Origin of the sequence: Methylobacterium sp. C25 (genome assembly GCF_021352225.1) — a bacterium.
GTDB lineage: Bacteria > Pseudomonadota > Alphaproteobacteria > Rhizobiales > Beijerinckiaceae > Methylobacterium.
Genome location: NZ_JAAUVI010000003.1, coordinates 170,057 through 392,186 on the forward strand (window position 1 = coordinate 170,057; position 222,130 = coordinate 392,186).

The following is a 222,130-nucleotide window of genomic DNA, read 5'->3' on the forward strand; positions in this document are numbered from 1 at the left end:
CCTGACCGGCTCGGTCGATATCAGGCCGATTTTTCGGCGGCGATCTGATCGAGCGCCCGCATCGTCTCCTCGGAAAGCTCGAGTTCGGCTGCCGCAAGGTTCTCGCGCAGATGGCCGACCGACGAGGTCCCCGGGATGAGCAGGATGTTCGGCGCGCGCCGCAGGAGCCAAGCCAGGGCCACCTGCATCGGCGTCGCGCCGAGCTTCGCGGCGACGTCGGAAAGCGCCGTCGATTGCAGCGGCGAAAATCCGCCGAGCGGGAAGAACGGCACATAGGCCGTACCGGCAGCGGCGAGGTCGTCGATCAGCGCGTCATCCTCGCGATGGGCGAGGTTGTACTGGTTCTGCAGGCAGACGATGTCTGTGATCTTGCGGCCCTCGGCGACCTGGTTGGCCGTCGCGTTGCTCAAGCCGACATGGCGTACGAGGCCCTGCTTCTGCAGCTCCGCCAGCACCGAGAGCGGCTCCTCGATCGGGCCCTCGGCCGGACCGTGCACGTCGAACATCAGCCGCAGGTTCACGACATCGAGCGCCTCGACGCCGAGATTGCGCAGGTTGTCGTGGACCGCGCTCGTCAGCTCCGCAGCCGAGAAGGCCTTGTTCCAGGACGCATCCGGGCCGCGCTTGGCCCCGATCTTGGTGACGATCACGAGATCGTCCGGATAGGGGTGCAGCGCCTCGCGGATGATCTGGTTGGTGACGTGCGGGCCGTAGAAGTCGCTGGTGTCGATGTGGTCGACGCCTCTCGCCACCGCCTCGCGCAACACCGCGATCGCGGCCTGCCGGTCCTTCGGCGGCCCGAACACGCCCGGCCCCGCGAGTTGCATCGCGCCGTAGCCGAGACGCTTCACCGTGCGGTCGCCGAGCTTGAACGTGCCGGCCTTGGCGATGTCGGTCATGGATCATCTCCTCTTGATCGATGACCCATGTAGTTCGCTCGCGGCTGCCGGATAATCGGGCCCTATCGGCACGGCCCGTTCGACAATCCGCACAATAAGGCTGCGCTCGGCCTAGTCCTCACCGCGCCGCTCCTGCCGCAGCCGCTCCCAATAGGCGAGGCGCTCGCGGTATCGCGTCTCCATCCCTCGGTCGGTCGGCTCGTAGAAGTATTGCCGCTCGAGCTTTTCCGGCCAGTAATCCTGTCCCGAGAAGGCGTCCGGCTCGTCGTGGTCGTAGCGGTAGCTATCGCCGTAGCCGATCGCCTTCATCAGCTTGGTCGGCGCGTTGAGGATCACCCGCGGCGGGGGCAGCGAGCCGTTCTCCTTCGCCACGCGCGTCGCGGCCTTGTAGGCGTTGTAGACCGCGTTCGATTTGGGGGCGCAGGCGAGGTAGACCGTGGCCTGGGCCAGGGCGAGTTCGCCCTCGGGCGAGCCGAGGAAATCGAAGGCGTCCTTCGCCGCGTTGGCGATTACCAGCGCCTGGGGATCGGCGAGGCCGATATCCTCGACGGCCATCCGCACCAGCCGCCGCGCGATAAACAGGCGATCCTCACCGCCATCGAGCATCCGGCAGAGATAGTAGAGCGCCGCGTCGGGGTCCGAACCGCGCACCGTCTTATGGAGCGCGCTGATCAGGTTGTAGTGGCCTTCCTGCGACTTGTCGTAGATCGGCGCCCGGCGCTGGACGAGATCCTGCAGAGTCTCAGCGTTCAGCACCTCGCCGGGCTTGGCCGAGCGCCAGACTTCCTCCGCCAACGTCAACGAGGCGCGCCCGTCACCATCGGCCATGCGCACGAGGACGCCGCGGGCCTCCTCGTCGAGGGGGAGCGCCTGCTTGGTCAGATCTTCGGCGCGGGCGAGCAGCTTGGCGATCGCCCCGTCGTTCAGCGCCCTAAAGAGCAGGACGCGGGCACGCGACAGCAGGGCCGCATTCAGCTCGAAGGACGGGTTTTCGGTGGTGGCGCCGACGAGGGTGACGGTGCCGTCCTCCATCACCGGCAGGAAGGCATCGAGCTGGGCCCGGTTGAAGCGGTGGATCTCGTCGACGAAGAGCAGCGTACCCTTGCCGGTCGAGCGTCGCCCGCGCGCGGCCTCGAACACCTTACGCAGATCGGCGACGCCGGAAAAGATCGCCGAAATCTGCTCGAAATGCAGGTCGACTTCGCGCGCGAGCAACCGGGCCACGGTGGTCTTGCCCGTGCCCGGCGGCCCCCAGAAGATCAGCGAGCCGAGCGCCTTCGAGGCGAGCAACCGTGTCAGCGCGCCATCCGGGCCGGTCAGATGCTCCTGGCCGACGACCTCGCCGAGCGTCTGGGGGCGCAGGCGGTCGGCGAGCGGACGCGGCGCTGTGGTGTCGAGGCCGGCCGAGGCGAAGAGATCGGACATCGGCGCATCAACACCGCACGCTGTCCGCTCGGCAAGCCCAGGGGCGCCCGCAGCTGCCCTATCCCCGGAAGACCGAGGTCATCACGGAGCCGCCGCGGTTGATCGAGACCTCCCAGATGCCCAGGCTGTCCCGGGTCATCCGCTCGAGGTCCTTCGTCGAGTTCACCGTACTGCCGTTGATGGCGACGATCACGTCGCCCTTCTTGAAGCCGGCGCGGGCGGCAATCGAGTTGTCGTCGACATCGGTGACGGCGACCCCGTCGTTTGGCAGGTCGAGTTGCATCTCCTCCGAGACCGCAGGCGACGTGTTGACGAGCGTCGCACCGACGAAGGGAGAGCGGGTCTTCACCTTCAGGACATCGCGCGGCCGCGTCTCGGGAGCCGGACCGAGCTTTACCTCGACCGTCTGCTTCTTCGCGCCGCGCTGGACGCCGAAGACCGACTTTCCGGTGATGCCCTTGAGCGCGAAGCGGTAGCCGAAGGCCTCCGGGTCATCGACGGGCTGCCCGTCGATGGTGAGCACGATGTCGCCGCGCTTGAGGCCGGATTCCTCGGCCGGGCTCTTCGGCTGCATGCTGGCGACGAGCACGCCGGTCGGCCGGTCGAGCCCGACGCTCTCGGCGATGTCGGGGGTCACGGTCTGGAGGCGGGCGCCGAGCCACGGCCGGCGTACCGTCGTGCCGCCGGTCTTGGCCGTCTCGACCACCGCCTTGATCATGCTCGCGGGAATCGCGAAGCCGATGCCGTGGCTGCCGCCGGATTGCGAGTAGATCGCCGTGTTCACCCCGACGAGGTGTCCCTTGAGGTCCACCAGCGCACCGCCGGAATTGCCCGGATTGATGGCCGCGTCGGTCTGGATGAAGAACTGGTAGTCGGACGAGCCGACCTGCGTGCGGGCCAGCGCCGAGATAATGCCCTGCGTCACCGTCTGGCCGACGCCGAACGGGTTGCCGATCGCCATCACGAAGTCGCCGACCTCGAGATGGTCGGAATCGCCGATCGGCATCGGAGCGACGTCGGCCGGGGTCTTGATCTTGAGCACGGCGAGGTCGGTACGCGGATCGCGCAGCACGATGCTGGCCTCGAACTCGCGACGGTCGGCGAGCGAGACCTTCACCTCGTTCATGTTCTCGATGACGTGGTTGTTGGTGATCACGAGGCCCGAGGCGTCGACGATCACGCCGGAGCCGAGGGAGCGCTGCGCCCGTTCGCCGGGCGAACCGCCCATGCCGCCGCCCGGGCCGTCCTCGCCGAAGAAGCGCCGCATGAACTCCGCCATGGCGCTGGAACGCGAGTTCCGCTTCTCGACATGCGAGGCGTAGACGTTGACGACAGACGGCGCGGCCTTCTTCACGATCGGCGCGAAGGAGAGCTGGATCTCACCCTTCGAGAGCGGGGGCGCCTTCTCGATCGCCGCCCGCTCGGCGGTCGTCTGCGCGAGCAGCGGCAGCGGAGCGAGACAGGCCGAAGCGCCCAGGGCGGCGGCCAAGAGGCGGGCCGGCATGAAGGGCGGACGAGGCATGGTAGTCTCCCGAAGGCAGTGAGCTTGCGGGCTATCTATCACGCCGAATCGGGCAGGCGAGTGGCCTGGCCCGGGTACAATGTCACGGCAGGCGGGCGCCGCCGATCCGGCTCGCGCTACGCACGATCGCGCTGATGCAGGTCAGCGAGGAATCGGCCGCACGCTGGAATTCGCCGACCTGAAGGCGGATCAGCTCGGCCGGCGACTTCACCTTGGAGAGTGCCTGCATGTGAGCCAGCGCGGCTTCGCCCTCCTTGCGGACGAAGGCGAGAACGGTCTCGTTGATCTCGGTGAACTGCGTCGACGACGCCGTGACGCCGAACCCGGCGACAGCAGCGATGTCGGCCTTCGGCTGCGGCTTCGCGGCCTGCGGCTTGGGTGCCTCCGGCGCGGCCGCTGGCTTCGGCGCGGGGCCCGGCTTGGCCTCGACCTTCGCAACCGGAGCGGGCGTGACGTCGGCAGGCTTCGGCGTAGCAGCCTTGGCCTCGGCAGGCTTGGGCTCGACCTTCGCCGCAGGCGCGGCCGTCTTCGCGTTGGAATTCGCCGGCTTCACCTCGGCCGACGGTGCAGGCGCCGCCTTCGGTGGGGCGCTTGCGACAGCAGCAGGCTTGGGGGCCTCGACCTTGAGGGCGGGCACGGCAGGCTTGGCTGCGGCCAGCTCGGGGACCTTCACCGCTGCGGGAACGGCCTTCGGCGCCGCGGTGGCGGCTTTCTGCTCCGGAGCCTTTGCGGCGGGGGCCGGCTTGTCCTGAGCCTTGGCAGGCGCGGCTGCAACGGCAGGCTTCGGTGCGGGGGCGGCAGCGGGCTTGGCTGCAGCCGGAGCGGATTTCGAGGGCGGCTTCGGCGCGGCCTTCGCGACGGCGTCGACCGGCTTGGTCGCCGCCTTGGCATCCTTCGCGGCAGCGTCGGATTTCTGCTTCGGGTCAGTGCGAGTCGCCATCAAACCGCCTCCTCGTCATTCACGTCGATCGAGGCGCTCAGTCTCGATCGCCTCCTTGGTCCCTGGGCCGAACCCACGGCCGATCCGGCCGCGGGTTCGCCGAGAGATGCTTTGTCTTACCAGGCCGTAATGGCCTTTAGTGGGCGGTCTTCTGGGCGAGGGCGCCGTATTCCTTCGCCTGCGACTGCAGCGTGGCGAACTGGGCCTTCACGTACTCGGACTGCAGCTCGAAAGCCTCGCGGAAGTCGCGGGCGCGGACGAGCTTCTGCGTGAAGTCGAAGGTGGCGTTGGCGTTGGTCTGGGCATGGTCGATGCCCTTGAGGATGGCAGCATGAACCGTCGACTGGACGTTCACGCCCGTGCTCTGCAGCTGCTCGGAGGTCTTCAGAGCGCCGCTGAAGAAGCTGCCGAACGCATTGCGGGCCTGCTCGACGCTCTTGTCAGCGAACTCGCGCAGCTCGGTCGGGATCTCGAAACCTTGCGTAGCCAAAGCAATCTCTCCTGTGAGCTTTTCCGTCGGGCTCCGGCGACTCATCGCCGCGGCCCGGTGGAGATATGTTGCAACGCAACATGAAAGTCAAGGAGGCCTTCCGGCCCATTTCGCCGGCCCGAACCGGGGTTGATATGTAATTGATCTAAAAGTGAATTGTTAATTCGATAAGGTAACAATTCCCTGGGGTTGCCGTCAAACGTGCAGAGCGAAGATCTGGTAGTCGGCTGTCGATCTCTGCCTTGGGCGCTGACTTCGCCGCATCAATGTCAGCGAGCCGTGAAATTGAATGCAGAATCGATCTTCTGACGGCTGAGCTTGGGTGCAGTTCCACGTATCTGTGCTTCGTAGATGCGGATCAGGCCGTCCGCATACGCGGAGAGGGTCATCGGCGCCGCCCAGTAGCGCTCGTAGGCGCCCTGTCCTGTGCGATGCACAATCGCATTGTCCGCAAGTCGATCGAAGGCCGTGGCGAGGGCGTCGACGTCGGGCTCGACGACGAAGCCGCTCACCCCGTCTACGACCTTCTCCGAGGCGCCCGAGCGCGCCGACGCGACCACGGGAATGCCGGCTGCCAGCGCCTCGTAGACCGTGAGCGGACCCGTCTCGTACCAGCGCGAGGGCGCGCAGACGGCGCGGGCGCGGGCGCGCAGCACGGCCTCGACCTCTGCCGGGCTGCGCCAGCCGAGCAGCTCGACGCCGGGCATTGCGCGTAACCGATCCTCGAGCGGACCAGCACCCACGAACAAGGCCGGCATTCCCGCCTTCCGCGCAGCCTCGGCGACGAGATCGGCGCCTTTCTCCTGCGTCAGGCGGCCGACATAAACGATGGCGTCGCCCTGGGCCGGATCGGCCGGCGCGCCCTGCGGCGTGCGCACCGGGTTGTCGAGGCGGTGATGGCGAAGGTCGAAGCCCGCAAGCAGCGCCCCGGCCCGCGCCACGCTCGCATCGCAGACATGGACGACGTCGAGCCGGCCGGAACCGATCGCGGTGCGCATCGCGGCGGAGCGCGCAACGCGCACCATCTTGTGCAGCCGGCTCTTCGGATCACAGGCGGCGGCGACACACGAGGCGGAGAGAGGCTTCAGCGCGCACGGCTCGCCCTGGTCGAAGCGATAGTAGAGGCCGTTCGGGCAGGCCAGGAAGTATTCGTGCAGGGTCAGCGTCACCGGCACGCCGCGGGCGAGCAGGACGGGGAGGACCGCCGGCGAGAGCGCACGGGTCCATTGATGCAGGTGGATGCAATCGGCCGGCACCGGCAGCGCGTCGAGGGCGGCGGCGAGCCTGCGCGCAGCCTCGCCGTGCCAAATGCCGGTCACCGCCCCCTTCCAGGCCGGCAGGGACCAGACGTCCGCGAGCCCGAGGCCGATCCGGTTGATGCGCGGATGATCGAGCAGCGGGTCGACCGGGCCGTCGATCGCCTGGATGAAGCTGACGGCGACCCCGGCCTCGGCGAGGCCACGTGCCGATTCCACCGCGACCTTCTCCGCGCCGCCGCTGGCGACGGCGAATTCGGCGAGGATGACGACGTGCATGACGGGGCGTCCCGGTCGCCGGGCAAAGTTACCCGAGCCGATTGCACGGTTTACGCCCGATCAACTGCCGAGCGGTAAAGATGCCCGACTTTTCCCGGAATGATCGGGTGCCATCGTGCGTGTCGTCCTCGTTCTCGATCACGCCCACATCAATGGGGGGCAGGCGAAAGTCGCGCTCGACTCCGCCCTCGGGCTGAGCGCGCGCGGCCACGCGGTCACCGTGTTCGCGGCGGTCGGCCCGGTCGATCCTCGTCTCGAGGAGGCCGGCATCCGCGTCGTCTGCCTCGGCCAGGCAGACATCGAGTCCACGAAGAACAAGCTCGCCTTCGCCGCGCAGGCAATCTGGAACCGCAAGGCCGCCGACGCGCTCGGCAAGGAGCTACGGCACTACGATCCGGCCGACACGCTGGTGCATGTCCACGCCTTCGCCAAGTCGCTGTCGCCTTCGATCGGGGTAGCGATCGCGGCATCGGGCCTGCCGTGCCTCTACACCATGCACGAGTTCTTCCTGGTCTGCCCGAATGGCGGATTCTACGATTACCCGGCCGAAGCGATCTGCCATCGGACGCCGATGTCCGCCGCCTGCCTCGGCACGAATTGCGATGCCCGCTCCTATCCGCGCAAGCTCCTGCGTGTGGTGCGCCATGTCGGGCTCGATCACGTCGCGAAGTTGCCCAGGCTCTTCCGCCACGTGATCACGATCAGCGCCCTTCAGGAGCGGGTCGTTGCGCCCCTTTTGCCCGCGGGCACCGTCTTCCACCGGGTGGACAACCCGATCTCCGTGCCGAAAGCGCCTGCCCGATCCGGACCGCCGGGCGACTTCCTGTTCGTCGGCCGCATCTCCACCGAGAAGGGTGCGCCGATCTTCGCGGAGGCCGCGCGTCGCGCCGGTGTGAGGCCGGTCTTCGTCGGCGACGGGCCGAGCGCAACCGAACTCAAGGTGCGCTATCCCGAGAGTGTGATGCTCGGCTGGAAAAACGCCGAGCAGGTCCAGGCGCTGATGCGCGAGGCCCGCGCACTCGTATTTCCGAGCATCTGGTACGAGGGCCAGCCGCTCACCGTCTACGAGGCGCTCGCCGTCGGCTGCCCGGTCGTCGTCAGTGATGCCTGCGCGGGCCGCGAGGCGATCGAGGACGGCGAGAACGGGTTCTGGTTCCGCTCCGGCGACTCGGCGGCCCTGGCCGCGCACCTCACCCGGCTGACCGACGATGGCCTCGCCGATCGCCTCAGCCGGCAGGCCCACGAGCACTACTGGGCCGGCCCGCTCAGCGTCGACGCGCATCTCGACCGGCTGGAGCAGGTCTACGACCGGGTCGCACGCGAGGCCGCCGGGCGCCGGCGGGGCGCCGCGATGCCGAGCGCGCGTCGCTATCCACCCCCAATCGGTCCGGAAACACCCCCACGCCCGCTGCGTTGACCCGGCAAGCGCATCGCAATGCGCAGAGTGCAACAGCGAGGCGACATGTCCGACACGACCTCCCCGAAGCCGGGCGATCCGAAGGCCGACGAGCACGCGAAGCCTCGGCCCGCGCAAAAGGTCAGCGACAAGGCCAATCCCGAAAACGAGCCGGGCGAGCTCGAAAAGCGGCTCGACGAGGCGCTCGAAGATACGTTTCCTTCGAGCGATCCGGTCTCGGTCAAGATCACGAAATAGCTGACGCGCTCGTCCACGAAAAAGGGCGCCGGGGCTTTCACCCCGGCGCCCTCTTTTTTCTGCTTCTCTCGAGCGCTGCGAGAGACCTACTGCTCCAGCAGGCGGCGCGCGATCACCTGGGCCTGGATCTCGGCTGCACCCTCGAAGATGTTGAGGATACGCGCATCGCAGAGGATACGACTCGCCGTGTATTCCAGCGCGAAGCCGTTGCCGCCATGGATCTGCAGGGCGTTGTCGGCCGCGGCCCAGGCGACACGGGCGCCGAGCAGCTTGGCCATGCCGGCCTCGAGATCGCAGCGCTTGCCCTCGTCCTTCTCGCGGGCCGAGAAGTAGGTGAGCTGGCGGGCGATGTTGATCTCCACCGCCATCATCGCGATCTTGTCGGCGACCCGCGGAAACTCCACCAGCGGCTTGCCGAACTGGATGCGCTCCTCGGCATAGCGCAGGCCGACGTCGAGCGCGGCCTGGGCGACGCCAATGGCACGGGCCGCCGTCTGGATACGGGCGGATTCGAAGGTCTGCATGAGCTGGGTGAAGCCCTTGCCCTCGACATCGCCGAGGAGGTTGGCGCCGGGCACCTCGAAGCCCTCGAAGGAGAGTTCGTATTCCTTCATGCCGCGATAGCCGAGCACCTCGATCTCGCCACCGGTCAGGCCGTCGACCGGGAAAGGCTCGGCATCGGTGCCGCGCGGCTTCTCGGCAATGAGCATGGAGAGGCCGCGGTGGCCCTTCTCCTCGGGCTTCGTCCGTACCAGCACCGTCATGATGTCGGCGCGCACGGGATGGGTGATCCAGGTCTTGTTGCCGGTGATCTTCCAGACGTCGCCCTCTTTCACCGCGCGGGTGCGTAGCGACGCGAGGTCGGAGCCGGTATTCGGCTCGGTGAAGACGGCAGTCGGCAGGATCTCGCCCGAGGCGAGCTTCGGCAGGAAGCGCTGCTTCTGCTCCTCGGTGCCGCCGCCGAGGATCAGCTCGGCCGCGATCTCGGAGCGGGTGCCGAGCGAGCCGACGCCGATATAGGCGCGCGACAGCTCTTCCGAGACCACGCACATCGCGGCCTTCGGCATGCCCATGCCGCCATATTCCTCGGGGATCGTCAGGCCGAAGACGCCGAGCTCGGCCATCTTCTCGATGATCTCCATCGGGATGTAGTCGTTCTTCAGGTGCCACTCATGCGCCTGCTCGACGACCTCGGCCTTGCCGAAGCGGCGCATCTCGGAGCGGATCGCCTCCATGTCCTCGTCGAGGCCGGATTCGCCGATCGTCGCGGAGCCGGAGCCCTCGCGGATCTTGGCGACCAGCGCCTTGCGGTTGGCGGCGGTGTTGCCGTCGGCGATCACCGCCTCGACGGCCTCGCTGCGGTACTGTGCCAACTCGCCGAGCTTGAAGCCGAGCGACGAGGTCGGGCGCACCATCTCGCCCTGGCTCATCGGGATGCCGCCGAACATCTGGTCGAGGTATTCGCCCGCGCCGATCTTCACGAGCAGCGTCTCGGTCTCGCCGAGCTTGCCCTCGCCCTGAAGCCGCTCGGCATAACCGGAGAGCTCGCGCACCGCCTCGCCGTAGGTCGCGAGCCAGGCCAGACCGTGGGCGGCGTGCTGCTCGGCTTCGAGTTTGCCGGCGTCGATCTTGCCCTCAGGGGTGAGCACGAGCTTGCGCACCCGCGCGGTGGCCTCGGCGACGAGCTTCGCGGCGGAATCGGCCGCCGCGCGGGTCAGGCCGACGAGATCCTGCGCGTCGTCGGTCGATGAGATGGCGGGAGAAGCGGCCATGGTTCACTCTCTGAAATCAAAAATCCTTGGGGTCATTATAGGGTCTCGCGGCGCTGCAGTAGGGGGTTATTGCTTTGCCGTGCCAAGAACTTGCGTGAATGCAAAATACATTCATCAAGAAGGGTCTAGCCCCTGCTGGCGAGAGCGACACCTGCCGCCGCCACCGCCATGCCGGCGATCTGGATCGGGCTCAGCGCCTCCCCGAACATCGCATAGGCCATCAGGGCGGAGACCGGCGGCACCAGGAAGAGGAGCGAGGCCACGCCAGCCACGGCCCCCCGCCGGATCAACGCCATCAGGAGCAGGATTCCCGCGACCGAATTGCCGAGCACCGACCAGGCGAAGCCGAGGCCGAGCGACCAACCGAGATCAGCATGCCAATCGCCGAAAAGGGCCGCCATCGGCAGCATCAGCAGCGAGGCGCCGGTGAACTGGATGGTGGCATTCGCGAGGAGATCCGTGCCCCCAGCCGTGCGCTTCTGCCAGAGCGTGCCGAGCGTCATTGCAACCATCGCTGCGAGGCAGACCGCGAGCGCCACGGGTGGGATGCCGGAGGCATCGACCGCGCCGAGTTTCGGCGCCAGCACCAGCCCCGCGCCGAGAAAGCCCGCACCGATGCCGGCCCATCGCCGTCCAGCGACCCGCTCGCCGAGCAGCGGACCTGCGATCGCCGCGGTGAGCAGCGGCTGCAGGCTTCCGACCAGGGCGGCGATGCCGGCCGGCAATCCGCGATGGACGGACCAGAACACGCCGGCGACGTAGAAACCCTGCATCAGCACCCCGGCGATCAGGGCATTCCGCCAGCCGTCGAGCTTCGGCCAGCGCACGCCGTTGGCGGCGCTGATCGCCGCGAGCACCAGGGCGGTCACCACGACGCGCACGGCGACGAAGGCCAGGGGCTCGGCATGGGGCGCCACGAGGCGCGCCGTGACGAACCCCGTCGCCCAGATCACAACGAATAGGCTCGGAATCAGGGTTGCCGGCAGCCCGGCGGATTTCCTCGGCATGACGAGAGGCCTCGACCATGCGCTGTGCGGGGATGCAACCGCAGGCATCGGCGCCCAGCCATGCGTGGAGCATCCTTCCCGATGCGTCGATCACCACGTTGACGAAACCGTCCAGGTTCCGCGTAAGTCCGAGCAGGCCCGTCCTCGGGCCGATGGACACCCTGATACTGCGACTTCCGTGAAACCGCTCCGCACGTGCCTCGACGTCGCCGGCGTCGCCGCCCAACGCTTTGTCGCCCATGATGGCTGGGCGATTGCCAGTCACATCGCGCTGTCGATGCTGACCTCGCTGTTCCCGTTCCTGATCCTGCTCGCGGCGCTGGCCGGCCTGTTTGGCTCGAAACCGCTGGCGGATGAGGCCGGCACGCTGATCTTCGGCGCGCTCCCGCACGAGGTCGCCGGACCCATCGTCGGCGAAGTCCATCGGGTGCTGACCGAGCAGCGCAGCGGCGTGCTGACGATCGGCCTGGTGCTGGCGCTGTATTTCTCGTCGTCCGGCGTGGAATCCCTGCGCGTCGGCCTCAACCGCGCCTATGGCCGCAGGGAGATGCGCTCCTGGTGGCTGACCCGCCTCGAATCCATCGGCTACGTCGTCTGCGGCGCCTTCGCGATGCTGACCTTCGCGCTGCTGGTGGTGCTTGGCCCCCTGCTCTGGCGGCAGGCGGTCTTCGTGGCGCCAGGGCTCGAGACGCTCGGCCTCACCGTCACGATCGGCCGCCTCGGGATCACAGCGGTGCTGATCGTGCTGGTCCTCGTCATCGCCCACAAATTCGTCGCGGCCGGCAGCAGGCCCATCGTCGCGGTGCTGCCGGGCATCGGCGTGACGATGGTGCTGTGGTTCGTCGCCGGCCTCGGCTTCGGGTTCTATCTCGACCGCTTCGCGAACGCCTACGTCTCCACCTATGGCGGCCTCGCCACGGCGATGGTGTTCCTGGTTTTTCTCTACTGGTTCGCGGCGATGTTCCTGTTCGGCGGCGAGATCAACGGGACGGTGATCGCGGCACGGCGTCAGCGCCTGCAGGCCCGGATGCTGGCCAAGCAGACGGCTGCCCTTCGGCTGGAAAAGCGTGACCGCCAGTAAGGTCACGCACGATCATAGCAAAGCTCGGTCGAGCTCACGATGAGAAGGCGGCCGATTCCGCTGATCACGGATTTTTGAATTGTAAATCCAAGTCTTTGCCGGATGTCGGTTACATTCCGCCGCGCGAAATCAGCTGATACCGGATGGAACAGAGGGAACTCGTCAGGCTCTCGCGGCTTTGATGCTATGCTCTGTGTGACATCCCTCTGCCTCGACAGGCCTGCGTCCCCAGCGGACAGCAGGTCTTTTTTTGGCGTGAGCCCATCGGGAGAGGCCGCGCCCTACTTCGAGCCTTGCGACAGGTTGTAGGAGAAGCGCGTGTCGCCCGAGGCGTCCTTGCGATCGTTGGAGACCACGACGGTGTAGCCGTTCTTCGTCCCGATCACGGACGATTGCGAGACGGATACCGACGGCCCGAGTTGACCGGCATAGAAGGTCGCCACCTGCGAAAAGGCGTCCTTCGTCGTTCCGATGATGGCAGCCGAGACGGCAGCGCCCGCGGCATCAGTATCCAGGCTCACGTCGACCAGCGCGGCGCCCGGATAGGGCGTGAAGACGGGCGCCAGCGGCGGCGGCAGGGTCTTGGCGCCGCTGGAATTCTGGATCCGGTAGTGCAGGCCGCCCTTGCCGTTCGGCTCCCCGGACGCGGCGCCGTCGGCCTCCATCCAGCTCACGACGAGGGCCGTGCCGACCAGGATCGGTGCTGCGATCACCCCGACGAGAAGCAGAAAGCGCAGGCGCTCCCTCGTGTTGAAGAAGCCCAGCATGCCCACCCCTCCCGCGACGAATGCCACGGCCGTGGCGCAGCCACGCGCCTAACAGCTACGCTCGCCATCGCCCAGGAACGAGAGCCCGCTCTCGCGGCTTCGTGATGGCGGCGCGAGTCAGGCCGCGATGGCGTCGACGTCCGGCTCCGGCGCTTCGGCCTGGGCTGCCATGAACTGCGCCCGCGCCAGCTCGGCGAAGCGGCCATCCTGCGCGACCAGCTCCTCGAAGGTGCCGCTCTCGATGATGCGGCCCTCGTGGAAGACCAGGATGCGGTCGGCATCGCGGATGGTGGCCAGGCGGTGGGCGATCACGAAGGTCGTGCGATCCTTCATCACCTCCTCAAGCGCACCCTGGAGCTTGCGCTCCGTCGCCGCGTCGAGGGCACTCGTTGCCTCGTCGAGGATCAGCACCGGCGGGTTCTTGAGCAGCGCACGGGCGATCGAGAGGCGCTGGCGCTCGCCGCCGGAGAGCGAGCGGCCGCGCTCGCCGATGATCGTGTCGAGACCGTCGGCCTGGCGGGCCATGAATTCGCTGGCCTGAGCGCGCTCCAGCGCATCGAGCATCTCGGCATCGGTGGCGTTCGGACGCCCGACCTGCAGGTTCTCGCGGATCGAGCGGGCGAAGAGCATCGGCTCCTGGAACACCACGCCGATGTTGTGGCGCAGGCTGGTCAGGCCGATGTCGCGGATATCGGTGCCGTCGATGCGGATCGTGCCCATGCTCGGATCGAAACTGCGATGGAGCAGGCCCAGCGTCGTCGACTTGCCCGAGCCGGTGGTACCGACCAGTGCGACGGTCTGGCCGGGCTCGGCCTTGAACGACACGCCGTCCAGCGCCTTGCGGCGACCGTCATAGGAGAAGCCGACGTCGTCGAAGCTGACCTCGCCCTCGAAGCGGGCGACCTGGCGGGCATGCGGGCGGTCACGCACGGTGGGCACCGTGTCGATGATCTCGAAGAACTCACGCATCTTCGGTGCCTGCTGAAACAGGCCGTTGACGAAGGTCACGACGTGGTCGAGGCGCGCCACTAGCATGGTCGCGAGGCTCATGAAGGCGACGACCTCACCGACGCTGGCCGAGCCGTTCTGGTGCAGGAAGATGCCGGTGATGAAGATCGCGGTCATGGTCAACGTGGCCGAAGCCTTCGTCGCCACGGCGGCAAGCGCCCACCAGGACAGGACCGGGATCTGCGCCTTGAGCAGGTCGGTGATCATGCCATGCATCGCCTCCTTCTCCGCCTTGGCGCGGGTGAAGGACTGGATCACGGCGACGTTGCCGATCGCGTCGGAGGCGTGCGCAGCGAGCCCCGAATGGAATTGCTCGACCTTGCCCTGAAGCTGCTCCGTGCGGCGCATGACGAAGGAGGTCAGCGCCGTGAAGACGAGAACCAGCACAACGAGGATCGAGCCGAGCTGCCAGTTGATGAACAGCGTCATCGGCAGCAGCACGCCGAGCGAAACGAGCGCGGCGAAGTGGTCGCGGAAGAAGCCGAGCCAGAGCCAGGACATGCCGTTGGTGCCCTCGAGCATCGCCTTGAGCACACGGCCGGAATGGTTGGCCGAGTGGAAGGCGATCGGCAGGTCGAGCACGTGCTCGAAATAGCTCGCCATCGTCGAGAGACGGTTGCGATGGGCGAGCCGATCGGAATGGAGCGCGATAGCGACGCCGGCACCGATGGTGAAGATGCCGAAGGCGACCCAGGCGGCGATCCACGGAACCATGGTCGTGAACGCGTTCGCGCCGCGGCTGAGATGCGTCAGGCCGTCGATGATCCGGCCCATGATCAGCGGCTCGGCGAAGGCGGCGACGGCCAGGAGAACGTTGGCCGCGACGAGGCCGATCGCGAGGCGCTTGTCGGCGCCGAGCAGACCCATGACCCGCGCATAGAGACGAATCATCGACATGGTGGAAAATTCTCCCAGCCCGCCCCCAGGAGAGCCATCCGGGCGCGAGCCGCGGCAAGTCCTCCCGTCCTCTGCGACCTGGGATCTAGAGGCCCTTATCGCATCGTGACGAAGGGCTTATCGCAGGTCCAGGCTGAACGCTGCATGAGCCGGGGAATGATTTCCGCTTCAGATTTTACGCTTCGTTCAGCGTGTTTTTTTAAATCTATGGTGCTGCTCTGCAGGAACGCGCGGAGCCAGGGGCCGAGCGTCGCGTCATGGATCTCGCAACCTGCATCGGTCTGCTCGGCGGCTTCGGCGTCGTCTTCACCCTGATCATGATCGATGGCGGCGACTTGAGCGCCTACTACGACAAGTACGCCCTCATCGTGATCTTCGGCGGCGCCACCATGGCGACGATGATGCGTTTCCCGTTCGCGACCATCCTGCACGGCGTGCCGATGGGCCTGCGCTACGCCTTCACCATGCGGGCGAGCAAGCCGCGCGAGTTGATCGAAGAAATAACCAAGATCGCCGAAGTCGTCCGCAAGAGCGGCCCGATCGCGCTGGAATCGATGGAGATCTCTGATCCGTTCCTGGCCCAGGGCGCGCGCTACATCGCTGACGGCTACGACCGCGAATTCATCCGCGACGCGATGGAGCGTGACCGCGACACTTTCCTGATGCATCTCGACGAGGGCTCGAAGATCTACCGCGCCTTCGGTGGCTGCGCCCCGGCCTGGGGCATGATCGGCACCATCCTCGGCATGGTGACCGCGTTCGCCCACATGTCGGACCCGTCGAAGCTCTGGCCCGCCATGGCGACCGCGCTGCTCGCCACGCTTTACGGCGCGCTGATCGCGAACATGTTCGCCCTGCCGCTCGCCGACAAACTGCACCTCAAGGTCAAGGAAGAGGCCGTTTCGCGCTCGCTGATCATCGACGGCGTGCTGCTGATCCGCGACCAGAAGAGCGCGACGCTGGTGCGCGAGATGCTCGTCGCCCATCTGCCGCACAATCACCGCGACGAACTCACCGCCGGAGCGGCGTGACTTACCGAACCGCCGCGCTTCCGGTGCGGCGCGAGCGCGACTGCTCGTCGCCATCCGGCGGCAAGGGCCTGCCTTAGGCAGCCCTCGCCCGTCTCAGCCGAACAGATCGCGGGTGATCGTCCTGTACCAGGCGGCGCCGAGCGTCGCCTCCTTCGCCCTGACCTCGAGCGGGGCATCGTCCGGGCTCAGGCCGCCGGCTCCCGGCACGGAGATCAGAGCGTCCCATTCGGGCGCATAGACCCCGGCGACGGAGAAGGCGTAATCGGGCGCCGCAAGACTGTAGCAGACGTTGATCAGCCGCGGCTCATCGGGCTTTCGCCCCGCGTAGAGGTCGGCGATCGCCTGGGCGCAGACCTTGCCTTGCGCGTTCGCCGAGAAGGCGGATTTCGGCATCGCTCCGGCCGCCGATGCATCGCCCAGCACGTGGATGCCCGGCACCCGGATCGACTCGAAGGTCACCGGGTCGATGCGGCACCAGCCATAGGCATCCGCGAGGCCAGCCTGGAAGCAGAATTCCGGCGCGTGCTGAGGCGGGATGACGTTCGCGACCGCCGGCTTGAACCGCCCTCCCTCGGACTCGAGGAGCATCGACCCGGCATCGACCCGTTTCAGAGTACCGCCCTTCGAGGCCGGGACCCATTCGATATGGTCGGGATAGAGGGTTTTCCAGGCAGCCTCGAACAGCGGCTGCTTCGAATATTTGTCTTTTGCGTCGAGCACGATCACCTTCGAGCGCGGCTTATGCGTCTTCAGGTAATCTGCGATCAGACTCGCCCGTTCGTAGGGGCCTGGCGGGCAGCGATAGGGCATGCCCGGCACGGAAATAATGACGAGGCCGCCATCCTCCATCGCCGCGATTTGGCGCGCCAGAAGGCTGGTCTGCGTCCCGGCTTTCCAGGAATGCGGCATCACGAGGCTCGCTGCCTCGTCGTAGCCGGGAATCGCGTCGAAGCGCATCGCGACACCGGGAGAAACCACGAGCCGGTCGTAGGCGAGGCTGCCGCCGCCCGCGAGCCGAACCCGGCGCGTCTCCGCCTCGATCGCGGTCACCGTGTCCCGGACCATCGTGACGCCGGCACGTGCCACGCCCGCGTAATCGAAGGTCACGGCAGAGATCGGCAACATCCCGGCGATGACGGCATTGCTCGACGGGCAGGAGGTATAGGTCGCCGACGGCTCGACCAGCGTCACGCCGAGGCCGAGCCGGACCAGTTCGCGCGCCACCGTCACGCCACCATAGCCGCCGCCGACCACGACGATCGCCGGCTTCGCCTGCGCCAGGGCCGGGGCGGCGAGCGCCGTAGCCGTCAATCCGCCGAGGACCTGGCGGCGGTTCGCGCGGCCGCTCACGGCGCGATCTTCCGGTCGCGTCCGAGGAAGGCTGCGATCGCATGCGCTTCGCTCGACGAGAACCCCTTGGCGATGCGCGGCATGATCGTCCCCCCTCGCGCGCCGGAGCGATAGGCGCCCATCGCCGTTTCGATTTCGGAGACGGTGAAGCTTTCCAAGGCGGGCATCTCGGTCGAACCAGCAGCATGGCAGCCCGAGCACGAAGACGCTCCGGCCGGGGGACGCTCGGCCGACAAGGCGCTCCCGTTCACCGCCACAGCAAACGCGAGGGCCGGCACCACCAATATCGATTGAAAAATCGCCACGCCTATCGACACGTGCACCACCGATTTCGTCCTACTAGTTGGTAGAATGCCGAGATCAATGATGCAAGTCACGATGCGTCATGCGCCACCGCCGTCAATTCGGGATGCCGCAGGCGACCGGTCCGATCCGGGGTCGCAGCCCGTCGGGCCGTGCCTATTTGGCGACCAGCAGGGCCCAGTACACCTTGTACTTGGAGCCCGGGGCATAGGCCGTGGCGATCCCCATCCGGGTCGCGTCGGCGGAGAGCATCACGGCGTTGTGCGGAGGACTGTCGCGCCAACCCGAGAACGCCTCGGCCAGGGTATGGTAGCCCGCCGACAGGTTGGCGCCGGGGGCGGCGTAGCCGAGGCGGCCGATCGCGGCGGCGACGGTGCGGCTCTGGCTCGGCTTGTCGGCGACCGCCATGGCCGCGGCCTCGGTCTCGGCGAGCTTCTGGAGCTCTGGATCAACCGTCAGCGGTGCCTCGCCGCGCCCCTTCCGGTACGCGGAGATCATGTCCCGTGCCGCTACGGTGTCGACCGATGCGCTGGGCGTGGTGAGCGGCAGGTACAGGCTCGGCAGCCCGGTATTGGCCTGCATGTCACCGGCGCAGCCCGAGAGCAGGCCCGCCGCGAGGCCGAGCCCGGTCACGGCAGCGATGCGGCGCATGAGACGGCGCTCGGTCACGGATTTCGCGCTCCACGAAGACGACATGGGAGATGGGACTCCAGCGTGGCCGTCTCAAGTGGCGAGCGTCACGTGACAGTGGATGACGGCGCCCGCTCAGGCGAGACCGGGTGCCTCGAGGCACCAGGCCAGGATGCCCTTCTGCGCGTGCAGACGGTTCTCGGCCTCGTCGAACACCACCGATTGCGGGCCGTCGATCACCTCTGCCGTGACCTCCTCGCCGCGATGCGCCGGCAGGCAGTGCATGAAGATCGCATCCTTGGCGGCCGCCTTCATCAGCCCTGCATCGACCCGATAGGGTGACAGCAGGTTGTGCCGGTAATGCTCGTCGTCATCGCCCATCGACACCCAGCAATCGGTGACCACCGCATCCGCGCCAGCGACCGCCTCGTAGGCGTCGGTGGTGGCGTTGACGCGCGCGCCTTCGCGCTTGGCCCACTCGACCAAAGAGGACGGCATTGCCAGTTCGGGGGGCGCCGCGACGTTGAGGGTGAAGTCGAAGCGCGCCGCGGCGTGCACCCAGCTCGCCAGCACGTTGTTGGCATCGCCCGACCACGCCACCGTGCGGCCCTTGATCGACCCGCGATGCTCCTCGAAGGTCAGCACGTCGGCCATGATCTGGCACGGATGCGAGACCTTTGTGAGCGCGTTGATCACCGGCACCGAGGCGTTCTCGGCGAGCTCGGCCATCAGCCCATGGTCGAGGATGCGGATCATGATCGCGTCGACGTAGCGCGAGAGCACGCGGGCCGTGTCCGCGACGGTCTCGCCCCGGCCGAGCTGCATCTCCTTGCCGGTCAGCATCAGCGTCTCACCGCCGAGCTCGCGCATGGCGATGTCGAACGAGACGCGGGTCCGGGTCGAGGGCCGGTCGAACACCATGGCGAGTTGACGACCGGCGAGCGGCCTGTCCGCGGCGGGACGCCCCTTGCGGCGCGCGCTCTTCATGGCGGCGCTGGCATCGATGATGCGGCGCAGGTCGGCTCCGGAGAAATCCTTGAGGTCGAGGAAGTGGCGGATGTCCCGTCCCGCCCCGTTCGCAGTCGCGGCCATGGTGTCGTGCTTCACTTGTCGCTTGCCGGATCATGCGGCGTTTCGACTGAACCAATCAAAACGCCGAAAACATGATCGCTTCAATAAGTTAGAACATGCTTGGCGCGAAAACCGTGTCCGCTTCTCGCAACATGCTCCAGGTTGTCAGGGCTCAGGCCGCTCCGCGGACCTGCGCCTCGAGGGTGCTCGCCGCGGCATCCAGGCGCTCGACGGCCTGGGCCACGTCGTCCTCCGTGATGATCAACGGAGGCAACAGACGCACCACGTTGTCACCGGCCGGGATCACGAGCAGTTTCTGCGCGCGGGCGGCTGCGGCGAAATCAGTATTGAGTACGTTGAGCTTGAGGCCGAGCATCAGCCCCTGGCCACGGATCTCGGTGAAGACGCGCGGGTGCCGGTCGACGAGGGCGGCGAGCCGCTGCTTCAGCAGAAGCGCGGTCTGCTGCACGCGCTCCAGGAAGCCGTCGGCGAGGATCACGTCGAGCACGGCGTTGCCCACCGCCATGGCGAGCGGATTGCCACCGAAGGTGGTGCCGTGCGTACCGGCGGTGAGGCCGCGCGCAGCCTCGGCCGTGGCGAGGCAGACGCCGAGCGGAAATCCGCCACCGATCCCCTTGGCGACGCTCATGATGTCGGGGGTGACGCCGCTCCACTCGTAGGCGAAGAATCGGCCCGTGCGCCCGACGCCGGTCTGGATCTCGTCGAAGATCAGGAGCAGGCCGTTATCGTCGCAGATTGCGCGCAAGCGGCGCAGCAACTCGCCGTCGATGCTGCGCACGCCGCCCTCGCCCTGGATCGGCTCGATCATCAGAGCGGCCGTCTCCGGCCCGATCGCCTGCATAAGGGCATCGAAATCACCGACCGGCACCTGGTCGAAACCGTCTACCTTCGGGCCGAAGCCCTCGATGTACTTCGCCTGTCCGCCGGCCGCGATCGTCGCCAGGGTACGGCCGTGGAAGGCGCCCTCGAAGGTGATGATCCGATAGCGCTCGGGATGGCCGCCTGCCGCGTGGTACTTGCGCGCCATCTTGATGGCGGCCTCGTTCGCCTCGGCGCCGGAATTGGCGAAGAAGGCAACGTCCGCGAAGGTGGCGTCCACCAGCCGCTGGCCGAGCCGCTCGCCCTGTGGAATCTGGAACAGGTTCGAGGTGTGCCAGATCTTCTGCGCCTGGGTGGTCAGCGCCTCGACGAGATGCGGATGCGCATGGCCGAGCCCATTCACGGCGATGCCGGCACCGAAATCCAGATATCGCTCACCGGTCTCCGCCACGAGCCAAGCGCCCTCGCCGCGCTCGAAGGCGATCGGCGCGCGGTTATAGGTCCCGACGAGTGCGGAGTTCGATGCCAATGGGCTCTCCGTTTTCAGAGGCCGCCAACCGCGACCGTTCCAAAAGAAAGTGCCGCCTCGGAGGACGGGCGGCACGCGCGCGATTACTATGACATGCGGAGGGCGTGTCAATTGTGACAGTGCCTTGGACACTGTCCGAGGCCTCGGGTTGCGCAGGCCCGACCCCTGTGCTCAGAGCGCTGGCAGACGAGAATCTGCCCCGGGGGAGACAGCGCATGAGTTCGGTCAAGGAACGTCTGGAGAAGCTCGGCCTCACCCTTCCGAAGCCCGCCGCGCCCGTCGCGAACTACGTGCCGTTCGTGCGCTACGGCGACGTCGTCGTGATCTCGGGCCAGATTTGCTTCGGTGCGGATGGCAAGCTCGCCGAAGCTCACAAGGGCAAGCTCGGCGCGGAGGTCTCGAACGAGGACGGCATCGCGGCGGCTCGCCTCTGCGCCCTCAACGTCCTCGCGCAGGTCCAGGCCGCCATCGGCGATCTCGACCACGGCGTCGTGCAATGCATCCGCCTCGGCGGTTTCATCAACGCCGTGCCGAGCTTTGCCGGCCTCGCTCCCATCATGAACGGAGCATCGAACCTGATGGTCGAAGTGCTCGGCGACCGCGGCCGTCACGCCCGCTCCACCGTCGGCGTCGCGGAATTGCCGCTCGACGCGGCCGTCGAGGTCGAAGCGATGTTCGAGGTTCGCTGAGCGTGGCCGCGCCCGGCTGGCTCACGACCCGGCCGATCGCCCATCGCGGGCTGCATGACCGCAAGGCCGGCATCCCGGAAAACACGATCGCCGCGGCCGAGGCCGCCATTGCCGGCGGCTACGCCATCGAGTGCGACGTGCAGCCGAGCCTCGATGGCGAGGCCATGGTCTTCCACGACGAGGGGCTCGGCCGGCTGACGGAGGCCAGTGAGCCGATTGCCTCGCGCAAAGCGTCCGATCTCTCGACGCTCGCCATAGCGGGCACCGATCAGCGCATCGCGACGCTGCCCGACTTCCTGCGAGCAATCGCGGGGCGGACGCCCTTGATCATCGAGGTGAAGACGCGGTTCGACGAGGACCTGAGCCTCGCTCGACGCGTTGCGGAGGTCGTAGCCGGCTATGACGGGCCGGTGGCACTGAAATCCTTCGATCCGCGGATCGTCGGCGCTCTGGCCGAGTTCGCGCGGAAGGACGTGCCGCGGGGGATCGTCGGCGAGAGCAGCCAGGAGGATCCCTCCTACGCGCGGCTCACGAAAGCCGAGCGCTTCAGCCTCGCAAACCTGCTCCATTGGCAAGACAGCCGGCCGGATTTCCTATCCTGGCGCGTCGACGATCTGCCGGGCGGCGTGCCGTATCTCTGCCGTCAGCTCGGACACATGCCGGTCATGACCTGGACTGTCCGTAGCGACGATCAGCGCAGGAACGCAGCCGCTCACGCCGACCAGATGGTCTTCGAAGGGTTTCGTCCGTAGCCCCGCCGCCGGGCTCGGCGGCAGGACTTGGTTCGCCGACCGCTCAGCGGCGGCTGTGCAGCAGCAGGGCCAGGCCGTACCCGACAGCGCCTGCGATCAGCAGCGCCACCATCGGATTCTCCTCTACCCGCGCGCTGACCGCTCGCTGTCCGTCGCGGACGTAATCGCCGCTTCGGTCATAGGCGTCCCGCGCATAGTCACTGCCGCGGTCATAAGCGTCACGGGCGTAGTCGGCACCGCGATCGTAGGCATCGCGCGCGTACTGGCTCCCGCGGTCGTAGGCGTCGTTCGCATAGTCGCTGACGTCGTCAGCCACGTCGCGCGCCTTGTCCTTGGCTTGTCCGTAGGCCTGCTGAGCCTTTCCTTGCGCATCGCGGTACCGGCCCTCGAGCGAGTCCCGCGTCGAGCCGACGGCATCGCCGACCGCGCTTTGGACCTTGCCGCCAAGCTCCTTGGCGCCACCGACGACGCGATCCGTATCCACCATGTCCATACTCCTCGAACGGGTCCCTTCCGCCCGTCGCGAGGGGTCGCGGGGCGGATGGATCGATCACAGAACGCCCGAAACCCGATTGTGTCCCGCGCCGCGGCGAATTTCTCGGCGAGGCTCGATCGGCACGCGAGGCTCAGCGGCCGCCGCGTCCAAAACCGCCGCCGCCGATCCCCGGCAATCCGGGACCGCCCCCGCCGAAGCCGGGGCCGCCCGGACCGATGCCGGGCAAGCCGCCACCTGGACCGCCGCCAAAGCCGGGGCGTCCGCCAAGGCCGCCTTCCCCTCCCCCGCCGAACCCGCCGGGCGCCGTGCGGGTATCGATCGGCAGTCCTCCGCCGCCAGGGCCGCCGCCAAAGCCGCCACCGTGTCCGGGACGGCCGAAGCCGGGCTCGAAGTCACCACGGCCCGGCAGCCTTTCGCCACCTGGACGGAACCTGCCGGGCCCCTCTCCGCCGGGCTCCAGGCGGCCGCCCGGCTCGCGGCGCCCTTCGATGCGGACCGAGTCGACCGTGAGACGGCCATCGGCCGCGATCCCGCTCGTCAGCACGGCCCGCGAGCCGCTGGAGACGGAGATCCCGGAGGCATTGTCCAGACGCAGGCCGGAGCCGAGGCGCAGAGTGCCGCCGTGGCGCTCGACATAGCCCTCGATCGAGGCCTGCCCGAGCCCCGACGGGAATGGCCGGCTGACGTCTCGCGCGGAGGCGACCGCGAGGCCATTCGCGACGCTGCGGCCCTCGACCGAAGCGCGGCGTCCGACGAGACCCGCGTTCAATCCATCGAGCCGCAATCCGCCGATCATGGGAGCTCCGTCGGCGCCCTTCCTCACGGGGCCGGTCACCCGGCTCGCCGCCTCGCGCCGCGCCTCGATCAGGCTCGCGACGATGGTGCCGTTGCCGCGCCGCAGCCCGCTCACCGCCACGATGTCTCCGACCTTCCAGGCCGAGGCCTTGGCCGAAGAGACCTTTTGACCGAGCACGGTGAGACGCCCCTTCGCGACGGCCTCGACCGGGCCGACCACCTCGCTGGTAACGTCGATCAGCTTCGTCGAGAGCGCGCCCTCGCCGCCCTCCGCCACGACGCGCACGACATGGCCGATCTTGAGGTCCGAGACCTGCGCCGGAGCCCCATCGATACGGACGGCCACGTCGCGCGGGTAAGAGATACGCAGGTCGTTGACGACGATGGAGCCGAAGCGGCGGATCGTGCCGATCACGCCCGTCCCGCCGATGCCGCGATCGCCGCCGGGCACTTCATCCTCGGGAGGTCGCGCGCCGGTGCCACCGATTCCGCGATCGCCTGGATCGACCTGCGCCCGCGGCATCCGCACCGAAGCGAGCAGCAGCGGCAGGCCGCCAAGAAGCCCGAGGAAACGGCGTCGCCGCGGGGAGAAGTCGTCGCTCATGAGCGGCTCTCCTCAAGCGTCCGCGGGGGGAGCCGAAGGCGTGCTCGCGGGTGGTGTGTCCTCGCGATACACGTAGATGCCGAAATTCCAGCGATGCGATCCGCCGGGATCGCCGATGCAGGCCTCGTGCGCCTCGGCATTCGCCTGCCTCAAAGCATCCATCGCGATCTCGCGCGCCCTTGCCTCCAGCCGCTCGGCCAGAGCCTGGGAGAGGCCGTCGTAATGCACGGCCCGCTCCAGGAAGCGCGGCTCCTCGCCCACGATGTTCTCGACTGCGGCGGCAACATGGTCGTGGAGGTTGCGGCCGAAATAATAGAGCTGCGGCTCGCCGCCGCCCCGCGGCAGGTAGGCGGCCTCGCAAAGCACGACGCGCCCGTGCTCGTCGAGCGCAGCGAGACCGCGATCCAGCCACTCATCGAGCACCGCACGCGGGCGCACGTCCCGCGTCACCCCGGCCACCAAAGACTCGAAAGACGGCGCCTCGTCCTCGCTCGCCCGCGGCAGAGGCAGCGGGCGCCCCTGTCCGTCGGTGAATTCCGGCGCCGCGACCCAGCGCGCGATAATCCGGCTCGTGCGCGAGACCACGCCCGGCACTTGGCTCACGGGCGCCCCTGCCCCGCGCAGGCGGCGCACCTCCTTGCGGTGGATCCCCGTGAGAAGGCTGACGCGGCTGTCGGTCTGCTCCTTACCGGTCAGCGCGAAATCGTATTCGGCCACGTTCACGTAAAGCTCGCGCAGCAGGTTGGTCAGAGCCGGAAAGGTGATGCCGCGCGCCACGAACAGCCGCACGAGCGGCCGCAGCAAGCGTGCCACCGGGGCGTGCAAGGCCGCCGCCTGCGGTGAGGCGGCATCGGACATGTCGGGTGTGTCGGGCGGCACGGGCATGGTCACAGATGTACCGGGGGACGCGTGGGACACAATCCCACAATGTGCGTTTCAACACCTGGCAGCGGCGAATTCGAATTGACGTGGGAAATTTGCACACTTAGCTTTCGCGTGTTCAGTTTTCCCACGGACACCGACTATGACCGAGGCTCGCACTCACCAACCACCGACCGACGAGCCCATCTGGGCGCGCCGCTCCGCAGCCTCTCTTGCCGACGTGTCACTCCATCCCCTTCGTCGCGGCCTGCTGTTTCTGGCCGCGCTGTCCTTGCCCGTCATCGGATGCGCGGTCGCCGAACGGTTCCACCGCAACGCATCCGATACGGCGCAAGTCGCCGCCGTCCTGCGCTCCCCCCCTCATAGCGGGACGGCGGCGAATCCCCCTGCCAAGACGCAGGCGCGCTTCGCTCCGGCGATGTTCGATCAGAGCCTGAGGCTGCGGTGATCTCCGTCAGTCTCCCCGCTCGGCCCGGCCCACTCTTCGGCCGGCCAGCGCTCCCCCCTCCCAACGACGCCACGCTCGACGACCGTGATCCCTGCGGCGGAGAGCAGGTGATCGATTTCGCCCTGTGCCTGGTGATCGCCGCTGCCATGGTCGGTCTGCTGCTCCTGGCACTCTGAAGCCTTTTCGGCGCTCCGGCGCCGATCGATCCGGCCCCCGCTCGCGAAACGGGCCGACGTCACGAGAGAGAAAGTCATGACCGCAAAACTGCTGGCCGCCGCCTTGTGCGTCGGCATCCTGACGGCCGTCTCGGCTCAGGCCGCCGACCTGCCGAAGCGCGCCGCCCCGCCCCCGCTGCTGCCGATCCCGCCGGCGTTCACCTGGACGGGCTTCTACGCGGGCGTGAATGCTGGTTACGGCTTCACGTCGGGCCCCTCGAGCTTCACCGACCCCACCTACGGAACGGTGACACGAAGCGGCAGCCGGGACGGCTTCGTCGGTGGTGGTCAGCTCGGCTACAATTATCAGTTCACGCCGGGCTCAGGCTTCGTCGTCGGTTTCGAGACGGACATCCAGGGCACCTCGCTCTCGCGAGGCAGCGCGACGATCGGTACCACGCCGTATTACAACGTCTCGCCGTCGCTCGATTACCTCGGAACGGTGCGCGGCCGGCTCGGCTACGCCTTTGATCGCTGGCTGGTCTACGGGACCGGCGGTCTCGCCTATGGCGGCGGCAGCCTGCCCTCCAGCGCCAGCGCCTATCCCTACACGCTGCCCGATACGTCGCGCATCGGCTACGCGGTCGGCGGCGGCGTCGAATACGCGCTGACCGACCATATCTCGGTCAAGCTCGAGGGGCTCTACGTCGACCTCGGCAAGGGCAGGACAGGCATGACCTACTACGATGCGACGACGCCGGCCTATTACGGCACCGGGCGTTCCGATTCGGGCTTCGGACTGGCCCGCGCCGGCCTCAACTACCGCTTCTGAGCCACGATCCCGACTCGCTGCGACGGGGAACCGTGCAGGATCGCGACCGTTCTGAACCTTCGAGACGGGGCAGTTTCCGCGTGCCGGGCAGCGTCGCGACGTTTGCCGGATACGCGGGACAAGAACTTCCTTGATCGAGGAGAACGACGTGGCCTTCATCCCCCTTCGTAGCGCGAGCCGGCGTTTCGCCATGGTGCTCGCCCTTTCGTCGGCGTTTGCCGGCTCGGCAGTGCTTCCAGCCGTCGCCCAGGACCTGCCCAGGTTCGAGATCCCGAGCGTCGACGGGCCCGACATCGACGAACCGTCCGTGGATCTTCCCGACACCAAGGGTGATCTCGTCTTCCACGGCAATTACTGCGGCCCCGGCAGCCGCGGCGTCGGGCGGCCTCCGGTCGACGCGCTCGACGAGGCCTGCATGCATCACGATGCCTGCTCCCCGAAGGTCGGAACGGGCCTACCGTCCTGCGGCTGCAATGCCCGGCTTGCCCGCGAGGCGAGCCTCGTCGCGCGCAGTCCGCGCACCGATGAAGAGCAGCGCGTGGCAGCGCAGTTCGTCGCGGCAGGCGCCAAGGTCCTGGCCTGCCGCTGATCACAGGCCTCGAAACGTCTGGACCCGCGGCTGACATGCGCGGGCCCGGACGGCTGGATTTTGCGCCTGCGGCGCCAGGATGTTAGCCCGCCGGCGGCCCGATCACGCTGAATTCGGGCGGATCTCGGGAGGCCGTGTGACGACGAACCCCATCGGCGGAACGCTCAGCGATGGCGTCCACCGGCTGCCCATACGGGTCTACTACGAAGACACCGACTTTTCCGGCTTCGTCTACCACGCCAGCTACCTGCGTTTCATGGAGCGCGGGCGTACGGAGTTGCTGCGCGCGCTCGCGGGCGACCAGTCGGATCTGCACCGGGATGCGCGCGGGCTCGTCTTCGTGGTCCGCAAGATGACGCTCGACTTCCTGAAGCCCGCGCGCATGGACGACCTCCTCGACGTTCGGACCTGGTCGAGCGAGCTGAAGGGCGCCTCGATGCACCTGACGCAGGAGGTCCGGCGCGGGGACGAGGTGGTGATGAAGGCCGACGTGGTCGTCGCCTGCGTGCGCGAGGGTCGGGCCATCCGTCTCCCGGATTCGCTCCGGCGCTCGCTGACTCGATCAGCCACCGACGCCGGCTAGATCACGCAGCTTCCGCTGCGCTCTCCGCCGGATCCTCGCCGATCGTGCGGTGAAAGGCCGAGCGCCGGCTCACGCGATCGAGATAGCCGCGAAAGATCGGCGTCTCCGGAATCACCTTCAGGATATCCAGCCCCCAGTACATCGCGCTCCCGAGCGCGACGTCCGCGGCCGTGAAACGGTCTCCGGTGACATAGGGGCTCGCAGCCAGTGTCCGCTCGACATGCGCCAGTGCGTCCTGGAACGTGCCGAAGGCGACGCCGCGGGGCTCGTACTGCCAGCGATGCATGTGCGCGGTGATGGCCGGGTCGAGCACTGCGTCGACATAGGTCAGCCAGCTCAGATACGGCCCGCGGCGGCGATCCCCAACCGGCGGTGCGAGGCCGGCCTGCGGAAAGGCATCGCACAGATGCATCGCGATGGCCGCGCGCTCGGTGACGGTGATGCCGTCATGGATGATCGCCGGAACCTTCCCGTGCGCCTGGATCGACCGGTAGCTCGCCGGCACGCCGCCGGCCGAGCGGATGTCGACGATGCGCGTCTCGAAGGGCACGCCGAGTTCGGCCAGCAGCCAGTGGATGGTCGAGGAGCGCGAATGCGGAGCGTGGAAGAACGTAAGCATGACCTGATCCCCTCTCGTTGAGCCCAGGACCGGCCTTCGCCGGGCCGTCTGGGATGAGGGGAGATTGCAGCGGCGGCGCGTCAGTTTCTGTCAGGAGCCACGCGCCAAGGTCTGCGCCGGCCGCATCTCCTTGCGCCACGCCTTCACCAGCGCGGCCCTCCGAGTCGGATAGCGCTGCCCGGTCAATGTCAGCTCGCCGATATTCTCGGCGTGGAAGTGCCGGAAGGCCGTGCGCAGCTCGCACCAGGCTGAAAACAGCCTTTTGCGGTCGTAGAAGGCCATGCCGATCGGCCAGACAGTGCGCTCGGTCATCGCGCCGGCCGCGTCGCGATAGGTGATGAACAGCTTCTCTTCGCGCCGGATCGCTTCGCGCAGGGCCTTGAGCACGGGCGTATGGTCGATCTCGGCCTGAGGCAAAGCGGCCCAGAGGCCGGTCTCGGCGAGCGCCTCGCGCTGATCGGAAGGAGTCGCCATGGCGATCTTGGCGATGGCGTTGGTAGCCGCCTTGGCCAGGACGGAATCGGCCTGCCGCTCCACCCAGCGTGCGCCGAGCACCAGCGCCTCGCGCTCGTCCTCGTCGAACATCAGCGGCGGCAGGAAGAACCCGGAGCGCAGGAGGTAGCCGATGCCGGCCTCGCCCTCCACCGGCGCGCCGAGCCCGCTGAGCGTGGCGATGTCCCGATAGATCGTCCGCTCGGAGACGGAGAGCTCCTCGGCGAGTACCGCAGCCGTCACCGGGCGCCGGCGACGGCGCAAGGCATCGATCAGTGAGAACAGGCGGTCGGTGCGACTCAGTGGATCGTCCCCCGAAAGTCGATCAGCCCCACGATAGCCCAGATCGACAACCAATCCTTAACCTTGATGCGCGCCTAAACTGACTCACGAAAAGGTCGCGACCATCGTCTGACGGCTGCGCAAGCTCGGCCCTTACTTTCGACAGATTCGAGAGCGATTTGCTTTGATATCGCTCAAGGATTTTGGCGAGAGCGCGGAGCCCGGCGCGGGTGCCGCACAGATTGCCGCGCCTTGAGGACTCTCGGGATCCGACGACGATGAATCCAGTCGATGCCATGCAGGCGGCCCAAGCCGCCCCCGTCGTGGACATGAGCCTGTTCGGCCTGTTCTGGCAGGCCCACTTTGTCGTGAAGATCGTGATGGTCGGGCTGCTCAGCGCCTCGATCTGGTGCTGGTCGATTATCGTCGACAAGACCCTGCTCTTCCGCCGCACCGAGGCCGAGATGGATGCCTTCGAGGAGGCGTTCTGGTCCGGTCGCTCGCTGGAAGAGCTGTACCGCTCCTACAACGACCGCCCGGCCACGGGCCTCGCCGCTGTCTTCGTCGCAGCGATGCGCGAGTGGAAGCGCAGCTTCGAGGGCTCGGGCCGTCAGGTCCAGTCGCTCAGCCAGCGCATCGAGAAGCAGCTCGACGTCACCATCCATCGTGAGGTCGAGCGCCTCGAATCGCGCCTTCTGTTCCTCGCCTCGATCGGTTCGGCCGGCCCCTATATCGGCCTGTTCGGCACGGTCTGGGGCATCATGACTGCCTTCACCTCGATCGCGGCCTCGAAGAATACCTCGCTCGCCGTCGTGGCGCCGGGCATCGCCGAGGCGCTGTTCGCCACCGCCATCGGCCTATTCGCGGCGATTCCCGCGGTGCTCGCCTACAACAAGCTTCAGGCCTCGGTGGCGAAGTCGCAGTCGCGCCTCGAAGGCTTCGCCGACGAGTTCTCGGCCATCCTCTCGCGCCAGATCGACGAGCGCCTGTCGCTCGCCGCCTGATCAGGAAGCCGAAGCAGGATCACGCACCATGGGCATGAGCCACGGAGCGGCACAGGGCGGCAAGCGGCGCCGGCGCGGCAAGCGCGGCGGCGGGCCGATCAACGAGATCAACATGACGCCGTTCATCGACGTCGTGCTCGTGCTGCTGATCATCTTCATGGTCGCCGCGCCGATGATGACGGTGGGCGTGCCGCTCGACCTGCCGCAATCCAAGGCGAGCCCGCTCAATTCCGACGTGAAGCCGATCACGCTGTCGATCCGCCAGACCGGCCAGATCTTCCTCGGCGAGGCCGAACTGAAGGATGACGACATCGTCCCGCATCTCATGCAGGAGGCCAAGGCCGGCACCGAGGATCGCGTCTTCGTGCGCGGCGACAAGCGGGTCGACTACGGCCGCGTCGCGCAGGTGATGGCGATCGTCACCGGCGGCGGCTTCAAGAAGGTGGCGCTCGTCACCGAACCGGACAATTGAGGGAGCGCTGAGCGTGCGCTTTCCGAAGCTCACCTTTGACAAGAGCGAGCCCGGTGTCTGGATTTCCGCAGGCACGCACGGGGCGTTGCTGGCGCTCGCGCTGTTCGCGGTGGCGGCTCCGGCCCTGCCGAATGCCGACGAGGGCGTGCCGGTCGAAGTGCTGACCGAACAGCAATTCTCCGAATTGACCCGCGGCGAGCGCAACGCCGACAAGCCGCAGGAAAAGCCGAACAAGGCCGATCGCGTCGCCGACAAGGTCGAGGAGCGCGAGCCCGAGAACGCCAAGGTCGACACGCCCGCGCCGCCCACGCGGACCGCCGAGATGAAGCTCGCCTCGGTCGACGAGATTCCCCTGCGCGCCGACACGCCCGACCCCGCCAAGGAAGAAGCCGCGGCCGCCGCGGCGAAAGCCGCCGCAGCCAAGGCGGAAGCCGAGAAGGCCGCCGCAGCCAAAGCCGAGGCGAAGGCCAAGGCCGAAGCCGCCGCCAAGGCCGAGAAGGCCGAAGCGGCCAAGCGCGAGGAGCTTCAGAAGCTCGTCGAGCGCGAGGAGGCCGAGGCCGCCGCGAAGGAAGCCGCCAAGAAGGCCTCCGAGGCCAAGGCGAAAGCCGAAGCAAAGGCAAAGGCTGAAGCCAAGGCCAAGGCGGACGCCGAAGCGAAGGCCGAAGCCGAGGCAGAGAAGAAGCTCGCGGAGGCGAAGGCCAAGGCAGAGGCCGACGCGAAAGCCAAGGCTGAGGCAACGGCGAAGGCGGAAGCCGCCGCGAAAGCCAAGGCTAAGGCCATGGCCGAGGCGAAGGCCAAGGCTGACGCCGAAGCGAAGGCCAAGAAGCAGGCCGAGCTCGCGAACAAATACAGCCCCGGCGATATCCGCCAGCTCCTCGCCAACAAGGCGCCGTCGCAATCCACCGGCTCGACGGGCCGCGAGGTTCAGCGCACGGCCTCCCTCGGTACCTCGACGGGCAATTCCCAGAAGCTGTCGCCTTCGATGCGCGATGCCCTGGTCGGCATGCTGCAGCAGCAGATCGAGCGCTGTTACTCGGCGCCGCCGGGCGCGGCGCAGGGCGTGATCCTGCCGATGCTCGACATCAAGCTGAATCCGGACGGCTCGCTCTCGAGCGACCCGCGGTTGATGCGCTCGGGTCAGAACTCGGTCGACCAGTCGATCGCCCAGGCTGCGCTACGCGCAGTGCGGCGCTGCGCGCCCTACAAGATTCCGTCGCAATACGCGCCGTATTACAACGACTGGAAGGCCATCAACGCGGAGTTCGAGTTCTCGCGAGTGTGAGAGCCGACCTCATCGACCTCTCCTTCCGGCAACGGAAGGACATTGGGTCTCGTCTGACCCAGCCAGCTTCTCGGAATCGATCATGACGCAATTTTCCATCACGCGGCGCTCCCTGGCCGCCGCCTTCACCGCGCTCGCGTTGACCCTGGCCGCCGCCGCTCCGGCGCAGGCGCAGCTTCAGTTGCGCATCGGTGGTGGAGCGTTCCAGCCGCTGCCGATCGCCATCGTCGATTTCGCGGGCGATCCGAGCCTCGGCTCGCTGATGTCGAGCGTGGTGACGAACAATCTGCGCCGCTCGGGCTATTTCACGCCGCTCGAGAAGTCGCGCTTCCCCGAGAATCCGAGCTTCGACGCGGCTCCGAACTTCGACAAGTGGCGCGGCACCGGCGTGCAGGCGCTCGTTACCGGGCGCGTCGGCCGCGCCGGGGACGGCAAGCTGAAGGTCGAGTTCCGGCTCTGGGACGTGACTTCGGGCCAGCAGGTCACCGGCCAGCAATACGGCACGGATCCGGGCAATGCCCGCCGCGCCGGCCACCTGATCTCGGATCAGGTTTACACCAAGATCACCGGCATCGGCGGCTTCTTCGACAGCCGCGTCGCCTTCGTCGACGAGTCGGGTCCCAAAGAGCACCGGCGCAAGCGCCTGATGGTCATGGACCAGGACGGTGCCAACGTCCGTGCGCTGACCAGCGGCGACGTTTCCGTCGTGGCGCCGCGCTACTCGCCGGCGGGCCAGGACATCGCCTTCATGACCCAGGCCTCGGGCCAGAAGCCGCGCGTCCAGATGATCGACCTGGAGAGCGGTACCCGCCAGACTGTCGGCAGCTTCGATTCGATGAGCACCAGCCCGCGCTTCTCGCCGGACGGCCGCCGCCTGGTGATGAGCGTGCAACAGGGCGGCAATGCCGACATCGTCACCGTCGACATCGCCTCGAAGGCTCAGCACCCGGTCACCCAGGGGCTCGCCATCGACACCTCCCCGACCTACTCGCCGGATGGCAGCCAGATCGTGTTCGAGTCCGATCGTGGCGGCTCGCAGCAGATCTACGTGATGGGCTCGGACGGCTCGAACGCGCACCGCATCTCCTTCGGCGAGGGCTCCGCCTCTCAGCCGGCCTGGTCGCCGAAGGGCGACCTCATCGCCTTCACCCGCCAGCGCAAGGGCGGTTTCGCCATCTGCGTGATGCGCCCCGACGGCTCTGGCGAGCGCGTGCTCACCGAGGGCTTCCACAACGAGGGCCCGACCTTCGCGCCGAACGGCCAGTACGTGATGTTCTTCCGCGATCCCGGCGGCCAGGGCGGCGGCAAGCTCTACATGGTCGACATCACCGGCCGCGTGGAGAACCCGGTGCCGACGCCTTCCTATGCCTCCGACCCGACTTGGTCGCCGCTGCTCGGACGCTGAATCACGTTACGGGTGCCGCGCTCGCTCCACGAGCACGGCACCCGTCCTGCGAGGATCGGTGCGATCTCGCGAGAAACGGGGAATCAATAACATTCGCCGTCCAAAAATATATTGTTGGCATAATTCAGTTCATACCGGCGCTCTCCGCAGATAACCGACCAATAACCGCGGAAAATTCGACGTTGGCCGCCCCGACTTGCTGGCGGAAATTTGCCCGTCCGAGTCCCGTATCGTAAAGCCTGCCCATCGCAACGACGATGAGGTGTGGGGATGCAGGGTTGGTTGTTCGGTAAGCTCAAATGGTTGCTGCTCATTGCTGCCATAGGCGGCCCGGTATTGGCCTTCTTCTGCTGGCAGGACGGTGAGCGCCGAAAGGACGTCATGGCGCGAGGCGTCGAGACGACGGCATCGATCGACGGCGCCACCAGGACCAAAGGCCGCCGCAGCGGCACCTCCTACAAGATCGATCTGAGTTGGACGGACGCGCAGGGCACCCGCCACAAGGCCAAGGACGTCTCGGTCTCGACCGAGTATGCGGACCGCATCATCGTTGACAACAAGATCGCGGTCGACAGCACCAAGATCCGCTACATCGCCGACGGCGCCGAGACGCCGAACCTGATCATTTCCGACGACGAGTCCCATCAGGAAGAGACCGACCGGATCATGATCTATGTCGGCGCGGGAGCCGGGATCATCGGCCTCCTCGGATCGGGACTGATCTTTTCCCGGAGCCGGAGACGGCAGCCGCAACCGGCCTGACCGCTCGAAGCGCCGTACCGCTTGACGATCAGGCCTCCGCCATCAGGCGATCCCGCCTTCTGAGCGCAGGGAAAAAGCGGGCCCAGCAGACGGCGACCAGCACCGTCGCGACACCGCCGGCCACTACGGCCGGGACGGCGCCGACCAGGGCGGCGAGCGTGCCCGATTCGAACTCTCCGAGTTCGTTCGAGGCACCGATGAATACCGTGTTCACCGCCGCGACCCGGCCCCGCATTGCGTCCGGGGTCTCGCCCTGGACGAGGCTCTGGCGCACGAAGACCGAGATCATGTCGGCGGCGCCGATCACGAACAGGGCTGCCATCGAGAGAAACAGGTTCGACGAGAGCCCAAACACGATCGTGGCGATGCCGAAGGTCGCGACCGCGGCGAGAAGCCGGGGGCCGGCCCTTCGGCGCAGAGGTATCCAAGCCAACGTGACCGCCGTGGCGACAGCGCCAGCAGCCGGCATGCTGCGCAAGACACCGAGACCAAGCGGGCCGACATGCAGCACCTGCGCCGCGAAGATCGGCAGCAGCGCCGTCGCCCCGCCGAACAACACGGCGAACAGGTCGAGGCTGATCGCCCCGAGCACGACGGGCTTCGAGCGGATGTACGACAGGCCGGCCGACAGCGTCGCCCAACTGACGCGCGGGCGCTCGGTCACCGGTGCCGGCCGGTAGCTCACGGCTGCAATCAGGCAGGCGGCCAGTGCGAAGGTCGCCGCGCCTGTGCCGAACACCACTGCCGGACCAAGGACGTAGAGCATCCCGCCGACAGCCGGACCAGCAACGGACGAACTCTGCCAGACGGACGAGTTCCAGGCCAGGGCCGAGCCGAATTGCTCCCGCGACACCAATGTCGGCAGGAGCGCCTGCTGTGCCGGATTGGCGAAGGCGCGGCCGATGCCGGTGCCGATGACGAGGCCGTAGATCGGCCAGACCACCTGAGACCCGAGTGCCGCGCTCGCGAACAGGCCCAAAGCCGCGAGACTGAGCACCGCATAGGCCAGCGCAGCGACGAGACGCCGGTCATGGGTGTCGGCGACGTGTCCCGCAAACAGCGCAGAGATCAGGGCCGGAAGGAAGGCGGCGAGCCCGACGAGGCCCAGCGCCCACGCGCTCCGGGTCAGATCGAAGACGTACCAGCCGATCGCGACCGCCTGCATCTGGTAGCCGAGCCCGGTGAGGAAGCGGGCACCGATGAGCAGGCGGACGTCACGATTGCGGAGGACCGCCCAACCGGCGGGATCAGGGACGAGCATGGCGGAGATACGGCCCCTCAGGTTGCCATCAGGCGGTCCCGCGCGCGCAGCGCGGGAAACAGGCGGCCCCAGCACGCCGCCACCAGCACGGTCGCGACGCCGCCTGCCACCACGGCAGGCGCAGCGCCGATCAGGGCGGCGAGCGTACCGGACTCGAACTCGCCGAGTTGGTTCGAGGCGCCGATGAAGACCGATTCCACTGCGGAGACTCGCCCGCGCATCGCGTCCGGCGTTTCGCCCTGAACGACGCTCGATCGGACATAGACCGAAACCATGTCGGCGGCGCCTGCCACGAGCAGACTCGCCATCGACAGCCACAGGTCATGCGAGAGCCCGAAGACGATGGTGGCCACGCCAAACAGGGCGACCGCCTGGAGCAGGCGCGGACCGGCCTGCCGAGTCAGCGGCTTGTAGGCGAGCCAGATCGCGGTGATCACCGCCCCGAATGCAGGCATGCTGCGCAGTGCACCGAGCCCGAGGGGGCCGACATGCAGGGTCTCGGCGGCGAAGATCGGCAGCAGGGCGGTGGCGCCCCCGAGCAAAACCGCGACGAGATCGAGGCTGATCGCGCCGAGCACCACGGGCTGCGAGCGGATGTAGGAGAGCCCGGCCGAGACGCTCGCCCAGGTGATCGGCGCGCGCACGCTCTTGGGCTCGGGCCGAAAGCTGATGGCGAGGATGAGGATGCTGCCGAGCGCGTAGATGCCGGTCGTCACGCCGAAGACGGTCTTCGCACCGAGGATGTAAAGCACGCCGCCGAGCGCCGGCCCGAGCACAGACGCACTCTGCCAGCACGACGAGATCCAGACCACGGCCGTACCGAACTGCTCGCGTGGCACCAGGGTCGGCAGAAGCGCCGAAAGGGCTGGGCTGGCAAAGGCCCGGCCGATCCCCATCACCACGACGAGGGCGTAGATCGGCCAGACGGACTGCATGCCCTGCAGAGCTAAGGCGAAGAGGCCCGCCTGGGCGAGCGTCGCCACACCCCAGGCGCCCGCGGCAACGAGCCGCCGATCGTAGGTATCCGCGACATGGCCGGTGATCGGTGCCGCGAGGATCGCCGGCAGGAAGGCCGCGAGCCCGACGAGACCGAGGGCGAAGGCGCTCTTCGTGAGGTCGTAGACGAACCAGGCCACCGCCACGACCTGCATCTCGCTGGCGAGGCTGGTGAGGAAGCGCGCTGCACCGAAAAGCCGGAAATCGCCGTTTCGGACGAGCGCCCAGCCGACGGAGGGAGGCTTGGCCATCGCCTGCCGGCTTGCAATGCGGGGGCGGCTGGCGTCAACCGCGTTCAGGCGTCGAGACGGAAGGGTGCGGCGCCGGAAAACGTCCGTTCAGGACGGAAGCGGGAGTTTCATGGACCAGGACCGCGACGGCTCCCGAGCGAGTGCCGGGAACGGCGAGGCGAGTGCGCTGCGGCTGCTGCAATCGGCATCGGGCCTGCGGCTGTTCGCGATGCATGCGCTGATCGTCGTGGTGTTGCTCGCCACTGCGCAGAGCTACGACGGCTCGATCCATCCGATGAGCCATTGGGTCGTGCTCGCCGCCTATGCCACCTGCTCGCTCGGGCTCGGGCTCGCGGAGCGTTGGGACCGGGACGCGGGGCAGCATAACGGCTCCGGCTTCACCAGCCGGCGGGCGGAGGGCCTTGCCTGGGCCTCGACGGCGCTGAATGCGGGCGTCGCGATCTACGTGGAGATCGAACACCTGCTCGTCGGCGCGAGCGCGGGGTTCGACGATGCAGCCGGGGCCGTGAGCAAGCTGCCGGCCTTCCTGCTGCTGCTGCAGACCGGCTTGACCATGCGGGTCTGGCACACCGCAGTCTTCGCCGGAGCCGTGGCCATCGCCTGGGCTGGCACGATCCTGATTGCGATCCTGCAGCCTGCGGGCTCCCTTCTCGGCCCGCATGTCAGCCTCTCCGACGAGATGCCGGCACTCCTGACCTTCATCGCCGCGAGCCTCGTGGTGATCGACGGCGTGCGGCGCCTGCGCCATGCAGTGACCACGGCGCTCCGGCTCGAGCACGAACGGACCATGCTGGCCCGCTTCGTTCCCGGAAGCGTCGCCGTGCAGCTCGCCCGCGAGGGTGGCCTCGGGACCGTTCGCGAGCGGCACGCCTGCCTGTTCACGCTCGACATCCGCGGCTTCTCGGCCTTCACGCGCGATTATCCGCGCGAGCACGTCGTGCAGGCGCTGCTCGACATCCGTGCACTGACCCATGCCGGCGTGAGCGAACATGGCGGGATCGTCGACAAGTATATCGGCGACGGCGTGTTGGCCCATTTCCTGGTTGGACCACCGCAGCATCAAGCCCGCTCTGCGCTCGACGCCGCCGTGGCGATCCGCGAACGCCTCGACGCCCTGAACGTTGAGCGCCGAGAGCAGGGCCGGCATCCGCTCACCATAACCATCGCGCTGCATGCCGGCACCGTTCTCGCCGGAGTCTTCGACGATGGTTCACGCGCGGAGTTCACTGCGCTCGGTTCGGCGATGAACATGCTCGCCCGCCTGGAGGCGCGCGCCAAGGCCGAGGATCTCTCCCTCGCCGCTTCGGAGCAGGTGATCGGCCTCCTCGTCGGCAGGCTACCGAGCGGGCTGACCGCCGTGCCCGTCGCGACCGAAGACGCATCCGGCCATCGCCTGCCGGCGCTCTATGCCATCACGCAGAAGGATTCGATCCACGCCTGAGCGCAGCGGTTCGGGCACGAAAAAACCCGCACGGCCGTAGCCGTGCGGGTCAGAACTCGCGTCGTGTAGCCGATCAGCGGGCGCGGCGGCCGATCGAGCCGGCGGCCCAATGCGGTTCCACCAGTCGGTCGCGCGTGACGCCGTGAGCGCCGGCCCGCTCGGAGAGCATCGGAGCGCCGAGGATCTGGCCCGTGCTGTTCCGCTGCGAATGGACCGAACGCGGATCGTGGTAGGGGTCGCTGACATAGGAGCTCATGTGGCCCCCACCGGCCGCCTGACGGCTTCCTTCGCCCGCGGAGGCCGCAAACGGCGTTGCGAGAACGGTGGCGACAACAGCGATCATGACAAAACGCATCGAGCTTAATCCTCTCTCTTATTGATATTTTTCACCGCAATGTTTGTCATGCGGCCATGAGAGCAATGTGGGCGTAGAGTACCGAAATATATGTGCGCTTTATCACCGAATATTACTTAGAGTTTAATCCGGGCAACCTGAATTATACGTGCGCTGTCGCACACCGGCCGGCACTCGAGACCAAATTTCGGGATTAACGGGGGCGCAGGATACCGCTCTTCATCCAGGCGGATAGGAAGAGCCGCCCAGGAGGCCGGTCCCCTCGGATTGCGCATTTCCCGCGCTCGCGTCGGAATGTTACCAAGGGAGGGCCGCAACGGGCGGCGGGGACGGTCACGAGTGCAGAGGCGCGCGACGCCATGAAAGGCTATGCAGCCAATGCCCAGATCATGGCGGATGTCGCTGCCGTCATCGAGCAGGCGCGCCGCGAGGGCCGCGACGTCGCCACCGCCCTGCGTATCGCGAGGGTGACCCTCGCCTATGTCAGCGGGCCGAACCCAGATCCCGAACAGGCCAAGACGCTCGAGAGCTTCGACCATCACCTGAAGACGATCTCGACGTGACCGCCATCGGCAGCCGAGCTATCTGAGCTGGGCGATCAGCGTTACCGCGCCGAAGATCAGCACTGCCGCTACCGCGACGGCCATGAGGATCAGTTGCGGGCGCGATTCACGCAGGTCGTCGCTCATCCAGCGAGCGTAGTCGACGTCGCGAAGAGGCGGAAGAGCGGTGTGGATCACTCCGCGGCGTCGGACACCCGGAACGCCTCGATGCCCTGCCGTTCCGGGTTGATCGCCGCCAAAGCGCGCTTTGCCGCCTCCAACGGGTGCTCGGATTCGATGCGGACGGAGGCGAGATCCGGGCTCTTGTAGACGGTGACGATGGTGTCCATCACTTCGGTCAGCGTCGTGCGCTTGTCCTCGGGCGCCGCGATCAGGAGTTGGAGCCCCCAGGCGCGGAACAGGTCGACCAGTCCCTGGGAATTGCGCACGTCGAGCTTCGAGAACGCTTCGTCGAGGAGACAGAGGCCGAGTCCGGGGTGCTCGTGGCCAGGCCGGTCGCCCGGATAGTAGGCGGAGGCCAGCGAGGCGGCGATGGCTACGTAGAACGGCGCCTGTGCCTCGCCACCCGAGCCGCGGGTCGCACGGTTCGACAGCGTCGTGCGGTTGCCCGCGCCGTCACGCATGCCGATCTCGTAGACGAAGTAGTTGCGGTAATCGGCGAGCCGCGCGGCGCTCTCCTCGCCGGCGATCAACGCGGAAATCTCCTCCATGGCCGCCGAGAGCGGACCATCCTCGACCTCCGGGAGGACGGCCTGCGCCGCGTCGGGCGAGCGGGCGACTTCTGTGGCGAGCGCGTGGACCGCGGCATAGCGCCGATCGACGGCGGCCTCGAAGGCGTAGGTCTGGCCCGTGAACTTCTGCGAGGACAGGCGCTCGTTCAGGGCGTCGAGTCGGTTTCTCACGCGCTCGAAGCGGTCAGCGAGGCGCGTCAGCAGGTCCTCGGTGGTGAGGCGCCGCATCTCGCGGTTCGCGCGCTCGGCTTGCTCGCGGTAGCGACGCAGCTCGTGCCCTTCGACCGACTCGAATTCGCGCCGTGCCCAGGCATAGCCGAAGGAAGCCGTCGCCTCCTCGCGGCCGAGCGGATTGTCGATGCGGCGCTGGACGCAGTATTCGGCGAGATCACGCTCGGCCGCACGGCCTTCCGTGCGCGCCGTTTCGATCTCGCTGCGCACGGAGGCTCGGGCCGCGCTGGCGACGGCCGCGAGCTCCTTCGAGTCGAGCCCGGCGAGATCGGTCCGCATCTGGCGCAGAACCGCTGGATCGAGACCCTCGCCGCGCGCCAGTCGGATACGGAGCGAGTCGCCGCCGGTCCAGCGCGCATGAGCCTGACGGCGCGCCCCGAGCGCGGCCTGCGCCGCGTCCTTCGCCGAGCCGAGCTTCGCCTTCAGGCCCGCTTCCTCGGCGAGCAGGCCGTCGCGTTTCGGCTCCAGCACCTGGATCAGCTCGGTGAGGTAGGCGGAACGCTCCTTTGTCAGCTCCTTGATCTCGGCTTCGAGCGCGCCGGTATCGGCGTGGCGGAGTTGCTCGTGCTCCGTGGTCAGGCTGCGGCGACGGCCCTCAATGGCGTCCGCCTCTTCGCGCAGGGCGGCGACGTCGAGGGTCGCCGCCGAGAGCCGGGCTCGGAGCGAGGCGGCGGTGCGCGCGGCCTCGCGCATCACGGTCGCCTCCGTGCGCAGGCGGCGCGCCTCCTCGACTGCGCTCTCCAGGTTGCGGCGCCCCTCCGCCGTCGGGCCACGCTGGCCGCGGGTCATCATCAGCTGGACCGGACGCACCACCGAATAGGCCATGCCGGAGGTCGTGCGTCCGCTCGGCGCCACGGCGCGGCTCATATGCGCGAGGGCTGCGTCATTCGGCGCGAGATCGTAGCCGCCGAGCCGCGCCGCGAGAAAGGCCTCGGCATGGTCACTGTCCGTCTCGATCAGCCCGAGCGGGCCGTCATCGAAGCGGCGGGCGGTGCGGCGGGCGGTGTCCGTCGTCTTGACCAGCAAGCACCGATAGAACCGGGCCTTTTGCTGTTCGAGCAGGCCGAAGGCCTTGTTGAGCCGGTCCGGCTCGACCACGAGCGCCTCACGAGCACCGCCGAGCAGGCCCTCGAGCGCCGGGCCCCAGGCCGGATCGATGATCTCGGCGAGCTCGCAGATCGGCGTCGCATCGATACCGATGCGGGCGAGCTCGTCACGGAAGGCGAGCGTATGGGGTGAGAGCCGCCCGGCGCTGGCATGGCCAGAGGAGAAGGCGGCCGAGAGAGCCTGTGCCTCGCGTTCCTGCGTGCGGGCGCGGACGGCGAGATCTTCGGCTGCCTCGTCGAGGGCGCTGGCGATGTCGGGCAGGTCGGCTAATCCGGCGATCAGGCGACTGAGGACACCATCGGCGCGAAGGGTGTCCTCGGGAGGCGCATCGCGGCGCAGGCCCGAACGGGCGCAGGCCTCGATCAGTCGGGCTGCCTCCGGCTCGCTCGACCGGACGATGGCGGAGACGGCAGCGAGCTTGCCCGCCTCCTGCACGAGGGCGACCAGTTCCGCGACCCGCGTGCCGAGGTCGCGCCGGTCGCGGGCGACCATGGCGAGACCGGCATTCGACGCGGCGAGCCGGCCCTCCGCGGCGCTGCCGACGATCATCGCCTTGCGCTGGGCGATCTCGGTATCGATCTCGCGCACGAAGCCCTGGCTGGTGGCGACGCTCTCGCGGGCGATGCGCAGGGCGTCGCCCGTCTCGGCGAGCCGCGCGCGGGCGCTCGTCCAGTCGACGATCCGCCGGCGCAGGTCGGCGCTCGTCGCCCGCATCTCGTCGAGGGCGGCGGCAAGGCTGGCATCGGCCCAGGCCTCGTAGCGCCCGACGATCCGGCGCAGATGCGAGAGCCGTGTCTCCAGTTCCTCGATGGTCTCGCAGAGCCGGCGCCAGTTCTCCACCGATTGCCGGATGCGCTCGACATCGAGCGGTGCGGGTTCGAGCACGAAGCTCTTCACGAAGGCGCTTGGGTCGAAGATCGGCTTGAACGCGACGGCATTGGCGAAGGTGCGCAGGAAGTGACGCGGCTCGGGGGCCGGCGCGCCCTCGCGCATCAGCGCCAAGACCTCGGTGGTGAAGCGTTCGCCGGAGGAGCGGAATTGCTCGAAGCGCTCGGCCCGGCGGTTGAGGTCGGCCGCGATCTCGCTCCAGGGCGCGACGAAGCTGCCCTTCGCGGTCTCGCGGACGTAATCGGCGATCTCGAAGCGGTGCCCGACCGCGACGAAACGCGAGATCGTCTCCTCGCGCTGCTCGTCGGAGCGCGCCGCGAGCGCCAGTCCGACCGAGACGATGCGCCCGCTCGCCTCGTTCTCGAAGGTCAGGGCGATGATCGTCTCACAGGATTCGCGCGTCGGCCGGCCGCCCTCGGCGGGGTCGCTGATCCAGCCGAGGCAATAGTCGCGCACCGTCCGTGAGGAGCGGCCCGAGGCAGACGCGTTGAGCGCGAGGCGGCTGGCATTGTTGCCGGCGAGCACGGTGCCCACCGCATCGAAGATCGTCGACTTGCCGGCTCCGGTCGGCCCGACCAGGGCAGCCGCGCCCCGGATCCGGATCTGCTGTCGGCGGATCAGGTACCAGTTGGAGAGCGCGATATCGGTGAGGAGATACAAAAGGCGTTCGGCCGATGGCGGCTCTGCATCGTGGCCTGCCGCGTTGGTTTGCGAGCGATGACGATGCGCCGTGAAAAGGAGTTCGTCGGCAGGGCTACAGGATTCGAGCGCCTTGCGGGAGTCACCTCAAAGACAGCGTCCCCCGAATCGCGCCGTCACGGCGCCGGAGCGGGCTTGACCGGACAAGCGTAGCGGTTTCAATGCGATCCCGTTCGACGCTCGGCACAGGAGGCGACGACCATGAAGCGGCGCGCGATCCTGATTGCCCTCGGCCTCGGCCTGACGGGCTGCACCGGGTTCGAATACATCTCGAAGACCTATGTCTCGCTGCCCGTGCAGGTCGTGACGATCGGCTGCAACGAACCCTACGAGGTCTACGACAACCGCCAGCGTCGGCGGATGCTGATCGTCTCGAACTCGCTGCGCGAGGTCGCCGGCTGTGGCATCGGCGAGCGCAACGAGGGCCGCGACCCGAGGGCGTCGCGGGCCGAGCGCTTCCGCACGGCGGCCCGCGCCTTCCTCGACGAGACGGTCCGCGAGGATTGCCAGGTCAAGGGCGAGACGGTCTTTTCCGACCTGCAGACGGAGTTCGCCTATACCTGCGAAGCGCCGATCGAGCCGCGTGGCACCTTGACCCCGCGCCTGCCGGGCCGCTCCAAGGTCGCTCCGCGCTGATCGCGCGGGTCTCCGCCTAGAGGTCTTCGCTGCCGGCTGGAAACGTCCGCTCCGTCGCGTCCCCCGCCGCGGCGAGCAGTGCCCGCGCGAAGGCGCGCGCCTCGGTCTTGTCGAGGCTGAGCACCGCCGTCACCGGCTGACCACCGAGATCGGGCAGGCCGAGTTCGAGCCGTACGCCGTCGCCTTCGGCGCGGGCCAGCAGGCTCCAGCCACGTTCAACCGCCGAAGATCCGCCGCCCGGCCCCGTCATCGTCGCTTCCTCCGCCCGCCTCTGCATGACCGATCGAGGCGCCGGAGGCCAGAGTGCCCGGGAAATGCCCACCGGACGATTGACGGGCAGGGCCCGGGATGGTGTCTGCGCCCGGCTCGCGCCGGCCACCGGCGCATCCCGACATTTCCAAGCAGGACGCGACGACGATGGCCGAGATCTGGTTCCGCACGGGCGAGGCGACGGTGCTCGCCGCCGAAGGTCAGTTCACCGACGCGATGCCCGAGGTGCTGATCGGCTCGACGCGCGGGCCCGTCGGCAACGCCTTCGCCGGCATGCTCGGCCAGGTCCAGGGCCATACCCGCATGTTTGTGGTGCGCGACCTGAACCAGCTGGTGCGTCCCTCGACCATGATGACCACCAAGGTCACGATCCACACGGCCGAGTATGCCGAGCTTCTCGGCGGCGTGGTCCAGGCAGCCACGGGCGATGCGATCATCGACTGCGTGATCGAAGGCGTCCTGCCAAAGGATGGTCTCGACGAGCTCTGCATGATCATCACGATCTGGCTCGACGAGCGCTGCGCCAAGGACGAGAACCTCGACCGCAAGGATCTCTACCGCACCAATTACGAGGCGACGAAGCTCGCGATTTCCCGCGCCATGAAGGGCGAGCCGACGATCGACGAGCTCATCGCCAACCGCAAGACTGTGAAGCACTACGCCCTCGAGGACGTGATCGACTACTGACCTGTCGCTGCGACCGGAACGCTCCGGTCGAGTCCCGGGAGGGTCCAAAGCCGCTGCGGCCGGGCGAGCCCGCGCAGCGGCACCGTGCCGACCTCCTCGAGCGCGTCCGCACAGCGGGCGGCGAAGGCGTCCGAGATCAGGAGCGGGTGGCCGAGGCTCTGGCATTGGCCCTCGATCCGGCTCGCCTCGTTGACGGCGCGGCCGATCAGCGTGAAATCGAGCCGGCGCCCGGTGCCGACATTGCCGTAGACCACTTCCCCGAAGTGCAGGACGAGATCGGCAGGCAGTTCCGGCCGACCGGCCGCCCTGCGCCGAGCGTTGAGAGCGTCATTGGCCGCAAGCGCATCCACGGCCGCGGACAACGCCTCCCGGCAGACGTTGCAGGGCAATGCGCCGGCATCGGGCACGGTGAAGGCCGCCAGGAAGCCGTCGCCGAGGAATTTCAGGATCTCGCCGCCCCGCCCCGTGACGGGATCGCCCAGCGCGTCGAAATGCTCGTTGAGCCACGTCACCATGTCGAGGGGATCGGAGCGGTCCGACAAGGCGGTGAAGCCGCGAAGATCCGCGAGCAGGATCGCTGCCGAGACCGTACGGCCCTGGCCGCGCCGGACGTTCCCTTCGAGTACCTGCCCCGCCGTCACCGGCCCGACATAAGTGCCGAGCACTTCGCGCAGCGTATGCGCGAGGCTGAGCCGGGCGAGCGCGAGGCCGAGCGTCGGCAGGATTCCCTCGATCACCGAGACCGAGTCCTGATCGAAACCTCCCTGGGCACGCGTGGCGAAGGACAAGGCAACGCCCCGTAGGGCGATGCCTGGTGCGAAGGTGATGAGGTGCAGCAGATAGTCCGTGCCGCCCTGGTCGCGCAGTTCGTGCAGGATCGGAAAATCCTCACCGTTGCGTAGGGCTTCGAGCCGGTAGCGCACAGAATGCTCGCCGCTCTCCAGGAGCGCGAAAATCGGGCTGCGCAGCCACATCGCCTCATCCTGCTCGTGCGGGATGAACACCAGCGTCATGCCCTCCTGCGCGTACCAGGTCAGGCCGACGCTGCGATGGGCCGGATCGATGGTCGGGCCCGAGACGCTCGCCCGCCAGAGCGGCACGCCCGCGTCGCAGAGGGCGTTGCAGAGACCGTCGAGCAGGGCCTCGCCATCGTCGCTGGCGGTCGCACGCTCCGTGATCCAGTCGCGGAGCCGTGCCGAGAGCCGTTCGGTCTCCATTCCTTCAGGGCGCCCCTTCCCCAATACAACCATCGCCTGTTCGCACGTTTCGGACCGGACGCGAAGCCGACTCACTCTGCCGGCGTCGCGCTCAATGTCCGCTCGTTGCGACGGGGCGCGCCGTCTTCCGTGTCGCCCAGGAAGCCTCCCGACTGGCGCTGCCAAAGTCGCGCATAGAGGCCACCGCCGCGGATCAGTTCGGCGTGGCTGCCTTCCTCGACGATGCGGCCCCCATCGATCACGATCAGCCGGTCCATCGCCGCGATGGTCGAGAGCCGGTGGGCGATGGCGAGCACGGTCTTGCCCTGCATCAGGGTGTCGAGGCTCTCCTGGATCGCGGCTTCCACCTCGGAATCGAGGGCCGAGGTGGCCTCGTCGAGGATCAGGATCGGCGCATCCTTGAGGATGACCCGCGCGATGGCGATACGCTGGCGCTGGCCGCCGGAGAGCTTCACGCCGCGCTCGCCGACCTGTGCATCGTAGCCCCGCCGCCCCTTGTGGTCGACGAGGCCCCGGATGAATGCGTCCGCATGAGCGAGCCGGGCCGCCTGCTCGATCTGCTCGGCGGAAGCCTGCGGGTTACCATAGGCGATGTTGTCGTAGATCGAGCGGTGAAGCAGCGAGGTGTCCTGGCTGACCATGGCGATGGCGCCCCGCAGCGAATCCTGCGTCACCCGCGCGATGTCCTGCCCATCGACCAGGATACGGCCGCCCTCGACGTCGTGGAGGCGCAGCAGCAGCGAGGTGATGGTGGTCTTACCCGCGCCGCTGACGCCGACGAGGCCGACGCGCTCGCCGGGGCGGATCGCGAAGGACAGGTTCTCGATGATGCTGGCGTCACCGCGCCCGTAATGGAAATCGACCGCCTCGAAGCGGATCTCGCCCGCGGTAACCGCGAGCGTACCCGCCTGCAGATCGTCGACGAGAGCGTGCGGCCGGGAGATCGTCTGCATGCTCTCCTGGATCACGCCGACATTCTCGAAGACGCCGCGCACGGTCTGCATGACCCAGCCCGACATGGCGAGAAGCCGCATCACCAGGGCAAGCCCGGCCGCAGCCTCGCCCGTCGTCATGCCGTTGGCGCGCCAGAGCTGGAAGCAGACGGTGGCCGTCGCCACCAGCAGCGCGCTGTTCAGGATGCCGAGCAACGTCGTGGTGGTGGTGGTTAGGCGGAACTGGTGAAGGTAGGCGGCCGTGTTCGCGTCGATCGCCTCGCGCACCGCCGCCCGCTCCTCGCGATCGCGCGCGAAAAGCTTCACCGTGAGGATGTTGGTGTAGCTGTCGACCACGCGGCCGACGAGGGTCGAACGGGTCTCGGCGCTCTTGTGCGAGCGCTGGCGCGCCCGCGGCACGAACCACGTGGTCAGCGCCGCATAGGCCGCAACCCAGACGATCACCGGCAATGCGAGCCAGATCGAGATCGCGCTGAACATGCCGACGGCCGTGACCGCGTAGATCGCCACGTAGAGCAGCGTGTCGATGAACACGACCGCGAGTTCGCGCACCGCCGGGCCGACCTGGACGATCCGGTTGGCTAAGCGCCCCGCGAAGTCGGATTGGAAATACGAGAGCGAATGGCCGAGCGTGTACAGATGCGCGCGCCAGCGGATCTGGCTCGACGTCTGGGGCACCACGAGTTGGTTCGACAGAAGCTCGTGCAGCCAGATCGAGACCGGCCGCACGACCAGCAGGAACAGGGCAGCCAGGATGATGGCGCCGCCATGCTCCTGCAGCACGGTCGCTCTGTCGGCGCTGCCCATCAGGTCGATGAACCAGCGCAGCAGCAGGTACAGCGAGGCCTCGATCGTGCCCGCGACGATCGCGACGACGAACAATACGGCGAGCGGGCCGCGCACGGGCGTCAGGTAGAAGCGCACGAAGCCGAGCACCGTCTTCGGCGGCATCTGCCGATCGTCGAACGGCGCAAACGGGTCGATGCGGCGCTCGAGCCAATCGAGGAACATGCTGTCGGACAACCAATCGTGCGTGAGCACCTGACTTAAGCCTTCTTGGCCGCGAGCCAAGGCGCAGGCTATGCCACAGGCTCGAACGGGCTGCGTTCCTTTCCGCGAGCGGTCCGCTACATCGTCGCACATCGGGCGAAACGCCGACGGAGCGGTGCGTGGCCAATCCCTACGATGTCTTGGGCGTAGCGAAGTCGGCCTCGGACGGAGAGATCCGCAGCGCCTATCGCAAGCTCGCCAAGACCTTTCACCCCGATCTCAACCCCGGCGACAAAGGGGCCGAGGACAGGTTCAAGGACGTCGCAAGCGCCTACGACCTTCTCGGTGATGCCGACAAGCGCAAGCGCTTCGATGCCGGCGAGATCGACGAGACCGGGGCCGAGCGACCCCAGCAGCGTTACTATCGCGATTACGCGAGCGAGGCGGGGCATGCCTACGCGAGCGATTCCGGCTTCGCCGATTACATGGACGGTGACGACGCGTTCGCGGAGTTGCTGCGGCGCAGCCAGCAGGCGCGCGCCAACCGCCGCGGACCGGACATTCGCTACACGCTGCCGATCCCCTTCGTGGACTCGATCACCGGCGCCAGCACGCGGCTGACCCTGCCCGAAGGCGGCACGCTCGACGTGACGATCCCGCCCGGCCTCGTCGACGGACAGGTTCTGCGCCTGCGGGGCAAGGGCGCCCCCGGCACCGGCACGGGCGGTCCCGGCGACGCGCTGATCGAGGTCGAGGTTCGGCCCGATCCCCGCTTCGAGCGCGACGGCGACGACATCTCCATCGAATTGCCGATCTCGCTGACCGAAGCGGTGCTGGGCGGGAAAGTCCGTGTCCCGACGCCGACCGGTGAGGTCACCATGACGGTGCCCAAGGGCGCGAGTACCGGCACGCGGCTGCGTCTCAAGGGCAAGGGTGCGCCTCGTCGCGAGGGCGGTCACGGCGACGAGTATGTGACGCTCAAGGTCGTCCTGCCCCACCCGCCGGACCCGGCGCTCGAAGCCTTCGTCGAAGGCTGGGAGGCTGGCAAATCGTTCAACCCGCGTGAGGATCGGTGATCATGAAACGCGAGGAATTCCTGACACGCTCGGGGCTCGAGGTCCGCACGCTCGAAATCTGGCTGGAGCAGCGCTGGCTTCTACCGGCCGCCGAAGACGTCGAGACTGGCTTCTCGGAGATCGACGTCGCGCGAGCGCATTTCATCCGCGATCTCCAAGGTGGTCTCGGCGTGAACGACCCCGGCATCGACGTCATCCTCCACCTCGTCGATCAGTTGCACGGACTCCGCAGGGCTTTCGCCGAACTCAAGCAGGGTCAGGGTCCGCTCGACGGCGAGTAAGCCATACCCCTCGCCATCATTGCGAGCGCAGCGAACCAATGACGGATGAGACTTGGAAGCCGTCGCCGGATAAGCCTGACGCGATGCTCCGCCTCGCCCTCTATCAACCCGACATCCCGCAGAACACCGGCACCATGCTGCGCATGGCGGCATGCTTGGGCGTCGCCGTCGAGATCATCGAGCCGGCGGGGTTCGACGTCTCGGACCGCAACCTGCGTCGCTCGGGACTCGACTATCTCGACCACGTTGCGATCACCCGGCATCGCTCGTGGGCGGCGTTCGAGGACTGGCGGCGCGAGGCCGGCATCCGGCTGGTGCTCGCCACCACGTCCGGGGCCGTGCCCTACACGGCGCATGGCTTTCGCGATGGCGACTGCATCCTGATGGGCCGCGAGTCGGCCGGCGTACCGGAAGCCGTGCATGCGGCGGCCGATACCCGGATCGTGGTGCCGATCCGAGAGGGCATGCGCTCGCTCAACGTGGCAGTAGCCGCCGCGATGATCCTCGGAGAAGCTATCCGGCAGGTCGGCTAGCGGGCGGCCAGCGCCGAGAGGATGCGCGCCCAGCTGCGCGTGCCCTTGTGGAAGCTCTTCAGCTCGTACTTCTCGTTCGGCGAATGGATGCGGTCGTCGTCGAGGCCGAAGCCGATCAACAGGGTGTCGAGACCGAGCAGGCGCTTGAAGTCGCCGACGATCGGGATCGAGCCGCCGGCGCCCACCGCGATGGCGTCGCGACCCCATTCCTCGGTGAGCGCAGCCTGCGCGGTGGCGAGCTGCGGCATGTCGTAGGGCAGCGCGATGGCCCGCGAGCCCTTGTAGCAGACGACATCGACCTTGCAGTCGGACGGCACGCGCTCGCGTACGAACGCCTCGAAGTTCTTCGCCAGCTTTTCCGGGTCCTGGTCGTCGACGAGGCGGAACGAGACCTTGGCGCTCGCCTGTCCGGCGATCACCGTCTTGGTGCCCTCGGCGGTGTAGCCGCCGATGATGCCGTTCACGTCGCAGGCCGGGCGAGACTGGATCAGCTCGATCAGCATGCGCCCGCGCTCGCCGGCCGGCTCCTTGAGGCCGATCGGCCCGAGGAATTTTTCCGCCGTGAAGTCGAGGCCCTTCCACTGCTCCAGCACCTCGGCCGGGGGCTCGCGAACGCCCTCATAGAAGCCAGGGATCGTCACCCGGCCCTCCTCGTCGTGGAGCGCAGCGAGAACCTTCGAGAGGACGTGAATGGGGTTCGCCGCCGCGCCACCGAAGAAACCGGAATGCAGGTCGCGGTCGGCGCAGGTCACCGTCACCTCGAAATAGGCGAGGCCGCGCAACGACGTGGTGATCTGCGGCGTGTTGCGGTCCCACATCGAGGTGTCGCAGACCAGCGCGACGTCGGCCTTCAGCCGGTCGCGGTTGGCCGCCACCCATTCGGGCAGACCCTGCGAGCCGCTCTCTTCCGCACCCTCAATCACGATGGTGACCGCGCAGGGCAGTTCGCCGTTCATGGCGAGATGCGCCCGGCAGGCCTCGACGAAGGTCATGACCTGGCCTTTGTCGTCGGACGCGCCGCGCGCGACGATCTGGCGGCGATCGCCCTCGCCGACGAGGCGTGGTTCGAAGGGCGGATGCGTCCAGAGGTTCAGCGGGTCGACCGGCTGGACGTCATAGTGGCCGTAGAACAGGACATGCGGCGCGCCGGGCTTGGGCTTGTGCGCGTAGACCACAGGATGGAGCGAGGTCTCCTCGACGCTGGTCTCGAAGCCGAGCGCGGTCAGGTTGCCTTCGAGCCAGTGAGCCGCCTTGCGGCACTCGCCCTTGTAGGCCGAGTCCGTCGAAATCGACTCGATGCGCAGGAACTCGAACAACCGCTCCAGGGCGTTGTCGAGGTCCGTGTCGATGTCGTTCAGGATCGGATCCAGCGCGGCCATGGCCTGTCCTTCGGCTCTTGCGGTTCGACGAAGCGTTAGCCGAGGCCCGGGCTCGGCGTAACCCCGGAGCGCCTTGCAGAAAGCGGCCGTTGGAACGGCGCCAGATTGGAACGGTTGTCGAAACGATCAGCCAACATCGTGGACAACGCCATGCTCAGCGAAAGCGGCTCCGCCGGAGCCGATGCCAGGATCGGCATCACCCTCACGATCAACAGCGAGCGCCGTGAGCTCCAGGTCGCGCCCTGGACGACGCTGCTCGACCTGCTGCGCGAGCGGCTCGATCTCACCGGCACCAAGAAGGGCTGCGACCACGGTCAATGCGGCGCCTGCACGGTGCTGGTCGACGGGACGCGCATCAATTCCTGCCTCGCGCTGGCAGTGATGAAGGACGGTGCCGAGATCACCACCGTCGAGGGCCTGGCAGGGCTCGCGCAGAAACACGGCACCAACACCTTGCACCCGATCCAGGAAGCGTTCGTCGAGCACGACGCCTTCCAGTGCGGCTACTGCACGCCGGGACAGCTCTGTTCGTCCGTCGGCCTGATGAACGAGGGCCACGCCAAGACGCGGGACGAGATCCGCGAGGCGATGAGCGGCAACCTCTGCCGGTGCGGTGCCTACACCAACATCGTCGATGCGATCGAAGAGGTGATGCACCAGGGAGCCGCCCGATGAACCGCTTCGACTACGTGCGGGCCGATACGGTGGCCGATGCCATCAAGGCCCTCGGCACCGACCCGAGCGCCCGCTTCATCGCCGGCGGCACCAATCTCGTCGACCTGATGAAGTACAATGTCGAGAAGCCGGGACGGCTCGTCGACATCACGCGCCTGCCGCTGAAAAGCATCGAGGAGCACGCGGGCGGTCTGCGCATCGGCGCGCTCGTGAGCAATGCCGATCTCGCCTACGATGCGCGCATCCAAGCCCGCTATCCCCTCCTGGCCAGCGCGATCCTGGCCGGCGCCTCGGCGCAGTTGCGCAACGCTGCCTCCACCGGCGGCAACCTGAACCAGCGCACGCGCTGCTACTACTTCTACGACGAGGGCACCACCTGCAATAAGCGCGAGCCCGGCTCCGGTTGCCCGGCGATCGGCGGCGTGAACCGCATCCACGCGATCCTCGGCGCGAGCGGTGCCTGCATCGCCACCAACCCCTCCGACATGTGCGTTGCCCTGGCGGCCCTGGAGGCCACGGTCCAGGTGTCAGGTCCGGAGGGCGACCGCGCCATTGCCTTCGCCGACTATCACCGTCTGCCGGGCGACGATCCTGCGAAGGACAACACTCTGAAGCCCGGCGAGATCGTCGTCTCGGTGGATCTGCCGGCGACGGATTACGGGCCGCACCACACCTACCTGAAGCTGCGCGACCGGCTCTCCTACGCCTTCGCATTGGTCTCGGTCGCCGCTGCCCTCGAACTCGACGGACAGACCATCAAGACAGCCCGGCTTGCGCTCGGCGGTGTTGCGCACAAGCCCTGGCGCAACCAGGACGCCGAAGCTCTCCTGCAGGGCAAGCCGGCCACGCGAGAGAGCTTCAAGGCCGCGGCCGACCTCGTCCTGAGGGAGGCCAGGCCGCAATCCGAGAACGGCTTCAAGATCGAGCTGGCGCGGCGCGCCATCGTGCGCGGCCTGGAGCAGGCCGCAGCCGGGACGCCGCAATCCCAGTCCGACAAGCGCATCCAGTGAGGACGTCCCCATGACCAAGCAGATCAGCACCGGCGCCGGCCACGATCGCTTCGTCGGCAGCGCCCTCAGCCGCGTCGACGGACCCGCCAAGGTGACCGGGCTCGCCAAATATGCCGGTGAGTTCTCGGCCGAGAACCTCGCGCACGGCTATGTCGTGTCGAGCACCATCGCCAAGGGCCGCATCACGGGCATCGACACGAGCGCGGCGGAGGCCGTGCCCGGCGTGCTCAAGGTGCTTACCCACCAGAACCGCCCGAGCATCGCCGGCGAGGCCAAGGCCTACCAGGACATGGTGGCGCCGCCCGGCTCGCCGTTTCGTCCGCTCTACGACGAGACCGTCGTCTTCTCGGGCCAGCCGGTCGCGTTGGTGGTCGCAGAGGATTTCGAGACCGCACGCCATGCCGCCTCGCTGGTGAGCCTCACCTACGAGGAAGAGACGCCGCATACCGACATCGCGGCGCAGATGAGCGAGTCCTACGATCCGCCGACGAAGCGCGGCGGCATCAAGCCACCGCCGAAGCCCTGGGGCGATGCCGGCGGCGCCTTCGACGGCGCGGCGATCAAGGTGAAACAGCGCTACCGGATCGCCCACGAGCACCACAATCCGATGGAGCCGCAGGCCTCCACCGTCGTCGTCGAGGATGACGGTACCTATACCGTCTACGACAAGATCCAGGGCGTCGCGAACACGCAGCTCTACCTGACCAACGCCTTCGGATTGAAGCCGGACCAGGTCCGCTGCCTGAGCCCCTATATGGGCGGCGGCTTCGGCAATGCCTTGCGACCGCAGTACCAGCTGTTTCTGGCAATGCTGGCGGCGCAGGACCTGAACCGCTCAGTGCGCGTGGTGCTGACCCGCGACCAGATGTGGAGCTTCACGTATCGGCCCGGCGCGATCCAGACGGTCGCCCTAGGCGCCGATGCAAAGGGAACGCTGCAGGCCATCCGGCACGATGCCGTCCACGGCACCTCGACCTTCGAGGATTACCAGGAGAACGTCGTCAACTGGGCGGGCACCCTCTACGCGTGCGACAATGTCGAGCTGACCTACCGGCTCGCCAAGCTGGACACGGCCACGCCCGGCGACATGCGCGCACCCGGCGCCGTGACGGGCCTCTTCGCCCTCGAAACGGCGATGGACGAACTGGCCTATGCAACGGGCATCGACCCGATCCAGCTTCGGCTCGCCAACTACACCGAGACCGACCCGGTCGAGGACAAACCGTTCGGATCGAAGGCGCTGAAATCCTGCTTCGCGCAAGGCGCCGAACGCTTCGGTTGGTCGAAGCGCGATCCCGTGCCGCGCTCCATGCGTGACGGCAAGGAGCTCGTCGGCTGGGGCATGGCCTGCGGCATCTGGGAAGCGCTGATGATGCCGTCGAGCGCCCGCGCGACGCTCAGCGCCGACGGCCGGCTGGAGGTCGGCAACTCCACGGCCGATATCGGTACCGGGACCTACACCATCCTCACCCAGATCGCGGCCGACGCCCTCGGCCTCCCCCTCGACCACGTCACCACGAAGCTCGGTGACACGAATCTCGCGGAGGCTCCCATCGCCGGCGGCTCCTGGACGGCGGCTTCTTCCGGCACGGCCGTCATGAAGGCCTGCCGCAAGGTCGCCGAGGAGGTGTTCAAGCTCGCTCGCGGCATGGACGGTTCGCCGCTCGCCAATGCCGATTTCGAGCGCGTGGTCTTTGCGCGGGGGCGCGTCGAACTGGCGGGCGAACCGTCGCGTGGCGTTGCCCTGGTCGATGTCCTGAAAGCCGCTGGCAAGGACAAGATCGAAGCCACCGAATCCGCGAGCCCGGACAAGGACTTCAAGAAAAAGTTCGAGGCCTACACCCACTCGGCTGTCTTCGCCGAAGTGAAGATCGACGAGGAACTCGGCATCGTCCGCGTCACACGCATCGTTTCGGCCGTCGCAGCCGGCAAGATCCTCAACACCAAGACCGCGCGTAGCCAGATCATGGGCGCGGTGGTCATGGGGATCGGTTCGGCGCTGCACGAGGAATCGATGCTCGATCAGCGCCTCGGCCGGTTCATGAACCGCAATCTCGGCGAGTATCACGTGCCGGCGCATGCCGACGTCCACGACATCGACGTCATTTTCGTCGAGGAGGAGGACAAGGCCAACCCGCTCGGCGTGAAGGGCGTCGGAGAGATCGGCATCGTCGGCACGGCGGCGGCCATCGCCAACGCGATCCATCACGCCACCGGCAAGCGCATCCGCGATCTGCCGATCACCGTGGACAAGATTTTGGCCTGAGCGTCTCTCGAAGCTGTTCCGTCGGGTCCAGAACGATCGACGACTGCATTGCAGGGACCGGCAGCCACGCGCTATCGCCGGTCGCCCTGCAACAAGCGCCGACCGGCCCGATGAACCCACTCCTCGTCTTCCTCGGCGCCGGCATCGGCGGTGTCTTGCGCCACGGCGTCAACATGACGGCCGTCCGCTTCGGATCGAGCTTTCCCTGGGGCACGCTGACGATCAATGTCGTCGGCTCGATCGCGATGGGTCTCATCACCGGCTGGTTTGCCCTTCGCGGCGGCGGCATGCAGGCCCGGCTCTTCATCGCGACGGGCATCCTTGGCGGCTTCACCACCTTCTCGACCTTCTCGCTCGAGACCTACATGCTGTTCGAACGGGGAGAGACGGCGGCGGCGCTCGGCTACGTCCTGGCCTCACTGATCGTCGGCATTGGTGGCCTCGCGCTTGGCCTGCTGCTGATGCGTCAGATCCTCTAGGCACGGACAATGGCCGATCTGGTCCAATCCTGGCGATTCTGGGCGCTGCTCTCGGCAGGGTTCGCGGCGCTGACGGCAATCCTCGCCAAGATCGGCGTCAGCGGGGTCGATTCCGATGTGGCGACCTTCGTGCGCACCATCGTCATTCTCTGCCTCACCGGCGCGATCGTCGTTGTGACCGGGCAAACGCAGGCGCTTGGACAGAACCCCGGCCGGAGCATGCTGTTCCTGGTGCTGTCGGGCCTCGCCACCGGCGCCTCTTGGCTGTGTTACTTTCGCGCTTTGTCTCTGGGTGATGCCGGCCGCGTCGCGCCGATCGACAAGCTCAGCGTCGTTCTCGTGGCGATCTTCGGGGCGGCCATCCTCGGCGAACGGCTCTCGGGCGCGAATTGGCTCGGCGTCGTACTGATCGCAGCAGGCGCCGCGCTGGTGGCATTCCGATGATGAAATGGGCCACCGTTCTCGCTGCGATCTGCGCGGGCTGTCCGTCGGCGCTGGCGGCAGAGCCCTTTGTCGATGCCGCCGGTGTCGTGCCGGGTCTCGCTCTCGAGATGCGCTATGCCGACTCCCACAACTTCGTCGGACGGCCGATCGCCGGATACGAGGCGCCCCGCTGCCTGCTGACGCCAGCGGCGGCTCGCGCTCTTGCAGCGGCGCAATCCGATCTCGCGCAACGGGGCTACGGCCTCAAGGTGTTCGACTGCTATCGGCCGACGAGGGCGGTCGCCGATTTCGTGGCCTGGGCGGCCGATCCAGCGGATGAGCGGATGAAGTCCGAGTTCTATCCGCGCGTCGACAAGCGCAATCTGTTCCGGCTCGGCTACATCGCCGCGCGCTCGGCTCATTCCCGCGGCTCGACCGTCGACCTGACGCTCGTCCGCCCTGGCGGCACAGAGGTCGACATGGGCACGCCCTTCGACTGGTTCGGTCCGGAATCGGCTCCGGCTTGGCGCCATCTCAGCCCGGCACAAAGGACGGCGCGGGACCTCCTGCGCGCAGCGATGATTCGCGCTGGTTTCCGTCCCTACGCACAGGAATGGTGGCATTTCACCCTGGCCGGAGAGCCCTATCCCGCGAAGGCGTTCGACATCCCAGTGCGTTGAGGTCGACGACAGCGATCGCCAAGCCGATGGGCTTGTTTGTCTTTCCAGAGAAGGTCGAACATTTCTAAATTGCTACATAAAATCTGGTCCAAACTACCTGCTTTTTAGTATTTCCAATATTTTGCTGAAGACTTGATCAAGTTGAGCGCATCGTTCACTGAAGCGTTCATGCCGAAAGCCTTCAGCCTGATCGCTCTTCATTCGACTCGCGGAGCCGCCACCTTCGCCGAGCCCTGGTCGTTCCCGTGGCGCCTGGATGCAGGCAGCATCGACGACGAGCTGGCGCGGGTCTTCGCCGCCATACGGGAATGCGCGCGGATCGCCTGGTGGGATGGCTCGGCCATCGGCCTGCACCTCAACGGCGTCTTCGGCATGTTCGACGCCCTCGACACGACTTCCGAAACCGGACGCGGAGACATGCTGTGAGCGCCGGATCGTCCATCGCATCGCGCCCCACGGAGGAGCGTTGCCGCCAATCCTCGCTGGAGCGTGCACTCACCTGCGCCTTCTGGCGGACGGTGCAGAACGAGCCGATGCCGGTGATGGCCGCGTTGGAAGCGGCTGCCCGGGCGCTCGGCCATCTCTACCGCCAGACCGCGGCCGCTCATGGCCCAGGCGGGAGCTGCGGCTGCGGCTGGCAGCCCGACCCAGAGGCCGATCTGATCGTGCTGGAGGCCATGCTCGCCGCGGCGGTGATGCAGCAGCCGACGGAAGATTTGGCGGAGATGGAGGTCGCGGGGCGAGCCTGAGCCGTGCTCAGGCCCGGGCCAGCGCCGTCTCGATGAGCCGTGCCACGGCGAGAGCCTGCCCGTCGCGCCCGAACCGCGCGATCACCTGCACGCCGAGCGGTAGGCCGTCGCCCGGTACTGGCAGGTTCACGCAGGGCACGCCCATCAGCGTCCACAGCCGATTGAACCGAGCATCTCCCGTGGAGGCGAGCCCGCGCGGTGCGCGACCGGGTGCGGAGTAGGTCAGGATCGCATCGAGGTCCCCGAAAAGATCCTTGAGCTGACGGCGGGCGTGATGCGCCTCGCGGCGCGCGGAATCGTATTGCGCAGCCGTGAGCGTCTGGGCGTGGTTGAGCTGCGGCCCGAGCACGGCCGGCAGCGCCTCGCGGTGGTTCGCGTATTCCCAGGCGAGTGCCTGACGCGCCTCGAAATCCTGGATGACAGGGTGCAGCTCCCAAGCTCGCGCGAAGGCATCCGGAAGCGAAAGGTCGATGACGGTGGCGCCCGCCGCTTCGGCAGCACGCGCCGCTCGCGACAGAGCCTCTGCGGCATCCGGATCCGCTGCGCCGGCAAACCCCTGCAGGCAAAGGCCGATGCAGGGCGCGCGAGGCGCATCGTCGGCGAGGTCGATCTCGGGGCGGTCGGCGATCAGCGCGAGCGCGCGGGCGATGTCGGGGATCGTGGCGCCGAACAGCCCGAGCGTGTCGAGCGCCCATGAGAAAGTCTTCACCCCCACCGTCGGCAGCAGGCGGAACGAGGCCTTGATGGCAGCAACGCCGCAGAACGCCGCCGGACGGACCACCGAGCCCCCGGTCTGCGTGCCGAGCGCCAGTGGCAGCATGCCCGCGGCGACCGCAGCAGCGGTGCCCGAAGACGAGCCGCCCGGCGTATGCGCGTGGTCGTGCGGGTTCACGGTGATCGCCGGATCGAGGCCGGCAAAGGCCGTCGTCGCGGTCTTCACGAGCGGCACTGCACCAAGACGCCGCAGCCGTGAGACGATGGCCGCATCGGCCTTCGGCTGCCAACCCCGATAGATCGGCGACCCCATCTGCGTGGGCAGATGCGCCGTATCGATGATGTCCTTGATGCCGACGGCGATGCCGGCGAGCGGCCCCTCGCCCGGCACGATCGGCTCCGGATCGCTGCTGACGATCGCGCCGATCTCCGGATCGCGCTCGGCGATCGCCGACTGCACCTCGGCCACGGCCTGCCGCGGCATGAGCCGGCTTTCCTCGATGCGGGTGCGGAGTTCAGTCAGCGAAAGCATGTCGATCGATCCGTGGGCCGGGTGACCGCTGTCAACACTTGTCCACCGCTACGTGGGGCCAAGCGCGGCAACGTTAGCGCCCCGTTTACGCGCTCCTTCGCATTGTCGCGACCATGTGGCGTAGCGTAATCGCATTCTCGATCCCGGCGGTGTTTCTCGCCGGCTTGGCCGGTTGCGCCGTCAACCGGTTCGAGGCCCGCGCGCCCTGGCGCGACCAGGCCGAAAACATGTGCATCGCGCGCGGCCTCGTCCGCCCGACGGCCTATGTCTCGCTCGCCAAGGAGATCGACGGCCCCGGTCCCTGCGGCATCCAACAGCCCTTCAGGATCACGCGGCTCGGCAACGGCACGGTCACCCTCAAGCAGCGTATGACGCTCGGCTGCTCGGCACTGGCCGAGGCCGAAGCCTGGCTCGCCGACACGATCCAGCCCGCGGCCAACCTCTATTTCGGCGTGCCCGTCACCGAGATCAACGCGGGCACCTATTCCTGCCGCGGCATGAACAACCAGGCGGGCGCCAAACTCTCCGAGCATTCCTACGGCAATGCCATCGACGTCATGTCGTTCAAGCTCGCCGACGACCACGTCATCACCGTGAAGGGGGGCTGGCGCGGCACCGAGGCCGAGCAGGCCTTCCTGCGCGAAGTGTTCACCGGTGCCTGCGCCCGCTTCACCACGGTGCTCGCACCGGGCTCGAACGTCTTCCATTACGACCACATCCACGTCGATCTCGCCCGGCACGATCCGCGCGGTCTGCGTCGTATCTGTAAGCCGCTGATCAAGTTTGAGCCGCAGATCGGCGCCGACGGCCAGCCGCGGCAATTCGCCAGCCCGCGGCCGCCCGTTCGCCAGCCGGCGCCACCTCAGGCACCGATCGACCAGGAGACGGACGATCCCTACGGCGCGACGTCCTCGCGCGGTGGGTCAGCACAATATGCTCGTGCACCCGCGCCGCGCCCGGCCTACGCCGCTGCGCCGGCCGGTCGTTCCGGCGCCGCGATCGAGGCCGACGAGCCGTCCTCGTTTGACGTCGAGTCCTCCGCGCACTCGATCTACTGAAGGACGGGCGCCACCTGGACGGGTGTGCCTCCGACTCCCCAGCCGGCGGCAAAAGCGGCGCGCGCGCACCGCGCAAGCTTGACTTGCCTCGGCGGGAGGCCATCGTTCTGCGCGACGATCCGATCCCGCAGAAGCGAATTCACGACGCGATGCGCAAGCTAACGGCCACCACCGCCCTCGCCTCTCTCGCCATGGGGCTGTTCGCGCTTCAGGCGATGCAGTCGGCTTCGGCCCGCTCCGCCCGCGAGGAGATCTCGCCGGCCGAAGAGCAGACTTTCCCCTACGACGCCAACATTCCCGGCTGCCAGGACACGGCCGTGCTCGAGGAAATCTCCAGCAAGTTCGCGGAGAAGGAGGCGAAGTACTGGAACACCTCGCTGACCATCGCCTCCTACGACAAAATCAGCCGTACCGCCTGGCGCCCTTACGGTGTCGACTTCATTCCGCGCCGCTTCTGCTCGGCAGTGGCGACGACGTCGGACGGCGTCCGCCGGCGGATCGACTACTCGGTGCGCGAAAGCCTCGGCTTCATCAGCGCGACCTGGGGCGTCGACTACTGCGTCCACGGCCTCGACCGGAACCTCGCCTACGCCTACTCCACCGCATGCCGGATGGCGCGCCCCTGATGCGCTCCCTCGGCTTCGCGCTCCTCGCACTCTTCGCCGCGACGGGCGCGCAGGCCCAGGATTACGGCGGATTCCGCGGCCGAGGCGCCGGCGGGGAACCAGGCGCCTTCGATTTCTACGTGCTGTCGCTGTCCTGGTCGCCGAGTTACTGCGCGGGGCCGGGCGCAGGACGCGATGCGGACGGCCAATGCTCGCCGGGGCGTGGCCTCGGCTTCGTGGTTCACGGCCTCTGGCCGCAATACACGCGTGGCTTTCCCTCGAATTGCGGCGCCTTCCCTCGCCCGCTGACTGGCGATGCGATGAAGGCCGCGGGCGAGATCATGCCGAGCGCCGGCCTCGCGCGGCATGAGTGGAAGACGCACGGCACCTGCTCGGGCCTCGACCCGGTCGCCTATTTCAAGGCGGTGAAGCAGGCGCGGCAGGCGGTGACGATCCCCGAACCCTACCGGAAGCCCACGTCCAGCCAGCGCGCGGCACCGCTCGAGATCGCGCGTCAGTTCGCCGAGGCGAACCAGGGCCTGCGCACGGACATGATGACGGTGACCTGCAAGCGCGGGCAGCTTGAGGAGGTTCGGATCTGCTTCGACAAGGGCCTGAAGGGCTTTGCGAGCTGCCCGACAGTGGCCCGCCAGGGCTGCCGCGGCGGGGACGTCGAGATCGACGCCGCGCGCTGATGGCTTCCCAGTTGCTCGTCGGGCGCAAGGCCGGCTAGGGCTCGATCGGACGGCTGCGGCCGTACGCGATCGAGGATAACCTCATGACCGGCACGTCGAACATGCCGCGCTGCCGCCTCGTCCAGGCCGGCGCCGCATTCACTGGCAAGCAGGGGCTCGACTACGCCGTCGGCATCTCGGCCGAGAGCGTCGGCGCCACAGGCATCCACCTGCAGCTCGTCACCATCCCGCCTCTCGCGAAGGCGAAAGCCCATCGCCACGAGTCGCATGAAACCGCCATCTACGCCCTGAGGGGCATCTCGGGCTGCTGGTACGGCGACGCGCTGGAGGAACATGCCACGGTCCGCCCCGGTGACTTCTTCTACATCCCGGCCGGCGTGCCGCACCTCCCCTACAATCCGAGCGCCGACGAACCCTGTGTCGCCGTGATCGCGCGCACCGATCCGAACGAGCAGGAAAGCGTCGTTCTCACGCCCGAACTCGACACCGTCCATCCCGACCCGCTCGCGGGCCCCGTCGAACGCTGACGCCACGCCTGGAGACAGACGCCCTGAACTATCGCCACGCCTTCCACGCCGGCAATTTCGCGGACGTTCTGAAGCACCTCGTGCTGACGCGCGTGCTCGTGCATCTGGCCGCGAAGGACAAGCCGTTCCGCGCCATCGACACCCATGCCGGACTCGGGCTCTACGATCTGACCGCCGACGAGGCTGGCCGTACCGGCGAATGGCACGAGGGCTGGGGCCGGCTCGACACGCCGTTTGCCGAACCGGTCGAGGTGCTCCTGGCACCCTACCGCGCCGCGGTAGCGGCCGTGCGCGAGCGCCATGGGCCGACGATTTATCCCGGCTCGCCAGCGCTAATCCGTGAGTTTCTGCGCAGCGGCGACAAGGGCGTCTTCGTCGAACTGCATCCGGCCGATGCGGCGACCTTGGCGGAGCGCTACCGCAGCGATAGCCGCACCAAGGTCATGCATCTCGACGGGTGGACAGCCCTCGGCGCGATGATCCCGCCCCCGGAGCGCCGTGGCCTCGTCCTGACCGATCCGCCCTATGAAGAGCGCGGCGAGATCGATCGTCTCGGCCAGAGCCTCCTGAAAGCCGTCCGCAAATGGCCGACGGGCATTTTCCTCGGCTGGTATCCGATCAAGGATGTCGCGGCGGTCGACCGGATGATCACAGCCCTCGACCGCGTGCTGGAACGGCCGGCGCTGCGCATCGATCTGATGATCGACCGTCCCGACGACGAGACACGCCTCCACGGCACCGGCCTCGTCGTGATCAATCCGCCCTGGACGCTCGCGGCGGAGGCGGACGTATTCCTGCCAGCCCTCGCGGAGCGCCTCGCACGCGGAGGCTACGGTGCCTTCCGCTGCGACCGGCTCGGCCGTGAGGCCTGAGCCTCAGGCCGTCACGCGTCCTTCCAGCGGAAACACCTTGGCCGGGTTCATCAGCCAGGCCGGATCGAAGACGTTCCGAACCCGCATCTGCTGCTCCAGGTCCTCGCGGGTATATTGGAACGGCATCAGCTCGCGCTTCTCGATGCCGACGCCGTGCTCGCCGGTGAGGCAGCCGCCGACCTCGACGCAGAGCTTCAAAATCTCATCGCCCGCGGCCTCGGCCTTCTGCAGCTCGCCGGGGGTGTTGATGTCGAACAGGATCAGCGGGTGTAGGTTGCCGTCGCCGGCATGGAAGACGTTGGCGACGCGAAGCCCTTTCTCCGCGCAGATCGCGCCGATCCGCTCCAGTACCGTGCCGAGCTGGCCGGTGGGGATGGTGCCGTCCATGCAGATGTAGTCGGAGATCCGGCCCGTGGCGCCGAAAGCCGACTTGCGGCCCTTCCAGATCGCGGCGGATTCGGCCTCGGACTTGGAGACGCGGATGCTGGTCGGGCGGAAATCCTTGGCGATGGCCTCGATGCGCGCGAGCATGTCCTCGCACTCCTCGTCGCAGCCCTCGACCTCGATGATCAGCATCGCCTCGGCGTCGCGCGGGTAGCCGGCCTGCGCGAAATCCTCGGTGATCAGAATCGCTTCCTTGTCCATGTACTCGATGGCGACCGGAATGATGCCCGCGGCGATGATCGCGGCGACGCAGTGCCCGGCATCCTCCACCGAGGAGAAGCCGACGAGCACCGGGCGTGCGCCTTCCGCCGCGCGGATGATGCGCACCGTCGCCTCGGTGACGATGCCGAGCTGCCCTTCCGAGCCGCAGACCAGCCCGAGCAGGTCATAGCCGCCGCTGTCGAGATGGTCGCCGCCGATCTCCACGACCGTGCCGTCGTTCGTCACCAGCGTGACACCGAGAAGGTTGTTGGTGGTGACGCCGTATTTCAGGCAATGCGCGCCGCCGGAATTCATGGCGATGTTGCCGGCGATGGTGCAGGCGAGCTGGCTCGACGGATCGGGCGCGTAGAAGAAGCCCTCGTGGCTCACCGCGCCGGAGATCGCGAGGTTGGTGATGCCGGCCTCGACCCGCGCCGTGCGGTTGGCGAAATCCATGTCCAGCACCCGGGTCATCTTGCCGACAGCGATGATGACGGCGTCCTCCTGGGCGATGGCGCCCCCGGCCAGCGAGGTTCCGGCCCCGCGCGCCACCACCGGCACGCCCTGACGGTGGCAATAGGCCATCACCGCCGAGACCTCAGCGGTCGTCGAAGGCAGCACCACGGCGAGCGGGATCTTGCGGTAGGCGGTGAGCCCGTCGGATTCGAAGACCCGGCGCTCGTCCTCGGTCGTCACGAGCGCCTCGGGTGAGACGAGCGGACGCAGACCCTCGATGATCGCCTCGCGGCGGGCGAGGATATCGGCATTCGGGACGGGAAAGGCGATCGACATCCGGCGTCTCCACTCAGAATTTTCGGCCGAGGATCTCTGCCCTAGCACGTGCCGCGTTCGCTTCAGCCCAGCTTCAGCCTCGCAAGCTTAACCTGGGTTATGCGAGCGGGACCAAGCTAGCGGAAAACGGCCGTCGACGCACGGCCTGCGGCAATCTGCGAATGAGCGAAGTGCATGCCAAGGCAACGCTTTCGCTCCTTCAGGGAGGGAACCCGGGTAGCGTTTCCAGTCTTTATCTGTTCTAAAGCTAAGCGGCTCTACCACCAGCCCAAGGGCGGCCATTGCCGCCTCCAAGGAGGAATTTTGATGCGTCATCTCATCCTCGGCGTCGCGTTCGCTGCGCTTCTTCCCCTCGCTGCCCACGCTGAAGGCGATGCCGCGGCCGGCGAGAAGGCGTTCGCGCCGTGCAAGGCCTGCCACGCCTTCGGCAAGAACGGCGCCGGCCCCGATCTGCAGGGCGTCGTTGGCCGCAAGGCTGGCACGAAGGAAGGCTTCAACTACGATGCAGCCCTCAAGAATTCGGGCATCACGTGGGATGAGGCGAACCTGCACGAATGGATCACGGACCCCAAGAAGAAGATCCCCGGCAACAAGATGATGTACGCCGGTATCAAGGACCCCAAGAAGGTCGATGACGTGATCGCCTATCTCAAGACCAAGAACTAATCGATCCAAAAGCGACGAGAGCGAGTCCATTCGCTCTCGTCATCGGATGGAATGCTCACAAAAAAGAAGCCGCTCCATTGGAGCGGCTTCTTTTGTTTGGCGAGGATTGTTTAGCCTGCGGTGCGGGCCGTCGCTTCGGCACCCGCCTGGTCGTGCAACTCGGCACGCATGCCTGCAAGAGTCTCCAGCAGGGTACGGCGGGCATCCATGTCGAGGCCCGTCATGCCACCGACGTCGAGCGGCATGCATTCCATCTTGCCCTTCAGGCTGCGGCCCTTGTCGGTGAGGAAGATGCTGACCTGGCGCTCGTCGGCCCTGTCGCGCACGCGGCGAACCTGTCCCGCTGCTTCCAGGCGCTTGAGCAGGGGCGTCAGCGTTCCGGAATCCAGAAAAAGCTTCGTGCCGATATCCTTCACCGTCAGCCCTTCTTCCTCCCAGAGGACCAGCAGGACGAGATATTGCGGATAGGTGAGATCGTGGTGGCTCAGCATCGCGCGGTAGGCGCGGCCGAAGGCATGCGCCGCTGAATACACCGCGAAGCAGAGCTGGTTGTCCAAGCGTTGCGGGTCGTCGGCCCGGCCCGGCTTCGTCATTCTCGCAGTCCTCGTCCCCGTACCGGCCGACCGCGTTCGAAGAACGCCGCTGGCGGCAGCATCGGCCTACCCTTGTCGGGATGACGCAATTATCCCGCCGATCTGCGCTTTGAACGCACAGGACGGACGCGTTTTGCATCCAATCGGCAGCTAAGAGGCCGTTCTTAAAGGAAAATTGCACTGCACACAATCAAGGGCGCAGGCCTCTGCCGGGATCGCCTCATGCGCGTGGCCGGGCGTAGGTGCGGGGCCACACCGATTTCTGCCTGACGATTTGCGGAAGTCGCCAAGGATTCGCCGACCTCGTGCGTCTGAGGGGTGAAGCTGTTTGGTAAGGGGCGAGAGGCGTGCAGCGCAGCATGAGCTGTAGCGACATGGCAGCAGTTCCGCCCGCGGGCGTGGCGGATCACGCACGCGCCAGCGGGAGCGCCGGCGATCCGGATCACGATCTCGTCGCGCGGGCTGGCGCTGGCGACAGGATTGCGTTCGAGGCGCTGCTGCGCCGCCATTACGACCGCATGCATCGCATCGCCTGGCGGATGACAGGATCGCGCGAGGATGCGGAGGACATCGTGCAGGAGGTCTGCTGCGGGCTCGCCGAGCGGATCGCGGGATTTCGGGGCGAGGCGCGTTTTACGACCTGGCTGTTCGGGATCACCGCCAATGCCTGCCGCGACCATCACCGCCGGGGCGCGACGCTGACGCGGCTGAAGCAAGGCCTGGCCGTGCTCGTCCGAGCCGGAAGCGGTGGTCGCGATCCCCATCGCGGTGTCTGGTTCGGAAGTGCGCTGGCGCGTCTCGATCCGGGTTTGCGCGAGGCGGTCGTGCTGGTCGCCGGCGAGGGTCTGACCCATGCCGAGGCCGGCGCCGCGCTCGGGATCGCTGAGAACACGGTGTCCTGGCGCCTGTTCGAGGCGCGGCGCCGGCTCAAGGAGGAGTTCGACGGGGAGATGCCCGATGTCTGAGCCGGAGCACCGGGACGAGATGGGCAGGCCGCTGCCGGATGCGCCCGCGGCCTCGCCGGAGGCGCGCGAGCGGGCGATCAGCGCCGCACTGGCGCGTTTCGATACCGTCAAAGGATCTGCCGACGGCGCGCGTCCAAGGGAACGTCAAGCTCGAAAGAGGACGTTTTCCATGACCCCGATCCGTACCGCCCTCGCCGCCTCGGTCGTCGTCTGCGTCGCCGTGCCCATCGCCTGGCAGCTCTCCCGCGGGCACGGCGCTCCGTTCGGGCGGCCGGCCGAGGAGGCAGCGCCGACGCCGGCCGTCACGGCCCCCGCGCAGCCGCCGGTGCCCGAGGCGAAGCCCGCCGAGCCGGCGAAGCCGGAAATCGCGGCATCGCCTCCGAGCATCCCACAGCCTGTGACGACCCTGCCTTCGCCCGCTGACGCGGCAGCGAAGCTGCGCAACGACGCCGCCCAGGGCGAAGGGGACCGTTCTGCCGCCGGTAGCAACCAGCCGATGGCGATGGTCAGCCCGGATGCCAGCATTCATACGGCACCGCCACCGGTCAGTCCGATCACTCCACCCGCGTCATCGCCGCCGACCGATTTTGGCAGGGACCGACAGCGATCCGCGACAGCACAGGCCAAGGTTGCGGCCCGTGCGCCGTCGCAGTTGCAAGAACACGCCCCCGTGCCTCCGCCGCCGCCGATGGCGCTCGTCAAACCGGTGGTGCCGTCGCCGGCGCCGATGCTGACGCGCGCCGCCCCTCAGGGCGAGGCGCCGGCCCAGTTCTCCGAGCCGGTCGGCCAGGAAAAATTCGACGGCAAGCCGCAGAGCGGGTTCAAGACCGCACAGGAAGCGCCGGTTTCGACCTTCTCCATCGACGTGGACACCGCCTCCTACGGCTATGTCCGCGCCAGCCTCAACCGCAACGTCCTGCCGCCGGCCGCCGCGGTGCGGACGGAGGAGCTGATCAACTACTTCCCCTACAACTACCCGGTGCCAGAGAACCGCGAGACGCCGTTCAAGGTCACGGCGAGCGTGTTTCCGAGCCCCTGGGCGGAGGGCCGCAAGATCGTGCGGGTCGGGATCAAGGGCTACGACATCCACCCCGAGACGCGCCCTAAGGCCAATCTCGTCTTCCTCGTCGACACCTCAGGCTCGATGAACGGGCCTAACCGGCTGCCGCTGGTGAAGCAGTCGCTCGAAATGCTGCTGACGAAGCTCGACGACAAGGACCGCGTCGCCATCGTCGCCTATGCGGGCGAGGCTGGAACGGTGCTCGAGCCGACCGCCGCCAGCGACAAGCAGAAGATCCTGTCGGCGATCGAGGGGCTCGGCGCGGGCGGCTCCACGGCAGGCGGCGAGGGCCTGCGCCAGGCCTACGCCCTGGCCGAGCGCAACTTCGACCCGAAGGCGGTCAACCGCGTGATGCTCGCCACCGATGGCGACTTCAATGTCGGCATCACCAGCCAGGACGAGCTGAAGGGCTTCGTCGAGCGCAAGCGTGAGACCGGCATCTTCCTCTCGGTGCTCGGCTTCGGCATGGGCAACACCAACGACGCGCTGATGCAGGCGCTGGCCCAGAATGGTAACGGCACGGCCGCGACCATCGATACGATCAACGAGGCCCGCAAGGTACTGGTCGAGGAGGCGACGGCGACGCTGTTCCCGATCGCCAAGGACGTGAAGATCCAGGTCGAGTTCAATCCGGTCACCGTCGCCGAGTATCGCCTCATCGGTTACGAGACCCGGGCACTGAATCGCGAGGATTTCGAGAACGACAAGGTCGATGCCGGCGAGATCGGCTCGGGTCAGTCCGCAACAGCGCTCTACGAGATCGTGCCGGCGGGCGGCCCGCGCACCGTCGCACCACTGCGCTACGGCGAGGCCAAGACCGAGACTGCATCGAAGGCTGGCGAATATGCCTTCGTGAAGGTGCGCTACAAGCAGCCGGACCAGGACACGAGCAAGCTGATCGAGACGCCTGTCGGCCCCGCCGTCGAGCAGTCGAGCTTCGATAAGGCTGACGAGGATGCACGCTTCGCCACCGCCGTCGCCGGCTTCGGAGAAATCCTGCGCGGCGGCAAATGGACCGGCAAGCTCAAGCTCGACGACGTTGCGAAATGGGCCTCCGCCGCACGCGGCGAAGACCCCTACGGCTACCGCTCGGAGTTCGTGCAGCTCGTCCGTGCAGCCAAGACGGCGCAGACGCTGCGTCCACAGCGTCGCTGAGGCCTATTCATCGCCGGCGGGCTTAGGGAGGGCCGGCAGCAAGGGCGAGATCCGGAGCGAAGTGATCCGGTTCTTGGCCTTGCGCACCACCTGAAAGCGGAAGCCGTGGAAATTGTAGATGGTCCCCGTGTCGGGGATCGCCCGTGCCTCATGGATGACGAGGCCCGCAATCGTGGTCGCCTCCTCGTCAGGCAGGCTCCAGTCCATGGCCCGGTTGAGGTCGCGGATCGGCACGCCGCCGTCGACCGTCACTGAGCCGTCCGGCTGTGGGCGGACGCCTGAGATGGTGACGTCGTGCTCATCGGCGATGTCGCCGACGATCTCTTCGAGGATGTCCTCGAGGGTCACGAGGCCCATCACCTCACCGTACTCGTCGACGGCGAGCGCGAAATGGGTCTTCCGGGCGAGGAACGCCTTGAGCTGGTCGCGCAGGGACGTGGTGTCCGGAACGAACCATGTCTCCAGCGCCAATTCCTCGACCTTGAGGCTCGCCGGATCGCCGCCGGCCGCGTCCAGCGCCCGAAGCAGGTCCTTGGCATGGAGCACGCCGACGATATTTTCGTGCTTCTCTCGCCAGAGCGGCATGCGGGTATAGGGCGAAGCCAGCACCTCGCGCACGATCTCTTCGGAGGGCAGGTCGGCGTTGATGGTTCGCATCTTGGTGCGGTGGACCATGACCTCCGAGACGGTCAGCTCGTTGAGATCGAGCAGGCCGCCGAGCATGTCGCGCTCGGCCTTCTCGACGCCGCCCTCGCGGTGGAGCAGAGCCACCTGCCCGCGGATCTCCTCTGTCGCCGACAGAATCGAGCCGTGCTCGCCGATCGAGATGCCGAAGGGTTTCAGGATCAGGCGGACCGACGCCTCGGTCGCAACCGCCAACGGTCCGAGTAGACTCACCGAGAAGGCGACTGGCCGGGCCAGCAGCAGGGCGATGCGGTCGGGATTGCTGATGGCAAGCGTCTTCGGCAGCACCTCGGCGAAGACGATGACGAGCACCGACATCGCCACTGTGGCGTAGATCACGCCGCTCGATCCGAACAGGCTGGTGAGCACGCTCGTCGTGAAAGCGGAGGCACCGATCGCCACGACGTTGTAGCCGATCAGCATCGCGCCGATGAACCGCTCGCGGCTTGCCAGGATGCGGTTCACCAGCGCCGCCTGCCGGCTGCCGCCGGTCTCCAGCGAGAGCATCCGCGCCCGAGAGGCCGCGGTGAAGGCGGTTTCCGCCCCGGCGAAGAAGGCCGAGAGCAAGAGCGAGATCACGACGATGCTCGCCGCCAGCCAGACTTCGGAATGGGAATCCATGGAGCCGTCGTTCCCACGACCCGCAAGCCGCGGTGCCGTCGGAACTCCCTCTAGCAGCGGCGCGACGCGCTCGAAACAGAAGCGCTGCCAGATCAGGACTTCTGTGTTCGATGGTCCGGAAGGAGGCTTGGCGCCGAGAACCGTTTCCGGGTGCTCGCAGAATGCTCTAGGCGGTCTCGATCTCACGCGAGGTGCGGGCACCGTCCGACGTCAGCGTGCCGGGGAGCTCGATGCGTGCGCTCAGACCTCCTGCCGGTCTGTTCTCCAGCGTCAGGCGCCCGTCATGCGCCTCGACGATGGCGAGCACGATGGACAGACCGAGGCCGAATCCGCTCGCATCGTTGAGGTTCCTGGCGCGGTCGCCGCGCACGAAAGGCTGCAGCATGGCGTGCCGCTCGGCCTCGGGAATGCCGGGACCGTCATCGGCCACTTCGATCGCCACGCCGTTCTCGCATTTCGAGACCGAGAGCCGGGCGCCGCCGGCATATTTCACGGCATTGTCGACGAGATTGTTGACCGCCCGCTCCAGATCCTCGGGATGCGCCCGGATCAGCACGTGCCGTGCCTGCTCCATGCTCACGGCGGCGCCGGTATCCGAGAAGTCGTCGCACACCGTCTGGACCAGCGAGGCGATGTCGATCAGCGGCTTCTCAGAGTCCGAGCCACCTTCGGCGCTGCGCTCGTCCCGGGCATAGGCAAGCGCCGCCTCGACCAACGCGTTCATCTGGTCGAGGTCGCGAAGAGTCCGTTCGCGCGCCTGATCGTCGTCGATGAACTCGGCGCGCAGCCGCAGCCGGGTGATGGGCGTACGCAGATCGTGGCTGATCGCGGCGAGCATCTGGGTGCGGTCGTCGATCAGGCGGTTCACGCGGGCCCTCATCCGGTCGAGGGCACCGGCGAGAGCGAGCACCTCGTCCGGCCCCCGGCGTGGCAGCGGAAGTGGCGCCCGGTTGGTCCCGAACGCCTCGGCGGCGCCGGCGAGTTGGGCTAACGGCGCCGTGAGGGCGCGGGTCGCCCAGACGGTGAGCAGTGTCAGCGTGGTCGCGAGGAACAGAAAGGTGAAGACGACGGCGCCTCGCTTCGGCGGTTCGAGTGGATCATCGGGCAGCGTCGCGCGAAGCTGCGCCCCAGTTGGGGTGCGCAGGCCGACATGCACGACAGGCGGATCTTCGGCTGCAGCACCTAGCGCGAGATCGGTGAGCGTCAACTCCCGGCCGAAGGCGTCGCGAAGGCGCTCGATGATCGGTCGATCGTTCAGATGCGCGCTCTCGGCCGGCGTGCCCTGCCAGCCCTGGATCTGCAGACTTGGCACGCTTCGCCGGGCGGCGTCGAGGATGGTGCCGCGCTCGGCCGGCACGGCCTCGTCGAGCATGCGCGCGATGATAGCGAGACGGTTGGCAGCAACACCCGGCCGCGCCTCGGCGCGCCAGGGCTCGCGCATGGCGACCAGGGCAACCGCCGCCGCCGCATGCGCCGCGACGATCGCGGCGACAACCAGCAGGGCAATTTGCCCGGCGACGCTCTTCGGCCGTGGCCAGTAGCGCCGCAGGCCCATCGCCGCGGATCCGCCCTTCGTGGCGACCGGCGTGGCAGCGGTGGTGGTGCCGGTGCTCATGAGCGGGCTACCTCAGGCGCGAACAGGTAGCCGCCAGAGCGGATGGTACGGATGATTTCGGGATTGCGTGGGTCCTGCTCGAGCTTCTGGCGGATGCGGCTGACCAGCACGTCAATGCTGCGCTCGAACGGGCCGGCGCTGCGTCCCTGCGTCAGATCGAGAAGCTGATCGCGGGAGAGCACGCGCCCGGGCCGCAGGCAGAGCGCATGGAGCAGGTCGAACTCGGCACCGGTGATGGCGATGCGCGCGCCTTCGGGGCTCAGCACTTGGCGCAACCCGGTATCGAGCGTCCAGCCGTGGAAATGCAGCCGCCGAGCCTCGTCGACCTCCGCGCGCTCCGCGCCGTTGCCCCTGCGCAGGATCGCGCGGATGCGCGCGAGCAATTCACGCGGGTTGAAGGGCTTGGCGAGATAGTCGTCTGCACCGGTCTCCAGGCCGACGATCCGGTCGATCTCCTCGGATTTGGCGGTCAGCATCAGGATCGGCATGGCGGAGGAGGCGCGCAGTCGGCGGCACAGACTGAGGCCGTCCTCGCCCGGCAGCATCAGATCGAGCACGACGAGATCGATGCGGGACTCTGCCAGCACACGGTCCATCTCGCGCCCGTCCACCGCGAGGCTGACGCGGCACTCGTTGCCGCGGAGGTAACGCGCGATCAGCGCACTGATTTCGCGGTCGTCCTCGACGACCAGGATGTGGGGAGTGGTCGTGTTGGCAGGCGTTGTCATGGCGGCAGTCAAAATCTTCGCACGTCAGTATGCCTGCTCATCCCGCCGGTTCGTAGATCAGGGCAACACAATCTTTGTAACGCGATGTTTCGCGAGCAAGATCTTCACAATCCCCTGAAACTCGCATCGATCCGTCGATCAGTGATTGCCGGGACTCCCGCGGATTCCTATGTCGGAAGGCAACTGATTCGCAGGCAGAACTGCGCCTCGCCGCCGACAGACCCGAGAGACGACGATGATGAGTTCGAACCGCCTTTTCGACGACGTCGCCCGGATCTTCACCGACGCGACCGGAGCGGCCCAGGGGGTGCGCCGGGAGGCCGAGACGCTGTTCAAGGCTCAGATCGAGCGCCTGATCCGCGACATGGACATTGCATCGCGCGAAGAGGTCGATGTCCTGCGCGATCTCGTTGCCACATTGCGAAGCCGCAACGATGCGCTGGAAGCCCGTATCGCGGTCCTGGAATCCCGGCTCGGCACAAATGCGAGTCCTGCCGGCAACACTGAATCCGCCTGATGGATTTTACACAGGAACGAGCGGTGGAAAGTGCAGTTCCCTACCCTTCATCCCGTGACAACGCTTTGAACGATGCAGGGAACGCAGGCTATAAACGTTTAGGCACTGATTCGCGCCTGACAGAACAACTCCTCGAACGCTCGGACCGCTGATATCCGAACGAATCCACGCTCCTGCGTAGGTTTCGTTTCGGCACGCTCTCGGATTCGACGCGGCCTTTGCTTCACCGCCGAACCGTTCATCGGTCATGAACGGATCGACAATTTGGATCGCCATGACCCAGCTGAACATCATCGAGGATTTCGACCGTCCAGAGCACCCGCTCGACGTTGTCGAGAGGCTGGCCTCCCTGCGTGACTGGATCTTCGATCGAGCGGAGACGGACGAGATGTCCGTCACGGTTGAAGGCAAGTGGACGGAGTATCACGTCGCCTTCACCTGGATCGAGGATGTCGAGGCGCTGCACGTCGCCTGCGCTTTTGATCTCAAGGTACCTGATCGGCGTCGGGTCGAGATGACCAAGCTGATCGGGATGCTCAACGAGCAGCTCTGGATCGGCCATTTCGATCTCTGGTCGAACGACAACGTGGTGATGTTCCGCCACTCGCTTCTGCTGACAGGCGGCATCGCGCCGACGCAGTCACAATGCGCCATGCTGATGAAATCGGCCGCCGAGGCCTGCGAACGCTATTATCAGGCCTTCCAGTTCGTGCTCTGGGCCGGGAAGCCGGCGCGCGAGGCTCTCGACGCCGTGCTCTTCGAGACCGAAGGCGAGGCGTGAGCCGTCGGGGATGAGAACCGGAAAGGGCTCGCTGCCGGCGTCGCTGACACTGGTTGGCGCCGGAAAGATGGGCGGCGCGCTCCTGCGCGGCTGGCTCGAGGGCGGACTCGATCCGGCCGACACGACAGTGATCGATCCGCAGGTTGGGCCGGATCTCGCCGCACTCTGCAAAGAGCGTGGCATCACCCTCAATCCGAGCAATCCGGCCGCGGCCGACGTGCTGGTCGTCGCCATCAAACCGCAAGGGTTGGAAGCGACGGCGCCGACGCTCGCTTCGCTTGTCGGCCCCGGCACACTCGTGGTGTCCATCCTTGCTGGCAAGACGCTCGCGAACCTTGCGGATCGTTTCCCTGGGACGCGCGCCTTCGTGCGCACGATGCCGAACCTGCCGGCGAGCATCGGCCGCGGTGCGACCGGAGCAGTCGCCAGCGCCGCCGTGACACCGGCCCAGCGCGCGACCGCCGATGCGCTCCTCGCTTGTTCCGGCCTCGTCGAGTGGCTCGACGACGAAGCGCTGATCGACGCGGTGACCGCCGTGTCTGGCTCGGGACCGGCCTACGCATTCCTTTTGGCCGAAGCGCTCGCCGAGGCTGGCGCCAAGGCCGGCCTTCCACCTGAAATGGCAGCGCGGCTTGCCCGTGCCACGGTCGCGGGCGCCGGAGCCCTTCTCGACGCAAGCACCATCGACGCCGGCCAGCTTCGCCGCGATGTCACATCGCCCGGCGGAACCACGGCTGCTGCACTGGAAGTTCTGATGCGCGAGGGCGGCGTCCCCGATCTGCTCGTCGAGGCGGTGGGAGCGGCGCAGCGCCGGGCCGGAGAGCTGGCGGGCTGAGTGCTGCTTCGCAGCGCGACTGCAAGTCGGGCAATTGCTCCCTACATGAGACGTGACCTCTCGAACGGAGCGCGATCATGGATGCCCCCGATCCGAAGCCGAAGGCCAAGAAAAAGCCCAATCCTCGCGAGGCCGTAGTCGAGGCTCTGATGCGGCTCGCCGCCGAGCAGCCCTGGAACGACATCGAGATCGGCGACATTGCTCGCGAAGCCGAGATTAGCCTTGCCGAGTTTCGCGACCTGTTTCCGTCGAAGGGCGCTGTGCTCGGCGGCCTGTCGCGCGTCATCGACAACAAAGTCCTGGAAGGTGATTTCTCGGATTTGGCCGAAGAGCCGGCACGCGAGCGTTTGTTCGACGTGCTGATGCGGCGGCTCGATGCGATGGCGCCCTACAAGACGGCGCTCCGCCGCATTTCCTATGCGCTCCGCGGCGATCCGCTCTCGATGATGGCGCTCAACAACGTCGCGCTGAACTCGCATCGCTTTATGCTCGCGGCAGCCGGGATCGATACCGAGGGCCCGCTCGGCAGGCTGCGGCTGCAGGGCTCGGTAATCGCCTTTGCGCGGGTAGTTCAGGTCTGGCTCGACGACGACGATGCAGCGCTCGCGCGCACGATGGCGCGCCTCGACAAAGAGATACGCCAGGGCGAGCGCTTCATGGAGCGCGCAGACGATGCGCGGCGGCTCACTGCGCCGCTGCGCGCCATCGGCCGCGCCCTGCTGGAACGCCGCCCGAGCCGCAACCGCCGTCGCGATACCGACGACGACAAGACGATTGACGGCGATCCGGCCGCGGCCGTCTGAGGCCGATCAGCGCGCGTCGGCCGAGCGGCGACGGTTGGGGGCCGCATGGCCGCCATCCATGACCATCCGACAGCCGGGGCTGAGATTGGCCTTCTGGCTTCGCAGGCACTGGGTGATCGCGCTGGCGCTGGGAATGTAGGAGGCGCAGAGACGCCATACGTCCGGCTCGCAGGCGGCGCGAGCATCGGCGCTCTGAGCGAAGGCGTGCGAAGCACCGCAGATCAGGAGCGCAGCGAAGAGCGAAGTACGTGTCATGAGCGTCGAGCCTTCCCTTCTCCGTATTTTATACGGTCAAGCTCGCGCCGAAATCGTTAACGAAATCCCAAAAGCGCCGGATCAGGGCCAGAAGTCGTTAAGACTTCCCGACGCTGTTGCAACGGAGCCGCGTGACCGACACGCCACACCCGCCTCAGTGGCAGCCGCAACCGTCGCCGCAACCGCCGCTGGAGGCGTTGCCGACGGGAACCGATGCGGCCCGGTCTCGGCTGAGGCCGCGCTCTTCCAGCTCGGCGAGGTAGTTTTTCCAGCGCGTGCGGTACTCTCGGCCGAGATCGTAGAGGTATCCCCAGCCGAAAATGCCGGTATCGTGCATGTCGTCGAAGCGGAGCTTCACGGCATAGTTGCCGATGGGCTCGACGGCGAGGATCGCGACCTCGCGCTTGCCGCCAATGATCTTGCGCTCCGCCGGTGAATGGCCCTGCACTTCGGCCGAGGGGCTCGACACGCGCAGATATTCGGCGGGAAGGTCGAAGCGACCGCCATCCTCGAAGGCGACGCGCAGCATGCGCTTGTCGCCGAGCAGGCGGATTTCGGTGGGCCAGCGTTCGCTCATGTTCTCCCCACGCCGTGCGATGTGCCCCGTGTGCTTGCTCGACAGGGGCCAAACCCTCATATGAATACAGATGCTGGACCTGTCAGCCGATAAAGCAACCCGAAGCGATCTCGAGTCGCGTGCAGAGACGCATATGTGGGCTGTTCGTGACGACGCTCCCTTGCCGACGCGCCTAACGCCGCTCGTCGATCCATTCGGCCGCGCGATCACCTACCTGCGCATCTCGGTCACCGATCGCTGCGATTTCCGCTGCAGCTATTGCATGGCCGAGAACATGCAGTTCTTGCCCAAGCGCGACCTGCTGAGCCTCGAAGAGCTCGACCGGGTCAGCAACGTCTTCATCGAGCGCGGCGTGCGCAAGCTACGCATCACCGGCGGCGAGCCGCTGGTCCGCCGCGACATCATGCAGCTCTTCCGCCGGCTCTCGCGCCATCTCGACAGCGGCGCCCTCGACGAATTGACGCTGACCACCAACGGTTCGCAGCTCGGCCGCTTCGCGCCGGAGCTGGCCGATCTCGGCATTCGCCGGGTGAATGTGTCGCTCGACACGCTCGACGCCGAAAAATTCAAAGACATCACCCGGCGCGGCGACCTGCCGACGGTGCTCGCCGGCATCGAGGCGGCGCGCAAGGCGGGCATCAAGGTCAAGATCAACGCCGTCGCGCTGAAGGGCCTGAACGAGCACGAGATCCCCGACATGATCCGCTGGGCTCACGGGCTTGGCATGGACATGACCCTGATCGAGGTGATGCCGCTCGGCGAGATCGACGGCGACCGCACCGACCAGTTTCTGCCTCTCTCCGTCGCCCGCGAGCAGTTGGAAGTGCAGTTCACGCTGACTCCGCTCGCCCACCGCACCGGCGGCCCTGCCCGCTACGTGAAGGTGGAAGAGACCGGCGGCCGACTCGGCTTCATTACGCCGCTGACCCATAATTTCTGCGAGGGCTGCAACCGCGTGCGCCTGACCTGCACCGGCCAGCTCTATCTCTGCCTCGGCCAGGAGGATTCCGCGGATCTGCGTGCGCCGCTGCGGGCCTCGCCGAACGACGACCTTCTGAGGCAGGCGGTGATCGACGCCATCGCCCGCAAGCCCAAGGGGCATGACTTCGTCATCGAGCGGGCGCGCCCCGCCGCCGTGCCGCGGCACATGAGCGTCACCGGCGGCTGAGCCTCGCCGTCACCGCATCGCCGGCTGTGCCGGTGGCCGTTCACGCCGTGCGTAGATTCGGCGCAGCGTCCGCCAAAGGAAAACGATCGCCGCCAAGACCGCCAGGGCGATGAGTCCGGCGACGGTCGCCGCTGCGGCCGGATGGATCAGCACAGCCAGCAGCAGGCCGGTCGTGGTGACGTCCTCTCCAAGCGACAGCCCGATATTCGAGAACGGCTCCGGGCTGGCATTGGCGACGGCCCGCGCACTGGCCTTCGCGCCGTGGGTGAGCAGCGCCGCGCTACCGCCGAGGAGCAGGCTGGCGATCTGCCAGGTCGGGTCCTGCGGGTCGATCACCGCCGCCGCGAGCAGCGCACCGCCGATCGGCCGGATGAAGGTGTGGACGCCGTCCCAGAGCGAGTCGAGCCAGGGGATCTTGTCGGCGAAGAACTCGGCGACCAGGCCGACGGCCGAGATGCCGATGATCGTCGGGCTGGCCAGTGCGTCGAGCGCGTGCAGGTGCTGGGGCAACTGCACCCAGCCGTAATGCATCGCGACCCCGAGCGCGAAAGTGCAGAGATAGATCCGCCAGCCAGACAGCAGGCCGATGCTGGCACCCAATCCGATCAGTTCCGGGGCACCCATCCGTCATTCCTCGCGGGCCGATTGGCCCAAGCTCAGAATATGGGTCCGAGCGAAGCTTCATGTAGACCGTCCTGCACCTTCCGACGATTGACGCTCTCAGGCAGCCCTCCTAGACGAGGCCGCATTCTGCATTCGTTTGGAGACGGTCGATGGCGAAGGTCGCATTCCTGGGCCTCGGCGTGATGGGCTCGCCGATGGCGGGGCATCTCGCGAAGAAGGGCCACGACGTCACGGTCTACAACCGCACCCGCGCCAAGGCCGATGCCTGGGTGAAGGCGAATGGCGGCGCCGCAGCGGATACGCCGCGCGAGGCCGCCTCCGGCCAGGAGATCGTTTTTGCCTGCGTCGGTAACGATGACGACCTGCGTAGCGTCGTGCTCGGCGAGACCGGTGCTTCGGCCGGAATGAGCAAGGGCGCGGTCTTCGTCGATCACACCACGGCATCGGCGGAAGTCGCCCGCGAGCTGTCGGCGGCTGCGGATGCAGCCGGCCTTCATTTCATCGACGCTCCCGTCTCTGGTGGGCAGGCCGGTGCCGAGAACGGGGCACTCACCGTCATGTGCGGCGGCGATGCGGCTACCTACGCCAAGGTGGAGCCGGCGATCATGTCCTTCGCCAAAGCCTCCCGGCTGATGGGGCCGTCGGGCTCCGGCCAGCTCACCAAGATGGTCAACCAGATCGCGATCGCCGGCCTCGTCCAGGGCCTGTCGGAGGCGATCCATTTCGGCAAGCGCTCGGGCCTCGACATCGAAGCGGTGCTCGACGTGATCTCGAAGGGCGCCGCTGGCTCCTGGCAGATGGAGAACCGCGGCAAGACTATGAATGCCGGCAAGTTCGATTTCGGCTTCGCCGTCGAGTGGATGCGCAAGGATCTCGGCATCCTGCTCGCGGAAGGCCGACGAAACGGCGCGCACCTGCCCGTCACCGCGCTCGTCGACCAGTTCTACTCGGACGTCGAGGCGATGGGCGGCGGTCGCTGGGACACGTCGAGCCTCATCGCCCGCCTGGAGCGCTGAGACGCTCCACGGCGATCCGGAAGGCCGAGTCCGGGTCGGTCCAGATCCAGTCGTCACCCATCTGGTGTCGGAACCAAGTGTGTTGCCGCTTGGCGTAGCGACGGGTATCGCCCTGCCCTCGCGCGATCGCCTCGTCGCGAGAGATCGTGCCGTCGAGATGGGCGATCAGCCCCGGCACGCCATGCGCGCGCATCACCGGGAGCATCGGATCGAGCCGGCGCGCCCTCAACGCTTCGACCTCGTCGAGAGCACCCTCCTCCAGCATCGAGACGAATCTCGCGTCGATTCGGCGGCGTAACTCGTCCCGATCGACCGAGAGGAAGAACCGGAGCAGTGGACGTCCGGCCAGCGGCCCGGCCCGGCGCTGGCCCTGAAAGTCCGCTATCGGCCGGCCAGTGGCTTCGAAGACTTCGATGGCGCGCATGACGCGCATCCGGTCGGAAGGCCTCAGCGTCTGCGCGCCCGCGGGGTCGAGCGAGGCGAGTTCGGCATGCAAATCTTCGGTGCAACGGCCTTCGGCGCGCCCTCGAACAGCCTCGCGCACGGCCTCCGGCACCGTCGGCAAGTTCGAAAGTCCCTCTTCGAGTGCGCGGAAGTAGAGGCCCGTCCCCCCGACGAAGATCGGCAACCGGCCCTCGGCCTCGATTTCGCCGAGGATACCCCCGGCCTCGCGGGAGAAGGCTCCAACGGAATAGTTCACCGCGCCGTCGACCGTGCCGTAGAGCCGGTGAGGCGCCCGCGACTCCTCATCCGGCATCGGCCGAGCCGAGAGTCGGCGCAAATCCGCATAGACCTGCATCGAATCGGTGTTGACGACGGTCCCGCCGAAGCCGCTGGCCAGGGCGAGCGCCAGCGCCGACTTGCCCGAGGCGGTCGGCCCTGCGATGAGGATCGCCGCCGGCCGCCCGACCCCTGTCTCCGTCAGCGGCGACACCAACTACGCCTTTCGTGATCCTGGCATGACCCTCGTCGCGACGCTGATAGCAAACCCGGCCCGCCCCGCCATCACTGGCTCGGTGCTGACGGATGCGCGCGAGGCGTTGATGACGGAGCATCCGCCGCGCCTGCTGCATCACGGCGTGGCGGCCGAGTTTCTGGTCGATGCGCCCCTCGACCAGGCGGAGATGCTGACGGCCCGTCTCGAAGAGCGTTTTGCCGGTGAGCCGTTCGACGTCGCCGTGCTGCCCGCGGGCCCGCATCGTCGCAAGCGTCTTTTCCTGGCCGACATGGATTCGACCATGATCGAGCAGGAATGCATCGACGAACTCGCCGACGTCCTTGGGATCAAGGCAGAGGTCGCGGGCATCACCGAGTGCGCCATGCGCGGCGAGATCGCGTTCGAGCCGGCCCTGCGCGAGCGAGTGGCGCTCCTCAAGGGACTGAATGCCACCGTCGTCGACGAGTTGATCGGCACCCGCATCACGCTGACGCCGGGCGGCAGGACGCTCGTGGCGACGATGCGGGCGCACGGCGCCTATACTTGCCTCGTCTCCGGTGGCTTCACTCTGTTCACCGGTCCCATCGCCAGCATGATCGGCTTCGACGAGACCCGCGCCAATCAGCTCGACCTCACGGACGGACAGCTCGCCGGCACGGTCGCCGAGCCCATCGTCGGGGCGGAGGCAAAGCGTGCGACGCTGCTCGAATTGCGTGAAAAGCTAGGGCTGTCGCCAGAAGACACCATGGCCGTGGGGGACGGTGCCAACGATCTCGCCATGCTTGGCGAGGCCGGCATCGGAGTGGCCTTCCATGCCAAGCCGGCGGTTGCAGCCGCAGCCAAGGTCAGGATCGAGCATGGCGACCTGACCGCTCTGCTGTACCTGCAAGGTTATGGCGCGGCGGAATTCGCGGGATAGCGTCGCCGCACGCACAGCCGTCAGCGCGTGGCCAGAGCCATCCAGGGCCAACGCGCCGACGCCGCGTGTACGGCCCTGGATGGCTTCGCTGCCTTCGAACGGCGGTTCTTGAGCGAGCTCAGTCGAGCCTGATCGCCACGAAACGGACGTCGCCGTTCGCGCCGGCGACCTGCAGCAGCACCGACTTGCGCGATTCCTTCTTCAGCGCGTCGACCTTCTTGGTGACGTCGGCGGGAGTGCTGACAGCCTCCTGGCCGACCTCGACGATGACCTCGCCGGGGGAGATCCGCTTGTCAGCCGCAGTCGAGTTCGGATCGACCCGGGTGATCACGACGCCCTTCACGCTGTCCTTGATATTGAACTTCTTGCGCAGCTCGTCAGTGAGGTCGGAGAGATTCAGGCCGAGCGCCTGGCGCATGGCACTCTCCGGCTCAGCCTGCTTCGCGTTGGCGACCTGAGTCTTCTCGCCATCCTCGAGCCGGCCGAGCACCACCGACTTCGTGACCTCCTCGCCCTTCCGGACGACGATGACCTCGACGGTCTTGCCGACCGGCGTTGCGGCGACGATGCGCGGCAACTCGCTGGACGACTTCACGGCCGTGCCGTTGAACTTGGTGATCACGTCGCCGACTTCGAGGCCGGCGGGCTTGGCCGGGCCTTTCTCGTCGACGCCAGCGATCAAGGCGCCTTTCGGACCGCCCTTGAGGCCGAGCGCTTCCGCGGTGGCGTCGTCGACGTTCTGGATACGCACGCCGAGCCAGCCGCGGCGAACCTCGCCGAACTCGCGCAGCTGGTCGAGCACAGGTCTCGCCGTATTGGAGGGAACGGCGAAGCCGATGCCCACCGAACCGCCGGATGGCGACAGGATCGCCGTGTTGATGCCGATGACCTCGCCGTTCATGTTGAACAGCGGACCGCCCGAATTGCCCTTGTTGATGGCCGCATCGGTCTGGATGTAGTTGTCGTAGGGGCCGGACTCGATGTTGCGGTTGCTGGCCGAGACGATGCCTGCGGAGACAGACCCGCCGAGGCCGAACGGGTTGCCGATCGCCATCACCCAATCGCCCGGGCGCATCTTGTCGGAATCGCCGAACGGCACTGCTTTGAGCGGCTTGCCTGCCTCGGGCTTCACCCGGAGGATGGCGAGGTCGATCTTAGAATCCTTGCCGACGATCTCGGCCTTCAGCTTGGAGCCGTCGTGCAGGATCACCTGGATGTCGTTGGCGTCGCCGATGACGTGATTGTTGGTGATCACGATGCCAGAGGCGTCGATGATGAAGCCGGAGCCGAGCGAGTTCGACTTTCGAGACTGCTGGCGCGGACCGTCCTCGTCGCCCTTGTTGTCGCCGCGCTGGCCCCGCTTCTTGAAGAATTCCTCGAACAGGTCCTCGAAGGGCGTGCCCTGCGGCAATTGCGGCATCGTCCGACCGCCGCGCGCGGATTTCTCGACAGTGGTCGAGGCCGAGATGTTCACCACCGCGTCGGTCACCTGCTCGGCGAGGTCGGCGAGCGATTCCGGCCCCTTGGCAAAGGCAGCCTGCGGCATCAGGGCGGGCGCCACCGAGATCGGCAGCATCGCCCCGATCATCGCGGCGGCGAGCGCCGATCTCGCGCGCTGGCGGAGGGCCGGGCGGCTTTGACCCGGAACGGCGCGCATGGCGAGGCGCATATGGCGTTTCCTTCTTGAAGCGTGCCTATAGATCGGCGTCGTCCCAGCATGATCAAGAGCGGCGCGAATGGCCGCTCTAGTCATGCAGCCATCAAGGCTTGGCAGCGCCGGCCGCGCGTCCCATCGGATCGCTGAAGTAGCGGAAGAACGACGAGTTAGGGCTGATCACCAGGCGCGTGTCCTGGCCCTTCATGCTCTGCTCGTAGGCCTGCATCGACCGATAGAAGGCGAAGAAGTCGGCATCCTTGCCGAAGGCTTCGGCGAGGATGCGGTTCCGGTCGGCTTCACCCTGGCCGCGCAGCTTCTCCGAGGTGCTCGTGGCATCGGCGAGGAGAACGGTGACCTCCTTGTCGGCCTTGGCCTTGATGGTGGCCGCCGCCTGGTCGCCGTTGGCGCGGATGTCGGCCGCCTCGCGCTTCCGCTCGGAGGTCATCCGGTCGTAGACGGCCTGCGAATTCTTGGCAGGCAGGTCGACACGGGTCATGCGCAGGTCGACGATCTCGACGCCGAGTTGCTTGGCCTGCTTGTTCACGTCCTCCTGGATCTCGTTCATCAACTCGACGCGGTCGGTGCGGACGATCGCGTCTCGGCTCGAACGGGCCAGCACGTTGCGAAGCGAGGAGTTGGTGAAGCTCGACAGGCGCTGGTTGGCCAGCGGGATGTTGCCAACCGACTGGTAGAACTTCAGCGGATCGACGATCCGGTAGCGCACGAAGGCGTCGACCTCGAGGTTCTGACGGTCAGCTGTCAGCAGGGTCTGGACCGGAAGGTCGAGATCGAGCACGCGCTTGTCGAAGAGAACGACCGAGTCGGTGAACGGCACCTTGAAGTAGAGGCCGGGCTTGGTTTCGCCGTGCGGATTCAGCACGGCGCGCACGCGGCCGAGCTGAAGCACGAGAGCCTGCTGCATCTGCCCGACGGTGAAGACCGAAGCGTAGAGGCCGACGACGACGAGACCGGCAAGGACGATCAGTCCGGTGCGGAAGGCGGAACCGTTCATCGGGCAGCTCCACCGCGGCCGGCGAGGTCGCCGAGGGGCAGGATGGGCAGCACGCCCGCGGCATTGGCGCCGGCAGCGCCGGTCCCGGTCTGGTCGATGATGACCTTGTTCACGGAGCCCAGAACCTTCTCCATCGTCTCCAGGAAGATGCGCTCGCGACTGACGTCGGGCGCGGCCTTGTAGGCGTTGTAGACCTGCGTGAAGCGCGCGGCCTGACCGGTCGCCTCGGCGGTGGCCTGATCGCGGTAGGCCTCGGCCCCCTGCACGATCTGCGACGCGCGGCCACGGGCCTGCGGCACCTCGCGGCTGGCATAGGTCTCGGCCTCGTTGCGGGCGCGCTGGGCGTCCTGCTGCGCGGCGTTCACATCGATGAAGGCCGGCCGGACCTCGGGGGGCGGGTTCACGCTGGTGAGCTGCACCACCTCGATGCTTACGCCGGCGCCGTATTCGTCGAGGGCGGTCTGGAGGATCTCCTTGACCTCCTGAGCGATGCTCGACTGCTCGTTGGTGAGGATCGCCTGGATGTTGCGGCGGCCGATCACCTCGCGCATGGCGCTCTCGGAGATCGCCTTGATGGTTCCCTCGGGGTTTTCGAGGTTGAAGACGTAATCGTCCGCCTTGAGCGGATTGATGCGCCACTGCACCTCGAAGTCGAGGTCGACGATGTTCTCGTCGCCGGTGAGCATCAGGCTCTCCTCCGGCACGTCGCGCTGACGTGCCGCACCGGCGCCGGAACGGTAGCCAACCACCACCGATTTCCTTTCGCCGACATTGGGCTTGACCACACTGCCGATCGGATAGGGGAAGTTGTAGTTCCAGCCTGACGCGGTCTGGCCGGTATAGCGCCCGAACACCGTGTTGATGCCGACCTCGTTGGGCTTCACCGTATAGAGGCCGGTGAGCAGCCAGACGCCTAGCAGGATCACGGCGACGAAGAGCAGGCCCTTGCCGCCGCCGAAGCCACCGCCAGTGCCGGAACCGCCGGGGATGATCCCACGCAGGCGATCCTGACCGCGACGGATCAGATCTTCCAGATCGGGAGGCGTCTTACCGCCACCACCGCCTCCGCCGCCCCAGGGTCCACCGCCGCCGCCATTGCCACCGCCGGGACGGTTGCCCCAGGGGCCGCCTCCCCCACCGCTGCCGCCGCCGCTCTGATTGCTCCAAGGCATTCTCGACGTAGACTCCTGCTCCGGCCCCGATCCGCAAGATGCCGCCCGCTCCGAACGGCACCTCGCCACGATCGATCGCTGGATTTCCGCTACCGGAAACGACTTACCGGATCCGTATGGTCGAGCGCACCTGATTGGCCGCGCCCGCTCCTGTCAAGGCCGTGAGGTGGGCATCCGCAACCTCCGCCGCAACGGCTGTGGCCCTGCGTGCAACCGCGCACGGGCTGCGAAAAAGTCTTGCCGAGCTAGGGATGAAATCGGGCGGCCCGTTCCAGGTCGATGAAGACGAAGGCATGCTCGTCCTTTCCGCCCGCCGGATGAGCCTCGCGCAGGATCTCCCGGAAGGTCGAGCGATCGAAGACCGGGAAATGAGCATCGCCCTCGGGCGCGCTGTCCACCTCGGTGAGGTGAATGCGGTCGGCATGCGGCAGGGCCAGGGCGTAGATCTCCCCGCCGCCTACGACCATCAGGTCGTCGGACCTCGCCGCAGACAGCGTTTCCTCCCAGTCGTGCACGACCTCGGCACCCTCTGCCTGGAAATTGCGGTCGCGCGTGAGCACGAGGCTGCGGCGACCCGGCAGGGGGCGGCCGATCGCCTCGAAGGTCTTGCGTCCCATCAGCATGGGCTTGCCCATGGTGAGTGCCTTGAAGCGCTTGAGGTCGCTGGACAGATGCCAGATCAGGCCGTTGTCCCGGCCGATGACGCCGTTGCGGGCGACCGCCACGACGAGAGAGATCTTCGGAGCCACCATCAGACAGCCACCGGGGCCTTGATGGCCGGATGGGGCGCATAGCCCTCGATGGCGATGTCCTCATAAGTGAAATCGAATAGCGAACGTCTCTCACCATTGAGACGCAGGGTCGGCAGAGCACGCGGCTCGCGGGCGAGTTGAATCTGCGCTTGTTCGAGGTGATTCAAGTAGAGATGGGCGTCGCCGAGAGTGTGGACGAAGTCGCCTGCCTGCAAGCCGGTGACCTGGGCGATCATCGCCGTGAGCAAGGCATAGCTCGCGATGTTGAAGGGCACGCCGAGGAAGACGTCGGCCGAGCGCTGGTAGAGCTGGCAGGACAACCGGCCCTCCGCCACGTAGAACTGGAAAAGGCAGTGGCAGGGGGCGAGCGCCATCTTGTCGAGGTCGGCCGGGTTCCAGGCCGAAACGATGAGGCGGCGCGAATCCGGGTTGCCGCGAATCTGGTCGACGACCTGCGCGATCTGGTCGACCGTCGAGCCGTCTCGTCGCTCCCACGACCGCCATTGCTTTCCGTAGACAGGGCCGAGGTCGCCGTTCGCGTCGGCCCATTCGTCCCAGATGCTCACGCCCTTGGCCTGGAGCGATCGGACGTTGGTGTCGCCGGCCAGGAACCAGAGCAGCTCGTGGATGATCGAGCGCAGGTGCAGCTGTTTTGTCGTGACGAGCGGAAAGCCCTCTTCCAGATCGAAGCGCATCTGATGGCCGAACACGGAGAGCGTGCCGGTGCCGGTGCGGTCGTCCTTGCGGACGCCCTCGTCGAGGATGCGTCGGAGAAGCTGCTGATAGACCTTCATGGCCCGGAGAATACGGCGCGAGACGCACCGCAGGAACCCATTGCAAGCACCCGCACACAAGCTTGGCTGCACGACCTCAGTCGGGGACGGGCCAGAGCAGGTAGGTGATCAGAGCCAGATTGCTCCAGCCGTGCAGCAGCATGCCGGGCCAGAGCCGACCCGTTCGCCAGCGCAGCCAGCCGAGGGTGATCGCCAGCGGAAGCAGCGAGATCGGCCGGGCGATGCCGCCTGATTCGGAGAGATGGGCGAGCGAGAACAAAAGCGCGGTGGCGGCGATCGCACCTGCAGGCCGCATGATCCGACTGGCCCTGGCGAAGGCCTCGCCGCGCATGACGAGTTCCTCGGCTATCGGCGCGAGGACGATCACGTAGGCGAACCATCCGACGACCGAGATCGGCGACAGGAACGGTGAGAGATGAATGCCCTGGGCAACTCCGCCGTTCAGAGCTCGAGCGGTCTCGGTCACCCAGACGATGTGGATGACCGGCCAGACCGCCAGCAGAAGCCACAACCTTAAAGGGCTGCTGTTTCGTGGGTCGGCGGGAGCGGTCAGAGCCAGCCTGCGGCGCCAGGCCGCTCCATCCTGCCAAAGGGCGAGGCCCACGACGAAAGCGGCAATCAGCACCTGTCGCAAGACGTCGGCGGCGACACCACGCCCAGCGATTTCACGAAGCGGCAGACGCGGCCTTAGGGCCTCCGGCGTGAAAACATCGACGCCGATCCTGAGATCAGCTCCGACGCGCACCAGGACGATGGCCAGCAGGCTCGCCAGGGTGAGCAAGGCGAGGGGGATCGCAATGAGCAGAAGGGCTTGGAACAGCCAAGCAACGAGACTCAGCCTCGCAAGCGGCGCCGGTGGAGGAGGGGGTACCTGCCCGTGAGGCGCATCGCCGGCGTGCACGGGAGCAACAGCGGCGTCATCGAGCGAGGGCGCGTACGGATCGCTCTTCAAAACCGCCCACGCTCCCTCTATATTCGCGGGTGCCGGTCGCAAGGCCGGCTATGGCGATAAACGTTCTTCGAAATAAACCTATCGGACCCGGGGGCGGTACCCGGCGCCTCCACCAAGACCCAGGACTGATGGCCGCAAGGCCGGCGGAAGACGGAAAACTGGGTTTCGGCGGGGGCGAAATAGGATCGACGAGGGCGTAAAGGTTGAGCTTTCGCTCGGCATGGTTCCGCCGTTATCGGGCCTTTGCAATAGTTGCCAACGACAACTTTGCTCCGGTGGCTGTCGCCGCGTAAGCGGTGCCAAAAACCGACCTAAAGTCCTAGCGGGTAGCACCGCATAGGCGGGGTTCGGAGGTACCTGGCAACAGAAACCTCCACTTAAATTGTCGACGACCCCGGCGGCCTCTGACGTCCGGAAGGCACCCCGGGCAGAGCGAGCGCCGATGGCAGAAGACCTGATCCGCTACGATCTCCTGGTGCAGGACGCGCTACGCGGCGTGGTGAAGCGGGTGCTCACCGATGCTGCCCGCGACGGGCTCTCGGGCGAGCACCACTTCTACGTTTCGTTCCGCACCGAAGCGCCGGGCGTTCGCATGTCTCAGCGCCTTCGCGAAAAGTACCCTCAGGACATGACCATCGTCCTGCAGCATCAATTCTGGGACCTGAACGTCGGCGAAACCTCCTTCGAGGTTGGTCTGTCGTTTTCTGGCGTGCCCGAGCGGCTGCTGGTGCCGTTCGATGCGCTGTCGGGCTTCTTCGATCCATCCGTGCAGTTCGGCCTGAAATTCGATCTCCAGGAAGAGGGCGAGACCTCTGAGGAGGCCGAGAACGCCCCGTCCACGGTCAAGGCCGGCCCGCGCGGCGCGGCCTCCGAGCCGGCCGAGACCAAGCCGAAGGGCGCCGGCCTAGCCGCGATATCGGGTCCGAAGGTCGTGCCGGCACTGTCGGGCAGCAGCAAGTCTGGCGAGGGCTCCAACGACCCTGCCGAACCGGGCAAGGATGCCGCCGTCGCCGAGAAGGGCGCCGGCAAGGACAGCGGCGCCGAGGTCGTCAGCCTCGACGCGTTCCGCAAGAAGAGCTGAGCGGCGCACCCGCGCAGGTCGTGAGACTCGGTGGGAGCGGCCGAGGAGCGTCCCTCAGCCTGCCTTGATCCAGCGCGCCGCAGCCTCCGCGCTGTTCTCCGGGCGTGAATTGAACGCGATCGCTGCGTCAGGGGCGTACTCGCGCACCGCATTGATCACCGCCTCGAAGACGATCAGCCCATCGGACGCGAGACGCACGCCGCCACCGATCACGACGCAGTCGTAGGTTTTCGCCTGCAGTTGAAGCGTCACCGTCGCGACCGCATCGCGGGGCCGAATGGAGCAGAAATCGGCTCCCCATCCGCGATCGCGCATGTCCTTCAGACAGATCTCGATACCCGCTGCGATTTTCTCGGCATTCATTCCGGGCGGTAGGGCGGGATCGGAAAAATCGACGGCATCGGGTGCATAGCCGATCAACAGGACCTGCGTCATGAAGCGCCTCCTTACGATCCTTCGCACGATCCACGCCCGCTGAACGTTAGACCTGTCCCGTGTGAACCAACGGAGGCGCATTCGCTTGGTTCTCGGAAGGTGCCTTTCCGCGATCGCGCACTCGCATCCGCAAGCCGCCCTGCGGCCTGAGCGTCACCCGGTGCAGTGGCACCACCGGTGGATGATCTGCGGCGAGGTCGAGTCGCACGGCTCGCGCCACATGCGCCAGCACGATCGTCGCTTCCTGCAGCGAGAAGCTCTGGCCGATGCAGACGCGTGGACCCGCTCCGAAGGGCAGATAGGCGAAGCGCGGGATGCTCTCGCGATTCTCCGGCAGGAAGCGCTCGGGCACGAAGGCGTCGGGATCGTCCCAGAGCGTCCGGTGTCGGTGCAGTACCCACGGCGCGACCATCACCGTCGAGTTCCGAGGAATCTTGATGCGGCCAATGTGATCGTCGCGGATCGCCTGGCGGCTCATGAAGGGCACCGGCGGAAACAGCCGGAGGGTCTCCTCGATCACAGCCTTCGCGAAAGGGAGATCGGCCAGCGCGAAATGGCCGTCTGCGCCGATTGCGGCGTCGGCCTCCGCCTCCAGCCGTTCGCGCGAGGCCGCGTCCTGCGAGAGGCAGTAGAGCGCCCAGGTGAGCGCGTTGGCAGTGGTCTCGTGGCCGGCAGCGATGAAGGTGACGATGTTGGCCTTCACTTCGAGATCGGTCAGGCCGTTGCCGGTCTCGGGATTGCTCGCAGTGAGAAGCAGCGTCAGCAGGTCGTGCGGGGCTGCACTGCCCGTCGCGGTCAGGGCGCGCCGCCGCTCGATCAGTTCGTCCACCACTTCCTCGAAGAAGCGCCCGGCGGGCCGTGCCCGCAAGCGGCCGATGCGCGGCACGAAGTTCGGCATGCCGAAGACGTCGAGCGGGTCGATCGGGCCGATCGCTTCCAGGAACCGGGTGATGGCGCGGCCGACCGCGTCCGGATCGCGCTTGAGCCCTTGCGTGAAGATCGTGCGCTCGAGGACGTCGAGGGAGACGCGCGTCATCTCGTTCGCCGCCTCGACCTGTGAGCCGTCGCGCCTGACGAGCCGGCGAGCCACGCGTATCCCGGCGAGGTTCATCGATTCGGCGAAGCTGGTGACGTGGCGGGCAGAGAAGACTGGTGCGATGGTGCGGCGCTGGTTGCGCCATTCCTCTCCTTCCGCCGAGAGCAACCCGTTGCCGAGCCCCGGCGCCAGGATGCGGCGCTGCAGGTCGTCCTTGCGGTAGTTCTTGGCGTTCTCGACGAAGAGGTAGCGGATCAGCGCAGGGTCGCTCACCACCGTCACGCGCCCGAGCACACCTTCCGCCGCGACCACGGGCTGCTCGAAATGTGAGCGCATCCATGTGGTGATCGGGTTGCTGCGCGCCGCTCGCAGAAAGCCGAATAACCCGAGATCCGTGGTCCGGGGTTTCGGAACCTCCGGCCGGAAACGGAAGGGCATCGGAATCTCGCGCGCCAGCGTCGTGTCCGTCCGCATCAAATCTCCTTTGACCGCGCGAGAAGCGGAATTTCACTCCGCGGCTCCCTTCGTTAAGTAGGGGCCGCAACGACCCAGACGAAGAGGCCACGATGTCGCCGGAAACCTCGACCGAGACCCGCACCGAGTCCGACACCTTCGGACCGATCGAGGTCCCCGCGCACCGCTACTGGGGCGCGCAGACCCAGCGTTCGATCCAGAACTTCCGCATCGGCACCGAGCACCAGCCGGCTCCGATCGTCCACGCGCTCGGCATCGTGAAACAGGCCGCCGCCCTGGTGAACAAGGATCTCGGCGGCCTCGATGCCAAGATCGCCGACGCCATCGCCGCCTCCGCCGCCGACGTCGTCGCCGGCAAGCATGACGACGAGTTCCCCCTCGTGGTTTGGCAGACGGGCTCCGGCACCCAGTCCAACATGAACGCCAACGAGGTGATCGCCTCGCTCGCCAACGAGCGCCTCGGTGGCAAGCGAGGCGGCAAGTCCCCGGTCCACCCGAACGACCATTGCAACCGCAGCCAGTCCTCGAACGACACCTTCCCCACCGCGATGCACATTGCCGTGGCGCGCGAGATCAAGGAGCGCCTGCTGCCGGCGCTGACCCATCTGCACGATGCGTTGGAAGCGAAGTCCAAGGCCTTCTCACCCATCGTGAAGATCGGTCGCACACACCTTCAGGACGCGACGCCCGTCTCTCTCGGCCAGGAATTTTCCGGCTACGTCGCGCAGGTTGCGCTCGGCATGGCCCGCATCGAGCAGACGCTGCCCGGCGTCTTCGCGCTGGCCCAGGGCGGTACAGCCGTCGGCACCGGCCTCAACGCCCATCCGGAATTCGCCGAGCGTTTCGCCGCCAAGGTCGCGGAACTGACCGGGCTGCCCTTCACCTCGGCCGAGAACAAGTTCGAGGCACTCGCCACGCACGACGCGCTAGTGTTCACACAGGGAGCGCTCGTCGCTCTGGCCTCGGGCCTGTTCAAGATCGCGCAGGACATCCGCCTGCTCGGTTCCGGCCCGCGCTCTGGCCTCGGCGAGCTCTCGCTGCCGGAGAACGAGCCCGGCTCCTCGATCATGCCGGGCAAGGTCAACCCGACCCAGTGTGAGGCGCTGACCATGGTCTGCTGCCAGGTGGTCGGCAATGGAACCACGGTGAGCTTTGCAGGCTCACAGGGTCATTTCGAGCTGAACGTGTTCAAGCCGGTGATCGCCAATGCCGTGCTGCAATCGGTGCGGCTGCTGGCGGATGCAGCGGTCAGCTTCACCGACAATTGTGTCGTCGGCATCAAGGCGAACGAGGACAAGATCGCCGACTTGATGAGCCGCTCGCTCATGCTGGTCACGGCGCTCGCGCCGTCAATCGGCTACGACAAGGCCGCGACCATCGCCAAGACGGCGCACAAGAACGGCACCACCCTCAAGGAAGAGGCGCTGAACCTGGGCTACGTCACGGCCGAGGAATTCGACCGCGTCGTGCGGCCCGACACCATGCTGGCGCCCAGCATCGATTAGACGCATGATCATGTATCCGGCGGGATCTTCCCGCCGGATACGGTCGGAGACCATCGTGCCGTGGCCGAGATCATCAACCTGAACCAGTTCCGCAAGGCGCGCGACAAGGCCGAGAAGCAGGCTCGCGCCGCCGAGAACCGCGTCGTCTTCGGCCGTCCCAAGAAGGCCAAGACCCTTGCCGAGAAGAAGGCGGTTATCGAGTCCGAGCGGCTCGAAGGCCACCGCCTCAAGAAGCCCGACGAAGAATGAGCGGCGACACGCCGGGCGGCCTCAAGAAGCGCTCGGTGATGATCGCCGGTCACCGCACCAGCGTTTCCTTGGAATCTGCGTTTTGGGACGTCCTGCGCGAGATTGCGGACGCGCAAGAACAATCGGTCCAAGCGCTGATTGGGGCGATTGACGCCGAGCGCGGCGACCACAACCTGTCTTCGGCGATCCGCGTATTCGTGTTGCGATGCGTGATAGAACGCTCCGATGCAACAACGTAACGCCTCCAAGGAATTACCTAGAACACATCTAAACAAATGTTATGCACTATAAAGCAACGTCACAGTAAACCTCACGTTAATATGTGCACTGCAACTTTCGGCTCATCATTGATGATCGAGCCGGGTGTCCGGCCCGGGGGCCAGACATGCGCGTGTTTAACGACTTAAAACTTATCGTAAAGATCGCAATTCCGACGCTACTCCTGGTTGCAGTCTCGATCGGCTTGGTGGGCTTCTCCCATACCAAACTGACTCTGCTCGCGGGCACTGCCCAGCATCTGGTCGACGAGAGCGCCACCCGCGCCATCCTGTCCAGCGAACTTGCCCTTCAGGTCAACGAAGCGACCATCCGCGAGAAGAATGCGATCCTCGAGACCGAGGACACCCGCGTCGCCTTTCAGCTCACCGGACAGGCCAACGCCAAGCAGGCGGCCTACAAGGCGATCGATCGTCTGATCGCGCTCGCCGACAGCGATGACCGGCGCGCCAGAAACGAGCGCATCAAGACTCAGATGAACGACTTCTTCTCCGCCTCGGAGCGCGTGACGGCCTTCGCGTCGAAGGGGGACAAGCGAGCAGCCATCGAGCTCTCCAATGGTGAAGGACGCGCAGCACGCGGCAAGCTGGTCGAGGCTCTGCAGCAGCGGGTCGAGTCCAATCAGCGTGAGCTGACGCGGGCCCGGGACGAAGCTGCTCAAACGGCGAAGGACGCGACCTGGACGCTGATCGTCATCGCCGCAACCGGCCTGATCGCCTCGAGCGCGCTGCTCGGCCTCATCGCGATTTACGGCATCACCAAGCCAATCGGGCAGCTGGTCGGCGTGCTGCAGCGCATGGCCCATGGCGAAATCGATACGACGATCGCCGCGGCGTCACGCGGTGACGAAATCGGTGCCATTGGCCGTGCCGTCGAAGGCATCAAGAGCATGGTGGCCCAGAAAGCGGCCGAGGAAACCGAGCGCAAGCGCATCGCCGACGAGGCGGCGGCCCTCGAACGTCGCAGAACCATGATCGAACTCGCCGACGGCTTCGAGCAGGCCATTGGCGGCATCGTCGGTGCCGTGGGATCGGCTGCGACCGAGTTGCAGGCCACGGCACAGACGATGACGGCCACTGCGACCCAGACGGCCAGCCAGTCGACGACCGTCGCGGCTGCGGCGGAAGAAGCCGCCTCGAATGTGAGCACCGTGGCGGCCGCCGCCGAAGAGCTCGGCTCCTCGGTCCAGGAGATCGGCCGCCAAGTCGATGGCTCGGCGACTCTCGCCGGCACAGCCGTCGCCGAGGCAACGCAGACCGCTGCCCTAGTGCAGGAGCTGAGCCACGCCGCCTCGAAGATCGGCGACGTCGTGCGCATGATCTCGGACATCGCCGGCCAGACCAACCTGCTGGCGCTGAACGCCACCATCGAGGCGGCCCGTGCCGGCGAGGCGGGGCGCGGCTTCGCCGTGGTCGCTGCCGAGGTGAAGGAACTGGCCTCGCAGACCGCGAGGGCCACTGACGAGATCGGCTCGCAGATTGCTCGCATCCAGGGCTCGACGGATCAGGCCGTTGCCGCGATCAGCGGCATCACTGGCCGTATCCAGGAGATCAGTTCGGTCGCCACCTCGATCGCCGCCGCCGTCGAGGAACAGGGCGCGGCGACGCAGGAGATCGTTCGCAACGTTTCCCAGGCCGCCAGCGGCACCGGCGAGGTGACCTCGAACATCACCGGCGTTGCTCGGGCGGCCGAGGAGACCGGCGCAGCCGCGAGCCAAGTCCTGGCCTCCGCCTCCGAGCTGTCCCGCCAGTCCGAGTACCTCAACGGCGAGGTCGCCCGCTTCCTTGAGACCGTTCGCGCGGCCTAACTCTTAACCGAACGAGATGACGCGTCCCGCTCACCCGAGCGGGGCGCGCTTTCGTTTCCAGGCGCGCTTCGAGCGTGTCGATTGCCTCGTCACCGTCGAGATGTCCGCGATCGTTCCGCAGAAAGCAGATTAACGTCGGCCGGCAGAATGAGAGGCTTGGCTACTCCGCTGCCATGGGGAGTGGCTTCCGGGGCAGCGCGTCGAGCGCCTCCGGCTTCGGCCCACCCGTCGCCCAGTCGAGCAACTCCACTGTGTGGAGGATCGGGATGCTCGTGCCCTTCCCGATCTGCGTGGCGCAACCGATGTTGCCGGTGGCGATGAGGTCGGGTTGCATCCGCTCGATATTGGCGACCTTGCGGGCGCGGAGACGCCCGGCAATCTCGGGCTGGAGGATGTTGTAGGTACCGGCAGAGCCGCAGCAGATGTGGCCCTCGGGCACGTCCTTCACGGTGAAGCCGGCTTTCTTCAGGAGCGTCTTCGGCTCGGTGCGGATGGCCTGGCCGTGCTGCATCGAGCAGGCCGAATGGTAGGCCACGGTGAAATCGGTATCGACCACCGGCGGCAGCAGGCCGATCGATGTGACATACTCGGTGACGTCCTTGGCGATGGCCGAGACTCGCGCGGCCTTCTCGGCATAGGCCGGGTCGTCGCGGAACATGAAGCCATAATCCTTGATCGTCGTGCCGCAGCCCGAGGCGGTGACAATGATCGCGTCGAGGCCCTTTCCGTCGATCTCGGCGATCCAGGCGTCGATCGCCTGCTTGGCGAAGCCATGGGCGGACTCCTCCTTGCCCATGTGATGGGTGAGCGCCCCGCAGCAGCCTTCGCCCGCCGCCTGCACCACCTCGACGCCGTGGCGGTTGAGCAGGCGGATCGCCGCCTCGTTGAAGTCCGGCCGCAGCACGCTCTGGGCGCAACCGCGCAGCAACGCGACACGGCCGCGGCGCGTCACCGGGGCGGCGTTCTCGCCCTCCTGGATCAGGGCGCTGATCTCCTGGGCGCTGGTATCGGCTGGGAAGATGCCGGGCCGGTCGGTCGGCACCCGGTTCGGGAGCTGTGCGGGAGCGAGGTCGAGCATCGCCGCGAGACGGTTGCCAACGCGCGGCAACATCGCGACCAGCGGCCGGAGCGGTTGACCGATCTTGGCGCCGAGCAGCGCTAGCCGGAAACGGTTCGGATAGGGCAGCACGAAGGCGAGCACGGAGCGGAGCAGCCGGTCGCTCAGCGGGCGCGCATAGGTTTTTTCGATGTGGCTGCGGGCATGGTCGACGAGGTGCATGTAGTGCACGCCCGAGGGGCAGGTCGTCATGCAGGACAGGCAGGAGAGGCAGCGGTCGACGTGCTTCACGACCTCCGCCGAGGCCGCCTTTCCGCCCTCGAACATGTCCTTCATCAGGTAGATGCGACCGCGCGGGCTATCGAGCTCGTCGCCGAGCAGGAGGTAGGTCGGGCAGGTCGCGGTGCAGAAGCCGCAATGCACGCAGGTGCGCAGGATCTTTTCCGAAACCTTGGTCGCCGGATCGGCGAGTTGCGCGAGGCTGAAATTGGTTTGCACGGTCGGTGTTCCTGAAGCCTCAAACGCCTGCGTACATCCGGCCCGGATTGAAGACGCCGCCCGGGTCCTGGGCCGCCTTGATGCCGGCCGTGATCTTCATCAGCGGCTCGGCCAGCGGTTCGAAGACCGGCACCGCCGCGCGCACGGCATCGGGCGCCCGCACCAGCGTGGCGTGGCCGCCATGGGCACGGGTCGCCTCGCGGATCGTCTCAGCACCGGCATCGCCTTCGGCGCTCGTAGCCAGCCAGATCAGGCCGCCGCCCCAATCGTAGTACCAGCGAGCATCGCGACCGGCTGCGACCGCAGCGGCGAGGGCGGGACCTCGCACCGGCGCCGTCGAGATCCGCCAGATCGCGGCCTCGCGCGGTTGGCTCAGCGGCTCGACGTCGCGCACGCCCCGCCAGAGCGCGGCACAGGCCTCGCCGTCGACGATCTCGGGCTGGCCGTAGCGCTTGAGCAGTCGCGAGAGCTCGCCGAGGCGGTAATCGATGGACTTGGAAAATCCCTCGAGGCGCATGAGGGTCCGAGCCGTCCCCTCCCCCAGCCCGGCCGGCAGATGCGCCGCCCCGGTTAGCTCGAACGGCGAGCCGAGGGCGGCCGAGAGGGCCTCGATGGCGCGGGCATCGTCGAGGCCCGAGAATACCAGGGTCGAGACGCGCTCCTGTACCGGAAGCACCTTGAAGGTCACCTCGGTGAGCAGTCCGAGGGTGCCCCATGAGCCGCCCATCAGCTTCACGAGGTCGAGCCCGGTGACGTTCTTCATCACCCGGCCTCCGGACTTGATCGCCTGCCCTCGCCCGTTGACGAACCGCACGCCGATCAGGCTGTCGCGGGCAGCGCCCGCATTGATACGGCGCGGACCAGAATTGTTGCAGGCCGCCACCGCGCCAAAGGTCGGCTCGCCAGTCGAGCCCATAAGGCCGCGATGGTCCATCGGCTCGAAGGGCAGCATCTGGCCGCGCTCCGCGAGGAGCGACTGGACCTCGGCGAGCGGTGTGCCGGCGCGGGCCGAGACCACCATTTCGGCGGGCTCGTAGAGCGTCACGCCACTGATGACGGCAGCCGACAGCGTCGATTCATCCTGCGCCGGACGGCCGATCCCGGCCTTGGTGCCGCCGCCGACCAGGCGCAGCCGTTCCGACCGCCCTGTCGCCTCTGCGACGATCGCCACGGCCTCCTGCTCGCTCGCCGGAGCGTATGAACCCATCGTTTCCTGCCCCATGAGCGTCGGTCGTTCGCGCTCTTTGGAAGCAGTCAAAACGGAATGTCCATGGGATTCAAGCGCGACCGCACGGCGCAGCGTCGGATTTCCCGGCTCGAGTCGCCTCGTCGGCTCACTCGGCGAGCACAGGATGCCGAGGTCGAAAGCGATCCATCACGAGCGCCTTGAGCCCCGCGATGTCACAAACCCAGACGGTGCCAGCATAGAGCGCGACGCCGACGCCGAGGCAGAGAGGCAGCGCCAGGCTCGGTGTGAGATGACGCAGCGGCAGCAGCACGAGGAGCATCGCGAGGCTCGCCGCGGCCGAGAGACCGATGTCGCGCCAGGGCATGGTGAGCCGGTCGGACCCGACCAGCGCTCGGACCGCCAAAAGCGCGACGGCCGCGGCGAGGCCGAGCGATTGCGCCACCGCAATCCCGGGCGGCCCCATCGCCGCCGGCAGGAGCGCCAGACCGATACCGTTGACGGCACAGCCGAGCAGGGCTGCGGCGATCACCGGACTGGTCTTCCGACGGATCTGGAAGATCGGGTTCAGCGCGAAGTTCATGATCGACAGGCAGAACAGCCCGGGGATCAGCAGCGCCGTGTAGAGCGCGAACGGCCCGCGGAACGCCTCCGGCACGACGAGTTGCTGCAACGCCGGCGTCACCGCCCAGTAGCCGGCCGCACACGGGAGGAGGAGCGCAATGACGACGCCGATGTTCCGGCTGATCTGCGCTTCGGCCGCCTCGCGACCGTGATGCTCTTCGGCCCGCACGGCGAGTTGGAACAGCAGCAGGTCCAGGGCCGTGCCGAGCGTCGAGAAGCCGCGAGAGCCGAGATCCGCCGCAAGGGCGAAATAGCCAGCTTCGGAAAAATTGGCCGCAGCAGCGATGGCGCCGCGGTTGATGAAGGGCATGAGCTGGTAGATCGCATTGGCGGCGATCAGCGGTAGCCCGTAGGCGGCGAAGACCTTGAGGGTGTGGCGGCTGCGCTCCGGCGCAAACCGGCCCGGCGGGTCGCGCAATGCTGCACGCATCACCACGACTGCTAGGGCCTGACTGGCGGCGCCGGCGAGGAGGACCCAGGTCGGCTGCGGGAAGAGCCAGGCCGTGCCGGCCATCAGCACGACGCCAAACACGTTCTTCCAGACGACGAGCTTGAGATAGGTGCCGCCGACGAACCGGGCGCGGGCGAGCGCCGCATGGTAGTCGAACAGCCCGATGCCGATGGCGGTCAGGGCCGTCGCGGCGGTCACAGCAAGTTGGCTCTCCGGCGTCGGATCGATCACCAGCCCAAGGCCCGCGCAGATCGCGGCGAGCGCCACGAGCGCGATGGCCAAGGTGGCATAGGCGCGGTCGAGACCCGCGCGAATCCAGGGTTCGCTGTCACGCACCCGCGCCGAATAGAACCGCGTCGTCGAGAGCCGCAGCCATTCGAAGAGCAGCGTGTTCAGCACCACGGCGCCAGCAGTCGCCAGGGCGAAGCGGCCGAAATCGGCCGGCCCGAGGATCTTGGCGATCAACAGGCCGAGAAGAAGGTTCAGGGCCGAGTTGATGATGAAGGCGGCGATGACGGCCATCGGTCCACTGGAATCCCGCTCCGCATGCCGATCTCATCACCGGCACCCGCGGCATTCTCGGGGCGATGCGCCAAGAAAGCCTGAACGTGATCGCCGAGGGCCGGGCTCAGGTCTCGCTGCGCTTCTGCTCCGCGTTGCCCAGGATGACGGGCAGCCGCTCCTCGATCCACTCGGCGAGACTGGCAACCTTCTCCGCTGCTTCCTCGCCCAGCGGCGTCAGCGTGTACTCTGTATGCGGCGGCACGACGGGATAGGCGCGCCGCAGGACCAGTCCGTCGCCCTCCAGCCATTGCAGCGTCTGCGACAACATGCGCTCGCTGACGCCGTTCACGCGCCGGCGCAGCTCGCTGAAGCGAAGCGTGCCGTCGCGAAGCGCGATCAGGATCAGCACGCCCCAGCTGCTGGTGACGTGCTTCATCACCTCGCGGGACGGGCACCCGGTCTGGAACAGGTCTCCCCGGCGCAGCTTTTTGGCGAGCGGAACGTGCGGATCGGCGATCTTCATACTTACCACAGTGTATGTACTTACTTTTCGTAAGCAAGGTGACTAGGTCGGCTTCGTCGCCACAGGCAAGAGGACGAATCCATGTACGCCATCACCGCCGCCAACGGGCAGCTCGGCCGCCTCGTCATCGAATTCCTGCTCGAAAGGATTCCTGCCGCGCAGATCGTTGCCGTCGCGCGTTCTCCGCAGAAGGCAGCGGATCTGGCAGCACTCGGTGTCGCGGTGCGGGAGGGCGACTACGATCGCCCGGACACGATGAAGTCGGCGCTCGATGGCGCGACGAAGGTCCTGCTGATCTCGTCTAGCGAGGTCGGCCGGAGGCTGCCGCAACACCGGGCCGCGATCGATGCGGCCAAGGCTGTCGGCGCCGAGCTCCTCGCCTATACGAGCATCCTCCATGCGGACACGTCGCCCGCGAAGCTCGCACAGGAGCATCGCGCGACCGAGCTGGCTCTGATCGAGTCCGGACTGCCTTACGTCCTACTGCGCAACGGCTGGTACAACGAGAACTTCCTGATGGCGCTGCCTGCCGTGCTCGCGCATGGGACACTGATTGGCTCGGCGGGGAACGGTCGCTTCTCGGCTGCCAGCCGCCGCGATTTCGCGGAGGCAGCCGCCGCCGTGCTGACCGCCGAGGGACAAGCGGGCAAGATCTACGAGTTGGCCGGCGACGAGGCCTTCACCATGAGCGAGATCGCGACAGAGGTTTCTCGCCAGAGCGGCAAGCCCGTCGCTTTCCAGAACCTGCCAGAGCAGGCGTTCAAGCAGGCACTCGTTTCGGCCGGTCTGCCAGAGACCCTGGCCGATGTCCTTGCCGACGAGGACGCCATCGCCGCCGCCGACACGTTGTTCAACGATAGCCGGGAGCTGAGCCGGCTCATCGGCCGCCCGACGACCCGGTTCGCCGACACACTCGCGACAGCACTCGCCGCGAAGGGCTGACCCGATCCTGGGCTGGATCGGCTCTGCTACACCCAGCCCTTGATCCGGAAGATCACGATCGGGAGGATCGCGGAGATCGCGATGAGCGCCAGCCCATAGGGATAGCCATAGGCCCATTCCAGCTCCGGCATGTGCTTGAAATTCATGCCGTACATCGAGGCGACCAGGGTGGGCGGGATCCCGACCACCGAGACGACCGTGAGGATGCGGAATGCGTTGTTCTGCTCGATGTTGATGAGGCCGAGCGCCGCATCAAGCAGGAACTGAAGGGTCTCCGACTGACGCGTCTCAAACTCGTCGAGGGAGGCGATGTCGCGCGAGAGCGTGTCGAAGCGGGGGCTCTGCTCGGCACCGAGGGTGTCCTCGCAGGAATCCTTCACGAAGGGCACGATTCGCTCGAGGCCGAGCAGGCTCGCACGAACCTTGCCGAGCGCCTTGCCCTGCCAGCCGATCGAGCGAAGAAGCCGCCTTAGAGCAAGGTCTCGCCGCTTTGGGGAAAGCTTACCGACCTTGCTCGATCGCGATGGCCCAACAGGATCGAAGTCGAAGATCCGGGTCGAGAGCGAGGACATATCCGCCGACATCTCCTCAAGCGTGTCGGCAAGGCCGTCCACGAGTTCCTCGACGAGGAGCAGGAACACTTCCACGCTCTTGGCGCAGTTACCGTCATGCTCGACGATGCGCTTCGCGACGGTGTCGTAGGCCCGCAGCTGGTGGAAGCGGATGGTGATCAGCCGATCCTTCGTCAGCACGAAGCCCACGGGCTTCAACGCGAAATCCGAATGATCGAAGGTGATCATCGGCGAGGATAGCGACAGCCCTCCATCCTTCAGACGACGCAGGCGGCTCGAGGATTCCACTTCGCTCAGCGCCTCGCGAGAGGGCACGCGGAGCCCAGTGGCCGCTTCGACCTCCCGCGCCTCTTCCTCGGTCGGATCCAGGAGATCGATCCAGATCGCCTGCGCCAAGCCGGCGCCATCCTTCTGGCCGCCATGGTCGATCGGGCCATTAGGCCCGTGCGCGCTGATCATGCGGGTTAACTTTCTGGAGGGGACGACGTCGGAGCGAACGGCTGCGCTCCTTGACTTGCAAATGGGGCGAGCCTATCTCGCGACGATCGTTAGCACTCAGTATTTGCGAGTGCTAACGATCGGGTCGGGACGCGGTCCCCGCCGCATCAAGACCATCCGAGATTCTGAAGCAAGAGGGCAGCTCATGAAGTTCCGTCCGCTGCACGACCGTGTCGTCGTCCGCCGTATCGAAGGTGAAGAGAAGACCAAGGGCGGGATCATCATTCCCGACACCGCCAAGGAGAAGCCCCAAGAGGGTGAAGTCGTCGCCGTCGGCCCTGGTGCCCGCGACGAGGCCGGCCGTGTCAACGCCCTCGACGTGAAGGCCGGCGACCGCGTGCTGTTCGGCAAGTGGTCGGGCACCGAGGTCAAGATCGACGGTCAGGATCTCCTGATCATGAAGGAATCCGACATCATGGGCGTCGTCGCCGCCTAAGGCGACCTGCCCTCTTCGGACTGCAACCATCGCCCTTCGAGGCCGCCGAGACCGGCGCGCCTTGGGGCGCTTCCTGAAATCAGACAAGGACAACACAGATGGCAGCGAAAGACGTACGCTTCTCGTCCGACGCCCGCGACAAGATGCTTCGCGGTGTCGACATCCTCGCCGACGCGGTGAAGGTGACCCTCGGCCCCAAGGGCCGCAACGTCGTGATCGAGAAGAGCTTCGGCGCTCCGCGCATCACCAAGGACGGCGTCACCGTCGCCAAGGAGATCGAGCTCGCCGACCGTTTCGAGAACATGGGCGCCCAGATGGTGCGCGAAGTGGCCTCGAAGACCAACGACCTCGCCGGTGACGGCACCACCACCGCGACCGTGCTCGCCCAGGCGATCGTCCGCGAAGGCGCCAAGTACGTCGCCGCCGGCATCAACCCGATGGACCTGAAGCGCGGCATCGACCTCGCCACGGCCGCCGCGGTGAAGGACATCACCGGCCGCGCCAAGAAGGTCGCTGAGTCGAACGAAGTCGCCCAGGTCGGCACGATTTCGGCCAATGGCGACAAGGAAATCGGCGAGATGATCGCCCACGCCATGCAGAAGGTCGGCAACGAGGGTGTCATCACCGTCGAGGAAGCCAAGACCGCCGAGACCGAGCTCGACGTCGTCGAGGGCATGCAGTTCGACCGCGGCTACCTCTCCCCGTACTTCATCACGAACGCGGAGAAGATGGTCGCCGAGCTCGAGGACCCCTACATCCTCATCCACGAGAAGAAGCTCTCGTCGCTCCAGGCCATGCTGCCGGTGCTCGAGGCCGTGGTGCAGACCGGCAAGCCGCTCGTCATCATCGCCGAGGACATCGAGGGTGAGGCTCTGGCCACGCTCGTCGTCAACAAGCTGCGTGGTGGCCTCAAGGTCGCTGCCGTGAAGGCTCCGGGCTTCGGTGATCGCCGCAAGGCGATGCTCGAGGACATCGCGATCCTCACCAAGGGCCAGATGATCGCCGAAGACCTCGGCATCAAGCTCGAGAACGTGACCCTCCCGATGCTCGGCCGCGCCAAGCGCATCCGCATCGAGAAGGAGAACACCACGATCATCGACGGTTCGGGCGAGAAGGCCGACATCGAGGCCCGCGTCGGCCAGATCAAGGCTCAGATCGAAGAGACCACCTCGGACTACGACCGTGAGAAGCTCCAGGAGCGTCTCGCCAAGCTCGCTGGCGGCGTCGCGGTGATCCGCGTCGGCGGCGCGACCGAGGTCGAGGTCAAGGAGAAGAAGGACCGCGTGGACGACGCGCTCAACGCCACCCGCGCTGCGGTGGAAGAGGGCATCGTCCCCGGCGGTGGCGTCGCCCTGCTGCTCGCCAAGAAGGCCGTTGCTCAGCTCTCGAGCGACAACGCCGACATCAAGGCCGGCATCAAGATCGTCCTGAAGGCGCTCGAGGCTCCGATCCGTCAGATCGCCAGCAACGCTGGCGTCGAGGGTTCCATCGTCGTCGGCAAGATCACCGACAACGGCGGCGAGACCTACGGCTTCAACGCCCAGACGGAAGAGTACGTCGACATGATCCAGGCCGGCATCGTCGACCCGGCCAAGGTCGTGCGCACCGCCCTGCAGGACGCGGCGTCCGTCGCCGGCCTGCTGGTGACCACGGAAGCCATGGTCGCCGACGCTCCGAAGAAGGAGTCCGCTCCCCCCATGGGCGGCGGCGGCGGCATGGGCGGCATGGGCGGCATGGACTTCTAAGTCCAGGCCACCGATACGAGACGAAGGGGTCGCCGAGAGGCGGCCCCTTTTTCGTTTGGGGCCACAACCTGACCGTCATGGAAAGTTCCGAGCATTCGCGCTCGCCCTCCTCCCTCATGTGGCGAGGGTAATTCACGTCCTTAGCGAGGGTTCAGCAAAAGCCGCCCTCGGCCTCAGTCCTTCTTCTTTTTCTTCCCTTTGGCAGCGGACGCGTCCCGATCCTTGCCGTCCCAGGTCGCGGCAAACGGGCGCTTGCCCAGCGCGCGTTCGGCTACCGGTTTTTTCGCGGCCGTCCTTGCCCTGGTGCCCTTCGGCGCCTCTGCCGGCTCGTCGGCATTCGCCAAGCCTTCGAGCCAGGTGCGGTGCCAAGCCGCCGAGGCCGTCCTGAGCGTGGCGTTGTGCCGGTCGAGGCGGGCGACGACGGCCTTGACCTCGGCGTCCGTCATCCCGTCGAGGATGAGCGCGAAAGTCTCCGTCCCGAGCGTTCTGCGGATCAGCCGCAATCGGGCGAGCGGCAGGGCCCGGTGCTTGAGCTGCTTGACCACCAGCGCCCGGGCAGTGCGTGCGATGTCCGGACGGATCTCCGCGAAGACTTCCGGCACGGTCGCGATGGCCGCGAGCACCGCATAGCCGTCGATATCAAGCGCCATGGAGGATTTCCTTCAATTCCTCGACGAGCGGTATCAGCACGGTCGGAACGTGGACATTGTATTTTGCGGTAAAAGTCGGCGGCAGATCGCGCGGCACCAGCGCGTCAGCGAGCGCGGCCGCCTGCGGGATGGTGGTCGACAGGAGCCGGAAGCCGGCATCGGCTGCCACGGCTTCCGCGCGCAGTTGCGCCAAGGTGCGCTGATGCTGCCGCACATGCTGCTGGTAGCGGGTGACGAGGACATAGGGTGGGCTTTTCGGCCGATCCCGACTGTCGCGCCCGCTGCTGCGCCGCCAGATCGTCTCGACGAAGGCATTGAGCCCGTAAGTCGAGAGGAAGTCGGGGATCGAGGTGACGAGTACGAGATCGGATCCACGCACCGCCACCTCGGTCATCGGCGAGATGCCGGGCGCGCAGTCGAAGATCACGTAGTCGTAATCTTCCGCGAGCGGCGCGATGGCATTGTGGAACAGCTTGGTCAGGCGCTCCTCGATGGCTTGCATCGAAAGGCCCTGGCCGGTCAGTTCGTAGATGATCTCACGCTCGACCATCCGGAGATGAGGTCCCGATGCCAGCAGCGAAAGGGAGAGCGGCCGGTTCTTGTGGGTGGTCAGGCTGACCTGATCCTGGATGCGCGCAGCCAGGACGGGCTTGTCGCGGGCGATCAGTCTCAGTGCGAGAAACGCTTCGAGGGTGCGCCCCTTGGCGATCATCTCTCCAAGGCGATCCGGCCCCGCGAGGCAAACCGAGACGCTCGCCTGCGGATCGAGGTCGGCGACGAGGACGCGCGCGCCGTCGGCGGCCAGCGCCTCGGCGAGCATGACCACCGTCGTCGTCTTGCCGACACCGCCCTTCATGTTGGCGACCGCGATGAGCTTGCCCGTCACCCTGTCGCGTTCCCCGCCGCAGACCTCTCCGCCCGTTCTTTGGCAGAGGCTCGCGGCCGTCGGAAGCCGAGAATTGGCGATTGCGGTCGGGTCCGGCCGATCGAGAAGCGCATCTCGCGATACGGAGCCGGCTCAACGCCCCGGTGGCACCAATCGGGCGGAAAAGCTCGCCAGAATCAGGCCGATGCCGAGCGCGAAACCCGGCTTGCTGATATCGCCGCCAATCGAGGCGACGATCCAATAGCCGACCACGACGATCCCCGCGATGATCAGGCCAAATTGCAGGATCAGCCGCAGCGGCGTCCGCCACGTCATCCTCTGTCGAGACGCGCTCACAGCGCAGCAGCCCGTGGGCGAGCCGCCGAGGTGGGGTCGGCCGCAACTGCCTCCTCGATCATGGCTGCGGCGGTGTCGCTATTGCGCTCAAGCGTCGCGACCTCCAGGGGCTGGTCGCGTCCGCGCAGCGTGTGAGCGCCGAGCGCGCGAGTGGTCACACCGTCGGGCAAACGCGGTAGACGGCCGAGCAGGTCTTCGGAGATCAGGATGTCGACGCCGAGCGGACGGCACAGCGCCTCGATCCGTGCGGTCACGTTCACCGCGTCGCCGAAATAGGCGATCTTGTGCCGATCGACCCCAACTTCCGCCGTAACCACCGAGCCGCCATGGAGCGCCGCCCGCAGGCGAGGCACGGTGCCAAAGCGCGCGGTCCAGGCGTCGGCCTCCGCCTCGATCCGGTCGCGCACGGCAAAAAGGCAGGACACGCAGCGTGCATCCTTGAGGCCGCGTTCCATCGGCCAGGTGATCATCGCCATGTCGCCGATGTAGTCGTCGGTCGAGCCCTGGTACCGTCGCACCGGCTCGGCCAGGGTCGCAAAGACCGCGCTGAGATATTCCTGAGCGCGCAGGTCGCCATGTGTCTCGGCGAACGCGGTGGAGCCGACCACGTCGAGAAACAGGAAGATGCGCTCTTCCTCGACGGGCCGATGATAGCGGCCGATCAGGAAGTTCACGAAAACCTCGCCACCAATCAGATCCCGCATGCGGATCACGAAGACCAGGAAGGCCGAGACGGCCAGCGCATAGGCCAGCACGCGCGGCGTCGTGCGGACCGCCTCGCCGAGTGGGTCTCCGGTGAGCCCGAACGCCCAGACGAAGACGCCGCCGAGCGCGTTTCCGGCCACGATCATCAACACGTAGGAAAGCTCTGCCGCCGGAACGTAAAGTGAAGCCGGCAGGCGACGGATGCGGGATTGAAGGCCCGCCAGGATCAGGCCGCGGTCAAAGCCGAGCGCCGCCGTGCCGATGCAGAAGCCGTAGATGAAACCAGCTGCCGGGGAGGCCCCCTGCGCGAAGACGACATTGTAGACCAGGCCCGCACCGCCGGCGGCAACCAGGATCAACGCCCAGAACCAGCGGTGCTGCGGAAGCATCAGCCGTCCCTCGATGCGCGCGCAGCCAATGCCAGCTTGCCCGCGCCAGTCCGCAGCCGGTCGGCGCGGTTGTGTGGCGAGGCGGTTCGCACGGGCGCTCCTTGTCGCGGCTCGGGTGAGAAGGCGTTGCAGGACGAGGACAAAGCACGTCCGGGCGTTGCAAGGCTCATGCTGGCATGATGGCTTCTGTAAGGCGTCGACGCCCAGGGGCCGAAACAGATCGCCGCCCGTGTCTGAATGGACGCAAAACGAAAGGGCCGGCGTTTCCGCCGGCCCTTCGATCGATCAGAGGCGATGGAGCGCCTCAGCGCTGCACGATCACGCGCGTGCCGACCTTGACCCGGGTGTAGAGGTCCGAGACGTCCTCGTTGGTCATGCGGATGCAGCCCGAGGAGACGGCGGTGCCGATCGTCTCCGGCTCGTTCGAGCCGTGGATGCGGTAGATCGAGTTGCCGAGATACATGGCGCGGGCGCCGAGCGGGTTCTCGATGCCGCCCTTCATGTAGCGCGGCAGGTCGGGACGGCGCTTCAGCATCTCGGACGGCGGACGCCAATCCGGCCATTCCTTCTTCATGGTGATGTTCTGCGTGCCGCCCCAGGTGAAGCCCGGGCGACCGACGCCGATGCCGTAGCGCATGGCCTCGCCGTTCGCCATGACGAGGTACAGGCGGCGCTCGGCGGTCGAGACCACGATCGTGCCCGGGGTGTAGGGCCCGCTATAGGCCACGACCTCTTTCTGGATCGCCGAAGCCTGCGGCACGGTGGCCTGCTGCTCGAGCGGGTCGGCAGCCGGAAGCGACGCGTTCTGCGGGCGCACACGCACCGTCAGCACGTCGGTCAGCGGTTGGCGCGTCAGCGGGTCGATCTCATAGGCGGAGGCAGGCGCAGCCAGCGCGACGGACGCGCAAGCAAGGCCCGCGAGGGCGGTGACGAAACGGCGCATCAGAGCCTCTCGTAGGCAGGCAGAAGTGTGGAAACTCGGTGGATAACGCCCGCACACAAAACGCGCGGATCGCCGTCCAGACCTAACCCGCCCGGCGTTAAAGCCAAGCTCATTTCGCAGGTCGACGCCGGTTCGGCCAAACTCGTGACCGCGTGGCAACACTGTGGCAGCTTAGCCTTATGCGGGGATCAAGTCACGGCGGCCGCTACCCGTTTAAGGATCCCTTCATGAGCGGTGCGATGGTGATCCGCGCTTACGAGACATCCGATTTGGACGCGGTCATCGCGATCTTTCAGAGCGCGATCCGTGGCATTGCCTCGGCCGACTATTCACCTCCGCAGATCGCAGCTTGGGCATCCGTCGACCGCTCGGCATTCGCGGCCCAGCGGGCGAGCCGGCCGACCTGGATCGCTTCTGTCGGCAGCATGCCAGCCGGCTTCGCCGATCTCGAACCCGACGGGCATATCGACATGCTGTACGTCGATTTCGCCCACCGGCGGCGGGGTGTCGCGCGCGCTCTTCTCAAGGCGGTTGCATGCGAGGCCGATCGGCTGGGGCTCGACGCGCTCGTGACGGAGGCGAGCATCACCGCCCGTCCCTTCTTTGCAGCGCAGGGCTTTCGCGTGGTCGCGCCGGACACGGTGTCCAAGAACGGACAGACGTTCCAGCGCTACCGCATGCGCCGCGATGTCGTCAGGCCGCGTCGAGCCCGAGATCGATGATCGCCGCGCTGTGCGTGATCCAGCCCACGGAAATCAGATCGACTCCAGAGGCTGCCACCGCGCCGACGGTCTCGCGATTGATACGGCCCGAGGCTTCGGTGATGGCGCGTCCATCGACCAGGCGCACCGCTTCGGCCAGGGTCTGCGGGCTCATATTGTCGAGCAGCACCGCATCGGCTCCGACCGAGAGTGCCTGTTCGAGTTGAGCGAGAGTGTCGACCTCGACCTCGATCTTGACCAGGTGGCCGGTATGGGCGCGGGCGCGCTCGATTGCGGGAACGATGCCGCCAGCCACCGCGACGTGGTTATCCTTGATCAGCACGGCATCATCGAGACCGAAACGATGGTTCGAGCCGCCGCCGGCCCTGACCGCGTGCTTCTCCAGGGCACGCAGGCCGGGCGTGGTCTTGCGGGTGCAGACGATCTTGGCGTGGCCATGCGGACGGGCCGCCTCAACCAGAGCCGACGTCGCCGTGGCGACGCCCGAGAGGCGGCAAAGCAGGTTCAAGGCCACGCGCTCGGCGGTGAGGATGGCGCGCGCCGGACCGTCGAGGCGGATGACAGTATCGCCGGGCACGACGCGGACACCATCGCCGCGCTCGACGGTGACAGCCACCGCCGGATCGATCAGTCCGAAAGCGATCACCGCCGTATCGACCCCGGCGATCACGCCATCCTGACGGGAGGCGATGACGCCCGAGAGCCGCTCCGCAGCCGGCACGATGGCATCGGTGGTGATGTCACCGGCGCGGCCGAGATCTTCCAGCAGCGCGGCCCGAACGATCGGCTCGACCAGGAGGCGCGGCAGCGGAAGCAAGGTGGCGTCAGGCATCGGTCAGAGTTTCCACCAGGGTTTCACCGGCCGCGACGCTTTCGGCCGCAAGGAGGCATTCCGCGAGGGTCGTCAGCGTATGATAGCGAGCAGCCTGCCCCGGGAAGTCGCGGCGCCAGTGGCCTCCGCGACTCTCTTTGCGAGAAAGAGCACACACGGCGATCATCAGGCCGGTGAGCGCAGCATCGGACCCAGTTTTCGCGAGTTCACGCAGGCGGTGGATCGCGGCACGCAGACCCCCGTCGTCACGTACGACACCGACCTGGCGCTCCATCAGGGCACGCACCTCCGGCAACGCGCGGCCATCATCACTGCGACGCCGCTCGGGCATCGTCGCCTCGCCGATCAGAGATGAGGGTGGCGCTGCCTCTATCGAGGCGGCGATCGGTCCGGAAAAGGCGAGGGCTTCGAGGAGCGAGTTGCTGGCCAGACGATTGGCGCCGTGCAGGCCCGTCGAGGCGACCTCGCCGCACGCCCAAAGACCCGGGACGTCGGTTCGTCCTTCGTCGTCAACGAGGACGCCGCCCATGTGATAGTGCGCAGCCGGCCGAACTGGGATCGGCTGGCGCGCCGGATCGATGCCGAGCCCGGCGCAGAGGCCGGCCACGGTGGGGAAACGCTGCGTCATCGCCATGCCGAGATCGCCGCGCGTGTCGAGAAAGACCTCACGGCCATCAGTCTGGGCCTGGAAGATGGCACGGGCGACGACGTCGCGCGGAGCGAGATCGCCCCCGCTGATCCCGGCCATCACACGTCCGCCATCGCCATCGACGAGGGCAGCGCCCTCACCACGCAGGGCCTCGGTGGCCAGCGGCATCGGGTCGGCGCCGGCGGCGATGGCCGTCGGGTGGAACTGCACGAATTCGAGATCCCGCAGGGTCGCGCCGGCGCGTGCCGCCAGCAGCAGCCCGCTGCCGGTCGCCCCGCGCGGATTGGTGGTGGCGGCATAGAGGCCGCCGACGCCACCCGTGGCGAGCACTACGGCGCGGGCCGGCAGGCGGAAAGCCGCGCCGTCGGCCTCGCAGACCAGGCCGCAGACCGCGCCGTTCGCGTCCTGCATCAAGGCCTTGGCTTCGGCGACGAGCACGTCGATCGACGGCGTCGCGCGCGCGGCCCGCACCAGCCCTTCGAGGACGGTGGCGCCGGTGGAATCCCCGCGACCGCGCACGATCCGGCGGCGGCTATGGGCCGCTTCCAGCCCGAGGGCGAGACCGCCTTCATCATCGCGGTCGAAGGCGACGCCGATCCCGACGAGCCAGTCGATCAGGCCCGGGGCCGCGCTCGCGACGGCGAGCGCGACATCCGGCTCGGTCAGCCCGGCGCCGGCCGCCTCGGTATCAGCTGCGTGGAGGGCCGGCGCGTCGTCGGCGCCGATCGCGGCGGCGATGCCGCCCTGGGCCCAGCCGGTGGCGGTGCCGTCACCGAGGGGAGCGGCGGTGACGAGGGTCACTGGCCGGGGCGCCAGGCGCAGGGCCGTGGCGAGGCCGGCGACGCCCGCACCGACCACGATCACGCGGTCGGCGGGGCTGCGCGAGACGATGCTCATGGCGTCAGGACTTCAGAACGGGCGAGACCACTGGGGTCGGCTTGACCGCGAGCATGCGCTCGACGGCAAGCCGCGCGCGATCGGCGAGCGCCGGCTCGACGGTGACCTCGTGGGTCATCGTCTCCAGCGCGCGACGGATGTTGCGCAGCGACATCCGCTTCATGTGCGGGCACATGTTGCAGGGCTTGATGAACTCGATGTCCGGGTTCGCCACGGCAATGTTGTCGGCCATCGAGCACTCGGTCACCAGCACGACCTGCGACGGGCGCTTCTCGGTGACGAAGTTCATCATCATCGCGGTGGAGCCGGAAAAGTCGGACGCATCCACCACTTCCGGCGGGCATTCCGGATGGGCGATCACGGTCACGCCGGGGTAGCTGTCGCGCACGGCAGCGATGTCGTCGGGCGTGAAACGCTCGTGGACCTCGCAATGGCCGGCCCAGGTCAGCATCTCGACCTCGGGCACCTGCTGCTGGACGTTGCGGGCGAGGAATTCGTCTGGGATCATCAGAACCCGCGGCGCGCCGAGCGCCCGCACGACGTCCGCGGCGTTGCCTGACGTGCAGCAGACGTCCGACTCGGCCTTCACCGCGGCGGAGGTGTTGACGTAGGTCACTACCGGCACGCCCGGGTATTTCCGCTTGAGTGCGCGCACATCCTCGGCTGTGATCGAGTCGGCTAGCGAGCAACCAGCGCCCATATCCGGGATCAGGACGGTCTTTTCCGGATTCAGGATCTTGGCCGTCTCGGCCATGAAGTGGACGCCGGCGAGCACGATCACGTCTGCATCGACCGTCACGGCCTCACGGGCGAGCGCGAGGCTGTCGCCGACGATGTCGGACACCGTGTGGAAGATTTCCGGCGCCTGGTAGTTGTGGGCCAGGATCACGGCGTTGCGCTCGCGCTTCAGCCGGAGAATTGCCTCGATATCCGGGGCAAGCGCCGGCCATTCGATCGCCGGGATATGCCGGCTGACGCGAGCATAGAGATCCGGAAGCGGCAGACCGTCGAAGCGGGGGTCCCGCTGCAGGGCTGAGGTCGCTGCCATGGCAAGCTCCTTTATGCTCATAATGAGCATTGTGCCGCCTAAGTTAGGAGCGAGTCTCGGCCTTGTCCAGATATGCTGAGACTGAGCATATCGTTTTTGCGACGCAAAAATCCGATGCGGCGCAACACCGCCCGCCGAAGGCTCAAACTGTTTACGAAGCGTCCGTTTTCACCGCAGCGTAGACTGGTCCGACATACCGTCACGACGCGTTGAGAGCTGGGACCATCTCAGCGATCACTGGGGCGCCTATCGCGCAGGCAGACCGGGATCGAGGGCGGGCAACTCGTTTGCGGGAAGGCCGCCAGCACTGGCCTGTTGCGCGGGAGCAGCGTCGAGGCCGCGGGCACGGTTGGCCAGGGCCACAGTCAGCTTTTCCGCCGGCTCGGCGCCCATCACTGCAAGGACCTCAGCCATCTTGCGGGGGTTCATCGCCAGCACGATCGGCACCAGTACGTCGAGGCCGAGCCGGTCGAAGACGCGGGCGGCGTCCTTCGGCTTCATCGTCTCATACATGGTGACGATGCTCTTGAGCCCGGCACGCTCGGCTTCGGCCTTCTTCGCGCCGTTGAGATCGGCCTTGTCCTCGGCCTGCTGCAGCGTCGAGACGCCGGTTTCGAGCTTCTTCTCAGCCTCGCCGAGCATCTTTTCGCGAAGATCGAGTTCGTCGGCGCGCTGCTTGAGGGTGTCGCGGCGGTTCGCGAGCTTTTCGAGGATGGCGCGCTCGGTCGGCGAGACCAGCTCCTTCGCGGCCGGCTGATAGACCGGCGGCTCGGCCGGTGTGGCGGCCTCGGCGGCCTTTTCCTTCGGCGTGATCGAGCCCGTGGTCGTCGGGTCCAGCAGCTCGTAGCCGGCGCGGGAGAAGTCGGGTGGCGGGGCGCCCTCATTGAAGAGTGCGGTCAGTTTCAGGACGAGAAGTCCCACCGCCGCCATGGTGACGGCATCGATCAGGCGGAACGGCCGCGCGGGCAGCTGCGCCAGAACCGTAAGCCGGCGGCGCGGCTTGGCCTTCGCGGGCTTCGCCTTGGCTTGCGCCGTCTTGGTGCTCATGCGGCCTTGGCCCGTAGCCGGTCGAGGGCCCGTTCGGACATGGCATGGGCGGCCGCGAGTGCCACGTCGAGCCGTTCGCTGGTGGAGACCGACCGCACCGCCACGGTTGCAGGCGAAGCCACCGGTTCGGACTCACGGCGCACTGCATGGCGCCCGGCCTGCGAGACAATGGCGCCGATGCGCGAGATCACCCCTTCGCCGGCTTCGACATGATCCTCGAGTCGCGTTGCTGCGCGCTCGGCGGAGTCGAGGCGCTCGGAGAGGCCGCGGTCGCACTCGTCGAGTGCGGCGCGCAGGCCAGCGATGGCCCGCTCGGCCGCCGCGCTCGCCGTGACGAGGTCGCCGATGGTCTTCCGCATCGCGGGCTCGTCGGCTTTCATCGTGGCGATCCGCCGCGACAGCTTCACCGACGTGAGGATCGTCGCGACGAGCAGGACGGCGACGAGGGCGTCGGCGGCGAGGGTAATGAAGAGGGACATGGCCGTCTCAGCCGTCGGTTCGGTTGGAGGTGGCGGCCTCGAAGGCCTGCAGCGTCGTGCGAGAGCGGCGCAGCGGCCGCGCCACCTGGACGGCGATGTTGTCGTCGATCCGGCCGATGCGGCCCTGCGTCAGCGCCCAGTCACCGCAGCGAACGGTGATCAGATCGGAGGCCTTCTGCTCGAACATGATGGTGTCGCCGACCTTCAGCGCCATCACCTTGCGCAGCGGCATCGTCATCTCGTGGAGCACGGCGTCCATCCCGACATCGGCCTGCCAGATCTCGGTGGCGAGATGGCTTTCCCAGACGTGGTCGCGGCCGAGCTTCTCGCCCATGAAGCTCTGCATGAGCAGTTCACGGATCGGCTCGATGGTCGCGTAGGGAAACAGGATCTGCAGGCCGCCGCCTCGGCCGTCCATATCGAGCTTCAGGTTGATCAGGATGGCGGCGTTGGCCGGCCGCGTGATCGTGGCGAAGCGCGGGTTGGTCTCGATGCGGTCGATCGAAAAACGCACCGGCGAGAGCGGCTGGAACGAGGCTTCGAGGTCGGTCAGGATGATCTCGACGAGGCGCCGGACCAGGCTCATCTCGATGGTGGTGAAGGGCCGGCCGTCGAGGCGCGTCGCCGACCCGCCGCGCTTGCCGCCGAGCAGCAGGTCGAGGGTCGAGTAGGCGAGCGTCTGCTCGACGGTGACGAGGCCCGAATTCTCCCAGGTATCCGCCTTGAACACGCCGAGCAGCGTCGGCAGCGGGATCGCGTTCAGATAGTCGCCGAAGCGGACCGAGGTGATGCCGTCGAGGGAGACTTCGACGTTGTCCTGGAAGAAGTTGCGCAAGCTCGTCGACAGCAACCGGATCATCCGGTCGAAGACGATTTCGAGCATCGGCAGGCGTTCGTACTGGACGACGCCCGAATCCACGATGGCGCGCACGCCGCCGGCGCCCGAGGCCGACAGCTCGCGCAGCGAGAAGCCGAGAACCGCGTCGATCTCGTCCTGGACGAGGATGCGGTCGTTGCCGGCGAGCTCGGGGAGGTTTTCCGTCTCCCCGTCTTCGATCATCGTCGCCCATTCGGCGGCGACGTCACCGGTATTGTTGGTGGTGCCCTGTTCGGCGAGGGCCGCGCCCCATTCTTCGGCCAGCGAGGAATCGCCGCCGCCATTCTCGTTCTGCTCGATGAGCGCTGCCGCCCAGTCGTCTTCCTCGGGTTCGTCGGCCATCGTCGTCTCGATCGCTTCTCTGGCGCCTGGGCCGGTTACTGGACGACGACGTCCTTGAAGAGCACCGCCTCTGCCTTGGCCGGGTGGATCGCGACGTTGACGCGCCGCAGGAGCTCTTCACGGAGACGGTAGAGGCCGGCCGAGCCGGAGATGTCGCTGGCGCGCAGCTCGCGCATGTAGGTTTGGAACGTGTCCTCGACGCGCGGAAGGAGTGGCTTCACCTCCTGCTCGACCAGGCTGTTCTTCAGTTCGAGCGCCACCTTGAGCTTGAGATAGCCGCCCTTCGACTGGCCCGGCTCGGGCGTGAGGTTTACGACGAGGTCACGGACCTCGAGGAAGGCCACACCCATCTTCGGCGCGGCCGCGCCATGCCCGCCGCCGCCCTCGGCCGCGGGCGCGCCATGCGCGTCAGCCTGCTCACCGGAGGCCGCGGCCGGCTTCTTCATCATGAAATAGCCGCCACCGCCGCCGCCGAGCAGCAGGACGGCGGCCGCGACGATGATGATGAGCTTCTTCTTGGATTTCGGAGCCTCGGCGACGGCGCCTTCTTCGCCTTCAGGGGCCTTCTTGGGCTTCTTGGCCATTCCGAACGCTCCTGAGACGCACCGCGCGGCGAAACACGGATCGCGATGGCGCGACCTCGTGAGCCAAGCTTTTGCCGATCGTGGTTAACGCTCGATTAAGTACGGCAAATTCTGCCGAGTCGGACTTGCCGACGGCAGAGCGCGCAGGCCCCCATACCGATGCAGGCCTCGCGTTAACCATCTAAGCTTCAAGGGAAAAACGAGAAATCCTCACCTGGCACGGCTCGTGCGGAGATGGTTCCGTATCGCTCGTCGGTTTGGGGCTTGGACATCCATGCAGAACGCGCTCTTCGTCGGTGTCTCGTCCCAGGTGGCGCTCGCTCGTGAGCTCGACGTCATCGCCAACAACATGGCGAACGTCTCGACCACTGGCTTCAAGGCCCGTAGCGCCCGCTTCGAGGAATACCTGATGCCGACGGCCTCGGCCGACAGCTTCATGGGTTCAGACCGCCGTGTCTCCTACGTCGTCGATCAGGGAACGCCGCTCGACCTGAGCCAGGGCCCGATCGAGCCGGACGGGAACCCGATGCACGTCGCCGTGCGCGGCGACGCCTTCCTCGTCGTGAAAACTCCGGCCGGCGACCGCTTCACCCGCAACGGCGCCTTCGAGATCGATGCCAAGGGGACCATCGTGAACTCGGACGGCTACACCGTGCAGGGCGATGGCGGCCCGATCACCGTCAGCCAGCAGGAGACCGGCCTCGCCATCGCGCCGGACGGCACGGTTTCGACCAATCTCGGCATCCGCGGCCGGATCAAGCTCGTCACCTTCAAGAACCCGCACGCCCTCAAGAACGAGGGCGCGAACGTCTACTCGTCGACAGAGCAGCCCCGTCCCGCTGGCATCGACGGCCGCGTCGAACCCGGCGCGCTGGAGAAGTCGAACGTCAAGCCTGTGCTCGAGATGACCCGGCTGATGGACGTGAACCGCACCTACACGACGGTGTCGAGCATCATCTCCCGCCTCGACGATCTGCGCGGCACGGCGATCCGCCGTCTCGCCGACGTCGCCTGACCCCTAGCGCGAAGGAACACCTACGATGCGCGCTCTCTACTCCGCCGCCACGGGCATGGCGGCCCAGGAACTCAACGTTCAGGTCATCTCCAACAACATCGCGAACTTGCGCACCACTGGCTACAAGCGTCAGCAGGTGCACTTCCAGGATTTGCTCTACCAGAACCTGCGCCGCGCCGGCTCCTCGACCTCGGACCAGAACACGATCCTGCCGGCGGGCCTCGCCCTCGGCTCGGGCGTAAAGACGACCTCGACGGCCCGCGCCATGGGCCAGGGCACCCTGACCTCGACGGAGAAGGACTACGACGTCGCCATCCGCGGCGAGGGCCTGTTCCGCATCCGCATGCCGGACGGGACCTACGGCTACACCCGCGACGGCTCGTTCGACCTCGACGCGCAGGGCAACCTCGTCAGCCGCGACGGCTACCTGCTCGACCCATCGATCACCGTGCCGAACACCGCGACCTCGGTGACGATCTCGGCCATCGGCACCGTCCAGGCGACGCTGCCGGGCCAGACCGCCCCGCAGACGCTCGGCCAGTTCCAACTCGCGCGCTTCATCAACAAGGTCGGCCTAGAATCGATCGGCGACAACTTGTTCAAGGAGACCGCTGCCTCCGGCCCGGCCATCACTGGCCTGCCTGGCTCCGAGGGCTTCGGCAACCTGCAGCAGAGCTACCTCGAAGAGGCGAACGTCAACGCCGTCACCGAGATCTCGTCCCTGATCGCCGCGCAGCGTGCCTACGAGATGAATTCCAAGGTCGTCACGGCGGCCGACCAGATGCTCTCCACCACGTCCCAGATGTTCCGCGGCTAAGGCTCGTGATCCCGATGCAGCCCCTGAAACAGCTCCGCCAGCCGCCCCTCCGCCGCGCGCCCGTTCCGACGCCCGGAATGATCGTTCGCGCCGTGCTCGCGGTCTCGGCCCTCGTCGCGGCCTCGCTCGCCCTGCCGTCGCTGGCGCGCGCCGACACGCTGCGCCTGCGCGGCGACATCACCGCCAAGGGCGACGTGCTGACGCTCGGGGACCTCATCGAGAACGCGCCCGCTTCCCTCGGTGCCCGGCCGTTGTTTCGCGCTCCAGCGCTCGGCACCTCCGGCACCATCCAGACCCGTCGCATCGCCGAGGCGGTGGACAAGCTCGCTCTCGGCTCGATCGACACCGGCGGCCGCAGCCAGATCCAAGTTCAGCGGGCCGCCCGCCGCGTCGGCCCGCCGGAGATCGAAGCTGCGCTGAAGCGCGCGCTCGCCACGAGCCAGGGCCTCGACGCGACCAACATCGCCATCCGCATCGACGGCGAGGCCACGCTGCTCGCGCCGGTGAGCCTCGACGGCCAGGCCAACGCCGTCGACGTAACCTACGAGGCGCGCTCGCACCGCGTCGCCGGCCTGATCGTGCTCGGCGACCGCCAAGCCTCTTTACGCGTCACCGGGCAGATGATCGAGATCCGCGAGGTCGCCGTCTTGACCCGCGCGCTCAATCGCGGCGAAGCCCTCACCGAAGCCGACATGGTGCTGGAGCGCCGCCCGCGCGAAGGCCTCGGCGCCGACACAGTCGGCAACGGCGCCAGTCTCGTGGGCCAGATCGCCCAGCGCAGCTTGAGCGCCGGCTCGGTCCTGCGGACCGGCGACGCCGCACCACCCGAGCTCGTGCAGCGCGGCGACGCCGTCGCCATCGTCTTCGAGATGCCCGGCGTCTCTCTCTCGCTCACCGGCATCGCCAACGAGGCAGGCCGCCTCGGTGCGTCCGTCTCGGTGACGAACCCGTCCTCCAAGAAGATCCTTCAGGCCACCGTGATCGGCCCTGGCCGCGTCTCGGTCGGACCCGCCCGCAGCCAGCCGATCGTGCAGGCGAGCGCCTCCGCTCCCGCCCGCATCAACTGAACCCGTCCCTGTCTCGTCAGAGCGGCCCTTGTCCATGACTCTCCGCGCTCCCCATCTCCTCGCGCTGGCGATCAGCTGCGCCGGCCTCGGCGCCTGCAACACGGTCGACCGTCTCTCGCAGATCGGCGCTCAACCGAAGCTGTCGGCGATCGACGACCCGACCTCGCAGCCAGGCTACAAGCCGGTGCGCTTGCCGATGCCGGATGTGCAGCCGGTCTCCTACGCGCCGAATTCCCTGTGGCGGACTGGCTCGCGCGCGTTCTTCAAGGATCAGCGCGCCGCCCGAATCGGCGATATCCTGACGGTGAAGGTGAACATCACCGACCAGGCCAACCTCAACAACGAGACCAAGCGCTCCCGTAGCAACGCGGAGGGAGTGGGCCTGCCCAACGCGTTTGGGCTCGAGAAGTCGGCCGCCGTCGCCGCCGCCGGCATCAGCGCGGACAAGCTTCTCACGGCGACCTCGAACTCATCGAGCGACGGCGCGGGCTCGGTTCAGCGGGCCGAGACCGTGACCACCAACATCGCCGGCGTGGTCACGCAGGTGCTGCCGAACGGCAACCTCGTCATTGAGGGCAAGCAGGAGGTCCGCATCAACTTCGAGGTGCGCGAGCTCATCGTCGCCGGTGTAGTGCGTCCGGAGGACATCGAGTCCGACAACACCATCGATTCCACGAAGATCGCCCAGGCGCGCATCGCTTATGGCGGCCGCGGCCAGATCACCGACGTCCAGCAGCCCCGCTACGGCCAGCAGATCGTCGACGTGTTGCTGCCATTCTAAGGGCCGGCACGCTGGCTCCAAATCGATCGAACTCAACGGTGCGCATCCCCGCACCCGCGTGCGGGGAGGAGCCGAGGTCCGCCTGGGTTTCGAACGAGACCGGCTCAGCCGTCGCGCCGACCGCAGCGCACATAGGAGGACGAGCCCTTGGCGCTCGTCCAGATCAGACGGTCTCCGTCCACGAGCAGGCGCACCTGGGAGGTCCAGTTTCGGCCGCGGTCGCTGCAATCGGCAGCGACGGTCCAGGCGACGCCGTCGCGCCGGCCGTTGCGGAAGCGGCAGAGCGTGCGACCGGCCCTGGCGCCGTCCTCGGTGATCGTCGCCGGGAGGTAGCCGCGACGGCGGGAACGCGAGCCGCACGCCTGGGCATTCGGTCCCCATACCCCGACATAGCCGACGCGCTCGATCGGCAGGCCTGGGGGATGGGGAACGGTATTCGGCGCGATCGCCACGGGGATGGGCGCGGGAGAAGTCGCAGATGACGGCGATGGCGTCGCGGGAGGCAACGGCTCGACCGTCGCACTCGCAACCTTGAGGACGTCAGCCGGCGCGGCAGCGGGCTCGACCACGGATGCGGCAACCTGGGCCGGTTCCTGCGGGCGCACCGGCGCGGGCGCCTGCGCCTCGCGGATCCGACCGGCCTCGGGCCGTTCGGAGACGCTCGTACGGTCTGGCACCGGCACGGCGTTATGGCCGTCCTCGATCAGGAACATCACGCTGAAGGTCAGCAGCGCACCCCAGCCCGCAGCCAGGAGCAGCGGCACGGCGAGCCGCAATGGCCGCGGCTCGCCGAGGTCGAGCACGGGCGTAACGGGCAATTCGAGATAGGGGACGACCGGCTCGTCCCTGATCCCGTACGCCACGCTCATGCTCGGCCCCTCTGACATGATCAGCGCCCGAAAATGCCCTTCAGGAACTGCGCCATGCCGTTGCGCTTCTTCTTGCGCTCCAGCTCGCTCGCGTCCTTGATCCAAGCCACCTGCACGACCCGGCGCTCGCCCTCGAAGGGCTCGTGGCCGTGCCAGGAATTGTCGGCGCGCAGGAACGCGAACATCGTGCCCATGGTCGGCGGCACCTCGACCGCGAAGGGCTCGTAGTTCTTGCCGTCGTAGAGAACCCGAAGGCGGCCCGCAGCCGGAGCGTCCCACTCATCGTTCATGTAGACGAGCAGCGTCATGACCTTCGACGGGCCGTCCGTGTGGATGGCGCCGTACTTGAGCTGGCTCTTCTTCATGATCGTGGTGAGGCGCGGGCACGACACCAGGTCGATGCCGAACTTCTCGCCGAGGATGCGGGAGAACTCGTCGCTCTCCAGCTCGTCGATCAGCGCCTTGAAGCGGCCCTTGAGCGCGACTTCGTCGACGGTGAGATAGCCCGGCTTGGCGATGGCCGGGAAATCCTGACGGATCTCGTCGATGGCGTCACGGCGCAGAACGCCGTTGCCGAGGAAATAGGTATAGGGCGAGCGCGAGACGGGGGCTTCGCGCACTGCATCCAGGTTGAGGATCGATAAAGCCGACATGATGAGATCTCGCCCGTTGAGAGCGGCGCGATTCGTTGTTTCTACGGCCGCTTCATCGTTTGTTAAAGGCCTTTCAGGCCACAGCGATTCGTTAACTGCCCGATTGCGGCTTCTGCACGGCGGTCAGTGCGCCAGCGCCCCTTTTCCGGCCGGCATGAACCTGCCATGGTCAAGCTTGGGCCGGAATCGTCACCGCGGCCCTGTGGCATCATGACCTTCGCTCGCGTCCTCCTGACGAGCACCTTGGCCCTGGCCCAGGTGGCTCCCGTCGCCGCCCAACAGCGTCTGGCGACCAACCGCATGTCCTGCACGGACGCCAAGGCGTTGGTGAAACAGGATGGCGACATCGTGCTTGCGACCGGGCCGGCCCTCTCGGAGCGGATCGTGGCCGACCGTGGCTATTGCGAGATTTCGGAGATCGCCGAGCTCCGCTTCGTGCCGACCCGCGACAACCCGCAATGTCCCATCGGATACCGCTGCAAGGCGCCCGAATTCGAGGACTGGAACGGGAATTAGGGGCCGGGCGCCGGCCGAGATGCGCCCGAGAAGCGGCCTTCCACAGCTTGCCTATCCGAACGTGACCAAAATTTCAGGAGACGCGGCGGCCCGGCAACACTATGTCGCCACGTCACTGCGTGAGGGATTTTGCCCGTAAGGGCACGGCCCGTTGCCGGGTTGCCCGGTCCGCGTGTGTATGAAGCGTCCGAAGGGAGACCAGCGTGGCCGCACTCAAGAGCGGGCTCGGCATACAAGCCGTCCTGACCGCCATCGTCGCGCTGCTGCTGATCGCGGCACCAGGCCTGCCATCTCCGCCGCTCTATGTGTCGCTCGCGGGCTTCGCCATGGCCGGCATCCTGCTCGCCGCCGGAAACGTCTCCGCCTACCTGAAGATCTTCATCTCCGTCTATGGGATCGGCTACCTGTTCCTGGCGCTTGCGAAGCAGGCCGCCATGATCGGATTGCTGCCGCCGGTCCTGGCGGCGCTGCTGCCTCCGGAATTCGCCTCGACCGGCGCTGTCGTCTTCGCCGCGATCGTGCTGGCGATCTCCTACCTGCAGCCGATCCGAGACATCACGCTGATCGCCGACCCCTATTTTGCCACCCGCGACGAGCCGACCCGCGAGATTGGTCCGTTCCGCTTCCTCGGCCGCACCGAGGGCGCCCTCGGCCAGCGCCTCGTTGCGCTCTCGATCTTCATCACCTTCGCCCAGGTCGCCCTGCAGCTGCGCCTGAACTTCTGGTACCGCGACCTCTTCAACGCCCTCCAGGAGTACAAGGCCGACGTCTTCTGGTACCAGCTGATCTGGATCTTCGGTCCGCTCGCGACGGTCTGGGTGATCATCGGCATGCTCGACGTCTTCGTCGATGCCAGCCTGCACATTCGCTGGCGGACCTGGCTCACGAGGAGCCTCTACGAGCGCTGGCTCGACGGCGGCACGCATTACCGCATCCCGTTCACCGACGAGCATGCCGACAACCCCGACCAGCGTATCCAGAGCGACGTCAACCTGTTCATTCAACAGACGACGACGCTCTCGATCCGCCTGCTTTCGCAGGCCGCGACGCTGGTCTCCTTCATGGTCATCCTGTGGAGCCTGTCGCGGGACTTCGTGCTTCCTTTCACCGACACGGTGATCCCTGGATTCCTGGTCTGGCTGGTGATCGGCTACGCCGTGGTCGGCACTTGGCTCACGCATCTCGTCGGCCGACCGCTGATCGGCCTCGACTTCCGGCAGGAGCAGGTCGAAGCGGATTTCCGCTTCTCGCTCGCCCGGTCGCGCATTTACAGCGAGCAGATCGCGCTGCTGCGCGGCGAACGCGCCGAGACAGTGCGGCTTCGCGGACTCTTCAACTCGATCATCTCGAATTACCTCGGCATCATCTATCGCCGGATCAAGCTCGGCAGCCTGACGCTGTCCTATAGCCAGCTCAGCGTGGTCTTCCCCTACATCCTGGCGGCGCCGTCCTACTTCGCGAAGAAGATCACGCTGGGCCAGTTCCAGCAGACGGCGGATGCCTTCTCGAGCGTGCAGGGAGCGCTGTCGTTCTTCATCAGCTCCTACACGACGCTCGCGTCGTACAAGGCCAATACCAACCGTCTCTCCTCCTTCAAGCGCGCCATGACCAAGGCCGAGGCCTTGAGCGGAGCGGGCTACGGCCTCGTCCAGGGCAACGACAGCAAGGGCGACGTCACGGCAAAGGATCTCGTCCTCGGGCTGCCCGACGGGCGAGAGATCGTGCAAACTGCCGGCTTTGCCTTGCCGAAGGGCGTAGCGACGCTGGTCACCGGCCCATCGGGCTCGGGCAAGTCGACGCTGTTCCGGGCGATCGCCGGGATCTGGCCGTTCGGCAAGGGCCGGGTCGACGTGCCAGCAGGCCAGTCGGCGCTGGTGTTGCCGCAGCGGCCCTACATTCCGCTCGGCACCCTGCGCGGCGCCGTCAGCTACCCGAACACCACAGATCAGTTCGCGGACGAGGCGATCCGCGAGGCGCTCGCCGCCGCTCAGCTCTCGCAACTCGCCGACAAGCTCGACGAGATCGATGCCTGGGATCAGCGCCTCTCGGGCGGCGAGCAACAGCGGCTAGCTATCGCCCGCGCGATCCTGGCCAAGCCCGATTGGCTCTTTCTCGACGAATCCACTGCAGCCCTCGACGAGCCGAGCGAGGCCAGGATCTATCGGACACTGCGTGAGAAGCTGCCGGGCACCACGATCGTCTCGATCGGCCACCGTTCGACCCTCCACGAACTGCATGACGGCCGTATCGACATGCAACCCGCGAACGATGGCCGCTTCGAGCCAAAACGGCTCCCGGCGCCTGCCGCAGCGGAGTAGGAGCGGCGTGGCCGGAGCAGAACCGCAAGATCGGGATCGAAAACCCCTCATTGCAGCTGCCGGGTCCTGGCAACTCATGAAATCTTTTGGAGCACGGCCTGAGCGATGGGCCGCTCCTCATCGGCGCCAATGACGAACACTGGGACCGGTGCCCCGTCATTACTGATACACGTTGCGTTTGTAGCGTTCCGGGTCTCGTCGAGCGCAATTCCGGCCCAGCCGAGGGCTCGGCAGATCGCGGAGCGGACATGCGCCGAATGCTCCCCGATGCCTGCGGTGAAGACCAGAGCATCGAGCCCGCCCAGCGCTGCGATCAGTGACCCGACTTCCCGCACCACGCGATAAGCGAAGAGGTCCAATGCCTCCTTCGCCCGCGGATCGTCGCTCGCGAGCAGTACCCGCGCATCGTTGCTGATGCCTGAGACGCCGAGCAGGCCCGAGCGCCGGTTCAAGATCTCGGAGACCTCCGCCGGCGCCATACCGCGCTGCTCGATCAAATGAAGCACCAGCCCGGCATCGATAGCGCCACAGCGCATTCCCATGACGAGGCCGTCGAGCGCCGTGAAACCCATGGTGGTGGCGATGCTCCGACCTTCCTGCATGGCGCAGAGACTCGCACCATGGCCGAGATGGCAGACGATGACGCGGCCTTGGGCCGCTTCGCCGGCGATACCGGGCAGCACGTCGGCGATGTGCTGGTAGGATAGGCCATGAAAGCCATAGCGGATGAGGCCTTGGTCGGTCAGTTCGTGCGGAATCGCGAAGATCTGGGCGAGCCGCGGCATCGTCCGGTGGAAGGCTGTGTCGAAACAGGCAATCTGAGGCAGGCCAGGCCATGCCTTCGCCACGGCCTTGATGGCGGCGAGGTTGTGCGGCTGGTGAGCCGGAGCCAGCGGGATCAGTTCTTCAAGGGCGGTCATCACCGCATCGTCGATGATGACGGGCGCGCAAAAATCCGGACCGCCATGGACGACGCGGTGACCGGCTGCCTGAAGGGCGAAGCGATCGGAGTTGCGGATGCCATCGAGCAGCCAGCGCGTCGCCACGTCGTGATCGGCTGTCTCAGGCAGTTCTGATCCGGCGAACAGGCCGGCTTCGGGGCCCTTGGCGCCACCGAAGGCCGCCCGGCTGCCAATTCCCTCGATGCCACCTCGACAAAGCGGTTCGAGTGTCTCTGCTCGGAAGAGCGCGAATTTCACGCTCGACGAGCCCGCATTGATCACCAGAACGGCATCGTCCATGGGCGTCTCTCCTCTCTGAGTGCGCCCGTGGCGGACGCTTATCGTAGGGTGACTGCAAGCGCTTCAGCGGCTTCACGCAGAGCCGAGATGCGCTCCGCCGCATTGGCCCGCGAGACGCGCACCACCGGCGCCTGCAGCGCGAGGGCGGCGAGGCAGTCGCGGCCGTTCTGGTCGAAGATCGGCACGGCCACGCAGAAGAGGCCGGACAGGAACTCCTCGTCGTCGAAGGCGTAGCCGTCGCGCTTGATCCGGCCGAGCTCGGCCTTCAGCGCCTCGGTATCGGCGAGGGTGTTGGCGGTGTAGCGCTCCAGCGTCAGCGTGCCGATCAGCCGGTCGCGCTTGGCCGGTGGCATCATCGCCAGAAACAGCTTGCCGCTCGCCGAGGCGTGGGCCGGCACGCGCGAGCCCTTCTGGAAGGCGACGCGCAAGGGGGCCGCGGCCTCGACGCGGTCGAGATACATCACCTCGCTGCCCTCCAGCACCGTAAGGTTGCAGGATTCGCCGAGGCTGCGGACGACGCGCTCAAGGATCTGGTGGCGCTGCGTCGAGCCGGGATTGTTCGAAAGAATCGCGAAGGCGAGCGCGGTCGCGCGCGATGCCAGCTCGTAGCGCCGCCCATCCGGCATCCGCCGCAGAAGTTCAGCGCCCTCCAGCATGCTCAGCCAGCGGTGCAGCGTGGGCTTGGGCAGGCCTGCCGCCTCCGTCAGCTCAGCGAGCGTCGGCGCGTGATCCATCGCAGCGATGGTCTCGAGCAGGCTGAACGCTTTGAGCGCAGGAGAGGATTCGGTGGCTTCGTCCATGGTCTCTGGTTTCATATTCCGATTTCCTGAATGAAAAAAGCAAAAAAACGAGATTTCTGTTGCAGAATGCCGCGGTGGGGCGTTAAGTTCGGCCTGGGTGATGGTGCCGCACGCCCTGCGCGCCTCGCCTCGGAGCGGCCCGAACGCCATGACGGAGAGCCGCCGTCCGAGCTTCAAGAATGATCGACAACGACTTGGCCGAGCCAGGTTTGGGAGAGCGCGCCATGAAGATGACGACGGAAGAAGCCTTCATCAAAGTCCTGCAGATGCACGGGATCGAGCATGCCTTCGGCATCATCGGCTCGGCCATGATGCCGGTCTCGGATCTGTTTCCGAAGGCTGGGATCACCTTCTGGGACTGCGCGCACGAGAGCAACGCCGCGCTGATCGCCGACGGCTATTCCCGCGTCACCGGCAAGATGGCGATGGCGGTGGCCCAGAACGGCCCCGGCGTCACCGGCTTCGTCACCGCGATCAAGACCGCCTACTGGAACCACACCCCGATGCTGCTGGTGACGCCTCAGGCGGCCAACAAGACCATCGGTCAGGGCGGCTTCCAGGAAGTCGAGCAGATGGCCCTGTTCGAGGACATGGTCTGCTACCAGGAAGAGGTCCGCGATCCGACCCGCGTCGCCGAGGTGCTGAACCGGGTGATCGAGAAGGCCTGGCGCGGCTGCGCACCGGCGCAGATCAACATCCCGCGCGATTACTGGACGCATCAGATCGATATCGAGCTGCCGCAGATCGTCCGGCTGGAGCGCCCGACCGGCGGCAAGCACGCCATCGCCGACGCGGCCGAACTGCTCTCGAACGCCAAGTTCCCGGTGATCCTGAACGGTGCGGGCGTCGTCATCGGCAACGCGATCCAGGAATCCGTCGCCCTGGCCGAGCGGCTCGATGCCCCGGTCTGCTGCGGCTACCAGCACAACGATTCGTTCCCCGGCTCGCACCCGCTCGCCGTCGGCCCGCTCGGCTATAACGGCTCGAAGGCGGCGATGGAGCTGATCGCCAAGGCCGACGTCGTGCTGGCGCTCGGCACCCGCCTCAACCCGTTCTCGACCCTGCCGGGCTACGGCATCGATTACTGGCCGAAGAACGCCAAGATCATCCAGGTCGACATCAACCCGGACCGCATCGGCCTCACCAAGAAGATCTCGGTCGGCATCTGCGGCGACGCCAAGCACGTCGCGAAGGAACTGCTCGAACAGCTCTCGGCGAGCGCCGGCAATGCCGGCCGCGAGGATCGCCAATCCCTCGTTCACCGCACCAAGTCGGCCTGGGCGCAGGCCCTATCCTCGATCGACCACGAGGAGGACGACGAGGGCACGAGCTGGAACGCCGAGGCCCGCGAGCGCGAGAGCGAAAAGATGTCGCCGCGCATGGCTTGGCGCGCGATCCAGGCCGGCATGCCGCGCGATGCGATCGTCTCGACCGACATCGGCAACAACTGCGCCATCGGCAACGCCTACCCAACCTTCGAGCAGGGCCGGAAGTACCTCGCGCCGGGCATGTTCGGCCCCTGCGGTTACGGCTTCCCCTCGATCATCGGCGCCAAGATCGGCTGCCCGGACGTACCGGTTTTCGGCTTCTCGGGCGACGGTGCTTTCGGCATCTCGATGAACGAGATGACCTCGATTGGTCGCGACGAATGGCCGGCGGTCACCATGGTGATCTTCCGGAACTTCCAGTGGGGTGCCGAGAAGCGCAACACCACGCTCTGGTACGACAACAACTTCGTCGGCACCGAGCTCGACCCGAAGCTCAGCTACGCCAAGATCGCCGATGGCTGCGGCTTCAAGGGCGTCCGCGTCGACACGCAGCGCGCGCTGACCGAGGCGATCCAGCAGGCCGGCGAGGCCCAGGCGCAGGGCGTCACCACCTTCATCGAGGTGATGCTGAACCAGGAGCTCGGCGAGCCCTTCCGCCGCGACGCGATGAAGAAGCCGGTGGTCGTCGCCGGGATCGACAAGGCCGACATGCAGCCGCAGCGGCCGGCCTGATCGAAGTGTCGGAAAACAGAAAGGAGCGGCGGAGAGATCCGCCGCTCCTTTTTCGTGGCTGAGGAAACGGGCACCCCTCTCCCCACAAACAGGGAGAGGGGTGCCCATCGTCAGTACGTCGCCGCCAGATAATCGGCGATCTTCTTGGCATCCTCGTCTTCGATCGGCGCGCCATAGGCCTTGATCATCTTGGTGACCTCGGCGGTCCAGAAGGCGTGACCCTTCTTGGCGGGCTGCATGGCGATGTAGTCTGGCGAGTGGCAGGTCAGGCAATGCGCCTCGGCCACCTCCTTGCCCGGCCCGGGATGGAGCTGCGCCGTGTCTTCGGGCAGGTCGTAGGTCAGCGGCTTGGCGCCGGCCGCGCCGATCCAGAGGCAGGCGCCGCACAGGGCGATGCCGGAGAGACCGAGGCGGGTCATCCGTTTTGCTGATCGTGTCATGGTCACCCTCCCCTCAGCTCGCCGTGACGCGGGTCGTCTCGACCACGTTGCGCATGTAGCCGGCCGGGTTCCACAAGGATTCGAGCGGCTGTGACTGGCCGATCCGGTTCATGGCCCGGACGCGCAGCTTGTGCTCGCCGGCCGGCAGCTTGAGGCTGGCCTCCCAGCCACGGAAGGCATAGCGGCCCTGGTCCTTGCCGAGCTTAGCCACCGTCCAGGTTCGACCGTCGTCACCCGAGACCAGCACGTCGGTGATGCCGTAGCCGCCGTCGAAGGCGATGCCGCGCAGCGCCGTCTCCCCAGCTTTCACCTTGCCGCCATCCTGCACGTTCGTGATGAAGGAGCGCACAGTGAAGCGGTTGATCGGAATGGTCGCCGTCGGCATCTTGCCGGGCTCGGTGCAGGCGCAGGCATTGGCCGGGATGCGATAGGCCGTCTTCATCCAGAAGTTCTCGAGCGTGGTGTCGAGGACGGTGATCGCGTTGAGATGCTTCATCCAGTAGGTGCCGTAATAGCCGGGCACGACGAGACGGAGCGGGAAGCCGTTGAGGAAGGGCAAGTCCTCGCCGTTCATGGCGTAGGCCAGCATCACCTCGCCGTCGCGGGCGTGATCGATGTCGAGCGCCTTGGCGAAGTCCGGGGTCTTTTCGAGAATCGGCCCGTCGAGCCCCTCGAACATCACTTGCTTGGCGCCGGCCTGGACGCCCGCCTGCTCGAGGACGGCCTTGAGGGGCACACCCTTCCAGCGGGCACAGCCCATGGCGCCGTTGGCGAGTTCGCCGCCCGCCACGCGCGGCTCGAAGAAGCCGCGGGAATTGCCCGAGCACTGGTTGACCGCCGTGATCTCCACCGCGTCGAGCTTCTTGAGATCGGCGAGCGACAGGCTGAGCGGCTTGTTGACCTTGCCCTTGATCTCCAGGCGGAAGCTCTCCGGGTCGATCTCGGTGGGGACGCCGGCGAGGTGGTAGCGCACGAAGAAGGCGTCGTTCGGCGTGATCGTGCCCTCGTCGAAGACTGAGAACGGCGTTTCCAGCTGCGGCGGCCGGCTCGTCATCTGGATGAGCGGACGCTTCCCGGGATAGGCGACGAGCGGCCGCTCGCCATTCCCGAAAGGTAGCGTCACCCGATCGCTCGGCGTGGCCCTCGCGCGACTGCCGAAGGCGGCGGTCGCGAGCAAAGCGGAGCCAGCGCCGCGAAGTACATCGCGTCGTTGCAACATCGTTTCCTCCTTCTCGGACGGCCCCTTCGTGGGGCCGCCGTCTCGTGGGCGGGGCTGAGTTCAGCCGAGCCGAAGCAGGTGGATCAGCCCGAGGCTGATCAAGAGGAGCAGGACGAGCGAGAGCGTCACCGCCGCGGTGACGCGGCCGCCGACGCGGCCGATCACTCGCACGTCGACGCCCAGGCCGAGAGCCGCCATCGAGATCACGGTAAGGTAGCCGGCGACCTTGGTGATTGGCCCAACGGCCATGTCCGGAACCAGGCCGAAGGAGCGGCAGGCCGCGAGGATCAGGAAGCCGAGGATGAACCACGGCACCAGCTTGAACGGATCGAATTTGCGGGGCTTGGCCGGATCGGCCTGGGTCTCGCTGAACCGGGGAGCGAGCAGCGAGAGGCCGACGACGACGGGCCCGAGCATCAGCACGCGCACGAGCTTCACCAGCGTGCCGATCTGGGTCGCGACGAGGCCGGCCGGGACGGTGGCGGCCAGCACTTGCGGCACCGCATAGACGGTCAGGCCGGCCAGGATGCCGTACTGGCTCGCGCCGAGGCCGAGCAGCGGGATCAGCAGTGGCAGGCCGAGCACCATCAGCACGCCGAGGATCGCGGTGAAGGAGATCGAGGAGGCGATGTCGTCGCTCGACGCTCCAATAACGGGGGCCACGGCAGCGATGGCCGAGTTTCCGCAGATCGAATTGCCGCAGGCGATCAGCAGCGACATCCGAACCGCGAGGCCGAGCATGCGGCTGATCGTGAAGCTCGCCACGATGGTGACGACGACGGTGCCGACGATGGCCGCGAGCAGCAGCGGGCCAGAGGCGACGATCGCCGCGAAGCTGATCGAAGCTCCGAGCAGCATGACCGCGACTTCGAGCAGTTGCTTGGCACTGAAGGCGATGCCTGAGCGCCAGATCTGGCTCGGCTGCCAGAAGGTGCGGATCGCCATGCCGAGCAGGATCGCGATGACGAGCGCCTCGATATAGGGATGCTCGAACACGCCCTCCTCGACATGCTGCAGGCCGATCGAGACGAGCGTCACCGCGATGCAGAGCAGGATCCCCGGCGCCAGCGACGTAATGCGTGCGATGACGGGGTTGGTTTTGGGCGGCGTCACGAAACGGTTTTCCTGCAGCATCGTCACTCTCCGATGCCGATCTTTGGCATCGCTAGTCTAGGCCCTCATAGCAATTCTTTGCTCATGCGCAGCAAAATTCGAGAACAATCTTCCAAGATCGTTCTATAACGTAGAACATCCTTCAGGTTGCCTGTGTACGAGTCCATTGCTCGGTCCGTTCTGGCTCCGCCAGCGAGCCACGTTGCGCCTCACGGCCGATCCACCAAGCGGAAATGGCGCTGACGAGACCGGCGAAGGCGCAATAGGTGCAGACCAGCCAGGGCTTGTCGGCGCCGGAATATTGCAGGAGCGCGGTAGCGATGATCGGAGTGAGGCCGCTCGCGAAGATTCCGGAGAATTGGTAGACGAACGAGATGCCAGTGTAGCGCACCCGGGCCGGGAACAGCTCCGAGAAGAGCGCCGCCTCCGGCCCGTAGACTGTGGCGTAAAGCACTCCGAAGGGCACGATCAGCGCCAGCCAGATCATGCCGGTGCTGCCGCCGCTATTCAGGAACAGCCAGAAGGCGGGGAAGGCCGAGAGGCCTGTGAGCAGCGAGCCCCAAGCATAGACCCGCGTGCGGCCAAGTCTGTCAGAGAGCCAGCCGGCGAGCGGAATCGTGGCGCAGAGGAGCAGAGCGGCAGCGGTGACGCCGAGCAGCGCCTCTGTGCGCGGTAGCTTCACCGTGCCGGTGAGATAGCCGATCGAGAACACCGCAAAGATATTGAAGAACACGCCGTCGATGGTGCGCGCGCCCATGCCGGCGAGCACGTTGCCGGGATAGTCCCGCATCATCGAGACGAAAGGGATCGCGGCTTCGGTGTTCGCCTTCTTCACCTGGGCGAATTCCGGCGTCTCCATCACGTTGAGCCGGATGTAGGCGCCGACGGCGACGAGCACGGCGCTGAGCAGGAAGGCGAGCCGCCAGCCCCAGGCCAGGAACTGCTCTTCCGTGAGCCCATAGGACAGGCCGGCCACCACGCCCGAGGCGATGCAAAGCCCGAGCGCCAAGCCGATCTGTGGGATGCTGGCATAGAGCCCGCGCTTCTCTGGCGGGGCGTATTCGAAGGCCATCAGCACGGCCCCGCCCCATTCGCCGCCGAGACCGATCCCCTGGATGATGCGCAGGAAGAGCAGCAGGAGCGGCGCGGCGATTCCGATCTGGGCGTAGGTCGGCACCAGGCCGATCAGGAAGGTGGCCACGCCCATCAGCATGAGCGTGATCACGAGCATGCTCTTGCGGCCGATCTTGTCGCCGAAATGCCCGAAGATCACGCCGCCCAGCGGGCGCGTCACGAAGCCGACGGCGAAGGTCGAGTAGGCGAGCAGCGTCGAGACGAGCGGGTCGTGGGCCGGGAAGTAGAGCTTGTTCAGGACGATCCCGGCGACGACGCCGTAGAGGAAGAAATCGTACCACTCGATCGTCGCGCCGATCAGCGAGGCGCTGACGACGCGGCCGAGACCGCGGCTGTTCTCGTTCATGTCAGGCTCCCTTCTCTCACCGGCTCGGCGAGCGGGCGCGGTGTCGTCGAACCGACCCTGACCGGCGCCGATCCGGCGCGGGTGTCGGCCAGGATCATCTCGGAGGCTTTTTCGGCGATCATCACCACGGGCGCGCTGGTGTTGCCGGAGACCAGGGTCGGCATGATCGAGCAGTCGACGACGCGCAGGCCGCCGACGCCATGGACGCGCAGACGTGTATCGGTCACCGCCATCGGGTCGTCGCCCATCTTGCAGGTGCCCGAGGGGTGGAAGATCGTGGCGCCCGAGGCGCGGGCGAAGTCGAGCAGCCCCTCGTCGCCCTCGATGGCCGGCCCTGGCTTGGTCTCCTCGGTGAGAAGCTCACGCAGCGGCCCTGTCGAAGCGAGGCGGCGGGCGAACTTCATGCCCTCGATTGTGCAGCGGCGGTCGGTCTCGGTGGCGAGATAGTTGGCTCGCATCACCGGAGCCTCGAACGGATCGACATTGCGCAGGGTCACCGTGCCCCGCGATTCCGGCCTGAGCTGACACACCGAAAACGTGCAGCCCGACCAGGGATGCGGTGCGCCGCCGGCCATATCGGCGGAGAGCGTTCCGAAGTGGAACTGTACGTCCGGGGTGCCGGGCCCCGGCATCACGCGAGTGAACAGACCACCCTGGTTGATGCCCACCGCCAGCGGACCGCCGCGGGTCAGCAGCCATTGCAGTCCGATCCGCGCCTTGCCAAAGACAGAGCGCAGATCGTCATTCGTCGTGATGGGCTTCGCCACCTTGTACATCAGCCGGATCTGCAGGTGGTCCTGCAGGTTCTCGCCGACCCCGGGCAGCTCCTTTTCGATCGCGATGCCGTGGCGCTGTAGCTCGGCTGCCGGGCCGATACCGGACAGCAGCAGAAGCTGCGGGCTCTGCAGGGCACCGGCGGCAAGAATGACTTCTCTCGAGGCGCGCGCCTCGATGATCCGGCCATTCTGGCGGTAGCGCACACCGACGGCGCGGCTGCCCTCGAGGATCAGGCTGGTGGCATGGGCATCGGTCTCGACGCGGAGGTTGGAGCGGCCTTCTGCCGGGCGCAGATAGGCGACAGCGGAGCTGCAGCGCCAACCCTTCCGCGTGAAGAGCTGGTAGTAGCCGACGCCCTCTTGGTCGCCGGCATTGAAATCCGTGGTGCGCTTGACGCCGAGCTCGCCGGCGCCGGCGATGATCGCCTCGATCAGCTCGTGCTTGTGCTCGATGTCGGAGCACCAGAGTGGGCCGTCGCCGCCATGGGCCGGTCCGGCGCCCTTGGTGTTGTGCTCGGAGCGGATGAAGTACGGGAGAAGATCCTTCCACGACCAGCCGGCATTCCCGAGCGCGGCCCAGTGGTCGTAATCCTCAGGCTGCCCGCGGACGTAGATCAGGCCGTTGATCGAGGAGGAGCCGCCGAGTGTGCGGCCGCGCGGCCAGTAGATCCGCCGATCCTTCATGGTCGGCTCGGGATCCGTGTAGAACCCCCAGTTGAGGGTCTTGTGGAACATCGTCTTCCCATAGCCGATGGGAAGATGGATCCAGGGCGAGCGATCGCGCGGGCCCGCCTCCAGCATCAGCACGCGATGCCGGCCGTCCTCCGAGAGGCGGTTCGCAAGAACGCATCCTGCGGTGCCGCCACCGACGATGATGAAGTCGAAGGGGGCGATATCCACCGCCTGCACCTCCTCGATTGCGTTTCCTCGTTATCGCGCCGCCTCGAGCTCTAATGTCTCGAATTTCGAAACGATATGTTCGATTAAATGAGGAATTTGCTGGCGTGTCAACGCGAACAGCTGTAATCGGGGTCGTGCCAGCCAGACGTCGCGCAGCCTCCGGCACCGCCTGGAGTGAAGCGGTGCGCGAGGGGGACTCAGGGAACACGCGGCCTAGCTCGGTGGCTGAATGCGAATGCCGCTCGGGTCCCTCTGCTGCTCCGCTGGGCCACGGAACGAGTTGGTCGGGAAGCGATCAGTTCCCCGGGAAGCCGATCAGTGTTTCGGCCTGTTCGTTCTTGGCGATCTCGCTGAGGTGCCACTTGATGGTGGCAACGACATTCTTAAGCGCGATGCCGTCACGCGGGAGCTGGATGGTCGACTGCTTTGCCTGAAGATTGGCAACGCTCGCAGCAAGGTAGAGCGCAACGGCGAAGGGAAGGATCTGGCGGAGGCGCTCGTGGGGAGGCATGGCTGAAGAGCCCGTTTGCTGCAATGCAAACAAACTATCCGAGCTACTTTTGCGTCGCAATAATTTCGCCACTGTCGAGCCGTCATGGGAGCGTTGCCCTCGGCGCCTGACCGGAGCCCGGGGCTTGCCGACTAGCGCGGGAGATTTCCGATCTCGGCCATCATGTATTCGGCGAGATGCTCGGCAGCGGCTGCGATCCCGCTGGGCTTGCGCTGCAGCACGATTTCGAGGTCCGGCATGTCCGGCAATCCGTCGTTCCGGCCGAGGCGGCGAACCAGCGGGCTTAACGCACAGAGCGGGAAGGCCGAGACAGCGAGCCCGGCATAGACCGCAGCCTGGAGCCCAGCGATGCTGTCGCTGACGGCCGCGATGGTCCAGGGCCGCCCCACATGGCCCAGCGCCTCGAGGGCATGCTGCCGGTAGACACTGCCGGCGGGCAGCAACGCCAGCGGAAGAGCGCCTTGCGCAGAGACCGGATACTCGCGGGCGGAAACCCAGACCAGCGGCTCCAGCCGAACGATGGTGCCACTGCCGAATTCCGGCTGCCGGGTCATCAGCGCTATGTCGATCTCTTCCCGCTGTAGCGCCGCATGCAGATTGACGCTGCGCGAGCAGCGCAACTCGATCTCGATCTGCGGGTAGGCACGCGAAAAGCCGCTGAGCACGGCCGGCAGCAGGAAGGCCGCATAGAGATCGGGCACGCCAAGCCGCACGTGGCCGGCGACGTCGGGTGCGTCGAAACGCTCGCGGATCTCGTCGTTGAGGCCAAGAAGAGTACGCGCGTAGCCAAGCAGCATCTCCCCGTCCCGCGTCAGGGTGAGGTGGCGACGATCGCCCTCGAACAGCGACTTGCCGAGCGCCTTCTCGAGCCGGTGCATCTGGTGAGTAATGGCAGGCTGGGTGCGGCCGACCTGCTTGCCGGCCAGCGTTATACTGCCGGTCTCGACCACGGCGACGAAAGTCCTGAGCAGGGGGATCTCGAGATCCGGAATCATATCGATAAATTTCCTGAATGATCTCGATGCATAGAATAAATTTCTCCAATGCAAATGCAATCGCTAGCTTGAGATCGAGGTGCCGGACCACCCACGATTCAGGGCGATCAACGACCCCGAACAGGCCGTCGCTTCAAAGGTGAGGAACACTCAACGGATGTCGGGGACTTGCCCCGCCTTCGCGTGGTCTTACGCGCCGGCTGGTCAAGTCTGTCCGACATCAGTCAGGAGGGCAGAATGCTGCGGCTTGTTCGGTTCAAAGCCACCGATCGCGTACTGCTGGTCATCTGCCTGATGTACCTGGTCACCTATATTGACCGGGTGAACATCGGCACCGCCGCCCCCGCCATGCAGAAGGAGCTGGGGCTCACGAATTTCGAACTTGGCCTCGCCTTCTCGGCCTTCGCCTATCCTTACGCCTTCTTTCAGATCGCCGGCGGCTGGCTCGGTGATCGCCTCGGCCCCCGCAAGACGCTGCTGATCTGCGGCGCGATCTGGTCGGCCGCGACGATTGCGATCGGCTTCGTCGAAGGCGCGATGTCCCTGATCATCGCCCGCTTCATCCTCGGCATCGGTGAAGGCTCCGCCTTTCCCACCGCGACCCGTGCGTTGGCCAACTGGATGCCGGCCGACAAGCGCGGTTTCGCCCAGGGCATCACCCATGCGGCAGCTCGCCTTGGCAATGCCTTGACGCCGCCGATCATCGCCTTCCTGATCGTCGCCCTCTCCTGGCGCGACAGCTTCTGGATCATCGGCGTGATCAGCTTCGCCTGGGTTGGCCTGTGGTTCTGGTACTTCCGGGACGATCCGCGCGACCACAAGCACATCACCAAGGAGGAGCTCGCCGTCCTTCCAGAGATGAAGATCGCCACGGAGCGCAAGGCCGTGCCGTGGGGGCGCCTGCTCAAGCGCATGATGCCGGTGACCGCGACCGACTTCTGCTACGGCTGGACGCTCTGGCTGTTCCTGAACTGGATCCCCTCATACTTCCTCCACGAGTACCATCTCGACATCAAGAAGTCGGCGATCTTCGCCTCGGGCGTGTTCTTTGCCGGTGTGGTCGGCGACACGGTCGGCGGCATCGTCAGCGACCGAATCCTGAAGAGCACCGGCAGCGTCTCGAAGGCCCGCGTCAGCGTGATCGTGGTCGGCTTCCTCGGCGCCTTCGCCTTCATGATGCCGGTGCTGTTCGTGCATGACGTCGTCACGATCGCCCTCTGCCTGTCCGGCGCGTTCTTCTTCGCCGAACTGATCGTCGCCCCGATCTGGGCGGTGCCGATGGACATCGCGCCCCAGCATTCGGGCACGGCCTCGGGCTTCATGAACTTCGGCTTCGGCCTCGCCGGCATGATCTCGCCGGTGGTGTTCGGTGCCGTGATCGATGCGACCGGGCGCTGGGACCTGCCCTTCATCGCCTCCCTCGGCCTGCTTCTGCTCGGCGCCGTGCTTGCCCTGTTCATGCGGCCCGACGAGCTCTTCGTCGACGATATCGAGCCGGCGCAGCCCGCTTCGAACGCTTCGGTGGCGGTCAGGCCCAGCGCCTGACCGCAGGTCACCCTCCCCTCGCCCATCCTTTTTCGACAGCAGCGTAAGGAAAACCGCGGCATGTCCGTCGTCAGTCTCAAAGAGCGTTCCGTCGACCGGCAGGAGCCGGTCCCCGTCACCCCGAGCCCGATCGAGCCGGGCCCAGTCGAGGGCGTGATGCTCAGGGCGCGTGCGGCCCAGAAGGAATTCGCCAACGTAGACCAAGAGACTGCCGACGCCGCGGTCCGGGCGCTGGCCTGGGCGCTCTACAAGCCCGAGCATGCACGCGAGCTCGCCGAGCTCGCCGTCGCGGATACCGGCCTCGGCAACGTCGCCGACAAGATCCGCAAGAAGCAGCGCAAGACGTTCGGGACGCTCCGTGATCTCCTGCGCTCGCGCTCAGTCGGCGTGATTGAGCGCGACGATGCCAAGGGTCTGGTCAAATACGCCAAGCCCATGGGCGTGATCGGCGCGGTGACACCTTCGACAAATCCCGGCGCGACACCAGTCAACAAGGCGATGATGGCGATAAAGGGCCGGAACGCCATCGTCATCGCGCCCTCCCCGCTCGGCTACCGCACCACCTCACGGATCGTCGAGCTGATGCGAGAGGAGCTCGCCAAGATCGGGCTGCCGCAGGATCTCGTGCAGATCCTGCCCTCCCCGGTCACCAAGGACTCGACCGAAGCGCTGATGAAGGCCTGCGACCTCGTCGTAGTGACGGGTTCGCAGGACAATGTGCGCCGCGCCTATTCGAGCGGTACGCCGGCTATCGGCGTCGGCGCCGGCAACGTGCCGGTGATCATCGACGAGACCGCCGACCTCGATGCCGCCGCCGAGCGCATCCGTGAGTCGAAGATCTTCGACAACGCCACCTCCTGCTCCTCGGAGAACGCCGTCGTCATCGTCGATGCTGTCTACGACAAGGCCATCGCAGCCCTCGAGCGGGCCGGCGCCTATCTCTGCACGCCGGAAGAGAAGCAGCGGGTGGTCGAGCGGCTATGGGTCAAGGGCAAGCTCAGCCGCGACCTCATCGCCCGCGATGCTGACATTCTGGCACGCGCCTTCGAGCTGCCGAAGGCAGCCGAAGCCAAGCAATACTTCCTCGTCGAGGAAACCGGTGTCGGTAAGGCCTATCCGCTCTCAGGTGAGAAGCTCGCCCTCGTGCTCACCGTCTACCGTGCCAGCGACTTCAAGGCCGCCAAGGCGCGGGTCGACGAAATACTGAACCACCAGGGCAAGGGCCATTCCTGCGGCCTGCACACCAAGAACATGGACCGCGCCCGCGAGCTCGCCGAGGATCTCGACGTGGTGCGCGTGCTCGTGAACTTCGCCCACACCTTCGGCAATGGCGGCGGCTTCAATTCGGGCCTCGGCTTCACCCTGAGCATGGGCTGTGGCTCCTGGCAGAAGAACTCGATTTCCGAGAACCTGAGCTACCGCCACATGCTCAACATCACCCACCTCGTGACGCCGATCCCCGAGGACAAGCCGACCGAGCTGGAGCTGTTCGGGCCGCACTGGAAGCGGATCGGACACAAGGAGGCCGCCCGATGAATTTTCTGGAGCACGTCGCGAAGGCGCGGGTCCTCGCGCCCGCCGGCATCCCGGTGCCACGCTCGGTCCATTGCACGACGGCCGATGAAGCCGCTCGCGCCTTCGAGGAACTCGGCCCCTGCATGGTCAAGGCGCAGGTGCCCACCGGCAAGCGCGGCAAGGCCGGCGGCATCAAGCCGGCGAACTCGGCCGCCGAGGCCCGCAGCGTCGCCGAGCGGATCCTCTCCATGAGCATCGATGGCCACGCCGTCGGCTCGGTGCTGCTGGAGGAGCAGGCCAAGATCACCCGCGAGTTCTACGCCGCGATCCTCACCGACTTCGCGAGCCGGCGCCCGCTGGTGCTGTTCTCCACCGAGGGCGGCATGGACATCGAGGAGGTCGCCGCCACGCGTCCCGACGCGCTGCGCCGGCACCTCGTCGATCCCGACAAGGGTTTCGACGAGGCCGCCGCGCTCGCACTGCTGTCCGGGCTCGACCTCGGCGGCACCGAGAAGAAGGTCGCCGAGATCCTCGCGGCGCTCTACGCCACCAGCGGCAAGACCGACGCCGAGCTGATCGAGATCAACCCCCTCGCGGTGCTGGCCGACGGCCGGGTCGTGGCGCTGGACTGCAAGCTGACCCTCGACGATTCCGCGGGCTTCCGGCAGCCGGAACTGTCGCTGCAGGCGGCCGAAGAGCCGATGACCGATCTGGAGCACCAGGGCGCCGAGAACGGGCTGAAGTTCATCCAGCTCGACGGCAATGTCGGCGTGCTCGCCAACGGCGCCGGGCTCACCATGACCACCATGGACGTCATCGCCCATTGCGGCGGCCGCCCCGCCAACTTCCTGGAGATCGGCGGCGAGGCCTACACCAAGTCGGAAGCGGCGCTGAAGCTCGTCCTGTCCAATCCCGGCGTGAAGAGCCTCGTCGTCAACTTCTGCGGTGCCTTCGCCCGCACCGACGTGATGGCCGAGGGCGTGGTCACCGCCTGGAAGCGGCTGAACCCGGACATCCCGGTCTTCTTCTCGATCCACGGAACCGGCGAAGACGAGGCCGTGCGCCTCGTGCGCGACGGGCTCGGCCAGGAGCCCTTCGACCTGATGGAAGATGCGGTCCAGGCCGCCGTGAACGCAGCAAGCGGAGAGGCCGCACGATGATCATCTATCGCCAGTCCGCCCGCGTGCTCGTCCAGGGCATCACCGGCAAGCAGGGCACTTTCTGGACCGAGAAGATGATGGAGTGCGGCACGCAGGTCGTGGCCGGGGTCAATCCAAAGCGCGCCGGCGAGACCCATCTCGGCGTGCCGGTCTACGCCTCGGCCGAGGCCGCCATGGCCGAGACTCCCTTCGACGTCGCGGTGATGTTCATCCCGCCGGCCATGGCGCGTGACGCCGCGGTCGACGCGATCGAGGCCGGCGCCAAGACCGTGGTGATCCTCACCGAGCACATCCCGGCCCGTGACGTGATGGCGATCCACCACGCGGCGGCAGCCCATCACACCCGCATCATCGGGCCGAACACCGCCGGCATCGTCACGCCGGGCGAGGGCTTCGTCGGCATCATGCCGGGGCACAACCCGAACATCTTCCAGCCGGGCGAGGTCGGCGTGATCTCGCGCTCGGGCAGCCTCGGCACGCTGATCTGCCTGAACCTGACCCGAGCCGGCATCGGCCAGTCGGCCTTCCTCGGCATCGGCGGCGATCCGATGATCGGCACCACCACGCGCGACGCGCTCAAGGCCCTCGACGAGGATGCCAAGACTCGCGCCGTGGTGCTCGTCGGCGAGATCGGCGGCGCGATGGAAGAGGCGGCGGCGGAATACGCCTCCGGCATGTCGAAGCCCGTTGTCTCGTTCATCGCCGGCCGCGCCTCGCCGCCCGGCAAGAAGATGGGCCATGCCGGCGCGATCGTGTCGGGGACCATGGGCAGCTATGACGGCAAGCGCCGCGCCCTGGAAGCGGCAGGTGTCGCGGTGGCCGACACCCCCTCCGAGATCCCCGGTCTGCTCGAAGCCGGCCTCGGCAGAGGCGCGGCTCATTCGGCGACAATGGCGCTTCGCGCCTGAGCTTTCCGAAGCGAAACCGCTGCGGGCTGGTTGCCCGCGGCGGATCCGAATTCCGTACTGGAAGCTAACGCCTTCTTGGCTCACTCAGCCAGGATGTAGGTCCTGCCGCATGTATGCCGCGGCGCAAGCAAGGTTGCTGACTCGATGTCAGCATCAGCAAGCGACCTTACCCAGCCAAATGCCCCTAGGCTGACGCAACGCGATCGACCCCTTGCGATTCGAGCGGCGCCGGGCTTTAGGTTTTTGCTTGTCCAACGAGGAATAGAGCGCCTGATGAGGAGCTTATTGCTTTTCAGAACTGGCGTGACCTCTACAAGATCGAGCCCGCAGCCGAACTGGATCTTCAGTTCTGCTTGCAGAAATCAAATGGCGGAGACGGAGGGATTCGAACCCTCGATACCCTTCTTAGGGGTATGCTCATTTAGCAAACGAGTGCCTTCAGCCTCTCGGCCACGTCTCCGTTGATACCGGCTCTAGAAGCTCGCATGGAGCCGGTCAACCCGCTTCAGGCGGCGTCCGGAACCGGCATCGCGGCCCAAGCGGTTCGGCTGGGATCGGTTCGGTGGGTTTGGCAGTCACTCGCGCTTCCATCACCGGTCGTGTCCCTCCGTCAGGCTTGTGTCTCGGCCAGACGTTTGCGCTGGACCTTGCCGTTGGCGGTACGGGGCAACGAGTCGAGGAAGCGGATCTCGCGGGGGGTCTTGTAGGCAGCGAGCCGCTCGCCGCACCAGGCGATCAGGTCTTGCGGGTTCGGGACGGCGCCCGGCTTCAGGACGACGAAGCCGGCGATGACCTTGAGGTCGGCGCGCACCGCGAGTTCGGCGACGCCGGCCTCGGCGACGTCGGGATGCTCGATCAGTGCCGCCTCGACCTCGTTCGGCGAAACCCGGTAGCCCATGGCGTTCATCAAGTCGTCGTTGCGGCCGTGGAACCAAAGGTATCCATCCGCGTCGAGGCTCGCGAGGTCGCCGCCGGTGAACCAGTCGCCGCGCAGCACCGCCTCCTCCTCGTCCGAACGGTTCCAATAGCCAAGCATAAGGCCCGGTTCGGAGCGGTGTATCGCGAGAAGACCCGTCTCTCCGGCCGACAGCGGCTCCGGCTCGCCCTCGACCGGCAGGATCGCGACCCGGCGGCCGGGCTGCGGCTTTCCGGGGGAGCCTGGGCGTACGGGTACCGTCGGGCCGCTCGACACGTAGGTCGAGATTTCGCTCATCCCGAGCGCCTCATAGAGCGGCTTCTTCGTCGTTGCCGTCCAGGCTTCGAGCAAATCGGGCGGCAACGCCTCGCCGGCGGTGACGCCGTGGCGCAACCTCGACAGATCATGCTGTGCCACATCAGCGTATTTGAGGATTTGCCGGTAAACGCTCGGCACGGCGGCGAAGATCGTCGCGCCATGAGCCGCGATCAGGGCCGGCCAGATGCCCCGGTCTCGCGGACCGTTATAGACGATCGCCGTGGCGCCGCAGGCCCAGGGATCGGTGATGCCGACGCCGAGGGTGTAGGTCCAGTTCATCGCACCGGCATGCAGCATCACGTCGTGCTCGGTGAGGCCGAGCCAGTGAGCATGCATCGGGCGGCGCCCCCAGATCGCGCGGTGGGCATGCAGCACGCCCTTCGGTGAGCCTGAGGTGCCGGAGGTATAGACGAGCGTCGCTGGGTCGTCGGCAACGCTATCGACGTAGCAGGCGGCGGGTTCGCCGGCCTTCATCGCCGCGATCTCGTCGGGTCCGAGCAGGATGCGGCCACCGAGGCGATCACGATCGATGACGGCATCCCGGCCGAGCACGATCACCGAGGCACCGGAATCCTTCATCAGGAAGGCCGCCTCGGTCGCGGTCAGTTGCGAGGAGGAGGGCAAAGCCACCAATCCGGCGGCGAGCGCCGCGAAATAGACGAGGACGTAATCGGCCTCGTTGCCCATGCGGATCATCACGCGTGCACCGGGCTCCAGACCGAGGCGCGACAGGCCGCCCGCGATCGCGCGCACAGCCCGATCGGCCTCGGCGAAGCTGATCTGCTCGACCCCATGCTCGCCGACGACGATCAGGGCGGCCTTATCGCCGCGCAATCGGGCATTCTCGGCGAGGCAGTGGCAGGCCGCGTTGAAGCGCGCAGGCGGTGCACGGTCGTCGTCTGGTGACACGAGCTGACGGCTCCTTTCGCCCTGGCTGGCCTCGTTGTGTCGGGCCGGTGTGGCCGAGCGTCAAGCTTTCGTCATGCTCGGAGCCGAGGCTGCGGGGATGATCACCAGACGTGCCTTCGCCGCCTTCGGAGCCGTTCTCGCGCTGCCCGGCCCGTTCGGGACTCGCGCATCGGCGGCAACGGTTGAGGCGCATTTCGCGCGGATCGAGGGCGCCACGGGCGGACGACTCGGCATTGCCGTGCGCGAGCCTGCCAGCGGCCGCACCCTGGCATACCGGGCCGACGAGCGTTTCCCGCTCTGCAGTACCTTCAAGCTGCTCGCGGCGGCTGCGATCCTCGCCCGCGTCGACGGCGGCCAGGAACGCCTGGATCGGCGCATCGCCTATGCGGCATCCGATCTCGTCGATTATTCGCCGACCACCAAGGCACGCCTCACCGAGGGCGCGATGCCGCTGGCCGACCTGTGCGAGGCGGCGATCACGCTGAGCGACAACACCGCCGGCAACCTGATGCTCGGGCAGATCGGCGGCCCGTCCGGCCTGACGCGGTTCCTGCGCGAGCAGGGCGACCCGGTCACACGGCTTGATCGCACCGAGCCGAGTTTGAACGAGGCATTGCCCGGCGATCCGCGCGATACGACCAGCCCGAACGCCATGGTCTCGAACCTTGAACGGTTCGTCCTCGGTCGAGCCCTCTCGGCGGCTTCCCGGGCAAACCTAGAGGGATGGCTGCTTGCGAACCGGACCGGCGCGACGCGACTTCGCGCCGGGCTGCCGCCGGACTGGCGCGTTGCCGATAAGACCGGCACCGGAGAGCGTGGGACGGCGAACGATGCGGGGATTCTCCTGCCGCCGGACGGAGCACCCATCCTCGCGGCCATTTACCTAACCGAGTCGACGTGCTCGCCCGCCGAGCGCAACGACTCCATAGCCCAGGTTGCACGGATCATCGCTGACAATCTCAGGACGCAGGGGACGTCGCCCCGTTGATGGACCGAGCCGCCCCGACATGCCGAGCCGGCAAGATTAAGCCGGCCACAGGGCTTCACGAGGACATTTTGGCAATTTTATCTTATCACGTGTTAAATCGCGCGCCGCACAGCAACGCTATGAGGCCCGATCCAACGGACGGCCTGCAGCATGGACAATCCCCTGGTTCGGAAACTTCAGCGCTTCGCGCGTCTGTCGGCCGGGGATAAGCAAGCGCTCAACGAGGCTGCCCGGCTGAACGTCCGCCGGATCGGGCCGCGCGAGGACATCATTCGCGAGGGCGAAAGCCCCGATCAGGTCAACCTCATCCTCTCGGGATGGGCCTGCCGCTACAAGCAACTCGAGGACGGGCGGCGGCAGATCATTGCGTTCTTCCTGCCGGGCGATCTCTGCGACACGCATGTCTTCGTCATGCGCGAGATGGACCATTCGATTGGAACGCTCAGCGCGGTGACGGTGGCCGAGATAGGCCGAGACACTCTGACCGCGATCACCGAGCAGCATCCCCGCGTCACGCAGGCGCTCTGGTGGGAGATGCTCGTGGCCACCGCCGTGCAGCGGGAATGGACGGTCAATATCGGTCAGCGGACGGCGACCGAGCGGCTCGGACACCTCTTCTGCGAGCTGTTCCTCCGGATGCGCGCTGTCGACTTGACTGACGGCACCTCCTGCGAATTGCCGATCACCCAGGTCGATCTCGCCGACGCGCTCGGCCTATCGAACGTCCACGTCAATCGCGTCCTCCAGGAGTTGCGCGCAAATGGTCTGGTAACCCTGCGCGGACGGCTATTGACGATCCCCGATCTTCCGGCCTTGAAGGCTGCATCTCTTTTCAATCCAAATTATCTTCATCTGGATCACATCGGCCGACACTTGGACGCCAACGAGGAGTGATCTTCGGGACAGCCGGTCTTCGCACGCGGAGATGTCTCGACTGAGTGGGGAACATCGTGCGTACGAAACGCGATACCGGCATGGGCCGGGTCACGTCCTGGCCTCATGCCACCGGCACGATGGCAGATGCGATCCGCAAGCATCCCTGGTCGGAAACTCCGCTCGGCGCGATCGAGTCATGGCCGCCCGTTCTTCGCTTCGCGTTGAGCGGCATCCTCGAATCGCGTTTTCCGAGCCTGCTGGTGTGGGGGCGTGAACGCATCGGCCTCTACAACGATGCCTGCATTCCGATCTTCGGCGAGCGCCCGAGCCCTCTCGGACAAGCCTTCGAAATCACCTGGGCGGATATCTGGGACGAGATCCGCGACGTCTACGAGGGAGCCTTCGCGGGCACCGCCGGATATCGCGAGGATCTGCCTCTTCACGTGGCGCGGCCGGGCGTGCCGGACCTGTCCTGGTGGACTTTTTCCTGCACCCCGATCCGCGACGAGGCGGGCCGGATCTGCGGCGTGCGAGCGGTCATCCTCGAGACGACCGCCCGTGTCCGCTTGGAACTGCGGCAGTCCCTGCTGATCCGGATCGGCGATGTGCTGCGCCAGCAGAAATGTCCCGGCGAGATCGCCACAAATGTCTGCTCGGAACTGGGGCAGCATTTCCAGGCCGACAGGGTGAGCTACGCCGAGATCGATGTCGGCAAAGGCATCGCTCGATTGGGTCCCGGCTGGGCGACAGACCAGCGAGCTTATCGCGCAGAGGACATCGACCTTCTGGCCTTCGGAGCCGATTACCTCCCCGATCTCAAGTCGGGCGTGCCTTCGATCGTTGAAGACGTCGCGAACGATCCTCGGGCCGCCGGCAACACGGTCTATGAAAGGCTCGGCATCGGGTCCGTCATGGTGATCCCGCTGATGCGCGATGGCGTTTGGGTCAATTGCCTCGCTGTGGCGATGGCGCGGCCTCACGCCTGGACGAAAGACGAGTTGAGTCTCGCGATCAACGTCGCGGAGCGCACGTGGCAGGCGCTCGAGCGGATGCGGGCCGAGACATCGTTGCGGGCGAGCAACCGCCGTCTCGAAGAGGCGCTGGAAGCCGCGCGAATGGTTGCCTGGGACTGGGACGTCGAGGCTGATCGCATCGACGTCACCGGCAGTATCGTCGATGTCTTCGGCCTGAAGCCCGGCGCGAGGATCGACACGAAGAGCGCCGGGTTCTTGCACGTCCACCCGGATGATCACGAGCGACACAGCAAGATCGTCGAGGAGGCGGTCGCCGCACAGAAGGGCTACGAAAGCGAGTTTCGCGTCATTCGCGATTGCGACGGCGACATTGCGTGGCTCGAGGAACGGGCATTGCCCAAACGCGATCCGGCATCGGGCAAAATCGGGCTGACCGGCCTCGTCTGGGACGTCACGCGGCGCAAGCGAGCAGAGATCGCGACCGAAGACGCAAGGCGGGAGGTGACCGACGAGTTGACCGTGTTGACGAGGCTTCACGACTGGGCCGTGCGCGTGGCGAGTCCGGCGGAATGGCAGTCGCTGCTCGACGAGATGCTCGCTGCGACGATGGCGTTGCTCAATGCCGATTTTGGTTCGATCCGGCTCTACGATCCTGCCGACCAGACCCTTGCGATCATTTCGGCACGAAATCTCGAGTCCGAATACATCAAGCGCTTTCTCGTCGTTTCCACGAGCGACGAAAGTGCTGCGTGGGGTCGCTCGCTCAAGTCCGGACAGCGGATCGTCTACGATGATCTGCAGAACGATCTGACAGATCCGGCGCTCAGCAACGCGGCGCGACGGCACGATTGCAACGCGCTCCAGATCACTCCGCTTTTCGATCGAAACGGAGCCCCCGTCGGTGCTCTCGCAACGGCGTTTCGCCAGTCGCACGTTCCGAGCAACCGCGAATGGCGACTGATCGATCTCTACGGCGCACAGATCGCGGACGTGATCAGTGCGAAGCGCGCCAGGGACGCGCTCGCAGCGAGCGAGCAGCGTCAGCGGGGATTGATCGAGAGCATGCCGCTGCTGGTCTGGCGCTCGACCTATGATGGTCAGGCAAGCTGGCACAGTTCGCAATACTACGCCTATACCGGGCACAAGCCGGAGGACAGCCTTGATCACGGCTGGCTCGACGCCATCCATCCGGATGACCGGTCCAAGGTCCGCGAGGCTTGGTCCAAGGCCGGTGAGCACAACCTGTACATCTGCGAATGCCGGATCTGGAGCGCCCGCGAAGGGCGCTATCGCTGGTTCCAGGAGCGCGCCGTGGCCGAGCCGATCGGCAAAGGCGGTAGCGTCGAGTGGATCGGAACCTCGACCGACATCGACGAGTTGCGTACGCTGCACGAACAGCAGCGCGTCCTGCTGACGGAGCTTCAGAACCGGGTCCGGCAGACCCTGTCGCGGCTGCGGACCATCGTGCGCCGAACCGCCGTGTCGCGGGACTATTTCGACGAGTATGTCCTGCGGCTCGACAGCCGACTTGGGGCGCTCGCCCGGGCGCAGGGACCGGCCCTGCGGGATCCGAGCGCCGGCGTCGAGCTGTCGGAACTCGTCGCCAACGAGCTCACTGCCCATCAGGCTCGGGAGGGAGAGCGCGTCACCGTGGCCGGCCCGACGCTGCGCCTCCGACTCGAAGCCGCCGACACGCTCGCCCTCGCCCTACACGAGCTGGCGATCAATGCCGTCGAGCACGGTGCGCTGGCGCGGGAGCGCGGTCGCGTCCACGTGAGTTGGCGGATCGAGGACGGGGCGAACGGGCGTCACTTGCATCTCGAATGGAAGGAGACGCGGTGCGCGCTGCCGGCCCCCGCGGAGCCCGTCCGTGAGGGCTTCGGTTTTCAGCTCCTCAAACGCACGCTCGCGGACGAGTTCAAGGCTCGGACGAGTATCACGTTCGCGACGAGCGGCCTGATCTGCGCGATCGAACTGCCCCTAACCAAGCGCGTCGTTCTGACCTGATACCGAGAGCGCCGCGCCCCCTCGACGATCACGGGCGGCGCCACAGGTTCATCGAACCCCGCGGCCCCTCTCGGCCTTGGCCGCCATCACTCGGAGACGGACGATGACGGATGCCACCAGCGTGCCCCGGCTCGCGCTGAACGACGGAGCCAGCATCCCGCAGCTCGGATTCGGCGTCTGGCAACTGCCCGATGCCGAGACGCCGTCCGTCGTCGGCGCCGCGCTCGATCGCGGGTACCGCTCGATCGACACGGCATCGATCTACGGAAACGAGGCCGGCGTCGGCCGCGCCCTGCAACGGAGCGGGCTGCCGCGTGACGAGATCTTCGTGACGACGAAACTCTGGAACGACCACCAGGGCTATGACAGCACGCTCAGAGCCTTCGACGAGAGCCTGGGACGGCTCGGGCTCGATGAAGTCGATCTGTACTTGATCCACTGGCCTTGCCCGCAGCGAGACCTTTATGTCGACACTTGGCGCGCCCTAGCTCAGCTGAAGCAGGAAGGACGGGCACGCTCGATCGGCGTCTCGAACTTCCAGGCTGAGCACTTGGAACGGATCATCGCGGATACCGGGGTTGTCCCGGCCGTCAACCAGATCGAGCTTCACCCGCATTTTCAGCAGCGCGCCCTGCGCGACGTCCATGCCCGCCTCGGCATCGTCACGGAATCCTGGAGCCCGCTCGGCCAGGCCAAGGCACTGAATGATCCGGTGCTCGTCGAGATTGCGCGGCGGCACGGCCGCACCCCAGCCCAGATCGTCTTGCGCTGGCACCTCGACAGCGGGCTCGTCGCCATCCCGAAATCAGCCACGCCTTCGCGCATCGCCGAGAATTTCTCGGTGTTCGACATCGCGCTGACGGCCGAGGATCAGAAGGCGATCGCGACCCTCGACGACGTCGACGGCCGGATCGGACCCGATCCGGCGAACTTCAGCTGACGCCGGTTCCGGGTAGAGCAAGTGGCTGCGCCGGGCGCGGAAGCGCGGTGCCGCCCTTGCGTTCGAGCAGGCCCGGCGGCGGCACAGGCGCATCGATGGTGCAGACGACACCGCCCGGCTCGTAGAGGAGTTCGACCTTGCCCTCCAGTTCGCGGGCGAGGCTGCGCTCGATCAGGCGCGAACCGAAGCCGGTGCGCGTCGGTTTCTTGACCGGCGGTCCTCCGCTCTCGCTCCAGCGCAGGCCGAGTCTCGTCTCGGCGCCACGCTCCACGGTCCAGGTGATCGCGACCCGACCGTCTTCGTTGGATAGCGCCCCGTATTTGACGGCATTGGTCCCGAGTTCGTGCAGCGCCATGGCGATCGACAGAGCGAGCCTCGGCGGCAACCGCAAGGGCGGCCCCGCAACCGAGAAGCGCGACGTCGTCCCGCCACCGTCGAGCGGGCGGATCGCGTCGGCGACCACGGCGCCCATCTCGGCGCCCTCCCAGTTCTCTCGGGTGAGCACGTCGTGCACGCGCGCCAGCGCCAGCAGGCGGTTCTCGAAAGCGCCACGTGCGGCCTCCGCCTCTTCGCCTTCGAGTCCGCGCAGGGATTGCAGAGCGATGGACTGCACCGTCGCCAGGGTGTTCTTCACGCGGTGGTTCAGCTCGTTGATGAGGAGGATGAGGTGCTCCTCGGCGCGCTTGGCGTCGGTGATGTCGATGTTGCAACCGGTATAGCCGAGGAAGGCGCCGGTTTCGTCGAGGCGCGGCACGCCCTCGCAGCGCAGCCAGCGCACGGCGCCGTTGCGGTCGATCACGCGCATCTCCGCCTTGAACGGCGCCCGCTGCTGGACCGCCTCTTCGAACAGCGAGGAGAAGGACGGCAGATCCGGTGGATGGATGATCTTGTGCCAGCCCTCTCCCGCCAGCTCGGAATAAGGCATGCCGAAGAGCTCGTCGAAATGCATGTTGGCGAAGACGATCTCGTTGTTCTCGTCGGTCATCCAGATCAGCGCGGGTGCGGAATCCGCCACGACACGGAACCGCGCTTCGCTCTCGCGGAGCGCTGAGAGACCGCGCTGCGTGTCGGCGAGCGCCCGGTCGCGCTCCTCGCTTCGGGTGCGCAGACGCAGAGACGCGTCGGCGAGCACATCGCCAAGGCGTCGGATCTCGTGGATCGGCGAGGAGATGCGCGGGATTGCCTGGCCGCGGGACAGGGCCGGCCCCGTCGCTGCGAGCTGGCGCAGCGGTCGCGACACCCGCGACCAGAGATGCACGGCCAGCGCCGAGGAGGTCGCGAGAACCAGCAGGCCGAAGCCGCCGAATGCCCAGATCCAGCGGCGCAGCCGCGCCTCGACGAGGTGCTGCGGGATGCTCGCCGCCACCGTCCAGCCACTGAACCGCGAACGCTCTTCCACCACCGTGACGGGCTTGAACGCGCGATCCTTCCCCTCCCAGACACCAGGCGTCTCGGTAGCGTATTGCCGGAGCGTCGAGAGGCGCATCCGCCCGACCACGCCGGGCAGTTCCGGAACGCGTGCGAGCACGATCCCGTCGCGATCGGCCAGCCCAGTCGTCCAGCCCTGGACGTGATCGCGGGCCAGCATGGCATCGAGCCGGCTCAACGGCACGGAGTAGCTCAGGATGAATTTCACGCCGCTTTCGAGCTTGACCGCCACGCCGATCGCATAGGCGCCCCCGACCGGATCGGAGGCGCCAAGGTAGCCGGTCACCGCGGAGCGCTGGATGCCTCCGGCAATCTCGTCGTCGAACGGTAAAGGCGTGATCGGCAGAGGCGAGCCCGGGCTCAGGCCGGTATTGACCACCTGCTGGCCGTCCGGCTTGCGCAGGATGATCTCGAGGCCGATCGTGTCGCGCACCAATCGCGCCTGCGCGTCGAAGCTCTCGAACTCGCCGTTGCGCAGACGCGGAGAGGTTGCGAGCGTCTGAAGCCCGGCGACGAGCCCGGCGATGTCGCGGTCGATCGAGAGCGAGATGCCGCGCACGTTCTCGCGGGCGTCTTGTTCAAAGCGTGCACGCTCGGTCGCCGCGTAGCGGGCAAGGAGGATCGCGGTGAAGATCAGGCCCGGGCCGATCAGCGCGATCACGAGCATGATCAGATAGAACTGCGTGGAGAAGCCGCGCTCGTCGAGCCGCGAGAGGATGCGGCCGATCACTGATCTCCGCCTCTTGGGGGTGATCCGGACGCTCGCCGGTTCGGCGGGATCAGGCCGCATGCCGTGCATCACTGCCGACCTTCATCGTCAGGCGCTCCGTCACGCCTGGCCCTTCTCGTCATTCGTACTGGTCGGCGTCGTGCCGTCGACATGGCCGAGGTCGCGGCCCGGATCGATCCGATCGCGCACCCGCTGCTTGAGCGCCTTGACGTCGGGAAAGCCGCCATCGCGCACCCGTTCCCAGACCGTGTCACCATCCACCGCGATCAGGAAGGCGCCACCCCTTCCCGGAACGAGCGCGACCTCTCCGAGATCGTCGCCGAAGGTCGACAGAAGCTCCTGCGCCATCCAGGCCGCCCGCAACAGCCAACGGCACTGCGTGCAGTAAGTGATCGCGACCCGAGGCTTCGCCGCACCGGAGGAAGGCTCTTCCATCGCGGCACAGCGCTACCAACCGCCCCTGCTTGTCAACCGCGAGATCCGGCGATCACGCCCTATCCGCACCCTTTCCTTGCAGAGGGATGCGTTCCATCTCATGCTCGACCGTTCGATTGCGATGAAATGCCGTGCGGCTGCGTTCGAACCTCACCCAAGGAGACCGCCGATGAGTCAGGGTTCCCTGTTGGCAATGTCGCCGCGCTCGTCGGTGGCGGCCCGTGCAATCGGCGCGTTCCTCGCGATCATTCTCGCCACCTGCCTGTCGGGCTGCGGCGCCATCAATCGCGTGCCGACCCTGGAAGAACAGGCGAAGTCGTCCTGGAGCGAGGTCCAGAACCAGTACCAGCGGCGGGCCGACCTGATCCCAAATCTCGTCGAGACGGTGAAGGGCTACGCCAAGCAGGAGCAGGAGACGCTGACCAAGGTCATCGAGGCGCGGGCCAAGGCGACGAGCGTCCAGGTCGACGCTTCGACGGTCAACGATCCGCAAAAGTTCAAGCAATTCCAGGACGCCCAGAATCAGCTCAGCGGAGCGCTGGGGCGGCTGCTGGCCACCGTTGAGGCCTACCCAGACCTGAAGTCGAACCAGAACTTCCTGGCCCTGCAATCGCAACTCGAAGGCACCGAGAACCGCATCGCCGTGGCGCGACGCGACTACATCCAGGCGGTCCAGGCCTACAACACCGAGATCCGCACCATCCCGGGACGCTGGATCGCCGGTTGGTTCTATCCGGAGGCCAAGCCGATGGAGACCTTCACGGCCACGCCGAATTCCGAGAAGGCACCAAACGTCAAATTCTAGGCCGGCGGCCAAAATGGCAGCTTTCCGGCACGCTCTCGAACGGCTCCGACGCCTCGCGCCTGGGCCGCTCGTTGCGCTGTTGCTCGTGGCCTGCGTAGGCCAAGTCCAGGCAGAGGAGCCAGCTTTCCCGGCACTCGATGGCCGCGTCACCGATGCGGCAGGCGTGCTGCCGCAGGACGTGCGGGAGCGGATCACGACGAAGCTCAAGGCACAGGAGGACAAGAGCGGCGACCAGATCGTGGTGGCGACCGTACCGAGCCTGCAGGGCCTGACCATCGAGGACTACGCCAACCGGCTCTATCGCGCCTGGAAGCTCGGCCAAGCCAAGCAGGACAACGGTGCACTGCTGCTGGTCGCTCCGAACGAGCGCAAGGTCCGCATCGAGGTGGGATACGGCGTCGAGGGCGCGCTCACCGACGCCGTGTCCAAGGTGATCATCACCACGGCGATCACACCGAAATTCAAGCAGGGCGACTTACCGGGCGGCATCGAGGCGGGTGCCGACGCGATCCTGTCGGTCCTGGCCGGCGATGCCGAGCAATGGAAACGGCGTGCGCCCATGCGCAGCGACTCGGTGAACGGCCTCGAAGTGGTGTTCTGGGTCGTGCTGATCCTGTTCGTCGTCATCGCCGTCTGGCGGATGAATTCCGGCGGAGGCCGTCGAGTCCGGCGTGGCGGTGACATGATCTTCATTCCCTCGCCGTCCTCCGGCGGCTGGAGCGGCGGCTTCTCTGGAGGAGGAGGCGGCTTCTCGGACAGTGGGTTTTCTGGCGGCGGCGGTTCGTCCGGGGGCGGAGGTGCATCCGGTGACTGGTAAGGCGCGCCCTGCCCTCTCCCTTTCCGAGCGCGCCAGCATCGCCGCCGAGATCGCACGGGCCGAGAACGCGACGAGCGGCGAGATCGTGGTGCTCGTCGCTACCCGCTCGGGGCTCTACCGCTCCGCGGCGCCGGTGCTGGCTCTGCTCTGCGCGTTGGCCACGCCCTGGCCGCTCATCGCCTTCACCGTCCTGCCCGCAGCCTGGATCGCCGCGATCCAGGCGGCCATCGCCCTCGCCGCGCTGCTGATCGCGATGAACGAGCGCGTCCGGACCGGGCTCGTTCCTCCCACGATCCGCCGACACCGCGTGCGAGACGCGGCCCGACGCGAGTTCGATGCTCGCGGCCTCGCGTCAACGGAGGGGCGGACGGGGGTACTGATCTACGTGGCCCTGGCCGAGCGCCACGCCGAGATCGTCGCCGACACCGCCGTTCGCGCTCGGATCGCAGACGAGGCCTGGGGGGAGGTGCTCGAAGAGCTGACGGAAGCGGCCGCGCGCGGCGCGCTCGGCCCCGGCCTGCTCGCCACGGTCGGACGCGTCGGCTCGATGCTCGCCGATGCATTGCCAGCCGGCCCCAACCGAAACGAGTTGCCGAACCGGGTCGTGCTCCTGGACTGACCGTGCCCCTGTGCGTGAGGCTTGCTTGCAACTGGAAATCTTTTGCAGACTGTCTAAAAGCGAATTTGAAGGCCGTTTGAATCAAAAATGACGGCTTAGCCGGGAGAAAGCGTCGATGGGCGCGGTACAGAAGCACGGGCCCTGGGCCCTGGTCGGAGCATTGGGCGCTGCTGCGCTCGCCATCGTAGCCACACAGAGAGGCGAGTCGATCAACGCCCTCTGGGTCGTGGTGGCCTCGGTCTGCGTCTACCTGATCGCCTACCGCTATTATTCGCTCTTCATCGCCGACAAGGTGATGGCGCTCGATCCCAAGCGCCAGACGCCGGCCCACGTCCACAATGACGGGCTCGACTACGTTCCCACCAACAAGACCGTGCTGTTCGGCCACCACTTCGCGGCCATTGCAGGCGCCGGCCCGCTGGTCGGCCCGGTGCTCGCGGCGCAGATGGGCTACCTGCCCGGCATGCTCTGGATCCTGGCAGGCGTCGTGCTCGCCGGCGCGGTCCAGGACTTCATGATCCTGTTCGTGTCGATGCGCCGCGACGGTCGCTCGCTCGGCGAGCTGATCCGCGCCGAGCTCGGCGTGGTCCCCGGCGTGATCGCGCTGTTCGGCACCTTCATGATCATGATCATCCTGCTCGCCGTTCTGGCGCTGATCGTGGTCAAGGCGCTCGCCGAGAGCCCCTGGGGTACCTTCACCGTCGCGGCGACGATCCCGATCGCGATGCTGATGGGCATCTACGCCCGCTACATCCGCCCCGGTAAGGTCGGCGAGGTCTCGATCGTCGGCTTCGTGCTGCTGATGGCGGCGATCCTCCTCGGCGGCCAGATCAATGAGCACCCGTACTGGGGCCCGTTCTTCACTTTCACCGGCACCCAGCTGACCTGGATGCTGATCGGCTACGGCTTCGTCGCCTCGATCCTGCCGGTGTGGCTGCTGCTCGCCCCGCGCGACTACCTCTCGACCTTCCTCAAGATCGGCACCATCGTCGGCCTCGCGCTCGGTATCGCCGTCGTCGCGCCGCACATGCAGATGCCGGCGGTGACGAAGTTCGTCGACGGCACCGGCCCGGTCTGGGCAGGCACGCTCTTCCCATTCCTGTTCATCACCATCGCCTGCGGCGCCGTCTCGGGCTTCCATGCCCTGATCTCCTCGGGCACGACCCCGAAGCTGATCGACAACGAGAAGGACGCCCGCTTCATCGGCTACGGCGGCATGCTCATGGAGAGCTTCGTCGCGATCATGGCCCTCGTCGCGGCGAGCGTGATCGAGCCGGGCATCTACTTCACGATGAACTCGCCCGGCGCCCTCATCGGCACCACCGCTGAGAGCGCGGCGACAGCCGTGACCAAGCTCGACCCGGCCTTCACGATCACGGCCGAGCAGATCACGCAGACGGCCAAGGATGTCGGCGAGCACACGATCATCTCGCGTGCCGGCGGCGCGCCGACCCTCGCGGTCGGCATGGCGCACATCATCTCGTCCGCCGTCGGCGGCAAGGCGATGATGGCCTTCTGGTACCACTTCGCGATCCTGTTCGAGGCCCTGTTCATCCTCACCGCGGTCGACGCAGGCACAAGAGCCGGGCGCTTCATGCTTCAGGACCTGCTGGGGCTGGTGGCACCGGGCTTCAAGGATACGAGTGCCTGGGCGCCGAGCATCCTCGCCACGGGCCTCTGCGTCGCGGCCTGGGGCTACTTCCTCTACCAGGGCGTGACCGACCCGCTCGGCGGCATCAACACGCTGTGGCCGCTCTTCGGCATCTCGAACCAGATGCTGGCGGCCGTGGCGCTGACGCTCGCCACCGTGGTGATCTTCAAGATGAAGCGTGAGCGCTACGCTCTCGTTACCATCATCCCGACGGCGTGGCTGTGCATCTGCACCCTCACGGCCGGCTGGCAGAAGATCTTCTCGCCCGATCCGAAGATCGGCTTCCTGGCCCAGGCTGAGCGTTTCTCGAACGCTATCGCCGAGGGCAAGGTCCTCGGACCGGCCAAGAACATGGACCAGATGCACCAGATCGTGCTGAACAATCGCATCGACGCGGCTCTGGCGGTGCTGTTCGTCGGCCTCGTCGTGGCGATTGCGGTCTTTGGCATCATGTCCTGCGTCAAGGCCATGCGGACCGACCGCTGGACTGCGCTCGAAGCCGATCCGAAGCTCGCCCCGGCAGAGTGAGGGAACCATGATGGCGCCGTCGACCGACTACCGAGCCCGCCTCAAGGCGCTCAGTCAGTGCGTGTGCGACGGCGCTCGTCTGATGATCGGGCAGGGCAATTACGGCGCCTACGTCACGCACGTCACCAAGACCCATCCGGATCTGGCGCCGATGAGCGAGCGGGAGTTCTTCCGCAACCGGGAAAACGCCCGCTTCGGCGTCGGCAACAAGAGCGGCTTCCGCTGCTGCTGAGGCCGGTGCACCGGATCGGCCAGCGCCCGGCGCCCACCCGCACGCGATCGCTTCATCTCTTCGTCGGCTCAACAGTCTAGGCCTAAGCAATGGGCCGTGAACGGTGCGACAAAGCACCGATTTTTGGCGTGCATCCCGCGCAACTCCGTCTAGTTTGACTGCCAAACGAGAGGGTGTGGGATGAGTGGATCGGGATCGATGCCGGGCGCAGACCCGTCGAGAATAGGCGTGATCGCTTTTGACCGGGAGACCAAGGGTCTCACAGGCATCGTCGTGAAGGGCTTTCTGCTCTCACTGGTCACATTCGGCATCTACCGCTTCTGGTACATCACAAATCTGCGGCGATACTTCTGGAGTCGCACGGTCGTCGCCGGCTCACCGGGTGAGTATACGGGACGCGGCAAGGAACTGTTTCTCGGCTTCTTGGTCGCGCTTGCCGTCCTGGTGCCGATCTACCTGCTCCTGTTCGGCCTGAGCTTGGCCAGCCCGGCCCTGGCAGCGCTTGCCGGACCGATTTCCTTTATCTTCCTATTCTTTCTCGGGCAGTACGCGATCTTTCGTGGACGGCGCTATCGGGCGTCGCGCACGCTGTGGCGCGGCATCCGACTGGGTCAGGATGGCTCCGCCATCACCTATGTCGGCATGGCGCTGGGCTGGTGGCTGCTCACGATCGTCACCCTCGGCATCGCCTTCCCCTGGATGAGGGCCTCGCTGGAGCGCTACCGCATCAACCACACGCTGATTGGCGACAGCCGCATGGCCTCGACGGCGACTGGCGGCATGGTCTTGAAGCCGTGGCTGCTGCTCTACGTCGTCGGCCTCGGGCCGCTTCTCGTCAGCTTTCTCGCCTTCCTGATCGCCAACAAATTCTCGATCCCGACGGACATGATGATTCCCGACCCGCACAAGCCGGGCCAGTTCATCTTCAATCCGATCTATGCCGGAACTCCGCTGGCGACCTACGGAACAGTGGTCGGCGTCGTCTCCGCGATCTTCATCCCGCTGGCCGTGCTGTTGTTTCCATACTATCGCGCGAGAGAGACACGGGCCTTCATGAACGCTGCGGCCCTCGGTGCGTCTCGCCTGCAGTCCACGCTTAGGGCGCGCCAGTTCTACTGGCCGTACATCATCTATTTCCTCGCGATGCTCGGCTTTGTCGCTGTCTTTGCGATCATCATCGGCATCGTCGTCGCCATCGTCGCGAGCGGCGGCGGCAATACCGGCGCGTTCAGCGGCATGCACTGGCTGCTCGTTCTGCTGGTCATCCCGCTCTATCTCGGCATGCTGCTAGCGTTCGCCGTGCTCGCGGTCCGCATCATCACCGTGCGCCTTTGGCGCGCCGTTACGGACACGACGACGATCGAGAATGTCGAGGCGCTCAACGCGGTCCTTGCCTCCTCGCGCCGCACCGCCAGCGGGCTCAACGAAGGCCTCGCCGACGCGCTCGACGTCGGCGGCGCGATCGAGATCGGGTTCTGACCGGTCCCCTGCCGATGAACGTGCCATTCTCGACGATCACGACGAGCGGCACGTTCTTCGATGGGCGCAGCGCGCGGCCGCATCCGGTCACGCTGCGTCTCGGGGATCATCTCGGGATCACGGGCGGCGAGATCCGCGAGGAGTGGAGCCTCATCGATATCCGCGCCAGCGAGACCGAGCCGCCGACCATGCGGCTCACCCTCGCCGGCAGCCCGGCGCGGGTGGAGTTTACCGACGAGGCGCTGGCCAGCGCGATCGGGGCGCGCTGCCCCGATCTCCGCGTCGATGACGAGGCGCATGGCGGCGTGCTGCGCCTCGTGCTCTGGTCAATTGCCGCAGGCGTCTCGGTCCTGCTCGTTGCGATCTACGGCGTTCCGGCCTCCGCCGGCCTCATCGCGCCGCTGGTGCCACCATCGGTGGAGACGCAGTTTGGCGCCTCGGTCGACGGACAGGTGGTGTCCCTGCTGGGTAGCCCGCCGCTCTGCGACGATCCAGCCGGAAAAGCCGTGCTCGACCGGCTCGTCGCCCGCATGACCGAAGGCGCCGACCTGCCGGTCAAACCATTGGTCAGTGTCCGGCGGCACGCGATGGCCAATGCGCTGACGCTGCCCGGCGCCCGCGTCATCGTGCTGTCCGACCTGATCGCGAAGTCCAACTCGGCCGATGAATTCGCCGGCGTGCTCGCCCACGAATTCGGCCATGTCGCCCACCGCGACCCGACGAAGGCGGTGATCACGGCGGGCGGCGTCTCGTTCCTGCTCAGCCTGATCCTTGGCGACCTCACGGGATCCACGCTGATCATCGGCATCGGCCAGGCAGCCATTTCGGCCGGCTACTCTCGCGATGCGGAAAGGGCAGCAGACGCCTATGGCGTCGCGATGATGTTGCGGGCCGGGGGCGACGGAGCCGCCCTCGCCACGATCCTGGAGCACATCGACGAGGATGCCGAGAAGGAGAGCTCGCCGACGGGCTTCCTGCGCAGCCATCCCTACACCAAGGAGCGTGCTGCCACGATCCGCCGCCTCGCCGGCGGCTCACAGCCGGACAAACACATCCTGTCGGATGAGGATTGGCAAGCTTTGAAGAAGATCTGCCCTGTGGCGAAGGCAACGCCTGGAGACGAAAAGCCAAAAAAGCCGGTCGAATGAGCTCCTTTCGGGCTGTCAACAGCTTCGCAAGAATTCCAGGAACGAAAACCTGCGCTTGGCCGTTACCCGGTGCAATTTCGTTAGGAGTTCACGCGATGCTGAAAGGCGGCTTGCTTTGGCTGATCGGAATCCCGCTTCCGGTGATCCTGCTAATCTACTTCTTTACGCCCTGGCTGCACTGACGCCAGCTACAAACGGCACGGGACTGTAAAGTCCCGTGCCGTTCCCGTTTGGAATACTACTCTGCTGCGTCGAGGCGCGGACGTTCGATCTCGGCGCGCTCGCGCTTGACCAGTTCAGCGGTCAGGAACGCCACCTCCAGCGCCTGCTCCGCGTTGAGGCGCGGGTCGCAATAGGTGTGATAACGGTCCTGCAGGTCGTCCGCCGTCAACGCGCGGGCGCCGCCGGTGCATTCGGTAACGTCCTTGCCCGTCATCTCCAGATGGATGCCGCCGGCAATCGTCCCTTCGGCGCGATGGACGCCGAAGAAGGCCTCGATCTCCTGCATCACCCGCTCGAAAGGACGCGTCTTGTAGCGGCCCGCCGAGATGGTGTTGCCGTGCATCGGATCGCAGATCCAGCCGACAGTGCGGCCTTCGCGCTCCACCGCCCGGATCAGGTTCGGCAGATGATCGCCGACTTTCTCCGCGCCAAAGCGGCAAATCAGCGAAAGGCGCCCCGGCTCGTTCTCTGGGTTGAGCTGGTCGATCAGACCAAGCAGACCTTCGGCGGTCATCGACGGACCGCACTTGAGGCCAATCGGGTTACGAATGCCGCGCGCATACTCGATATGCGCGTGGTCCGGCTGGCGAGTGCGGTCACCGATCCAGAGCATGTGGCCCGACGTGGCGTACCAATCGCCGCTCGTTGAATCGACGCGGGTCAGTGCCTCCTCGTAGCCGAGCAGCAGGGCCTCGTGGCTAGTGAAGAAATCCGTGGTGCGCACCTCCTGGTGCGTCTCCGGATTGATGCCGATCGCCCGCATGAAGTCGAGCGCGTCCGACATCCGTCCGGCCACGTCAGCATAGCGCGAGGATTGCGGGCTATCCTTCACGAAGCCGAGCATCCAGCGATGCGCGTTCTCCAGGTTGGCGTAGCCACCCGTCGCGAAAGCGCGCAACAAGTTCAGCGTCGCTGCCGACTGGCGGTAAGCCTCGAGTTGGCGGCGCGGATCCGGGATGCGCGCCTCTTCCGTGAAGCCGATGCCGTTGACGATGTCGCCGCGGTAGCTCGGCAGCGACACGCCTTCCAGCGTCTCCGTCGGCGACGAACGTGGCTTGGCGAACTGTCCGGCGATGCGCCCGACCTTCACCACCGGCGAGCCGCCAGCGAAGGTGAGCACCATCGCCATCTGCAGGAAGACGCGGAAGAAATCGCGGATGTTGTCGGCGGAGTGCTCGTCGAAGCTCTCGGCGCAGTCGCCGCCCTGGAGCAAAAAGGCCTCACCGGCAGCGACGCGCGCGAGCTGCGCCTTCAGCTTGCGGGCCTCGCCTGCAAAAACCAGCGGCGGAAAGCTCGAGATCTGAGCCTCGACGGCCTGGAGGGCGGAGACATCCGGATAGGACGGCACCTGCTGGATCGGCAGGTTACGCCAGCTCTTCGGGGTCCAACGCTCGGCCATGACGGTACTCCGCACACCTCTTCGTGCATCGGCGCGGGCGATGTACCCGCGCGGAAAGCGCGGCTTATAGAGAGGTTTTCGGAGGGTGGCGAGGTTTATGCCGAGCGATCGACTGCCGAGCAGCCGCGACGTCAGGTTCTAGCCTTCTTCGACTTCGATCCCGTACTCGGCCAGCACCCAAAAGATCGCTTCGAGATCCTCGGCCGTCACGTCGCGAGGGGGCAGCGCCTCTTCGAGATCGTCGTACGTCAGGGCGGTGCGGCGCTCGGCATCGGCCTTGGCGAGCAGGCGGTCGACGGTACGGCGGATGTCGGCTGGCAGCGCGTAGTGACTCGGCAGAGCGTGGCGGGTCACGCTCGTGAGCGCGTCATGCAGCATGCGGTCGATCACCGCCTGGCGTCGAGCGTGGGCCGCGTCGTTAGGGTCCGTATCCTTCCGGTCCATTCCGTCGAATATGGAAGGTGTGTCGCCCACGTCGAGGTCTCCGCGTTGTTGCAATCCGTCAATTCGCATCGGCGGAACGGCGAGTCTTGGCTATGCGGACCGGAATCGCCTTTGCCGCCGGCGTCTTGGCCTGCTCGTCATGGTGCCAGAGCGGAATGAGCACGTTCAGTTCCGGGTAGTAGCCGGCGCAATTCCCCTCAGGGATGTCGTACGTCACGACCCTGAGACCCTGAACGGAGCGGACGTATCCATCCGCCGACTCGGTCACGACATCGACCGTCTCGCCGTCCGCGAGATCCAGCCTTGCAACGTCGGCCGCGTGCATGAAGAGCACGTCCCGTATACCTTTCACCCCGCGAAAGCGATCGTGATAACCGTAGACCGTGGTGTTGAATTGGTCGTTCGATCGCAGGGTGATCAGGTCGAGCACCTCTGGCCCCCGGGGCGGCAGATCGGGATCCTCGTTCAGGCCGGCCGGCACGGCGAAATTGGCCTTGCCTGTCGCAGTCTCCCAACGGCGCTCGCGCGCCGCGAGCGGCTTGTGGTGCCCCCCGGGTTCGAACAGCCGGGCATTGAAATTCTCGAACACTGCCGGGTAGGTCGACTCGATGGCTTCCCGCACCTTGGCGTAGTCGCCCACCCAGGCATCCCAATCGATGCGCGGGTTCGGTGCCAGTGCTGCTTTGGCGAGGCCGGCGACGATCCACGGTTCTGATCTCACTTGATCGCTCACGGGATGAGCGACACCGGTTGAGCCATGGAAGCACGACGTTGAATCCTCCATCGAGACGACTTGCCGGCCGCTGGCCTGCTCGTCGATCTCGATGCGGCCCAGGCATGGCAGGATGTAGCTGATCTCGCCGTGGACGAGGTGCGAGCGATTGAGCTTGGTCGAGATCTGAACGGTAAGGCGCTGCCGGCGCCAAGCCGCCTCCATCCTCTCGGTGTCGGGAATGGCCCTCACGAAGTTTCCGCCGAGCGCAACGAAGCCTTTCACGGCGCCTGAAAGGATGCCTTCACAGGCCTCGACGGTGTTCAAACCTTTCTCGCGGGGAGGCTCGAACCCGTATTGCTCCTTCAACCGGTCGAGCGGCACCAGTTCCGGCTTCTCGGAGATGCCGACCGTGCGCTGGCCCTGGACGTTGGAATGGCCGCGCACCGGGCAAATGCCGGCTCCGGGCTTTCCGATATTGCCACGCAGCAGCATCAGGTTGACGAGCATCTGCACAGTCTCGGTGCCCTTGCGGTGCTGGGTCAGGCCCATCCCGTAGATGCCGATCACGCGCTCCGCATTCCCGTAGACGACGGCCGTCGCCTCCAGATCGGCGCGTTTCAGCCCGGAGCGGCGTTCGAGCACCGGCCACGCCTGACCGTCACAATAGCGCACGAACTCATCGAAGCCGTGCGTGTGCTCGGCGATGAAGCCGTGGTCGATCACGCCGACGCCGCCCGTCGCCTGCGCCGCGCGATCGGCCGCAAGCAGGGCCTTGCAGATGCCCGTGATCGCCGCGATGTCGCCGCCGGCCTTCAGTTGGTGATACTGCGTGGAGATCCGGGTCGAGGACTTCGCCACCATCTCCAGCGGCGATTGCGGGTTCGTGAAGCGCTCAAGGCCGCGCTCGCGCAACGGGTTGAACGTGATGATCGGAACGCCGCGCCGCCGCGCATCCTGCAGCGGATGAAGCATCCGCGGGGCATTCGAGCCGACGTTCTGGCCAAAGAACAGGATGCAGTCGGTGCTCTCGAAATCCTTCAGCACCGTGGTGCCGACCGGAACGCCGATCGATTGCTTCAGCCCGACCGAGGTGGGCTCGTGGCACATGTTGGAGGAGTCCGGCAGGTTGTTGTTGCCGTACATCCGCGCCAGCAGACCATACATGTACGAGGTTTCGAGCGAGGCCCGGCCCGAGGCGTAGAACACGACCGACTTCGGATCGAGGCCGCGCAACTCTTGCCCGATCTCGGCGAGGGCATCCTCCCAGGACACCAACAGGTATCGGTCGCTGGCCGGATCATAGCGAAGCGGATGCGTCAGGCGCCCCCCCTCCTCGAGATCGTAGTCGCTCCAGCCGAGCAGTTCCGAGACCGTGTGGCGCTCGAAGAAGTCCGGTCCGATCCGCTTGCGCGTCTGCTCCCAGGCCGTCGCCTTGGCGCCGTTCTCGCAATACTCGAAAGTGGATGGCTTCTCCGGCTTCGCCCAGGCGCAGGACACGCATTGGAAGCCATCGGGCTTGTTCTGCTTCATCAGCATCGCGGCGCCGGAGATCGGGATCTCCTCCCGCGTCAGGATCTCGACCAGCGACTTTGCCGATCCCCAGCCGCCGGCCGGGTCCTCGTAGGCTTCGATCGTCGGATGTCCCACGGCGCGCCTCCGCACTGATAAGCGGTAACACCAGGCGAAATCGCGGGTTCCGCTGGGGCCGCAGCGGCTGTGCTCTACCAGTGCGCGTCCGGCGCCCTGCCCTCGCGGAACTCATCGAGCCGGGCGCGGGTGCCGCGCGTGGTATCTGCCGGCAGCGCGTCGAGCGGGAAGAAGCCGCATTCGGCGATTTCGCGATCAGGAGCCTTGGCGCGCGCCAAGGTGAAGGTGGGCGCGACGTAGAGGGCGATGTGGTCGCGCCCCCATTGACGGGCGTTCAGCAGGAAACCGTGCAGGCGCGGCGGCGCGGCCGGATCGATGATCAGCTCGGCCTCCTCGCGAAATTCCCGCGCCATGGCGGCGGCGGCCGTCTCGCCGGGCTCGATGCCGCCGCCGGGCAGGTACCAGCCGCGCACGTAGGTGTGGCGCACGAGGCAGACCCGATTGTCGCCGTCGATGGCGATGCCGCGCACGCCGAGCGTCATGCCGCGGGTCAGCAGGGCGGCGCCGTGGGCGAGCTGGCGCAGGAGCGGCAGATCGAGGTTCAGGGCCATGCCGGGCCTCGTGCGGGAGGAGGCAAGATGGTCCTCATGTCCGGAGGCTCCGCTCCGTCATCGCGACGGCCGTCTCACACCACCTTCAGATCGATCTTTCCCAGCCCCTCGATCGAGGCCGTCATGGTCTCGCCGCGCACGACCGGGCCGACGCCCGACGGAGTCCCCGTGAAGATCAGGTCGCCGGGATGCATCTCGAAATAGGTCGAGAGCAACGCGATCTGCTCGGCGACGGACTGGATCATCTCCGAGAGGTCGCCGCTCTGCCGCGTCTTTCCGTCGACCGCCAGGGTGATTGCGCCCTTGGCCGGGTGACCGATCGCCGAGGCCGGATGCAGCGGACCGATCGGGCCGGAGGCATCGGCACCCTTGCCCATGTCCCAAGGCCGCGACATGCGCTTGGCCTCGTCCTGCAGGTCGCGGCGCGTCATGTCGAGGCCGATGGCGTAGCCGTAGACATAGGCCAGTGCGTCCGCCTCGGGGATGTCGCGGCCACCGTGGCCGAGCGCCGCCACCAGTTCGACCTCGAAATGGTATTTTTCGGTGCGCGGCGGATACGGATGATCGGTGACGATGCCGTAGGGGATCATCTGTAGCGCATCGGCCGGCTTCAGAAAGAAGAACGGTGCCTCGCGGTCCGGATCGGCACCCATCTCGCGCGCATGCGCCCCGTAATTGCGTCCGACACAGTAGACACGGCGGACGGGAAACAAGTCCTCGCTGCCGACGATGGGCAGGACGATCCGGGGTGGATTGGAGATCACGGAAAGCATGGTCGCGGCCTTTACGTGGCCGCGCGTCCTTCAAAGGCGGGGGCCTCCTGCTATGTAGAGCGTCTTCGACAGCCGGTCATCATCCCGCACGACACCATGCCCCACTCACAGGACGCGGCTCAAACCCTTCTTGCGACGCTGCGCGAGCAGCTCGGTGACCGGCACGTGCTAACGGCGCCAGACGACATCGCACCAGCCCTGGTGGAGTCGCGGGGCTTGTACCGGGGCACGGCGCTCGCCGTCGTCAGACCCGGAAGCACCGAAGAGGTCGCGGCGACGGTGCGCGCCTGTGCCGAGGCCGGCATGCCGATCGTCGCGCAGGGCGGCAATACCGGGCTGACGGGCGGCGGAGTGCCCTTCGGCGGCATCGTCCTCTCGCTGGCGCGGCTCAACCGGGTTCGGTCGCTGGATCCGGGCAATGCGGCGATCACCGTCGAGGCCGGCGTGATCCTCGCCGACGTCCAGGCGGCCGCCGATGAGGGCGGCATGCTGTTCCCGCTCTCCTACGCCTCCGAGGGCTCTGCGCGGATCGGCGGCAGCCTCGCCACCAATGCCGGCGGAACGGCAGTGCTCGCCTACGGCAATGCCCGCGACCTCGTCCTCGGCCTCGAAGTCGTGCTCGCCGACGGCCGGATCTGGAACGGCCTGAAAGCGCTGCGGAAGAACAATGCGGGCTACGACCTCAAGCACGTGTTCATCGGCTCGGAAGGCACCCTCGGCATCATCACCGCGGCAGTGCTGAAGCTGTTTCCAAAGCCGCTCTCGCGCAGCGTCGGCTTCGTCGGATTGCCCTCTTTCCGGACGGCAGTGGAGCTGTTTCAGCGCGTGAGACGAGCGGCCGACCGCGACCTGACGGCGTTCGAGGTCATGCCGCGGTTCGGGCTCGAGATCGTTCTCAAGCATGCCCCGGGCACGGTCAGGCCTCTGGCAGGCGACCACGCGGTCTACGCTCTCGTCGAGCTGTCCTCGACCCGGCCGAATGCCGACACCGGCTCCGAATTGGAGGGCCTGCTCGCCAACGCGATCGAGGACGGCCTCGTCGAGGATGCGACCATCGGCACGAGCGAGGCGCAGAATACCGGCCTCTGGGCACTGCGCGAGAATCTGTCCGACGTGCAGAAGGTCGAGGGCGGTTCGATCAAACACGACGTCTCGGTGCCGTTGTCCCGCCTCGCCGACTTCCTGGAACGGGCGACCAAGGCCTGCGAGCGGGAGATGCCGGGCCTACGCGTCTGCGCTTTCGGTCATGCCGGAGACGGCAACATCCATTTCAACCTGAGTCAGCCGGTCGGCATGGACAAGGCGATCTTTCTCGCCCAGTGGAGCCGCTTCAACCGCATCGTCCACGACATCGTATCGAGCATGGGCGGCTCGATCGCCGCTGAGCACGGCATTGGTCTGATCAAGCGCGACGAACTCGCGCTCTATGGCGATCCGGTCGGGCTCGATCTGATGCGACGCCTGAAAGCGGCGCTCGACCCGCATGACCTGATGAATCCAGGGAAAATCGTTGCGCTCGGCGACGACGCTCCCCCTGCGCTCCCGGTCTGACGGGATCGACGGGGGACGAGCCGGGGTCATGTGCGGCCCGCGCGAGCGCGCGGCCTCGGCGTTCTGCCACGCAAATTGCTGTTGTGCAGCGCACAAAACAGGCGCATATTTACGTATCGCGTTGCGTCATAGCCAAGCTTCCTGGCGGTGATGCAGGGCACGTATGCCGGAACGTTCGCAGCCTTCACCGGATTCGGGATCGAGGCGATGAGTGACGCAAGCTTAACGGTTTCAGCACCGCTCTCGGCGACGATGTGGCCTTGCGCCTCTGCTGCGGAGACCTTGCGCGTGCGGATGCCCCGAACCAGCGCCACCACAATGGCATCGCGGGCGACGGCTGCGCTGCGCCGCAATATCGCCCGGCTGGATGAACAAGCTGGGCGCCGAATGCCGAATCCCTATTCGAACCGAAAACCGAACTGACCAGAAGAGAGAAAGGAGCCGTTACGATGCCCACCTCCCAGGCGCGAGTGCCGACCTCCGAAGCGAGCCGGTACCTGACGCAGCTCTGCCGGCACTGGAGCCACAAATTTCCCGTCGAGGCGAATAGCGACCATGGCGTCGTGCCCTTCGGCGAAGACCGGGTCTGCACCTTCGAGGCCAGCGCCGACGCCCTTCTGATGAAGGTTGCCACGCCCGATCCCGCCGGCCTGACCCGCCTCGAGAACGTCGTCGCTGACCATCTCCTGCGTTTCGCCTTCCGCGAGAATCTCGGCGACATCACTTGGTCGCGCGCCGCCTGACTTGAACCGCGCCGTCCTCGCCCGATCTTGAGCCGGATCGTTGGGTCAGAAGGACGTATTATGACCGTGGCCGTTCGCGGGGCGGAGACCGCCGCCCTGAATTTCTCCGAGCGCCTCGACAGGCTGGCCGAGGTCGCCGTCAAGGTCGGGCTCGGGTTGCAACCCGGGCAAGAGCTGATCCTCACCGCGCCGCTGGAATCGGTCGCGCTCGCCCGCGCCATTACGGAGCAGGCCTATAAGGCTGGTGCCTCGCTGGTCACTACGCTCTACGGCGACGACGCGGCGACGCTCGCGCGCTTCAGCCACGCCCGAGAAGAGGCTTTCGATACGGCTGCCGGGTGGCTCTTCAACGGCATGGCCGACGCCTATCGTAACGGCGCCGCACGCCTCGCCATCTCAGGCGACGACCCTTCGCTGCTCGCGGGGCAGGATCCGGACAAGGTCGCGCGGGCCAACCGTGCCCGCTCGAAGGCCTATCTGCCCGCATTGGAGTTGATCGCCGGCTTCTCCACGAACTGGACCATCGTTTCGGCCGCGACCACGCCCTGGGCGCGCACGGTGTTTCCAGATCTGCCGGAAGCCGAGGCCATCGCCCGGCTCTGGGACGCGATCTTCGCTGCGTCCCGCGTCGACGGACTCGATCCCGTTGCGGACTGGCAAGCGCACAACGCCGCGCTTCGCCACCGCACTGAGTGGCTGAACGGCCACCGCTTCGCGGCCCTGCGCTTCCGGGGCCCCGGCACCGACCTGACCGTCGGTCTCGCCGACGATCACGAATGGTGCGGCGGCGCCACGCGAGCCAAAAACGGCATCGTCTGCAATGCCAACATTCCCACCGAAGAGGTCTTCACCACGCCGCATAAGGCGCGGGTCGAGGGCCATGTGTCGAGCACCAAGCCACTCTCCTACCAGGGCACGCTCATCGACGGCATCCGCGTGACCTTCAAGGAAGGACGCATCGTCGAGGCAAGTGCGCGCACCGGCAACGATGTACTCGCGAGGGTGCTGGAGACGGACGAGGGCGCGGCACGCCTCGGCGAGGTTGCCCTGGTGCCCGCCTCATCCGCGATCTCGGCCTCGGGCCTCCTGTTCTACAACACGCTCTACGACGAGAACGCCGCGAGCCACATCGCCCTGGGCCAAGCCTATTCGAAGTGCTTCCTCAACGGCGGCGAGGGCTTGAGCGAAGAGGATCTCGCCTCGCGCGGCGCCAACCGCAGCCTGATCCACATCGACTGGATGATCGGCTCGGCCGAGATCGACGTGGACGGGATCGCCCCAGACGGCCGAGCCGTCCCGGTGATGCGTGCGGGCGAGTGGATCAGCTAACCGGTTCGGCCCGCGCTGGGCTCGCCTGAGGCGCGGGCTTCGGCTTCGGCAGCATGTTCGGCCGCCAGCGTCGATGCATCCAAAGCCACTGTCCCGGATTGTCACGCACCCACACTTCGACGACTCGGGTCATCGCCTGCATGGCACCCTGGACGTCGATCTGACCCGAGGCATCGCGTGGCAGCTCGAGCGGTGGCGTCAGTTCCAGCATGAAACGGCCGCCGGGCCGGCGCACCACGCGGGCGCCATGGACCGGGCAATCGTAATGGCGCGCGAGTTTCCCTAGGAGCGGGTTCGCGAGCACTGGGCGGCCGAAGAACTCGACCACGACGCCACGGGTGAAATGCTGGTCGATCAACTGGCCGAGATGGCCGCCACGCTCGATTACACCCTGCATCGCGAAGACGGCTCCCGGCTGCGAGGCCGCCAAGCCGCCCATCGTCTTACGCCGGACCTCGGCGACGAGCTGAGCCGCGGCTGGGTTGTTCGGCGGCCGAAACACCGCAGTGGTCTCGAGCCCGAATTTTTCGGCACAGATCGCGGGCAGTTCCCAATTGGCCAAGTGAGCCGAGAAGAGCAGCCCCGGCTTACCGTCGTCGCGCACGGCTAGGAACTGGTCGATGCCCTGCACCGAAACGCGCTTCTCCAGGCCTTCGGGATCGAAGTCGAACAGCGTATCGAGGTGGGCGTACTCGGCGCCGGTGCGGCCGAGATTGTCCCAGGCCTCGCGGGCCATGCCCTGCACACCGGTTTCGTCGAGGTCGGGAAACGCGGCACGGATATTCGCCACCGCGATCTTGTGCGAGGGGAGCCAGGGTCCGATCGTCCGCGCGAGCCATCCGCCCGTGTTGCTGGCACGGTCGGCGCCCAGTGCGCGCGCGAGCAAGAAGATCCCTCGGATCAGAGGGATCGTCGCGAGCCCGGCCATGCGGGGAAGATGGCGCTGCAGGATCAGCGCAAGACGCAGCACGGGCGGCTCATGGGATTACAGGGGGCGGCAATTCGGTCAGGCCATATACCCGACGCGCCCGCCCAAGCAACGTTTCAAAGTGTAACGAGAATTTTCCCGAACACCTTTCGCGATTCCAGCCGTTCGAGCCCCTGCGCGAAGTCTGCGAGCGGCAGAACCGTATCGACGACCGGGCTCATCCCGTCCGCCATCTTGTCGAGCGACTGTCGGATATTCTCGATCCGACAGCCGAACGATCCGGTGATGCGGTATTGCTGCTGAAACAGCTGCATCAGATTCATCGTCGTCGAGGGGCCGGAGGTGGAACCGCAGGTCACGAGCCGCCCGCCGCGCTTCAGGCAGAGCAGCGAGCCGTTCCAGGTGTCGGCGCCGACATGCTCGAACACCACGTCGACGCCCTTGCGCTTCGTCAGCCGGCGGACCTCGCCCTCGAAGCGTTCTTCGCGATAGTTCACGACGAAATCCGCGCCGAGCGCCTTGGCCTTCTCGCCCTTCTCGTCGTCGCCGACCGTCGTGTAGACGGTGCAGCCGATCGCCTTGGCCATCTTGATCGCCGTGGTGCCGATGCCCGAGCCGCCGGCATGGACCAGGATGCTCTCGCCCGGCTCCAGCTTGGCGTTGTCGAACAGCATGTGCTGGACGGTGCCGAAGGCGATACCAGCACAGGCGGCCTGGACGTGATCGACGCCGGCCGGCACCTTCACGCAGAGTCGCGCCGGAATGTTGATGACTTCGCGCGAAAACCCGTCGATGTGGAAGCCATAGACGCCGCCGACATCCTCGCAGAGGTTGTCGCGTCCCTCCTGGCAGGCTTTGCACTTCCCGCAGGTGAGTGCGCCGTAGAGCGCGACGGGATCGCCGACCTTGAGGCCCTCGACGCCCTCGCCGATGGCAGCGACCTCGCCAGCTCCCTCCGCGCCGACGGTAAGCGGGAGCTTGCGCTTGGCGAAGGCCATGCCGCGAAAGCCCCAGACATCGATGAAGTTCAGGCCGATCGCACGCACCCGCACCTGCACCTCGCCGGGAGCGGGCGGAGGCGGGGCGTCAATCTCGACAAGGCGCAGATCGCGGTCGCCGAAGAGCTGGAGGGCTTTCATGACGGCTCCTTGGCACGTCCTTTGGACTAGATCGAGACCCTGAGCCGTCAGATCAATCCGGTGAGAGATACCGCCGCCGCGCCCAGCCGACGGCAAAGCCGAACTTGACCCGACACCAGGTATTCCCGCTCGGCGTCTCGTTAGTGCAGCCGAAGCCGAGGAGACGGCGGCCTACAGGAATAGTCTCGACCGGCGCCGCATCCGCATCGGGCGCCTCGCGGATGGTCAAGGAGCCGCCCCAGGGCAGGCCCGAGACCCGGAAGGGCTGCGGCTCGGCGAGAGCGGTCACCGTCTCCAGGAGCAGCATGAAAGCCGAGAGAGCGAAAAGCCGGTGCATCGAAGAGGCCGCCGTCAGTTACGATGGACGCCCATCATCGCGGTGAGGCCGCCATCGACGGGCAGCACGGCGCCGGTGATGTAGGCGGCCGGCTCGCTCATGAGGAAGGCGGCGAGGGCCGCGACCTCGTCGGGCTTCGCGAAGCGGCCGGACGGGATCTGGCTTTCCATCTTTTCGCGATATGCGGCGTAGGAGGCCATCATGCCGGTGTCGATGAAGCCGGGGGCGAGCACGTTGACCGTGACGCCGCGCTTGGCGGATTCGATGGCGAGCGTCCGGCAATAGGCGATCATCGCGCCCTTGGTGGCGGCGTAGGCGGCGTTGCCGGTATTGCCCTGCAGGGCCGCGACCGAGCCCACGGCGACGACCCGGCCCGTGCGCGCGCGGATCATGTTCCGCACGAGCACCTTGGCGATGCGCGTGAGCGACCAGAAGTTGACCTGCATCGCCACGTCCGACCGGTCCCGGTCGAGCATCACCGCGAGCGCGTCGGCGGATTGGCCGGCATTGTGGACGTAGCCGTAGAAGGCTGTGTCCTCGATTGTCTCGCAGAAGGCCTCCACGGCGTCGCGGCAGGCCAGGTCGAGGCGGTGGGGTTCGAACACGGCGCCAGGATGGGAAGCGCCGAGCTCGGCGGCGAGCGACTCGGCCTCGTCGGGCTTCGAGCGGTAGGTGAAGCTGACGGAATAGCCCGCGGCGGCGAGCGTCCGCACCATCGCGGTGCCGAGGCCGCCGGCGCCTCCGACGACGAGGATGCGTTTGGGTTCGCTCATGCCGGCTCGCCCGCGAGCACGAGGCAGGTGTTCTGGCCGCCGAAGCCGAAGGAGTTCGACAGCACCCGCGAGACCCGCGCGTCACGCGCCGTCGAGACCACGTCGAGGGTCAGGGACGGGTCGGGCACGAGGTGGTTGATCGTCGGCGGGATGCGGCCGTGCTGAATCGTCAGCATCGAGACCACCGCCTCGATGGCGCCGGCCGCGGTCAGCGTATGGCCGATCATCGACTTGTTCGACGAGATCGGCAGCGAAGAAATGCGCTCGCCGAACACGGCGGTGCAGCCCATCGCCTCCATCTTGTCGTTCTCCGGCGTCGAGGTGCCGTGCGCGTTGATGGTGTCGATGGCGTCCGGCGCCGTGTCCGCGTCGTCCAAAGCCGCGCGGATCGCGGCGATGATCGGCTCGCCGTTGGGGCTGGAGCGCGTGCGGTGGAAGCCGTCGCCCTTCTCGCCGCAGCCGAGGACGTAGCCGAGGATTTTCGCGCCGCGCGCCTTTGCGGCCTCGGCATCCTCCAGCACCAGGGCGGCAGCGCCCTCGCCCATCACGAAGCCGTCGCGGTTCTTCGAGAAGGGCTTCGAGGCCGTTTCGGGGTTCTCGTTCTGGGTCGAGAGGGCCGAGAGCAGCGAGAACCGGATCAGCGATTCCGGGTTCACCGAACCGTCGGTGCCGATGCAGAGCGCCGCCTTCATCTCGCCGCGCCGGATCGCCTCGACGCCGAGCTGGATCGCCGTGGCGCCCGACGAGCAGGCGGTGGAGAGCGAGATCGGCGAGCCCCTGGTGCCGAAGCGGTCCGAGATCCGGTCGGCCACGGTGCCGAAGATGAACAGGTCGTGCCAGGCATCGAAGCGTCGGCTGGCGGCCGCCTTGAGCAGGCTGCGATAGGTGATGTCCTCGTTGTCGCCCGAGGCCTCGGCCAGCGCCTGGCGCTGCGGCCATTCGAGCTCCACCGGCGGCACAGCGATGAACAGCGCGCCCGGAAAATCATCGCCGATGCCCGACTGCGTCACGGCCTCCTCGGCGGCGACCTCGGCGAAGCGCTCGGAGAGCAGCGGCGCGCAGAGCGGATCGGTCTCGAAAGCATCGACTGTGCCGGCGATCGAGGTGCGCAGGCCGTCGGTGGGGAAGCGCGAGATCGTGCGGATGCCGGAGCGGCCCTCCGTCAGGGCCTGCCAGGTGTCGGCGGCGCCGCAGCCGAGGGAGCTGACGATCCCGAGCCCCGTCACGGCGACGAGCGGGCGGCCCTTGGCGTCACGGGTTGAAGAAGCACTCATGAGACCGCCTTAGCGCAAGTTTTCACAGCGTGCACGATCCTCGCCGCCTCACTGTCATTCCGGGGCGCCGAAGGCGAACCCGGAATCCAGAACCGCCAAGGGTGCCATGCTCGCTCGCCGTCGCGGCTCTGGATTCCGGGTTCCGCTGCGCGGCCCCGGAATGACAGGGTCGTGATCCTGACCGATCAGGCGGCGACGACCCGGATGACGCCCTCGCCGCTGCGATGGCCGACGGAGGTGATCGCCACCTCGCGCGCCTTGCCGGCCGCGCAGAGCGCCGCCGCGATCGCCGTGCCGAAGGACGGGACCGCCTCGATCGGGTGGCCGATCACGTCGCCGGTGGCGCGGATGTGGGTGTCGGGGAGCGCCGCCTTGAGGCCCTGCGCCTCTTCCTCGGCGAGGCTCGCGACACCGGTGGCGCCCGACAGGATCAGGTCGGGCCGCGAGACGCCCGCCTCGCGCAGCAGGCGCGGCAGGGCATCGGCGACGGAGCCGGCTTTCCGGCGGACGCGGTCATTGGCGATCGCATCGATGACGGCGAAGGGCTTGGCGCCGCGTTCGGCCGCGCGCTCGGCGGTCTCCAGCAGCAGGAAGGCCGCGCCGCTGCCGAGGATGAAGCCGCCATTCTCCTCGCCGCCGCGCGAAAAGACCGGGCGATAGTCGGGCTTGTGCAGGAAGCCGCCCATCTCGTGGACGAGCAGCACGTCGGCGCGCTCGGCATTATAGGAACCGCCGACCAGCATGGCGTCGTCCTGGCCCGAGGCGATGCGGGCATGGGCGATGCGCAAAGCGTCGACGCCGGCCGATTCCTCGCCCATGAAGGTGCGCGAGGCCCCGGTCACGCCATGGACGATGGCGATGTTGCCGGCGAGCAGGTTCGAGAGCTGGGCCAGGAAGAGCGTCGGCCGCAGGTCGTTCTGCAGGTGCTCGTTGAGATAGGCGCCCGGGTTCTCCGCATCGCGCAGGCCGGTGAGGATCGCGCCATCGACCGCATAGTCGCGCTCACCGCCGCCCGAGGCAACGATGAGATGGAGCGCCGCCTTGCGTGCGGCGTCGTCCTTGAGGCCCGCCGAGTCGAGGGCGAGGCCGGCGGCGTAGACGCCGAGGCGCTGCCAGCCCTCCATCTGGCGCTGGTCGGATTTCTTCGGGATCTGCGTGTCGAGCGCCACCGGCGCGACCGGGTGGACCGGATAGGGCGCGTAGGTCTCGGCATCGGTGCGCGGCGCCTCGCCGGACTCGTAGGCCGCGAGATGCGCCTCGATCCCCTCGCCCGCGCAGGAAACGAGGCCGATGCCGGTGATGACGACCTTACGTCCGCTCATGCGGCGGCTCCGTCCAGCAAACCGATTTTCTTGGCACGCTCGCGCATCGGCGCGTCGAGGCCATCGGGAAACGGCATCGTGCGGAAGCGGAGCTCCGCGTCGCAGAGCGCCTTGCCCTCGTGGCGGATGGCGGCCTTGGTGACCGCATAGCCCGAGCCGTCATGCTCGAGGCTCGCCGTGATCTCGAGCCGGGCCCCGGGGCCGACGAAGGAGCGGAAACGCGCCTTGTCCACCGCCATCAGGAACGGCATCTGCGCGAAATCGAGATGCGCGAGAACCAGATAGCCGGAGGCCTGCGCCATGGTCTCGGTCAGCAGGACGCCCGGCACGAGCGGGTGGCCGGGAAAGTGCCCCTCGAAGACCGGGCTCGCCTCGGGAACGAGCGCCAGGCACTCGATCTGTCCGGCGGCGCGGTCGAGCCGCACCACCTGGTCGATCATCTCGAAATATTCGAGCCGCATGGGTCCTTGCCCCGGGCGATCAGGCTTTGGCGGCCTTCTCGGCGACGAGCGCGTCGATGCGTGCGCAGAGGTTCTTCAGCACGAAGTACTCCTCGGCCGGGACCTTGCCCTCGTTGACTTCCTGGGTCCAGCGCTCGAGCGGCAGCTTGATGCCGAAAGCCTTGTCGACCGCGAAGGCGATGTCGAGGAAGGCCAGCGAGTCGATGCCGAGATCGTCGATCGCGTGGCTCTCCGGCGTGATCTTCTCGCGCGGGATGTCGGCAGTGTCGGCAATGATGTCCGCGACGCGGTCAAAGGTAGCGGTGTCGGTGGACATGCGTGGCTCGCCGCTTTCTCGTGTCTCGACCGGTCGATCCGGGGAATCCCGCCGGTCTCGTTGACCTTGGCGCGGAACGCGACCCCTTACACGAAGCCAGGGAGCGCGGGCAACCTTGCCGGCCGCCCTTGGTGGGACCCGCACCAAGGGCCCGGGATCGCGCACACGTTTCGTACCGCCCGCTTATTCCTCACCGCCCTGTCTGCAACTAGATGCATCGAGCGACGGGATGAGCGGCGGAGCAGCAGGACATGCAGTCGGGCGAAGAGTCTCGGGCGCGGCCGTTCACGGCCCCGGCGGATGGCCGGGGACAGGCCATTGCCCGCGTAGCGCTCGCCGCTGCCCTGCTGGGCCTTGGCCTCTACATCCTGTCGGATTTCCTGCGGGCGCTGGTCTGGGCCGTCGTGCTCGCCATCGCGCTCTGGCCGCTCTACGCGAAGGCGGAACGGCGATTTCCGCCCGGCAAGCACAACATTCTCTGGCCGAGCCTGTTCACCGCCGTGGTGGCGCTCGCCTTCCTGATCCCGGTCGTGCTGCTCGCGGTCGAAGCCGTGCACGAGGCCCACGACCTCCTCGACTATGCCAAGAATGCGGAGCAATCCGGCATCCCGGTTCCGTCGATCGTCGAGCGGCTGCCCTTCGGCGCGCAGCAGGTCAAAGAGTGGTGGGACGCGAACCTCGCCCATGCCGGCTGGGCGAAGGAGATGCTGGGCCACGTCAACACCGCATCCAACCGCGATCTGACCAAGACCGTCGGCGCCAACGTCGTGCACCGGGTCGTGCTGTTCGGCTTCGCGCTGCTGACCCTATTCTTCCTGTTCAAGGACGGGCGCACCGTGGTCGCGCAGTGCCTCACGGCGAGCCACCGCCTGTTCGGCCCGCGCGGCGAGCGGGTGGCGCGGCAGATGGTGGCCTCCGTCCACGGCACCGTCGACGGCCTCGTCCTCGTCGGCATCGGCGAGGGCATCCTGCTCGGCATCGTCTACTGGTTCGCAGGCGTGCCGCACCCGATCCTGTTCGGCGCGGTGACGGCCGTGGCCGCGATGATCCCGTTCGGCGCGCCGGTCGCCTTCGGTCTTGCTGCCTTGCTGCTCGTCGGGAACGGCAGCGTGGTGCCGGCGATCATCGTCGTCGCCGCGGGCTTCGTCGTCACCTTCGTGGCCGACCATTTCGTGCGTCCGGCCCTGATCGGTGGGACCACGCGGCTGCCCTTCGTTTGGGTGCTGCTCGGCATCCTCGGCGGCGTCGAGACGTTTGGGCTGCTCGGACTCTTCGTCGGCCCGGCGGTGATGGCCGCGCTGATCCTGCTGTGGCGGGAGTTCACGGAAGCTTGTCCGGCCGAACAGTGAGGGTTGCGATAAGGCCCGCATCGGCGCGCCCACGACGTGCGCGTCACCGTCACGGGAAGAACGCAGATGAAGTCAGCCGTATTCGCGCTCGCGCTCACGACAATCGCCTCGGCCGCCGCCGCGCAAACGGCGCCCCCGATCGGCGCTCCCGGTGACGTGACCGTCCTCACGACGGCCGCCACGGGCGTCCAGGTCTATGAATGCAAGGCCTCGTCCGCCGGGGCGCTCGAATGGACCTTCAAGGAGCCGCGCGCCGATCTCTTCGTGGGCAAGGAGAAAGTGATCCGGCACTTCGCGGGACCGTCCTGGGAGTATACCGACGGCAGCCGGATCGTCGGCAAGGTCGCCGCCAAGCAGAACGCGCCGGGAGCAGACGACATTCCCTGGCTTCGCCTCTCCGTCGCCTCCCGCTCCGGCAGCGGAAAATTGAGCGATGTCACGGCCGTGCAGCGCATCGACACGCATGGCGGCGTCAAATCGGGCAAGTGCGATCAGGCGGGAGCGGTGTCGGAGGTGCCCTACACGGCCACCTATACTTTCCTGCGTGAGGGCAAGTAGCCGGGGCGAAAGGCGGTGGATGAGAGCGGCCGCCCGTTGCACCGTGCCCCGCAGGAGTTCCACACTCGCGGGTCTGGACGAGAGGTCGGGCAACCCGGAAGTTGCGCGGGCCGTTGATCGGACGACGCCGGCTCTCGTCGGCGCGAGGAGCCCGTCATGGCGACGCTGAAGGAATTCGAGGAAGCCTTGCGCGAGCAGGGCATGCACATGGCGCTGGCCCTGCTGCAGCGGCTGCGCGAGCGTGACCGCGCCACGCGCAGCGCCCGCCCGGCGCGGCGCCTCACCGGCCAGAAGATGACGCCGGACCTCGCCCGCTCGATCCTCGAACTCCACGCCTCCACCGGCATGACCCAGCAGGAGATCGCCTTCAAGGTCGGGGTGAATCAGGGCCGCGTCAACGAGGTGATCAAGCACGGCAAGTGGCTGACCGACGACCCTCAGGCACCCGAGGCCATCGCCCGCGACAAGGCCAAGGCGCGAATGCTGTCGGAGCCGAAGGCGCGCTCACGCCGGCAGAAAGCCGAGGCGCGGGAACGGCCGGTGCGGGCCAAGAAGCCGGCGCCGCAAGGGGAGCTGCTGCTCGGCGATCCCTGATCGGTCAGGCCGGCTCGAGGCACTTGGCGATCTTGCCGAGCAGCCTCGGCATGTCGACGGGCTTGGTGTCGAAGTCGTTGCAGCCGACCTCGATGCTCCGGGCACGGTCGCTCGACAGGGCGTGTGCGGTCAGCGCGATGATCGGTACGTGCGCGCTGCGTCCGTCGGCACGGATCGCGGTGGTCGCCTCCCAGCCGTCCATGTCGCCGAGCGCCACGTCCATCAGGATCACGTCGGGCGCCTCCGACACCGCCATGGCGACGCCCTGCGGGCCGTCCTCGGCGATCACCGTCGTGAAGCCCTGGCGCGTGAGGCGCCGGGACAGCATGTCGCTGTTCATCGGGTTGTCTTCGACGATCAGGATCTTCGACATCGTGTCCGATCTCCCACTCGTGTGAACGGCGTCAGGCCGCCAGGGCCCGCGGATAGCCGGCATCCGGCACCGAAGACGGCTGCGGCTTCGCCGCCGCCGGGGGCGCGACCGGCAGGGTCACGGTGAAAAGGCTGCCGCGGCCGAGCTCGGTCTCGACGACGATGTCGCCGTGCATGAGGCGGGTGAGCTTGCGCGCCAGCGCCAGCCCGAGCCCGGTGCCGCCATATTTCGTCGCCGTCTGCTCGTCGCTGTCGGCGAACTGCTCGAACAAGTGGGGCACTTGCTCGGCCGCGATTCCGATTCCGGTGTCCTGGACGGCGATCCGGAGCATCTCGCCAGCGGGAGCCGCCACGCGCTCGCCGATCACCGTGATGGCCCCGTTCTCCGTGTACTTGATGGCGTTGTGGAGCACCTGCGACAGGGCGTTCTCGATCTTCATGCGGTCGCCCGTGATGGTGCCGATTTCCGGAGCGAGCGCGACCGTCAGCGTATTGCCGCGCTCCGTTGCGCCGGCGCGCAGGCCGTTCACGAGGCCCTCGACGATCTCCGCGACCGAGAGGCTCTCGTTGAAGACCTCCATCCGGCCGGAATCGATCTTCGCGAGTTCGAGGATCTGGTTCACGAGCTTGAGCAGGTGCTGGCCGGCGCTCTGGATGCGCTGCAGGTCGACGAAATCCTCGTCCTCCTGCTCGCCTTCGGCCTCCTCGATCAGCATCTGGCTGTAGCCGATGATGGCGTTGAGCGGCGTGCGCAGCTCGTGACTCATTTTGGCGACGAACTCGACCTTGGCGACGCTGGCGCGCTCGGACTGGAGGGCGGCCTGCTTCAGTGCGGAGGCCGTCGCTCGGTGGCTGCGCATCACGGATTCGAGCTCGGCCTGCGAGGCGAGCGCCTTGGCGTAGTAGAGCGCCATCATCGTCACGTAGAGCGCGATCGCCGCGGTCGAGAGCAGGCCGAGGCGCTGCATCGCGACCGTCGAGATGCCGTGCGCCGGCGCGTCGAACAGATGATAGACCGCGTAGAATCCGATCGCGTTGACGCCGAGCAGCACGATGATGGCGAGCCGCATCGCCCGGGAATCGCCGACATAGAAGAAGGCGAGCAGCGGGATGGTGATCATCCAGGTCAGGAACGGCGAAGTCGACCCGCCGTAGAAGTAGGTCACCCACAAGACGCTGAAGGTCAGGTTCTGGATCGAGATCAGGGCCAGCAACTCGAGCCGCCCGAACCAGCGCAGCAGGAACGGGAACACCCAGAAGCCGCCGATCCCGAGCAGCAATACACCGATCTCGAAGCCAGGATCCGGCTCCGCGAGGAAGAGGACCAGTGCGACGCCGTTTCCGAGGAACGGCCCGAGAATATGGCTCAACAGAAACAGCCGGGCCTGTTTTCGCTTCGACTTGTCGTCGACCATGCTCGGATGGAGAAACCAATCGACGAACCGGTCAAACCTCTCGAGCTTCAGACTCCGGAACATGGGCTGCTTTCCGAACTCTCGTTCATCCCGTCGCGAGACGCCGACCGGAGCGAGGCATGATCTGCAAAGCTACAACGACCGAATGCGCAGCAGCAGACCAAGATATGTCATGGACGAGGCTATGCAACATTTAATGGAAATCTGATTTCGCACTTATGTTTTACAGGAAATTAACACCATCAAAAGCTTCGGCGACAACGCCCATATACATAAAATTAATGTTTGAAATCATACTTTCACCTACCTTGGAACCGAGCCGCGTTGATGCGACCAACCGTCCAGCACATCGTCGACTGGTTCATTCCCCAGTCCGCGCATCTCGAGCGTTCCGACCTCTCGGTCGCGCGCAACTTCGTGCTGACCCACATCTTCGGGCCGTTGATGTCCCAGTCGATGTGCGTGTTCCTGTATCGCACCGACCCGAATCCCGGCTTTGCCTGCTTCACGGTCATCGCCTGCGTGTGCCTGTTCTGGACGCTGCCGTTCGTCCTGAAGTTCACGCAGAACATCAAGTTTGCCGCGATCCTGTCGGTGGAGCTCCTGGCCTTCACCGCTCTGTTCGGCACCTATTTCTACGGCGGCGCCAGCTCGCCGTGCCTGCCGTGGCTGATCATCGCCCTGCTGCTCGGCTTCTTCTATTTCTCCGAGCAGCCGATGCTGATCGTCGCGCTGTTCGCGGCGAACGTCACGGTCTTCTTCATCGCCTACATCTGCACCGACTTCCCGGAGATCGTCTCGGCGAGCGACCTGGCGGTCGTGACCTGGATCTCGATGGTCTCCGCGACCCTCTACATGTCCTGGATGGCGATCTACTACTCGCACGTCATGTCGATGCGCTCGCAGATCGAGAAGGAGACCGAGCGCTATCTCGCCACTAACGAGCAGCTCAAGGTGGTCAAGGAACTGGCCGAGGCCGCCAACCGGGCGAAGTCGGTGTTCCTCGCCAAGATGAGCCATGAGCTGCGTACGCCGCTCAACGCTGTAATCGGATACAGCGAGCTGATCCTTGAGAACATCCCGCCCGGCACCGACGAGACCAAGCAGAAGGACGTTCGCAGCATCAATGCAGCAGGCCGCCACCTGCTCTCGCTGGTGGTCGACGTGCTCGATCTGTCGAAGATCGAGGCCGAGACCATAGAGCTGAACGTCGAGACCTTCGATCTCGCCTCCCTGCTGGATCAGGTCGTCGCCACGGTGAAGCCGCTCGCTGAGGCCAACGGCAACAGCCTGCTCGTGCAGCAGCTGACGCCGCTCGGCGCGATGCACACCGATCAGACCAAACTGCGCCAGATCCTGGTCAACCTTCTGAGTAACGCCTCGAAATTCACCAAGAACGGCAGCGTCACGCTCTCCGTCAGAATGGACCGCAAATCCACCGGCACGTGGCTCGACGTTCGGGTGCGCGACACCGGCATCGGTATCTCACAAGAGGGCATCGCGCGCCTGTTCCAGAACTTCCGACAGGTCTCGGCCGCCACGGCGCATCAATATGGCGGCACCGGCCTCGGCCTGGCGCTGAGTCAGAAGCTTTGCACGCTGATGGGTGGCAGCATCGGCGTGACCAGCGAGCCCGGGCGGGGCTCGGTGTTCAGCTTCTGCATTCCGGCCGAAGTTTCGGAGACCGCGGCAGAGCCGAATGCTCCGCCTGACCACTCTCTTCTCCTGGCGCCGCAGGCGGCCGCCTTGCAGCCCGCTCTGGGAGTCTCGTTTCGATGAACTTTCGCGACAATCTTGCGGTCGAGCAGTTCGGCTCGATGGACGCGGCGGTCGAGGCCGAGGTGCAACGCGCGCCTCGGCTCCTCATCGTCGACGACATTGCCGACAACCGCACGATCCTGCTGCGGCGCTTCGCCAGGCGTGGCTTCGAGGTTGCCGAGGCCGATGGCGGGGCGCGCGCCCTGCAGATGGTCGAGCAGGAGAGCTACGACGTCGTCCTGCTCGACGTGATGATGCCCGAGATCGACGGTATCGAGGTCCTCAAGACGCTCCGGGCCAAGTACACGCCGCTCCAATTGCCCGTCATCATGGTGACGGCGAAGGCCGAGTCCGAGAACGTCGTCGAGGCCCTGAACCTCGAGGCCAACGATTACGTCACCAAGCCCGTGGATTTCGATGTCGCCCTGGCCCGCGTGAATGCCCAGGTCGACCGCAAGCGCGCCGAGGAGAAGGTCGCCACGGCGGCGAGCGCACTTCGGCAGGTCAACGACCAGCTCGAGCAGCGCGTCGAGGAACGCACCCGTGAGCTCGTCGAGATCAACCAGCAGCTCCAGGGCGAGATCGTCCAGCGGCAGCAATCCGAGGCGCGCTCGCGCTTCCTCGCCTTCCACGATCCGCTGACCGGTCTTCCGAACCGTCGGCAATTCCGCGAGGAATTGGTGAGCGGCATCGCCGCCGCCGGGAACGACCCGGACCAGAGCGTCGCGATCCTGTTCATCGATCTGGATGGCTTCAAGGGCGTCAACGACACCCTCGGCCACTCGATGGGCGACATGCTTCTCCAGGCGGTCGGCGAGGATTTCCGCGGTGTCATGCAGCGCTCCGACCGGATTGCCCGGCTCGGCGGTGACGAGTTCGCCGTGCTCCAGGTCGGCAACAAGCAGCCCGAGGACGCCATCGCCCTGGCGAACCGGCTGATCGAGATCGCCAGCCGCGAGCGACACATTCACGGTCACCTGACCATGATCGGCGCCAGCATCGGCATCGTTCTGGGCTCAGGCGCGACCGACGATCCGGAGGAGTTACTCAAGGCGGCGGATCTGGCGATGTACCGCGCCAAGGTCGAGGGCCGCGGCACCTTCCGCATCTTCGATCCGGCTATGGATGCCCATGTCCAGGCCCGCCGCTCGCTGGAACTCGACCTGCGCAATGCCCAGGCCCTCGGCCAGTTCGAAGTGTTCTACCAGCCGCAGATCTCGCTCAGCACCCGCAAGGTGACCGGCTTCGAAGCCCTGCTGCGCTGGCGTCACCCGACCCGCGGCATGGTCTCGCCGGCCGAGTTCATCCCGCTCGCGGAAGAGATCGGCCTGATCGTGCCCATCGGCGAATGGGTGCTGCGTCAGGCCTGCCACGAGGCGGCCGGCTGGCCCGACGCCCTGAGCATCGCGGTCAACGTGTCCCCCGTGCAGTTCCTCCGCGGCAGCCTCGTCCCCTCCGTGATCAGCGCGCTGGCCAGTTCCGGCCTGCCGGCGGAACGGCTGGAGATCGAGATCACGGAATCGGTGCTGCTGCAGAAGACCGACAAGAACATCGACACGCTGAACCAGCTCCGCGCGCTCGGTGTGCGGATCTCGATGGACGATTTCGGGACCGGCTATTCGAGCCTGAGCTACCTTCGCATGTTCCAGTTCGACAAGCTGAAGATCGACAGGTCCTTCGTCGAGGACGTCACCAGCAGCCGCGACTGCAGCGCCATCGTCAGCGCGATCCTCGGGCTCGGCACCAGCTTCGGCATCCCCACCATCGCCGAGGGAGTCGAGACCGAGGAGCAGCTTTCGCACCTCACCGGCGAGGGCTGCACCGAGGTGCAGGGCCGGTTCTTCAGCATGCCGATCGACGCGCAGGAGGTCCGCAAGATCATCGAACGGATCGGCGTGTGACGGTCCCCATTTTTCACAGGGCGGGGCCATGCCGGACTCGCATCCGCGCCCCTGTGATTTTTGCACAATGAATACGCTTTAAGAAAACGACAGACTGAGCTATCCTGTGATCACTTCTTCCCAGGAAGTGTCCAACCCACGAACTGCAGCGCGCCCCTCGGGGCGCGCTTTTTCATTGGTTCGCTATTTGGAACGGTTGTAATTTAGCTGAGAAACTACTGCGCGGCATCCGGCTCGCGTTCCGGCGCCGGCGGCCGCTGGCGACCGACGCGCGCGCATCGTTAACCCCGTCTCAACCTTAACGGAGGTTGATGGGCGCCAGCGATGGCAGCCCTCCCCTCCCCCGCGGACGATCCCGCAGCCGAGCACGACCTTTCGTCGTTTCCTGGCGACGCAGCCCTACGGGCCCTGGCGCTCGGGTGGCTCGACAGCCTGGCTCGTGAGCGCCGCATGGCAGGCAACACCTGCGAGGCCTATGCCCACGACCTGCGCGAATTCCTGATCCATCTCGACCGGCGTCTCGGCACGCCGACGATCCCGAGGCTCATCGCGCTGAAGCCGCGCGACGTGCGCGGCTTCATGGCGGCGCGGCGCGCCGACGGCCTCGGTGGCCGCTCGCTGATGCGCGAACTCGCCGGCATCCGCTCCTTCGGCCGCCACCTCGAACGCGAGGGCCATGGCAGCATCGCGGCGCTCGGCGCGGTCCGCTCGCCCAAGGTCGAGCGGCGCCTGCCTCGACCGCTTCCGGTCGAGGCGGCGGTTGCGGCGACGCAATCCGCTAGCCGCCCCGACGACGCGCGCGAACCCTGGGTGCTCGCGCGTGACGCGGCGGTCATCGCTCTGCTCTACGGCTCCGGCCTGCGCATCTCGGAAGCGCTCGGCATCGCGCGCAGGGATGCCCCGACGCCGGGCCAAGACGAGGTCCGCGTGCTCGGAAAGGGCGGCAAGATCCGTTCGGTACCGGTGCTGCCAGCGGTCTCGCAGGCGATCGCGGAGTATCTCGCCGCCTGCCCGCATCCGCTCCCGCCGGAGGGGCCCCTCTTCGTCGGCGTGAAGGGCGGCCCGCTCTCGCCCCGGATCATCCAATACGCGATGGCTTCGCTCCGAGGCGCCCTCGGCCTGCCGGAGAGCGCCACCCCGCACGCCCTGCGCCACTCCTTCGCGACGCATCTGCTGGCGCGGCAGGGTGAACTGCGCGCGATCCAGGAATTGCTCGGCCACGCCTCGCTCTCGACGACGCAGCTCTACACCCGCGTCGACGCGGCACGCCTGATGAGCGCCTTCGACGCCGCGCATCCGCGCGCCGGACGGGCGGCCTGACCGGATGCCCGTAATCGGCAAAATTCCGCAAAGAGGCGGGATCTCTCCTTCGTATTGCCGCGATTGGGTCGCGGTATGTCCCTCCCGGGCCACGCTTTCGGCGCAGCCCAGAACAGTATGGAGCCTGCGATGCCCGTGATCGGAATCTGCGTAGCGATTCTTCCGGTTCTCGCCGTCCTTGCCGTCACCGCCGTGGTGAAGGCGATCCTGCTGCCATTCTCCGCCGTGCGCCTGCTCTACCGCAGCCACGCCGCGCGGGCCTGACACCGACACGACGCCGTCATTCCGGGGTCGCGAAGCAGGGCCCGGAATGACGGGTTGTTGAGCCGCCCGACTACCTCGCGATCGCGGTCTTGCCCGAACTGGCCCGCCGGGTCGCGAGGCTCACGAACAGCGCCACGACGACGTTCAACACGAGCGCCACGGCGCCGATATTCACGTCCTGGATCGCGCCCGGCAGCGCCGGAAACAGGCTCGCCATGGTGTGACCGCCGATGGCCGTCGCCGCCACCGTGCCGACGCCCGCCACGATCCCGGCTGCCGCGCCCTCCTTGGTCAGCGGATTGCGCTCCCAAAGGCTGGTGAGCAGCGCCGGAAAGAGTTGCGTGACGAAAGCGTAGCCCATCAGCAGGAGCTGCACGATGGTCTCGCCGCCATGCAGGGTGAAGCCCACGCAGACCAGCGCCAGGAGCGGTGTCGCCAGCTTGGCGAGCCGGCCGATCGAGGCATCCGTCGCGGAGGGGCGCATCGGCCGGTAGAGGTTGTGCGCCACGAGCGTCGCCCCCGCGATCAGGATCATCGAGCCCGGCACCAGGGCCGTGAACACGCCCGTCGCGCCGATCACGCCGACGAACCAGGGCGGGAAGGCCTCGATCGACAGCCTGAACAGGGCGAGATCGACATCCGGCCCCTTCAGCCCCGGCACCTGCAGCACGGCGGCGAAGCCCACCAGGAACACGAAGAGCAGCATGAGCTGGTAGAGCGGCAGGAAGACCGCGTTGCGCCGGAACACGTTGGCTTCGCGCGCCGTGTAGATCGACCCGAAGATATGCGGGAACATCCAGCCGCCGAGCGCCGTCAACAGCGTCGTCGAGGCGAACCAGCTCGCGCTCTGGCCGCGCTCGGGCAGCGCCAGGAAGCCGGGCTTGGCCTGGTCGATCGCCCGGAACATCGGCTCGATGCCGCCATAGAAGTGGTAGGGCAGGTAGAGCCCGAGGAAGACCACCACCGAGAGGATCAGCACGTCCTTGATGACGGAGTTCCAGGCCGATCCGCGCACGCCGGACGCCATCACGTAGGCCGTCACCGTGGCCGCACCGATCCAGATCGCCACCGTCGGCGGGATCGCGCCGTAGGAGGCGGTAGCGACGATGATGCCGAGCCCCTTGAGCTGCAGCACCATGTAGGGAACGAGCGCCACGAGCCCCACCAGGGCCACCAGCACCCCGAGCCAGGGGCTCTGATACTTCGCGGTATAGAAATCGGGCTGCGAAAACAGCGTGTTCTGCTTGGCGTAGCGCCAGATCGGCGGCAGCAGCCAATAGGAGATCAGGTAGATCAGGCAGAGATAGCAGAGGATGTAGTATGTCGGGCCGCCCTTGCCGTAGGCCCAGCCCGACGCGCCGAGGAAGGTGAAGGTGGTGTAGACCTCGCCCGCCATCAGCAGGAAGACGAGCATCGTCCCGAAGCCGCGCCCGCCCACGGTCCATTGCTCGAGGTTCATGTCGTGGCCCGAGCGGGCCCACAGGCCGAGGCCGAGCGCCACGACGACGGCCAGCGCGATGATCGGCAGCGCGGCGTTCATCATTCGGCCTCCGAGCGGGCCGGATCGCACAGGTAGATCACGCCCATCACCGCCGAGCTCGCGATCACGCAGGCGACGAGCCAGGCCAGCAGAAGCGGCAGGCCGAATATCAGCGGCTCGACCCGGTTGAGCACGAACGGCCCTCCGAGCATGCCGAGGAACGGCAGCAGCACCAGCCATCGGACATGTTTCATGCGTCGGTCAGCCTCGTGAGCGGAAAAGTCCGGCAGATGCCTTGCCTGCCCCGGAGCAAGGCAGGTTTCGCGCCGGACCGAGACTTCTCAAGAACTTGCGTGATGGCAAGCCTTGCCGCCCGCAGGGCGCCCCCTATCATCGCTCTGTCGTCCTCGGCGAACCGGCCACACGGGAGTGAGTCGCATGGCGTTCTTCATCGGGATCGGATGTTCCTGGTTGCTCGTCGCGGTGATGATGCTGTGGGCGCACCGGAGAGCCGAGAATCCGGAGACCGGCCAATGGCGCTCGGAGCCCTCGAACCTGTTCGGCGGCCCCGGTCACGCGCCCACCCCCGAGGATGTGGCTCCGGGCTCCTCGACCAGCTGACGCCCGCATCGACGATCCAGCCGTCGGATCACCGGACGGGTGACGTCGTTTGCGGAGCCCGTCAGACCGCCTCGTAGGCGAACAGGACCGAGATCACCGACAGGCTCACCAAGCCGAGCACGAAGCAGACATCCGCGGCCGCTTCGAGCTTCGTCGAGAGGCGACTCTCGGTCGGCCAGCGCATCGAGAGATAGGACGCGCCGGAGCTGGCCAGGAACAGGAGCGCCGTCAGCGCGGCGTATTCGTCGACATGGCTCGGTCCGACGCGGGCCTCGATGATCTTCACCAGGCCGACGAGGGTCGTGCAGACCCCGATCATCGTCGCGGCACTCGGCAGGATATGCTGCGACAGCCCTCTGCCCGGATTCCGGAGAAGGCGCCGGCGCTCGTCCATCAGAACCGTTGTTCTTGGCGGCCCGGATTGGGCCCGGTGCCGTGATAGGACGCCATGCAGGCATGCCAGATCTGGGATCCGAGATCCCAGAGGCTCAAGCGATTGGGATTGGGCGCCGTGAAGACCTGCGCCCGAGCCTGCTCACGGCAAGCGGCATCCGCCGGCCCCTCGATCGGCGGCTCTCCGGCCAGGACCTGCCCTGTCGAGCAAATGACGAATGCGAGGGCCAGCAGATTCTTGCGCAAAGCGATGTCCCCTCTGTCGGAAGCCGGATGATCTCTTCAGCACCGTGACTCTTGCAGACAGCCGTCGCAATGGATTTTGCGTCGCAGTTCGATGACAGACAACTCAATTGCGCGCTCTGGCCCGGATTGCATCGTTCGATGATGAAACCTACACGGGATTAACAGTAGCAATTTGATCGTATGAGCCATCTCATTTGCTTTCACAGCAGGAAAGCAAAATATTTTGACAACCATAGCCATTTTACAGCAGCGATAACAGTTGCCAAGCCGATAGCTTGCATGATCTCTGGTTTTCGGATGGAGTACCGACTATGAGATTCGTCCTCGCAGCTTGGACAAGCGCCGTTTGTCTGAATGTTATGCTTCCAGCCTCGGCCGAAGCGCTTCCGGTTGTTCCACACCCTGGCTTTGCAACTTCTGTTGAGCAGGTCGCGGGTGGTTGCGGACCCGGCCGCTGGCGCGGACCTTGGGGTCATTGCCGCAGCACGCCTTATGTCGGCCCGCTTCCAGGAGGCTGGTATCAGGTGAGAGGCGGCGGCAATGGCTGTCCTCCGGGATACTGGCGCGGTCCCTGGGGCCATTGCCGCAACACACCCTATCACGGGCGTCTGCCCGGCGGCGGGTGGAAGCCGTGAGCCGACTCGCGGGGCATCGAAGCGGGCGATCAGTGCTCGGTTTGCCCTCGCGCGTCTTGGGCGCGATCCTGCTGCTGATAGGCTTGGCTGCCGACTACCCGGCGGAGGCAAAAGGCACGAGATCCCCGCCTGGGACGCTTCTCGATTCACAACCTCTCCCGAACGCACCGGCAGGCGCGGCCGCCTATCGGGTGCTCTACCGGTCGACCGGCATGCGGGGCGAGCCCATCGCCGTCTCGGGTGCGATCATCGTGCCCGCCGGCCCCATACCGCCCGGCGGCCGGAAGATCGTCGCCTGGGCTCATCCGACGACGGGCGTGGTCGACAAATGCGCGCCCTCGCTGGCCCGCGTTCTCTACCGCTCGATCCAGGGGCTGAACGACATGCTGGAGCGCGGCTACATCGTCGCCGCGACCGACTATCCGGGCCTCGGCACGCCGGGGGTCCACCCCTATCTCGTCGGGGTCAGTGAAGGACGAGCCGTGCTCGACTCGGTGCGGGCCGCGCGCAAACTGGTGGGATCGGGTGGCGCCGCGAACGCCTTCGCGGTCTGGGGACACTCGCAGGGCGGTCACGCCGCGCTGTTCACCGGCCTCCTGGCTCGCAGCTATGCGCCGGACCTCTCGCTCGTCGGCGTCGCAGCCGCGGCTCCGGCGACCGAACTCGCCACGCTGATGATGGCGGATCTCGACACGTCGGGTGGCAAGAACCTCACTGCGATGACGCTCTGGTCCTGGTCGCAGGTCTACGGCGCGCCGATGACGAAGGTCGTGACGCCGGATGCCGTGCCGGTCATCAACCAACTCGCCAACGACTGTATCGAGACGATCTTCGACGTTCTGGAGCGCCGCGGCCCATCCAAAGCCCTCGACCGCAGCTTTCTGACCGTCGACAATTTGGCGCAACGCGAACCGCGGCGCTCGCTCTTGGCTCGCAATACGCCCGGCCCTTTGCCGCCGCGTATTCCGATCTTCCTGGCGCAGGGCAGCATCGATGATCTCGTCCTGCCGCGCGTGACCCTCGATTATCGGGCGAAGCTGTGCCGGGCCGGCAGCCGGGTCGAGTTCGATCTCGTCCCCGGCGTCGGCCACCTCTCGATCGCGAAGGACGCGGCGCCGGCAGCGCTGGATTGGATCGCGGATCGCTTTGCAGGCGAACCCGCGCCGAGCAATTGCGGAGCGGATTGAACGCGGCCCGACGGCGAAACTCTGCTTCGGCGCTCGGACTTACTGCGAAGGACGCGGCCGCACTGTCCAGGTCGACCAGTAGACCGGCCTTCCGAAGAGGCTAGAGCCCTCGCTGCCGTCCGAGCGCGGGGCGAACCGGTCGAGCCAGGTCAGGAAGCCTCCCTTGGTGGGGTAGGAGGCTGGCGTGTCGACGTTGCCGTAGCGGTCGGTCATCCAGAAGAAGCCGTCGCGGCTGTAGCGGCCGCCGCCGTCGCCGCCGGCGCGCAGGGCCAGATAGGCGCGCGAGCGCGCCGCGCTCATCGGCTGTTCGAACAGCGAAAGCGCCTTGAAGGCATCGACCGACAGGCCGGACGTGTAGTGCAGGCAGATGTCGGCGACCGGTCCGCCCGGCGCGTTGGCCGGCCGGAAGCAGGAATAGGCGATGGCCCAGCGCTCCATCCCCTTGGCCTTGCCCACCCGCACCAGCGTATCGGGCGGCAGTGCGTCGATCACGGTCTGCGGCGCCGACCACGCCTTCTCGGCGGTCACGTCCCGGCTTGTGCGGAGATAGAGCCCGAGCCGGCGCCTGGCCGGCGGTTCGCTGCAATCCGAAGGCAGCACGTCGGTGTAGAAGTAGTGGTAGACCTGATCGACCACGCTCACCGAGCCGACGAGCCCCTGCACGTCGAAACCCTCGCCGCTACAGTTTCCGACGATCGGCTTCCCGGCCTCGTCGAGGACAGGGGCCAGCGGCGGCGGCTCGGCCGAGCGGGAGCGGCGCGAGCGCCGGCCCCGTGTCTCGGCCTTCCTTTCGCCGAAGGGGACCCATTCGGTAGCCTCCGTGCCGGCCGAGCGCTGCCGGACGTCGAAGGCTTCGAAATCGAGGGTCCGCGCCTGGATCAGCACGTGACGGCGACGGTCTTCGATCGCCTCGGTCGCGATCATGAAGACGTAGCGATAGTCGTCGCCCGCCCAGTCGCGCCCGGCCACGGTCATCGGATCGCGGGCGCCGATGCCCTCGCGCGCCACGGTCGCGGTCCTGATCTCGGCAGGCTTGGCCTCCTGGCGCCGATGGCCGCGACGATGCCTGCGTCTTGGGGGCGCCTCCGCTTGCGCCGTGCCGCTCCAGAAGCGGTACGCGCTCGGCGGCATCGTGCCGGCGAGCTGTTCCGTCAACCGCCCCGACCGGACAGACGCGCCGATCGTCGGGTCGGTCGCCCTGAGATCCGGCTCGCAGGTCTCCTTGCCGCGCTTGTCCGTTCGGGGCGGTTCGGCTTCGAATACGACTTGAAGCGGCCCGGGCGCGCCACGGCCCTGCAGTCGCACGATCTGGACGCCGGAAGCGAAGCGGCATGCCGGCGGCGCGTAGAGCACGCCTTCCGGCTCGCCACCGGACCGGCAGATGTCGAGCGCTCCTCCAGCCGTCGCGTAGCAGGACGGCGCCGTGCTCTCGGGCTCGGCCTGCGCTGGAACGATCCAGGCGAAAGCGAGCGCAAGCAGGCCGCCGAGACCCAGTAACCGTGCCGAGGTGCTCGGCTTTTTGGAGAAGGCATGCATCGGAGCGGTAGGGCGTTCCAGGACGGTGAAGGCGGATTTCGTACCGCACAGGTTCGAACCCTTCGCCGCCTCCATGGGTTTGGCTGGTCTCGAGCCGCCGAGGCTGGGGAGCGGAGGGCGCATTCCGAACGCCGCGGTTCCGCTTACGGCTCCCACGCACGGCCTGTTTCTTTCCGTCACCCTGTCAGGAGTTTTCATGGACATCGCCGTCGACACCATCACCGAGCTGGTCCTGCGGCTGAAGGCGTTGGAGGTGAAGGAGGGCATCACCGATCCGGATTCGGGCTCGAACCCGATCGACGACGGCGCGACCGACGTCCTCACCTCCGGCACGGACGACGCCACCGAGAGTGAGGTGCGCGGCCTGATCCGCGGCCTGAACGACGACCAGCGCGCCAATCTTCTGGCACTGCTCTATGTCGGCCGTGGCGATTACGACGCACGAGACTGGGACGGAGCCCTGGCCTTCGCCCGCGATCGCCAAGCAGCCGGCGATGGCGCGATCAAGGAACTCCTGCACACCCCCAATGCCGCAGATCTGCTCGAGGAAGGCCTCGACGCGCTCGGCGTGAGCCAGGACATCTCCGAGACCTGAGCCGGTCGGAGCGCTATTCCTTGACCCGGCGGCACTCGGTCTTGAGGTAGGAGGTCTTGCCGACCTCGTCGCGCAGGTCGGTACGAGCGATGATCTCCTGCCAGCCGCTGGTGCAGCCGAGCTCGTTCGCGACACGGACCTTGCGCACCTCGCTCGCCTTGTCGTCGGTGCAGGCATCTTGCGGGACGCCATTGGCGCAGACGAGCACGACAGCGATGAAAACGTTCATGAGCGGTCCTCCGAGCGCGCCGTCTATCATTGCGGGAGGCGCGGGATGCGATACGCGTCAGAGGCGCGTTTGGTTTCCAGGCGCGTCAGCGATGCTCAGCGCGTGATGTCTCCGCGCAATGTCGTGAACACGTCCACGAGATGATCCTGCAGTGGACGCGTCCCATCGCTGGAACTCCACGCATCCGAGGCCAAACGCAATGCACCCACGCAGGCCAGAGCGACGAGCCTGAGCTTGGGAGCAAGGTCCGGTGCCGCCCACTTCTTGGTCAGGGCAGCGAAGATCATGAGCTCTTGCGTCTGGTAGTTGGCCTGTTTGCGGGCAAGCAGAGCCTCGGACGACCGCAACAGGCGGTCGATGGCGCGCGCCTCCTCCGTGCCGAAGCCGGAGACCATTTCCAGCATCGCCTCGCACACCACATCGAAGGGCGCGCGCCCTGGATCGGCCCGAGCGATGGACGCCCGCAAGCTGGCTTCGGTCGTGTCCTGCAGCGAGTTGAGGATCGATTCCTTCGTATTGAAGTAGTGGAAGAACGTGCGCCGAGCAATGTCGGCCTGCTCGGCGATGGCATCGAGCGTCGTTTCCTCGAAGCCCCGCTCCAGGAACAGCCGCATGCCGGCCTCGGCGATGCGCTCGCGGGTCTGCCGGCGCTTGCGTTCCCGCAATCCCTCGCGTGGCTCCGACACAGCGTCATCGATGATCGTCATGGCTCGCTCGTAAGATAATTATGCCCCGCTTGCAATTTTGCACTGAGTGCATAATATTGGCGCCGACGCGGGGGCGACGGATGTTCCGCCGGTTCGGCGCGCCAGAAGCACGACAGCACCCAGGCACGGTTTCGACCGAGGATGCGAGCATTCCCTCGTTCCCGGAACGACGAGCCATGCCCGATTTCGAAAGCAAGGAACCCATGGCCACCACAGGTAAGCCCGTCGCCCTGATCACCGGCGCCTCCTCGGGGATGGGAAAGGACTTTGCTCTTCGCCGTCGTCTACGGTGCGGCCCGGCGCGTCGATCGGATGAGCGAGATCGAGGCGGCCGGCGGTCACGCCCTGGCGATGGACGTCACCGACGACGCGACGATGGTGTCGGCTGTCGGACGGATCATCGGCGAGCAACGCCGCATCGACGTGCTGATCAACAATGCCGGCTATGGGCAGTACGGCGCGCTGGAGGACGTCACCCTCGACGATGCCCGCAAGCAGATGGAGATCAACCTGTTCGGGCTGGGCCGCCTGACCCAGCTTTGCCTGCCGCATATGCGGGCTCGTCAATTCGGTCGGATCTTCAACGTGTCCTCGATCGGCGGCCGGCTCGCGACCCCGCTCGGTGGCTGGTACCACGCCTCCAAGTTCGCCCTCGAAGGCTATTCGGACGCCTTGCGCATGGAGGTTCGCCCCTTCGGCATCGACGTCGTCGTGATCGAGCCGGGCGGCGTCGAAAGCGAATGGAGCGGCATCGCCACGCGGGAGGCCGAGCGGATCTCTGGAAACGGCGCCTATGCCGGTCTGGTCGCCAAGGCGAAGACGTTAATGACCGGCCAGAAGGGAGCATCCCCCAGGGCCATCACCGACCTCATCGTCAAGGGCATCCACGCCCGGACGCCGCGGACGCGGTATCACGGCGGGATGATGGCCGGTACGATGCTGTTCCTGCGCGCTTGGCTGTCCGACCGGATGCTCGACCGCCTGATCATGATGGCGCTCCGCTAGAGCGCTGGCCGGCGCAGGGGATACCGGTTCGGGTCCCCGGCGTCAGATGTCCGCTTTTTCGACCGCACTCTCATCGAGCATCGAGACCACCCGGTCCTTCGCGAGGATCCCGCGCGCCTCGGCTGCGTCCACATGCATGCGCACGACAAGCGCCTCGGCACTCGCGAAGCGCTCCTCGCCCCGGATGAAGCCCACGAACTCCACCGCGACCTCCTGCCCGTACAGATCGCCGGAGAAGTCGAACAGGTAGGTTTCGAGCAGGGGCGCGCCGTCGTCGAAGGTCGGGCGGCGCCCATAGCTCGCCACCCCGTCGTGCAAGGTGCCGTCGGCGAGGCGCATCCGAACCGCGTAGATGCCGTGGGCGAGGCCGCAGGAATCGAGCGCGAGATTGGCGGTGGGGAAGCCGAGGTCGCGCCCGCGTTTCTCGCCGTGGCGGACCTCACCGAGCACGAACCAGCGGTAGCCGAGCAACGCATTGGCCTCGTCCACCGCGCCGGCGCCCAGCGCCGCACGGATCGCGCTCGACGAGATCGGCCGCTCTCCGGGCTGGATCGAGACGGCGGGGACGATGCGGCAGGCGAGCCCGGCCCGGGCGCAGAGTTCGGCGAGGATTGCGGGCGTGCCCGAACGGCCACGCCCGAAGTGAAAATCGTGCCCGATGACGACGCCGGAGAGCCCGAGCCGCGTCTTGAGCAGACCATCGACGAATTCCGCGGGGCCGAGGCCGGCCAGGGAGGCGTCGAAGCGCTGCTCGATCATCCCGTCGAGCCCGAGATGCGCGAAGGCGATCTCCTTCGCCGCCGGGCCGGTCAGGCGGAACATCGGCTGGTCGGGCGCGAAATAGGCGCGCGGGTGCGGCTCGAAGGTCAGCGCTGCGGCGGGATGCGGCGGATCGGTCCGGTGAGCCTCCACGCGGACCGCGTCGAGCAGGGCGCGATGGCCACGATGAACGCCGTCGAAATTGCCGAGTGCGACGACCGCGCCGGTCAACTCGGGCGGCAAGGCGCCCTCCCCGCGAAAGATCGTGAAGCGCGCCGCCCGCTCGGGTAGGCCGTCCGCTGCGGACGGATCGCGCGGGGGGATCTCCTCGCCGGACGACATCGGGGCCTTACAAGTTCTCGATTTCGATGCCGTCCCTGTCGAAAACCGGGAAGCGGGTCAAGCGACCCAGAACCCATGCGGCATCCGCGCAGGATTAACGGCTTCGCAACATCGGCTCGATAAATTGCGACCGATCACGGGGCCGCATAACGGCACCGGCCCCGCCCCCGGAGCAGTCCTTCCATGGCCCTCGACCTCGGCATGCCGATCCTCGTCGTCGACGATTATCAGACGATGGTCCGCATCATCCGCAACCTGCTGAAGCAGCTCGGCTTCGAGGACGTCGACGACGCCTCGGACGGCACCGCGGCGCTCGGCCGGCTCAAGACCCGCAAGTACGGGCTCGTGATCTCCGACTGGAACATGGAACCCATGACCGGCTACGAATTGCTGCGTCATGTTCGCGCTGACGAGGGCCTGCGCACCACGCCGTTCATCATGGTCACGGCCGAGTCCAAGACCGAGAACGTCATCGCCGCCAAGAAGGCCGGCGTGAACAACTACATCGTCAAGCCGTTCAACGCGGCCACCCTGAAGAGCAAGATCGAAGCCGTTTGCGGCGCCTGATCGGCCTTCTGCAGCCTCATCTTCCGTCGCCGATACGGCCAAGCTGCCTTGATCGCGACAATCGGGCCGCGAATATGGCTCCGACCACTCCACCAGAGAGCGGCGGAGCCATAAGCGCTCGAGGGGCTGACCATGGCACATGTCGATACGATACCGGCCGCGCCCGGCGACGTCCTCGCACAGGGACGCCTTCAGCATTCCATAGCGACGACCCTGCTGGTCATCGCCGCCGCCCGCGCCGAGCGTCAGGCGGCTCCGATCCACGCCGCGCGCCAGCGCCTGGCCGAGGTCTACGGCGCGACACGCCTGCGCCGCCGTCTCGAACGCGAGACCGCGGCGGGCTGACGGGACGGGCGATGCCCCCGACCGTGACGGCCGAGGGCAGTCTCCGATCAGGACGACAGCGGACCGCTGGTCTCGGCGGCGGCGCCCTGCGCCTCGGCTGCCTTCTGGCGGTAGAGGCCGACGAAATCGATCGGATCGATGTAGAGCGGCGGGAAGCCGCCGTTGCGCACCGCGTCGGCGATGATCTGGCGGGCGAACGGGAACAGCAAGCGCGGGCACTCGATCATCACAGCGGGATGGATCTGGTCCTGCGGGATGTTCTGCATGCGGAACACGCCGGCATATTTCAGCTCGAAGGCGAACAGCACCTCGGTCTTCACCTTCGCGTCGCCCTCGAGCGTCAGCACGACCTCGAAATCCTGCTCCGCGAGCTGCTGCGCGTTGACGTTGACCTGAATGCTGATCTGCGGTCCGCCGTCCTGCGCCTGCGGCGAGCGCGGCGACAGCGGATTCTCGAAGGAGAGGTCCTTGGCGTATTGCGCGAGGGCGTTGATCGCCGGCGCGAGGTCTTCGGACTGCGGCGCGCCGCCGTTCGGTGCCGAAGTATCGGCCATGACGTGTCTCCTTCCTGGTGTTTGTCGGGCATCGACGCCCGGCCCGGCTTCGCGTCGCGGCTCAGGACCCGATCATCGCGGCGCGAGCGCGCTAACATGCCCGCAGAGCACGAACAAGCAGACGGCCCTCGTCTTCCATGTGCTGGTGAGGCGCAACCTGGCGAACCTCCCGCCGATGCGGCCGGCATGCGCTCCGCGCTTGCCAGATCGCGGCCCGGTTCCGACTGGAACCACCCGCCATCTCACCCCATATCCGCGTGTCGAAACGCGCGTGCCCTCGACACCGATCCGCGGACTGGCGGCTCGATCCTTGCGCGAGGCTCGGCTAAAGGGCGGATGGCGGGATGGTTCGCTACGCCTCGCGACCAGAGCACGTCCGTGACCAACACGTTCGTGTGGTGACCACGATCCGGATCGGTGATGCAGGATTCCTTCGACGTTACGACGATCATCTTCCTGGCGCTCGCAGTCTTCGTGATCTGGCGGCTGCGTTCGGTGCTGGGCCAGAAGACCGGGGCCGAGCGCTCGCCGTTCCGCCCGGTCGAGCGAAACCGGACCGAGCCGCCGGCCGGCCGCAGCGAGAGCGACAACGTCGTGCGCCTGCCGGGTGCTGACCGCGCGCAGGCCGCCACCGCACCCGCTGCTGCGCCGGCGCGGGATTGGCGGGGCATCGCCGAGCCCGGTTCTCCAGTGGCGAGCGGGCTCGAACAGGTGCTCCAGCTCGAGTCGGGTTTCGATCCGCGCGGCTTCGTCGAGGGTGCCAAACAGGCCTACGAGGCCATCGTGCTGGCCTTCAACAAGGGTGATCGCAAGACCCTGCGCAGCCTGCTCTCGCGCGAAGTCGCCGAAGGCTTCGAGCGCGCGATCAGCGAGCGCGAGCAGCGCAAGGAAACCTCCGAGACCACCTTCGTCTCGATCGACAAGGCCGAGATCGTCGCCGTCGACGTGAAGAACCGGGTGGCGCAGATCACCGTGCGCTTCCTGTCGAACCTCATCACCGCGACGCGTGACGCGGACGGCAAGGTCGTGGATGGCAGCGCCGAGACGGTGGTCGAGGTGCCGGACGTCTGGACCTTCGCCCGCACGCTCGGCAGCCGCGATCCGAACTGGCAGCTCGTCGCCACCGAAGCCGGCAGCTGATCCGATTGCGCGAGCCATGGCCGCATCCAGGCCCTCATTCCTCGCCGCGATCGCGGCAGCTGCCGCCCTCCTCGTCTTTTCGGCCCAGGCGGCCGAGCCGCTTCGCGTCGGCGAGGCCGTGCTCGAACCGATTGCGCTGACGAGCCTTCCCGGCTTCGAGGCGGAGGATCATGCCGCCGCGCTGGATACCTTCCGCCTGACCTGCAACGCGCCGCGCGCCGGCCTCAGCCAGCTGGCCAGCGTTCACGGCTCGATGGTCGATCTCACCGCGGCCTGCGACGCCGCCCGCACCGTCCCGCGCGAGAAGGCCCGCGCCTTCTTCGAATCCGCCTTCACGGCCTATCGCGTCACCCGGCCGGCGCGCGTCATCGAATCCGAGCGGCGCGCCGGGTTCCTCACCGGGTATTTCGAGCCGGAACTCGCTGCCTCCCTCGTTCCCGGTCCTGGCTTCACCGCCGCGGCCCTTGGCCGGCCGGACGATCTCGTCGCCGTCGAGCCTGGCCAGACTCCGCCGGGCCTCGATCCGTCCCTCCGCTTCGCCCGTAGGACGCCGACCGGCCTCGAGCCCTATCCCGATCGTGCCGCGATCGAGGATGGCGCGCTCGGCGATCGGGCCAGGCCCGTGCTCTGGCTGCGCGACCCGGTCGACCTGTTCGTGTTGCAGGTGCAGGGTTCGGGAAGGGTGCGGCTGCCGGACGGGCGCAGCCTGCGCGTGCGCTACGACGGCAAGAACGGCCGGCCCTACAGCTCGGTCGTCAAGACGATCGTGACCGAGGGCCACCTGCCCCTCGAAGGGCTGACCTTCGCGCGCTGGGCCGGGTGGCTGCGTGCGCATCCGACCGAGGCCCGCCGGCTGATGCGCACCAACGCGGCCTATGTCTTCTTCAAGGTCGAGGAGGCGACGGACGTCGCCCTCGGTCCGCCGGGCGGTGCCGGCGTGCCGCTGACGCCCGGACGCAGCCTCGCCGTCGATGCGACGCTATGGCGCTACGGTCTGCCGTTCTGGCTCGACGGACAGCTTTCGCCCGATGCCGGCCAGAACGGACGCCTCGTGGTGGCGCAGGATACCGGCTCCGCGATCGTCGGCCCGGCCCGTGGTGATCTCTATCTGGGCACGGGGGATGCCGCGGGTGCCGCCGCGGGCAACCTGCGCCACGCGATCAGCTTCGTCGTCCTGCTCCCGAAGCCGGCTTCGCCGCCGGCCTCGGCGGATGCGCGCTGAGCCGCCCGATGCGACGTCCTCGACGACCACGCACCCTCTCGGGCGAAGAGGCGCGCCTCTGGAGCGAGATCGCCAAGCTGATCACGCCCCTGCGCGGCCGCGCCAGGCCGAAACCCGACGTGCCGGCGGTGCCGGCAGCTCCCGCCAAGGCCGAGAGGACCCGCGCCGGTCTTCCCGTCGCTGCCAAGGCCGTCGAGCCGGCAAGACCGGTGCCGCCAGCGGCCAAGGCAGTGAAGCTGGTATCGCATCGACCGGTGAAGCTTGCCGACCTGACGCCAGCACCGGCGAGCCCGCCACCGCAACCCTTCAAGCTGACCGCGGCACCGAAGGCTCCGGGGCTGGAGCGCCGCGAGCGCATGGGTCTTCGCCGCGGTACGCTGGCGATCGACGCCCGTATCGATCTGCACGGCCTCTACCAGGCGGATGCCCACGCGGCGCTGGTCAGCTTCCTGCTGCGCTCGCGCCAGGCCGGCCATGCCCGTGTCCTCGTCGTGACCGGCAAGGGCGGCGATGCGGCCGCCGAGGGTACGTTCTCGGAACGCGGTGTGCTTCGCCGCTCCGTGCCGCATTGGCTGCGCGGTGGCGAATTGCGGACCATCGTTCTCGGCTTCGAAGAGGCGGCCCGTCATCATGGCGGCGCTGGCGCCCTCTACGTTCGCCTGCGGCGGCGCTGACGACACCGCGCGACTGGCGTCATGGCTCGCACGAGCGGCGTTGGACCTGAAGGTTCGGCTGGAGGGACGATGGGACGCGCAACAGCAAAGCGAATTGCGATCGTCCTGCCTCTGGTCGGCATCGCCTCAGCTCCGGCGCCGGCGCGGGAGCTCGAATTTCTCGAAGGCCATCGCTGCATGATGGCGGCCCCATCCCGAAAAGCGGCCCCTGCGGCACCCCTCCTCGCCCTCGCCGAGCCCCGCGCAGACGCAGCCAGCTCGGCACATTGGAGGAGCCGGTCATCGCGCCCGATCCGCCGCGCCGCGTCCGCGGCTATGTCGGCGTGTTGCTCCGCGACGGTCGGTCTGGCTGGCTGCGCAGCGACGGGCTCGTACCGTGGCGGCAAGCGAGCTACCCCCGGCTCTCCTGCATGCCGATCCGATTGCCGGACGGGATGCTCGACGTCACCTACGCCCATCCGGGATGAGGGCCTCCACGACAGCCGAGGGATATCGATGCATCACGGCCTTGAGCCACGCATCGAAACGCGCTAAGCACGCTCGCTTTCCGATCGTAGTCGCGCTGCATCCGGGGCCCCCGAGGTCCATACAAGACGATGCGCGGGCCGATCGCTTCCGGCGATGACGATCCGACCTGTGGCGCTCTCCCCGCGCCCGGCTCGAACGAAATCCTCCCCACCCACCTTCCTCTCCCCGCACTCCGTCGGTTCGAATTCTCCCCATGACGTCACAGAACGACGCTCCGGTTTCCACGGACGAGCCCGTCGAGGCACCTGCCGCAGCCGCCGAGACCGAGGTCCGCCGCGAGGTCAAGCTCCAGGATCTCAAGGCGAAATCGCCGACCGAGCTGATCACCTTCGCCGAGGAAGTCGAGGTAGAGAACGCCTCGACCATGCGCAAGCAGGAGCTGATGTTCGCGATCCTGAAGCAGCTCGCTGCCAGGGAAACCGAGATCATCGGCGCCGGCACCGTCGAGGTGCTTCAGGACGGCTTCGGCTTCCTGCGCTCGTCGGAATCGAACTACCTGCCCGGCCCGGACGACATCTACATCTCGCCCCTGCAGATCCGCCGCTTCGGCCTGCGCACCGGCGACACCGTTGAAGGCCCGATCCGCGGGCCGAAGGACGGCGAGCGCTACTTCGCGCTGCTCAAGGTCAACACGATCAACTTCGAGAACCCGGAGAAGATCAAGCACAAGGTCCACTTCGACAACCTGACGCCGCTCTTCCCGACGCAGCGCTTCAAGCTGGAGCTCGATGCTCCGCCGAAGAAGGACTTCTCGCCCCGCATCATCGACATCGTCGCGCCGATCGGTAAGGGCCAGCGCGCGCTGATCGTCGCACCGCCGCGCACCGGCAAGACCGTGCTGATGCAGAACATCGCGCAGTCGATCACCCTCAACCATCCCGAGTGCTATCTCATCGTGCTGCTCATCGACGAGCGCCCGGAAGAGGTCACCGACATGATCCGCTCGGTGAAGGGCGAGGTCATCGCCTCGACCTTCGACGAGCCGGCCACCCGCCACGTGCAGGTCGCCGAGATGGTGATCGAGAAGGCCAAGCGCCTCGTCGAGCATGGCCGCGACGTCGTCATCCTGCTCGATTCGATCACCCGCCTCGGCCGCGCCTACAACACGGTGGTGCCATCCTCCGGCAAGGTGCTGACCGGCGGTGTCGACGCCAACGCCCTGCAGCGCCCGAAGCGCTTCTTCGGTGCGGCCCGCAACATCGAGGAGGGCGGCTCGCTCTCGATCATCGCCACGGCGCTCATCGATACCGGCTCGCGCATGGACGAGGTGATCTTCGAGGAGTTCAAGGGCACCGGTAACTCGGAAATCATCCTGGACCGCAAGGTCTCGGACAAGCGCATCTTCCCGGCGATCGACATCACCCGCTCCGGCACCCGCAAGGAAGAGCTGCTGGTCCCGGCCGACGCGCTCAAGAAGACCTATGTGCTGCGCCGCATCCTCAACCCGATGGGCGTCACCGACGCGATCGAGTTCCTGCTCGACAAACTGCGCCAGACCAAGACCAACGGCGACTTCTTCGACTCGATGAACACCTGACGGGGCGGCCAAGCGCCGCTCCCACCCGCGCCCTCATCCTTAGGTGCCGCGGCGAAGCGGAGGCCTCGAAGGAGGGCTCCAGAAGCCATCGAGATCCCTGTTGCCGTCTTCCGCGCCCGCTAGGCGGGCAGGACGAGGGCTTTGGTCGAGGCGGGCGTGCCGACCTGGAGATGCACCTTGGCAGGCTCCTCTCACACACCTCCCCCCTCCGAGCCCACCATCTTCGCCCCCGCCAGCGGCTTCGGCCGAGCGGCTGTCTCGGTCATCCGGATCAGCGGACCGGCCTGCGCGCGCCTGCTCGAAGCGATCGGCGGGACCCTGCCCGAGCCGCGGCGGCTGTCGCTGCGCGCCCTGCGCGATCCTCAGACCGGCGAAATTCTCGACCGCGGCCTCGTTGTCTTCATGCCGGCGCCGGCCACCTTCACCGGCGAGGACATGGCTGAGCTCCACATCCATGGCGGCCTCGCCGTACGCCATGCCGTGCTGGGGGCGCTCGCGCGGTTCCCCGGCTGTCAAGCCGCCGGCCCTGGCGATTTCTCGCGGCGCGCCGCCTTCAACGGCCGGCTCGACCTCACCCAGGCCGAAGGCATCGCCGACCTGGTCGATGCCGAGACCGAAGCCCAGCGCCGGCAGGCCCTTCGCCAGCTCGACGGCGCACTGGGCCGACAGGTCGAAGCCTGGCGCCTGTCGGCGATCGACCTCTACGCCCGCACCGAGGCCGCTCTCGACTTCGCCGACGAGGGTGATGTCGACGAGGAGGGCCTGGAAGCCGGTCTCGCACAGGATGCGCGCGCGCTGGCGGAGGGCATTCGAACTGCACTCGGTGACGGGCGGCGCGGCGAGCGGCTACGGGAGGGCTTCTTCGTGGTCCTGGCCGGGCCGCCGAATGCCGGAAAATCGACGCTGCTCAATGCACTCGCCGGCCGCGAGGCTGCGATCGTCTCCGACATCCCCGGCACCACCCGCGACGCCATCGAGGTTCGCTGCGATCTCGGCGGCCTGCCTGTGGTGCTCGTCGACACCGCGGGCCTGCGCGAGACGAACGATCCGGTGGAAACGGAGGGCATTCGCCGAACGCGGCGCCGGATGAAGGATGCCGATCTGGTACTCCACCTCGTGCCAGCCGACGGGGCGGCCGATTCCGAGGCGGTCGCGCCGCGCGGCATCGCCGTTCGCACCAAGATCGACCTCGGACCCGCCATGGAGACCGGCGCACTCGGCGTCTCCGCCGTGAGCGGCGCCGGCCTCGATGCCCTGCTCGACGCCATCCGCACCGTAGCCGAAGCCTCGCTCGGCGGCGGCGATGCCCTCGTCACGCGCGAGCGCCACCGCGAGGCTCTCACGCGAGCCTGCGATCACCTCGATCGCGTCGCGGCGGGTGTCGCAACCGCGCCAGAGCTCGTCGCCGAGGATCTGCGCCTCGCGGTGCGTGCGCTCGGCACCGTCGTCGGCCATGTCGGCGTCGAGGAGATGCTCGACCGGCTCTTTGCCGGATTCTGTATCGGGAAGTAGCGCGAACTCAGTGGAGACGACGGTCTCCACTGCGGCGTTCGATCGCCACCGCGACCCGGCCTTGCGAAGGGGCCTCGGGGCTGCCGCTCCTCGCTGCGAAACGGACACCGGCCTCGTCACCCTTGCGCCAGATCAACTCCACCGCGCGCGTCATCTCGTGAGCATCGACGACGAGATCGAAGGAGGCGGGAAGCGGCACTGCCTGGCTCACGGCGAGCCGCGCGCCTCCGGGCGACATGTCGCGGAGCACGCAGTTCGTCTCGGAGCGGATGCGCCGATGGACGATCCGTCCGCCGAGATAGACCCGTCCTCTCCGGGCTTGCCGACGCTCGCTCACGGGAAGAACCTTTTGAACAACCGGTTGCACTGCGCTTCGTTAATGCAATCGAATAGCAAAAGCTGCCACGGGCCAATCTTTACTCTTCATTAAGGTTGACGGCCTGGGACGGTCACGCCGCGGCCGGGCCCGTCGGCTCGACGTCGCCACGGCGTTGCAACTGCAGCGCGACGAACCAGCACAGGGCGGCCCAGGCGGCGCCGACGGTCCAGCCGGCCAGGACGTCGCTCGGCCAATGCACGCCGAGATAGACCCGGCTCAGTCCCACCAGCAGAGTCATGGTGATGGCCAGGACCATGATCATGGCACTCACCCGGCGACGCCGCTCGACGCGGGCGAGCAGGATGCCGAGCGTGAGGTAGGCGATGGCCGACATCATGGCATGGCCCGACGGAAAGCTCGCCGTGAACACCTCCATGCCGTGCGGGACAAGGTCCGGCCGCGGCCGGTGATAGAAAAGCTTCAGGATCGTCGAGACGCCCTCCCCGCCCCCTACCGCCGCCAGGACGAAGGCGGCGACGCGCCGGCGCTGCGTCAACGCGAGATAGGCGCAGACGCTGGCGGTGAGGAACACGATCGTCACCACGCTGCCCCAGCCGGTGATGTCGCGCATCGATTCCTCGAGCCAGCGCGGCCCGATGGGATCGGCGAGATCGGCCGGATTGCGCAGAGCGAGCAGGAGCCGGCGGTCCAGGGCGGCCGTCGAGCCCTCGCCGACCTCGTGCGCCAGGGCAAAGAAGCCGTAGCCGAGCAGGCTGAGCGCAAGCAGCGAGACCAGTGGCCCGACCTCGTTGAGATAGAGCCTGAGCCAGATCCGACTGGCGCCACCGGCGATCGGCGCGCCTCTGCGCCGCGCGACGTCGAGCATGCTCATGGCTAGCGGCTCCCGCCGAACAGCAAAGCAGCGCGTGGCTCCCAGGGTCCGCCGAGATAGCGCCACAGCAGGACACCCGAAGCCGTGAACCGGAACGGCGCGAAGTCCCGCTCCAGATCGGCCTGGAGGGTGCGCGCCGTTACCGGCTCGACCTTGTTCTGAACCGTCACATGCGGGCGCCAGCCCTGCCGGTCCTGCGGCGTCAGCCAGGGTGCGAAGGCCGTTGCAAGGCGGTCGCGAAACGCCGAGAGCGCCTCACAATCGAGTTCGAAGGCGACGCCGCGGCCGGTGAACCGCAAGCCCGTTACTGCGACGTCCACCGGCTGCATTGCGCGGGCAAACCTGTCGATCGTCTCGGTGATGCCGGCCTCCTCCTCGCCCGGCAGCGCATGGAACAGCGTCACGTGGGCTGGAATCTTGTTCAGTGACTCGGGAAAATGCCGGCGGCGAAGCCCCTCGAACCGCACGAAGGTATCCTCCTCCATCTGGAGCGTCAGGATCAGGGGCGGGATCGGTTCGGGCATGATCTCGTCGAAATGGCGCGGCAGTCCCGCAGTTCCACTGGCTGGTCGCAAACGGCCTGCCTCGCCGATGCCGGAAGGCGGGAATCGCCCTGGCGCGAAAATGGTCTAGACACCCCTGATGCAGGTTCCCGATCCCGCCACAACCGTCCATGTCGGCCGCGACGGATGGCTCTTCCTGATCGGCGGCACCAACTCCGTCCTGATCCAGTACCGGCGCCTGTCCTGGCACTTCTTGCGGATCCGGTCTTGGACCCGGCTGATCCGACAGCGCAGCGCCCGAGCGCAGGCGCTCGGCATCCGCTGCGTCCAGACGATCGTACCCGAAAAGCTCTCGATCTACGACGACCGTACCGACGGCCTGCGCTACGACCCCGCCCGCTCTCCGGCCCGCCGGCTCGCCCGTCGCGTCATGGGGCTCGCCGGCTTCGTCGACCTCGTCGCTCCGTTGCGCGCGGCGCGCGACGAGGCGGAACTCTACCGCCGGACGGATACGCACTGGACCTACGAGGGCTGCCATATCGCCTACCGCGCCCTGATGCGGGCCTGCGGCGCGATCCCCCTCTCCGACGTCGCCAGCCGGCCGCGCTTCACCACCGAGGGACTCTGGGACCTCGGCGAGAAGTTGCCCGATCCGCCCTCCGAGACGGTCACGCACTGGACGCTCGACCGCAACGCCGTGCGCGCCTGGGCGAGCCCGCGGGTCGAGGCCTACGAGGCCGCCGGCCGCATCAACGAGCTGCATGTCGGCGCCCACGTCATCTACCGGAACACATCGCCAGAGGCCGATCCGCGCACCGTGATGCTGTTCGGGGATTCCTGTGCGCAGTTCACCTGCACCCTTCTCACCGGTTTCCTCGCCGAGAGCTTTGCTGAGCTTCACTTCATCTGGTCGTCGAGCATCGACTGGACCCATGTCGCACGCGTGCGGCCGGACATCCTGATGTTCGAGATGGCCGAGCGCTTCATGGTGCGCATCCCCGTGGACGATTTCGACGTCGAGGCGGCCGATCAGGCTCCGGCCGACCTTCTTGTTCCGGGAGAGGCGGTCGCCGCGGAATGAGCCTCGCCCGCATGCGACAGCGGCGGCGCCTTGCTCCTTCGACGGCAGTTGAGTAGTCAGTGAAAACTCAACAGAGTCAATGGATTAGTTCTATTCTAAACTGCGACCGCTCCAACGATCGCCGGCTCGATCGGGACCGTGTCACAGGGCCGGCGCGATGAGCGGAGCCGTGGCCACGCAAGCCGAGATCCGCGCCGGCCGCCTGCCTGCGATCCGCGCCCTCGCGCCGTTCTTCTGCCTCTATGTCACCTTCGGCGCCACACTCGGCTTCCTCTCGGGCGGCGCGCCACTGATCCTGCGCGCCAGGGGCATGGAGCTGGCCGAGATAGGCCTCCTGCAGCTCATCAACCTTCCGGTGGGGCTGACCTTCCTGTGGGCCGCCGTCCTCGACAGGATCCGCCTGCCAATCCTCCATCATTGGACAGGCTGGATCGTCGCCGCGCAGGCCATGACGGTGGCCCTGCTGGCCGGCCTGAGCTTCGGCGAGCATTGGCCGCTTCCGGCCCTGCTCGCTCTGGCCGTCGCGACCTGTGCCTGCGTTGCCACCATGGACATCGCGCTCGAGGCCCTCGTCGTCGAAACCGTGCCGGCCGAGCAGCGCACCTTCGTCGCCTCGGCCAAGCTCTGCGGAGCCTCACTCGGCGGCATCCTCGGCATCGGTGTCCTGGTCGGGGCCTATGAATCCATCGGGTGGCGAGGCGCCGTTCTGGCCTGCGCGGCCCTGGACGTCCTCTGCCTGCTGCCGATCCTGTTCTATCCCGAAGGTCGCCTGCGGGGGGCCGGCGGCCGGCCCGAGCGTTTCGCCGGCTCCCTGGCGCGGTTGCGGGCGGTCGGCATGCGGATCCTGGTGCTCGGCGCCTATTTCGCAGCGACCTATCTCCTCTCGGGGCCGAATACCCTGGCACTCCTCGATCTCGGCGTGCCGCTTTCGCAGGTCGGCCTCCTAACCGGCACGGTGTTTCCCGCGGTCAATCTGGTCATGGCCGTGGTGGCGGGCGGCCTCGCGGCGCGGTTCGGCACGGTGCGGATGCTCGTCGTCGGCGCCTTCGGCGTCCTCGTCACCGGCAGCGCCATGGCTGCAGCCTGTGCCACCGGCACGACATGGCTCGCTGTGACCGCGACCGTCGGCAACTTCGTCTGCGCGGGGCTGATGGGCGTGCCGGTGTTCAAGATGATCTACCGCTGGGCCCAGGGTCCTCAGCCGGCCACCGACTACGCGCTGCTGTTCGGAGCGGCCTTCTTCGCGGCGATGCCGCCGCGGGTCGCCGCCCCGGCCCTGGCCGGCGGCCTCGGCTGGCCGGCCTATTTCACGGCCGCCCTGCCTCTCTACGCCGCCTCAGCCGCCTGGCTCATCGCTGCGATCCGCCGGACGCTGCAGGCCGATCGCGCGGAGCGCTCATGATCGCGGAGATTGCCGAGCGCGTCCCCGATTCGCTTGGCGCCTATCGCGGCGGCGTCTCGACCGGCCCCGGCGGCCCGGGCGCACTGGGGCTGACCACGTTGCGCAACCCAGGCGTCTTCGATGCCCTACTGAACCGTTTCAGCAAGGGGCTCGACCTCGACACGACCGACCGGCGTGCCCTGGTGTCCTATTGGAGCCAGTTCTACTTCGCCGTGCTCGCCACACCTGCGCTGACCGCGCTGCTGCGTCTCGGCCGCCCCCTGCCCCTCGCCTTCGAAGCGACGAGCCTCGAATGCGACGAGGCCGGCCGCCCCGTCCGCCTGATCGTGCCTCCAGATGCCTTCGGCGCAGCGCCTCGGTCCGACGACGCGCCAGCGCAGGGCCTGTCCGGTCTGTTGGACGATCACCTGCGTCCCTTCGTCGAACTCTGCTGCGCACAATGCGGCGTCGCGCCCAAGGTGCTCTGGGGCAATGCCGCGGTCATTTTCGACTATGTTGCCCGCGAACTCGGGGAGGAAGCCGCGACAGCCTCCGCCGACCTCGCCTGCTGCCTCGGATGGGCCGGCGCCCCCGCCGCTGCCGGAAGCCCCCTCTCCCGGGCCCTGTGCCCAGGAGCCTCCGGCTGCGCGCGACGACGCGTCTGCTGCCTGCGGCAGCGCTTGCCCGGCATCGCGTCCTGTGGCTCCCTTTGCCCACTGCAATGCGGCAAGGATTGATCAGGCAAGGTTGATCAGGCCGTCAGCGTCCCGTGCGCCAGGCTCGTGAGCGACTCCGGTCCGGCCCCACTGCCTCCCGGCAGAGCCCGTAATGCTCGGCGAGCCGGCCGAGCGCGATGCGGGCCACGACCTTGGCTGAGCGGGCCGGCCAGCTTCGCTCGGATTCGATCTGCTCCAGCCCTTTAAGAAAGCCGCACAGGTCGATCAGCAACCCCGAGAGATCCGCGCCCACAGCCATGAGCGCCCGGTCGACCCGCTCCTTGGCCGCGACCCGGCGGTCGGAAGAAGCGGCCGGGTCGCGTGGGCCCCCGCCATCGACCTTCACCCTGGACCAGTCGGGGCCGATCTGCGGAAGCACCGCCGCCAGGGTGAGGTCGCGGCGCAGGCGCTCGCCCGCCTCGAACGCAGCCGCATCGATCAACGGCGCGCCGTCGCGGCCGCGACGACGCGCCATCCAGGCTAGCGGGGATTCCGACGCGTCTCGCAACACCGGCGCCTCGCCCACGCGGTCGACGACGAGATCGAGATGCTGCGCGAGAAAAGCCACGTCGCCCGCTCGATCCTTGCGCCGCAGCCGCGCCCGGCCCGCATCGCTGAGAACAAGCCGCTGCCCGCATTTGCCTTCGCGCTCGGCGAGCCCCGCGCGGAGCAGCGTCTCTCCGGACCCGACCGGGCAGCGCCCGCGCGCCAACGAGACGCCATCACCCCCGCCCCGCAGGATCAGCATGCCAGGATCGATCGGGTCCGCCAGAGCGTAGGCCCCCGTCTCGGCAAGCTGGCCGAGCAGCCGCTCGCCCACCCGCCCGAGCGAAGCCGAAACATCGACCGGCCGCGCCTGCGCCACGGAGAGCCTGTGATGACGAGCTATGTTCATGATATGTTCCAACGCGAGACTGCCTCGTTCAGACGAGGAAGATACCCATGTTAGAAGAAAAATATCCTATTTCAAGCCTTGACGTCGCTTGCGCTCATGGCTCGCCTGCGAGCGTCACGCTGCCTCTTGCCCGCTCAACGCGATGCGGGTCTGGTCGGCGGCTTCTTCAGGATTTCTGCGATTTCGTCTTCGGACTTGCCGGCGACGGCGTAGCCCATGCCTTCGAGGCGCTGGATCAGCATCTCGCTCTGGTCTGCGGAGCGGGCCGTCCACTCGGCCAGCATCGCATTGATCTCGGGGAGTTTTTCCTCGGGCGCCTTCTCGTGGTCGCTCATCGGGTCATCACTCGCGCTGATGGCCGCGGTGTTGCCGCAGCCCGGCCTCGCTGAGGCATGAGGTAGCGGGCACGAGCTGGAAGAGAAGCCCTTGGGGGAGAGGACCGGCTGAGCCGGTCCTCTCCCCGGTAGGATCTGCAAGATCAGGCGGCTTCGCCGTACTCACCACCGCGGGTCTGGCCGAGGCCGATCGCCTTGGCGAGGTCGGAGCGGGCCTTGGCGTAGCTCGGAGCGACCATCGGATAGTCGGGCGGCAAGCCCCACTTGGCGCGGTACTGCTCGGGGCTGAGGTTGTACTTCGCGCGCAGGTGGCGCTTCAGCGACTTGAACGTACGACCATCCTCGAGGCAGACGATGTATTCGTTCGTGACGGACTTCTTGATCGGCACCGCCGGCTGCTGCGGCTGGGCCGGGGCGGCGCTCTCGGGAGCCTTGCCGCTGGCCACCTGGAGAAGCGCGCCATGCACGCGGGCAAGGAGCTGGGGCAGCTCTGCCGGGGGCACGGGGTTGTTGCTCACGTAAGCCGACACGATGTCGGCGGCCAGTTCGACGAAATCGACCGGCGTCTCAGCTTCGTTCATGATCGGATCTATTCCCTCATCTTTGGCGTGCCGCGCGCCGGGCCTGGGACATTCCAGCAAACAGAAATGCCCCGCCTCGCCTGCGTCGGCCCGCACACCGCACCCAGCCGCAAGTGTTTCGGAAAAAGCGGCAGGCTCAATGCGATGGTTCGCCACTTATGATATTCGCTTACGTCTCGCAAGACAGAGCAGACATGCAGTTTGAACCGGAATCAACTTTCCGGCCGATGCTGTGGATTTGTCGAGATTTTGCAGAGATGGATGTCGGCGCGATCACGCGAAGTTGAACGGCTGCACTCGGCGGGCCATGCCGAGCCGCCTGTGGCATGGTGCGAGACGTGCCTGATGCCGGGCGGGTTGCGGGCCGGGCCAGAGCGCGGCACATGGCGGCGAACGGGCGGTTCGGCCGCCTCTCCCTCGATCGGACGCGCTCGATGACTGCCGACACGCTCCCGCCCTTCACCCTTCCCGCCGAAGCCCCGAAGGCCGAGGTCCGGCCGCATGCCTTCACGATCCACGGCAACCGGATCACGGACGACTATGCCTGGCTGAAGGCGGAGAACTGGCGCGCGGTGCTCAAGGACCCGGCAGCGCTCGCCCCCGACATCCGCGCCTATCTCGACGCCGAGAATGCCTATGCCGAGGCTGCGCTTTCCGAGGCCGCCGCCCTGCGCAAGACCCTCGTCGCCGAGATGCGCGGGCGTATCCGCGAGGACGATTCCAGCGTGCCGGAGCCGGATGGCCCCTACGCCTATTTCACGCGCCACCGCGAGGGCGGCCAGCATCCGCTGATCTGCCGCCGCCCACGCACCGTCGTGGTTCTGCCCGGACAGGGCGCGGAGGCTGCCGCCGACGGCGGCCCAGAGGAAGGCGAACAGATCCTGCTCGACGGCGACAAGGAGGGCGAGGGGCTGCCCTTCTTCGAGATTGCCGCCGCGGTCCATTCGGACGATCACCGAAAACTCGCCTGGGGTGCCGATACCAAGGGCTCCGAACTCTACACGATCCGTGTGCGAGACCTCGTCACCGGTGAGGATGCCGCCGACAGTGTCGAGGCGACCTCCGGCGATGCGGTCTGGAGCGCGGATGGCACCTCCTACTGGTACGTGGCCCTCGACGAGAACCACCGCCCGGCACGCGTCATGCGCCACCGTCTCGGCACGCCCCAGGCCGAGGACATCGCGGTTTACGAGGAGTCCGATGCGGGCTTCTTCGTCCATATCGGCAGGACTCAGTCCGGCCGCTATCTCACCGTCACGGCGAGCGACCACGAGACTGCCGAAGTGCATCTCCTCGATCGCACGGCGCCGGATTCGGCTCTGCTTACAGTTTCGCCTCGCGAGCACCGGCTGATCTACTCGGTCGAGCACTGGGCCGATTTCCTGGTCATCCTGACAAACGCCGATGGCGCCGAGGACTTCAAGGTCGTCACCGCGCCGCTCGCGTCACCGAGCCGCGCCAATTGGCAGGACGCGGTGCCCTACCGGGCCGGCGTCATGATCCGGCACCTGCACGTGCTCGGGAACCACATGGTGCGCCTTGAGCTCGAGAACGCTCTTCCCCGAATCGTCGTGCGCGACCTCGCCGGCAACGAGCACACGGTGTCCTTCCCCGAGGAGGCCTACTCGCTCGGTCTCTCCTCGGGCTACGAGTTCGAGACGGCGCGCATCCGCTTCACCTATTCCTCGATGACGACGCCGGCCGAGACTTACGACTACGACTGCGTCACCAAGGGCCGGCACCTGCGCAAGCGACAGGTCGTGCCGAGCGGGCACGACGCTGGCGACTATGTCACCCGCCGCCTCTTCGCCACCGCGCCAGACGGCGAGCAGGTGCCGATCTCGCTGCTGCATCGAAAGGGACTGGAACTCGACGGCAAGGCACCCCTCCTGCTCTACGGCTACGGCTCCTACGGCACGCTGATGCCGGCCTCGTTCAGCACCAACCGGCTGTCGCTCGTCGATCGCGGCTTCGTCTACGCCATCGCCCATATCCGCGGCGGCACCGAGAAGGGCTGGCGCTGGTATCTCGACGGCAAGCGCGAGAAGAAGCCGAACACATTTTCGGACTTCGTCGCCTGCGGCCGCGCACTCGTGGAAGCCGGCTACACGTCGCAGAAGCAGATCGTCGCGCATGGCGGCAGTGCCGGCGGCATGCTGATGGGCGCGGTCGCCAACATCGCGCCCGAGCTCTTCGCCGGAATCGTCGCCGACGTGCCCTTCGTCGACGTGCTCAACACCATGCTCGACGGCGACCTGCCGCTCACCCCGCCGGAATGGCCCGAATGGGGCAATCCAGCCGAGAGCGAAGAAGCCTGCAGGACCATCCTGTCCTACTCGCCCTACGACAACGTCGCGGCGAAGGCCTATCCGGCGATCCTGGCGCTGGGCGGCCTCACCGATCCGCGCGTGACCTATTGGGAGCCGGCAAAGTGGGTCGCAAAGCTACGCGCCACCATGACGGGCGGCGGCCCGGTCCTGCTCAAGATCAACATGGAAGCCGGCCACGGCGGCGCTGCCGGCCGCTTCGACCGGCTCGAAGAGGTCGGGCTGATCTACGCCTTCGCGCTGATGGCCGCGAAGGCGGCGAGACTCGTCTGATTCCCCATGCCTCTGTCACCATCTCTTAACCGAAACCTGCGCGATAAGCGTCGCTGATCCAGTCAGGTGGGGGGTGGGTTTGCTGATCGGACGTCGAGAGAAGGTGGTAGTCGTGCTCGTCGCGGTGACCTGCGCCGCAGCCCTGGCGCGGCTCGCCTCGGATCGCGAGCCCGTCGATCCCTGCAAGGCCCATCCGGGCGCCTATGCCTGCGCGGTGTTCGCCCAGCCCGACTGGCTGAAGCGTCGCGTCTATGCCGGGCGGCTGCCGGAGCGGGCGGCGGTCGCCGAGTTGCCCAGCCCGGCGGTCGAGGCGATGCCCGTGTCCACCGAGACCGAGCCGTCGCCGGCCGAGGCCGTGCCGGACGGCGTCTGAGGCAGCAGGCACCGCGGCGGCTCGATGCCGCCCGTGCACCCCGCATCGGCGCCTGCACGTGACAATGCCTGCTATCGGGCTTCTTGCGGCGGTCGGATGTCGAGTGGTTCGGCCGGAGGCTCGCCCTGGCTCCGGCGGATCTCGTCGTCGGCGTTCTGGCGATCCCGAGCCTGACGCGCCTGCTCTTCGGCCGCGGCCTGTTGCGCGCGCATCCGGGCGATGCGGGCCGCATCCTCGGCCGCCTTTTCCCTGGCGGCCTTCTCCTGAGCCGCCTTCTCCGCTGCGGCCTTGAGCGCGGCGGCGCGGGCCTGGTCCATCTCGATGCGGGCGCGGCGTCGCTGGCGCTCGACCTGGTCGGCCTCGAACTGCTCGATCTTCTCGAGCTCCCGTTGCAGCACCAGGGCCGAGAGACCGTTGGAGAGCGCGCCGGGTTCGATCTCGCGCTTCGGCGCGTTCAGGGGGCCAACGAAGCCGAGCTGCACCGATGGCTTGCCGCCGGACCATCCCTTTGGTGCAGAGGCCGCGGTGAGCGTGCCGCGAGCGTCCATGCGCTTCGTCCTGAGGTCCAGGATGAAGCTGCCGTTCCAGCGTGCCGCGCCGAAGTCGAGGTCGACGGGGCCGCTCCGCAGCGTTCCACCGCCCAGCGTCACCGGAGCGGTCACCGGACCTTTCGCCGACAGGGCTCCTGCATCGAATTCTTCCGAGAGGAGGGTGGCCAACCGCCCCTCGCGCAGGGGATCGTCCTCGGCGAGCGCGCGGGTCAGGGTGCGGTCGAGCGCCGAGGGATCGGCGGCGGGCACCGTGATCTCGGCAAGCGTCGCCTCCCCGCTGCCGCCGAGATTGGCTGCGAGGGCAGCCGCACTATTGCCGACGCTGCTGTAGCGCAGGCTCAGGGACAGGTTCGCACGGATCGGGCCGCCGCCCGCGAGGGCCTGAATGGAGGTGCCCGAGAGCGCCTGGATCGAGACGCCCGACACCGCGCCATCACCCGACACGCTCACCCCACCGCCCTGCCGGGCGATCGTGGCGGAGCCGCTTACCTGGCCGCCCGCCAGGCGGCCGGACAGATTCTTGAGGCTCAGCGCGTCGCCATCGAGCGACAGCTCGAACGCCGCGCCTTCGGCGACGAGCTCCCTCCCGAGACCGAGCCGGCCGACCGATAGCGAGAGATCGGCGCGCGGGCGCGCCGGAACGGGCAGGAAGCGCGCCTGGGACCAGCCTCCAGCCTCCTCGGCATTCGCCTTCGGATCGGTGGGCAGCACCAGGGCGGCGGCGAGTCCCGGCAGCGAGAGAGCGCCGAGGCTGGCCTTGCCGGCGAGACTGCCGTCGGCACTGCGATCGAGGCTCGCAGAGGCGTCCGCCTCGGCGAGCCGCCCGTTCGCCTCGACATGCAGTCCGGTGTCCTTGCGTGAAAGGGCCAAGGTCAGGTCCGCAGGCAACGGACCCGTTGCGGGTGCCGCGCTCCCTGCGAGGCTCAAGAAGGGCGAGGCATCCGTGGTCGCCAAATGAAGCGTGCCGGCATCTGGCGGCCCCGGCTCGGTACCCAGCATCAGCGGCTTGACCGTCGCGACGTCGAGCCCGGCGACCGTGCCGGAGACCGTGAGGCTCAGTGGCGTCGCAGCGCCGGCGGCGCGGCGCGCCTTCACGGTCAGGCTCGCAGGCTGGCGCAGGCCAACGATGTCGTTGCGCTTGAACCAGCGCCCGGCGCGCGGCGCGGCGATGGTGGCGTCGAGGCTGTCGAGGCGTCCGCCGCGCGAGAGCAGCGAACCGTCGATCGTGCTCTCGGCGGCCCGGCCCTTGGCGGTGGTCCGCAGGGTGTCTGCTTGGCCGGACTCGCGCTCCAGGCTCACGTCGAGGTCGAGGGCACCCTCGCGCAGGAAGGCTGGCAGCAACCGCGCTTCCGGGATCCAGACCCGGTCGAGCAGCGCCAGAAGCGGCGCCGCGGACGGCGCGCCGACATGGCCGGCGATGCGGCCGGCGCCGTCCGGGGCAATGCGGCCGGAGAGCCGGGCATTCGCTCCGGCGAGGTCGGCGATGTCGAGGCGGTCGACGACGAGGCTCGCTCCATCCGACTGGATGCTCGCCGTGATGGTCCCGTTGCCCGAGCGGGGGCCGGCGGGCCCATAGCGGACGTTGCGCGCCCGAATGGTCAGGCCGACATCGTGCCTGTCGAGCGAAGGAAGCAATCCACCGAATGGCGGCAGCTCGGCGATGTCGACGCCTTGTACCTGGAGAGTGGCTTCGAGCCGCCCCCGCACTGTGCCCCCGCCCCTGACGTAATGGGCGTCGCCCGAAAGCCGGGTCTCGCCGAGCGACAGGCGCAGCCCCTTGAGCGAGAGATCGTTCGCCGCCGCCTCGACATCGGCCACGACCTGTACGGGACGCCCGTCGAGCAGCGAAAGCGCCGGCCCCTCGATCCCGAAGCGGTGCAGGTAACGGCCGAACCCCTCGGAACTCGCTGCGTCGACGGCGAGATGACCGGTGAAGCGCGGCGAGGTTGAGACGTCGAACTCGCCGGAGGCATCGACCTTGGCCGCCCCCGGCGCAAGGCCGGCGAAGCGGCGAAGGATGAGCCCGCCGGTGCGGTCGAGGGTGCCCTTGGCCTGCACGTCCGACCAGTCTTCGAAGCCAAAGGCGACGCTCTCGGCCTTCAGGTCCAAGTCGAGCATGATGGGCAGGGCGCCATCGCCGGAGAGCCGGCTGCTCAGCAGGGCCTGCCCCGCCGAGGAATAGAGAAGCCCGTCGAGGTTGATCCGACGGGATTCGAGACTGAGCCCGGCGCGCCAAGCCCGCAGGTCGATCTGCCCGGTTCCCGCAAGTCGAACCGCCTGGCCTGTTGGATCGATCTCGACGTTGACGCTCTCGAACCGCGCCAGCATCCCGCGCGCCTTGAACTTGCCGGCAAGCGAGAACGGCATGACCGGCCCGGAATCCTTGGTCGGCGGACCGACCACGACACGGGCCGAGCCTTCCGCCTCCGGGATGAAGGCGCGCATCCCGGCAGGCGCGCTCGAGTGGGCGGACTCGACGGGTTTCAGGACGATCCGCGCGTCGGCCTCGAAGCGGGGCTGGCGCTCGCCGCCGCCCGAGACCTTCACCGTGGCGCCGTCGGTCGCGATCTTCGTGCTGGCAAGGCGGAATGGCACACCACCGCTCGCGCCCTCCATCTGCCAGGGGCCGGCGAGCGAGGGTGCCTTCAGCCGCAAGGCCTCGACGGCGAATTGTTCCGTGCGACCGGTCGCCGGGATCAGCGTGGTGACGAGAGCCTGCTGGATGTGCAGGTCTTCGATGACGAGGTCGCGGCCTCCCAGAGCCTCGGAAAGGCTGCCGGGCAGCATCAGTGCATCGCCGTCACTCACCGGGAGCTTCAGCTCGGCGCGGCCGATGCGGGTTTCGGTGAAGCGGAACTCGCCCTTGAGCAGCGGCGCAAGCGCCAGCTCGGCCTTGACGGAGGCGAGTTCGAGCGAGGGCTTTTCGAGGTCCCCGCCCAGGTGCAGCACATCGAGCCGGAGGCGTGGAGACGGCAGGAGTCGAAGCTCGATCCGGCCGTCGCTGTGGGCGGGCAGGCCGAGCGAGGCGCCGATCGCCTGGTCGATCAACGAGCGCCGCGCCGTCCAATCGAGGAAGGGCGGCGCGGCGAGCGCCGCGACCAGGATCAGGATGACGGCGCCCGCGAGCGCGGTCAGGATGTCACGCACGGCTCGTGTTTCCGCTCGCGCCGCCTTTCGACGCCCTAAGGCTTACCCGCGGGGCGAGTCCCGGCGGCACTCCACCTTCGCGCTTAGCACAGCCGCGCAACGCCTGCCTGTGTCCTTCGAGCGTCAGCCTCGCGGATCAGCGGTGGCGCCGGCCGATGTAACCGCCGGGATTGGCGTTGGAGTTGTTGTAGAGGTGATCGCTGCGCCGCTGCGCATTCAGCTGGTTGTTGTTGAACGTCTGCTGCTGCTGCATGCCGCGCATCGCGTTCTGCTGCTGGAAGGATTGGTTCGCGGCGTTCGAAGAGCCGACGCCGGCCGTGAGCTGCGCGCAGGCCGGGCCGGCCAGCGCGAGCGCAAGGGCGCCCGACAGGGCCAGCGACGTGATGACGGAGAGAGCGCGCATGGCGGTTCCTTGAGAACGGGTCTTGGCCGGAGTGTCCGGCGGATGATGGAACGACGCGCGGGCGGCTCCCGGAGTTCCCCGCGCGCGCCTGCTCGCAGGCCTCGACGGCGTTCGCGTTTTGGTCCAGGGATGCCCGAATGAAGCACCAGCCTCAAGAGTCGCACGGGGATGCGCCCGTTGCCTCCCCTGCCGGCTCGATCACCGCCCGCGCCATGGCCGCCCTGAGACCGGATGGGGAGGCCTATCTCTCCGGGCTCAACCCCGAGCAGCGCCGCGCCGTCGAGACCACGGAGGGGCCGGTGCTGGTGCTCGCCGGCGCCGGGACGGGCAAGACCCGCGTCCTCACGACGCGGATCGCGCATCTCATCGCGACGGGCCGGGCGCGGCCCTACGACATTCTCTCGGTGACCTTCACCAACAAGGCCGCCCGGGAGATGAAGCACCGGATCGGCTCGCTGATCGGGCCGGCGGGCGAAGGCATGCCCTGGCTCGGCACCTTCCACGCCATCGGCACCAAGATCCTGCGCCGCCATGCCGAACTGGTCGGGCTGAAATCGGATTTCACCATACTCGGCACCGACGACCAGCTTCGCCTGATGAAGCAGGTCATTCTCGACCAGAACATCGACGAGAAGCGTTGGCCGGCCCGTTCGCTCGGCCACACTATCGACGGCTGGAAGAACCGCGGCCTCGCGCCCGAGCAGGTGCCTCCGGGCGAGGCCCAGGCCTTTGCCTTCGGCAAGGGCGGCGCGCTCTACACGGCCTATCAGGAACGCTTGAAGACCCTGAATGCCGTCGATTTCGGCGATCTGCTGCTGCTCTGCCTCAAATTGTGGCGCGAGAACCCGGACATCTTGGAGAACTACCAGGATCGTTTTCGCTACATCCTCGTCGACGAGTACCAGGACACCAACGTCGCGCAGTATCTCTGGCTCAGACTGCTCGCGCAGAAGCGCAAGAACGTCGCCTGTGTCGGCGACGACGACCAGTCGATCTATGGCTGGCGCGGCGCCGAGGTCGACAACATCCTTCGCTTCGAGCACGATTTTCCCGGAGCCGTCGTGGTGCGGCTGGAGCGCAACTATCGCTCCACCGGCCACATCCTGGCCGCCGCCTCGGGCCTGATCGCCAAGAACGAGAGCCGGCTGGGCAAGACCCTGCGCACCGAAGCGGAAAAGGGCGAGCCGGTCACAGTCTCGGGGGCCTGGGACTCGGAGGAGGAGGCGCGGCTTCTCGGCGAGGAAATCGAATCCCTCCAGCACAAGAAGCATCCGCTCTCCGAGATCGCGGTGCTGGTGCGGATTTCGGCGCAGATGCGCGAGATCGAGGACCGCTTCGTCCAGCTCGGCCTGCCCTATCGCGTCGTCGGCGGCCCGCGCTTCTACGAGCGTGCCGAGATCCGCGACGCGCTGGCCTACCTGCGCGTTACCGCGAACCCGTCAGACGACCTGGCCTTCGAGCGGATCTTCAACACCCCGAAGCGCGGCCTCGGCGATGCGACGCTGCAGACGCTGCACGCCTTCGCCCGCGCCGACCGCATTCCGCTGCTCGCCGCCGCGAGAAAACTGATCGAGACTGACGAGCTAAAGCCCCGCGCCCGCACCATGCTGCGCGGCCTCGTCGAGAGTTTTTCGCGGTGGGCGCGGCTCGTCGGTACGCAGCCGCATTCGGAGGTCGCCCAGACGATCCTCGAAGAGTCCGGCTACACCGATATGTGGAAGAAGGATCGCTCTGCCGATGCCGCCGGCCGGTTGGAGAACCTCAAGGAATTCGTCCGCTCGATGGAGGAATTTCCGGACCTCGCCGCGTTTCTCGAACACGTCTCGCTCGTCATGGAAGCCTCGGAGGCGGAGGGCGCCGAGCGCGTCTCGCTGATGACGCTGCACGCCGCCAAGGGCCTGGAATTCGACACCGTCTTCCTCCCCGGCTGGGAGGACGGCCTGTTTCCGAACCAGCGCGCGCTGGACGAGAGCGGCCGCGCCGGCCTGGAGGAGGAGCGCCGGCTCGCCCATGTCGGCATCACGCGGGCGAGGAAACGGGCAAAGCTCTCCTTCGCAGTCAATCGCCGCATCCACGGGATGTGGTCCTCGACGATCCCCTCGCGCTTCATCGACGAACTGCCACCGGGCGCCGTCGACGTCATCGACGCGCCCGCGCATTTCTCAGCCGGCGCCTCGCGTTTCGATCGCAATCCGACGCCGTTCGGCTCGTCCTACGCCACGCCCGGCTGGCAGCGGGCGCAGGCGCAGACCGGCCACAAGTTCGGCGGCACCTTCGGCAGCGGCACCGTTGGCGGTCGCTCGGGCGGTCCGCGCCAGATCGAGGGGGAACTGGTCGCCAAATCGACCGGCGCCCCCTCTGCCTTCCAGGGCGGGGACCGTGTCTTTCATACCAAGTTTGGCCCCGGCACGGTCGCCGGCATCGATGGCAACAAACTAACCGTTGACTTCGACAAAGCAGGTCGCAAGATGGTGCTCGACAGCTTCGTCCAACCTGGATGAAGCGTCCTGCCGGGCCCTGCCCGGCCGGTTTCGCTCCAATGCGGGCGAGTGAGGGCGATGGTGCTGGCGGGCGTTCCGTCATTCCGATCCACCTCAGGTGCTGATCCGGCGCCTCCCCTTCCTGCCCCCCAAGAAAACCCACCGACCTTCCTTCTGACCGTTGCCGACACGCAACGCGCAGAGACGATCTCGCACGACAGGCTTCCCTGCAGTCGAACGACGGTGCGAGTCACACGCACGTCGTTCAGCTCTGCGATGTCCACTGTCGGCAGGCTGTATTCCACAGATCTCGCACCACTGGCGGGAACTGTTGTGACCAGATTGGCTTTGTTTTTGCAAAGTCACCCAGGTGATCTCGAAGAAGGAGCTTGGCTGTGTAAATTCGGACAGGTCTAGAAAATCTATCCAGTCTCGGGATTTCAAGGTCCAGGTGGAGTGTTGATCGATGAAAAGACGACGCGCACGGCTTGAACTGGTTGAAGATCGTACCCCACGTCTCCATCGCACCCGTTTCGACGAAGAACGTCACCTCGCTCCGATACAACCGCTGACGGATCGACAAGGCCAATACCTCGACGCCCTTGCATCCTCCCAACAGGTCATCGTTCTAGGACCTGCCGGCACCGGCAAGACCTACATCGCCGGCACCCGCGCCGCGGACCAGCTCCGGCAGCGGCGGATCGCCAAAGTCATCATCACTCGTCCCAACGTCGCCTCGGGCCGCAGCCTCGGCTTCTTTCCCGGAAGCCTGGAGGAAAAGATCGCCCCCTGGGTCGCCCCCCTCACCGAGACCATGAAGGAGCGCATGGGCGACGCTGCCTTCGACATCGCGCTCAAGAGCGGCGACATCGAAATCGTGCCCTTCGAAGTGATGCGGGGACGCACGTTCAAGAACTGCCTCGTGATCCTCGACGAGGCGCAGAACACGACGACGGCCGAGATCAAGATGTTCCTGACCCGCATCGGAGACGATTGCCAGGTCATCATCAATGGCGACATCTCGCAGACCGACCTGCGAGAGACCTCGGGGCTGCGCACCGTGATCCACCTCGTAAAGAGCCGGATGATGAACATCCCGATCGTCGAGTTCACCCTCGACGACATCGTGCGCTCGGGCGCCTGCGCGGATTGGGTGCGAGCCTTCGAGGAAGCCAAGCTCTAAATCCGAACGGCGACGCTTCGGCCTTTCTCCCCTCGCGTGAGAAAGGCCGAACGATCTGCGTTTGTGATGCAACGGTATCGAGGGTCGGGGGGTTTAGCCCCCGCGAAAGATTCGTTCTCTGGTTTTAATCCTGCTGGACAACAAATTTCTCGCTCCGTCTTTGAACAAGAGAACTGGAGTCCCTCGTGAGGAAACTGACTTTTGCTGTGACCGTGCTGGCCTCGCTCGGCGGTGCTGCTGTCGCGACCTCGGCTTCGGCCGCTCCGGGAGCCCCGATGGGTGTTTCCGCCGCCGCGACCACCACGACCGTGGGAATGCATGACCGCATGGAGCGTCGGATGATGCGCCGTCACATGGAGCGCAAGATGATGCGCCGTCACATGGAACGGAAGATGATGCGCCGCCACATGCATCACATGTAATCAGCGAAAGCGGGGTCCTTCGGGGCCCCCTTTTTTTGGGAGCAGCATCGCCCTCCGATTGCGCGACACCGCGTCATCAGAGGCGATGGTCATAAGGCCTTGCGGTTGCGCCACCTTTCGGTCGTCTGGCACGACGCGGGAGGAGCACAGCGATCAGTTTTCGTCCAGGGTCAGCGACCAGGTTGCGCGGACCTTCGCTCGGTATCGCGATCGAGCACGCCTTTGGGAAATGACTTGAGATCCGTGGGCCGAAGATCTCGGCGCGCGCCTCAGTTCTTGTCGCGCAGCTTCTCGGTCTTCGCAGCTGCGTCGGCGTGGCGCTTCGGCGCTTCCGTCTTCTTGGAGGTCGCCGCAGTCTCGGTGACTTCGCTGGCACGTGCTGCGTGCCGAGCGGCGATCCGCGTGGACGGCGTTGCGGACGCTGGCTTCGCCTCCGGCTGCGCGGCTGGAGCCGCCTCGGCGACGGGAGTGGGTGCGGCCGGTGCCGCCTCGGACTTGCCGAACAGATTGCCCAGCAGCTTCTGATAAGCTCCCGGATCGCCATCGGCATCGGCCACCGCGATGCGAGCGGGCGCTGCCGGCTTCGCCTCGGGAGCCGGCTCCTGAGCCGCCAGCAAGGTCGGGCCGCTGGCAGCGGGGCCGCCCTTGCCCTTCGCGTTCTTCTTGGTGAGCGCCGCGGCCGCCAGCTTGGTCGGACCAGGCGCGTTCGGCGCAGCCGCCGCGACGAGGACCGGGCGCCCCTTGGCGTCGATCTCGATCTCCTGCGGGCCAGCGACGAGGCTCTCCGGCCGGCTCACGTCGCCGAGATTGTGGCGCGAGTATTCCTTGGCGGAGTAGGCGAGCTCCTTCTCCTTGTCGCCGTCGGTCAAGGAGGCGAAGGCGCTCTGCGGCGCCTGCGGACGGAACACCGCGTTGCCGGAGCCGTCGGCGTAGAGCACGCGCGTGGCCTTCTCGCCCTTGGCCACGAGCTCGGCGATCTGCCTGTTGTCGGTCTCGCGCTTCTCCGCCACGAGCGGATCGACCCGCGGCGTGCAGGAGCCAGCGGCGACGTCCGAGCCGCCGAACACGTATTTCGTGCCGCAGGCCGCTGTGCGCGGCTCCTCCTTCAAGGCCTCGAAATAGTCCGAGCCCTCTTTGAGGTTCCGCCAGAACGGGGCGTTCGGGTCGTTCCGGAACTTGGCCATGTTCTGGGCCGTCATCCGGAACGGATAGGATTGGAACTGGAAGGCGCGCTGGCCGCCCTGGAAGGCGTCGCGGGCGATGGCATAGACCTCGGCCATCGAGGCATCGGTCATGGCGAAGCAGCCGGCCGAAGAGCAGGTGCCGTGCACCATGATGTATTTGCCGGTACCGCCCTTGGCCCGGTCCACTGCGTTCGGATAGCCGACGTCGAAGGACAGGTAATAGGCGGAGTTCGGGTTCATCTGACCCGGAGCGATCGTATAGAAGCCCTCCGGCGCCTGGCGGTCGCCCTCCTTCATCTTCGGACCGAGCTGGCCGGACCACCGGCAGATCGGGAAGGTCTTGAGAAGGGCGTACTGGCCGCTGGAATTGCGCTTCCAGACCTCCATCTCCGCTTCCTTCTTGTAGGCGCGGATGAGGATGGGGTCGGACTGGCTCATGCTCTTTGTCTGCATGAGCGCGAGGGTCTGAGCCGGGATCGGTGCGAGGCTGCGAGCCGAAACGCCGCCGAGCATGCCAGAGTCCTGGCAGGCTCCGAGGGACATCGCCACTGCGACGAGACCGGCCGCCGCGAACGGACGCACAGACATGGGGGACCCCGTTTGCATGCGCCCACAGACCCTTCGGCTGCGACGCCACTCCCCAACCCAATAGCCCCGTTAGACTTACCCGGATCTTACCTCAAGGATTTGAGAGGGTCCGGCGCTGAAAGGTCCACCAGTGTGGTGACCTCGCATCACTGCAGACGCTTTCGGGCGAAAGCGGGGCCGTTACAGCATTCCCGAGTCATCGCGAAGAGCCTGTGCAAAACTCGCACGGCTGGAGACTCTGCAAACACTTGAGCCGGGATGGCGCCTCAGAGCTTGCGGCCGATCTCCAGGAATTTCTGAGCGCGCTGATCGCGGATCGTGTCCGCGCTCTGGCCGTCGAAGGCCGACAATGCGGTGGCGATGGCCGCACCGGCATCGGCGATCGCCGCATTCCGGTCGCGGTGCGCGCCCCCGGTGGCCTCCGGTACGATGCCGTCGATGATGCCGAGCCGCAGGAGGTCCTGCGCGGTGATCTTCATGGCGGTGGCGGCGTCGTGGGCGCGGCCCTGGTCGCGCCACAGGATCGAGGCCGCCCCCTCGGGCGAGATCACGCCATAGATCGCGTGTTCCAGCATCAGCACGTGGTTGGCGGTGGCGAGCGCAATGGCGCCTCCCGAGCCACCCTCGCCGATCACGATCGCGACGTTGGGCACGCCCAAGGCCAGGCAGGCCTGGGTCGAGCGGGCGATGGCCTCGGCCTGGCCGCGCTCCTCGGCTTCGATGCCGGGGAAAGCGCCGGCCGTGTCGACGAAGGCGATGACCGGCAGACCGAAGCGGTCGGCGGTCTCCATCAGCCGGACCGCCTTGCGGTAGCCCTCCGGCCGGGCCATGCCGAAATTGTGACGCAGGCGCGCCTCCGTGGTCGCGCCCTTCTCCTGGCCGAGCACCAGCACCGGTCGGCCCTTGAACCGCCCGAAACCACCGACGATGGCCTCGTCCTCGCCGAAGGCCCGGTCGCCGGCCAGCGGCGTGAAGTCCTGGATCAGCCCCGCGCAGTAATCCACGAAATGCGGCCGCTGCGGGTGCCGGGCGACCTGCGTTTTCTGCCAGGGCGTCAGGTTCGCGTAGATCTCGGAGAGCGCAGCCGCGGCCTTGCCCTCGAGCCGGCTGATGTCCTCGCTGATCGAGACGGCGCCGTCGCGCTCGCCCAGAGCCCGCAATTCCTCGAGCTTCGCCTCGAGCTCGGCGACCGGCTTCTCGAAATCCAGGTAGGAACGCGTCGCCATGGGTCGCCAGCCAGTCCCTCGTGGTTCCCGGCGCCCGAGCCGGATGGATGCTGTCCCGCCCTGCCGAAGCCGGGACGGAACTCCGAGCCGGCTTCATGATCGGCTTCGCGCAACGGGCGCGAGGTGTTGGCGAAGCGCGTCCGGGTGTCAACCGCCTGGGCCGTTGCACCTTCCCACAAGTCCTGTTCAATTCATGGTGCGGCGCGTCATCGGGTCGTCACTGAGTCCGGACAGGGTCCGCCCGGCCAAGCTGCTGTGAGGAATCGTGCCTGCTGCCTTCGAGTCCGGTGAAACCTCGGTCCTCGTGCTGCAGGGAGGCGGTGCGCTCGGCTCCTATCAAGCCGGTGTCTACGAGGGCCTGGTCGAAGGCGGCATAGGGCTCGACTGGGTCGCCGGCATCTCGATCGGCGCGATCAACGCGGCGCTCATCGCCGGCAATGCGCCGGAGCACCGGGTCGAGCGGATCCGGCAGTTCTGGGACCAGGTCTCGTCGAACCTCACCGCCAACCCCTGGTTTCCCGGCGAGAGGGCGCGCATCGCCTTCAATGAGGCCTCGGCCAACCTCGTCGCGACCTTCGGCGTCCCAGGCTTCTTCACGCCGCGTGTCCCGCCGGCCCAGTTCTACCCGGAGGGCGCGCCGGAGGCACTGAGCCTCTACGACACATCCGCCCTCAAGGGCACGCTCGAACGGCTCGTCGACTTCGACCGCATCAACCACGGCGACGTCCGTCTCAGCGTCGGCGCGGTCAACGTGCGCAGCGGCAATTTCGTGTATTTCGACAGTCGCCGTGACCGGATCATCCCCGAGCACGTCATGGCGTCCGGCGCGCTGCCGCCCGGCTTCCCGCCGGTCGAGATCGAGGGCGAATCCTACTGGGACGGCGGCCTCGTCTCGAATACCCCGCTCGACTATGTGCTGGAACGCGAGCGCCAGCGCGACCTCGTGGTCTTCCAGGTCGACCTCTTCGCCGCGCACGGGCCGATGCCGCGTTCGCTGGTGCAGGCGGCCGAGCGCGAGAAGGACATCCGCTATTCGAGCCGCACCCGGCTCAACACGGACAAGAACATCGAGATCCGCAAGGCGAAGCTCGCCTTCCGCAACCTCATCGACAAACTGCCGCCCGAACTCGCGCAGGATCCCGACGTCGGCTTCCTGCGCCAGGTCAGCCACGCGAATTACCTGACCGTGATGCAGCTGATCTACCGGCGCCAATCCTACGAGGGCAACTCGAAGGACTACGAGTTCTCGCGCGCCACCATGCTCGACCATTGGGCGGCCGGCCGCAACGACGTCCGGCGTTCGCTGCGCCACACCAAATGGCGCGAGCGCCGCTTCACCGACGACGGCGTCGCCGTGTTCGATCTCACGCGGGATGCGCGCGACTAACCCAACCCTGTCCCGATCAGCCGGAGCCGAGGCCATGAAGCGCGAAGAGATCCTGACCCAGCCCTCGATGCCGGTGTTCAGTCCGAGCTATCCGCGCGGACCCTACCGGTTCGTTCGCCGCGAATACCTGATCATCAACTACGAGACCGACCGCGATGCCCTGCGCCGCGCCCTGCCGGAGCCGCTGGAGCCGCACCCGGACAACCTCGTCTTCTACGAGTGGATGAAGATGCCCGACTCCTCGGGCTTCGGCGACTACCAGGAGAGCGGCCAGGCGGCCCACGCCTTCTACAACGGCGAGCCCTGCAACTTCTCGATCCAGATGTATCTCGACGACGAGCCGCCAATCACGGCCGGCCGCGAGATCTGGGGTTTCCCGAAGAAGTGGGGCCAGCCGCGCCTCGACCTGCGCAAGGACACCCTGACCGGCACGCTCTATTACGACGAGGAGCGCGTTGCGATGGGCACCATGACCTACAAGCACAAGAGCCTGAACGGCGACCTCCCCAAGGTGCAGGAGGGCCTGAAGAAGCTCAACGTGAATCTCAAGCTCCTGCCCGACGTCGACGGGAGCCCGAAGGTCGCCCAGCTCGTCGGCTATCGCCTGGAGGACATTACCGTCCATGGCGCCTGGGACGGCGAGGGCCGCCTCGACCTGATCCCGCACGTGAATTGCCGCGTCGCCGATCTGCCGGTGAAGCGCCTCGTCGGCGCCCGCCATATGATCGTCGACTTCACGCTGCCCTTCGGGCAGGTGCTGCACGACTATCTCGCCTGAATACGACCCGGGAGATCCCCATGACCCTGAAATCCAAGGTAGCCGTCGTCACCGGCTCGACGAGCGGCATCGGGCTCGCCATCGCCAAGGGCT

At 67.0% G+C, this 222,130-nt stretch carries 223 protein-coding genes, 1 tRNA gene and 1 other RNA gene (2 of these 225 cut by a window edge); 113 read left to right on the forward strand and 112 right to left on the reverse strand.

Annotation, left to right across the window (positions count from 1 at the left end; translation table 11 throughout):
* On the forward strand, positions 1 to 5 hold the end of the coding sequence (locus HCU64_RS10630; RefSeq protein WP_233383837.1) for a TetR/AcrR family transcriptional regulator. It extends 562 nt beyond the left edge of the window; only the last 5 of its 567 coding nucleotides appear in the window; its start codon lies off the left edge, out of view; it ends in the stop codon at positions 3 to 5.
* Positions 6 to 20: 15 nt separating this feature from the next.
* Here the strand turns inward: HCU64_RS10630 and HCU64_RS10635 are convergent, their stop codons facing one another.
* The 6 genes from HCU64_RS10635 to HCU64_RS10660 all read right to left on the reverse strand — a co-directional run bounded on the left by HCU64_RS10635 (position 21) and on the right by HCU64_RS10660 (position 6,811).
* Entirely contained in the window at positions 21 to 899 is an 879-nt protein-coding gene (locus HCU64_RS10635) for an aldo/keto reductase family oxidoreductase (protein ID WP_233383838.1), read from the reverse strand.
* 111 nt (positions 900 to 1,010) lie between these two features.
* Positions 1,011 to 2,324 carry a replication-associated recombination protein A gene (locus HCU64_RS10640; RefSeq protein WP_233383840.1) on the reverse strand — a complete coding sequence of 438 codons (1,314 nt, stop codon included), beginning with the start codon at positions 2,322 to 2,324 and terminating at the stop codon, positions 1,011 to 1,013.
* A gap of 58 nt (positions 2,325 to 2,382) precedes the next feature.
* Positions 2,383 to 3,846, reverse strand: a complete 1,464-nt coding sequence (locus tag HCU64_RS10645) for a DegQ family serine endoprotease (RefSeq protein ID WP_233383842.1) — start codon at positions 3,844 to 3,846, stop codon at positions 2,383 to 2,385.
* 82 nt (positions 3,847 to 3,928) lie between these two features.
* Positions 3,929 to 4,786, reverse strand: coding sequence for a phasin family protein (locus tag HCU64_RS10650; RefSeq protein WP_233383843.1), 858 nt, complete (start codon positions 4,784 to 4,786; stop codon positions 3,929 to 3,931).
* A gap of 136 nt (positions 4,787 to 4,922) precedes the next feature.
* A complete protein-coding gene (locus tag HCU64_RS10655; RefSeq protein WP_233383844.1) occupies positions 4,923 to 5,276 on the reverse strand; it encodes a phasin in 354 nt (117 codons plus the stop codon).
* 269 nt (positions 5,277 to 5,545) lie between these two features.
* Positions 5,546 to 6,811 carry a glycosyltransferase family 4 protein gene (locus HCU64_RS10660; protein ID WP_233383845.1) on the reverse strand — a complete coding sequence of 422 codons (1,266 nt, stop codon included), beginning with the start codon at positions 6,809 to 6,811 and terminating at the stop codon, positions 5,546 to 5,548.
* A 115-nt stretch (positions 6,812 to 6,926) separates the two neighbouring features.
* On the opposite strand from HCU64_RS10660, the gene HCU64_RS10665 reads away from it, so the two are divergent.
* Entirely contained in the window at positions 6,927 to 8,228 is a 1,302-nt protein-coding gene (locus HCU64_RS10665) for a glycosyltransferase family 4 protein (RefSeq protein WP_233383846.1), read from the forward strand.
* Between the two features lie 45 nt (positions 8,229 to 8,273).
* The gene (locus tag HCU64_RS10670; protein WP_233383847.1) at positions 8,274 to 8,465 is read left to right on the forward strand and encodes a hypothetical protein; all 192 of its coding nucleotides are present in this window, start codon (positions 8,274 to 8,276) and stop codon (positions 8,463 to 8,465) included.
* Between the two features lie 86 nt (positions 8,466 to 8,551).
* Here HCU64_RS10670 and HCU64_RS10675 read toward each other — a convergent pair whose 3' ends face one another.
* Positions 8,552 to 10,237 (reverse strand): acyl-CoA dehydrogenase family protein, encoded by a 1,686-nt coding sequence (locus HCU64_RS10675; RefSeq protein ID WP_233383848.1) that lies wholly within the window; start codon positions 10,235 to 10,237, stop codon positions 8,552 to 8,554.
* Between the two features lie 125 nt (positions 10,238 to 10,362).
* Complete coding sequence (locus HCU64_RS10680; protein WP_233383850.1) at positions 10,363 to 11,244, reverse strand: DMT family transporter; 882 nt, start codon at positions 11,242 to 11,244, stop codon at positions 10,363 to 10,365.
* A 178-nt stretch (positions 11,245 to 11,422) separates the two neighbouring features.
* Between HCU64_RS10680 and HCU64_RS10685 the strand changes: the two genes are divergently transcribed.
* A complete protein-coding gene (locus HCU64_RS10685; RefSeq protein WP_233383851.1) occupies positions 11,423 to 12,325 on the forward strand; it encodes a YihY/virulence factor BrkB family protein in 903 nt (300 codons plus the stop codon).
* 281 nt (positions 12,326 to 12,606) lie between these two features.
* Here the strand turns inward: HCU64_RS10685 and HCU64_RS10690 are convergent, their stop codons facing one another.
* Both HCU64_RS10690 and HCU64_RS10695 read right to left on the reverse strand, forming a co-directional pair.
* Entirely contained in the window at positions 12,607 to 13,092 is a 486-nt protein-coding gene (locus HCU64_RS10690; protein ID WP_233383852.1) for a hypothetical protein, read from the reverse strand.
* A gap of 117 nt (positions 13,093 to 13,209) precedes the next feature.
* Positions 13,210 to 14,997: a glucan ABC transporter ATP-binding protein/ permease gene (locus HCU64_RS10695; protein ID WP_233383853.1), complete on the reverse strand. Its 1,788-nt coding sequence runs from the start codon at positions 14,995 to 14,997 to the stop codon at positions 13,210 to 13,212.
* A gap of 257 nt (positions 14,998 to 15,254) precedes the next feature.
* Between HCU64_RS10695 and HCU64_RS10700 the strand changes: the two genes are divergently transcribed.
* The gene (locus tag HCU64_RS10700) at positions 15,255 to 16,028 is read left to right on the forward strand and encodes a motility protein A (RefSeq protein ID WP_233383854.1); all 774 of its coding nucleotides are present in this window, start codon (positions 15,255 to 15,257) and stop codon (positions 16,026 to 16,028) included.
* Positions 16,029 to 16,121: 93 nt separating this feature from the next.
* Here HCU64_RS10700 and HCU64_RS10705 read toward each other — a convergent pair whose 3' ends face one another.
* The 5 genes from HCU64_RS10705 to HCU64_RS10725 form a co-directional block, all read right to left on the reverse strand.
* The gene (locus tag HCU64_RS10705) at positions 16,122 to 17,378 is read right to left on the reverse strand and encodes an FCSD flavin-binding domain-containing protein (RefSeq protein WP_233383855.1); all 1,257 of its coding nucleotides are present in this window, start codon (positions 17,376 to 17,378) and stop codon (positions 16,122 to 16,124) included.
* On the reverse strand, positions 17,375 to 17,536 hold the full coding sequence (locus HCU64_RS10710) for a c-type cytochrome (RefSeq protein ID WP_233383856.1): 162 nt from the start codon (positions 17,534 to 17,536) through the stop codon (positions 17,375 to 17,377). Before HCU64_RS10710 ends, HCU64_RS10705 begins: the two co-directional genes overlap by 4 nt.
* Positions 17,537 to 17,837: 301 nt before the next feature.
* A complete protein-coding gene (locus HCU64_RS10715; protein ID WP_233384268.1) occupies positions 17,838 to 18,332 on the reverse strand; it encodes a CAP domain-containing protein in 495 nt (164 codons plus the stop codon).
* A 114-nt stretch (positions 18,333 to 18,446) separates the two neighbouring features.
* Positions 18,447 to 19,403 carry an ornithine carbamoyltransferase gene (gene argF, locus HCU64_RS10720; protein WP_233383858.1) on the reverse strand — a complete coding sequence of 319 codons (957 nt, stop codon included), beginning with the start codon at positions 19,401 to 19,403 and terminating at the stop codon, positions 18,447 to 18,449.
* A gap of 151 nt (positions 19,404 to 19,554) precedes the next feature.
* Entirely contained in the window at positions 19,555 to 20,751 is a 1,197-nt protein-coding gene (locus tag HCU64_RS10725) for an aspartate aminotransferase family protein (protein WP_233383860.1), read from the reverse strand.
* Between the two features lie 215 nt (positions 20,752 to 20,966).
* Between HCU64_RS10725 and HCU64_RS10730 the strand changes: the two genes are divergently transcribed.
* On the forward strand, positions 20,967 to 21,440 hold the full coding sequence (locus tag HCU64_RS10730; RefSeq protein ID WP_233383862.1) for a RidA family protein: 474 nt from the start codon (positions 20,967 to 20,969) through the stop codon (positions 21,438 to 21,440).
* A 2-nt stretch (positions 21,441 to 21,442) separates the two neighbouring features.
* Positions 21,443 to 22,192 (forward strand): glycerophosphodiester phosphodiesterase family protein, encoded by a 750-nt coding sequence (locus tag HCU64_RS10735; RefSeq protein WP_233383863.1) that lies wholly within the window; start codon positions 21,443 to 21,445, stop codon positions 22,190 to 22,192.
* A gap of 43 nt (positions 22,193 to 22,235) precedes the next feature.
* On the opposite strand, the gene HCU64_RS10740 is transcribed toward HCU64_RS10735, so the two are convergent.
* From HCU64_RS10740 to HCU64_RS10750, 3 genes are all read right to left on the reverse strand, one after another.
* Complete coding sequence (locus tag HCU64_RS10740; RefSeq protein ID WP_233383864.1) at positions 22,236 to 22,679, reverse strand: CsbD family protein; 444 nt, start codon at positions 22,677 to 22,679, stop codon at positions 22,236 to 22,238.
* 139 nt (positions 22,680 to 22,818) lie between these two features.
* Positions 22,819 to 24,087, reverse strand: a complete 1,269-nt coding sequence (locus tag HCU64_RS25245; RefSeq protein WP_267922291.1) for a DUF5666 domain-containing protein — start codon at positions 24,085 to 24,087, stop codon at positions 22,819 to 22,821.
* Positions 24,088 to 24,099: 12 nt separating this feature from the next.
* A complete protein-coding gene (locus tag HCU64_RS10750) occupies positions 24,100 to 24,945 on the reverse strand; it encodes a DUF6502 family protein (protein ID WP_233383865.1) in 846 nt (281 codons plus the stop codon).
* 166 nt (positions 24,946 to 25,111) lie between these two features.
* Between HCU64_RS10750 and HCU64_RS10755 the strand changes: the two genes are divergently transcribed.
* From HCU64_RS10755 to ybgC, 5 genes are all read left to right on the forward strand, one after another.
* Positions 25,112 to 25,417, forward strand: coding sequence for a hypothetical protein (locus HCU64_RS10755; protein ID WP_233383866.1), 306 nt, complete (start codon positions 25,112 to 25,114; stop codon positions 25,415 to 25,417).
* The gene (locus HCU64_RS10760) at positions 25,414 to 25,593 is read left to right on the forward strand and encodes a hypothetical protein (RefSeq protein ID WP_233383867.1); all 180 of its coding nucleotides are present in this window, start codon (positions 25,414 to 25,416) and stop codon (positions 25,591 to 25,593) included. Before HCU64_RS10755 ends, HCU64_RS10760 begins: the two co-directional genes overlap by 4 nt.
* A 76-nt stretch (positions 25,594 to 25,669) precedes the next feature.
* A complete protein-coding gene (locus tag HCU64_RS10765; protein WP_233383868.1) occupies positions 25,670 to 26,404 on the forward strand; it encodes an outer membrane protein in 735 nt (244 codons plus the stop codon).
* 148 nt (positions 26,405 to 26,552) lie between these two features.
* Positions 26,553 to 26,993, forward strand: a complete 441-nt coding sequence (locus HCU64_RS10770) for a hypothetical protein (RefSeq protein WP_233383869.1) — start codon at positions 26,553 to 26,555, stop codon at positions 26,991 to 26,993.
* Between the two features lie 151 nt (positions 26,994 to 27,144).
* The gene (ybgC, locus tag HCU64_RS10775; RefSeq protein ID WP_442785950.1) at positions 27,145 to 27,576 is read left to right on the forward strand and encodes a tol-pal system-associated acyl-CoA thioesterase; all 432 of its coding nucleotides are present in this window, start codon (positions 27,145 to 27,147) and stop codon (positions 27,574 to 27,576) included.
* A gap of 1 nt (position 27,577) precedes the next feature.
* On the opposite strand, the gene HCU64_RS10780 is transcribed toward ybgC, so the two are convergent.
* Both HCU64_RS10780 and HCU64_RS10785 read right to left on the reverse strand, forming a co-directional pair.
* Positions 27,578 to 28,195 (reverse strand): glutathione S-transferase family protein, encoded by a 618-nt coding sequence (locus HCU64_RS10780; protein WP_233383873.1) that lies wholly within the window; start codon positions 28,193 to 28,195, stop codon positions 27,578 to 27,580.
* A 90-nt stretch (positions 28,196 to 28,285) separates the two neighbouring features.
* Entirely contained in the window at positions 28,286 to 29,044 is a 759-nt protein-coding gene (locus HCU64_RS10785; protein WP_233383874.1) for a helix-turn-helix transcriptional regulator, read from the reverse strand.
* 203 nt (positions 29,045 to 29,247) lie between these two features.
* Between HCU64_RS10785 and tolQ the strand changes: the two genes are divergently transcribed.
* From tolQ to HCU64_RS10810, 5 genes are all read left to right on the forward strand, one after another.
* The gene (tolQ, locus tag HCU64_RS10790) at positions 29,248 to 29,973 is read left to right on the forward strand and encodes a protein TolQ (protein ID WP_233383875.1); all 726 of its coding nucleotides are present in this window, start codon (positions 29,248 to 29,250) and stop codon (positions 29,971 to 29,973) included.
* 28 nt (positions 29,974 to 30,001) lie between these two features.
* Positions 30,002 to 30,445, forward strand: coding sequence for an ExbD/TolR family protein (locus HCU64_RS10795; RefSeq protein WP_147044772.1), 444 nt, complete (start codon positions 30,002 to 30,004; stop codon positions 30,443 to 30,445).
* 13 nt (positions 30,446 to 30,458) lie between these two features.
* On the forward strand, positions 30,459 to 31,727 hold the full coding sequence (tolA, locus tag HCU64_RS10800) for a cell envelope integrity protein TolA (protein ID WP_442785941.1): 1,269 nt from the start codon (positions 30,459 to 30,461) through the stop codon (positions 31,725 to 31,727).
* A gap of 82 nt (positions 31,728 to 31,809) precedes the next feature.
* Complete coding sequence (gene tolB / locus HCU64_RS10805) at positions 31,810 to 33,132, forward strand: Tol-Pal system beta propeller repeat protein TolB (RefSeq protein WP_233383876.1); 1,323 nt, start codon at positions 31,810 to 31,812, stop codon at positions 33,130 to 33,132.
* Between the two features lie 270 nt (positions 33,133 to 33,402).
* A complete protein-coding gene (locus tag HCU64_RS10810; RefSeq protein WP_233383877.1) occupies positions 33,403 to 33,894 on the forward strand; it encodes a hypothetical protein in 492 nt (163 codons plus the stop codon).
* 28 nt (positions 33,895 to 33,922) lie between these two features.
* Here HCU64_RS10810 and HCU64_RS10815 read toward each other — a convergent pair whose 3' ends face one another.
* On the reverse strand, positions 33,923 to 35,155 hold the full coding sequence (locus HCU64_RS10815; protein WP_233383878.1) for an MFS transporter: 1,233 nt from the start codon (positions 35,153 to 35,155) through the stop codon (positions 33,923 to 33,925).
* Positions 35,156 to 35,172: 17 nt separating this feature from the next.
* Positions 35,173 to 36,402 (reverse strand): MFS transporter, encoded by a 1,230-nt coding sequence (locus HCU64_RS10820; protein ID WP_233383879.1) that lies wholly within the window; start codon positions 36,400 to 36,402, stop codon positions 35,173 to 35,175.
* A gap of 109 nt (positions 36,403 to 36,511) precedes the next feature.
* Here HCU64_RS10820 and HCU64_RS10825 point away from each other — a divergent pair, with 109 nt between their 5' ends.
* The gene (locus HCU64_RS10825) at positions 36,512 to 37,843 is read left to right on the forward strand and encodes an adenylate/guanylate cyclase domain-containing protein (RefSeq protein ID WP_233383880.1); all 1,332 of its coding nucleotides are present in this window, start codon (positions 36,512 to 36,514) and stop codon (positions 37,841 to 37,843) included.
* Positions 37,844 to 37,916: 73 nt separating this feature from the next.
* Here the strand turns inward: HCU64_RS10825 and HCU64_RS10830 are convergent, their stop codons facing one another.
* Positions 37,917 to 38,198, reverse strand: a complete 282-nt coding sequence (locus HCU64_RS10830; protein ID WP_233383882.1) for a hypothetical protein — start codon at positions 38,196 to 38,198, stop codon at positions 37,917 to 37,919.
* Positions 38,199 to 38,557: 359 nt separating this feature from the next.
* Here HCU64_RS10830 and HCU64_RS10835 point away from each other — a divergent pair, with 359 nt between their 5' ends.
* Positions 38,558 to 38,761, forward strand: a complete 204-nt coding sequence (locus HCU64_RS10835; protein ID WP_233383883.1) for a hypothetical protein — start codon at positions 38,558 to 38,560, stop codon at positions 38,759 to 38,761.
* A gap of 173 nt (positions 38,762 to 38,934) precedes the next feature.
* On the opposite strand, the gene HCU64_RS10840 is transcribed toward HCU64_RS10835, so the two are convergent.
* A complete protein-coding gene (locus HCU64_RS10840; protein ID WP_233383884.1) occupies positions 38,935 to 42,378 on the reverse strand; it encodes an SbcC/MukB-like Walker B domain-containing protein in 3,444 nt (1,147 codons plus the stop codon).
* Positions 42,379 to 42,618: 240 nt separating this feature from the next.
* Between HCU64_RS10840 and HCU64_RS10845 the strand changes: the two genes are divergently transcribed.
* Complete coding sequence (locus tag HCU64_RS10845; protein ID WP_233383885.1) at positions 42,619 to 43,053, forward strand: hypothetical protein; 435 nt, start codon at positions 42,619 to 42,621, stop codon at positions 43,051 to 43,053.
* Positions 43,054 to 43,069: 16 nt separating this feature from the next.
* Here the strand turns inward: HCU64_RS10845 and HCU64_RS10850 are convergent, their stop codons facing one another.
* On the reverse strand, positions 43,070 to 43,303 hold the full coding sequence (locus HCU64_RS10850; protein ID WP_233383886.1) for a hypothetical protein: 234 nt from the start codon (positions 43,301 to 43,303) through the stop codon (positions 43,070 to 43,072).
* Positions 43,304 to 43,470: 167 nt separating this feature from the next.
* Here HCU64_RS10850 and fae point away from each other — a divergent pair, with 167 nt between their 5' ends.
* A complete protein-coding gene (fae, locus tag HCU64_RS10855; protein ID WP_233384270.1) occupies positions 43,471 to 44,010 on the forward strand; it encodes a formaldehyde-activating enzyme in 540 nt (179 codons plus the stop codon).
* On the opposite strand, the gene HCU64_RS10860 is transcribed toward fae, so the two are convergent.
* Positions 44,004 to 45,227 (reverse strand): adenylate/guanylate cyclase domain-containing protein, encoded by a 1,224-nt coding sequence (locus tag HCU64_RS10860; RefSeq protein WP_233383887.1) that lies wholly within the window; start codon positions 45,225 to 45,227, stop codon positions 44,004 to 44,006. The two genes, fae and HCU64_RS10860, sit on opposite strands and share 7 nt — an antisense overlap.
* 71 nt (positions 45,228 to 45,298) lie before the next feature.
* Positions 45,299 to 47,191: an ABC transporter ATP-binding protein gene (locus tag HCU64_RS10865; RefSeq protein WP_233384271.1), complete on the reverse strand. Its 1,893-nt coding sequence runs from the start codon at positions 47,189 to 47,191 to the stop codon at positions 45,299 to 45,301.
* A 158-nt stretch (positions 47,192 to 47,349) separates the two neighbouring features.
* Here HCU64_RS10865 and HCU64_RS10870 point away from each other — a divergent pair, with 158 nt between their 5' ends.
* From HCU64_RS10870 to HCU64_RS10880, 3 genes are all read left to right on the forward strand, one after another.
* On the forward strand, positions 47,350 to 48,246 hold the full coding sequence (locus HCU64_RS10870) for a DnaJ C-terminal domain-containing protein (RefSeq protein ID WP_233383888.1): 897 nt from the start codon (positions 47,350 to 47,352) through the stop codon (positions 48,244 to 48,246).
* 2 nt (positions 48,247 to 48,248) lie between these two features.
* A complete protein-coding gene (locus HCU64_RS10875; protein ID WP_233383890.1) occupies positions 48,249 to 48,527 on the forward strand; it encodes a chaperone modulator CbpM in 279 nt (92 codons plus the stop codon).
* Positions 48,528 to 48,610: 83 nt separating this feature from the next.
* Complete coding sequence (locus HCU64_RS10880; protein WP_233383892.1) at positions 48,611 to 49,060, forward strand: tRNA (cytidine(34)-2'-O)-methyltransferase; 450 nt, start codon at positions 48,611 to 48,613, stop codon at positions 49,058 to 49,060.
* On the opposite strand, the gene HCU64_RS10885 is transcribed toward HCU64_RS10880, so the two are convergent.
* The gene (locus HCU64_RS10885) at positions 49,057 to 50,439 is read right to left on the reverse strand and encodes a dipeptidase (protein WP_233383893.1); all 1,383 of its coding nucleotides are present in this window, start codon (positions 50,437 to 50,439) and stop codon (positions 49,057 to 49,059) included. The genes HCU64_RS10880 and HCU64_RS10885 overlap by 4 nt on opposite strands.
* A gap of 150 nt (positions 50,440 to 50,589) precedes the next feature.
* Here HCU64_RS10885 and HCU64_RS10890 point away from each other — a divergent pair, with 150 nt between their 5' ends.
* From HCU64_RS10890 to HCU64_RS10925, 8 genes are all read left to right on the forward strand, one after another.
* Positions 50,590 to 51,114 (forward strand): (2Fe-2S)-binding protein, encoded by a 525-nt coding sequence (locus tag HCU64_RS10890; protein WP_233383894.1) that lies wholly within the window; start codon positions 50,590 to 50,592, stop codon positions 51,112 to 51,114.
* Positions 51,111 to 52,124 (forward strand): FAD binding domain-containing protein, encoded by a 1,014-nt coding sequence (locus HCU64_RS10895; RefSeq protein WP_233383895.1) that lies wholly within the window; start codon positions 51,111 to 51,113, stop codon positions 52,122 to 52,124. Before HCU64_RS10890 ends, HCU64_RS10895 begins: the two co-directional genes overlap by 4 nt.
* A 10-nt stretch (positions 52,125 to 52,134) precedes the next feature.
* Complete coding sequence (locus tag HCU64_RS10900) at positions 52,135 to 54,390, forward strand: xanthine dehydrogenase family protein molybdopterin-binding subunit (RefSeq protein ID WP_233383896.1); 2,256 nt, start codon at positions 52,135 to 52,137, stop codon at positions 54,388 to 54,390.
* 110 nt (positions 54,391 to 54,500) lie between these two features.
* Positions 54,501 to 54,869, forward strand: coding sequence for a fluoride efflux transporter CrcB (gene crcB, locus HCU64_RS10905; protein ID WP_233383897.1), 369 nt, complete (start codon positions 54,501 to 54,503; stop codon positions 54,867 to 54,869).
* A 9-nt stretch (positions 54,870 to 54,878) separates the two neighbouring features.
* Complete coding sequence (locus HCU64_RS10910; protein ID WP_233383898.1) at positions 54,879 to 55,313, forward strand: EamA family transporter; 435 nt, start codon at positions 54,879 to 54,881, stop codon at positions 55,311 to 55,313.
* The gene (locus HCU64_RS10915; protein WP_233383899.1) at positions 55,310 to 55,972 is read left to right on the forward strand and encodes a M15 family metallopeptidase; all 663 of its coding nucleotides are present in this window, start codon (positions 55,310 to 55,312) and stop codon (positions 55,970 to 55,972) included. The genes HCU64_RS10910 and HCU64_RS10915 overlap by 4 nt, the downstream gene beginning before the upstream one ends.
* 168 nt (positions 55,973 to 56,140) lie before the next feature.
* Positions 56,141 to 56,398, forward strand: a complete 258-nt coding sequence (locus tag HCU64_RS10920; RefSeq protein WP_233383900.1) for a hypothetical protein — start codon at positions 56,141 to 56,143, stop codon at positions 56,396 to 56,398.
* On the forward strand, positions 56,395 to 56,721 hold the full coding sequence (locus tag HCU64_RS10925; RefSeq protein ID WP_233383901.1) for a hypothetical protein: 327 nt from the start codon (positions 56,395 to 56,397) through the stop codon (positions 56,719 to 56,721). Before HCU64_RS10920 ends, HCU64_RS10925 begins: the two co-directional genes overlap by 4 nt.
* Before the next feature lie 7 nt (positions 56,722 to 56,728).
* Here the strand turns inward: HCU64_RS10925 and HCU64_RS10930 are convergent, their stop codons facing one another.
* On the reverse strand, positions 56,729 to 57,967 hold the full coding sequence (locus HCU64_RS10930; RefSeq protein WP_233383902.1) for an amidase: 1,239 nt from the start codon (positions 57,965 to 57,967) through the stop codon (positions 56,729 to 56,731).
* 113 nt (positions 57,968 to 58,080) lie between these two features.
* Here HCU64_RS10930 and HCU64_RS10935 point away from each other — a divergent pair, with 113 nt between their 5' ends.
* From HCU64_RS10935 to HCU64_RS10955, 5 genes are all read left to right on the forward strand, one after another.
* On the forward strand, positions 58,081 to 59,025 hold the full coding sequence (locus tag HCU64_RS10935; RefSeq protein ID WP_233383903.1) for an extensin-like domain-containing protein: 945 nt from the start codon (positions 58,081 to 58,083) through the stop codon (positions 59,023 to 59,025).
* A 149-nt stretch (positions 59,026 to 59,174) separates the two neighbouring features.
* Positions 59,175 to 59,651, forward strand: a complete 477-nt coding sequence (locus HCU64_RS10940; RefSeq protein ID WP_233384273.1) for a hypothetical protein — start codon at positions 59,175 to 59,177, stop codon at positions 59,649 to 59,651.
* A complete protein-coding gene (locus tag HCU64_RS10945; RefSeq protein WP_233383904.1) occupies positions 59,651 to 60,325 on the forward strand; it encodes a ribonuclease T2 in 675 nt (224 codons plus the stop codon). Before HCU64_RS10940 ends, HCU64_RS10945 begins: the two co-directional genes overlap by 1 nt.
* A gap of 83 nt (positions 60,326 to 60,408) precedes the next feature.
* Positions 60,409 to 60,852, forward strand: a complete 444-nt coding sequence (locus HCU64_RS10950) for a cupin domain-containing protein (RefSeq protein WP_233383905.1) — start codon at positions 60,409 to 60,411, stop codon at positions 60,850 to 60,852.
* Between the two features lie 23 nt (positions 60,853 to 60,875).
* Entirely contained in the window at positions 60,876 to 61,724 is an 849-nt protein-coding gene (locus HCU64_RS10955; protein ID WP_233384274.1) for a 23S rRNA (adenine(2030)-N(6))-methyltransferase RlmJ, read from the forward strand.
* 3 nt (positions 61,725 to 61,727) lie between these two features.
* Here the strand turns inward: HCU64_RS10955 and HCU64_RS10960 are convergent, their stop codons facing one another.
* A complete protein-coding gene (locus tag HCU64_RS10960) occupies positions 61,728 to 63,161 on the reverse strand; it encodes an FAD-linked oxidase C-terminal domain-containing protein (protein WP_233383906.1) in 1,434 nt (477 codons plus the stop codon).
* 306 nt (positions 63,162 to 63,467) lie between these two features.
* Here HCU64_RS10960 and HCU64_RS10965 point away from each other — a divergent pair, with 306 nt between their 5' ends.
* Positions 63,468 to 63,827: a c-type cytochrome gene (locus tag HCU64_RS10965; protein WP_233383907.1), complete on the forward strand. Its 360-nt coding sequence runs from the start codon at positions 63,468 to 63,470 to the stop codon at positions 63,825 to 63,827.
* A gap of 110 nt (positions 63,828 to 63,937) precedes the next feature.
* On the opposite strand, the gene HCU64_RS10970 is transcribed toward HCU64_RS10965, so the two are convergent.
* A complete protein-coding gene (locus HCU64_RS10970) occupies positions 63,938 to 64,420 on the reverse strand; it encodes a MarR family winged helix-turn-helix transcriptional regulator (RefSeq protein WP_233383908.1) in 483 nt (160 codons plus the stop codon).
* A gap of 374 nt (positions 64,421 to 64,794) precedes the next feature.
* Between HCU64_RS10970 and HCU64_RS10975 the strand changes: the two genes are divergently transcribed.
* Positions 64,795 to 65,385 carry an RNA polymerase sigma factor gene (locus tag HCU64_RS10975; protein WP_233383909.1) on the forward strand — a complete coding sequence of 197 codons (591 nt, stop codon included), beginning with the start codon at positions 64,795 to 64,797 and terminating at the stop codon, positions 65,383 to 65,385.
* 169 nt (positions 65,386 to 65,554) lie between these two features.
* Positions 65,555 to 67,600, forward strand: coding sequence for a vWA domain-containing protein (locus HCU64_RS10980; RefSeq protein WP_233383910.1), 2,046 nt, complete (start codon positions 65,555 to 65,557; stop codon positions 67,598 to 67,600).
* A 3-nt stretch (positions 67,601 to 67,603) separates the two neighbouring features.
* On the opposite strand, the gene HCU64_RS10985 is transcribed toward HCU64_RS10980, so the two are convergent.
* The 3 genes from HCU64_RS10985 to HCU64_RS10995 all read right to left on the reverse strand — a co-directional run bounded on the left by HCU64_RS10985 (position 67,604) and on the right by HCU64_RS10995 (position 71,248).
* Positions 67,604 to 68,905 (reverse strand): HlyC/CorC family transporter, encoded by a 1,302-nt coding sequence (locus HCU64_RS10985; protein WP_233383911.1) that lies wholly within the window; start codon positions 68,903 to 68,905, stop codon positions 67,604 to 67,606.
* 166 nt (positions 68,906 to 69,071) lie between these two features.
* Positions 69,072 to 70,520 carry an ATP-binding protein gene (locus HCU64_RS10990; RefSeq protein WP_442785942.1) on the reverse strand — a complete coding sequence of 483 codons (1,449 nt, stop codon included), beginning with the start codon at positions 70,518 to 70,520 and terminating at the stop codon, positions 69,072 to 69,074.
* A complete protein-coding gene (locus HCU64_RS10995) occupies positions 70,517 to 71,248 on the reverse strand; it encodes a response regulator (RefSeq protein WP_233383912.1) in 732 nt (243 codons plus the stop codon). The genes HCU64_RS10990 and HCU64_RS10995 overlap by 4 nt, the downstream gene beginning before the upstream one ends.
* Positions 71,249 to 71,483: 235 nt before the next feature.
* On the opposite strand from HCU64_RS10995, the gene HCU64_RS11000 reads away from it, so the two are divergent.
* The 4 genes from HCU64_RS11000 to HCU64_RS11015 all read left to right on the forward strand — a co-directional run bounded on the left by HCU64_RS11000 (position 71,484) and on the right by HCU64_RS11015 (position 74,184).
* Positions 71,484 to 71,765, forward strand: a complete 282-nt coding sequence (locus HCU64_RS11000; RefSeq protein WP_233383913.1) for an accessory factor UbiK family protein — start codon at positions 71,484 to 71,486, stop codon at positions 71,763 to 71,765.
* A gap of 274 nt (positions 71,766 to 72,039) precedes the next feature.
* Positions 72,040 to 72,546 carry a YbjN domain-containing protein gene (locus tag HCU64_RS11005; protein ID WP_233383915.1) on the forward strand — a complete coding sequence of 169 codons (507 nt, stop codon included), beginning with the start codon at positions 72,040 to 72,042 and terminating at the stop codon, positions 72,544 to 72,546.
* 10 nt (positions 72,547 to 72,556) lie between these two features.
* The gene (proC, locus tag HCU64_RS11010) at positions 72,557 to 73,381 is read left to right on the forward strand and encodes a pyrroline-5-carboxylate reductase (protein WP_233383917.1); all 825 of its coding nucleotides are present in this window, start codon (positions 72,557 to 72,559) and stop codon (positions 73,379 to 73,381) included.
* Between the two features lie 77 nt (positions 73,382 to 73,458).
* On the forward strand, positions 73,459 to 74,184 hold the full coding sequence (locus HCU64_RS11015) for a TetR/AcrR family transcriptional regulator (protein WP_233383918.1): 726 nt from the start codon (positions 73,459 to 73,461) through the stop codon (positions 74,182 to 74,184).
* Positions 74,185 to 74,190: 6 nt separating this feature from the next.
* On the opposite strand, the gene HCU64_RS11020 is transcribed toward HCU64_RS11015, so the two are convergent.
* Together HCU64_RS11020 and HCU64_RS11025 are read right to left on the reverse strand one after the other, a co-directional pair.
* Entirely contained in the window at positions 74,191 to 74,439 is a 249-nt protein-coding gene (locus tag HCU64_RS11020; RefSeq protein WP_233383919.1) for a hypothetical protein, read from the reverse strand.
* A 154-nt stretch (positions 74,440 to 74,593) separates the two neighbouring features.
* Positions 74,594 to 75,016, reverse strand: a complete 423-nt coding sequence (locus HCU64_RS11025; RefSeq protein WP_233383920.1) for a gamma-butyrobetaine hydroxylase-like domain-containing protein — start codon at positions 75,014 to 75,016, stop codon at positions 74,594 to 74,596.
* 133 nt (positions 75,017 to 75,149) lie between these two features.
* Between HCU64_RS11025 and moaA the strand changes: the two genes are divergently transcribed.
* A complete protein-coding gene (gene moaA / locus HCU64_RS11030; RefSeq protein ID WP_233383921.1) occupies positions 75,150 to 76,184 on the forward strand; it encodes a GTP 3',8-cyclase MoaA in 1,035 nt (344 codons plus the stop codon).
* Between the two features lie 9 nt (positions 76,185 to 76,193).
* On the opposite strand, the gene HCU64_RS11035 is transcribed toward moaA, so the two are convergent.
* On the reverse strand, positions 76,194 to 76,808 hold the full coding sequence (locus HCU64_RS11035; RefSeq protein ID WP_233383922.1) for a DUF4126 domain-containing protein: 615 nt from the start codon (positions 76,806 to 76,808) through the stop codon (positions 76,194 to 76,196).
* Between the two features lie 149 nt (positions 76,809 to 76,957).
* Here HCU64_RS11035 and HCU64_RS11040 point away from each other — a divergent pair, with 149 nt between their 5' ends.
* Positions 76,958 to 77,824 (forward strand): NAD(P)-dependent oxidoreductase, encoded by an 867-nt coding sequence (locus HCU64_RS11040; RefSeq protein ID WP_233383923.1) that lies wholly within the window; start codon positions 76,958 to 76,960, stop codon positions 77,822 to 77,824.
* On the opposite strand, the gene miaA is transcribed toward HCU64_RS11040, so the two are convergent.
* A complete protein-coding gene (miaA, locus tag HCU64_RS11045) occupies positions 77,802 to 78,758 on the reverse strand; it encodes a tRNA (adenosine(37)-N6)-dimethylallyltransferase MiaA (RefSeq protein ID WP_233383924.1) in 957 nt (318 codons plus the stop codon). The two genes, HCU64_RS11040 and miaA, sit on opposite strands and share 23 nt — an antisense overlap.
* Positions 78,759 to 78,783: 25 nt before the next feature.
* Between miaA and serB the strand changes: the two genes are divergently transcribed.
* The gene (gene serB, locus HCU64_RS11050) at positions 78,784 to 79,680 is read left to right on the forward strand and encodes a phosphoserine phosphatase SerB (RefSeq protein WP_233383926.1); all 897 of its coding nucleotides are present in this window, start codon (positions 78,784 to 78,786) and stop codon (positions 79,678 to 79,680) included.
* A gap of 118 nt (positions 79,681 to 79,798) precedes the next feature.
* On the opposite strand, the gene HCU64_RS11055 is transcribed toward serB, so the two are convergent.
* The 6 genes from HCU64_RS11055 to HCU64_RS11080 all read right to left on the reverse strand — a co-directional run bounded on the left by HCU64_RS11055 (position 79,799) and on the right by HCU64_RS11080 (position 86,019).
* Entirely contained in the window at positions 79,799 to 81,349 is a 1,551-nt protein-coding gene (locus HCU64_RS11055; protein ID WP_233383927.1) for a DegQ family serine endoprotease, read from the reverse strand.
* A gap of 91 nt (positions 81,350 to 81,440) precedes the next feature.
* Positions 81,441 to 82,349 carry a protease modulator HflC gene (gene hflC / locus HCU64_RS11060; RefSeq protein ID WP_233383928.1) on the reverse strand — a complete coding sequence of 303 codons (909 nt, stop codon included), beginning with the start codon at positions 82,347 to 82,349 and terminating at the stop codon, positions 81,441 to 81,443.
* On the reverse strand, positions 82,346 to 83,521 hold the full coding sequence (gene hflK / locus HCU64_RS11065) for an FtsH protease activity modulator HflK (protein ID WP_233383929.1): 1,176 nt from the start codon (positions 83,519 to 83,521) through the stop codon (positions 82,346 to 82,348). Before hflK ends, hflC begins: the two co-directional genes overlap by 4 nt.
* 245 nt (positions 83,522 to 83,766) lie before the next feature.
* A complete protein-coding gene (locus HCU64_RS11070) occupies positions 83,767 to 84,273 on the reverse strand; it encodes a dihydrofolate reductase (RefSeq protein WP_233383930.1) in 507 nt (168 codons plus the stop codon).
* Complete coding sequence (locus tag HCU64_RS11075) at positions 84,273 to 85,067, reverse strand: thymidylate synthase (protein WP_233383931.1); 795 nt, start codon at positions 85,065 to 85,067, stop codon at positions 84,273 to 84,275. The genes HCU64_RS11070 and HCU64_RS11075 overlap by 1 nt, the downstream gene beginning before the upstream one ends.
* A 76-nt stretch (positions 85,068 to 85,143) precedes the next feature.
* Positions 85,144 to 86,019 (reverse strand): CPBP family intramembrane glutamic endopeptidase, encoded by an 876-nt coding sequence (locus HCU64_RS11080; protein WP_233383932.1) that lies wholly within the window; start codon positions 86,017 to 86,019, stop codon positions 85,144 to 85,146.
* Here HCU64_RS11080 and ssrA point away from each other — a divergent pair.
* Positions 86,011 to 86,397: a transfer-messenger RNA gene (gene ssrA / locus HCU64_RS11085) on the forward strand. The genes HCU64_RS11080 and ssrA overlap by 9 nt on opposite strands.
* A gap of 64 nt (positions 86,398 to 86,461) precedes the next feature.
* A complete protein-coding gene (locus HCU64_RS11090) occupies positions 86,462 to 87,100 on the forward strand; it encodes an SspB family protein (protein ID WP_233383933.1) in 639 nt (212 codons plus the stop codon).
* 54 nt (positions 87,101 to 87,154) lie between these two features.
* Here the strand turns inward: HCU64_RS11090 and HCU64_RS11095 are convergent, their stop codons facing one another.
* Together HCU64_RS11095 and HCU64_RS11100 are read right to left on the reverse strand one after the other, a co-directional pair.
* The gene (locus tag HCU64_RS11095; protein WP_233383935.1) at positions 87,155 to 87,535 is read right to left on the reverse strand and encodes a hypothetical protein; all 381 of its coding nucleotides are present in this window, start codon (positions 87,533 to 87,535) and stop codon (positions 87,155 to 87,157) included.
* 46 nt (positions 87,536 to 87,581) lie between these two features.
* Complete coding sequence (locus tag HCU64_RS11100) at positions 87,582 to 89,045, reverse strand: cytochrome P450 (protein WP_233383936.1); 1,464 nt, start codon at positions 89,043 to 89,045, stop codon at positions 87,582 to 87,584.
* Between the two features lie 92 nt (positions 89,046 to 89,137).
* Between HCU64_RS11100 and fumC the strand changes: the two genes are divergently transcribed.
* From fumC to HCU64_RS11120, 4 genes are all read left to right on the forward strand, one after another.
* Positions 89,138 to 90,550 (forward strand): class II fumarate hydratase, encoded by a 1,413-nt coding sequence (gene fumC / locus HCU64_RS11105; protein WP_233383938.1) that lies wholly within the window; start codon positions 89,138 to 89,140, stop codon positions 90,548 to 90,550.
* 60 nt (positions 90,551 to 90,610) lie between these two features.
* Complete coding sequence (locus HCU64_RS11110) at positions 90,611 to 90,799, forward strand: DUF4169 family protein (protein ID WP_233383940.1); 189 nt, start codon at positions 90,611 to 90,613, stop codon at positions 90,797 to 90,799.
* On the forward strand, positions 90,796 to 91,038 hold the full coding sequence (locus HCU64_RS11115) for a ribbon-helix-helix domain-containing protein (protein WP_233383941.1): 243 nt from the start codon (positions 90,796 to 90,798) through the stop codon (positions 91,036 to 91,038). The genes HCU64_RS11110 and HCU64_RS11115 overlap by 4 nt, the downstream gene beginning before the upstream one ends.
* 146 nt (positions 91,039 to 91,184) lie before the next feature.
* On the forward strand, positions 91,185 to 92,882 hold the full coding sequence (locus HCU64_RS11120) for a methyl-accepting chemotaxis protein (protein ID WP_233383942.1): 1,698 nt from the start codon (positions 91,185 to 91,187) through the stop codon (positions 92,880 to 92,882).
* 160 nt (positions 92,883 to 93,042) lie between these two features.
* On the opposite strand, the gene glcF is transcribed toward HCU64_RS11120, so the two are convergent.
* The 4 genes from glcF to HCU64_RS11140 all read right to left on the reverse strand — a co-directional run bounded on the left by glcF (position 93,043) and on the right by HCU64_RS11140 (position 97,725).
* Positions 93,043 to 94,437, reverse strand: a complete 1,395-nt coding sequence (glcF, locus tag HCU64_RS11125; protein ID WP_233383943.1) for a glycolate oxidase subunit GlcF — start codon at positions 94,435 to 94,437, stop codon at positions 93,043 to 93,045.
* Positions 94,438 to 94,456: 19 nt separating this feature from the next.
* On the reverse strand, positions 94,457 to 95,644 hold the full coding sequence (locus tag HCU64_RS11130; RefSeq protein WP_233383944.1) for an FAD-binding protein: 1,188 nt from the start codon (positions 95,642 to 95,644) through the stop codon (positions 94,457 to 94,459).
* A 127-nt stretch (positions 95,645 to 95,771) separates the two neighbouring features.
* Entirely contained in the window at positions 95,772 to 97,220 is a 1,449-nt protein-coding gene (locus HCU64_RS11135) for a lipopolysaccharide biosynthesis protein (protein ID WP_233383945.1), read from the reverse strand.
* Between the two features lie 106 nt (positions 97,221 to 97,326).
* A complete protein-coding gene (locus HCU64_RS11140) occupies positions 97,327 to 97,725 on the reverse strand; it encodes a winged helix-turn-helix transcriptional regulator (RefSeq protein WP_233383947.1) in 399 nt (132 codons plus the stop codon).
* 81 nt (positions 97,726 to 97,806) lie between these two features.
* Between HCU64_RS11140 and HCU64_RS11145 the strand changes: the two genes are divergently transcribed.
* Positions 97,807 to 98,667, forward strand: coding sequence for an SDR family oxidoreductase (locus HCU64_RS11145; protein WP_233383948.1), 861 nt, complete (start codon positions 97,807 to 97,809; stop codon positions 98,665 to 98,667).
* Positions 98,668 to 98,693: 26 nt separating this feature from the next.
* Here HCU64_RS11145 and HCU64_RS11150 read toward each other — a convergent pair whose 3' ends face one another.
* Positions 98,694 to 99,698, reverse strand: a complete 1,005-nt coding sequence (locus HCU64_RS11150; RefSeq protein ID WP_233383949.1) for a magnesium transporter CorA family protein — start codon at positions 99,696 to 99,698, stop codon at positions 98,694 to 98,696.
* Between the two features lie 184 nt (positions 99,699 to 99,882).
* On the opposite strand from HCU64_RS11150, the gene groES reads away from it, so the two are divergent.
* The gene (groES, locus tag HCU64_RS11155) at positions 99,883 to 100,173 is read left to right on the forward strand and encodes a co-chaperone GroES (protein WP_020093567.1); all 291 of its coding nucleotides are present in this window, start codon (positions 99,883 to 99,885) and stop codon (positions 100,171 to 100,173) included.
* A gap of 98 nt (positions 100,174 to 100,271) precedes the next feature.
* Positions 100,272 to 101,918, forward strand: a complete 1,647-nt coding sequence (groL, locus tag HCU64_RS11160; RefSeq protein WP_233383950.1) for a chaperonin GroEL — start codon at positions 100,272 to 100,274, stop codon at positions 101,916 to 101,918.
* A 173-nt stretch (positions 101,919 to 102,091) separates the two neighbouring features.
* Here the strand turns inward: groL and HCU64_RS11165 are convergent, their stop codons facing one another.
* The 5 genes from HCU64_RS11165 to HCU64_RS11185 all read right to left on the reverse strand — a co-directional run bounded on the left by HCU64_RS11165 (position 102,092) and on the right by HCU64_RS11185 (position 105,827).
* Positions 102,092 to 102,568, reverse strand: coding sequence for a hypothetical protein (locus HCU64_RS11165; RefSeq protein WP_233383951.1), 477 nt, complete (start codon positions 102,566 to 102,568; stop codon positions 102,092 to 102,094).
* The gene (locus HCU64_RS11170; protein ID WP_233383952.1) at positions 102,558 to 103,454 is read right to left on the reverse strand and encodes a ParA family protein; all 897 of its coding nucleotides are present in this window, start codon (positions 103,452 to 103,454) and stop codon (positions 102,558 to 102,560) included. Before HCU64_RS11170 ends, HCU64_RS11165 begins: the two co-directional genes overlap by 11 nt.
* A gap of 132 nt (positions 103,455 to 103,586) precedes the next feature.
* Positions 103,587 to 103,769, reverse strand: coding sequence for a hypothetical protein (locus HCU64_RS11175; RefSeq protein ID WP_233383953.1), 183 nt, complete (start codon positions 103,767 to 103,769; stop codon positions 103,587 to 103,589).
* Between the two features lie 17 nt (positions 103,770 to 103,786).
* Positions 103,787 to 104,884: an adenylate/guanylate cyclase domain-containing protein gene (locus HCU64_RS11180; protein WP_233383954.1), complete on the reverse strand. Its 1,098-nt coding sequence runs from the start codon at positions 104,882 to 104,884 to the stop codon at positions 103,787 to 103,789.
* A 304-nt stretch (positions 104,885 to 105,188) separates the two neighbouring features.
* A complete protein-coding gene (locus tag HCU64_RS11185; RefSeq protein WP_233383956.1) occupies positions 105,189 to 105,827 on the reverse strand; it encodes a L,D-transpeptidase in 639 nt (212 codons plus the stop codon).
* Positions 105,828 to 106,054: 227 nt separating this feature from the next.
* On the opposite strand from HCU64_RS11185, the gene HCU64_RS11190 reads away from it, so the two are divergent.
* Positions 106,055 to 106,549, forward strand: coding sequence for a GNAT family N-acetyltransferase (locus tag HCU64_RS11190; RefSeq protein WP_233383958.1), 495 nt, complete (start codon positions 106,055 to 106,057; stop codon positions 106,547 to 106,549).
* Here HCU64_RS11190 and nadC read toward each other — a convergent pair.
* From nadC to fliL, 7 genes are all read right to left on the reverse strand, one after another.
* Positions 106,521 to 107,381: a carboxylating nicotinate-nucleotide diphosphorylase gene (gene nadC, locus HCU64_RS11195; RefSeq protein ID WP_233383959.1), complete on the reverse strand. Its 861-nt coding sequence runs from the start codon at positions 107,379 to 107,381 to the stop codon at positions 106,521 to 106,523. The two genes, HCU64_RS11190 and nadC, sit on opposite strands and share 29 nt — an antisense overlap.
* Positions 107,374 to 108,927, reverse strand: coding sequence for an L-aspartate oxidase (locus tag HCU64_RS11200; RefSeq protein ID WP_233383960.1), 1,554 nt, complete (start codon positions 108,925 to 108,927; stop codon positions 107,374 to 107,376). Before HCU64_RS11200 ends, nadC begins: the two co-directional genes overlap by 8 nt.
* Positions 108,928 to 108,931: 4 nt before the next feature.
* Positions 108,932 to 109,975, reverse strand: a complete 1,044-nt coding sequence (gene nadA / locus HCU64_RS11205) for a quinolinate synthase NadA (protein ID WP_233383961.1) — start codon at positions 109,973 to 109,975, stop codon at positions 108,932 to 108,934.
* 246 nt (positions 109,976 to 110,221) lie between these two features.
* Complete coding sequence (locus tag HCU64_RS11210; RefSeq protein ID WP_233383962.1) at positions 110,222 to 111,022, reverse strand: MotE family protein; 801 nt, start codon at positions 111,020 to 111,022, stop codon at positions 110,222 to 110,224.
* Positions 111,019 to 111,501: a DUF6468 domain-containing protein gene (locus HCU64_RS11215; protein WP_233383963.1), complete on the reverse strand. Its 483-nt coding sequence runs from the start codon at positions 111,499 to 111,501 to the stop codon at positions 111,019 to 111,021. Before HCU64_RS11215 ends, HCU64_RS11210 begins: the two co-directional genes overlap by 4 nt.
* A 7-nt stretch (positions 111,502 to 111,508) precedes the next feature.
* Positions 111,509 to 112,720, reverse strand: coding sequence for a flagellar motor switch protein FliM (fliM, locus tag HCU64_RS11220; RefSeq protein ID WP_233383964.1), 1,212 nt, complete (start codon positions 112,718 to 112,720; stop codon positions 111,509 to 111,511).
* A 35-nt stretch (positions 112,721 to 112,755) separates the two neighbouring features.
* On the reverse strand, positions 112,756 to 113,304 hold the full coding sequence (gene fliL / locus HCU64_RS11225) for a flagellar basal body-associated protein FliL (protein WP_233383965.1): 549 nt from the start codon (positions 113,302 to 113,304) through the stop codon (positions 112,756 to 112,758).
* Positions 113,305 to 113,578: 274 nt separating this feature from the next.
* On the opposite strand from fliL, the gene flgF reads away from it, so the two are divergent.
* Genes flgF through flgH form a run of 4 tightly spaced genes read left to right on the forward strand, consistent with a single transcriptional unit; the run spans position 113,579 to position 116,984 of the window.
* On the forward strand, positions 113,579 to 114,319 hold the full coding sequence (gene flgF, locus HCU64_RS11230) for a flagellar basal-body rod protein FlgF (protein ID WP_233383966.1): 741 nt from the start codon (positions 113,579 to 113,581) through the stop codon (positions 114,317 to 114,319).
* Between the two features lie 25 nt (positions 114,320 to 114,344).
* Positions 114,345 to 115,136, forward strand: a complete 792-nt coding sequence (gene flgG / locus HCU64_RS11235; protein WP_233383967.1) for a flagellar basal-body rod protein FlgG — start codon at positions 114,345 to 114,347, stop codon at positions 115,134 to 115,136.
* A 14-nt stretch (positions 115,137 to 115,150) separates the two neighbouring features.
* A complete protein-coding gene (gene flgA / locus HCU64_RS11240; protein ID WP_233383968.1) occupies positions 115,151 to 116,203 on the forward strand; it encodes a flagellar basal body P-ring formation chaperone FlgA in 1,053 nt (350 codons plus the stop codon).
* Between the two features lie 34 nt (positions 116,204 to 116,237).
* Positions 116,238 to 116,984: a flagellar basal body L-ring protein FlgH gene (gene flgH / locus HCU64_RS11245; RefSeq protein WP_233384276.1), complete on the forward strand. Its 747-nt coding sequence runs from the start codon at positions 116,238 to 116,240 to the stop codon at positions 116,982 to 116,984.
* A gap of 104 nt (positions 116,985 to 117,088) precedes the next feature.
* Here flgH and HCU64_RS11250 read toward each other — a convergent pair whose 3' ends face one another.
* Together HCU64_RS11250 and HCU64_RS11255 are read right to left on the reverse strand one after the other, a co-directional pair.
* Positions 117,089 to 117,853 carry a hypothetical protein gene (locus HCU64_RS11250; RefSeq protein WP_233383969.1) on the reverse strand — a complete coding sequence of 255 codons (765 nt, stop codon included), beginning with the start codon at positions 117,851 to 117,853 and terminating at the stop codon, positions 117,089 to 117,091.
* Positions 117,854 to 117,873: 20 nt separating this feature from the next.
* Positions 117,874 to 118,506, reverse strand: a complete 633-nt coding sequence (locus tag HCU64_RS11255) for a 2OG-Fe(II) oxygenase (RefSeq protein WP_233383970.1) — start codon at positions 118,504 to 118,506, stop codon at positions 117,874 to 117,876.
* A 210-nt stretch (positions 118,507 to 118,716) separates the two neighbouring features.
* Here HCU64_RS11255 and HCU64_RS11260 point away from each other — a divergent pair, with 210 nt between their 5' ends.
* Together HCU64_RS11260 and HCU64_RS11265 are read left to right on the forward strand one after the other, a co-directional pair.
* The gene (locus HCU64_RS11260; protein WP_233383971.1) at positions 118,717 to 119,022 is read left to right on the forward strand and encodes a hypothetical protein; all 306 of its coding nucleotides are present in this window, start codon (positions 118,717 to 118,719) and stop codon (positions 119,020 to 119,022) included.
* Between the two features lie 203 nt (positions 119,023 to 119,225).
* The gene (locus tag HCU64_RS11265; protein ID WP_233383972.1) at positions 119,226 to 121,340 is read left to right on the forward strand and encodes an ABC transporter ATP-binding protein/permease; all 2,115 of its coding nucleotides are present in this window, start codon (positions 119,226 to 119,228) and stop codon (positions 121,338 to 121,340) included.
* Between the two features lie 74 nt (positions 121,341 to 121,414).
* On the opposite strand, the gene HCU64_RS11270 is transcribed toward HCU64_RS11265, so the two are convergent.
* Complete coding sequence (locus HCU64_RS11270) at positions 121,415 to 122,581, reverse strand: acetate/propionate family kinase (RefSeq protein WP_233383973.1); 1,167 nt, start codon at positions 122,579 to 122,581, stop codon at positions 121,415 to 121,417.
* A 38-nt stretch (positions 122,582 to 122,619) separates the two neighbouring features.
* On the reverse strand, positions 122,620 to 123,396 hold the full coding sequence (locus HCU64_RS11275; RefSeq protein WP_233383974.1) for an IclR family transcriptional regulator: 777 nt from the start codon (positions 123,394 to 123,396) through the stop codon (positions 122,620 to 122,622).
* Between the two features lie 209 nt (positions 123,397 to 123,605).
* Here HCU64_RS11275 and xsc point away from each other — a divergent pair, with 209 nt between their 5' ends.
* Positions 123,606 to 125,381: a sulfoacetaldehyde acetyltransferase gene (gene xsc / locus HCU64_RS11280; protein WP_233384277.1), complete on the forward strand. Its 1,776-nt coding sequence runs from the start codon at positions 123,606 to 123,608 to the stop codon at positions 125,379 to 125,381.
* 110 nt (positions 125,382 to 125,491) lie between these two features.
* On the opposite strand, the gene sorB is transcribed toward xsc, so the two are convergent.
* The 7 genes from sorB to HCU64_RS11315 form a co-directional block, all read right to left on the reverse strand.
* Complete coding sequence (gene sorB / locus HCU64_RS11285) at positions 125,492 to 125,821, reverse strand: SorB family sulfite dehydrogenase c-type cytochrome subunit (RefSeq protein ID WP_233383975.1); 330 nt, start codon at positions 125,819 to 125,821, stop codon at positions 125,492 to 125,494.
* Between the two features lie 13 nt (positions 125,822 to 125,834).
* The gene (sorA, locus tag HCU64_RS11290) at positions 125,835 to 127,040 is read right to left on the reverse strand and encodes a SorA family sulfite dehydrogenase catalytic subunit (protein WP_233383976.1); all 1,206 of its coding nucleotides are present in this window, start codon (positions 127,038 to 127,040) and stop codon (positions 125,835 to 125,837) included.
* Positions 127,041 to 127,100: 60 nt separating this feature from the next.
* On the reverse strand, positions 127,101 to 128,171 hold the full coding sequence (locus HCU64_RS11295; RefSeq protein WP_442785951.1) for a YeiH family protein: 1,071 nt from the start codon (positions 128,169 to 128,171) through the stop codon (positions 127,101 to 127,103).
* Positions 128,172 to 128,295: 124 nt separating this feature from the next.
* Positions 128,296 to 129,633, reverse strand: coding sequence for an MFS transporter (locus tag HCU64_RS11300; protein ID WP_233383980.1), 1,338 nt, complete (start codon positions 129,631 to 129,633; stop codon positions 128,296 to 128,298).
* Entirely contained in the window at positions 129,630 to 131,309 is a 1,680-nt protein-coding gene (locus HCU64_RS11305) for a GMC family oxidoreductase (RefSeq protein WP_233383981.1), read from the reverse strand. Before HCU64_RS11305 ends, HCU64_RS11300 begins: the two co-directional genes overlap by 4 nt.
* A 295-nt stretch (positions 131,310 to 131,604) precedes the next feature.
* Positions 131,605 to 131,820: a hypothetical protein gene (locus HCU64_RS11310; protein WP_233383983.1), complete on the reverse strand. Its 216-nt coding sequence runs from the start codon at positions 131,818 to 131,820 to the stop codon at positions 131,605 to 131,607.
* A 131-nt stretch (positions 131,821 to 131,951) separates the two neighbouring features.
* A complete protein-coding gene (locus HCU64_RS11315) occupies positions 131,952 to 132,815 on the reverse strand; it encodes a LysR substrate-binding domain-containing protein (protein WP_233383984.1) in 864 nt (287 codons plus the stop codon).
* Between the two features lie 237 nt (positions 132,816 to 133,052).
* Between HCU64_RS11315 and HCU64_RS11320 the strand changes: the two genes are divergently transcribed.
* From HCU64_RS11320 to sucD, 4 genes are all read left to right on the forward strand, one after another.
* Entirely contained in the window at positions 133,053 to 134,360 is a 1,308-nt protein-coding gene (locus tag HCU64_RS11320) for an MFS transporter (RefSeq protein WP_233383985.1), read from the forward strand.
* 156 nt (positions 134,361 to 134,516) lie between these two features.
* Complete coding sequence (sauS, locus tag HCU64_RS11325; protein ID WP_233384278.1) at positions 134,517 to 135,896, forward strand: acylating sulfoacetaldehyde dehydrogenase; 1,380 nt, start codon at positions 134,517 to 134,519, stop codon at positions 135,894 to 135,896.
* Positions 135,893 to 137,035 (forward strand): succinate--CoA ligase subunit beta, encoded by a 1,143-nt coding sequence (locus HCU64_RS11330; protein ID WP_233383986.1) that lies wholly within the window; start codon positions 135,893 to 135,895, stop codon positions 137,033 to 137,035. Before sauS ends, HCU64_RS11330 begins: the two co-directional genes overlap by 4 nt.
* Complete coding sequence (sucD, locus tag HCU64_RS11335; RefSeq protein WP_233383987.1) at positions 137,032 to 137,943, forward strand: succinate--CoA ligase subunit alpha; 912 nt, start codon at positions 137,032 to 137,034, stop codon at positions 137,941 to 137,943. Before HCU64_RS11330 ends, sucD begins: the two co-directional genes overlap by 4 nt.
* A 367-nt stretch (positions 137,944 to 138,310) precedes the next feature.
* Here the strand turns inward: sucD and HCU64_RS11340 are convergent.
* Both HCU64_RS11340 and HCU64_RS11345 read right to left on the reverse strand, forming a co-directional pair.
* A tRNA-Ser gene (locus HCU64_RS11340) sits at positions 138,311 to 138,403 on the reverse strand.
* Between the two features lie 150 nt (positions 138,404 to 138,553).
* Positions 138,554 to 140,086: an acyl-CoA synthetase gene (locus HCU64_RS11345; protein ID WP_233383988.1), complete on the reverse strand. Its 1,533-nt coding sequence runs from the start codon at positions 140,084 to 140,086 to the stop codon at positions 138,554 to 138,556.
* Positions 140,087 to 140,183: 97 nt separating this feature from the next.
* Between HCU64_RS11345 and bla the strand changes: the two genes are divergently transcribed.
* The 4 genes from bla (at position 140,184) to HCU64_RS11365 (ending at position 145,871) form a co-directional block, all read left to right on the forward strand.
* The gene (gene bla / locus HCU64_RS11350) at positions 140,184 to 141,074 is read left to right on the forward strand and encodes a class A beta-lactamase (RefSeq protein WP_233383989.1); all 891 of its coding nucleotides are present in this window, start codon (positions 140,184 to 140,186) and stop codon (positions 141,072 to 141,074) included.
* A 150-nt stretch (positions 141,075 to 141,224) separates the two neighbouring features.
* Positions 141,225 to 141,968, forward strand: coding sequence for a Crp/Fnr family transcriptional regulator (locus HCU64_RS11355; RefSeq protein WP_233383991.1), 744 nt, complete (start codon positions 141,225 to 141,227; stop codon positions 141,966 to 141,968).
* Between the two features lie 56 nt (positions 141,969 to 142,024).
* Positions 142,025 to 144,931, forward strand: coding sequence for a PAS domain-containing protein (locus HCU64_RS11360; RefSeq protein ID WP_233383993.1), 2,907 nt, complete (start codon positions 142,025 to 142,027; stop codon positions 144,929 to 144,931).
* Between the two features lie 103 nt (positions 144,932 to 145,034).
* Complete coding sequence (locus HCU64_RS11365) at positions 145,035 to 145,871, forward strand: aldo/keto reductase (protein ID WP_233383994.1); 837 nt, start codon at positions 145,035 to 145,037, stop codon at positions 145,869 to 145,871.
* On the opposite strand, the gene HCU64_RS11370 is transcribed toward HCU64_RS11365, so the two are convergent.
* Positions 145,864 to 148,017: a sensor histidine kinase gene (locus tag HCU64_RS11370; protein ID WP_233384279.1), complete on the reverse strand. Its 2,154-nt coding sequence runs from the start codon at positions 148,015 to 148,017 to the stop codon at positions 145,864 to 145,866. The two genes, HCU64_RS11365 and HCU64_RS11370, sit on opposite strands and share 8 nt — an antisense overlap.
* 111 nt (positions 148,018 to 148,128) lie before the next feature.
* Positions 148,129 to 148,464, reverse strand: coding sequence for a SelT/SelW/SelH family protein (locus HCU64_RS11375; protein ID WP_233383995.1), 336 nt, complete (start codon positions 148,462 to 148,464; stop codon positions 148,129 to 148,131).
* 169 nt (positions 148,465 to 148,633) lie between these two features.
* Here HCU64_RS11375 and HCU64_RS11380 point away from each other — a divergent pair, with 169 nt between their 5' ends.
* The 7 genes from HCU64_RS11380 to HCU64_RS11410 all read left to right on the forward strand — a co-directional run bounded on the left by HCU64_RS11380 (position 148,634) and on the right by HCU64_RS11410 (position 155,743).
* The gene (locus HCU64_RS11380) at positions 148,634 to 149,269 is read left to right on the forward strand and encodes a LemA family protein (protein ID WP_233383996.1); all 636 of its coding nucleotides are present in this window, start codon (positions 148,634 to 148,636) and stop codon (positions 149,267 to 149,269) included.
* Between the two features lie 13 nt (positions 149,270 to 149,282).
* A complete protein-coding gene (locus tag HCU64_RS11385) occupies positions 149,283 to 150,086 on the forward strand; it encodes a TPM domain-containing protein (protein ID WP_233383997.1) in 804 nt (267 codons plus the stop codon).
* Positions 150,076 to 150,705 carry a TPM domain-containing protein gene (locus tag HCU64_RS11390; protein WP_233383998.1) on the forward strand — a complete coding sequence of 210 codons (630 nt, stop codon included), beginning with the start codon at positions 150,076 to 150,078 and terminating at the stop codon, positions 150,703 to 150,705. The genes HCU64_RS11385 and HCU64_RS11390 overlap by 11 nt, the downstream gene beginning before the upstream one ends.
* A gap of 115 nt (positions 150,706 to 150,820) precedes the next feature.
* Positions 150,821 to 152,884, forward strand: a complete 2,064-nt coding sequence (locus HCU64_RS11395) for a carbon starvation CstA family protein (RefSeq protein WP_233384000.1) — start codon at positions 150,821 to 150,823, stop codon at positions 152,882 to 152,884.
* 10 nt (positions 152,885 to 152,894) lie between these two features.
* On the forward strand, positions 152,895 to 153,116 hold the full coding sequence (locus HCU64_RS11400; protein WP_442785952.1) for a YbdD/YjiX family protein: 222 nt from the start codon (positions 152,895 to 152,897) through the stop codon (positions 153,114 to 153,116).
* A gap of 180 nt (positions 153,117 to 153,296) precedes the next feature.
* Entirely contained in the window at positions 153,297 to 154,595 is a 1,299-nt protein-coding gene (locus tag HCU64_RS11405; protein ID WP_233384002.1) for a YjgN family protein, read from the forward strand.
* Between the two features lie 14 nt (positions 154,596 to 154,609).
* Positions 154,610 to 155,743 (forward strand): M48 family metallopeptidase, encoded by a 1,134-nt coding sequence (locus HCU64_RS11410; protein WP_233384003.1) that lies wholly within the window; start codon positions 154,610 to 154,612, stop codon positions 155,741 to 155,743.
* Between the two features lie 238 nt (positions 155,744 to 155,981).
* Here HCU64_RS11410 and HCU64_RS11415 read toward each other — a convergent pair whose 3' ends face one another.
* The 5 genes from HCU64_RS11415 to HCU64_RS11435 form a co-directional block, all read right to left on the reverse strand.
* The gene (locus tag HCU64_RS11415; protein ID WP_233384004.1) at positions 155,982 to 157,364 is read right to left on the reverse strand and encodes a class II 3-deoxy-7-phosphoheptulonate synthase; all 1,383 of its coding nucleotides are present in this window, start codon (positions 157,362 to 157,364) and stop codon (positions 155,982 to 155,984) included.
* Between the two features lie 138 nt (positions 157,365 to 157,502).
* Positions 157,503 to 157,808 (reverse strand): RNA polymerase sigma factor region1.1 domain-containing protein, encoded by a 306-nt coding sequence (locus tag HCU64_RS11420; RefSeq protein ID WP_267922315.1) that lies wholly within the window; start codon positions 157,806 to 157,808, stop codon positions 157,503 to 157,505.
* Between the two features lie 58 nt (positions 157,809 to 157,866).
* Positions 157,867 to 160,170 carry an FdhF/YdeP family oxidoreductase gene (locus HCU64_RS11425; RefSeq protein ID WP_233384006.1) on the reverse strand — a complete coding sequence of 768 codons (2,304 nt, stop codon included), beginning with the start codon at positions 160,168 to 160,170 and terminating at the stop codon, positions 157,867 to 157,869.
* Positions 160,171 to 160,244: 74 nt separating this feature from the next.
* Positions 160,245 to 160,721, reverse strand: a complete 477-nt coding sequence (locus HCU64_RS11430; protein ID WP_233384007.1) for an NUDIX domain-containing protein — start codon at positions 160,719 to 160,721, stop codon at positions 160,245 to 160,247.
* 74 nt (positions 160,722 to 160,795) lie between these two features.
* Entirely contained in the window at positions 160,796 to 161,494 is a 699-nt protein-coding gene (locus HCU64_RS11435; RefSeq protein ID WP_233384008.1) for a fumarylacetoacetate hydrolase family protein, read from the reverse strand.
* A 96-nt stretch (positions 161,495 to 161,590) separates the two neighbouring features.
* Here HCU64_RS11435 and HCU64_RS11440 point away from each other — a divergent pair, with 96 nt between their 5' ends.
* Positions 161,591 to 163,045: an FAD-binding oxidoreductase gene (locus HCU64_RS11440; RefSeq protein ID WP_233384009.1), complete on the forward strand. Its 1,455-nt coding sequence runs from the start codon at positions 161,591 to 161,593 to the stop codon at positions 163,043 to 163,045.
* Positions 163,046 to 163,071: 26 nt separating this feature from the next.
* On the opposite strand, the gene HCU64_RS11445 is transcribed toward HCU64_RS11440, so the two are convergent.
* On the reverse strand, positions 163,072 to 163,398 hold the full coding sequence (locus tag HCU64_RS11445; protein WP_233384010.1) for a hypothetical protein: 327 nt from the start codon (positions 163,396 to 163,398) through the stop codon (positions 163,072 to 163,074).
* A gap of 96 nt (positions 163,399 to 163,494) precedes the next feature.
* Here HCU64_RS11445 and HCU64_RS11450 point away from each other — a divergent pair, with 96 nt between their 5' ends.
* Together HCU64_RS11450 and HCU64_RS11455 are read left to right on the forward strand one after the other, a co-directional pair.
* Positions 163,495 to 163,788, forward strand: coding sequence for a DUF2218 domain-containing protein (locus tag HCU64_RS11450; RefSeq protein ID WP_233384011.1), 294 nt, complete (start codon positions 163,495 to 163,497; stop codon positions 163,786 to 163,788).
* Positions 163,789 to 163,848: 60 nt separating this feature from the next.
* Entirely contained in the window at positions 163,849 to 165,117 is a 1,269-nt protein-coding gene (locus HCU64_RS11455; RefSeq protein WP_233384012.1) for an aminopeptidase, read from the forward strand.
* Here HCU64_RS11455 and HCU64_RS11460 read toward each other — a convergent pair.
* The 8 genes from HCU64_RS11460 to HCU64_RS11495 form a co-directional block, all read right to left on the reverse strand.
* The gene (locus HCU64_RS11460) at positions 165,110 to 166,087 is read right to left on the reverse strand and encodes a lipid A biosynthesis lauroyl acyltransferase (protein WP_233384013.1); all 978 of its coding nucleotides are present in this window, start codon (positions 166,085 to 166,087) and stop codon (positions 165,110 to 165,112) included. The genes HCU64_RS11455 and HCU64_RS11460 overlap by 8 nt on opposite strands.
* A gap of 74 nt (positions 166,088 to 166,161) precedes the next feature.
* Positions 166,162 to 167,184, reverse strand: a complete 1,023-nt coding sequence (locus tag HCU64_RS11465; protein ID WP_233384014.1) for a zinc-binding dehydrogenase — start codon at positions 167,182 to 167,184, stop codon at positions 166,162 to 166,164.
* 52 nt (positions 167,185 to 167,236) lie between these two features.
* A complete protein-coding gene (locus HCU64_RS11470) occupies positions 167,237 to 167,521 on the reverse strand; it encodes an SH3 domain-containing protein (protein ID WP_442785944.1) in 285 nt (94 codons plus the stop codon).
* A gap of 14 nt (positions 167,522 to 167,535) precedes the next feature.
* On the reverse strand, positions 167,536 to 168,294 hold the full coding sequence (locus HCU64_RS11475; protein WP_233384015.1) for an SDR family NAD(P)-dependent oxidoreductase: 759 nt from the start codon (positions 168,292 to 168,294) through the stop codon (positions 167,536 to 167,538).
* Positions 168,291 to 169,568, reverse strand: coding sequence for a beta-ketoacyl-ACP synthase (locus HCU64_RS11480; RefSeq protein WP_233384016.1), 1,278 nt, complete (start codon positions 169,566 to 169,568; stop codon positions 168,291 to 168,293). The genes HCU64_RS11475 and HCU64_RS11480 overlap by 4 nt, the downstream gene beginning before the upstream one ends.
* A gap of 185 nt (positions 169,569 to 169,753) precedes the next feature.
* The gene (locus HCU64_RS11485) at positions 169,754 to 170,890 is read right to left on the reverse strand and encodes a beta-ketoacyl-ACP synthase (RefSeq protein WP_233384018.1); all 1,137 of its coding nucleotides are present in this window, start codon (positions 170,888 to 170,890) and stop codon (positions 169,754 to 169,756) included.
* Positions 170,887 to 171,351 carry a 3-hydroxyacyl-ACP dehydratase FabZ family protein gene (locus tag HCU64_RS11490; RefSeq protein ID WP_233384019.1) on the reverse strand — a complete coding sequence of 155 codons (465 nt, stop codon included), beginning with the start codon at positions 171,349 to 171,351 and terminating at the stop codon, positions 170,887 to 170,889. Before HCU64_RS11490 ends, HCU64_RS11485 begins: the two co-directional genes overlap by 4 nt.
* A 19-nt stretch (positions 171,352 to 171,370) precedes the next feature.
* A complete protein-coding gene (locus HCU64_RS11495) occupies positions 171,371 to 171,667 on the reverse strand; it encodes an acyl carrier protein (RefSeq protein WP_183503048.1) in 297 nt (98 codons plus the stop codon).
* A gap of 251 nt (positions 171,668 to 171,918) precedes the next feature.
* Here HCU64_RS11495 and HCU64_RS11500 point away from each other — a divergent pair, with 251 nt between their 5' ends.
* From HCU64_RS11500 to HCU64_RS11510, 3 genes are all read left to right on the forward strand, one after another.
* A complete protein-coding gene (locus HCU64_RS11500; RefSeq protein ID WP_233384020.1) occupies positions 171,919 to 173,016 on the forward strand; it encodes an AI-2E family transporter in 1,098 nt (365 codons plus the stop codon).
* Between the two features lie 66 nt (positions 173,017 to 173,082).
* Positions 173,083 to 173,574, forward strand: a complete 492-nt coding sequence (locus HCU64_RS11505; RefSeq protein ID WP_233384021.1) for a DUF3455 domain-containing protein — start codon at positions 173,083 to 173,085, stop codon at positions 173,572 to 173,574.
* Between the two features lie 156 nt (positions 173,575 to 173,730).
* Positions 173,731 to 174,168 (forward strand): RNA polymerase subunit sigma-70, encoded by a 438-nt coding sequence (locus tag HCU64_RS11510; protein WP_233384022.1) that lies wholly within the window; start codon positions 173,731 to 173,733, stop codon positions 174,166 to 174,168.
* Between the two features lie 4 nt (positions 174,169 to 174,172).
* On the opposite strand, the gene HCU64_RS11515 is transcribed toward HCU64_RS11510, so the two are convergent.
* Together HCU64_RS11515 and HCU64_RS11520 are read right to left on the reverse strand one after the other, a co-directional pair.
* Complete coding sequence (locus HCU64_RS11515) at positions 174,173 to 174,541, reverse strand: response regulator (protein ID WP_233384023.1); 369 nt, start codon at positions 174,539 to 174,541, stop codon at positions 174,173 to 174,175.
* A 31-nt stretch (positions 174,542 to 174,572) separates the two neighbouring features.
* Complete coding sequence (locus HCU64_RS11520) at positions 174,573 to 176,018, reverse strand: sensor histidine kinase (protein WP_233384024.1); 1,446 nt, start codon at positions 176,016 to 176,018, stop codon at positions 174,573 to 174,575.
* 264 nt (positions 176,019 to 176,282) lie between these two features.
* On the opposite strand from HCU64_RS11520, the gene HCU64_RS11525 reads away from it, so the two are divergent.
* The 4 genes from HCU64_RS11525 to HCU64_RS25250 all read left to right on the forward strand — a co-directional run bounded on the left by HCU64_RS11525 (position 176,283) and on the right by HCU64_RS25250 (position 181,198).
* Positions 176,283 to 177,734, forward strand: a complete 1,452-nt coding sequence (locus HCU64_RS11525; RefSeq protein ID WP_233384025.1) for a sensor histidine kinase — start codon at positions 176,283 to 176,285, stop codon at positions 177,732 to 177,734.
* Positions 177,731 to 179,614 carry a putative bifunctional diguanylate cyclase/phosphodiesterase gene (locus tag HCU64_RS11530; RefSeq protein ID WP_233384026.1) on the forward strand — a complete coding sequence of 628 codons (1,884 nt, stop codon included), beginning with the start codon at positions 177,731 to 177,733 and terminating at the stop codon, positions 179,612 to 179,614. Before HCU64_RS11525 ends, HCU64_RS11530 begins: the two co-directional genes overlap by 4 nt.
* 324 nt (positions 179,615 to 179,938) lie before the next feature.
* Positions 179,939 to 180,934: a tyrosine recombinase XerC gene (locus HCU64_RS11535; protein ID WP_233384027.1), complete on the forward strand. Its 996-nt coding sequence runs from the start codon at positions 179,939 to 179,941 to the stop codon at positions 180,932 to 180,934.
* A gap of 129 nt (positions 180,935 to 181,063) precedes the next feature.
* Positions 181,064 to 181,198, forward strand: a complete 135-nt coding sequence (locus HCU64_RS25250) for a hypothetical protein (protein WP_267922292.1) — start codon at positions 181,064 to 181,066, stop codon at positions 181,196 to 181,198.
* A 70-nt stretch (positions 181,199 to 181,268) separates the two neighbouring features.
* Here the strand turns inward: HCU64_RS25250 and HCU64_RS11540 are convergent, their stop codons facing one another.
* On the reverse strand, positions 181,269 to 182,738 hold the full coding sequence (locus HCU64_RS11540) for a sodium:solute symporter family protein (RefSeq protein ID WP_233384282.1): 1,470 nt from the start codon (positions 182,736 to 182,738) through the stop codon (positions 181,269 to 181,271).
* A complete protein-coding gene (locus tag HCU64_RS11545) occupies positions 182,738 to 182,932 on the reverse strand; it encodes a DUF3311 domain-containing protein (RefSeq protein WP_233384028.1) in 195 nt (64 codons plus the stop codon). The genes HCU64_RS11540 and HCU64_RS11545 overlap by 1 nt, the downstream gene beginning before the upstream one ends.
* A 184-nt stretch (positions 182,933 to 183,116) precedes the next feature.
* On the opposite strand from HCU64_RS11545, the gene HCU64_RS11550 reads away from it, so the two are divergent.
* Complete coding sequence (locus HCU64_RS11550) at positions 183,117 to 183,299, forward strand: hypothetical protein (protein ID WP_233384029.1); 183 nt, start codon at positions 183,117 to 183,119, stop codon at positions 183,297 to 183,299.
* A 61-nt stretch (positions 183,300 to 183,360) separates the two neighbouring features.
* On the opposite strand, the gene HCU64_RS11555 is transcribed toward HCU64_RS11550, so the two are convergent.
* Complete coding sequence (locus HCU64_RS11555) at positions 183,361 to 183,693, reverse strand: hypothetical protein (RefSeq protein WP_233384030.1); 333 nt, start codon at positions 183,691 to 183,693, stop codon at positions 183,361 to 183,363.
* 556 nt (positions 183,694 to 184,249) lie between these two features.
* Between HCU64_RS11555 and HCU64_RS25610 the strand changes: the two genes are divergently transcribed.
* Positions 184,250 to 184,573: a GCG_CRPN prefix-to-repeats domain-containing protein gene (locus tag HCU64_RS25610; protein WP_442785945.1), complete on the forward strand. Its 324-nt coding sequence runs from the start codon at positions 184,250 to 184,252 to the stop codon at positions 184,571 to 184,573.
* 41 nt (positions 184,574 to 184,614) lie between these two features.
* Positions 184,615 to 185,760 (forward strand): lipase family protein, encoded by a 1,146-nt coding sequence (locus HCU64_RS11560; protein WP_233384031.1) that lies wholly within the window; start codon positions 184,615 to 184,617, stop codon positions 185,758 to 185,760.
* A 39-nt stretch (positions 185,761 to 185,799) separates the two neighbouring features.
* Here HCU64_RS11560 and HCU64_RS11565 read toward each other — a convergent pair whose 3' ends face one another.
* Positions 185,800 to 187,419, reverse strand: coding sequence for a hypothetical protein (locus HCU64_RS11565; RefSeq protein ID WP_233384032.1), 1,620 nt, complete (start codon positions 187,417 to 187,419; stop codon positions 185,800 to 185,802).
* A 73-nt stretch (positions 187,420 to 187,492) separates the two neighbouring features.
* Here HCU64_RS11565 and HCU64_RS11570 point away from each other — a divergent pair, with 73 nt between their 5' ends.
* On the forward strand, positions 187,493 to 187,891 hold the full coding sequence (locus HCU64_RS11570) for a DUF3775 domain-containing protein (protein WP_233384033.1): 399 nt from the start codon (positions 187,493 to 187,495) through the stop codon (positions 187,889 to 187,891).
* Positions 187,892 to 187,904: 13 nt separating this feature from the next.
* Here the strand turns inward: HCU64_RS11570 and HCU64_RS11575 are convergent, their stop codons facing one another.
* Both HCU64_RS11575 and HCU64_RS11580 read right to left on the reverse strand, forming a co-directional pair.
* Positions 187,905 to 188,120, reverse strand: a complete 216-nt coding sequence (locus HCU64_RS11575) for a hypothetical protein (protein ID WP_233384034.1) — start codon at positions 188,118 to 188,120, stop codon at positions 187,905 to 187,907.
* A gap of 95 nt (positions 188,121 to 188,215) precedes the next feature.
* Entirely contained in the window at positions 188,216 to 188,827 is a 612-nt protein-coding gene (locus tag HCU64_RS11580; protein ID WP_233384035.1) for a TetR family transcriptional regulator, read from the reverse strand.
* Positions 188,828 to 189,094: 267 nt separating this feature from the next.
* On the opposite strand from HCU64_RS11580, the gene HCU64_RS11585 reads away from it, so the two are divergent.
* Positions 189,095 to 189,832 carry an oxidoreductase gene (locus tag HCU64_RS11585; protein ID WP_325169966.1) on the forward strand — a complete coding sequence of 246 codons (738 nt, stop codon included), beginning with the start codon at positions 189,095 to 189,097 and terminating at the stop codon, positions 189,830 to 189,832.
* 42 nt (positions 189,833 to 189,874) lie between these two features.
* On the opposite strand, the gene HCU64_RS11590 is transcribed toward HCU64_RS11585, so the two are convergent.
* The gene (locus tag HCU64_RS11590; RefSeq protein ID WP_233384036.1) at positions 189,875 to 190,933 is read right to left on the reverse strand and encodes a bifunctional riboflavin kinase/FAD synthetase; all 1,059 of its coding nucleotides are present in this window, start codon (positions 190,931 to 190,933) and stop codon (positions 189,875 to 189,877) included.
* 183 nt (positions 190,934 to 191,116) lie between these two features.
* On the opposite strand from HCU64_RS11590, the gene HCU64_RS11595 reads away from it, so the two are divergent.
* Both HCU64_RS11595 and HCU64_RS11600 read left to right on the forward strand, forming a co-directional pair.
* Complete coding sequence (locus HCU64_RS11595) at positions 191,117 to 191,500, forward strand: response regulator (RefSeq protein WP_147044648.1); 384 nt, start codon at positions 191,117 to 191,119, stop codon at positions 191,498 to 191,500.
* A 132-nt stretch (positions 191,501 to 191,632) separates the two neighbouring features.
* On the forward strand, positions 191,633 to 191,845 hold the full coding sequence (locus HCU64_RS11600; RefSeq protein WP_233384037.1) for a hypothetical protein: 213 nt from the start codon (positions 191,633 to 191,635) through the stop codon (positions 191,843 to 191,845).
* Between the two features lie 47 nt (positions 191,846 to 191,892).
* Here the strand turns inward: HCU64_RS11600 and secB are convergent, their stop codons facing one another.
* A complete protein-coding gene (secB, locus tag HCU64_RS11605) occupies positions 191,893 to 192,399 on the reverse strand; it encodes a protein-export chaperone SecB (RefSeq protein WP_233384038.1) in 507 nt (168 codons plus the stop codon).
* 420 nt (positions 192,400 to 192,819) lie between these two features.
* Here secB and HCU64_RS11610 point away from each other — a divergent pair, with 420 nt between their 5' ends.
* The 6 genes from HCU64_RS11610 to mnmE all read left to right on the forward strand — a co-directional run bounded on the left by HCU64_RS11610 (position 192,820) and on the right by mnmE (position 199,012).
* Positions 192,820 to 193,539 carry a Tim44/TimA family putative adaptor protein gene (locus HCU64_RS11610; RefSeq protein ID WP_233384039.1) on the forward strand — a complete coding sequence of 240 codons (720 nt, stop codon included), beginning with the start codon at positions 192,820 to 192,822 and terminating at the stop codon, positions 193,537 to 193,539.
* Between the two features lie 16 nt (positions 193,540 to 193,555).
* The gene (gene mltA, locus HCU64_RS11615; RefSeq protein ID WP_233384040.1) at positions 193,556 to 194,761 is read left to right on the forward strand and encodes a murein transglycosylase A; all 1,206 of its coding nucleotides are present in this window, start codon (positions 193,556 to 193,558) and stop codon (positions 194,759 to 194,761) included.
* An 8-nt stretch (positions 194,762 to 194,769) separates the two neighbouring features.
* Complete coding sequence (locus tag HCU64_RS11620; RefSeq protein ID WP_233384041.1) at positions 194,770 to 195,435, forward strand: Smr/MutS family protein; 666 nt, start codon at positions 194,770 to 194,772, stop codon at positions 195,433 to 195,435.
* A gap of 266 nt (positions 195,436 to 195,701) precedes the next feature.
* Positions 195,702 to 195,902 carry a hypothetical protein gene (locus HCU64_RS11625; RefSeq protein ID WP_233384042.1) on the forward strand — a complete coding sequence of 67 codons (201 nt, stop codon included), beginning with the start codon at positions 195,702 to 195,704 and terminating at the stop codon, positions 195,900 to 195,902.
* A gap of 254 nt (positions 195,903 to 196,156) precedes the next feature.
* The gene (gene rho / locus HCU64_RS11630) at positions 196,157 to 197,500 is read left to right on the forward strand and encodes a transcription termination factor Rho (RefSeq protein ID WP_233384043.1); all 1,344 of its coding nucleotides are present in this window, start codon (positions 196,157 to 196,159) and stop codon (positions 197,498 to 197,500) included.
* Between the two features lie 177 nt (positions 197,501 to 197,677).
* Positions 197,678 to 199,012, forward strand: coding sequence for a tRNA uridine-5-carboxymethylaminomethyl(34) synthesis GTPase MnmE (mnmE, locus tag HCU64_RS11635; RefSeq protein ID WP_233384044.1), 1,335 nt, complete (start codon positions 197,678 to 197,680; stop codon positions 199,010 to 199,012).
* 7 nt (positions 199,013 to 199,019) lie between these two features.
* On the opposite strand, the gene HCU64_RS11640 is transcribed toward mnmE, so the two are convergent.
* The 3 genes from HCU64_RS11640 to HCU64_RS11650 form a co-directional block, all read right to left on the reverse strand.
* The gene (locus HCU64_RS11640) at positions 199,020 to 199,349 is read right to left on the reverse strand and encodes a PilZ domain-containing protein (RefSeq protein ID WP_233384046.1); all 330 of its coding nucleotides are present in this window, start codon (positions 199,347 to 199,349) and stop codon (positions 199,020 to 199,022) included.
* Between the two features lie 112 nt (positions 199,350 to 199,461).
* Positions 199,462 to 200,217, reverse strand: coding sequence for a phosphatase PAP2 family protein (locus HCU64_RS11645; RefSeq protein WP_233384283.1), 756 nt, complete (start codon positions 200,215 to 200,217; stop codon positions 199,462 to 199,464).
* Between the two features lie 8 nt (positions 200,218 to 200,225).
* Positions 200,226 to 200,747 carry a 2'-5' RNA ligase family protein gene (locus HCU64_RS11650; RefSeq protein ID WP_233384047.1) on the reverse strand — a complete coding sequence of 174 codons (522 nt, stop codon included), beginning with the start codon at positions 200,745 to 200,747 and terminating at the stop codon, positions 200,226 to 200,228.
* A gap of 118 nt (positions 200,748 to 200,865) precedes the next feature.
* On the opposite strand from HCU64_RS11650, the gene HCU64_RS11655 reads away from it, so the two are divergent.
* The 3 genes from HCU64_RS11655 to fhuF all read left to right on the forward strand — a co-directional run bounded on the left by HCU64_RS11655 (position 200,866) and on the right by fhuF (position 203,925).
* Entirely contained in the window at positions 200,866 to 201,807 is a 942-nt protein-coding gene (locus tag HCU64_RS11655; RefSeq protein WP_233384048.1) for an alginate O-acetyltransferase AlgX-related protein, read from the forward strand.
* A 169-nt stretch (positions 201,808 to 201,976) separates the two neighbouring features.
* Positions 201,977 to 203,209, forward strand: coding sequence for an MFS transporter (locus HCU64_RS11660; protein ID WP_233384049.1), 1,233 nt, complete (start codon positions 201,977 to 201,979; stop codon positions 203,207 to 203,209).
* A complete protein-coding gene (gene fhuF, locus HCU64_RS11665; protein ID WP_233384050.1) occupies positions 203,206 to 203,925 on the forward strand; it encodes a siderophore-iron reductase FhuF in 720 nt (239 codons plus the stop codon). The genes HCU64_RS11660 and fhuF overlap by 4 nt, the downstream gene beginning before the upstream one ends.
* 22 nt (positions 203,926 to 203,947) lie before the next feature.
* On the opposite strand, the gene HCU64_RS11670 is transcribed toward fhuF, so the two are convergent.
* The 3 genes from HCU64_RS11670 to HCU64_RS11680 form a co-directional block, all read right to left on the reverse strand.
* Positions 203,948 to 204,799, reverse strand: a complete 852-nt coding sequence (locus tag HCU64_RS11670; protein WP_233384051.1) for a DUF6456 domain-containing protein — start codon at positions 204,797 to 204,799, stop codon at positions 203,948 to 203,950.
* Between the two features lie 134 nt (positions 204,800 to 204,933).
* Positions 204,934 to 205,134, reverse strand: a complete 201-nt coding sequence (locus HCU64_RS11675; RefSeq protein WP_233384053.1) for a hypothetical protein — start codon at positions 205,132 to 205,134, stop codon at positions 204,934 to 204,936.
* Between the two features lie 143 nt (positions 205,135 to 205,277).
* A complete protein-coding gene (locus tag HCU64_RS11680) occupies positions 205,278 to 205,715 on the reverse strand; it encodes a MucR family transcriptional regulator (protein ID WP_233384055.1) in 438 nt (145 codons plus the stop codon).
* A gap of 434 nt (positions 205,716 to 206,149) precedes the next feature.
* On the opposite strand from HCU64_RS11680, the gene HCU64_RS11685 reads away from it, so the two are divergent.
* Positions 206,150 to 208,315: a S9 family peptidase gene (locus HCU64_RS11685; protein ID WP_233384285.1), complete on the forward strand. Its 2,166-nt coding sequence runs from the start codon at positions 206,150 to 206,152 to the stop codon at positions 208,313 to 208,315.
* Between the two features lie 103 nt (positions 208,316 to 208,418).
* On the forward strand, positions 208,419 to 208,688 hold the full coding sequence (locus HCU64_RS11690; protein ID WP_233384056.1) for a hypothetical protein: 270 nt from the start codon (positions 208,419 to 208,421) through the stop codon (positions 208,686 to 208,688).
* A gap of 71 nt (positions 208,689 to 208,759) precedes the next feature.
* Here the strand turns inward: HCU64_RS11690 and HCU64_RS11695 are convergent, their stop codons facing one another.
* Entirely contained in the window at positions 208,760 to 212,386 is a 3,627-nt protein-coding gene (locus tag HCU64_RS11695; RefSeq protein WP_233384057.1) for an AsmA family protein, read from the reverse strand.
* Positions 212,387 to 212,522: 136 nt separating this feature from the next.
* Entirely contained in the window at positions 212,523 to 212,789 is a 267-nt protein-coding gene (locus tag HCU64_RS11700; RefSeq protein ID WP_233384058.1) for a hypothetical protein, read from the reverse strand.
* 137 nt (positions 212,790 to 212,926) lie between these two features.
* Between HCU64_RS11700 and HCU64_RS11705 the strand changes: the two genes are divergently transcribed.
* From HCU64_RS11705 to HCU64_RS11715, 3 genes are all read left to right on the forward strand, one after another.
* The gene (locus HCU64_RS11705) at positions 212,927 to 215,290 is read left to right on the forward strand and encodes an ATP-dependent helicase (protein ID WP_233384059.1); all 2,364 of its coding nucleotides are present in this window, start codon (positions 212,927 to 212,929) and stop codon (positions 215,288 to 215,290) included.
* Between the two features lie 445 nt (positions 215,291 to 215,735).
* On the forward strand, positions 215,736 to 216,452 hold the full coding sequence (locus HCU64_RS11710) for a PhoH family protein (protein ID WP_233384060.1): 717 nt from the start codon (positions 215,736 to 215,738) through the stop codon (positions 216,450 to 216,452).
* 185 nt (positions 216,453 to 216,637) lie between these two features.
* Positions 216,638 to 216,874, forward strand: coding sequence for a hypothetical protein (locus HCU64_RS11715; protein WP_233384061.1), 237 nt, complete (start codon positions 216,638 to 216,640; stop codon positions 216,872 to 216,874).
* 269 nt (positions 216,875 to 217,143) lie between these two features.
* On the opposite strand, the gene HCU64_RS11720 is transcribed toward HCU64_RS11715, so the two are convergent.
* Positions 217,144 to 218,646, reverse strand: a complete 1,503-nt coding sequence (locus HCU64_RS11720) for a L,D-transpeptidase family protein (RefSeq protein WP_233384062.1) — start codon at positions 218,644 to 218,646, stop codon at positions 217,144 to 217,146.
* A 266-nt stretch (positions 218,647 to 218,912) separates the two neighbouring features.
* A complete protein-coding gene (locus tag HCU64_RS11725) occupies positions 218,913 to 219,872 on the reverse strand; it encodes an acetyl-CoA carboxylase carboxyltransferase subunit alpha (protein WP_233384063.1) in 960 nt (319 codons plus the stop codon).
* A 262-nt stretch (positions 219,873 to 220,134) separates the two neighbouring features.
* Between HCU64_RS11725 and HCU64_RS11730 the strand changes: the two genes are divergently transcribed.
* The 3 genes in view from HCU64_RS11730 to HCU64_RS11740 are tightly spaced (at most 34 nt apart) and all read left to right on the forward strand, a layout consistent with a single transcriptional unit that may run on beyond the window.
* Positions 220,135 to 221,259 (forward strand): patatin-like phospholipase family protein, encoded by a 1,125-nt coding sequence (locus HCU64_RS11730; RefSeq protein WP_233384286.1) that lies wholly within the window; start codon positions 220,135 to 220,137, stop codon positions 221,257 to 221,259.
* Between the two features lie 34 nt (positions 221,260 to 221,293).
* Positions 221,294 to 222,037, forward strand: a complete 744-nt coding sequence (locus tag HCU64_RS11735) for an acetoacetate decarboxylase (RefSeq protein ID WP_233384064.1) — start codon at positions 221,294 to 221,296, stop codon at positions 222,035 to 222,037.
* A gap of 20 nt (positions 222,038 to 222,057) precedes the next feature.
* Positions 222,058 to 222,130: the start of a 3-hydroxybutyrate dehydrogenase gene (locus tag HCU64_RS11740; RefSeq protein ID WP_233384065.1), read on the forward strand. It continues 713 nt past the right edge of the window; only the first 73 of its 786 coding nucleotides appear in the window; its start codon is at positions 222,058 to 222,060; its stop codon lies beyond the right edge, outside the window.

Excerpts from the sequence above, each read along its gene's own strand:
- HCU64_RS10635 (WP_233383838.1), bottom strand. The coding sequence starts at position 899 with ATGACCGACATCGCCAAGGCCGGCACGTTCAAGCTCGGCGACCGCACG.
- HCU64_RS10640 (WP_233383840.1), bottom strand. The coding sequence starts at position 2,324 with ATGTCCGATCTCTTCGCCTCGGCCGGCCTCGACACCACAGCGCCGCGT.
- HCU64_RS10645 (WP_233383842.1), bottom strand. The coding sequence starts at position 3,846 with ATGCCTCGTCCGCCCTTCATGCCGGCCCGCCTCTTGGCCGCCGCCCTG.
- HCU64_RS10650 (WP_233383843.1), bottom strand. The coding sequence starts at position 4,786 with ATGGCGACTCGCACTGACCCGAAGCAGAAATCCGACGCTGCCGCGAAG.
- HCU64_RS10660 (WP_233383845.1), bottom strand. The coding sequence starts at position 6,811 with ATGCACGTCGTCATCCTCGCCGAATTCGCCGTCGCCAGCGGCGGCGCG.
- HCU64_RS10670 (WP_233383847.1), top strand. The coding sequence starts at position 8,274 with ATGTCCGACACGACCTCCCCGAAGCCGGGCGATCCGAAGGCCGACGAG.
- HCU64_RS10675 (WP_233383848.1), bottom strand. The coding sequence starts at position 10,237 with ATGGCCGCTTCTCCCGCCATCTCATCGACCGACGACGCGCAGGATCTC.
- HCU64_RS10680 (WP_233383850.1), bottom strand. The coding sequence starts at position 11,244 with ATGCCGAGGAAATCCGCCGGGCTGCCGGCAACCCTGATTCCGAGCCTA.
- HCU64_RS10690 (WP_233383852.1), bottom strand. The coding sequence starts at position 13,092 with ATGCTGGGCTTCTTCAACACGAGGGAGCGCCTGCGCTTTCTGCTTCTC.
- HCU64_RS10695 (WP_233383853.1), bottom strand. The coding sequence starts at position 14,997 with ATGTCGATGATTCGTCTCTATGCGCGGGTCATGGGTCTGCTCGGCGCC.
- HCU64_RS10700 (WP_233383854.1), top strand. The coding sequence starts at position 15,255 with ATGGATCTCGCAACCTGCATCGGTCTGCTCGGCGGCTTCGGCGTCGTC.
- HCU64_RS10715 (WP_233384268.1), bottom strand. The coding sequence starts at position 18,332 with ATGCGCCGCATCGCTGCCGTGACCGGGCTCGGCCTCGCGGCGGGCCTG.
- argF (WP_233383858.1), bottom strand. The coding sequence starts at position 19,403 with ATGGCCGCGACTGCGAACGGGGCGGGACGGGACATCCGCCACTTCCTC.
- HCU64_RS10730 (WP_233383862.1), top strand. The coding sequence starts at position 20,967 with ATGAGTTCGGTCAAGGAACGTCTGGAGAAGCTCGGCCTCACCCTTCCG.
- HCU64_RS10740 (WP_233383864.1), bottom strand. The coding sequence starts at position 22,679 with ATGGTGGATACGGATCGCGTCGTCGGTGGCGCCAAGGAGCTTGGCGGC.
- HCU64_RS25245 (WP_267922291.1), bottom strand. The coding sequence starts at position 24,087 with ATGAGCGACGACTTCTCCCCGCGGCGACGCCGTTTCCTCGGGCTTCTT.
- HCU64_RS10750 (WP_233383865.1), bottom strand. The coding sequence starts at position 24,945 with ATGTCCGATGCCGCCTCACCGCAGGCGGCGGCCTTGCACGCCCCGGTG.
- HCU64_RS10755 (WP_233383866.1), top strand. The coding sequence starts at position 25,112 with ATGACCGAGGCTCGCACTCACCAACCACCGACCGACGAGCCCATCTGG.
- HCU64_RS10765 (WP_233383868.1), top strand. The coding sequence starts at position 25,670 with ATGACCGCAAAACTGCTGGCCGCCGCCTTGTGCGTCGGCATCCTGACG.
- HCU64_RS10780 (WP_233383873.1), bottom strand. The coding sequence starts at position 28,195 with ATGCTTACGTTCTTCCACGCTCCGCATTCGCGCTCCTCGACCATCCAC.
- tolQ (WP_233383875.1), top strand. The coding sequence starts at position 29,248 with ATGAATCCAGTCGATGCCATGCAGGCGGCCCAAGCCGCCCCCGTCGTG.
- HCU64_RS10795 (WP_147044772.1), top strand. The coding sequence starts at position 30,002 with ATGGGCATGAGCCACGGAGCGGCACAGGGCGGCAAGCGGCGCCGGCGC.
- tolB (WP_233383876.1), top strand. The coding sequence starts at position 31,810 with ATGACGCAATTTTCCATCACGCGGCGCTCCCTGGCCGCCGCCTTCACC.
- HCU64_RS10810 (WP_233383877.1), top strand. The coding sequence starts at position 33,403 with ATGCAGGGTTGGTTGTTCGGTAAGCTCAAATGGTTGCTGCTCATTGCT.
- HCU64_RS10815 (WP_233383878.1), bottom strand. The coding sequence starts at position 35,155 with ATGCTCGTCCCTGATCCCGCCGGTTGGGCGGTCCTCCGCAATCGTGAC.
- HCU64_RS10820 (WP_233383879.1), bottom strand. The coding sequence starts at position 36,402 with ATGGCCAAGCCTCCCTCCGTCGGCTGGGCGCTCGTCCGAAACGGCGAT.
- HCU64_RS10825 (WP_233383880.1), top strand. The coding sequence starts at position 36,512 with ATGGACCAGGACCGCGACGGCTCCCGAGCGAGTGCCGGGAACGGCGAG.
- HCU64_RS10830 (WP_233383882.1), bottom strand. The coding sequence starts at position 38,198 with ATGCGTTTTGTCATGATCGCTGTTGTCGCCACCGTTCTCGCAACGCCG.
- HCU64_RS10835 (WP_233383883.1), top strand. The coding sequence starts at position 38,558 with ATGAAAGGCTATGCAGCCAATGCCCAGATCATGGCGGATGTCGCTGCC.
- HCU64_RS10845 (WP_233383885.1), top strand. The coding sequence starts at position 42,619 with ATGAAGCGGCGCGCGATCCTGATTGCCCTCGGCCTCGGCCTGACGGGC.
- HCU64_RS10850 (WP_233383886.1), bottom strand. The coding sequence starts at position 43,303 with ATGACGGGGCCGGGCGGCGGATCTTCGGCGGTTGAACGTGGCTGGAGC.
- fae (WP_233384270.1), top strand. The coding sequence starts at position 43,471 with ATGGCCGAGATCTGGTTCCGCACGGGCGAGGCGACGGTGCTCGCCGCC.
- HCU64_RS10860 (WP_233383887.1), bottom strand. The coding sequence starts at position 45,227 with ATGGAGACCGAACGGCTCTCGGCACGGCTCCGCGACTGGATCACGGAG.
- HCU64_RS10865 (WP_233384271.1), bottom strand. The coding sequence starts at position 47,191 with ATGTTCCTCGATTGGCTCGAGCGCCGCATCGACCCGTTTGCGCCGTTC.
- HCU64_RS10875 (WP_233383890.1), top strand. The coding sequence starts at position 48,249 with ATGAAACGCGAGGAATTCCTGACACGCTCGGGGCTCGAGGTCCGCACG.
- HCU64_RS10880 (WP_233383892.1), top strand. The coding sequence starts at position 48,611 with ATGCTCCGCCTCGCCCTCTATCAACCCGACATCCCGCAGAACACCGGC.
- HCU64_RS10885 (WP_233383893.1), bottom strand. The coding sequence starts at position 50,439 with ATGGCCGCGCTGGATCCGATCCTGAACGACATCGACACGGACCTCGAC.
- HCU64_RS10890 (WP_233383894.1), top strand. The coding sequence starts at position 50,590 with ATGCTCAGCGAAAGCGGCTCCGCCGGAGCCGATGCCAGGATCGGCATC.
- HCU64_RS10895 (WP_233383895.1), top strand. The coding sequence starts at position 51,111 with ATGAACCGCTTCGACTACGTGCGGGCCGATACGGTGGCCGATGCCATC.
- HCU64_RS10900 (WP_233383896.1), top strand. The coding sequence starts at position 52,135 with ATGACCAAGCAGATCAGCACCGGCGCCGGCCACGATCGCTTCGTCGGC.
- crcB (WP_233383897.1), top strand. The coding sequence starts at position 54,501 with ATGAACCCACTCCTCGTCTTCCTCGGCGCCGGCATCGGCGGTGTCTTG.
- HCU64_RS10910 (WP_233383898.1), top strand. The coding sequence starts at position 54,879 with ATGGCCGATCTGGTCCAATCCTGGCGATTCTGGGCGCTGCTCTCGGCA.
- HCU64_RS10915 (WP_233383899.1), top strand. The coding sequence starts at position 55,310 with ATGATGAAATGGGCCACCGTTCTCGCTGCGATCTGCGCGGGCTGTCCG.
- HCU64_RS10920 (WP_233383900.1), top strand. The coding sequence starts at position 56,141 with ATGCCGAAAGCCTTCAGCCTGATCGCTCTTCATTCGACTCGCGGAGCC.
- HCU64_RS10930 (WP_233383902.1), bottom strand. The coding sequence starts at position 57,967 with ATGCTTTCGCTGACTGAACTCCGCACCCGCATCGAGGAAAGCCGGCTC.
- HCU64_RS10935 (WP_233383903.1), top strand. The coding sequence starts at position 58,081 with ATGTGGCGTAGCGTAATCGCATTCTCGATCCCGGCGGTGTTTCTCGCC.
- HCU64_RS10940 (WP_233384273.1), top strand. The coding sequence starts at position 59,175 with ATGCGCAAGCTAACGGCCACCACCGCCCTCGCCTCTCTCGCCATGGGG.
- HCU64_RS10945 (WP_233383904.1), top strand. The coding sequence starts at position 59,651 with ATGCGCTCCCTCGGCTTCGCGCTCCTCGCACTCTTCGCCGCGACGGGC.
- HCU64_RS10950 (WP_233383905.1), top strand. The coding sequence starts at position 60,409 with ATGACCGGCACGTCGAACATGCCGCGCTGCCGCCTCGTCCAGGCCGGC.
- HCU64_RS10960 (WP_233383906.1), bottom strand. The coding sequence starts at position 63,161 with ATGTCGATCGCCTTTCCCGTCCCGAATGCCGATATCCTCGCCCGCCGC.
- HCU64_RS10965 (WP_233383907.1), top strand. The coding sequence starts at position 63,468 with ATGCGTCATCTCATCCTCGGCGTCGCGTTCGCTGCGCTTCTTCCCCTC.
- HCU64_RS10970 (WP_233383908.1), bottom strand. The coding sequence starts at position 64,420 with ATGACGAAGCCGGGCCGGGCCGACGACCCGCAACGCTTGGACAACCAG.
- HCU64_RS10975 (WP_233383909.1), top strand. The coding sequence starts at position 64,795 with ATGGCAGCAGTTCCGCCCGCGGGCGTGGCGGATCACGCACGCGCCAGC.
- HCU64_RS10980 (WP_233383910.1), top strand. The coding sequence starts at position 65,555 with ATGACCCCGATCCGTACCGCCCTCGCCGCCTCGGTCGTCGTCTGCGTC.
- HCU64_RS10985 (WP_233383911.1), bottom strand. The coding sequence starts at position 68,905 with ATGGATTCCCATTCCGAAGTCTGGCTGGCGGCGAGCATCGTCGTGATC.
- HCU64_RS10990 (WP_442785942.1), bottom strand. The coding sequence starts at position 70,520 with ATGAGCACCGGCACCACCACCGCTGCCACGCCGGTCGCCACGAAGGGC.
- HCU64_RS10995 (WP_233383912.1), bottom strand. The coding sequence starts at position 71,248 with ATGACAACGCCTGCCAACACGACCACTCCCCACATCCTGGTCGTCGAG.
- HCU64_RS11000 (WP_233383913.1), top strand. The coding sequence starts at position 71,484 with ATGATGAGTTCGAACCGCCTTTTCGACGACGTCGCCCGGATCTTCACC.
- HCU64_RS11005 (WP_233383915.1), top strand. The coding sequence starts at position 72,040 with ATGACCCAGCTGAACATCATCGAGGATTTCGACCGTCCAGAGCACCCG.
- proC (WP_233383917.1), top strand. The coding sequence starts at position 72,557 with ATGAGAACCGGAAAGGGCTCGCTGCCGGCGTCGCTGACACTGGTTGGC.
- HCU64_RS11015 (WP_233383918.1), top strand. The coding sequence starts at position 73,459 with ATGGATGCCCCCGATCCGAAGCCGAAGGCCAAGAAAAAGCCCAATCCT.
- HCU64_RS11020 (WP_233383919.1), bottom strand. The coding sequence starts at position 74,439 with ATGACACGTACTTCGCTCTTCGCTGCGCTCCTGATCTGCGGTGCTTCG.
- HCU64_RS11025 (WP_233383920.1), bottom strand. The coding sequence starts at position 75,016 with ATGAGCGAACGCTGGCCCACCGAAATCCGCCTGCTCGGCGACAAGCGC.
- moaA (WP_233383921.1), top strand. The coding sequence starts at position 75,150 with ATGTGGGCTGTTCGTGACGACGCTCCCTTGCCGACGCGCCTAACGCCG.
- HCU64_RS11035 (WP_233383922.1), bottom strand. The coding sequence starts at position 76,808 with ATGGGTGCCCCGGAACTGATCGGATTGGGTGCCAGCATCGGCCTGCTG.
- HCU64_RS11040 (WP_233383923.1), top strand. The coding sequence starts at position 76,958 with ATGGCGAAGGTCGCATTCCTGGGCCTCGGCGTGATGGGCTCGCCGATG.
- serB (WP_233383926.1), top strand. The coding sequence starts at position 78,784 with ATGACCCTCGTCGCGACGCTGATAGCAAACCCGGCCCGCCCCGCCATC.
- HCU64_RS11055 (WP_233383927.1), bottom strand. The coding sequence starts at position 81,349 with ATGCGCCTCGCCATGCGCGCCGTTCCGGGTCAAAGCCGCCCGGCCCTC.
- hflC (WP_233383928.1), bottom strand. The coding sequence starts at position 82,349 with ATGAACGGTTCCGCCTTCCGCACCGGACTGATCGTCCTTGCCGGTCTC.
- hflK (WP_233383929.1), bottom strand. The coding sequence starts at position 83,521 with ATGCCTTGGAGCAATCAGAGCGGCGGCGGCAGCGGTGGGGGAGGCGGC.
- HCU64_RS11070 (WP_233383930.1), bottom strand. The coding sequence starts at position 84,273 with ATGGTGGCTCCGAAGATCTCTCTCGTCGTGGCGGTCGCCCGCAACGGC.
- HCU64_RS11075 (WP_233383931.1), bottom strand. The coding sequence starts at position 85,067 with ATGAAGGTCTATCAGCAGCTTCTCCGACGCATCCTCGACGAGGGCGTC.
- HCU64_RS11090 (WP_233383933.1), top strand. The coding sequence starts at position 86,462 with ATGGCAGAAGACCTGATCCGCTACGATCTCCTGGTGCAGGACGCGCTA.
- HCU64_RS11095 (WP_233383935.1), bottom strand. The coding sequence starts at position 87,535 with ATGACGCAGGTCCTGTTGATCGGCTATGCACCCGATGCCGTCGATTTT.
- HCU64_RS11100 (WP_233383936.1), bottom strand. The coding sequence starts at position 89,045 with ATGCGGACGGACACGACGCTGGCGCGCGAGATTCCGATGCCCTTCCGT.
- fumC (WP_233383938.1), top strand. The coding sequence starts at position 89,138 with ATGTCGCCGGAAACCTCGACCGAGACCCGCACCGAGTCCGACACCTTC.
- HCU64_RS11115 (WP_233383941.1), top strand. The coding sequence starts at position 90,796 with ATGAGCGGCGACACGCCGGGCGGCCTCAAGAAGCGCTCGGTGATGATC.
- HCU64_RS11120 (WP_233383942.1), top strand. The coding sequence starts at position 91,185 with ATGCGCGTGTTTAACGACTTAAAACTTATCGTAAAGATCGCAATTCCG.
- HCU64_RS11130 (WP_233383944.1), bottom strand. The coding sequence starts at position 95,644 with ATGGGTTCATACGCTCCGGCGAGCGAGCAGGAGGCCGTGGCGATCGTC.
- HCU64_RS11135 (WP_233383945.1), bottom strand. The coding sequence starts at position 97,220 with ATGGCCGTCATCGCCGCCTTCATCATCAACTCGGCCCTGAACCTTCTT.
- HCU64_RS11140 (WP_233383947.1), bottom strand. The coding sequence starts at position 97,725 with ATGAAGATCGCCGATCCGCACGTTCCGCTCGCCAAAAAGCTGCGCCGG.
- HCU64_RS11145 (WP_233383948.1), top strand. The coding sequence starts at position 97,807 with ATGTACGCCATCACCGCCGCCAACGGGCAGCTCGGCCGCCTCGTCATC.
- HCU64_RS11150 (WP_233383949.1), bottom strand. The coding sequence starts at position 99,698 with ATGATCAGCGCGCACGGGCCTAATGGCCCGATCGACCATGGCGGCCAG.
- groES (WP_020093567.1), top strand. The coding sequence starts at position 99,883 with ATGAAGTTCCGTCCGCTGCACGACCGTGTCGTCGTCCGCCGTATCGAA.
- groL (WP_233383950.1), top strand. The coding sequence starts at position 100,272 with ATGGCAGCGAAAGACGTACGCTTCTCGTCCGACGCCCGCGACAAGATG.
- HCU64_RS11165 (WP_233383951.1), bottom strand. The coding sequence starts at position 102,568 with ATGGCGCTTGATATCGACGGCTATGCGGTGCTCGCGGCCATCGCGACC.
- HCU64_RS11175 (WP_233383953.1), bottom strand. The coding sequence starts at position 103,769 with ATGACGTGGCGGACGCCGCTGCGGCTGATCCTGCAATTTGGCCTGATC.
- HCU64_RS11180 (WP_233383954.1), bottom strand. The coding sequence starts at position 104,884 with ATGCTTCCGCAGCACCGCTGGTTCTGGGCGTTGATCCTGGTTGCCGCC.
- HCU64_RS11185 (WP_233383956.1), bottom strand. The coding sequence starts at position 105,827 with ATGCGCCGTTTCGTCACCGCCCTCGCGGGCCTTGCTTGCGCGTCCGTC.
- HCU64_RS11190 (WP_233383958.1), top strand. The coding sequence starts at position 106,055 with ATGAGCGGTGCGATGGTGATCCGCGCTTACGAGACATCCGATTTGGAC.
- nadC (WP_233383959.1), bottom strand. The coding sequence starts at position 107,381 with ATGCCTGACGCCACCTTGCTTCCGCTGCCGCGCCTCCTGGTCGAGCCG.
- HCU64_RS11200 (WP_233383960.1), bottom strand. The coding sequence starts at position 108,927 with ATGAGCATCGTCTCGCGCAGCCCCGCCGACCGCGTGATCGTGGTCGGT.
- nadA (WP_233383961.1), bottom strand. The coding sequence starts at position 109,975 with ATGGCAGCGACCTCAGCCCTGCAGCGGGACCCCCGCTTCGACGGTCTG.
- HCU64_RS11210 (WP_233383962.1), bottom strand. The coding sequence starts at position 111,022 with ATGAGCACCAAGACGGCGCAAGCCAAGGCGAAGCCCGCGAAGGCCAAG.
- HCU64_RS11215 (WP_233383963.1), bottom strand. The coding sequence starts at position 111,501 with ATGTCCCTCTTCATTACCCTCGCCGCCGACGCCCTCGTCGCCGTCCTG.
- fliM (WP_233383964.1), bottom strand. The coding sequence starts at position 112,720 with ATGGCCGACGAACCCGAGGAAGACGACTGGGCGGCAGCGCTCATCGAG.
- fliL (WP_233383965.1), bottom strand. The coding sequence starts at position 113,304 with ATGGCCAAGAAGCCCAAGAAGGCCCCTGAAGGCGAAGAAGGCGCCGTC.
- flgF (WP_233383966.1), top strand. The coding sequence starts at position 113,579 with ATGCAGAACGCGCTCTTCGTCGGTGTCTCGTCCCAGGTGGCGCTCGCT.
- flgG (WP_233383967.1), top strand. The coding sequence starts at position 114,345 with ATGCGCGCTCTCTACTCCGCCGCCACGGGCATGGCGGCCCAGGAACTC.
- flgA (WP_233383968.1), top strand. The coding sequence starts at position 115,151 with ATGCAGCCCCTGAAACAGCTCCGCCAGCCGCCCCTCCGCCGCGCGCCC.
- flgH (WP_233384276.1), top strand. The coding sequence starts at position 116,238 with ATGACTCTCCGCGCTCCCCATCTCCTCGCGCTGGCGATCAGCTGCGCC.
- HCU64_RS11250 (WP_233383969.1), bottom strand. The coding sequence starts at position 117,853 with ATGAGCGTGGCGTACGGGATCAGGGACGAGCCGGTCGTCCCCTATCTC.
- HCU64_RS11255 (WP_233383970.1), bottom strand. The coding sequence starts at position 118,506 with ATGTCGGCTTTATCGATCCTCAACCTGGATGCAGTGCGCGAAGCCCCC.
- HCU64_RS11260 (WP_233383971.1), top strand. The coding sequence starts at position 118,717 with ATGACCTTCGCTCGCGTCCTCCTGACGAGCACCTTGGCCCTGGCCCAG.
- HCU64_RS11270 (WP_233383973.1), bottom strand. The coding sequence starts at position 122,581 with ATGGACGATGCCGTTCTGGTGATCAATGCGGGCTCGTCGAGCGTGAAA.
- HCU64_RS11275 (WP_233383974.1), bottom strand. The coding sequence starts at position 123,396 with ATGAAACCAGAGACCATGGACGAAGCCACCGAATCCTCTCCTGCGCTC.
- xsc (WP_233384277.1), top strand. The coding sequence starts at position 123,606 with ATGAAGATGACGACGGAAGAAGCCTTCATCAAAGTCCTGCAGATGCAC.
- sorB (WP_233383975.1), bottom strand. The coding sequence starts at position 125,821 with ATGACACGATCAGCAAAACGGATGACCCGCCTCGGTCTCTCCGGCATC.
- sorA (WP_233383976.1), bottom strand. The coding sequence starts at position 127,040 with ATGTTGCAACGACGCGATGTACTTCGCGGCGCTGGCTCCGCTTTGCTC.
- HCU64_RS11300 (WP_233383980.1), bottom strand. The coding sequence starts at position 129,633 with ATGAACGAGAACAGCCGCGGTCTCGGCCGCGTCGTCAGCGCCTCGCTG.
- HCU64_RS11310 (WP_233383983.1), bottom strand. The coding sequence starts at position 131,820 with ATGCCTCCCCACGAGCGCCTCCGCCAGATCCTTCCCTTCGCCGTTGCG.
- HCU64_RS11315 (WP_233383984.1), bottom strand. The coding sequence starts at position 132,815 with ATGATTCCGGATCTCGAGATCCCCCTGCTCAGGACTTTCGTCGCCGTG.
- HCU64_RS11320 (WP_233383985.1), top strand. The coding sequence starts at position 133,053 with ATGCTGCGGCTTGTTCGGTTCAAAGCCACCGATCGCGTACTGCTGGTC.
- sauS (WP_233384278.1), top strand. The coding sequence starts at position 134,517 with ATGCTCAGGGCGCGTGCGGCCCAGAAGGAATTCGCCAACGTAGACCAA.
- HCU64_RS11330 (WP_233383986.1), top strand. The coding sequence starts at position 135,893 with ATGAATTTTCTGGAGCACGTCGCGAAGGCGCGGGTCCTCGCGCCCGCC.
- sucD (WP_233383987.1), top strand. The coding sequence starts at position 137,032 with ATGATCATCTATCGCCAGTCCGCCCGCGTGCTCGTCCAGGGCATCACC.
- bla (WP_233383989.1), top strand. The coding sequence starts at position 140,184 with ATGATCACCAGACGTGCCTTCGCCGCCTTCGGAGCCGTTCTCGCGCTG.
- HCU64_RS11355 (WP_233383991.1), top strand. The coding sequence starts at position 141,225 with ATGGACAATCCCCTGGTTCGGAAACTTCAGCGCTTCGCGCGTCTGTCG.
- HCU64_RS11365 (WP_233383994.1), top strand. The coding sequence starts at position 145,035 with ATGACGGATGCCACCAGCGTGCCCCGGCTCGCGCTGAACGACGGAGCC.
- HCU64_RS11375 (WP_233383995.1), bottom strand. The coding sequence starts at position 148,464 with ATGGAAGAGCCTTCCTCCGGTGCGGCGAAGCCTCGGGTCGCGATCACT.
- HCU64_RS11380 (WP_233383996.1), top strand. The coding sequence starts at position 148,634 with ATGAGTCAGGGTTCCCTGTTGGCAATGTCGCCGCGCTCGTCGGTGGCG.
- HCU64_RS11385 (WP_233383997.1), top strand. The coding sequence starts at position 149,283 with ATGGCAGCTTTCCGGCACGCTCTCGAACGGCTCCGACGCCTCGCGCCT.
- HCU64_RS11395 (WP_233384000.1), top strand. The coding sequence starts at position 150,821 with ATGGGCGCGGTACAGAAGCACGGGCCCTGGGCCCTGGTCGGAGCATTG.
- HCU64_RS11400 (WP_442785952.1), top strand. The coding sequence starts at position 152,895 with ATGGCGCCGTCGACCGACTACCGAGCCCGCCTCAAGGCGCTCAGTCAG.
- HCU64_RS11405 (WP_233384002.1), top strand. The coding sequence starts at position 153,297 with ATGAGTGGATCGGGATCGATGCCGGGCGCAGACCCGTCGAGAATAGGC.
- HCU64_RS11410 (WP_233384003.1), top strand. The coding sequence starts at position 154,610 with ATGAACGTGCCATTCTCGACGATCACGACGAGCGGCACGTTCTTCGAT.
- HCU64_RS11415 (WP_233384004.1), bottom strand. The coding sequence starts at position 157,364 with ATGGCCGAGCGTTGGACCCCGAAGAGCTGGCGTAACCTGCCGATCCAG.
- HCU64_RS11420 (WP_267922315.1), bottom strand. The coding sequence starts at position 157,808 with ATGGACCGGAAGGATACGGACCCTAACGACGCGGCCCACGCTCGACGC.
- HCU64_RS11430 (WP_233384007.1), bottom strand. The coding sequence starts at position 160,721 with ATGGCCCTGAACCTCGATCTGCCGCTCCTGCGCCAGCTCGCCCACGGC.
- HCU64_RS11435 (WP_233384008.1), bottom strand. The coding sequence starts at position 161,494 with ATGCTTTCCGTGATCTCCAATCCACCCCGGATCGTCCTGCCCATCGTC.
- HCU64_RS11440 (WP_233384009.1), top strand. The coding sequence starts at position 161,591 with ATGCCCCACTCACAGGACGCGGCTCAAACCCTTCTTGCGACGCTGCGC.
- HCU64_RS11450 (WP_233384011.1), top strand. The coding sequence starts at position 163,495 with ATGCCCACCTCCCAGGCGCGAGTGCCGACCTCCGAAGCGAGCCGGTAC.
- HCU64_RS11455 (WP_233384012.1), top strand. The coding sequence starts at position 163,849 with ATGACCGTGGCCGTTCGCGGGGCGGAGACCGCCGCCCTGAATTTCTCC.
- HCU64_RS11465 (WP_233384014.1), bottom strand. The coding sequence starts at position 167,184 with ATGAAAGCCCTCCAGCTCTTCGGCGACCGCGATCTGCGCCTTGTCGAG.
- HCU64_RS11470 (WP_442785944.1), bottom strand. The coding sequence starts at position 167,521 with ATGCACCGGCTTTTCGCTCTCTCGGCTTTCATGCTGCTCCTGGAGACG.
- HCU64_RS11475 (WP_233384015.1), bottom strand. The coding sequence starts at position 168,294 with ATGAGCGAACCCAAACGCATCCTCGTCGTCGGAGGCGCCGGCGGCCTC.
- HCU64_RS11480 (WP_233384016.1), bottom strand. The coding sequence starts at position 169,568 with ATGAGTGCTTCTTCAACCCGTGACGCCAAGGGCCGCCCGCTCGTCGCC.
- HCU64_RS11485 (WP_233384018.1), bottom strand. The coding sequence starts at position 170,890 with ATGAGCGGACGTAAGGTCGTCATCACCGGCATCGGCCTCGTTTCCTGC.
- HCU64_RS11490 (WP_233384019.1), bottom strand. The coding sequence starts at position 171,351 with ATGCGGCTCGAATATTTCGAGATGATCGACCAGGTGGTGCGGCTCGAC.
- HCU64_RS11495 (WP_183503048.1), bottom strand. The coding sequence starts at position 171,667 with ATGTCCACCGACACCGCTACCTTTGACCGCGTCGCGGACATCATTGCC.
- HCU64_RS11500 (WP_233384020.1), top strand. The coding sequence starts at position 171,919 with ATGCAGTCGGGCGAAGAGTCTCGGGCGCGGCCGTTCACGGCCCCGGCG.
- HCU64_RS11505 (WP_233384021.1), top strand. The coding sequence starts at position 173,083 with ATGAAGTCAGCCGTATTCGCGCTCGCGCTCACGACAATCGCCTCGGCC.
- HCU64_RS11510 (WP_233384022.1), top strand. The coding sequence starts at position 173,731 with ATGGCGACGCTGAAGGAATTCGAGGAAGCCTTGCGCGAGCAGGGCATG.
- HCU64_RS11515 (WP_233384023.1), bottom strand. The coding sequence starts at position 174,541 with ATGTCGAAGATCCTGATCGTCGAAGACAACCCGATGAACAGCGACATG.
- HCU64_RS11520 (WP_233384024.1), bottom strand. The coding sequence starts at position 176,018 with ATGTTCCGGAGTCTGAAGCTCGAGAGGTTTGACCGGTTCGTCGATTGG.
- HCU64_RS11525 (WP_233384025.1), top strand. The coding sequence starts at position 176,283 with ATGCGACCAACCGTCCAGCACATCGTCGACTGGTTCATTCCCCAGTCC.
- HCU64_RS11530 (WP_233384026.1), top strand. The coding sequence starts at position 177,731 with ATGAACTTTCGCGACAATCTTGCGGTCGAGCAGTTCGGCTCGATGGAC.
- HCU64_RS11535 (WP_233384027.1), top strand. The coding sequence starts at position 179,939 with ATGGCAGCCCTCCCCTCCCCCGCGGACGATCCCGCAGCCGAGCACGAC.
- HCU64_RS25250 (WP_267922292.1), top strand. The coding sequence starts at position 181,064 with ATGCCCGTGATCGGAATCTGCGTAGCGATTCTTCCGGTTCTCGCCGTC.
- HCU64_RS11540 (WP_233384282.1), bottom strand. The coding sequence starts at position 182,738 with ATGAACGCCGCGCTGCCGATCATCGCGCTGGCCGTCGTCGTGGCGCTC.
- HCU64_RS11545 (WP_233384028.1), bottom strand. The coding sequence starts at position 182,932 with ATGAAACATGTCCGATGGCTGGTGCTGCTGCCGTTCCTCGGCATGCTC.
- HCU64_RS11550 (WP_233384029.1), top strand. The coding sequence starts at position 183,117 with ATGGCGTTCTTCATCGGGATCGGATGTTCCTGGTTGCTCGTCGCGGTG.
- HCU64_RS11555 (WP_233384030.1), bottom strand. The coding sequence starts at position 183,693 with ATGGACGAGCGCCGGCGCCTTCTCCGGAATCCGGGCAGAGGGCTGTCG.
- HCU64_RS25610 (WP_442785945.1), top strand. The coding sequence starts at position 184,250 with ATGAGATTCGTCCTCGCAGCTTGGACAAGCGCCGTTTGTCTGAATGTT.
- HCU64_RS11565 (WP_233384032.1), bottom strand. The coding sequence starts at position 187,419 with ATGCGCCCTCCGCTCCCCAGCCTCGGCGGCTCGAGACCAGCCAAACCC.
- HCU64_RS11570 (WP_233384033.1), top strand. The coding sequence starts at position 187,493 with ATGGACATCGCCGTCGACACCATCACCGAGCTGGTCCTGCGGCTGAAG.
- HCU64_RS11575 (WP_233384034.1), bottom strand. The coding sequence starts at position 188,120 with ATGAACGTTTTCATCGCTGTCGTGCTCGTCTGCGCCAATGGCGTCCCG.
- HCU64_RS11580 (WP_233384035.1), bottom strand. The coding sequence starts at position 188,827 with ATGACGATCATCGATGACGCTGTGTCGGAGCCACGCGAGGGATTGCGG.
- HCU64_RS11590 (WP_233384036.1), bottom strand. The coding sequence starts at position 190,933 with ATGTCGTCCGGCGAGGAGATCCCCCCGCGCGATCCGTCCGCAGCGGAC.
- HCU64_RS11595 (WP_147044648.1), top strand. The coding sequence starts at position 191,117 with ATGGCCCTCGACCTCGGCATGCCGATCCTCGTCGTCGACGATTATCAG.
- HCU64_RS11600 (WP_233384037.1), top strand. The coding sequence starts at position 191,633 with ATGGCACATGTCGATACGATACCGGCCGCGCCCGGCGACGTCCTCGCA.
- secB (WP_233384038.1), bottom strand. The coding sequence starts at position 192,399 with ATGGCCGATACTTCGGCACCGAACGGCGGCGCGCCGCAGTCCGAAGAC.
- HCU64_RS11610 (WP_233384039.1), top strand. The coding sequence starts at position 192,820 with ATGCAGGATTCCTTCGACGTTACGACGATCATCTTCCTGGCGCTCGCA.
- mltA (WP_233384040.1), top strand. The coding sequence starts at position 193,556 with ATGGCCGCATCCAGGCCCTCATTCCTCGCCGCGATCGCGGCAGCTGCC.
- HCU64_RS11620 (WP_233384041.1), top strand. The coding sequence starts at position 194,770 with ATGCGACGTCCTCGACGACCACGCACCCTCTCGGGCGAAGAGGCGCGC.
- rho (WP_233384043.1), top strand. The coding sequence starts at position 196,157 with ATGACGTCACAGAACGACGCTCCGGTTTCCACGGACGAGCCCGTCGAG.
- HCU64_RS11645 (WP_233384283.1), bottom strand. The coding sequence starts at position 200,217 with ATGCTCGACGTCGCGCGGCGCAGAGGCGCGCCGATCGCCGGTGGCGCC.
- HCU64_RS11650 (WP_233384047.1), bottom strand. The coding sequence starts at position 200,747 with ATGCCCGAACCGATCCCGCCCCTGATCCTGACGCTCCAGATGGAGGAG.
- HCU64_RS11655 (WP_233384048.1), top strand. The coding sequence starts at position 200,866 with ATGCAGGTTCCCGATCCCGCCACAACCGTCCATGTCGGCCGCGACGGA.
- fhuF (WP_233384050.1), top strand. The coding sequence starts at position 203,206 with ATGATCGCGGAGATTGCCGAGCGCGTCCCCGATTCGCTTGGCGCCTAT.
- HCU64_RS11670 (WP_233384051.1), bottom strand. The coding sequence starts at position 204,799 with ATGAACATAGCTCGTCATCACAGGCTCTCCGTGGCGCAGGCGCGGCCG.
- HCU64_RS11675 (WP_233384053.1), bottom strand. The coding sequence starts at position 205,134 with ATGAGCGACCACGAGAAGGCGCCCGAGGAAAAACTCCCCGAGATCAAT.
- HCU64_RS11680 (WP_233384055.1), bottom strand. The coding sequence starts at position 205,715 with ATGAACGAAGCTGAGACGCCGGTCGATTTCGTCGAACTGGCCGCCGAC.
- HCU64_RS11685 (WP_233384285.1), top strand. The coding sequence starts at position 206,150 with ATGACTGCCGACACGCTCCCGCCCTTCACCCTTCCCGCCGAAGCCCCG.
- HCU64_RS11700 (WP_233384058.1), bottom strand. The coding sequence starts at position 212,789 with ATGCGCGCTCTCTCCGTCATCACGTCGCTGGCCCTGTCGGGCGCCCTT.
- HCU64_RS11705 (WP_233384059.1), top strand. The coding sequence starts at position 212,927 with ATGAAGCACCAGCCTCAAGAGTCGCACGGGGATGCGCCCGTTGCCTCC.
- HCU64_RS11710 (WP_233384060.1), top strand. The coding sequence starts at position 215,736 with ATGAAAAGACGACGCGCACGGCTTGAACTGGTTGAAGATCGTACCCCA.
- HCU64_RS11720 (WP_233384062.1), bottom strand. The coding sequence starts at position 218,646 with ATGTCTGTGCGTCCGTTCGCGGCGGCCGGTCTCGTCGCAGTGGCGATG.
- HCU64_RS11725 (WP_233384063.1), bottom strand. The coding sequence starts at position 219,872 with ATGGCGACGCGTTCCTACCTGGATTTCGAGAAGCCGGTCGCCGAGCTC.
- HCU64_RS11735 (WP_233384064.1), top strand. The coding sequence starts at position 221,294 with ATGAAGCGCGAAGAGATCCTGACCCAGCCCTCGATGCCGGTGTTCAGT.